The sequence below is a fragment of the Isoptericola sp. NPDC019571 genome, assembly GCF_044389385.1.
GTDB lineage: Bacteria > Actinomycetota > Actinomycetes > Actinomycetales > Cellulomonadaceae > Isoptericola > Isoptericola nanjingensis.
The window spans coordinates 41105-205627 of record NZ_JBIRXZ010000011.1 but is presented as its reverse complement, the minus strand read 5'-3'; the positions used below and the strand labels follow the sequence as shown (position 1 = coordinate 205627).

Sequence of the window (164523 nt, the reverse complement as noted above, 5' to 3'; positions counted from 1 at the left end):
ACACTGTTGAGTTCTCAAACAACCGACGCACACCGCAGAACCAGAACCACTCTCAGTTCCGACCCCGCCGGGGCAACCCCTCAAACTTACCAGACTTTTTCGGCCGTTCCGACCGCCTGTTTCCAGCCGATCGAACTGCCCGACATCGTCGGAAAGCCCCCACACCGGTGCTCGGGGCGCACGAATGCGACCTGATCCTCGATGTGAGTTCCAGCCCCGGTCGGCCACCTGAGCTCCGGTCTCCCGGATCGTGCTCCTTGGTGTCCGTCTCCCTGTCGGGCTGACGTCGTAGAACATTACACGCTCCGGAGCGTGCGGCCAACTCCGTCCGCGGTGACGCGGGGCACACCCCACCCCGCCCTCGGACGAGGGCTGGGGACCGGGTCCAGAATCGTGCCGTGAGCACCCTGCAGACCGCCCCTCAGCCCCCGGCGTCCGTCGTCGTCCGGCCCGCACGTGCCGACGAGAGCGCCCACGTCGCGTGGCTCGCCGCGCTCACGTTCCCGCTGGCGTGCCCGCCCGGGACCTCCGTGGCCACGATGGCCGCTCACGTGGCCACCCACCTGTCCCCTTCCGCCGTCCGCGGCTGGTTCCGGTCCGACGCGCACGCTCTCCTGGTCGCCGTCGACGAGGAGCTCGACGCGCGCGCCGACGGTCCGACGGCTCCCCTCGGCTACGCGCTCGTGTCCCTCGGCGAGCCCTCCGGCGACGAGGAGCAGCGCGTGCTCCGCTCCGTCGTCGGGCCCGCCCCGTACGTCGAGCTCTCCAAGATCTACGTGCACCCGGACGCGCTCGGCAGCGGGGTCGCGGCGCGGCTGCTCGACGCGGCCGTCTCGGCCGGCGCAGAGCTCGGCGGCGACGCGCCCGTGTGGCTGGGCACCAACGCGCAGAACGCCCGGGCGCAGTCCTTCTACCGCAAGCACGGCTTCGAGGTCGCCGGCACCCGGACCTACGACGTCGGCGGCGTGCGGCACGACGACGTCGTCATGATCCGTCGACCGGCCTGACCGCGCGCGACACGGCGGGCGGGGCGACTCGTGCGCCCTCCCGCCGGCCTCGCTCCCGCCGTCCTCAGCCCCGCAGCGCGAGGATCGCGTCGGCGCTGCGCTCCGCGTTGCCGAAGGAGTCGACGGGGAACGGCGGCTCGGCGACCGTCGAAGCGTTGTCCTGCTCCCAGATCCCGTGTTGGCGTCCGGACCCGTTCAGCGCGCCGAGGAACGCCTGGTAGTCGAGGTCGCCCACCCCGAACTCGACGATGTCGTAGCCGTTCGACGACTGCGGGTTCACGCGCCCGTCCTTGAGGTGGAACATCGGGTAGCGGTCCCGGTGGGCCAGCACGTACTCCACCGGCTCGAACCCCGGGTAGAGGTGTCGGCCGACGAACGCCCAGAACACGTCCATCTCGAGGAAGACGGCCGCCGGGTCCGTGTTCTCCAGGAAGACGTCGTACAGCCGCGTCGCGGGGTCGTCGGTCGCGAAGCCGAACTCGTGCTGGTGGTTGTGCTGGTAGAACTTCAGCCCGCGCGCCGCCGCCGCCGCGCCGAACCCGTTGAACTGCTCCGCGGCGTCGAGGTAGCCGCCCACGGTGCGGTCGCTCGTCGGCGCGTTCGCCGTGCCGACGTGCCCCGTGCCGAGGGTCTCGGCGATGTCGAGCTCGGCCTCCATGTTCCGGACGAAGTCGGTGATGCCTCGGTGCGACCCCACGGCGACGAGGCCGTTGTCGTCCAGCAGCGTGCGGATCTCGGCCGGCGTGATCGCCCCGACCGCGCCCTGCGTGTACCCGGCGAACTCCACCTCCCGGTAGCCGAGCGTCGAGAGCCGCTCGAAGACCGCCCGGAACCCGAGCGCGTTGACCTTGTCCCAGATCGAGTACAGCTGGATCCCCAGCTTGCCCGGCGGGACGAGCCGGCGTCCTCCGCCGGCCGCGAGCGCCGGCGAGGCCGCCGCCGCGCCCAGGCCCACGGACGTGACGGTCACGGCAGCCACCGCGACGGCGGAGCCCGCCAGGCGCAGGAACGTCCGGCGGCCGAGCTCGGGACGACCGGTCATGCTGATCCCCTTCGATCAGGACGCCGGACCACCCGGCGCCACGCCGCCGCGAGCTGTCACGAGCTGCGGGAGGTCGGTCTCAGCGCTGCGAGAACGCCGCGTCGAAGGCGGCCTCCGGGGCGTCGAACGCGAGCCGACGCACCAGCTCCAGGGCCTCGGGGGCGCCGATCAGGCGGTCCATGCCGGCGTCCTCCCACTCGATCGAGATCGGCCCCGCGTACCCGATCGTGTTGAGCATCCGGAACGCGTCCTCCCACGGCACGTCGCCGTGGCCCGTGGAGATGAAGTCCCACCCGCGCCGCGGGTCCGCCCACGGCAGGTGGGACGACAGGCGCCCGTTGCGGCCGTTGCCCATCCGCTTCTTCGTGTCCTTGCAGTCCACGTGGTAGATCCGGTCCTTGAAGTCCCAGAGGAAGCTCACCGGGTCGAGGTCCTGCCACACCATGTGCGACGGGTCCCAGTTGAGGCCGAACGCCTCGCGGTGCCCGATCGCCTCCAGCGTGCGCACGGTGGTCCAGTAGTCGTAGGCGATCTCGCTCGGGTGCACCTCGTGCGCGAACCGCACGCCCACCTCGTCGAAGACGTCGAGGATCGGGTTCCACCGGTCGGCGAAGTCCTGGTAGCCCGCCTCGACCATCGCCTCCGTGGCCGGCGGGAACATCGCCACGTACTTCCAGATCGACGACCCCGTGAACCCGACGACGGTGTCCACGCCGAGCCGCGCCGCCAGGCGCGCGGTGTGCTTCATCTCCTCCGCCGCGCGCTGCCGCACCCCCTCCGGGTCGCCGTCGCCCCACACGACGTCCGGCAGGATGTCGCGGTGCCGCTCGTCGATCGGGTCGTCGCAGACGGCCTGGCCCTTGAGGTGGTTGGAGATGGCGTACACCTTCAGCCCGTGCCGCTCCAGCAGATCGAGGCGGGACTGCACGTACGCGTCGTCGTCCCACCGCCACGGGTCCAGGTGGTCGCCCCAGCAGGCGAGCTCGAGGCCGTCGTAGCCCCAGCCCGAGGCGAGCCGGGCCACCTCCTCCAGGGGCAGGTCGGCCCACTGGCCCGTGAACAGGGTGATCGGTCGTGCCATGGTGCGGTTCTCCTCGTCGAGATCGGCGGTGCAGGTGCAGGCGTCGGGCGGGGCGTGGTCAGCCGGGCAGGTCGACCCAGGTGTGGCCGGCGTCGGAGCTGCGCTCGACGGCGTCGAGCACGCGCTGCACGGCGAGGCCGTCGGCGAACGACGGCGTCGGCTGCTTCCCCGCCGCCAGGTCCCCGACGAGGTCCACGACCTGATGGGTGAACGCGTGCTCGTAGCCGAGCCCGTGCCCGGCGGGCCACCAGTGACCGCCGTAGGGGTGCTCCGGCTCGGTGACGACGATGCGGCGGAAGCCCGCCACCTCCGCGTCGTCCTCCGCGTCGAAGTAGTGCAGGAGGTTCATGTCCTCGAAGTCGAAGGCGAGCGAGCCACGGGTGCCGCTGACCTCGAGCCGGATGGCGTTCTTGCGCCCCCACGCGTACCGCGTGGCCTCGAAGGTCGCCGTCCCTCCGCCCGACAGCCGCCCGAAGAAGATCGCCGCGTCGTCGACGGTGACGGGACCCGTGCCCTCCCCCGCCTCCCCGGACAGGCCGGAGAACGACGCCGGGACCGGCCGCTCGCGCACGAACGTCTCGAGCATGCCCGCCACGCCGACCAGCCGCTCCCCCGTGACGAACTGCGCCAGGTCGACGACGTGCGCGCCGATGTCGCCGAGCGCCCCGGAGCCGGCCTTCGCCTTGTCGAGCCGCCACGACAGCGGCGTGGCCGGGTCGGACAGCCAGTCCTGCAGGTACTGCGCGCGCACCTGCCGCACCTCGCCGATCCGCCCCTGCTCGACCAGGCGGCGCGCGAGCTGGATCGCCGGGACGCGGCGGTAGGTGAACCCCACCGACGCGTACACCCCGCGCGCGGCCGCGGCGTCGGCCGCCCGGACCATCTCCTCCGCCTCGGCCACCGAGTTCGCGAGCGGCTTCTCGCACAGCACGTGCTTGCCCGCCTCGAGCGCCGCGACGGCGATCTCGGCGTGCGTGTCGCCCGGCGTGCAGACGTCGACGAGGTCGACGTCGTCGCGCGTCAGGAGCTCGCGCCAGTCGGTGACGGCGTCGTCCCAGCCGAGCCGGTCGGCGGCCGCCCGCACCCCGTCGGCGCTGCGGCCCGCCACGACCCGCATCCGCAGGGCGAGCGGGAGGTCGAAGAACCGCGGCGCGGTCCGCCACGCGTGCGAGTGCGCGGCCCCCATGAACGCGTACCCGACCATCCCGACGCCCAGCGTCGGCGTGCCCCCTGCCGTGGCGTGCTCGCTCATCGAGCGACCTCCGTTTCCTCGTGCGGCTGTCGTGCGTCCGTGCGTGCTCTGCGGGACCCGTCCGACCTCAGGACCGGAACCCGATGGACATGTACTGGTCGACGTTGTCCGCCGTGACCACGGGGGCGAACAGCTGGGTGGTGCGCGGGACCCCGGCCGAGACCAGGTCGCCCATGTTCTTGTCGTGCACCACCAGGCGGGCCAGCTTGATGCCGTCGGCCGCCTGCGTCGACGGGTAGACGACGGTCGCCTTCAGCACCGAGTCGTCCGCCTGGATGTGCTCCATGACGTCGAGGGAACCGGCGCCGCCGACCATGAAGAACTCGTCGCGGCCGGCGTTCTCGATCGCGGCGAGCACGCCGACGCCCTGGTCGTCGTCGTGGTTCCAGATGGCGTCGATCTTCGGCTCCGCCTGCAGCAGGTTCGACGTCGCCGTCTCCCCGCCCTGGACCGTGAAGTCGGCGGCGACCCGGCGGTCGACGTCGAGCCCGCAGTCGGACAGCGCGTCCTCGAAGCCCTTGCTGCGGTCCTGGGTGAGCGGGAGCGACTCGATGCCCTGGATCTCGGCGACGATCGCGTCCGGGTTGTCGCCGAGCTGCTCGCAGATGTAGGTGCCGGCGCTCACGCCCATGCCGTAGTTGTCGCCGAGCACCGTGGCGCGCGCGGCGAACGGGCTGGAGAACTCGCGGTCGACGTTGATGACCGGGATGCCGGCCTCCATCGCCTTGGTCGCGACCTCGGTGAGCGCGGCGCCGTCGAACGGCAGCAGCACGATGGCGTCGACCTTGTCGTTGATGAACTGCTCGATCTGGCTGATCTGGACGTTGACGTCGTTGGTCGCCTCGGCCTGCCGGAGCTCGACGTCCGAGTACTGCCCGGCGGTGTCGACCGCCGACTTGGTGATGGCGCCCATCCAGCCGTGGTCGGCGGCGGGGGCGGAGAAGCCGATGACGACCTTCTCGCCCGGCTCGTCGTTGCCCTCGGCGGCGACCTGCGGGGCGGCCGAGCCCTCGTCCTCGGGCGGCTCGTTGCTGGTGCAGCCGGCGGCGAGCAGGACGGCGGACACGGCCACCGCGGCCACCGCGGCGCTGCGCCGGGCGCGACTGTTCAGCAAGGTGCGTGCGGACATGTGATCATCCTCGATTCGGTCCGGCCGACCCGGGCGGGTGGCCCGGTGCGGGATGGTGCGGGGTGCTGCAGGGACATGCGGGGAGGGACAGGGCGGCGGCGCGTCAGGTGGACGCGGAACGCCGGGCGAAGCGCTGCTGGAGCAGGACGGCGACGACGATGATCGCGCCCTTGGCGACGTTCTGGGCGGAGATCGACAGGTTGTTGATCGTGAAGACGTTGGTCAGCATCGCGAAGATGAGGACGCCGATCACGGTGCCGACGATCGTGCCGCGACCGCCGATGAGCAGCGTGCCGCCGACGACCACGGCCGCGATCACCTCGAGCTCGTAGTACAGGCCGTTCGTGGAGGTGCCCGCCGTGGTGCGGCCCAGCATCATCACGCCCGCGATGCCGGCGGTCAGCCCGGACAGCGCGTAGATGTACAGCAGGTGCCGCTGCACCTTGATGCCCGCGAGCCGCGACGCCTCGAGGTTGCCGCCCACGGCCACCGTGCGCCGTCCGAAGGTGGTGCGGTTGAACAGGAACCACCCGGCGACGGCGACCACCGCGAAGATCCACACGAGCACCGGCACGCCGATGACGTCGGCGCGGAAGAAGTCCAGGAACCCGTCCACGCTGACGACCTGGGTCTGGCGTCCCGAGATCATCTCCGCGAGGCCGCGGGCGGCGATCATCATCGCCAGCGTCGCGATGAACGACACGACCTTGCCGTACGCGATGATCAGCCCGTTGACGACGCCCGCCGCGGTGCCGACCACGAGCGCCGTGAGCACCATGACGGTCCAGTGCACGTCCTCGGCCATCGTCTGCGTGGCGAGCGTGCTGGCCCACACGGAGGCGAGCCCGGTCAGGGACCCCACCGAGAGGTCGATCCCGCCGGCCGTGATGACGAAGGTCATCCCGATGGCGAGGACCCCGGTGACCGATGCCAGCCGGAGGATGGTCATGACGTTGTCGAGGCTGGCGAAACGCTCGCCGCCCGTGATCACGCCGACCACGGCGACGAGGACCAGGGCCACGACGAGCCCGATCGTGCGGCCTGCCGGGCCCGACAGCCACGAGGGCCGCGACGTGCCGGCGGCCGGCGACTCCACCTGGGTGCTCATGCGGTGGTTCCTTCCATGACGAGGTCGAGCACGCCGTGCTCGTCGATGTCCTGCGCGGGTGCCCGGTGCACGACGCGCCCTTCGGAGACCACGAGCACGTGGTCGGCGAGGCCGAGGACCTCGGGGATCTCGCTGGAGACGACGACCACCGCCGTCCCGGCGTCGGCGAGCCGGCGCACGAGGGAGTAGAGCTCCGACCGCGCGCCGACGTCGACGCCGCGGGTGGGCTCGTCGAGCAGCAGCACGTCGCAGCCGTGGACGAGCCACCGGCCGAGCAGGGCCTTCTGCTGGTTGCCGCCGGACAGGGTGCGGGCCGCGCGGTCGACGTCCGTGGGCCGCAGGTCGAGGGCCGCGACCTGCTCGCGCGCCGCCGCGCGCTCGGCGCGCTCGTCGAGCCAGCCGCCTCGGGCGAACCGGGCGAACGTGGAGAGGGTGACGTTCCGGTAGACGGGCTCGTCGAGGACGAGGCCCTGGCTCTTGCGCTCCTCGGGGCACAGGCCGATGCCGGCGGCCACCGCGGCGTCGACCGACCCTACGCGGAGGGTGCGGCCGTTCACCGCCACGCTGCCCGCCGTACGCCGCCGCGCGCCGTAGAGCGTCTCGAGGATCTCCGAACGTCCCGCGCCGACGAGGCCGGCCAGACCCACGATCTCCCCGGCCCGGACCTGGAACGAGACGTCGTCGAACGTGCCCCCGAGGCCGAGCCCCTCGACGTCGAGCACCACCGGGGCGTCGTCGGGGACGCCCGGGCGCTCCGGGAACGCGTACTCGACGTTGCGCCCGGTCATGAGGCGGATGAGCTCCGCGGTGGGCGTGGTGGCCGCCGGGAGGTCGCGGCCCACCGTGCGCCCGTTCTTGAGGACCGTGATGCGGTCACCGATCTCGCGGATCTCCTCCAGGCGGTGGGAGATGTACACGACCGCGACGCCCTCCTCCGTGAGCGCGCGGACCACGCGGAAGAGGTTGCGCACCTCCCCGGCGTCGAGCACGGCGGACGGCTCGTCCATGACGATGACGCGCGCGTCGTGGGACAGGGCGCGCGCCATGGACACGACCTGCTTGCCCGCGGCCGAGAGCTGGCCGACCTCGCGGTGGGGCGCGATCTCGGGGTGGCCGAGCCGCGCCAGCAGCTCGCGCGTGCGGGCGGCGACCTCGCGCCGCTGGGTGAACCCGCCGCGGTCGAGCTCGTGGCCGAGGAACACGTTCTCCGCGACGGTCAGACCGTCGACGACGTCGAGCTCCTGGTAGATCGTCGCGACCCCGCGCTGCAGGGCCGCGACCGGGTGCGGGATCACGACCTCCTTGCCGTCCAGCACGATCCGGCCGGCGGTGGGCTGGTGCGCCCCCGCGAGGACCTTGATGAGCGTGGACTTCCCGGCGCCGTTCTGACCGAGCAGGCAGTGCACCTCGCCCGGCAGCACGTCGAGGTCCACCCCGTCGAGCGCCTTGGCGCCCGGGAAGTGCTTGACGATGCCCTCCATGCGCAGCAGAGGGGCGGGGGCGTCGCTGCCCTCCGGCGGTGCCGCGTCGTCGCGGTCCACGTCGACCATGAGTCCGAACCTAGGCCGCACTTCTGTCGATCGTCAAGCAAAAGACGGGTGTTATTCGATCGTGATTGACTACGGTCATGACGGAAGGCGCAGCGATCGGGCCTCGCACCCCCGGGGCCGGCGAGATGTTCCAGCTCCTGCGCGACGGCCGGGCCCGCACCCGAGCCGAGCTCGCGACCCTCACCGGGCAGGCCCGGTCCACCGTCGCCGGGCGGATCGACGCCCTCATGGCGGCGGGCCTCATCGCCCCCGCCGGCGAGGCCACCTCGACCGGGGGACGCCCGCCCGCCACCTTCGCGTTCAACCCGTCGTCGCAGGTGGTGCTGGGCGTCGACCTCGGCGCCACCCATGCCCGGCTCGCCGTGACCGACCTCGCGTCCACCGTGCTCGCCGAGCTCGACGCGCCCCTCGCCATCGCCGACGGGCCGGAGCCCGTGCTCGGCTGGGTCGCGGACACCGGGCGCAAGCTGCTCGAGACCGCGGGCCGCTCGCTGGGCGACCTCGCCGGCGTGGGCGTCGGGCTGCCCGGCCCCGTCGAGCACGCGACCGGGCACCCGAACAACCCGCCGATCATGCCCGGCTGGGACGACGCGGACGTGCCCGGCATCCTCCGCGGCCACTTCGACGCGCCGGCGCTCGTCGACAACGACGTGAACATCATGGCGCTCGGCGAGCACCGCATCGCCTGGCCCGACGTCCCCGACCTCATCCTCGTCAAGGTCGCCACCGGCATCGGCGCGGGCATCATCGCCGACGGCGCGCTGCGGCGCGGCGCGCAGGGCGCCGCGGGCGACGTCGGGCACATCGCCGTGCCCGGGGCGGAGGACATCGTCTGCCGCTGCGGCAACGTCGGCTGCCTCGAGGCGATCGCGAGCGCGCAGGCCCTCGCGGTCCGGCTCCGCACCGAGGGCCTGGACGTGTCCGGGCCCTCCGACGTCGTCGCGCTGGTCCGGGGCGGCGACGTGACCGCGGGCCGCGCGGTGCGCCAGGCCGGGCGCGAGATCGGCAGCGTCCTCGCGGCGACCGTCAGCCTGCTCAACCCGTCCGTCATCGTGCTCGGCGGCATCCTCGCCGAGGCGGGCGAGCACCTGCTCGCCGGGATCCGCGAGGTCGTCTACCGGCGGTCCCTGCCGCTGGCCACCCAGCACCTGCGCATCGCCGTCGCGCGCACCGGCGCGCAGGCCGGCGTGCTCGGCGCCGCCGCCATGGCCGCCGACCATGCGCTGTCCCCCGAGGCCGTGGACGCGCTCACGGCCTGAGCGCGCCGCCCCTACGATGCGCGGCACGACCTCGGCGTCCACCGGACGCCTCGCCTCTCCGATCACCCCGCCGGCCGAGGACGGGTCGGTCGACATGGGCGGCCTTGGGGCCTCGTCGGCACGGCCGTGTCCGCCGGCGCGGACGGCGTCGTCGTGCAGGCGACGACGCCATCGTCAGGCCGCGCGCTCGAGCACCGCGACGTGCAGGTCCAGCAGTGCCGCCGTGCGCTCGCTCGGGCCGCGACCGAAGCCGCACTCGGTCGCGACGCCGACGGTCCGGCCGCCCAGCACCTGCGCGGCGGCGGCGAGGCGGCGAGCGGCGCCCTCGATGCCGTCCTCGTGGTGCAGGACGCCGAGGTAGAGCTCGGTGGCCGGGTCCAGCGCGAGGTCGCCGAGCGGGGCGACGTACGCTACGTCGTCGCGGTCGATCGGGACGGGCAGGTGCACCCAGGTGATCGGGCGCGGCAGCGCCGCGACCAGCGCGTTCGCCATCTCCACCAGGTGGCCGGTGTCCGCCGGCTCGACGAAGTGCTTCTCCGCCACGTCGCCGTAGCAGAGGTGGAAACCGAGCTCGACGCCCTCCGGCACGTGCGCCGCGAACCGCGCCGCCCGGGTCGCGCACCCCTCGACGACGCCCTCGTCCCCGCCGGCGCCGGCGTCGAACCACGCCCGCGCGGCGCCGCCGCCGAGGTTCGCGCCCTCGACGAAGGCGAACTCCGTGGCGAGGTCGACCTGCACGGCGAGGTCCTCGGACGGGACCGCCGCGAGGATCTCCTCGAGCTCACGCACGAGCGCCGCCTCGTAGACCGGGTGCACGGCGGCGCGGTCGGCGGGCGCGACGAACGTCGTCACGGCCGCGAGCGGCGAGGGCAGGCAGACCTGGAACCGCGTGCCGGGCGCGATCACGCCCTCCGCGCGCAGGGCGACGAAGTCCGCGTACGAGGCGCGCGCCGCGTCCGCGTAGCCCAGCGGCCCGAAGCGCAGCCCGTCCGCCGGCACCGAGCCGTCGAGCACGTGCGGCCGCACGTCGAAGCCCGCCACGACGACGGGCTCGTCGCCCACGCGGACCAGCCCCTCGACCGCCTCGAACCGCGAGCCCTGGAACAGGATCCAGTGGAACCGCTCGCCCACCTCGCCGTCGGGGATCCGGCGGACGTGCGCGCCGAGCCGCGCCGCGACGGTGCGCAGGGTGTCCCGCGCGGAGGGCAGGTTCACGGAGCCCACGAGGTGGGCGCCGCGCAGGCTCGGGGTCGGGGCGGTCTGGTTCGGGGCGAGGGTGTCCGGCACCCGCGCATCGTAGCCCCGGGCGTCAGCCGTCCAGCGCCGCGGGTCCGCCCTCCAGCAGCCGGGTGAACGCGGCCTCGTCGAGGATCGGCAGGCCGAGCTCCTCCGCCTTCGCCGCCTTCGAGCCGGCGTTCTCGCCCACGACGACGTAGTCCGTCTTCTTCGAGACCGACCCCGCCGCCTTGCCGCCCGCGGCGAGGACGGCCTCCTTGGCGCCGTCGCGGCTGTACCCCTCGAGCGAGCCCGTCACCACGACCGTCAGGCCGGCGAGCGGCCCGGTCGGCCCCTCGTCCGCCTGCGCCGCCATCGCCTCCGGCCCCGGGTGGTCCGGGATCCAGGTGCGCACCCCGGCCGCCTGCCAGCGGTCGACGATCTCGCGGTGCCACTCGACGTCGAACCAGGCCAGCAGCGCGTCCGCGATGATCGGGCCCACGCCCTCGACGGCGGCCAGCTCCTCGCGCGTCGCCGCGCGGACCGCGTCGAGCGAGCCGAACCAGCCCGCGAGCGCTCGGGCCGCCACGGGCCCGACGTGCCGGATGTTGAGGCTGACGAGGATGCGCCACAGGTCCTTCGTCTTGGCGAGCTCGAGCTCGTCGAGGAGCTTAGTGGCCGCGGCCGTCGGCTCGAGCTCGGGCAGGGTCTCCCCCGCCGCCTCGGCCTCGGCGCGGCGGGCCTTGGTGTAGGTGACCTTCTTGCGGAACGGCGTCCTGCGCCGGGCCACGCCGTCGTCGTCGAGCTTGGGCAGCCCCGTCTCGGCGTCGCGCACGACGACCTCGATGGGCAGCAGCTGGTCCAGCGTGAGGTCGAACAGGCCCGCCTCGGTGCGCAGCGGCGGGACCTCGGGCACTTCGGGCTGGGTGAGCGCGGACGCCGTCACCTCGCCGAGCACCTCGACGTCCAGGCCCCCGCGCGAGCCGATGTGCTCCACCCGGCCGCGCACCTGCGCCGGGCAGGACTCGGCGTTGGGGCAGCGCAGGTCGACGTCGCCCTCCTTCATCGCCCGCAGCGGGGTGCCGCACTCGGGGCACCGCTCGGGCATGACGAACTCCTCGCGCGGGTAGCCGTCGTCGGCCAGCGCGGTGACGGGCCCGAGGATCTCGGGGATGACGTCGCCCGCCTTGCGCAGCACGACCATGTCGCCGATGCGCACGCCCTTGGCCTTCACGACGTCCTGGTTGTGCAGCGTCGCCTGCCGCACCGTGGACCCCGCCACCAGGACCGGCTCCATCACGGCGTACGGCGTCGCGCGGCCGGTGCGGCCCACGCCCACCTGGATCGCCACGAGGCGGGTGGTGACCTCCTCCGGCGGGTACTTGTAGGCGATGGCCCACCGGGGTGCGCGGCTCGTCGCGCCAAGCCGCCGCTGGTCGCCCAGCGCGTCGACCTTGACGACGATGCCGTCCAGCTCGTGCTCGATGTCGTGGCGGTGGGCGCCGAACCACTCGATCATCTCGACGACGCCGTCGATCCCCTCGACGACGCGGTTGTGCGGCGAGACCGGCAGCCCCCACCGCGCGAAGTGCTCGTACGCCTCGGACTGCCGGGCCAGCTCGGCGTGCTCCCCCGCCGTCCACTGCAGGGCGCCGATCCCGTGCACGTAGAGGCGCAGGGACTCCACGCGGGCGACCCCGGCCTCGAGCTCCATGCCCTCCTTCTTGTCGAGCAGCTGGCGCAGCCCGCCGGCCGCCGCGTTGCGCGGGTTGGCGAACTGCGGGAAGCGGCGGAGGGCGGCGACCCGGGCGCGCTCCTCGTCGAACGGGCGGGCGGACGTCGTGCGCCCGTCGTGCCGCGCGCGGGACTCGGCGACGACGCGGTCGCGCAGCTCCGCCTGCAGCGCGTTCAGCCGCTCGAACGAGGCGACGGGGATGAAGACCTCCCCGCGGACCTCGACGAGGTCGGGGTGGCCCTCGCCCGCCAGCCGTCGCGGGATGTCGGCGATCCGGAGCGCGTTCTGCGTGACGTCCTCACCGGTGCGGCCGTCGCCGCGCGTCGCCGCGCGCACCAGCCGGCCCTTCTCGTACAGCAGGGCGATCGCGAGGCCGTCGATCTTCACCTCGGACAGGTAGCCGACGCGCTCGGCGCCCAGGTCGCGGGCCACGCGGGCGTCCCACGCCCGCAGCTCGTCGACGGAGAACACGTTGTCGAGGCTGAGCATGCGCTCGACGTGCTCGACCGTCGCGAACCCGGCGGCGGCCGCGCCGCCCACCCGCTGCGTCGGCGACTCGGGAGTCTGCAGCGCCGGGTGCGCGGCCTCGATCGCCTCCAGCTCGTGCATCCGCGCGTCGTACTCGGCGTCGGACACCCGGGGGGCGTCGTCCTCGTAGTAGGCGCGCTGGTCCTCCTCGACGAGGGCGACCAGCTCGGCCCAGCGGCGCTGTGCGGTGGCCTCGTCGAGCAGGGTGTTCTCGGTGTCCGTCACGGGCCCATCTTGCCGCGTGCCGCCGACACCGGCCGGGTCGGGCACCTCGACCCGCCCGACCTGCGAGAAGGCCTGTCCCGACGCTGTCCGAACCGCTACGATTCTGGCGTTTTGGCCCCTCTCGACCGACAGCAAGGACGCCCATGAAGATCGCCGTCGTCGGCGCCGGCTTCGCCGGCCTGGCCAGCGCCAAGGTGCTCCGCGAGTTCGGGCACGACGTCACCGTGCTCGACAAGGCCCCCGACGTCGGCGGCGTGTGGAGCGCGAGCCGCCGCTACTCGGGCCTCACCACGCAGAACAACAAGGGCTCGTACGCCTTCTCCGACCTGCCCATGCCGAAGGACTACCCCGAGTGGCCCAGCGGCCAGCAGGTGCAGGCGTACCTCGAGCGGTACGTCGACCTCCACGACCTGCGCGGCTCGCTCCGGCTGTCGACCGAGGTGGTGCGCGCCGAGCTGACCCCCGCGGAGGACGGCTGGTTCGTCACTGCGCGACGCACGGGCGAGCCGGTCGGCGAGCCCGAGCGCTTCGACCACGTCGTGGTCGCGAACGGCATCTTCTCCGACCCGGTGATCCCGCGCTTCGAGGGCCTGGCGCAGCTGCTGCGCGCCGGCGGCAAGGTCGTCGCCTCGAGCCAGCTCACGTCCCTCGAGGACGCGCGCGGCAAGCACGTCGTCGTCGTCGGGTACGGCAAGTCCGCGTGCGACGTCGCCGCCGAGATCGCCCCGGTCGCCGCGAGCACCCAGGTCGTCGCGCGGCACCTGCTGTGGAAGCTGCCCAAGCGGCTCGGCAACGCGCTCAACTACAAGTACCTCCTGCTCACCCGGATGGGCGAGGGCCTGTTCCGCTACGAGACGCTGTCCGGCGGCATGGAGAAGTTCCTGCACGGCCCCGGCGACCGTGTGCGGAAGTCGATGCTCGCCAGCGTCGGCGCGGTGTCGGTCAAGCAGTTCCACCTGGAGAAGCTCGGGCTCGTGCCGCGCGGCGAGTTCGCCGACATCGCCCGCTCCACCGTCTCGCTCGCCACCGACGGCTTCTTCGAGCAGGTGTCCGAGGGCAGGATCGACGTGCACCGCGAGTCCGAGATCGAGCGCCTCGCCGTCGACGACGACGGCGCCCCCGTCGCCGTGCTCGACGACGGCACCACGGTCCGCGCCGACCTCGTGGTGTGCGGCACCGGCTTCCACCAGCGCGTGCCGTTCCTCGACGACGACCTGCAGGCACGCCTGCTCGACGACCGCGGCAACTTCCAGCTCTACCGGCAGGTGCTGCCGCACGACGTGCCGCACCTGACCTTCGCCGGGTACAACTCGTCGCTGTTCAGCCCGCTGTCGGCCGAGGTCGCCGCGCTGTGGACCGCCGCCCACCTCGCCGACGCCGTCGACGTGCCGCCCGTCGAGGAGCGGCGCGAGCTCGTCGCGAGCCGCGTGGAATGGATGGAGAAGCGCACGGAGGGCAAGCACGCCCGCGGGACCAACGTCATCCCGTTCTCGCTGCACCAGATCGACGAGATGCTGACGGACCTCGACCTGCAGCTGCCCGCGGCCACCCGCGCCGGCCAGTGGCTGCTGCCGGTGGACCCGAAGGCGTACCGGCACCTGCCCGGCCGGCTGCGCGCACGGATCGGCTGACCGCGGGCGGATCGGCCGACCCGTCAGGGTCCGCCGGTCCGCCTGTCACCGGAATCGGACGGGCAGCTCCCGCGGGTAGCGCGCCCACGCCGAGCGCACCGGCTCGACGTCGGCCGGCGCAACGGTGAGCTCCATGTCCGCGACCCGGGCGAGGAAGTGCCCCACGACGGTCCGGGTGATCAGCGGAGCCGTCCGGTGCGCCGGGCACGCGTGCGCGCCCGTCCCCCAGGTGAGGTGGAAGCGCGCGTCGACCTGCTCCCACGGGTCAGCGGCGCGGACCGCACGGTCGGCGTTGGCGGCCGCCACCGCCGGCACGACGGCGTCGCCCGCGGCGATCGCCTGACCGCCCAGCTCGCCGTCCGCGAGGGCGTAGCGCGGCCGCAGGTGCGGCAGCGGGGGCGCGTCGCGCGCCACCTCGTCCAGCGCGTCGTCGAGCGAGAGGCGGCCGCCGTGCAGGCGGGCGGCGAACGCCGGGTCGGCGAGCAGCCGCTGCAGCGTCGTGGCGATCCACGCGATCTCGGCGTCGTGCGCGGTGGCGAACACGAGCCCGACGGCGGCCATCACCTCGAGGTCGTTCTCGTGCGCGGGGTGCGCGAGCAGCGCGGACGTGAGGTCGTCGCTCGGTTCCGCGCGACGCCCGGCGACGAAGCCCGCGAGCAGGTCCTCCGCCTCGACGGACGCCGGGTGGGCGTCGTCCGCGCCGGAGCGCTGGGCGACGGTGAGCTCGTGCATCCGGCGCGCGTCCGCGAGCGTCATGCCGAGCAGGTCGGCCAGCACCCGCACCGGGACGTCGACGGCGTACTCCGCGACCATGTCCGCCGTGCCGCGGGCGGCCAGGCGGTCCAGCGCCGACGCGCACGCGACGTCCGTCGTGCGCCGCACGCGGCGGTCCTCGACGGCGTCGAGCGCGTCGGCCAGGGGCGTGCGCAGCCGCCGGTGCTCCGCGCCGTCGCGGTCGTGGGCGCCGTCGCGCGGCGCGAGGAGCGCGCGGGTCGCCGAGCGCCGACCGACCAGGCCCTCCGCCTCGTACCGCCAGTGGCGCGCGTCGCGGGAGAACATCGCCTCGTTGCGCAGGACGGCGGCGACCTCGGCGTGGCCGAGCGCGAGCCACGCCGGCACGCCCGGCTCCAGGTCGACGGGCGCGAGGGCGCCCCAGCGCGAACGCAGCGCCTCGTACCGAGCCGCCGGGTCGGGCGCGCCCGCCAGGTCGGCGAGCAGCGGCCGGTCGGCCACGTCCTCGAGCCGCACCACGCGCACCGCCCCGGTGAGGCTCATGCGGCGTCGCCCGCGCGCGCGAGGCGCACCGCGTGCGCGACGAGCGCCTGGAGCGCCTCCACGGCCTGGCGTCGCTCGCGCAGGTCCCCCGCGACGACGGGGGTGTCCGCCGGCAGGTCGAGCGCGGCGCGCACCGCGTCGGTGGTGTGCCGCGGCGCGTCCGGGAACTCGTTGACCACGATGGTCACCGGCAGCGCCGTGTGCTCCTCGAGCTGGTCCAGCACCTCGAAGCTGTCCTCCAGCCGCCGCGTGTCCACGACCACGAGGGCGCCCACCGCGCCGTCCGCCAGCCCCGCCCACAGGTCCCAGAAGCGCTTCTGCCCGGGCGTGCCGAACAGGTAGAGGGCCGTGGTGCCGCCCACGGTGACGCGCCCGAAGTCCATCGCGACCGTCGTCGTGGTCTTCTCCCCCAGCCGCGGGTCGACGCCCAGGCTGGCCGCCGTGATCGTCTCCTCCGTGCTCAGCACGGGGATCTCGCTCACCGCGCCGATGAGCGTCGTCTTGCCGACGCCGTACGCGCCCACCACGAGCACCTTGACCGACCGCTCGACGGTGGACGCGAGGTGCAGGGAGGCCGGGTCGACGGGTGGCGCCTCAGAACCGGCGGAGACCATCGAGGACCTCCACCAGCAGGTCGACGCCCGGCAGGTCGTGGGTCGCCGGCGACCGGACCGCCAGGTAGCCGGCGTCGAGCAGGTCGGAGGCGAGGACCGCGACCAGGCTGGTGGGCAGGCGCAGGTACGCGGCGAGCTCGGCGAGGGCCAGCGTGCCGCGGCAGGTCTCGAGCAGGGCCCGCTCGTGCCGGCCCGCGCCGACGGGCAGCTCGCGGCCGTCGTCCACCGCGCACAGCAGCGTCTCCGGTCGCAGCGTGTTGCGGCTCGGGTGCGCGCGCCCGCCCGTGAGGACGTACGAGCGCACCGGGTGGTCGCGGTAGCCGTCCGTCATCGCGCCTCCCCGTCGGCGGGCACGGGGGCGGGGACGGCGGCGGGGCGCAGGACGTCCGTGCCGAGCGTCCGCTCGCCGATCATCAGCACCTGGGCCTGCATCTGCTGGGCCACGAGCCCCGGGTCGACCGCCGCGTCGGTGACGACCGCCAGCCGCGAGCCGTCGCCCGCTCCGCGCACGAAGAGGAAGCCGCCGTCGAACTCGACGAGCACCTGGCGCAGCGCGTCGCCGGCGCCGAACTCCCGCCCCATGCTCATGCCGAGCGCGACGAGGCCGGCGCACGCCGCCGCGACCTTGTCGGCCGTGTCCGGGGGCGTCACGTCCGTGCGGACCTTCACCAGGCCGTCCGAGCTGAGCACGACGACGTGGCGCACGCCGCGCACCCCCGCGACGAGGTCGAGCATCCAGCTGTCCGGGTGCGCGGGCGCGGGCGTCGCATCGGTTGTCGGGGTCGTCATGAGTCCTCCGAGGTCACGTCCGGCACGGCGGACGGCTGCTGGCTGGGATGGTCGGTGGTCGGGGCGCCGTCGGCGGTGGCGTCGCGGTCGGCGGAGAAGAACGCGCCGATCCACGCGCCGGCCTCCTCCGCCGTCTGCGCCGGGACGGCCGCGGTCGGGGCGGACGGGGGCGCGGCGGGCACCGCGCGCTGGGTCCCCGTGGCGGTGCCGCGGCGCGAGCGCCGCTGCGGCAGGGCCGGGGCGCCGTCGGGTCCCCGCGTGGTGCCGCGGGCCTCGGCGGCCGCCGTCTCCGGCGTGGCCGGGGCCTGGGGGGCGGGCCCGGGCCACGGGTCGTCGACGCTCGGGGCGAGCGTGCCGGGAGCCGCGGCCGCCGCGGTGACGAGCTCGGCGGGCACCATGACCACGGCGCGCAGGCCGCCGTACACGGACTCCGTGAGATCCACCCGCAGGTCCAGGGCGCGGGCGTACGACCCGACGACCGCGAGGCCGGTCTGCGGTACCTCGCCCAGGTCGGCGATGCCCACGGGCCGCGCGCCGGACGCGACGGCGCGCACCCGCTCGAGCTCGCGGGCGGCCATCCCGACGCCGCAGTCGTCGACCTCGACGACCGCGCCCCGCTGCACCTGCCGGATCGCGACGAGCACCTGGGTGCTGGGCGGCGAGCACTGCGTCGCGTTGGCGAGCAGCTCGGCGAGGACGTGCACGACCGGCTCGACCGCACGCCCGACGACGGCCAGCCCCGGGTCGCCGGAGACCTCGACGCGCTGGAACGCCGTGATCCGCCCGGCGGCCGCGCGCACGACGTCGGGCAGGGCGAGCGGGTCGTCCCACGTCTGCCCCGGACGTCGGCCGCAGAGCGCGACGAGGTTCTGCGCCTGACGGGCGTGCTGCGCGGCGGCGTGGTCGATCCGCATGGACGTCTGCAGCACGTCGGGGTCGGCCGCGTGCCGCTGCACCATGCGCGCCGCCTCCTCCTGGATGCGGTGCGCCGACGCCTGCACCTTGCGCCCCAGGGCGACGACGGCGGTCTCGACGGCGGCGCGCTGGTCGTCGCGTGCCTCGCGGGTGCGCGCGAGCCCGGTCGTCGCGTCCTCGAGCGCCCCGGCGGCCGTCGCGAGCTCGGCCGCCAGCGCGTCGCGCTCCGCCCGCAGCGCCGCCCGGTCGCGGTCGCCGCGCGCGACGGCGCGGGACAGCGCCACGGCCGCGACGACGACGAGCAGCGCGGCGGCGCCGGACAGCGACGCCGCGCCCGCGGGCGACAGCCGGTCGCCGAGCAGCGGCACGGCCGCGAGGCAGAGGACGGCCGCGGCCGCGCAGAGCTGGGCCGGCACGCGCGTCGTCGCGCGCGCTCCGGCAGAGGTCGTCGTGCTCACCGCACCCCCGTGGGTGGAAGGATCGGGTCCCGGCGGACGTGACCGTGCCGCTCCGAAAGCGGCGTTCTCCGCGAAACCCTTGGAACGTCCATAGCGGGATCAATGCCCTGACCAGGAGTTTCTACCACGGGCACCCCCCGGGTGAAAGGCACCCGCGCCCCTCGGCGCGCCCGGCGGCTAGGGTGCCGAGCATGACCGCCGAGCACGTCGACACCGCCGCACCGTCAGCCCCGCCCGCCGCGCCGCCGTCCCCGCTCGACCCGGCCCGGCCGGACCCGTTCGCGTGGCTCGAGGAGGTCGAGGGCACCGAGGCGCTGGCGTGGGTGCGCGGCCGCAACGACCACGCGCACACGACCGTGGGTGCCGCCCCCGGGTTCGCGGAGACCGAGGCGGCGGTCCGCGAGGTGCTCGACTCCGACGAGCGCATCCCCGACGTCTCCCGGATCGGCGACCACCTGTACAACTTCTGGCGCGACGCCGCGCACGAGCGCGGCCTGTGGCGCCGCACCACCCTCGGCTCCTACCGGACCGACGCGCCGGAGTGGGAGACCGTGCTCGACCTCGACGCGCTCGCCGCGGCGGAGGGCGAGAGCTGGGTGTGGCACGGCGCGTCGCTGCTGCGCCCGACGCCCGAGCAGCTCGCGGCGGGCGAGCCCTGGCGCCGGGCACTGATCGACCTCTCCCCCGGCGGCTCGGACGCGGACGTCACGCGCGAGTTCGACCTCGTCGCCAAGCGGTTCGTCCCCGCCGCCGAGGGCGGCTTCGAGCGCGACACGGCGCGCGACGACGGCCGCACCGGCGCCAAGGGCGGACTGGCGTGGGCCGACGAGGACACGGTGTACGCCTTCACGGACTTCGGCCCGGGCACGACGACGCCGTCGGGGTACCCGCGCATCGCGAAGCTCTGGCGCCGCGGCACGCCGATCGAGGACGCCGTCGTCGTCTACGAGGGCACCGACGACGACATGTACATCTCCGCGCGCCGCTCGCGCACGCCGGGCTTCGAGCGCGACCTCGTGAGCCGCTCGATCGCCTTCTACCGGTCGGAGACCTTCCTCGTCGAGGCGGTCGGGACGCCCGAGCAGCGGCTGGTGAAGATCGACGTGCCCGAGTCCGCGGAGGTCGGGCTTCACCGCGAGTGGCTGCTGGTCGAGCTGCGCGACGACTGGGCGCCGGCGGGCACCACCTACGCCGCCGGCTCGCTGCTGGCCGCGCCGGCGGACGCGTTCCTGGCCGGCTCGCGCGACCTCACCGTCCTGTTCGAGCCCACGCCGTCGACGTCGCTGGTCGGCGCCACGTGGACCCGCCACCACCTGGTCGTCAACGTGCTCGACGACGTGAAGAACGCCGTCCACGTGCTCACCCCGCCCGCCGGCACGTCCCCCGGCACGGCGGCCGGCGCGCCCTGGACCCGCTCGGAGCTCCCGCTCGGCGGCGGGCTGCTCACCGTCGGCGTGCGCGCCGTCGACCCCCTCGACAGCGACGACGTCTGGGTCACGACCACCGGCTACCTCACACCGTCCACCCTCGCGCTGGCGACCGTCGCGGGGCCCGGGGCGGAGCCCGGCGCGCCCGAGCCGCTCAAGGCCGCGCCGGCGTACTTCGACGCCGACGGCATGGTCGCGGTGCAGCACTTCGCAGCCTCCGACGACGGCACGCGCGTCCCGTACTTCGTCGTGGGCCGCGAGGACCTGGTGGACCCGTCCGACCCGACGACGCCGGGGACCGCGCCGACGCTGCTGTACGGGTACGGCGGCTTCGAGATCCCGCTGCTGCCGGGCTACTCCGGCACGGTCGGGCGGGCGTGGCTCGCCCGCGGCGGCGTGTACGTCGTCGCGAACATCCGCGGCGGCGGCGAGTACGGGCCCGCGTGGCACCAGGCCGCGCTGCGCGAGCGGCGGCACAAGGCGTACGAGGACTTCGCCGCCGTCGCGCGCGACCTCGTGGCCCGCGGCATCACGACGCCCGAGCACCTCGGCGCGCAGGGCGGCTCCAACGGCGGGCTGCTGGCCGGGAACATGCTCACGCAGTACCCCGACCTGTTCGGCGCGGTCGTGGTGCAGGTGCCGCTGCTCGACATGAAGCGGTACTCGCACCTGCTCGCGGGCGCGTCGTGGGTGGCGGAGTACGGCGACCCCGACACCGACGACTGGGAGTTCGTCCGCACCTTCTCGCCGTACCACCTGCTCGACGGCGACCGCGCCTACCCGCCGGTCCTGTTCACGACGTCGACCAAGGACGACCGCGTGCACCCGGGCCACGCGCGCAAGATGGCGGCGCTCATGCTGGCCACGGGCGGACCCGGCGCGGACGTCACGTACTACGAGAACGTCGAGGGCGGCCACGGCGGCGCGGCCAACAACGCGCAGGCCGCGCACATGTCCGCCCTGGCCTGGACGTTCCTGCGCGAGCGCCTCGCCTGACCGGCCGGGCCCCGGCGGGCAACCCGCCGGGACCCGGTGTCAGGCCGGCCCGAGGGCCGCGCGCACCGACGTCCACGACGCGAGCTGCACGCGCACGTCCTCCCGCGTCTCCGTGGCGAGGGCCTCGGCGTAGGCGCGCTCGAGCAGGTCGTCGACGAGGACCCTCGCGCCCGTGGCGGCCGACTCGACCGCCGCCGCCACCATGACGAGGCTGAGCACGTTCTCGTGCACCTCGCCCATGGGCGTGGGACCGCCGTCGAGCGCCGCGAGGAAGGTCGCCAGCGACCCGGCGATCCCGTCGCCGGGGTCCGCACCCTCCGCCGCGTCACGCGGCCCCTCGACGACCGGCTCGTGGTCGCCGTCCCAGCGGGCGGTGCCGTCGCGGCCCGACAGCCGCCAGGCCCCGTTCCACGACGTCTCCTGGCCGGGGCTGCACCAGCTGCCCGTGTAGGAGTAGCGGACGCCGCCCGTCATCTCGAAGATCGCGGTCGCCGCGGCGTCGCCGTCGTACCAGCTCCACGACGGGTTGAACTCCTCGCAGTACACCGAGACGGGCTCGGCACCCAGCAGGAACCGGGCGGTGTCGAAGGGGTGGATCGCCATGTCGAGCAGCAGCGGGTGCGCCATCGCGTCACGGAACCCGCCGAAGCGGGGCGCCTTGAAGAACTCCGTGGTGAGCACCCCCAGGTCGCCCAGGGTGCGCGCCTGCTCCCGGAAGGCGAAGAGCTGCCGGTTGTAGCGGCGCGACTGGCTCACCACGAAGAGCTCCCCCGTCACCTCCGCGGCCGCGACGAGCGAGAGCGCGCGCGGCACCGACTCGGCCACGGGCTTCTCGCCGAGCACGGGCAGCCCCGCGAACAGCGCGGCCGTGGTGACGGGGTGGTGCGCGGCCGGGACGGTGACGTTCACGACGGCGCGCGCACCGGTCTCCCGGGCGAGCGCGACGGCGTCCGTCCCGACCGGGACGTCCGCGAGCCCGGCATCGGCGAGCGCCCCGCGGGCGGCGTCGAGGTCGAGGTCGACGACGCCGGCGAGCTCGGCCCCCGGCTCGGCCCGGATGGCGGACAGCCAGGCCCGGCCCATCCCCCCGGCGCCGACGAGGACCAGCGGCACGCTCACCGCCCGGCCTCCGCGGCGGCGGCTCGGGCTTCGTCGTCCAGCGCGCCGCCGTAGCCCTGGCCGCGGTAGAAGTCCTCGGTCTCGTAGCGCAGCAGCGTGGGGGTCGTGCGCTCGGGACGCACGGTCACGGCCCACCCGACGGCGTTGGAGATGACCTTGCGGACCCCGTCGTGGAAGTACGTCGGGTACTCCTGGTCGCCGGGGCGGAAGTAGAAGATCTTGCCGAAGCCGCGCCGGTAGGTGATGCCGGAGCGGAAGACCTCTCCGCCGGAGAAGGTGCTGAGGAAGACGGTCTCGTCCGGGGCGGGGACGTCGAAGAACTCCCCGTACATCTCGTCCTCCTCGATGATCATGGGGTGCGGGATCCCCTGCGCGATCGGGTGGGTCGGGTCGACCGTCCACACCAGCTCCCGGTCGTGCTCGGCACGCCAGCGCAGGGTGCAGGTGGTGCCCATGAGCTTCATGAAGATCTTCGACCAGTGCCCGGAGTGCAGGACGACGAGGCCCATGCCCTCCAGCACGTGGCGGTGCACCCGCTCGACCACCGCGTCGGCGACCTCGCCGTGCGCGGCGTGGCCCCACCAGGTGAGCACGTCGGTGTCGCGCAGCACCTCCTCGGTGAGCCCGTGCTCGGGGTCGTCGAGCGTCGCGGTGCGCACGCGCACGCCGTCGCCGAGGTTCTCCTCGATGCCCTGCGCGACGGCGCCGTGCATGCCGTCGGGGTAGCGGGCGGCGACCGACGGCTCGAGCTGCTCGTGGCGGTTCTCCCCCCAGACGGTGACGCGGATCGGTGCGGTCATGATGTCTCCTTCGCTCGGTGCCGGGTCGGTGCGGTGGCGGGTCGGTGCGTGGCCGTGGGTGGCAGGTCGGGCCGGGTCAGCCGGCCGCCGGCGTGGTCCGTGTCGACCTGCGCCGCAGCAGCACCGCGGGCGCGAGCTCCCGCTCGCCGCCGGGCGGCGCGTCGCCGTCGAGCAGGGCGAAGACGCGCTCCATCACGCGCCGCGAGACGTCGCGCGGCCGCGGCGACGTGGCGGTGAGGCCGTGCGGCTCGGCCTCGGCGTCGAGGGCCAGACCCACGACGTCGACGTCCCGACCCGGCCGGCGACCCCGGTCTGCCAGCGCGCGGAACGTCGCGGGGACCGCGGTCGCGAGCACGAGGCCGGGCACCTCGCCGGACGCGAGGGCGCCGTCGACGACCCGCCCCACGTCCGGCTCGCCGGCCGGCTCGTGCCAGCGCAGCTCGACGCCGCGCTCCGCGGCCGCCGTGCGCGCCCCGCGCTCGAACCGCGGCACGAAGTTGACGCCCTGCGCGGTGACGTCCGGCCCCCAGCCCAGCACGTCCACCGTCCGGTGCCCCAGGTCGGCGAGCTCGGCCACGAGCAGCCCGCCCGCGGCCTCGAAGTCGAAGTCGAGGCAGTCGAGCCCCTCGGCGTCGTCCGGGATCCCGATGAACACGACGGGCAGCGGCAGCTCCCGCGCCACGTCGACGCGGTCGTCGTCGGTGCCGACCCCCATGACGACGAGGGCGTCGCACAGCGAGCGACCCGCCACCCGGCGCAGCCCGGCCGGGCCCTCGTCGGCGGTCACGAGGAGCACGTCGTGGTCGCGCCGCCGCGCGGCCAGCAGGATCTCCTCGACGAACACCATGAGACGCTGCACGCTGGAGTCCGGGTCGACCGGCACCACGACCGCGACGGTGCTGGTGCGGTGCCCCGCCAGGGCCCGCGCCCCGGCGTGCGGCTCGTAGGTCAGGCGGTCGATGGCGTCCTGGACGCGCCGCCGCGTCTCCGGGGAGATCGGGCGCTTGCCGCTCATGACGTAGGAGACCGTGGACTGCGACACCCCGGCCTCGCGCGCGACGTCGGCGCTGGTCGGCCCCTTCGGCACGTCGTCTCCCGTCGTCGGCGGACGTCGCCGGATCCCGGCGAAGGTCATCGATGCGCATCGATGCGCACTGGTCGACGACCATAGCGACGCGCCGCCGGGGCGGCAAGGGTGTCGGCGGAGCCTGCGGGTCGAGCCCGCCGGGACGGCGGTCCCGGCGGGCTCGACCGGCGGCTCAGGAGTGCGGCACCGTCGCGGTGATGAGGGTGCCGTCGTCGCGGCGGTTGCCGGACAGGGCACGCAGGCTGGGGCGCCCCGGCCGCACCGGACCCTGGCCGTCGAGGGCGACGACGACCGGCTCGTCCGCGGTGACCGCCACCTGCTCGCCCCGCACGAAGACCGTCGCGCCCTCGCCGGTCTCGGCGACGAGCTCGAGCTCGTCCGTCCGCACCGTGACGCGCAGGCGCGACCCCTGCCACTGCACGCGGAAGGTCAGGGCCTCCCAGCCCTGCGGGAGGCGCGGGTCGAACGACAGCACGCCGTCGTGGTCCCGCATGCCGCCGAAGCCGAACGCGAGCGCCGACCAGGTGCCGCCCGCCGACGCCACGTGGACGCCGTCGGCGGCGTTGTCGTGCAGGTTCGCCAGGTCCACGAGCAGCGAGGACACGAAGTACTCGAGCGCGAGCTCGTGGTACCCGACCTCGGCCGCGACGATCGACTGCACGACGCCGGACAGCGTCGAGTCGCCGGTGGTCAGCGGGTCGTAGTACTCGAAGTCGGCCAGCTTCTGCTCGGCCGAGAAGTGCTGCCCCTGCAGGAACAGCGCCAGTACCACGTCCGCCTGCTTGAGCACCTGGTACCGGTAGATCACCAGCGGGTGGTAGTGCAGCAGCAGGGGGCGCTTGGTCACCGGCGTCGCGGCCAGGTCCCAGATCTCCCGCTCGAGGAAGTGGGAGTCCTGCGGGTGGATGCCGATGCTCTCCGCGTACGGGATCGACATGTGGTCGGCGGCCCGGGTCCACTCGGTGGTCTCGTGCACGCCCAGGGACAGGCGGTCCGCGAGGCGCTCGTAGTCCTCCGGGAAGTCCTCGCGCATCGCCGCCACGACGAACGCCGCGGCCCGCAGGTTGAACCGCGCCATGACGTTGGTGAACAGGTTGTCGTTCACCACGGTCGTGTACTCGTCGGGGCCGGTCACCCCGTGGATGTGGAAGTTGTCGTCGCCGTTGGCGCGCCAGAAGCCGAGGTCCTCCCACATGCGCGCCGTCTCGACCAGCACGTCCACCGCCTCGCGGCGCAGGAAGTCCGTGTCGCCCGTGGCCCGCACGTACTGCACCAGGGCGAAGCTGATGTCCGCATCGATGTGGTACTGCGCGGTGCCCGCCGCGTAGTAGGCGGACGCCTCCTCGCCGTTGATGGTGCGCCACGGGAACAGGGCGCCCTTCTGCGACAGCTCCTTGGCGCGCCGGCGCGCGGCGTCGAGCATCTGGTAGCGGAACCGCAGGGCGTTGCGGGCGTACCGCGGGCTCGTGTACGTGAGGAACGGGAGCACGTAGATCTCCGTGTCCCAGAAGTAGTGGCCCGAGTACCCGCTGCCGGTCAGGCCCTTGGCGGGGACGCCGGAGCCCTCGGCCCGCGCGGTCGCCTGGGCGAGCTGGAACAGGTTCCAGCGCACCGCCTGCTGGATCTCCGGGCGCCCCTCGATCTCGACGTCCGACCGCGCCCAGTAGTCGTCCAGCCAGGTGCGCTGGTGCGTGAACTGCTCCTCGATGCCGCCGGCGCGCACCCGGTCCAGGGTGCGGCGGCAGCGGTCGACGAGCTCGCGCGTGGGGACGCCGCGGGACGTGTGGTAGGTGACGACCTTGGTGAGGCGGATGGTGTGCCCCGCCTTCGCGTCGACGCGGAACACGTGCTTGGCGAGGTCGTCGTCGACCTGCGTGCGCACGTCCCACTCGTCCACGGTCTCCAGGCGGTGGTCGGCCGCCACGGCGAGCGTCATGCCCGAGTTGGTGCAGCGGTACGACAGCACGAGCCGCTCGTCGTCGCCCCACCGGGTCTGCGGCTGCAGCACCCGGCCGGCGAACGCCTCCGCCTTGCGGGGGTCGAAGCCCTCGCCCAGCGACGCGGCGGGCACGTGGTACTCGTCCTGCCCGTCCTGCCGGTTGAGGATCTGCGACGAGATCGCCACCGGCCCGTCGGCGTCGAGCAGCGTGACCTCGAACGTCATGACGCCCAGGTGCCGCTCGACGAACGACACCATGCGCTCCGAGGCCACCTTGACCCGCTTGCCCGACGGCGTGCGCCACAGGATCTCGCGGCGCAGGACGCCGTCGCGCAGGTCGAGCGCGCGCTCGTAGCCGATGAGGTCGGCCACCGGCAGCAGCAGCGGCTCGTCGTCCACGTACAACCGGATCACCTTGGTGTCCGGGGCGTTGACGATGGTCTGGCCGACCTTGGCGAAGCCGTACGCCTCCTCGGCGTGCCGGATGGGCCACGTCTCGTGGAAGCCGTTGACGAACGTGCCGTGCGAGTGGGACTCACGCCCCTCCTCGACGTTGCCGCGCATCCCGAGGTAGCCGTTCCCCACCGCGAAGAGGGACTCGGTGACCCCGAGGTCCTCCGCGGAGAACTCGGCCTCCACCAGGCGCCACGGCTCGGCGGGGAAGCGCAGGCGGTCCACGGACCGCTGCTCGTCGGCGGTGCGGCGGATCATGCCCGACCCTCCTGCCGGTCGGCGGGCTCGTCCAGGATCGACGCGTCCAGCTCGCCCAGGTCGGCGACGACGCGGTCCGCGCCGTGCGCGGCGAGCGCCTGCGCCCCGACGCCGCGGTCGACGCCGAGGACGAGGCCGAAGGGCCCCGCCGCGCCGGCCTGCACGCCGGACAGGGCGTCCTCGACGACGACCGCCTCGGCGGCCGGGACGCCGAGCAGCTCGGCCGCCCGGAGGTACGTGTCCGGCGCGGGCTTGCCCGGCAGGTGCTCGCGGGCCGCGACGTTGCCGTCCACGACGACCTCGAACCGCTCGGTCAGCCCGGCCGCGGCGAGCACGGCGGGCGTGTTGCGCGACGACGAGACCACGGCGACCTGCGCGCCCGCGGCGGTCACGGCGTCGAGGAAGCGCACCGAGCCCGGGTAGGGCGCGATGCCCTCCTCGTCGAACATCCGGTTGACGATCGCGTCCTTGCGGTTGCCGAGCGCGCACACGGTGTCCTCGCCGGGCGCGTCGTCGGCGGTGCCGCGCGGCAGCTCGACGCCGCGCGAGGCGAGGAACGTCGCCACGCCGTCGTACCGCGGCTTGCCGTCGATGTGGGCGAAGTAGTCGGCGGACGTGTACGGCGCGAGGCCACGGGCCTCGCAGTAGGGCGCGAACAGGCGTTCCCACGCCCGCATGTGCACCTCGGCGGTCGGGGTGAGCACGCCGTCGAGGTCGAACAGCACGGCTCGGAGGCTGGTCACGGGCGTCCTTCGCGGGTCGGGGTCGGGTCGCGGGCACCGTCCCCCTGCGGGCCGACGCCGGGGTTCAGCCTACGCAGTCACCGGGGCGCTCCGGGAGCACGCGCCGCGCCTCGGTGAGATCTTCGCGGATCGGTCCCACGACCGTCCCGGTCCCGTCCCGCTCAGGCCAGGTCAGCTCCGGTCAGGCGGCGGCCCGCTCCGCGAGCGCCTCCGCCACCCGCCCGAGGTTCGCCAGCTCCGCGCGACGGGTGTCGACGTCGGCGAGGCTCCGTCGCGGCGCGGCGAGCAGCGTCACGTCGGCCAGCCCGGCCGCGGGCAGCCCGATGCGGCGCCACGGCTCGGCGACCAGGCGGACCAGCGCGCCGAGCTGCGGCCCGGAGCACTGCGAGACGGTGGCGGGCGGCAGCCCGGCCCACAGGCCCATGCCCCGCTCGGTCGCGCGGGCGAGCAGCTCCCAGGCGCGCTCGTTCCAGCCCGCCGTCTCCCCCGCGCCGCCGACGTCGGCGAGGTCCAGCCCGACGGCGTCCGCCCCCGCCAGCGCGACGGGCGGCACGCCCACCCAGGTGGCGCCGAGGTGCACGACGACGCGGGAACCGGCCTCGTGCGCGGCGTCGACGACGGGTCGCAGCCCCTCGACGACGTCGGGCCCGGGCACCGCCCGCAGGCGGGAGTAGCCGGAGAAGCTGGGCAGGACGCCCGCGTGCACCTGGCCCAGCAGGGGCTCGGTGAGCTGCACGACCGGCGTCGCGCCGGGGACCTGGGCGCGCACGTCCGCCACGTGGCGGCGGACCGCCTCGGCCAGCGCGAGCGACAGGTCGCGGCGGGCGCCGGCGTCGGCCAGGACGCGGTCGCCGCGCGCCGACCACAGCTGGGCGGCGAGGGTCCACGGGCCGGTGAGCTCGACGGCGAGCGGGCCGTCGTGCCCCACGGCCGCCACCGCCAGCGCGGACAGGTCCTCCCGCAGCAGGGACTCCGCGCGGCGCAGGTCGGCGCCGGGGTGGTCGGTCAGCTTCCAGCCGTGCGGGCCCAGCTCGACCGGCATCTCCGCCAGCAGCGCCGCCGTCCGGCCGACGGCGTCGGCCCCCGGCCCGCGACCGGTGAGCTGGGCGAGGAACGGGACCGGGTCGACGCCGGTCGGCAGCGATGCCAGGTCGTCGAGCACGGTCTGCTGCGCCACGAGCTCGTCGCGCGCGCCGCCGGGCCACGGCCCGTGGCCGGAGACCGCCGTCACGCGTCCGCCCTCGCTCCGGCCGGGCGCCCGCCCACGACCTCCACCACGCTGTCGCCCGATGTCACCCGGTGTCACCTCTCCCACCCCGTCATGGCACGGCCGGTCGCCGCTCTCGAAGGGTAGGAGCACGGTAACGGTCCGACGAAGGAGTCCCGATGTCCGTCATCCTCGACCAGGCGCCCGCGGCACCCGCGGGCCGGGCCCCCACGTCACCGCTCGTGCACCCCTCGGGCGGGTCGTCGACCGTGCTGTCCACCCCGCGGGCGGTCGCCACCCGCGTGCACGCCAACGCCATGCCGTCGGGCGCCGAGGCCGTGCTGCGGCGCCAGCTCGCGCCCGGGTTCCGCAACCACGACGTGCTGCCGGGCTGCGCCGGCGGCCCCGACGCGCTCGTGGCGACGATGCACTGGTTCCACGACGCGTTCGACGAGCAGCGCGTCGAGGTGCTGCACGCCGTCACCGAGGGCGACCTGGTGTCGCTGCACGTCGCGTTCAGCGCCCTGCACTCGGGGTTCTTCCTCGGCGTCGCGCCCTCGCACCGGCGCTTCACCGTGCGCGAGATGCACCTGGTGCGCGTCGCCGACGGGCTCGAGGCCGAGCACTGGGTCATGCGCGACCAGGTGTGGTGGGAGCACGAGCTGCGTCGCTGAGCGCCACCGCCGCCGTGGGAGACTGCGCCCATGCGGATCACCGTGCGCAACGCCCGTTTCCAGCAGCTGCAGACGCTGCTCACGAACCGCACCAAGCGCGGTCGCGCCGGGGAGTTCCTGGTGCAGGGCGTCCGCCCGATCACGATGGCGGTCGAGCAGGGCTGGCAGGTGCGCACGCTGCTGCACGAGACGGACCGCCGGCTGTCGTCGTGGGCCCAGGAGATGCTGCAGGCCACGGGCGCCGAGACGATCGCGATGTCGCCCGACCTGCTCGCCGAGCTCGCCGAGAAGGACGAGGGCGCCAGCGAGCTGCTGGCCGTGGTCGCGATGCCCGCCGACGACCTGGCGCGCGTCCCGGTGGGTCCGTCGTTCCTGGGCGTCGTCTTCGACCGCCCCACCCAGCCGGGCAACGTCGGCGCGGTCGTGCGGTCCGCGGACGCGTTCGGCGCCGACGGCCTGGTCGTCACCGGCCACGCCGCCGACCCCTACGACCCGAAGGCCGTGCGCGCGACCACCGGCTCCCTCTTCGCGCTGCCCGTCGTCCGGGCGGCCTCGCACGGCGAGGTCATGGACTGGGTGGGCGCGCACCGTGCCGCCGGGCGCCCGGTGACCGTCGTCGCGACCGACGAGGACGGCGACGCCGCGCCCGCCGACGTCGATCTCACCGGCCCGGTTCTCCTCGCCGTCGGCAACGAGACCGCCGGGCTGTCGAGGGGCTGGCGCGAGGCGGCCGACGTCACCGTGGCGATCCCGATGGCCGGCTCGGCCAGCTCGCTCAACGCCTCGAACGCCGCGTCGATCGTGCTGTACGAGGCGCGCCGGCAGCGGCTCGCGCGGGGCTGAGCCCGTCCGGACCCGTTCGGGGACGGCGTCAGCCGCGCCAGGCGCGCGCGACGGTGCCCTGGCCGAGCACCCGCGTGCCGCGGTACACCACCAGCGACTGCCCGGCCGCGACGCCGCGCAGCGGGCGGCCGGTGAGCTCCACCTCCATCGCCGGGACGCCGTCCGCCGTCGTCGCCCGCACGCGGGCGGGCACGGGGGCGCCGTGGGCGCGGACCTGCACCTCGACGTCGTCGAGCCACGTGCTCCCGGCGTCGCCCTCCGGGGCGGCGAGCCACACCGCCTTCCCCGCCTCGATCCGGTCCACGCTGAGCAGCTCGGCCGGCCCGACCACGACGGTGTTGGTCGACGTCTGCACGTCCACCACGTACCGGGCGCGCCCGTCGGCGGCGGGGTGGCCGAGGCCCAGGCCCTTGCGCTGGCCGACCGTGAACGCGTACGCGCCGTCGTGCGCGCCGACGACGGCGCCGTCGGTGTCCACGACCTCGCCCGGGCGCGAGCCGAGCCGGTCGCGCAGGAAGCCGCGGGTGTCGCCGTCGGCCACGAAGCAGATGTCGTAGGAGTCCGGCTTGGCGCTCACGGACAGGCCGCGCCGCTCGGCCTCCGCGCGCACCTCGGCCTTGGAGGCGAAGCCGCCGAGCGGGAACATCGCGCGCGCCAGGCGCTCCGGGCCCATCACGGCCAGCACGTAGGACTGGTCCTTCTCGTCGTTCGGCGACCGGTGCAGCTCGCGGGTCGCGGTGCCGTCGGCGGCCTCGCGCGTCACGACCTGCGCGTAGTGGCCGGTGGCGACGGCGTCGAACCCGAGGGCCGTGGCCTTGTCGAGGAGCGCCTCGAACTTGATGTGCTCGTTGCAGCGCACGCACGGGTTCGGGGTGCGGCCGGCCGAATACTCTCGCAGGAAGTCGGCGACGACGGTCTGCTCGAACGTTTCCGAGAGGTCCCAGACGTAGTACGGGATGCCGAGCACGTCCGCGGCGCGGCGCGCGTCGCCGGCGTCCTCGATGGAGCAGCAGCCGCGCGAGCCGGTGCGGAACTGGTCGCGGTTGCGGCTCAGGGCCATGTGCACGCCGACCACGTCGTGCCCCGCCTCCACGGCGAGCGCCGCGGCGACGGCCGAGTCCACGCCGCCCGACATGGCGGCCAGCACCCTCATGCCGTGCCCCCCGCACCGGCCGGCGCGGACACGAGGCCCGCCGCGCGGGCCCGCTCGACGACCTGGGGCAGCGCGGCGACGAGGCGGTCGACGTCCGCGGCGGTCGACGTCGCGCCGAGCGAGAAGCGCAGCGCACCCCGGGCCTCGAGCTCCGGCACGCCCATCGCGAGCAGCACGTGCGACGGCTGCGGCACGCCCGCCTGGCACGCCGACCCGGTGGAGGCCTGCACTCCCGCGGAGTCCAGCAGGTAGAGCAGCGAGTCGCCCTCGGCGCCGGGGAACGTGAAGTGCGCGTTGGCCGGGAGCCGCGCGGCGGCGCCGCCGCCCGCGGTCGGGCCCGGGTCGGGGCCGCGCAGCACCGCCTCCGGGTCGACGGCGCGCACGCCCGCGACGAGCCGGTCCCGCAGGGCGCCCAGGGCCGCGGCGCGCTCGGGCCGGGCGGCGACGGTCTCCGCGAGCGCGACGGCGAACGACCGGATCGCGGGCACGTCGAGCGTCCCGGAGCGCACCCCGCGCTCCTGGCCGCCGCCGTGCTGCACGGCCTCGAGCGGCAGGTCGCGGCGGGCGAGCAGTGCGCCCACGCCGATCGGCCCGCCGAGCTTGTGCGCCGTCACCGTCATCGCGTCGACGCCCGAGGCCGCGAAGTCGACGTCGACCTGGCCCACGGCCTGCACCGCGTCGGTGTGCACGGGGACGCCGTGCTGGTGCGCGAGCCGCACGACGTCACGCACCGGCTGCAGCGTGCCCACCTCGTTGTTCGCCCACATCACCGAGACGAGCGCGACCTCGTCGCCGTGCTCCGTCAGCTCGGCGCGCAGGGCCGCGAGGTCGAGCCGGCCGTCGCCGTCCACGGGGAGCAGCACGATCTCCGCGCCCGCGTGCCCCGCGAGCCAGAACGCCGGGTCGAGCACCGCGTGGTGCTCGACGGCGGAGACGAGCACGCGGGTGCGGCGCGGGTCCGTGCGGCGCCGGCCCCAGAAGATCCCCTTGATGGCGAGGTTGTCGGACTCCGTGCCCCCGCCGGTGAAGATCACCTCGCTGGGCCGCGAGCCCAGCGACGCGGCGACGGACTCGCGCGACTCCTCGACGGCCCGTCGCGCCGCGCGCCCTGCGGAGTGCAGCGAGCTCGCGTTGCCGGTCCGGCCGGCCTCCGCCACGTACGCCTCGAGCGCCGCCCGCGACATCGGGGTCGTGGCGGCGTGGTCGAGGTAGGCGCCGGCGGGCGCCTCGGGGGTGGTCACGGTCCCCCAGTCTACGAACTGCGCCGGCGCCCACCGCCACCGCGAGATAGAGAACCCCGAGTCGCGAGATAGAGAGGCTGCGACGGGGCCGCTAGCGCTGCGGCCTCGTCGCGGCCTCTCTATCTCGCGACTCGGGGTTCTCTATCTCGCGTCCAGGGGTCAGCGGTGGCGCGGCCACGGGAACGGCCCGGGGCCGTCCCAGCCGTCGCCGCCCTTGCCGTGCCCGTTGCCGTTCCCGTTGCCGTTCCCGTTGCCGTTCCCGCGACCGTGGCCGTTCCCGTGACCGTGGCCGTTCCCGTGACCGTGGCCGTTCCCGGGGTGCTCGCCCCGGCCGGTCCTGTAGACCTGGATCGTGGACGGGCGGGGCCCGCGCCACGCGCCGGCGGGGGCCCGCTCGCCCTCGGCGAGGTAGTCCGGGAAGTAGGAGTTCGGCGCGGCGAACGTGCCGTCCTCGCCCGGGTGCTGGACGTTGACGTAGACCATCGCGTCGCGCGAGTCGACGACCGGGCCGCACGTCTCGGCGTCGCGCGGCACGGACAGGAACTGCTCCACACGGCCCCGCTGGCGGCCCGTGAGCGTCACCTTGAACAGGCCGTCGCACTTCTGGATCGTCGACGGCGCGCCGTCCGTGGAGATCCACAGGTTGCCCTCGGCGTCGAACGCGAGGTTGTCGGGGCACGAGATCGGCGAGACCCGGTCGGCGGGGAAGCCGGAGAAGTACGTCGAGTCGTTCACCGACGGGTCGCCCGCGACGAGCAGCAGGTTCCACGTGAACGTCGTGGCGGTCTGGTCGCCGCGGTCCTCGATGATCTCCACGACGTGACCGTCGCGGTTGGTGGTGCGGGGGTTGGGCTCGGTGGCGCCCTCCTTGCCGTCCTTGCCGCGGTCGGTGTTGTTGGTGCACGCCACGTAGATGCGGCCGGTGAGCGGGTTCGGCTCCACGTCCTCCGGGCGGTCCATCTTGGTGGCGCCGACGGCGTCCGCGGCCAGCCGCGTGAAGACGAGCACCTCCTCGGTGGTCATGCCCGGCACCTGCGACTCGCCGTCCTTGACGAGCGGGACCCACTCGCCGGTGCCGTCGAAGCCGCCGTCGGAGGGGACGGCGCCCGAGCCGTCGATCTCCGACGCCGGGGAGTCGCCCCGGAAGCGCGCGACGAACAGGTCGCCCTCGGACAGCAGGGTCTTGTTGTGGCGGCGCGCCCCGCGGCTGCTGCCGTCGCGGAAGCGGTTCTTCGACACGAACTTGTACACGTAGTCGAAGCGCTCGTCGTCGCCCATGTACGCGACGGCGTGGCCGCGGCGGGACAGGATGACGTTGGCGCCCTCGTGCTTGAAGCGACCCATCGCCGTGTGCTTCACGGGCGCCTCGTCGGGCTCGTACGGGTCCACCTCGACGATCCAGCCGAACCGGTGGCTCTCGTACTCGTAGCCCGGGTTGCGGCCGTCGAAACGCGGGTCGTCGAGCTCCCAGCCGTAGCTCGTCGCCGCGTCCTTGAGGCCGTACCGCGCGTCGCGCGGGTCCTTGCCGTTGACGCGGAAGTTCGCGTTGTAGTTCTCCTCCCCGGAGACGACCGTGCCCCACGGCGTCGTACCGCCCGCGCAGTTGTTGAGCGTGCCGCGCACGCGGGTGCCGGTCGGGTCCTCGACCGTCTTCATGAGGTACGAGCCGGCGGCCGGGCCGTCCACGTGGAACTCCGTGTCCACGGTGATGCGGCGGTTGTAGCGGCTGATCCGCGAGTACGTCCACGGCGAGCCCTCGCGGTCGCGACGCACCTCGACCACCGACAGCCCCCAGGCGGCGCGCTCGATCGCGCGGCGCGTGGCGGCATCGTACGAGTCGTCGAACATGATCCCGGCGTTGGTGTACTCGTGGTTGCTCACCAGCAGGCCGCGCGTGCCGCGCTTCGTCGTCCCGCGGGGCCGGACGGCGTCCGGGTCGGCGGGCAGGATGTCGAGGTAGTCGACGTTGTAGCCGAACTGCTTGGCCTGCTGCTCCGGCGTCTGGCGCGCGGCGTCGAACGCGCGACCGCCGGGCAGGATCGGGTCGCCCCAGCGGATGATCGGCGACCACTCGTACCCCTCGGGCACGACGAACGCGTCCACGCCGGCGTCCTGCGGTGCGATGGCGCCGAAGGCGAGGCCCTTGCCGGCACCGTGGCCACGGCCCGCGGCCGTGACGGCGCTCGCTCCGGGCGCGCCCGCCACCTGGGCGCCCACGACGACGGTGGCGGCCGCGGCGGCCAGGCCGCCGAGCATGACGCGGCGGGACAGCGCCCGCGCCGCGACGTCGCGGAAGTACTCGTTGGCGGACTCGTTGGGCGCGGGGTGCGAGCACGCGTCGGCGCACTTGAGCCGGCACGTGACCGGGCTGCGCTTGCCGCGCGCGTAGTGAGGGCTGTGAGGCGCGGCCGCGAGCTCCAGCAGCGGGCGCGACTCGGGGGCGATCGTCATCGGGCACTCCTGAGGGTGAGGCAGTGTCGGGACAGGGGGTGACGTGCCCGAACGTAGGGAGCACCGATGGCGGGCGGCCGTCGTGACACCGACCCTCAGGTGAACAGCAGGTGACCTCGGGGTCGACCTCGGAGTCGGCCTCGGAGTCGGCCTCGCGTCCGACCTCAGCCGAGCGAGGCCACCCACTCCGACGTGCCGTCGTCGAAGCCCTGCTCCTTCCAGATCGGCACCTCGGCCTTGAGCTCCTCGACCAGGTCCGACGCCGCGGTGAACGCCGCCTGCCGGTGCCCCGCCGCCACGGCCGCCACCACCGCGACGTCGCCGATCGTCAGGTCGCCGGTGCGGTGCACGACGGCGACGCGGACGCGGTCCCCCGTCGCCGCGGCCGTGCGGCGCGCGACGCGTTCCGCCACCGTCCGCAGCACCGTCGCCGCGTCCGGGTGCGCCTCGTAGTGCAGGCGCAGGACCCCGCGCCCGCCGTCGTGGTCGCGCACGTAGCCCGAGAACGTCGCCACCGCGCCGCACGCGTCGTCGCGCACCAGCGCCCCGAGCTCCGCGACCAGCGGGTCCAGGGGCGAGTCGACGACGTCGGCGCGCAGCACCACCGCCGACGGCTCCCCCGAGGTCGAGCCGGAGGCGTCCAGGTCGAGCCCTGCGCGCTCGACCTCGGCAGCTGAGGCTCGACCTCGCGGCGTGGGGCCCGCGGGGTGGTCGCCGCCCGCGAGCTGGTCGACGGCGTGCGGCAGCACGTCGGCCAGCGCGTCGAGGCCGTCCGTCACGCCGCCGACGGAGCCGGGCAGGTTGACCACCAGCGTGCGGCCGGCCACCCCGGCGACGCCGCGGGACAGCGCCGCCGCCGGGACGGCCCGCTTCGCGGGGTCGGTCGGCGCGGTCGAGCGCGCACGGACGAGCTCCGCGATCCCCGGCACCTCGCGGTCCAGGACGGCGCGGGTCGCCTCCGGGGTGCGGTCGCGCGGGCCGAGCCCCGTGCCGCCGCTGGTGACGATCAGGTGCGGCACGTCGTCCGGCGCCTCCCCCGCCCCCGGTGCGAGCAGCGCGGCGAGCGCCTCGCGCACCGGCTCGCCGTCGGGCACGACGACGGGCTGCGACGTGCGCCAGCCCCGGGCCGCGAACCACGCGACGGCCGCCGGGCCCGAGCGGTCCTCGTACTCCCCCGCCGCCGCGCGGTCCGAGGCCACGACGACGGCGACGCGCCGCTGTGCGTGAGCGCCGGCGTGGTGCTCGTGCGTGCCGGTCATGCGTCCTCCCGGCCCGACTCGGAGGTGGACGCCGCGCGCGCCCAGTCGCCGGACGTGCCGCCCGACTTCGCCACCACCTGCACGTCGGTGAGCACGGCGGCCTTGTCGACGGCCTTGATCATGTCGTAGAGCGTCAGCCCGGCGACGGTGACCGCGGTGAGCGCCTCCATCTCGACGCCGGTGCGGCCGGTGGTGCGCACGGTGGCGGAGATCCCGACGGTGCCGGACCCGTCGGAGGCGGGCACGACGTCGATCTCCACGCCGGAGATCGGCAGCGGATGGCACAGCGGCACGAGGTCGGGCGTGCGCTTGGCGCCCAGGATCCCGGCGATGCGCGCCGTGGCGATCGCCTCCCCCTTCGGCAGGTCGCCGGACGCGATCCGCTCGACGACGTCCGCGCGCGTGCGCAGCACGCCCGTCGCGGTCGCCTGCCGCTTCGTCACGTCCTTGGCGGAGACGTCGACCATGTGGGCAGCGCCGTCGGCGCGGTAGTGGGTCAGGCCCTGCGTCGGGTCGTTCGGGTCGGTCAACGGAGCTCCTGGTAGTCGACGAGGTCGCCGGCGTCGAGGTGCGCGACGCCGGGCGGCACGTGCACGAGGACGGTCGCGGCGGCGAGGTGGGTCAGCAGGTGCGAGCCGGGTCCGCCGGTCATGCGCACACGGCCGTCGGTGTCGAGCGCGCCCCGCCGCACCTGGTGCAGCGCGGGCGGCGAGTCGAGCGGCTCGGCGAGCGGCGCGCGGCCGGTCGCGCGGCGGGCCGGCGACGCGCCCGTCGCCGCGGCGAGCACCGGGCGCAGGAACAGCTCGAACGACACGTACGCGCTCACCGGGTTGCCGGGGAACGCGACGAGCGGCACGTCCCGCCCGGACCCGAGGGTGACCGTGCCGAGGCCCTGCGGCCCGCCCGGCTGGACGGCGACGTGCCCGAACCAGGCGTCCGTGAGGGTCTGTCGCACCACCTCGTACGCCCCGGCGGACACGCCGCCGGTCGTGACGACGAGGGCGACGTCGCCCGCCGCGTCGGCGAGCACCCGGAGCAGCGCGTCGGGCCGGTCCGGCGCGACGCGGGTCGTGACCCGGGCACCTGCCTGCCCGAGCGCCGCGGTGAGCGCGGCGCCGTTGGCGTCGTGCACCTGCGCCGGGCCGAGCGGCACCCCAGCAGGGGCGAGCTCCGAGCCCGTCGACACGAGCAGCACGTGCGGCGGGGCCGCGACCTCGACGGTCGTGACGCCCGCGGCGACGAGCGCCCCGAGCTGCGGGCCTCCGAGCGGCGTCCCGGCGGGGACCAGCACGTCGCCGGCCGCGACGTCGGAGCCCGCCGTCCGCACGAACGTGCCCCGCGTGACGGGAACGGCGAACCGGACCTCCGCGGACGTGGCCGGGTCCGGGAAGCGCGGCGGGTCAGCGTCCTCGATCCTGACGACGGCGTCGGCCCCGGCGGGCACGGGCGCACCCGTCATCACGGGGGCCGCGGTGCCCGGCTCCAGCGTCGGCGGCTGGGTCCCGGCGGGGACGGGCGCGACGACGGGCAGCACCACCGGGTCGCCGACGGACGCGCCGGCGAGGTCCGCGGAACGCACCGCGTAGCCGTCCATCTGGGAGTTGTCGAAGCCGGGCAGCGCGGCGGCGGCCGTCGCGTCGCGCGCCAGCACGCGGGGCGACAGCCCGGCGCCGGCGCCCACCTGCGTCAGCAGGGTCGCGACGTCGATCCGCGCGGACGCCCGCCCGCGCGCCGCCGCCAGGGCGGGCTCGACCGCCTCGGCCACCGCGGCCGCGTGGTCGGCCACCGACCGTCGCCGCGTCACGTCGTCATGCACGGGCGTCAGCCTATGTCCCCCGCCGCCCACGGTCCCCGGCGGGAGCCGCACCCGCAGCGTTCCCCGCAGATGCGGGGCTATGCTGCTGCCCGTGCCGCACATGCGAGTTTCGGAAGCGTCCGTGTACCTCGGCGTCAGCGACGACACGGTGCGCCGCTGGATCGACCGCGGGCTGCTCGGGTCCACGACGGACGCGTCGGGCCGCAAGGTCGTCGACGGGTACGAGGTGGCGATGGTGGCGCGCGAGCACGCGACCGTCCCAGCCCTGCCCGGCGGGATGAAGAGCTCGGCGCGCAACCGCTTCGTCGGGCTCGTCACGGACATCCAGAGCGACCCGGTCATGTCGCAGGTGGAGCTGCAGTGCGGCCCGTTCCGCGTGGTGTCGCTCATGAGCAGCGAGGCCGTGCGCGACCTCGGTCTCGAGCGCGGCTCCGTGGCGGTGGCGGTCATCAAGTCGACGACGGTCGTGATCGAGGCAGAGGACAAGGGTGTCGCATGAGGAAGCACATCGCCGCCGGGGCCGCGGCGCTCGCAGTGACGGCGCTGGCGGGCTGCGGCGCGCCGGCGTCGGGCGACGACGGCGGCACGACGACGCTCACCGTCTTCGCGGCGGCCTCGCTGAAAGGCTCGTTCGAGGACCTCGCCGAGCAGTTCGAGGCGGCGCACGACGGCGTGGACGTCCAGCTCAGCTTCGCGGGGTCGTCCGACCTGGTGGCGCAGATCCAGCAGGGCGCGCCCGCCGACGTCTTCGCCTCCGCGGACACGGCGAACATGGACAAGCTCGTCGGAGACGACCTGGTGACCGACCCGCGGGACTTCGCCACCAACACGCTGGAGATCGCCGTCCCGCCGGGCAACCCGGCCGGCGTCGAGTCCCTCCAGGACCTCGCCTCCCCGGACGTGAAGCTCCTGCTGTGCGCGCCCGAGGTGCCGTGCGGGGCCGCGTCCGCGAAGGTCGCCGACGCCGCGGGCCTCGACCTCCGGCCCGTGAGCGAGGAGCAGAGCGTGACCGACGTCCTCGGCAAGGTGATCGCGGGCGAGGCGGACGCCGGGCTCGTGTACGTCACGGACGTCGCCGCCGCGGGCGACGACGTCGAGGGCGTCGAGCTCCCCGAGGCGTCCGAGGCCGTCAACACGTATCCGATCGCGCCCGTCGCCGACGCCGAGCAGGCGGAGCTCGCGCAGGAGTTCGTCGACCTCGTCCTGTCGGACGACGGCCGGCGGACCCTCGCCGGGTTCGGCTTCGCGGCCCCGTAGGCGTCCCGTGCGGGTGTCGCCAGGCTCGACCACCGGGGGGACCGCCGTCGGCCTGCCGCGATGGGCGTTCGTGCCCGCCGCGGTGGGCGGGCTGTTCGTGCTGCTGCCGCTGGTCGCGATGGCGACGCGGGTCGACTGGTCGAGCTACTGGTCGCTGATCACCAGCGAGTCGGCGCGGGCGGCGCTGCTGCTGAGCCTGCAGACGTCGGCCGCGAGCACGGTCGCGTGCCTCGTGCTCGGCGTCCCGATGGCGCTCGTGCTGGCGCGGTGCCGCTTCCCCGGCATCGACCTGCTGCGCTCGCTGGTCATGGTGCCGCTGGTGCTGCCGCCCGTGGTGGGCGGCATCGCGCTGCTCTACACGTTCGGCCGCCGCGGCCTGCTCGGCGAGACGCTGGAGGTGGCGGGCGTGCAGATCGCGTTCTCGACGACGGCGGTGGTGCTGGCGCAGACGTTCGTCGCGCTGCCGTTCCTCGTGACGAGCCTCGAGGGCGCGCTGCGCACGGCGGGCGCACGCTACGAGGCGGTCGCGGCGTCGCTCGGCGCGCGCCCGACGACGGTGCTGCGCCGCGTGACCCTCCCCCTCGTGTGGCCGGGCCTGCTGTCCGGGGCGGTGCTGTCGTTCGCCCGCGCCCTCGGCGAGTTCGGCGCCACCATCACGTTCGCCGGCAGCCTGCAGGGCGTCACCCGCACCCTGCCGCTGGAGATCTACCTGCAGCGCGAGACCGACCCCGACGCCGCCGTCGCGCTGTCCCTCCTGCTCGTCGTGGTCGCCGTCCTCGTCATCGCCGCCACGCGGCGCGACCGGAGCCCGCTGTGACGCTGACGTTCGCCGCCACGCTGCCCGCCCGCGGCTTCGACGTCGAGCTCGACGTCCCCGAGGGCCGCACCATCGCCCTGCTCGGCCCCAACGGGGCGGGCAAGTCGACGGCGCTCGGCCTCACGGCGGGCACGCTGCGCCCGCACGACGGCGAGATCGCGCTCGACGGCCGCCCCCTCGTGCGCGCCGCCGGCGGCCGCGTCCGCACCTGGGTGCCGCCGCACGACCGGCACGTCGCGCTGCTCGCGCAGGAGCCGCTGCTCTTCCCGCACCTGTCCGTGCGCCAGAACGTGGCGTTCGGGCCGCGGTCCCAGGGCGCCCGACGGCGCACGGCCGCCGCGGCGGCAGACCGGCGGCTCGAGCAGGTCGGGCTCGCGCACCTGGCGGACCGTGCGCCGTCGACCCTGTCGGGCGGGCAGGCGCAGCGCATCGCCGTCGCGCGGGCGCTCGCGGCCGAGCCGCGGCTGCTGCTGCTCGACGAGCCCATGGCCGCGCTCGACGTCGACGTCACGCCCGAGCTGCGCCAGACCCTCCGGCACCTGCTCGAGGGGCAGACGGCCGTGATCACCACCCACGACGTCCTCGACGCGCTGCTGCTCGCCGACGAGGTGGCCGTGGTCGAGGGCGGGCGCGTCGTCGAACGCGGCCCGACCGCCCAGGTGCTGAGCCGGCCGCGCAGCGCGTTCGCGGCGAAGATCGCCGGGCTCAACCTCCTGGCCGGGTCGTGGACCGGCGACGGCGTGCGCACCCCCGCGGGCGAGGTGGTGCACGGCCGCACCCCGGCCGACGGGATCGCCGCGGGCACACCCACGACCGCCGTCTTCCGACCCGCCGCCGTCGCCGTGTACCTCGACGAGCGGCACGGCTCCCCGCGCAACACGTTCCGCGCCACGGTGCGGTCCCTCGAGCCGCGCGGCGACCTGGTGCGCGTGCGCACCGACCGCCTCGCCGCCGACGTCACGCCCCAGTCCGCCGCCGAGCTCGCCCTCGTGCCCGGCGCGCCGGTGTGGCTGTCGGTCAAGGCCGCGGAGGTCGACGTCTACCCGGCGTGACCCTCGGTGGCCGTCCAGTGCGCGTCGTCGTGCGCGAGCTCCAGCCGGTAGCCGCGCTTGACGACGGTCTTGACCAGCTCGCGTCGGCCGGTGGCGTCGCGCAGGCGGGCGACGGCGACCTCGACGGCGTGCGGGTCGCGGGAGCTGCCGGGCAGCACGTCGAGCACGCGCTCGCGCGGCACGACGTCGCCTCCGGCGGCGGCGAGCAGCCGCAGCACCTCGACGCCGGTCGGCGACAGGGGCAGCACCTGCTGGTCCAGGACGGCGACGCGCGCCCGGATGACGAGCGGCCCGGCGACGGTGGCGAGGGCCACCGATTCCAGGTGCTCGTAGTGCCCGACGATCGACCGCACGAGCGCGCCGAGCCGGCCGCGCTCGGGCTGCAGGGTCGGGATGCCGCGCGACTCCAGCGGGCGCGCGGTGACGGGCCCGACGGCGGCGGCGACCATCGACCCGTCGACGAACCGCGCCACGACCGCGTCCCGCAGGCCCTGGGTCTCGACCGCGCGCAGCCACGCCTCGGCGCCGGGCGCGGACGTGAAGGCGACGGCGTCGATCTCGCCCGCCGCGGCGGCGCGCACGGAGTCCTCGACGGCGGCCGGGTCGGGCGGCGGTCCCCATCGGTACACGACCAGCGCGGACACCCGGGCGCCGGCCTTCTCGAACACGGCATCCAGCCCGTCGGCGCCCGCCCCGTGGTGCTGGATGGCGACGTGCAGCCCGCCCACGCCCTCGCTGAGCAGCACCTCGGCGACCTCGGCCGACGTCTCCGACTCCGCGACCCAGTCGGCCTGCAGCCCCGCGGCCTGGATGGCGCCGCGCGCCTTGGGGCCGCGCGCGACGATCCGCGACCGGCCCAGGACGGCGAGCAGGTCGTCGGCGAGCCCGTGCGCGTCGGCGGCCTCGATCCACGCGCGGAACCCGACGCCGGTGGTCCCGACGACGACGTCCGGCGGGTCGGCGACGAGGGCGCGCGTCGCCGCGATCAGGGCGTCGTCGTCCACGTGCGGGATCATGCTCAGCGCCGGAGCGTGCCGGACCGAGGCGCCGCGGCGCTCCAGGGCGGCGGCCAGCTCGCCCGAGCGGCGGTCGGCCGTGACCAGCACCGTGCAGCCCGCCATCACCTGGCCCAGCGCCGGCCGGGGGCCCGGCGCGGTATCAGCCACCGACCTGCCCTGCGGCTCCTCCTGCGTCACGCGCGACCTCCAGCAGCTCCTCGTGGGCCACGTCGCCGATCACGACCACGGCCGGCGCGCGGACCCCGACCTCCTCGGCACGCTTGGCGGCCAGGTCGAGGGCGACGCGCGTGACCCGCTGGTCGGGCAGCGAACCTCGTTCCACGATAGCGACGGGCGTCCCCGGCGCGGCGCCCGCGTCCAGCAGGCGGGCGACGATCCCGGGCAGGGCGGCCACGCCCATGAGCACGACCAGCGTCGCCGCCCGCGAGGTCACGCACGCGACGGAGACGTCGTCGAGCACGTCGCCGCCCGCCGCGCCGTCGCGGGTGTGGCCCGTGACGACGTGGAACGCCGTCGTCGTGCCGCGGTGCGTCAGCGGCACCCCGGCCAGCGCGGGCGCGGCGAGCGCGGACGAGACCCCGGGCACCACCTCGACCGGTACCCCGGCGGCACGGCAGGCCGCGACCTCCTCACCGCCGCGGCCGAAGACGAACGGGTCGCCGCCCTTGAGGCGCACCACGCGCTCGCCGGCGAGCGCGCGCGCCACGATCAACGCGTCGATCTCCTCCTGCGGCAACGTGTGCCGGCCCGGCGTCTTGCCGACATCGACGACCTCGACGCCGGGGCCCAGGTCGTCGAGGACCTCGCGCGGCACCAGCCGGTCGGTGACGACGACGTCGGCCGTGGTCAGCGCGCGCCACGCGCGGTACGTGAGCAGGTCTGCGGCGCCCGGACCGGCGCCGACCAGGGTGACGCGGCCTGGGGCCGCGTCCCGCGTCGTCATCCGATCCCCACGTGCACGACGCCGCCGGACACGACGACCGGGTACGACGCGAGGTCCCCCGCCAGCCCCGCGCGGGGCTCCTTGCCCGCCGCGTCGAGGCAGCGACCCGTGTGCAGCTCGAAGACCTGCTTGTACACCGGGGACGCCACGGTAGGCGTGCCGCCGCGGGTGCCGACGATGCCGCGCGACATGACGTTCGCGCCCGAGTACGGGTCCAGCTGCTGCACGGCGCAGACCGTGCCGTCGAGCAGGCGGAACAGCGCCACCTGCAGCTCCTCGCCGTCCGAGCCGGTCACCAGGGCGGCGGCGCCGCGCTCGGGGGCCAGCGCGCCCAGCGGGCAGACGGCGGTCCAGCCGGGGCCGTCGACGAGGGTCGTGGCGGTGGGGCTCGGGGTCAGGGCGGTCATGCGCGCACCTCCAGGGTGGGGCCGGCGACGAGGACGGGGCTGGTGAGGGCGGAGACGAGATCGGGGTCGGCGGTGCCGGAGGCGACCTCGTCCGCGGTGGCCGGGCGCTTCTGCCCGCGCTCGGGCACGTACGCGAGCGCCGGGTCGGGCGTGGTCGGGGCGTTGACGAAGGAGCCGAACCGGGCCAGCTTCTCCGGGTCGTCGAGCACGGCCTTCCACTCGTCCTCGTACCCCTCCACGTGCTGCGCCATCGCGGCGTCGAGATCCGCGCCGATGCCGAGGGAGTCCTCGATCACCACCTGGCGGATCGCCTCGAGCCCGCCCTCGTACTCCTCCACCCACGGCGCGGTGCGCTGCAGCCGGTCGGCGGTGCGGATGTACAGCATGAGGAAGCGGTCGACGGTGCGCAGCAGCTCGGCGGACGAGAGGTTCTCGGCGAGGAGCTGCGCGTGCTTCGGCGTCTGGCCGCCGTTGCCGCCCACGTAGACGTTCCACCCCTGGTCGGTGGCGATGACCCCGACGTCCTTGCCGCGGGCCTCCGCGCACTCGCGGGCGCAGCCGGAGACGCCGAGCTTGAGCTTGTGCGGGGAGCGCAGGCCGCGGTAGCGCAGCTCGAGCTCGACGGCCATGCCCACGGAGTCCTGCACCCCGTACCGGCACCAGGTGGACCCGACGCACGACTTCACGGTGCGCAGCGACTTGCCGTACGCGTGCCCGGACTCGAAGCCGGCGTCCACGAGCCGCCGCCAGATCTCCGGGAGCTGCTCGACGCGGGCGCCGAACATGTCGATCCGCTGCCCGCCGGTGATCTTCGTGTAGAGGCCGAAGTCCTTCGCGACCTGCCCCACGACGATCAGCCCCTCCGGCGTCACCTCGCCGCCCGGCATGCGCGGGACGACCGAGTACGTCCCGTCCTTCTGCATGTTGGCGAGCATGTGGTCGTTGGTGTCCTGCAGGGTGGCCTGCTCGCCCGCGAGGATGTGCCCGTTGCCGAGGCTGGCCAGGATCGAGGCCACGGTCGGCTTGCAGATGTCGCAGCCACGGCCGGCGTCGCTCGCGCCGTCGGGCACCCGCCCGAACCGGGCGATGATCTCGCTGAACGTGTGCAGGTCGGCCACGCGCACGGCGTCGAAGAGCTGGGCGCGGGAGAGCTCGAAGTGCTCGCACAGCGCGTTGCTCACCTCGACGCCGGCCTTGGCCAGCTCCGTCTTCGTCAGCTTGGTGACCAGCGGCAGGCAGGCGCCGCACGTGGTCCCGGCCCGCGTGCACGCCTTGACGCCGGCGACGTCGGTGCAGTCGTGCTCCGTCACCGCACCGCGGATCGTGCCCGCCGAGACGTTGTTGCAGGAGCAGACGTTCGCGTCGTCGGGCAGCTCGAGCGTGGGCGCGCCGCCCGCGCCCTCGGGGAGCAGGAACGCCGACGGGTCTCCCGGCAGCTCCGCGCCGAGCATCGGGCGCAGCGACGCGTACGGCCCGGCGTCGCCGACGAAGACGCCGCCCAGCAGGGTGCGCGCGTCGTCGGCCATCACGAGCTTGCTGTAGACGCCGCGCAGCGGGTCGGCCCACACGATCTCGACCGACTTCTCGGTGCGGCCGTGCGCGTCGCCGAAGCTCGCGACGTCGACGCCCGAGAGCTTGAGCTTGGTCGCCGTGTCCGCGCCGGGGAACGTGGCCTCGCCCCCGAGCAGCCGGTCGGCCACGACCTCCGCCATCGTGTTGCCCGGTGCCACCAGGCCGAGGCAGCGGCCCTCGATGCAGGCGACCTCGCCGATCGCCCAGACGTGCGCGTCGGCCGTGCGGCAGGTGAGGTCGACGACGGCACCGCCGCGCTCGCCGACCTCCAGGCCTGCCGCGCGGGCGAGCTCGTCGCGGGGCCGCACGCCCGTGGCCATCACGACGACGTCCACGTCGAGCCGGCCGCCGTCGGCGAAGTCCATGCGGCCCACGTGCCCGGTACGGCGGTGCGGGCGGATCGCCTTGGTCGCGGTGTCGGTGCGGACCGAGATGCCCTTGTCGTTGATGAGCCGCTTGAGCGCGTGCCCGCCGCCCAGGTCGATCTGCACGTCCATGAGGTGCGTGCCGAACTGGATCACCGTGGCCTGCGCGCCGAGCGCCTTGAGCGCGCCCGCGGCCTCCAGCCCCAGCAGGCCGCCGCCGACGACCGCGCCGCGCACCGGCCGCTCGACCACGCCGCCCCGCGTCTCGACGCGCCCCGCCTCGCGCTTGGACTCGACCCAGCCGCGCAGCGCCGCGACGTCGTCGATGGTGCGGTACACGAAGACGCCGGGCAGGTCGTTGCCGTCGATGGGCGGCATCGCGGCGCTCGAGCCCGTCGCGAGCACCAGCTCGTCGTAGGCGTGCACGCGGCCGAGGCGGTCGGTCACGGTCTGCGCGGCACGGTCGATCGACGCGACGGCGCAGTCCCGGTGCAGGTCGACCAGCGGGTCGTCCCACAGCGCCGGGTCGCCGAGCGTGAGCTCCTCGGCGTCGCGCACCTCGAAGTAGCGCGTGAGCCCGACCCGGTCGTACGGCTTGCGCGGCTCCTCCGCGAAGACGGTCACGCGCCAGGCGCCGGCGTCGTCGCGCGCCCGCAGCGCCTCGACGAAGCGCTGCGCGACCATGCCGCCGCCCACGACGACGACGTGCCGCGGGTCCGGCCGGGTGCTGGGGGGCGTGCCCTGCGTCTCGTTCATGGCGCTGACGCTAGGAAGCCGCCGTGTCGCGGCCGTCAGGCCACGGTTACCTCACGGGAACATCTGCCTCACGCGCGAAACATGCCGCGCGAGAGAACCGTCCTGTCCCTGTCGAGCACGGGATCTGTATCGCCATGGGACCTCATCGCGGTACAGATCCCGTGCTCGAAGGTCACATCCCGCGGACGGTCTCCAGCGGGCCCTCGTCGGGCGTCGGGACCTCGAAGCCGTCGTGGTACGCCGCCGCGACCTCGGGGGTCAGGACGACGTCGTGCGGGTGCGCGGCGGCCCGGGCGGCGACGCGCGCGAGGGCGACGTCGCGCGGCGTGTCGACGTGGACGACCACCGTGTCCGCGCCGTGCGTCGCGCCGAGCGCCCGGTACTCCTCCCGGGACGCGCGGGACCAGAACGACGAGTCGACGACGACGTCGCGCCCCTCCTCGAGGAGCGTCGCGACCCGGGACCGCAGCGCGTCCGCCACCCGGCGGGCCGCGCCGGCGGGCAGCGGGTGCACCGCCGGGTGCCCGGCCGCCCACGCGAGCTCGTCGACGGACGCGACCGCGAAGCCGTCGGCCGCGTAGCGGCGGGCGTGCGTGGACTTGCCCGCGCCGGCGGGGCCGCACAGCAGGACGAGGTTCGGCACGGTCGTGACGCTACCCTCGCCGGCCATGCCGAGGACGATGCCGACGACGCAGCTCGATCGGCGCACGACGACGAACCCGCTGGTCCGCTCCGTCGGCCGCTGGCTCGGCCGGCTCAACGACCGGAATCCGTGGAACCACAACGACCGCGTCCACGGCTGGATCCTGCGCCGCCTGCCGCGCCGGAGACGCCGCGTGCTCGACGTCGGCTGCGGCGGTTCTTCCGCTACACGCTCGAGTGGACCTCCCCGGCCTCCTGTCCCTCCGTCTCCGACCGCGCCTGCCGCGCGGTCGACAGCCACTCCACCAACCCGCACACGGCCTCGGTGCAGCTGCCGCAGCCGGTGGTGGCGCGCGTGGCGCGGGCGACGTCGTCCTGCGTCGTCGCGCCGTCGGCCACGCAGGCCGCGATGTCGTGCTTGGTGACGCCGTTGCAGCGGCAGACGGTGGCGTCGTCGGGCATGTGCTCGGGGCTGGACGCCGGCTCGGCAGCCGGCATGACGGGCGTGAGCAGCAGGAACGCCGGGTCGGCGGGCACGGGGGTGCGGCGGGTGTAGGCGGCGGTGAGGTCGGCGGCCACGCGAGGGTCGCCCACGCACGTCGCGCCGACCAGGACGCCGCCCGCCACCACGGCCTCGACGAAGCGCCCCGCGGCCGGATCGCCGAGGCGCACGGCCCGCTCCCCCGGTTCCGGGACGCGCCCGGAACCGCAGCGACCCATCGCGACCACGCTCAGCGGCCCTGCCTTGACCTTGACGACGTCGGTCCCGCGGGCATCGACGCCGCCCGCCCGCGCCCCCGGCGCGCGCGAGGACAGCAGGGTGCCCAGGCGCACCGCCATCGACGGCCCCGCGCCGTCGCCCGGCAGCCGCAGGTGCTCGCGCGGGCCCTCGACCCGCGCCGCCGGGCGCGGGCGTGCCGCGAGCGCCACGAGGTGCTCGGCGAGCCTCCGCGCCTGGTCCCAGCCCTCCGCGACGAGGCCGCGTGACCCCTCCGGCGGCTGCGCACAGTCGCCGACGGCGAAGACCCGGGGGTCGGTCACGCTCGCCAGGTCCGGGCCCACGACGACGCCCCGCTCGACGGCGAGCCCGGACCGTCGGGCCAGCGCCGTCTCCGGCGCGGTGCCGCACGCGAGGACGACCAGGCCCGCGCCGAGCGTCTCCCCCGGCTCGGTCGTCGCGCCGTCGAGCCGCACCCCGACGGCCCGGCCGCCGACGACGAGCACCTCCTGCGGCCGCACCCCCGTGCGCACGGCCACGCCCGCCGCCTCCAGGCTCGCGCGCAGCACGGCGCCCGCCTGGTCGTCGAGCTGCCGGTCCATCGGCGCCCCCGCGCCGTGCACGAGCGTCGTGGGCAGGCCGCGCCCGGCCAGCCCGAGCGCCAGCTCCACGCCCAGCACCCCGCCGCCGACGACCACCGCGCGCGGGGCGTTCACGGTGGCGGCGACCACCTCGCGGGCGTCGTCGAGCGTGCGCAGCGCGTGCACCCCGGCGGGCAGGGCCGTGGCGTCCGTGCCGAGGCCGGGCACGTCGGGCAGGCGCGCGGCGGCGCCGGTGGCGAGGACCAGGTGGTCGTAGGGGTGGCGGGTCCCCTCGTCGGTGAGGACCGCGCGGGCGTCCCGGTCGACGGCCGTCACCGCCGTGCCCCGCAGCACGCGGGTGCGGCCGTCGTCGACCGTGGGCATGCCGATCGCCGCGACGTCCGTGCGCCCGGCGACCACGTCGGACAGCAGCACCCGGTTGTACGGCTCGTAGGGCTCGGCCCCGAGCACGGTGACGTCGAGCGCGCCGTCGCCGTCGCGCCGGGACAGCTCGTCCGCCAGGCGCGCGCCCACCATGCCGTGACCGATCACGACCACGCGGTGCGGCACGCGCAGCCCCTGCTGCGGGTCGTGACTCATGCGAGGACCTCCAGGGTCTCGACGTGCTCGGCCGTCGCGGCCGGAGCGGGGACGGCCGGCGTCACCGACACCGCGCAGACCTTGAACTCCGGCATCGCGGAGACCGGGTCGACGGCGTCGGTGGTGAGGCGGTTGACGCTGCCCGCGCCGCTCCAGTGGAAGGGCATGAAGACGGTGTCCGGGCGGACGGCGTCGGTCCAGCGGGCCGTCGCCTCGACGACGCCGCGGGCCGAGGCCAGCCGCGCCCGGCCGCCGTCCGGCACGCCGACCCGCAGCCCGAGCAGGGGGTGCAGCTCGACGTACGGCTCGGGGACCAGCCGCTCCAGCTCGGGCACCCGGTGCGTCTGCGCGCCGGACTGGTAGTGCTGCAGCACCCGCCCCGTGACGAGGTACGTCGGCGCGTCGGGGCGCACGTCGTCGGACGGGCCGGCGTGGTCCACCGCGACCATCCGCGCCCGGCCGTCCGGCGTCGCGAACCGGTCGAGGAACACGCGCGGCGTCCCGGGGTGCTGCCCCGTCGAGTTGTCAGAGGGAGCGGCGGGGCAGGGCCAGTACAGCCCCGGGCCGCCGGCGGCCTCGTGCGCGTCGAGCCGGTCGTGGCTGAGCCCGGAGTAGTCGGCGACGCCACCCGCCGACGCGCGCGCCAGCTCGTCGAACACGACGGCGGGGTCGGTCGGGAACGCGACGTCGGAGCCCAGGCGTCGGGCCAGCTCCGCGAGGATCCACAGCTCGGACCGGGCCTCCCCCGGCGGGTCGGTGGCCCGCCGCCGGCGGATCACGCGTCCCTCGAGGTTCGTCATCGTGCCCTCCTCCTCCGCCCACTGGGTGGTGGGCAGCACGACGTCGGCGAGCAGCGCGGTCTCGGACGGCACGACGTCGCACACCACGAGCAGGTCGAGGGCGGCGAGCCCTTCGCGCACCCGGTCGGAGTTCGGCGCCGACACGACGACGTTCGAGCCGTGCACCAGCAGCGCGCGCGGCCCGCCGGGGGCGCCGAGCGAGGTGAGCAGCTCGACGGCGGGGACGCCCGGCCCGGGCAGCGACCCCGGGTCCACGCCCCACACGCCCGCGACGTGCGCGCGGGCGGCCGGGTCGTCGATCTTGCGGTAGCCGGGCAGCTGGTCGCACTTCTGCCCGTGCTCGCGCCCGCCCTGCCCGTTGCCCTGCCCGGTGAGGCAGCCGTACCCCGACCCCGCCCGGCCCACGAGCCCGAGCGCGAGGGCCAGGTCGATCGCCGCCGTCACGGTGGCCGTGCCCTGCGCCGACTGCTCGACGCCGCGCCCGGTGAGCACGTACGCCCCGCGCCCCCCGCGCGACGGCGACGCCGCGGCCAGCAGGCGGGCCACCCGGCGCAGCTCCTCGGCGGGGACGCCGCACACCGTCTCCGCGCGCTCCGGCCACCAGGCCGCGGCCGACCCCGCGACGTCGTCGAACCCCGCGGTGCGCTCCGCCACGTACTCCCGGTCCACGAGGCGCTCGGCCACCAGCACGTGCAGCAGCGCCAGCAGCACCACGAGGTCCGTGCCCGGGACAGGCTGCAGGTGCACGCCCTCGCCCGGCCCGGCGAGCCGCGCCGTGGCGGACCGTCGCGGGTCGACGACGACGAGCCCGCCCGCGGCGCGCGCGCCGGCGAGGTGCTGCACGAACGGCGGCATCGTCTCGGCCACGTTGGAGCCCAGCAGCAGGATCGCGCCGGCCCCGGCCAGGTCGGTCACCGGGAACGGCAGCCCGCGGTCCAGGCCGAACGCCCGGTTGCCCGCCGCGGCCGCGGACGACATGCAGAACCGGCCGTTGTAGTCGATGAACGGCGTGCGCAGCACGGTGCGGGCGAACTTGCCGAGGGCGTACGCCTTCTCGTTCGTCAGCCCACCGCCGCCGAACACCGCCACGGCCTGCGGCCCGTGCTCGGCGGCCAGCACCGCGAGCCGCCCGGCGACGAGGTCGAGGGCGGCGTCCCACGACGCGGGGGCGAGCGCGCCGTCGGCCCCGCGGACCAGCGGAGTCGTGAGCCGGTCGCTCGCGCGCAGCACCGTCGCGCTGGTCCACCCCTTCTGGCAGAGCCCGCCGCCGTTCGTGGGGAACTGCCGCGGCGTCACCGTCACGGGCAGCGTCGCCCGACCCTCCGCCGCGGGCCCGGGGGCGCCGGCGGGCGCGAGCTCCATGCCGCACTGCAGGGCGCAGTACGGGCAGTGGGTGGCGACCGCGGCCCCCGACGGCGTCATACGCGCGCCGCCCGCATCGCGGTGCCGCGCCGCGCGTACACCGCCCAGGTGACGACGGCCATCACCGCGTACGCCCCCACGAACACCCACAGCGCGGCGACGAGCGAGCCCGTCATCGACGTCGACATCGCGAACCCCCGCGGGATGAGGAACCCGCCGAAGGCGCCGACGGCGCCCGCGATGCCGATGCAGCCGGCGGCGGCCTTCGCCGTCGCCGCCAGGTCGCGGCCGGCGCCCGCCACCCGGAAGGCGGCCGGGATCATCCGGTAGACCGACCCGTTGCCCACGCCCGTGGCCACGAAGAGCACGAGGAACGAGGCGAAGAAGAGGCCGAAGCTGTGGCTGCCGAGCGCGGAGATCGCGCCGAGCGCCCCGGCGATCATCATGGCGTAGCAGCACACCGTCACGACGGCGCCGCCCACACGGTCGGCCAGGATGCCGCCCAGGGGGCGGGTGACCGACCCCACGAGCGCGCCGAGGAACGCCAGGGACAGCGACACCTCGGGGAACTGCCCCGCGAGCAGCGTCGGGAACGCGCCGGAGAAGCCGATGAACGACCCGAACGTGCCGATGTAGAGGAACGAGATGATCCAGGTGTGCGGCTCCTTCACCGCGACGACGAACGTGCGCGGGTCGGCCTTCGCGGCCGACAGGTTGTCCATGAACCGCCAGGCGAGGATCACGGCCAGCACCACGAACGGGACGAACATCAGCCCGGCCCGCTGAAGCGCGACCCCGGCGCCCGCGGTGATGACCAGCGGCACCGCGAGCTGCACGGCCGCGGTGCCGATGTTCCCGCCCGCCGCGTTCCAGCCGAGGGCCGCACCCTTCTCCTTCTCCGGGAAGAAGAAGGAGATGTTCGCCATCGAGGAGGCGAAGTTGCCGCCGCCGAACCCGGCGAGCGCGGCCACGGCGAGCATGACGCCGAACGAGGTGTCCGGGCGCTGGACGACGAACGCCATGGTCAGGGTCGGGATCAGCAGCAGCCCCGCCGACACCATCGTCCAGTTGCGCCCGCCGAAGACCGGCACCGCGAGGGTGTACGGGATACGGAGCGTAGCGCCCACGAGCGACGGCACCGCGATGAGCCAGAACATCTGGTCGGTCGAGAAGGCGAAGCCGGCGGCCGGGAGCTGCGGCACGACGATCGACCAGAGCGCCCACACGCAGAACCCGAGGAACTCGGCGAACACCGAGATCACGAGGTTGCGCCGCGCGACGCGGCGGCCGCCGCCCGCCCAGAACGCCGGGTTCTCCGGCTCCCACCGGTCGATCCAGCGGCCGGGGCGGTCGATCGCCCCCGGACGCGCGTCGGGTCGGGCCGGCGTTGTCACGGTGGTCGGTGCGGCCATCGCGTGTCCTCCTGTGCGCGGGCCCGACGACGCCGGGCGGTGGTCTGGAACCACCGGCGCGTCGTCGGGCCGGTAGGTCCGACGCTAGGAAGGCGGTGTTTCGACGCCCGGCGTCGGGCCGTGAAATGCGCGTGAGCACGAACGCACAGACTCTGGGGCAGCCCTGTGAGGTCCCGGCGTGCCCGGTCGTCCGCGGAGCAGCGGACGGAACCCGGCTCCGACGCCGCCGACGGGCGCTCCCGCCGGCTCCCCCGCCCGACATGCGCTGTCGCAGGTCCGGGCCCATGATGCGAAGCAGTGACTCTACGGTTCCCCAGCCCCAGGAGTGCGCATGTCGACCACCCGCCCGCCCGTCACCGCTGACCTCGGGGCGGCGCCGCCGACCGGGGCCGCCGACGCCCTGCTGCGGCTCGGCAAGCACCTGCGCAAGGGGGACGTGTCGGAGGACCTGCGCCAGCTGTTCCTCAAGGGCGGGCGCGAGGGTGACGTCTTCTACCGGGACCGGTGGTCGCACGACAAGGTGGTGCGCTCGACGCACGGCGTGAACTGCACGGGCTCGTGCTCGTGGAAGGTGTACGTCAAGGACGGCATCATCACGTGGGAGACGCAGCAGACCGACTACCCGTCGGTGGGCCCGGACTCCCCCGAGTACGAGCCGCGCGGGTGCCCCCGCGGCGCCGCGTTCTCCTGGTACACCTACTCGCCCACGCGGGTGCGCTACCCCTACGTGCGCGGCGTCCTGCTGCGGGCGTACCGCGAGGCGAAGGCCGCGGTCGGAGGGGACCCGGTGCTCGCGTGGGAGCGGCTGACGTCCGACCCGGAGACGGCGCGGGCGTACAAGAGCGCGCGCGGCAAGGGCGGCCTCGTGCGGGCTACGTGGGACGAGGCGGCGGAGATCGTCGCGGCGGCGCACGTGCACACGATCAAGGCGCACGGGCCGGACCGCGTCGCGGGCTTCTCCCCCATCCCGGCGATGTCGATGGTGTCGCACGGCGTCGGCGCGCGGTTCGTGCAGATGCTGGGCGGCACGATGCTGTCGTTCTACGACTGGTACGCGGACCTGCCGGTCGCCTCCCCGCAGGTGTTCGGCGACCAGACGGACGTGCCGGAGTCCGCGGACTGGTGGAACTCGTCCTACCTCATGATGTGGGGCTCCAACATCCCGGTGACCCGCACCCCGGACGCGCACTTCATGGCCGAGGCGCGCTACCGCGGCACCAAGGTCGTGTCGGTCTCCCCCGACTACGCGGACAACACGAAGTTCGCCGACCAGTGGCTGGCGCCGCAGCCGGGCACCGACGGGGCCCTGGCGATGGCGATGGGGCACGTGATCCTGCGGGAGTTCCTCGTCGAGAAGCGCACCGCGCCGTTCGTCGACTACCTCAAGAGGTACGCGGACGCCCCGTTCCTCGTGCGGCTGGACGAGCGGGCCACGGAGTCGGGCGGCACCGCGTACGTGCCGGGCAAGTTCCTCACCGCCGCGGACGTCGACGACGCCGTCCTGCCGGGCGCGTCGACCGCGGCGAACCCGAGCTTCCGGACGCTGCTGCTGGGCGCCGACGGCGCCGTCGTCGCGCCGAACGGCACCCTCGCCGACCGGTACGGCGAGGCGGGCGAGGGGCGGTGGAACCTCGACCTGGGCGACGTCGACCCGCTGCTGTCGGTGGCCGACGGCGCGGCGTCCGGCGAGCGGGGCACCGCGGCGGTGCTGCTGCCCCGGTTCGACGTCGTCCCCGACGGTGACGACGGCGGTGCGGGAGACGGCGCGCAGCAGGCGCACCTCGGCGGCAAGGGCGTGCTGACGCGCGGCGTGCCGACCCGGCGCGTGGGCGGGCACCTGGTGACGACCGTGTTCGACCTGCTGCTGGCGCAGTACGGCGTCGAGCGGGCGGACCTCGACCTGCCGGGCGAGTGGCCCACCGGCTACGACGACGCGACCGCCCCGGGCACCCCGGCCTGGCAGGAGGAGATCACCGGCGTCCGGGCGGCGGACGCCGCGCAGATCGGCCGCGAGTTCGCGCAGAACGCCGAGGACTCGGGCGGCCGCTCGATGATCATCATGGGCGCGGGCGCGAACCACTGGTTCCACTCGGACACGATCTACCGCGCCTTCCTCACGCTCACCACGATCACCGGCTGCCAGGGCGTCAACGGCGGCGGCTGGGCGCACTACGTGGGCCAGGAGAAGTGCCGCCCGATCACCGGCTGGGCGCAGTACGCGGGCGGCCTGGACTGGGTGCGCCCGCCGCGCCAGATGATCGGCACGGGCTGGTTCTACCTGGCCACGGACCAGTGGCGCTACGACGGGATGCCGGCCGACGCGCTCGCCTCGCCCCTCGCGCCCGGGGTCCTGGCGGGCCGCACGACGGCGGACTCCCTGGTGGAGTCCGCGCAGCGCGGCTGGATGCCGAGCTACCCGACGTTCGACCGCAACCCCCTGGACCTCGTGGACGAGGCGCGCGCGGCGGGCAAGGAGCCGGAGCAGCACGTCGTGGACGAGCTGAAGAAGGGGACGCTCAAGTTCGCCTGCGAGGACCCCGACGACCCGGCGAACTTCCCCCGGGTCCTGACGATCTGGCGGGCCAACATCCTCGGCTCCTCCGGCAAGGGCAACGAGTACTTCCTCAAGCACCTGCTCGGCACGGACGCCTCCGTGCTGGCCGACGAGGCCCCGGAGGGCCGCCGTCCGGCGTCGATGACGTGGCGCGACGAGGCGCCGCGCGGCAAGCTCGACCTGCTGGTCACGATGGACTTCCGCATGACGAGCACCACGCTGTTCTCCGACGTCGTGCTCCCCGCGGCCACCTGGTACGAGAAGCACGACCTGTCGAGCACGGACATGCACCCGTTCGTGCACTCGTTCAACCCGGCGATCAACCCGCCGTGGCAGACCAAGACCGACTTCGACACGTTCCACACGCTGGCGGGGCTGGTCTCGCAGATGTCGGTGGAGCACCTGGGCGTGCGCGAGGACCTGGTCGCGACGCCCCTGCTGCACGACTCCCCCGACGAGCTCGCGGTGCCGCACGGCACGCTCACGGACGCGGGCGCACCGGTCACGGAGCGCGAGCTGGTCCCGGGCGTGACGATGCCGCGGCTGCAGGTGGTGCAGCGCGACTACCCGGCGTTCGCCGCGCGCATGGCCGCGCTCGGGCCGCTCACCGACTCCAAGGGCATGGCCACCAAGGGCGTCGCGTTCATGCCGGACGAGGAGGTGCGCAGGCTCGGGCAGGTCAACGGCCTGGTCACGTCCGGCCCCGCGGCCGGTCGGCCGCGCCTGGACCGCGACACCCACGCCTGCGAGACGATCCTGGCCCTGTCCGGCACCACGAACGGGCGCCTCGCGGTGCAGGGGTTCGAGCACCTGGAGAAGCGCACCGGCCAGCGGCTGGCGGACCTGGCGGCCGACGACCAGGCCAAGCGCGTGACCTTCCCGGACGTGCAGTCGCGCCCGACGACGGTGATCACCTCCCCCGAGTGGTCCGGGTCGGAGCACGGCGGGCGCCGGTACACGGCGTTCGCGGTGAACGTCGAGCGGCTCAAGCCGTGGCACACGCTCACCGGGCGCCAGCACTTCTACCTCGACCACGACTGGATGATCGAGCTGGGCGAGCAGCTGCCGGTGTACCGGCCGCCGCTCGACCTGCACCGCCTGTTCGGCGACTCCCCCACGCCCGGCGCGTTCGACGACGGGGGCGCCGACGGCAGCGGCACCGGCCATGCCGCCGTCGCGGTGCGCTACCTGACGCCGCACTCGAAGTGGTCCATCCACTCGGAGTACCAGGACAACCTGTTCATGCTGTCGCTGTCGCGCGGCGGCCCCAACGTCTGGATGAGCCCCGCGGACGCCGCGAAGATCGGCGTGGCGGACAACGAGTGGATCGAGGCGGTGAACCGCAACGGCGTCGTCGTCGCGCGCGCCGTCGTCTCCCACCGCATGCCCGAGGGCACGGTCTACATGCACCACGCCACGGACCGCACGGTGGACGTGCCCCTCGCCGAGACGTCCGGCCGTCGCGGCGGCATCCACAACTCCCTGACCCGGATCCTGCTCAAACCCACGCACCTCGCGGGCGGCTACGGGCAGCTCACCTACGCGTTCAACTACCTCGGCCCCACGGGCAACCAACGGGACGAGGTCACGGTCATCCGGCGTCGCAGCCAGGAGGTGCGGTACCAGTGAAGGTCATGGCGCAGATGTCGATGGTGATGAACCTCGACAAGTGCATCGGGTGCCACACCTGCTCGGTGACGTGCAAGCAGGCGTGGACGAACCGCACCGGCACCGAGTACGTGTGGTTCAACAACGTCGAGACCCGCCCGGGTCTCGGCTACCCCCGCACCTACGAGGACCAGGAGACCTGGCAGGGCGGCTGGGTGCGCACCAAGCGCGGCAAGCTCAAGCTCCGCGCCGGCGGGCGGGCCAAGAAGCTCGCCTCGATCTTCGCCAACCCGAAGCTGCCCTCCATCCACGACTACTACGAGCCGTGGACGTACGAGTACGACATGCTGCTCAGCGCCCCGCAGGGCGAGCACACCCCGGTCGCGAAGCCGAAGTCGCTGCTCACCGGCGAGGACATGTCGATCCAGTGGTCGGCGAACTGGGACGACGACCTCGGCGGGTCCACCGCGACGATGCAGGACGACCCGATCCTCAAGCACATGAGCGAGCACGTCGCCGAGGAGCTCGAGCAGACGTTCATGTTCTACCTGCCGCGCATCTGCGAGCACTGCCTCAACCCGTCCTGCGTCGCCTCCTGCCCGTCGGGCGCGATGTACAAGCGGGTCGAGGACGGCATCGTGCTCGTCGACCAGGACCAGTGCCGCGGCTGGCGCATGTGCGTCACCGGCTGCCCGTACAAGAAGGTCTACTTCAACCACAAGACCGGCAAGGCCGAGAAGTGCACGCTGTGCTACCCGCGCCTCGAGGTCGGGCTGCCCACCGTGTGCTCCGAGACCTGCGTCGGCCGCCTGCGCTACCTCGGCCTCGTCCTCTACGACGCGGACAAGGTCGGCGCGGCCGCCGCCATCGAGGACGAGCACGACCTGCTCGCCGCACAGCGCGAGGTGTTCCTGGACCCGCACGACCCCGAGGTCATGGCCGCCGCCCGCCGCGAGGGCATCCCCGACGACTGGATCGAGGCCGCGCAGCGCTCCCCGATCTGGAAGCTCATCTCGGAGTACGAGGTCGCGCTCCCCCTGCACCCGGAGTACCGGACGCTGCCGATGGTCTGGTACATCCCGCCGCTGTCCCCCGTGGTCGACGTCGTCGCCAGCTCCGGCAACGACGGCGAGGACGGGCGCACACTGTTCGCCGCCATCTCGCAGCTGCGCATCCCGCTGGAGTACCTCGCCGGCCTGTTCACCGCCGGCGACACCGGCCCCGTCGAGCGGGTGCTGCGCCGGCTCGCGGCCATGCGGTCAGGGATGCGGGAGGTGAACCTCGGGCGCGAGTTCCCGGAGGAGAACGCCGAGGCCGTCGGCATGACCGGCGACCAGGTCCAGGAGATGTACCGCCTGCTGGCCATCGCCAAGTACGAGGAGCGGTACGTCATCCCCACCGCGCACACCGAGGTGGCGCGCGAGCTGGAGGAGATGGCCTGCTCGCTCGACTTCGAGGGCGGCCCGGGCATGGGCGGCGCGGGCCCGTTCGGCTCGTCGTCCGGCCAGCCCACCCCCGTCGCGGTGGAGAACTTCCACGCGCTCTCCGCCCGGCAGACGGCGGACTCCCCCTACGGGCCGTCCACCCCCGGGCGCGTCAACCTGCTCAACTGGGACGGCAACGGCCGGCCGACGGGCCTGTTCCCGCCGGGCGAGGACGGCGCGGGCGAGGAGGGGCGGTCGTGAGCCTCGCGTTCCTGCCCCGCCCGGGCGTGCGCGCCAAGCGCCTCGACCCGCTCGCGCCGGTGCCGCTGGGCGACGGGGACCGCGCCGTCGCGCACATGGCCGCGTCGGTGCTGCTCGCCTACCCGGACGACGCGACGCTCGAGGCGGCGCCCACGGTGCGCGACGCCGTCGCCGGCCTGCCCGACCCGGTCCGGGACCGCCTCTCCGGGCTCGCCACGACGCTGCTCGACGGCGACCCCGACGCGCTGCAGGCCCGGTACGTCGCGACGTTCGACCTCAAGCGCCGCTGCGCCATGTACCTGTCGTACTACGCGGCAGGCGACACCCGGAAGCGCGGCGCCGCCCTCGTGCGGTTCGTCGAGGCGTACCGCGCCGCCGGGTTCGAGACCACCGGCGACGAGCTGCCCGACTACCTGCCCACCGTCCTGGAGCTGTCCGCCCGCGGCGGGCCCGACGGCGCCCGGATCGCCGGCGCGCTGCTCACGGCCCACCGGGACGGCATCGAGGTGCTGCGCTCGGCGCTCGCCGCGCAGCGCTCGCCCTGGACGGCGGCGGTCGAGGCCGTGAGCCTCACCCTCCCACCCGTCGACGCGGCCACCGCCGAGCGCGTCGCCGACCTCGTGGCGGCCGGCCCGCCCGCGGAGCTGGTGGGGCTGAGCGGGTACGGGGACGCCGGGTACGGGAACGACGGGAAGGACCTGCCATGGGCCTGACGGACGCCTCCGCCGACAAGATCATCCTCTGGGTCGTGCTGCCCTATGTGACCTTCGCCGTCCTGGTCGTGGGGTCGATCTGGCGGTACCGGTACGACAAGTTCGGCTGGACCACGCGCTCCAGCGAGCTCTACGAGAAGCGCCTGCTGCGCTGGGGCTCGCCCCTGTTCCACTTCGGGCTGCTGTTCGTCGTGCTCGGGCACTTCCTCGGGCTCGTGATCCCGAACACCTGGACCGAGGCCGTCGGGGTCAGCGAGGGGTTCTACCACTTCATCGCGACGTCGATGGGGTCCATCGCCGCACTCGTGGCGGTCGCCGGCCTGCTGATCCTCGTCTACCGGCGCCGCTCCACCGGCCCGGTCTTCCTCGCGACCACGCGCATGGACAAGACCATGTACGTGTTCCTCGCCGCGTCCCTGCTGTCGGGGGCCTGGGCCACCGTCCAGACGCAGATCCTCGCGGGCGGGCACGGGTACGACTACCGGGAGACGATCTCGCCCTGGTTCCGGTCGCTCTGGTACCTCCAGCCGCAGCCCGCGCTCATGGAGGGCGTGCCCGCGGCGTTCCAGGTGCACATCGTCGCGGCGATGCTCCTGTTCGCGCTGTGGCCCTTCACACGGCTGGTGCACGCGTTCTCCGCCCCCGTGCAGTACCCGTTCCGGCCCTACGTGGTCTACCGCTCCCGGGAGGCGTCCGTGACGTCGCGGGCGCCGCGGCCCGGGTGGGACCCCACGACGACGCCGCCCCGCTGATCCCGACCGTCCGTCACGACCGTCCGTCACGACTGGAGGAACCATGACCTCGGCAGCCACCCCGGGACCGGCCGACGCGCCGGCCGCCCCGGCCGTGCAGGGCAACGTCACCCAGCTCACCCTCGCGACGATCGGCTTCGCGATCTGCTTCTGGGCGTGGGCGCTGCTCGGACCGCTCGGCAACAGCTACGGGCAGATGTACGACCTGTCCGACTTCGAGGTCTCCGTGCTGGTGGCCGTCCCCGTGATCGTGGGGTCCCTCGGGCGCATCCCGATCGGCGCGCTCACCGACCGCTTCGGCGCCAAGGTGATGTTCCCGCTGTGCGCCGCGCTGACGATCATCCCCGTGCTGTTCATCGGGTTCGTCGCGAACAGCCTGGTGTGGCTGCTGATCGGCGGGTTCTTCCTCGGCCTGGGCGGGACGACGTTCGCCATCGGCGTCCCGTTCGTGAACAACTGGTACCCGCCGGCCCGCCGCGGCACCGCGATCGGCATCTTCGGCGCCGGCATGGGCGGCACGGCCATCGCGTCGTTCTCGACCGTGCCGATCCGGGACGCGTGGGGCGACGGCGCCCCGTTCATCATCGTGGCGGTGTTCCTGGCGGTCTTCGCCCTCGCCTCGCGTGCCCTGCTGCAGGACTCCCCGGCCTGGTCGCCCGGCGCCGGCGGCGGCATGTGGGCGCGCACCTGGGCGACCCTGAAGATCCCCGCCACGCTGCAGCTGTCCTGGCTGTACGCGATCGGGTTCGGCGGCTTCGTCGCGTTCTCCGTCTACCTGCCGACCTTCCTGCAGAACGCGTACGACCTGAGCGCCGGCGACGCGTCGTTCCGCACCGCCGGCTTCGTCGTGCTCGCGGTGATCTGCCGGCCGATCGGCGGCACCCTGTCGGACAAGGTGGGCGGCGTCGCGGTGAACCTGGTGTGCTATGCGGTCGTGACCGTCGGGGCCGCCGTGATCATCTTCCAGCCCGGCCTGATCCCCGTGGCGACGATCGCGTTCCTCGCGATGGCGGCGGCGCTCGGCGGATCCTCGGGCGCGACCTTCGCCCTCGTGGCGAAGATGGCCCCGCCCGGGACGGTGGGCGCCGTGACCGGCGTCGTCGGCGCAGCGGGCGGCCTCGGCGGCTTCATCCCGCCGCTGATCATGGGCGCCGTCTACGGCGCGCGGGGCGACTACGGCATCGGGTTCGGCCTGCTCGCGCTGACGGCGCTGCTCACCCTGCTGTTCACGCTCGGCCCGGTGCGCAAGCGCGTGCGGGCGAACGCCGGATGACGGCGCGCCCCGCCGTCTCACCCCCGGGCGCGGTCGGTCGTGAGGCGCGCGCCGCAAGGGCGACACGTCGTCGGCCTAGCGTGGCCCCATGAGCACCTCGCGCAGCCTCGCGGAGCATGCCGCCGCCGTGCTGGCGCGGGTCGGGCCGCTGCCCGTCCAGGACGTCGGTCTGGACGCCCTCGCCGTCGAGGGCCCGGGCCGCGTGCTCGGAGGCGACGTGCGCGCCGTCGCGCTCGTGCCGCCGTTCGACGCCGCGGCGATGGACGGCTACGCGGTGCGCCTCGCCGACCTCCCCACCGACGGCTCCCCCGTGACCCTGCCCGTCGTCGGCGACCTCCGCCCCGGCTCGCCCCCCGACCGTGGTGAGCGCGACGGGGGCGCGGTGCGGATCATGACCGGAGCGCCGGTGCCCGTCTGGGCCGACGCTGTCGTGCCGGTGGAGCGCACGTCGACGGGCCGGTTCGTCGCGGGCGGCCCGACGACGGAGCGCGAGGTCACGCTCGCCCGGCAGCCCCGGGCCCACCTGCGGCACCGGGGCGAGGACGTGCGGCCCGGCGACGTGCTCGGCCGGGCGGGCGACGCCGTCACCCCGGCGCTGGTCGCCGTCGCGGCCTCGGGCGGGCTGACCGCGCTGCCGGTGCGCCGTCGGCCGTGCGTGGCCGTGCTGTCGACGGGGTCGGAGCTGGTGCCGGCCGAGGGTGGCGGCATCGCCGGCGACGGGCTGATCCCCGACTCCAACTCGCTGCTGCTGACGGCGCTCGCGCGCGCCGCGGGCGCCGACGTCGTGCGCGTCGGCGCCGTCCCCGACGACGCCGACGCCCTCCGCGCCGCGCTCGATCATGTCGTGGGCGCGGCCGTCGACCTGGTCGTCACGACCGGCGGGGTGTCGGCGGGGGCGTCGGACGTCGTGCGGGCGGTGCTGGCCGACGACGACGCGCGGCTCGCGGACGTGGACGTCGCCGCCGTGGCGCTGCGGCCCGGGCGGCCGCAGGCGCTCGCGCGCTGGCGGGGCGTGCCGTGGGTGGCGCTGCCCGGCAACCCGGTGAGCGCGTTCGTGTCGTTCGCGCTGTTCGTACGCCCGGCGGTCGCCGTCCTTGCGGGCCGCGAGCCCCCGCGACCGGTGCGGCGCCCCGCCGCCGAGGCGTGGCCGAGCCCGCCGGGACGCACCCACGTCGTGCCGGTGCGGACGTTGCCGTCGGGCGCCGTCGCGCGGGCCACCGCGCCGGGCGCCGGCCACCGCCCGGGCGGCCACGCGACGTCGACGCTGCTCGGCGCCGACGCGCTCGCCCTCGTCCCGCCGGACGTCGAGAAGGTCGAGGCCGGTGACGGGCTCGACGTGCTGCCGCTCGACCTGCCGTTCGGCGCCGGGGGCTGACGTGGCCCCCGACAGGACGACGCCCGTCCGGCACGACGCCGTGATCCTCGCCGGCGGTCGCGCCACGCGCCTCGGCGGCGTGCCCAAGCCGACCGTGGTGCTCGACGGCGCCACGCTGCTCGACCGCGCCCTCGTCGCGGCCCGCGACGCCGCTCGCACCGTGGTCGTCGGCCCCGACCCCGTCCTGCCGCCCGGCCGCGACGTGCTCGTCACCCGCGAGGACCCGCCGTTCGGGGGCCCCGTCGCCGGCCTCGACGCCGGGCTGCGGACCCTGGACGCGGTGTCGGTGGCGGCGCCGGGCCGTGCCGCGCCGCCGTGGGTGCTCGTGCTCGCCGTCGACGTGCCCCGCGCGGGCGACGCCGTGCCGCTGCTGCGCGCCGCCGTCGACCCGCCCGCCGGCGACCTCGACGGCGCGTACCTGGTCCGCGAGGGCCACGCGCAGTGGCTGGTGGGCCTGTACCGGCGCGACGCGCTGCGCCGCGCACTCGACGTCGTCGCCGGGCCGGGGATACCCGGCGGGCTCGTCGGGGTGCCGGTGCGCCGCCTCGTCGCGGAGCTGTCGTGCGCGGAGGTGCCCGACCGCGACGCCGTGAGCGCGGACGTCGACACCTGGGACGACCTGCGACGGCTTACGGTAGGACTCCACGAAGGAAGCCACGCAGGAAGCCACGCGGGAAGCCACACGGTCGTGGCGGCCCGCGCCGGCACGGAGCCCGCGACGCACCGACCGCCGACCGACCGCCCGGGAGGACACCGATGACCGACCAGACGCCCCCCGCCACCCCCCGCGGCGCGGAGCCCGGCTCCAGCGTGCTGGACCGGTGGGTGGACGCCCTCGAGGCGGAGCTCGGGCTGCCGCCGCACAGCGTGGACGTCGGCGCGGTGCTCGACCTCGCGCGCGACGCCGCGCACCAGGTGGCGCGGCCCGCCGCGCCCGTCACCGCGTACGCGGTCGGGTACGCGGAGGGGCTGGCCGCGGCGCGCGGCGAGTCGTCCGACGCCCTCGACCGCGCGACGTCGTCGGCGCTCTCCTGGCAGGACCCGGGCCCCGGCTCCCCGGCCGCCGGCGCCGCGTCCGGGGCGGGGAGCTGATCGGATGACGACCGTCTCCCTCGGGATGCCGCGCCTGCCCGGCGCGGGCGTGCCCGACGTGCGGCTGCCCGCGGACCGGCCGGCCACCGGCGGGCTCGTCGACACGTTCGGCCGGGTCGCGACCGACCTGCGCGTCTCGCTCACCGACCGCTGCAACCTGCGCTGCACGTACTGCATGCCGGCCGAGGGGCTGCCGACCCTGCCGAAGGACTCGGTGATGACGCGCGAGGAGATCGTGCGGCTCGTCGGGATCGCGACGCGCGACCTGGGCGTGCGTCAGGTGCGGTTCACCGGCGGCGAGCCGCTGCTGCGCCGCGACCTGGTCGACATCGTGCGCGAGTGCGCCGCGCTGCCGCACCGGCCCGAGCTGAGCCTCACGACCAACGCCGTCGGCCTCGACTCCCGCGCCGCCGCGCTGCGCGAGGCCGGGCTGGACCGCGTCAACGTCTCCCTCGACACCCTCGACCCCGACACGTTCGCCACGCTCGCCCGGCGCCCGTTCCTCGAGCGCACGCTCGCGGGGATCGACGCCGCGGCGCGGCAGTTCGACCTCGTGAAGATCAACGCGGTCCTGGTGCGCGGCGTCAACCTCGACCACGCGGCCGAGCTGCTCGCCTGGTGCCTGGAGCGTGGCTTCGAGCTGCGGTTCATCGAGCAGATGCCGCTGGACGCCGACCACGCGTGGGACCGCGCCGCGATGGTCACCGCGGCCGAGGTGCGCGAGCAGCTCGGCACCCGGTTCGCGCTCGAGCCCGACGAGGAGCCGCGCGACGGCGCCCCGGCGGAGCGGTTCGTCGTGCGGGGCGCGCGCGGCGACCGCCTGGGCCGGGTGGGCATCATCGCGTCGGTCACGGAGCCGTTCTGCGACGACTGCCGACGCACCCGCCTCACCGCGGAGGGCGGCGTGCGCGACTGCCTGTTCGCGCACACCGAGACGGACCTGCTCGGGCCGCTGCGCGCGGGCGCCGACGACGCCGTGCTGGCCGACCTGTGGCGCGCCGCCATGTGGGCCAAGCAGGCCGGGCACGGCATGAGCGACACCGGCTCCGGCACCGACCTGGACAGCTCGGGGTTCACGCAGCCGGAGCGCACCATGAGCGCCATCGGAGGATGACACGAATGACTCAGGAGACGACGGTGCCGGGCCGGTCGACGGACGCGACGCCGGCCCTCGAGCAGACGGTGGCGCTGCGCTACTTCGCCGCCGCACGTGCCGCGCTCGGCCGCTCGGAGGAGACGCTCGCCGTCCCGCCGGGCGCGACCGTCGCCGACGTCGTCGCCCGCCTGGCCGCCGCATCACCCGCGGCCGGGCCCGTGCTCGCCCGCTGCAGCGTGCTGGTCGACGGCCGCCGGGCCGCGCCGTCCGACGTCGTGCCGACCGGCGCGAGCCTCGACCTGCTGCCGCCGTTCGCGGGCGGCTGACCCCGGGTTCGGATCGAGCCGTCAGCCCTCGCGGTGGGCGCGGATGGCGGCCGCGGCCTGCGGCAGCACGTCGGTGAGGTCGCCGACGACGGCGAAGTCGCAGATCTCGAAGATCGGCGCCTCCGGGTCGGAGTTCACCGCCACGATCACCTGCGCCGCCTGCATCCCTCCGCGGTGGTGCGGGGCGCCGGAGATCCCCGCCCCCACGTAGAGGCGCGGTGCGATGGTGACGCCGGTCTGGCCGATGTAGCGGTCGAACCAGCCCTCGAAGACGGCGTCGCGCGACGCACCGATCGCGGCGCCGACGGCGTCGGCGAACTCCTCGACCGGGCCGAAGTCGCCACCGGTTCCGCGCCCGCCGGCGACGACGACCGCCGCCTCCTCGAGGGTCGGCCGACCCGGGGCGCGCTCCTTGACCTCGCGGGACGTGACGACGACGCCGGCGGTGCCGGCAGGCGCGACCGGCAGCGCGTCGACCTCGGTCGCGACCGCCGCCTCGGCGGGCTCGGGCACGACGGCGTTCGCGCGCACCGTGAGCACTGCGACGCCGGCGGTGACCACGCAGCGGGTGTCCCAGGCGCCGGCGAAGACGCGCTTGCCGGCCACGATCCGGCCGTCGGCGTCCTCCCCCACGGCGGCGGCGTCGATGACCAGCCCGGCGCCGAGCGCGTGGGCGGCCAGGGCGGCGGCCTCCTTCGCGGCGAACGTGGCGGGTGCCAGGACGACGTCGGCGTCGGTGCGACGCACGGCCGCGGCGAGCGTCGCGGCCACGACGGAGGGCAGGTGGCGGGCGCCGTCGCCCCCGGCGGCGGCGAGCGCGTCGGTGGGCACCTCGGCCTGGTGCACCGTCTCGACGCCGTACGCGCCGAGCTGGGCGAGCGCCTCGACGGTCGGCGCCTCCAGTGTCACGGCCTCGACGCGGCCGAGCCGGCGCGCGATGGTGAGCAGCTCGAGCGCGCCGGAGCGCACCTCGGTGGCGGGGTCCAGGAGGACGAGGACGGTGCGGTTGCGGGTGGGCTCAGACATCTCGCGTCCTCTCAGACCAGCTCGTTGCGGATGAGGTACTCGGCCAGCGCGGTGCCGCCCTCGCCCTTGTCGACGACCAGCTCGACCTCGGGACGGGCGGGGCGCGGGGCGGCGGAGACCGCCTCGGTGCGCGCCCCGGCGGTGCCGACGGCGGCGGGGTCGAGGCCGAGGTCGGCGGCCGACCACGCCTCGATCTGCTTGGTGCGGGCCGCCATGATCAGCTTGAAGTTCGGCATGCGCGGCGTGTTCGCGGTGTCCGCGACGGACAGGACGGCCGGCAGGGGCGCGGCGAGCGTCTCGGTGGCCTCGTCGGTCTCGCGCGTGACGGTCAGGGTGCCGTCCGCGACGTCCACCTTCTTCGCCAGCGTGAGCGCCGGGCGGCCGAGCTCGGCCGCGACGAGCGCCGGGACCACGGAGCCCAGGCCGTCGAGCGCGGCCATGCCGGTGATCACGAGGTCGACGGGAGCGCCGTCGGCCTCCAGCCTCCGCACCCCGGCCGCGAGCGCCGCGGCGGTGCCGAAGTAGTCCGAGCCGGCCAGGGCGTCGTCCGTGACGCGGACCGCGCGGTCCACGCCCATCTGGAACGACTTGCGCAGCGCCACGTCGCCGTCGGCGGGGGCGACCGTGAGGGCGACGACCTCGCTCGCCGCGCGCTCGTCCTCGGGCAGGGCGTCGAGGATCCGCAGCGCCGCCTCGAGGGCGTTCTCGTCCAGCTCGTTGAGGGTGCCGACGCCCGGGTCGCGGTCCACGCGACAGTCCACGAAACGTCGGTCCGCGTTGATGTCCGGCACGTACTTCACGGCGACGACGATGCGCACGGGCGCGACCTCCAGCTCACGGTGGTGACGGCGGCCGCACGCGCTGCGGCCGACGGTGCCGAGCCTACCCGCGGCACCGCCGGGGCAGCCGCCGCGTCCACACCGCCGCGCGCGGCTGTCGGCCGTCCCGGGCAGGATGTCCCCCATGGAGGTCCCCATGGAGTCCCGCCCCAAGGTCACGCCGCTGACGCGCCCGACGGCACGCCGCAGCCACGTGCCTCCGCTCGGGGTGCACCCGACGCCGGACGGCGGGGTGGACGTCGCCGTGGCGGCGGCGCACGCGGACGCGGTGGAGCTCTGCCTGATCGACGTCGCCGAGCCGCACCGCGACGCGCACGACCCGGCGCGGTACGTGGAGCGGAGGGTCCCGCTCGACGGGCCGGTGTACGGCGTGTGGCACGCCCACGTGCCCCACGTGCGGCCCGGCCAGCGGTACGGCTTCCGGACGTACGGCGCCTGGGACCCGGAGGCCGGGCACCGGCACAACCCGGCCAAGCTGCTCGTCGACCCGTACGCCCGCGGGCTGGTGGGTGACCTCACGTACGGCCCGGAGACGCTCGGCGCCGTGGGCGCGGTGGTCGACCCGGATTCCCCCGAGTCACCGGAAGGTCGGTCGTGGGTGGCCGAACGGTACGGCGCCGCCGACGACCGCGACTCGCTCGCCTTCGTGCCGCACTCCGTCGTCGTCGCGTCCCACCCCGGCCCGCCGCCGCTGAGCCGACCGCGCGTGCCCTGGGCGGACACGGTGGTCTACGAGGCGCACGTCAAGGGCCTGACGGCGACGCACCCGGACGTCCCGCCGGAGCTGCGGGGCACGTACGCGGGCGTCGCGCACCCGGCCACGATCGCGCACCTGACCAGCCTCGGCGTCACGACGCTCGAGCTGCTCCCGATCCAGGCGTTCGCCAGCGAGCCGCACCTCGTCGCCCGCGGGCTGACCAACTACTGGGGCTACCAGACGCTCGGGTTCTTCGCCCCGCACGCGGCGTACGCGACGCGGGCGGCGCGCGAGGCGGGCCCGGCGGCCGTCCTCGACGAGGTGCGCGGCATGGTGCACCTGCTGCACGACGCCGGCATCGAGGTGCTGCTCGACGTCGTCTACAACCACACGTGCGAGGGCGGCGACGACGCGCTGCACGTGAGCTGGCGCGGCCTGGACAACGCGGGCTACTACCTGCACGACGGCGCGTCGCCGGCCGCGCTCGCCGACGTCACCGGCACCGGCAACTCGCTCGACTTCCGCCGCCCGCGCGTGGTGCAGCTCGCCCTGGACTCGCTGCGCTACTGGGCCGAGGTCGTGGGCGTGGACGGGTTCCGCTTCGACCTCGCGGTCACCCTGGGCCGGGGCGGCCACGGCTTCTCCGCCGACCACCCGTTCCTCGTGGCGCTGCAGACCGACCCGGTGCTCAACAACCTCAAGCTGGTCGCGGAGCCGTGGGACGTCGGCCCGGGCGGGTGGCAGACCGGCAACTTCCCGCCGCCGATGGCCGAGTGGAACGACCGCTTCCGCGACGCCGCGCGCGGGTTCTGGCTCGACGCCGCCCGCGAGGGCAGCCGCGGCCGGCCCATGCACGGCCTGCGGGAGCTGACCACCCGCCTCGCGGGCTCGGCCGACCTGTTCGGGCACTCGGACCCGCCGCTGGCGCGCGGGCCGGTGGCGTCGGTCAACTACGTCACCGCCCACGACGGGTTCACGCTCGCCGACCTCGTGGCCTTCGACCACAAGCACAACGAGGCGAACGGCGAGGACAACCGGGACGGCTCGGACCACAACCTGTCGTGGAACCACGGCGTGGAGGGGCACGCGCCCGGCGCCGAGGACGGGGAGGGCGCGGGCGACACCGGCACCGAGCCGTGGTCCGCCGTCGTGCCGCTGCGGCGGCGCTCCCAGCGCAACCTGCTCGCGACGCTCCTGCTGTCCGCGGGCACGCCCATGCTCACCGCCGGCGACGAGCTGGGCCGCACCCAGCGCGGCAACAACAACGCGTACGCCCAGGACAGCGCGATCTCGTGGGTCGGGTGGGACCTCGAGGACGCCGCCCGCGACCTGCTGGACACCACGCGCTTCCTGGTGGGGCTGCGGCGCGAGCACGCGGCCCTGCGCGCGGACTCGTTCTTCCTCGGCACGCCCCGCCCCGGCGAGGACGAGACCGACCTGCTGTGGTTCGCCGCCGACGGCGCGCCCATGGACCGCGACGCCTGGGCGGTCGCCGGGCGCCGCGTGGTCCAGATGCTGCGGCCCGGGCCCGACGACGGCGACGCGCACGTTCTGCTCGTGTTCAACGGCGGGCTCGACGACGCGGAGGTCACCCTCCCCGGCGCCCCCGGCGGCGGCACCTGGGAGCGGGTGTGGAGCTCCGCGTGGGACCGGCCCGAGGCGCCCGACGACGAGGCCGAGGACGTCGTGCTCGAGTCGCTCAGCGTCGAGGTGTTCCTCGGTCGGTAGTCGCAAGAGCCCGAAGACCTCCAGGTCGAACGCCGTCGAGATCGCGCGGGCCAGGTCCTCCTCCTGGTCGTCCAGGAGGAAGCCGACCTGCCGGCCGATCCGGTCGACGTGAACCGTCTCGATGCTGTCGCAGTTGATGACGCACGGGTGGTCGATCCCGTGCCGCGGTCTACCGGGACATCGACCGAGAGCCCCCACACCGTGCTGGTGATCGGCGCGACGGTCAGGTGCGACACGCGATCGCGCACCCCCGGACGGTGAGGACGACCGCCGGGTGCGACTTCTCCAGGTGGATCGATGTGGATCGGGCGCATCAGCCGAGTGGTCCCAGCTCGAGTTCTTCTCCACCCGGCGCACCATGCCGGCGAGGTCGTCCGGATCGTCCTCGCCGGCCGTCGCCGCGTAGATCTGCGCGTCCCGCTCGGCGTCGAGGGGCGCCGGCGGTCCCCGCGCCGCCCGCGAGCGCACCACCCGCTCACCCTGTTCACGCGGTGCCCCACCTCTGCCAGACTGCGCGCATGGATGCTGACGTCGTCGTCATCGGTGGGGGCCTGTCGGGGCTTGTCACGGCCACGGAGCTCACGGCCGCCGGCCGTCGGGTGGTGCTGCTCGACCAGGAGCCGGAGGCGTCGTTCGGCGGCCAGGCGTGGTGGTCGTTCGGCGGCCTGTTCCTCGTGGGGTCGCCCGAGCAGCGCGCGATGGGCGTGCACGACACCGCGGACCTGGCGTGGTCGGACTGGCTGGGCTCCGCGCAGTTCGCTCCTGGGGCCGAGCGGGGCGAGGGCCCCGACCGGCACGGGTACGCGTGGGCCCGCCGCTTCGTGGAGTTCGCGGCCGGCGACCTGCGGTCCTGGCTGCACGCCAAGGGCGTCCGCTGGTTCCCGCTGGTGCAGTGGGCCGAGCGCGGCGGGTACACCGTGGGGCACGACGACGGCCGCACCGAGCACGGCAACTCCGTGCCCCGCTTCCACGTCACCTGGGGCACCGGCCCCGGGATCGTCCGGCCCTTCGTGGAGGCGGCGCTCGCCGCCCGCGACGCCGGCCTGCTCGACCTGCGGTTCCGCCGCCGGGTCACCGGGCTCGTCACCACGGACGGTCGGGTCACCGGGGTGCGCGCGGACGTGCTCGCCGACCAGCCCCTCACCGGGCTGCCGTTCGGCGGCCGGGGCACGCCGTCGAACCGCGACGTGGTGGGCGCCGAGGAGATCACGGCGGGTGCCGTCGTCGTCGCGACCGGCGGCATCGGCGCGAACCACGACCTGGCCCGCGCGCACTGGGACCCCGAGGCCGGCACCCTGCCCGAGCGGATGCTGTCCGGCGTCCCGGACTCGACCGACGGGCTCATGCTCGGCATCGCGGCCGACGCCGGCGCCGCGCTGGTGCACGAGGACCGCATGTGGCACTACCCGGAGGGCATCGCCAACCACTCGCCGGTCTGGACGGACCACGGCATCCGCATCCTGCCCGGTCCGTCGTCGCTGTGGCTCGACGCCGACGGCGGCCGGCTGCCTGCCCCGCTGTTCCCCGGCTTCGACGCGCTCGGCGCGCTGCAGCACGTGACGCGGCGCGGCGACGACCACTCCTGGTTCGTGCTCAACAAGGCCATCATGGAGTCGGAGTTCGCCCTGTCCGGCTCGGAGCAGAACCCGGACCTCACCGGCAAGGACGTCAAGCTCCTCGCGCAGCGGGTGCTGCCGCGCGCCGTCGGGCCGGTCGCGAAGTTCGCCGCCGAGTCGCCCGAGTTCCTCTGGGCCGACACCACCGACGAGCTCGCCGCGAAGATGAACGCGCTGGTCGAGGCCACCCCGGGCTCGAAGGGCCACGTGGACGCGGGGGCGCTCGCGGCCGTCGTCGCGGCCCGCGACGCCCAGGTCGCCTCCGGCCTGGGCAAGGACCCGCAGGTGGTGGCGACGCGCGCCGCCCGCGACTACCGCGTGGACAAGCTCATCCGGGTCGCCAAGCCGCGCCCCCTGACGACGCCGAAGGACGGCCCGCTGCTCGCCGTCCGGCTGTCCGTGCTGACCCGCAAGACCCTCGGCGGCCTGTGGTGCGACCCGTCCGGCCGCGTGCTGCAGCCCGACGGGTCCGTGCTGGACGGGCTGTGGGCCGTGGGCGAGGCGGCCGGGTTCGGCGGCGGCGGCGTGCACGGCCACCGCGCCCTGGAGGGCACCTTCCTCGGCGGGTGCCTGCACACCGGCCGCACCACCGGCCGAGCGCTCGCCGCCGACGCCTGACGCCGAGGTCGAGGCGAAGCGCCCGAGGTCGAGGTCCCAGACATCGACCTCGGGCGCTCGCCTCGACCTCGCGGCACCGTCGTCCACAGATCGGCGGTCGTGGTCCCACTCGGGTGCCGTCGGGAACCACGATCGACCCATGTCCAGGACCGCGACGCGCCGGCCAGGCGCACCGACCCCCGACCGCCCGCAGCTGCCGGCCGCCGTGCGGTACGACCCCGAGCGGAGGGCGGAGCTGCGGGAACGAACCCGGGACGACGAGCTGGTACGGCTCCGGCGCGGCATCTACCTGCCGACCGTCGACCCGTCGCTCACCGCCGCAGTACGCCGCCGAGCGCAGCTGCTGGCCCACATGACTGCCGTGGCCGAGCGTCTGACCACGACGTTCTGGTTCAGTCATGCGAGTGCCGCGGTCGCGTGGGGGTGCTGGACCTGGCACCTCGGGCCCCAGGTGCACGTGACCCAGCTGACCCGGCCCGCGCCCGGGCCGGCCGACGACGTCCTCCGGCGCCATGTCTCGCCCGTGCCCGACGAGGATCGCGGCTTCCTCGACGGCGTTCCCGTGACGTCGCTGGGCCGCACGGTCGTCGACTGCGCGCGCACGCTCGCGGAGCCGTCGTCCATCGTCGTGGCAGACTCCGCTCTCGCGCTGGGCGTCGACCCGGACGAGCTCACGGGACGGCTCGACCGGTCCCGCGGCGCGCGCGGCGTACGACGTGCGCGGCGCGTGCTCGCCGCGGCGGACGGGGCGTCGGAGTCGCCCCTGGAGTCGCTCGTCCGCTGGCACCTGCTCGCCGCGGGGCTGCCGCGTCCCGTGCACGCGATCCCGGTCGGCACCTGGGCCGGCACGTTCTGGGTCGATCTCGCCTGGCCCGACCTCAAGGTCGCGCTCGAGGTCGACGGCGCGGTCAAGTACGACGGAAGGGCGGGCGACCCGCAGCAGGTGCTCCTGGCGGAGAAGCGCCGGCACGACGCCCTCGTCGAGGCCGGGTGGACGATCCTGCGGGTCACGTTCGCCGACCTGCGGGACGTCCGCCGCCTCGTCGCGAGGGTCGAGCACGCCCTGCGTGTCGCCAGGTCGAGGTGAAGCGTCCGAGATCGAGGTCCGGGACATCGACCTCGAGCCCTTGCCTCGACCTGGGCGCGCGCCGGGCTGACCGTCTGGCTAGCGTGGAGGCCGTGACGTCTCCGCAGCCCACGCCGCACGTGCCCATCGGACGGATCCCCGTCCTGCAGCTCTCCCCCGTCGTCGAGGGAGGGCGCTGGCCGGCGAAGGCGGCGATCGGCGAGGTGGTGCCCGTCGAGGCCACGGTGTTCCGGGAGGGGCACGACGCCGTCGGGGCCACTGCCGTCCTGCTCGCGCCGGACGGCACGGTGCACTCCACCGCGCCGATGGCCGACGTCGCGCCGGGGTTGGACCGGTTCCGCGGCTTCCTGCAGCCCGACGCGGAGGGTGACTGGTCGTTCCGCGTCGAGGCGTGGTCCGACCCGTACGGCACGTGGTCCCACGACGCGGTGATCAAGTTCGACGCCGGGCAGGACGTCGACCTGGTGCTCGCGGAGGGGCGGCTGCTGTTCGAGCGCATCGTCGCTCCGGAGCTGCAGGCGGCCCGCTCCGCCGATGACGCCGCCGTGCTGGAGGCCGCGGCCCGCGAGCTGGCCGACACGACCCGCCCGCCCGAGGCCCGGCTCGCGATGGCGATGACGGCCGCGGTGAAGGACGCGCTGCGCCGCGCGCCGCTGCGCGACCTGGTGACCGCGAGCGCCGCCTACCCGCTGCGCGTGAGCCGCCCGCTGGCGCTGGCCGCGAGCTGGTACGAGATGTTCCCCCGCTCGGAGGGCGCGAAACGCCGCAAGGACGGCACCTGGCGCTCGGGCACGTTCGCCACGGCGGCGAAGCGGCTGCCCGCGATCGCGGCGATGGGGTTCGACGTCGTCTACCTCACGCCCGTGCACCCCATCGGCACGACGTTCCGCAAGGGTCGCAACAACACCCTGGACCCGCAGCCGGGCGACCCCGGCAGCCCGTACGCGATCGGCTCGCCGGACGGCGGGCACGACGCGATCCACCCGGAGCTGGGCACCGAGAAGGACTTCCGGGCGTTCACCGCCGCCGCCCGCAAGGAAGGCCTCGAGGTCGCGCTCGACCTGGCCCTGCAGTGCTCCCCCGACCACCCGTGGGTCACGGAGCACCCGGAGTGGTTCTCGGTGCGCGCGGACGGCACCATCGCGTACGCCGAGAACCCGCCGAAGAAGTACCAGGACATCTACCCGCTGAACTTCGACCGCGACCCCCAGGGCCTCTCGGCGGAGATCCTGCGGATCGTCGAGCTGTGGATCGGTCGCGGGGTGACGGCGTTCCGCGTCGACAACCCGCACACCAAGCCGTTGGACTTCTGGGAGTGGCTGCTCGCGCGGGTGCACGCGGCGCACCCCGAGGTGATCTTCCTGTCCGAGGCGTTCACCCGGCCGGCGATGATGCAGACGCTGGCGCGGATCGGCTTCCACCAGTCGTACACGTACTTCACCTGGCGCAACACCAAGGAGGAGGTCGAGGAGTACCTGCAGGAGGTCTCGGGGCCGCAGGGCTCCGTGCTCCGCCCGTCGTTCTGGCCCACGACGCACGACATCCTGCCCCCGTACCTGCAGCACGGCGGGGTGGCGGGCTTCGCCGTCCGCGCCGTGCTGGCGGCCCTCGGCAGCCCCACGTGGGGCGTCTACTCGGGGTACGAGCTGGTGGAGAACGTGCCGCGCCCGGGCGTCGAGGAGCAGATCGACAACGAGAAGTACGAGTACAAGCCGCGCGACTGGTCGCAGGCCGACGTCGTCGGCGTCTCCACGCTGCTGCGCCGCCTCAACGAGATCCGGCGGGCCCACCCGGCCCTGCAGCAGCTGCGCGACCTCACGGTGCACCCGACGACGAACGACCAGGTCGTCGCGTTCTCGCGGCGGGTGCGCGCCGAGCACCTGCCCGGCGCGGGCCGGCCGGGCGCCACGCAGGACGACGTCGTGCTGGTCGTGGTCAACCTCGACCCGTGGACGACGCAGGAGGCCACGCTGTTCCTCGACCTGGAGGCGCTCGGGCTCACGCGGCCGGACGGGGTCGAGGACCAGCCGTTCTTCGTCGCCCACGACGAGCTGTCGGGCGCCACCTACCCGTGGGGCGCCCACCCGTACGTCCGGCTCGACCCGCGCGAGCAGGTGGCGCACGTCCTGACGATCGGGCTGGCATGACGGTGCCGACATGAGCGGGCGCGCATGAGAGGGCCCCGATGACGCCCCAGGTGCCCCGCCCCGTCACGCGCCAGGTGCCGGTGCAGGCGCTGCCCACGCGGCCGCAGCCCGCACCGCCGCCCCTGGACAAGCCCGGCCTGTCCGAGGACCCGGAGTGGTACCGCACGGCCGTGTTCTACGAGGTCATCGTGCGGGCCTTCTCGGACACCGGCGGCGCGGGCACGGGCGACCTGCGGGGGGTCACGGAACGGCTGGACTACCTGCAGTGGCTGGGCGTGGACTGCCTGTGGCTGCCTCCGTTCTACCCGTCGCCGCTGCGGGACGGCGGCTACGACATCGCCGACTACACGTCGATCGCGAGCCAGTACGGCACCATCGGGGACTTCACCGAGCTCATCGAGGCGGCGCACGCGCGCGGCATCCGCGTGGTGGTGGACCTCGTGATGAACCACACCAGCGACCAGCACCCGTGGTTCCAGGCGTCGCGGTCCGACCCGGAGGGCCCGTACGGCGACTTCTACGTGTGGTCCGACGACGACACGCGCTACGAGGACGCGCGCATCATCTTCGTGGACACGGAGACGTCGAACTGGACGTTCGACCCGGTGCGGCGGCAGTACTTCTGGCACCGGTTCTTCCACCACCAGCCCGACCTCAACTTCGAGAACCCCCGCGTGGTGGACGCGATGCTCGACGTGGCGCGGTTCTGGCTCGGGGTCGGCGTGGACGGCTTCCGCCTCGACGCCGTCCCGTACCTGTTCGAGGCCGAGGGCACCAACTGCGAGAACCTGCCGGAGACGCACGCGTTCCTCCGCCGGGTGCGCCGCATGATCGACGACGAGTTCCCGGGCCGCATCATGCTGGCCGAGGCGAACCAGTGGCCGCAGGACGTGGTGGACTACTTCGGCACGGCGGACGAGCCGGAGTGCCACATGTGCTTCCACTTCCCCGTGATGCCTCGCGTCTACTACGCGATGCGCGACCAGCGCGCCCGGCCCCTGCTCGACATCCTCGCCGACACCCCGGACGTCCCCGCGCCGGGCGGGCAGTGGTCGACGTTCCTGCGCAACCACGACGAGCTCACCCTCGAGATGGTCTCCACCGAGGAGCGCGCGGCGATGTACGGGTGGTTCGCGCCCGACCCGCGCATGCGCGCTAACATCGGCATCCGCCGCCGCCTCGCCCCGCTGCTCGACAACTCCCGCAAGGAGGTGGAGCTCGCCCACGCGCTGCTGCTCAGCCTGCCGGGCAGCCCGTGCCTGTACTACGGCGACGAGATCGGCATGGGCGACAACATCTGGCTGCCCGACCGGGATGCGGTGCGCACACCCATGCAGTGGACGCCCGACCGCAACTCCGGCTTCTCCACCGCCGACCCCGGCCAGCTCTACCTGCCGCTCGTGCAGTCGCTGGTGCACCACTACCAGCACGTCAACGTCGAGGCCCAGCTCGCGCAGCCGTCCTCGCTGCTGCACTGGGTGCACGGCATGCTCGCCGTGCGGCGGTTGCACCCCGCGTTCGGCACGGGGGCGTTCGCGCCCCTGGAGGCCGACGACGACGCCGTGATCGCGTTCACCCGCACCTCGGCGGACGAGACGCTGCTCGTGGCGGCCAACCTGTCCGCGACGGCGCGGTCGTCCGTCGTGCGGCTGCCCGGGCGGGCGGGCTGGTCGCTCACCGACCTGTTCGGCGGCGCCCGCTTCCCCGACGTCGGCGCGGACGGCACCGTGACGATGACGTGGGGGTCGCGCGACTTCTACTGGCTGCTGCTGACCCCGCCGGGGCCCGGCGCCGGCGACACCTCCGCGCCGTCGACCGGAGGCGAGCCGGCATGACCGCGGTGCGGCCGGCCGCGGGCGTCCCCGACCCGAGCGTCGGGGAGCTGCTCGCCGCCTGGCTGCCCGGCCGGCGGTGGTTCCCCGCGGGCGGCGCGAGCGCCGCCACGGTGCACGTCGAGCCGTGGCTCGCGGTCACGTTCGACGACGGCGACCCGGGCGGCGGGCCCGACGGCGCCGACGTCGTCGTCCTCCTCGTGCGCCTGCGCGGCGCGGGCGTGCCAGGGGGCGAGGTCGTCGCGCAGGTGCCGCTGGTGCTCACGGACCCCGCCGCGCGCGGCCCCGGGTTCGTCGCCGAGGTCCGCACCGCCGCGGGCGACGTCGCCGTGCACGACGGCGGCGCGCACCCCGCCTGCTGGCTCGCCCTGCTGCGGGCGGCCGGCGTCGGCGACGGCGTGCCGGGCGAGGCGCTCGTCGCGGGCGGCCAGGTCGTGGCGGGCGAGCAGTCGAACACGAGCGTCCTGCTGCCGGGCGTGCCGTCGCCGGACGGCACCGGCGGGATGCTCAAGATCCTGCGTACCGTGACGCCCGGGCCGCACCCCGACGTCGTCGTCCCGCGCGCCCTGACCCGCGCCGGCTGGGACGGCGTGCCGCGCTTCCTCGGCGCCCTCCAGGTGGCCACCGCGCCCGGCACGACCACCGCCCTGGCCGTCCTCAGCGAGCTGGTGCCGCGGGCCCGCGACGGGTTCGAGCTCGCCTGCGAGCACGCCGGCCGCAGCGAGTCGTTCGCGCACCTCGCGGCCGACCTCGGGCGCGTCGTGGCGGAGCTGCACGCGGTGCTGCGCCAGGCGATGCCGCCCGGCCCGCTCCTCGACCCGGCGACGTTCGTCGGGGGCCTGCGCGACCGGGCGGCGCTCGCCGTCGCCGAGGCGCCCGGGCTGGCGGCCCGGGCCCCCGCGATCGACGCGCTGCTCGACGACCTGCAGGGCCGCCTGCCCCGGCTGCGCCTGCAGACCGTGCACGGCGACCTGCACCTCGGCCAGGCGCTGCACGGCGAGACCGGGTGGAAGCTGCTCGACTTCGAGGGCGAGCCGCAGCGGCCCGCCGCCGAGCGCACGGCTCCCGACCTCCCCCTGCGCGACGTCGCGGGGATGGTCCGCTCGTTCGCGTACGCGGCCGCCGTCGGCGGAGCGCCCGACCCGTGGTGGGAGGCGGAGTCCGTGCACGCCTTCCTCGCCCGCTACCGACGGTCCGCCGACACGTCCGCGGCCGTCAGCGGGCTCACCACCCGCCGGCCGCCCGAGCTCGACCCGCCCACCGCCGACGCCGTCCTCGCCGCCCTCGTGCTGGACAAGGCGCTCTACGAGGTGGTCTACGAGACGCGGCAACGGCCGACGTGGGTGCACATCCCCCTGTCGGCCGTCGACCGCGTGCTCACCCGGCCGCGCTGACCCCGCCGAGCAGGTCGTTCGCCGTGCGCACCGCGGCGGCGAACGCCTCCGGGTCGCCCCCGGGCGAGGTGATCCGGAGCGTCACGCTCTGGCCCGCACGCAGCGTGACGAGCCCGGCGTCGACGCGCGCCTCCGGGTCCACCACGTCGACCGGGCAGAAGATGTCGCGGGCGAGCGAGGTCGCGGTCAGCCGCAGCTCGCAGCCCCCGGGGACGGGTGACGCCTCGATCCGCACCGGGCTCGGGTCGAGCCGCTGGTCCACGACCTCGGCCCCGTACCGCAGCGCGGCCGCCACGCCTGACTCGGGGTCGTCGGCCGTCGCCACGAGCACCTCGGCGGCCACGTCGTCGAACGTGGCGACCTCGGTGGGCACGGTCACCGTCGCCGCGCCGCGGGCGGGCGCGTCGACGTCGACGGTCGCCTTGGCCAGGACGGACCCGTCCAGCGCCTCGCGCGTGACCGTCCAGGTCCCGGCCAGACGCTCGCCGGTGTCGTTGACGACGACGAGCGCGACGGTGTCGGGCGCCGGCTCCAGCCCCTCCCACGCGGCGGCCCTCGCCTCGTCCGACGCGCGCGGCTGGAAGGTGGCCAGCCGCGGCGCGTACGCGGCGCGCAGGGCGTGCCACAGCGGCTTGCGGTGCTCGTCGTGGTCGACCGCCGCCCACGACACCACGGGCCAGTTGTCGTTGAGCTGCCACACGATGGCGCCGGTGTTGTGGGGCGTCAGCGACCGTACGTGCTCGATGCCGAAGCGCACGGCGTGCGCCTGGTTGAGCTGCGTCGTCCAGTGCCAGTCCTCGATCGTCGCCGGGTCGGGCAGGTGCCCCTGCCAGCCGCGCTCGAGCTTGGCGTTGCCCAGGTGCGCCTTCTGGTGCACGAGCATCTGGTGCCCGAACGGGTCGAGCGGCTCGTCGTGGACCACGCGCGTGAGCGTCGACCAGGCGGGCGGGCCCTGGAAGCCGAACTCCGACAGGAACCGCGGCCGGTAGCGGGCGTACACGGAGTAGTCCTCCCGGTTCCACACGTCCCAGATATGCATGGTGCCGTAGCGCTCGTCGTTCGGGTGGCGGTAGTCGCCGAACGAGTACGGGCTCGCCGGCGAGTACGGGCGCGTGGGGTCCAGCTCGGCGAGCACGCCCGGCAGCAGCTCGCGGTAGTACAGGTCGCCCCACGGGCGGCCGCCCAGCCGGCCGGCCCAGCCCCAGTCGACCGAGCCCCACGTGTTCTCGTTGTTGCCGTTCCAGATGACGAGCGACGGGTGCGGGCTGAGCCGCGTGACGTTCTCGCGGGCCTCGGCCTCCACCTCGGCGCGCATCGGCTCGTCCTCGCTGTACGCGGCGCAGGCGAACGGGAAGTCCTGCCACACGAGCAGGCCGCTCTCGTCGGCGAGGTCGTACAGGTCGTCGGACTCGTAGATGCCGCCGCCCCACACCCGGAGCAGGTTGATGTTCGCCTCGAGGGCGTCGTCGACCCGGCGCGCGTACCGGTCGCGGTCGATCTCCGTGAGGAACGCGTGGTCGGGGATCCAGTTCGCCCCACGAACGAGCACCGTCTCGCCGTTGACCTTGAGCAGGAACGGCGCGCCGGCCTCGTCGGGCGTGGTGTCCAGCTCCACCGTGCGGAACCCGACGCGCCCCGCCCAGCGGGCGCCGTCGGCCGTGACCTCGACGTCGTACAGCGGCTGGTCCCCGTGGCCGACCGGCCACCACCGGCGCACGCCGGGCACCTCGACGGTCACCGCGCCCTGCGCCTGCCCCGCGGGCACGCTGCCCGTGGCCACGAGCCGCTCGCCGTCCGGCCCGGTGAGGGTCACGCGCAGCGGGACCTCGCCGTCGGCCGCCTCGCCGTCGCGCTCGATCTCGACGTGCGCGACCAGGACGCCGTCGTGCGCGCCGTCGGGCCCCGCCACGACGTCGACCAGCGGCCGCACCGCGGCGATGCGTACCCCGGACCAGGAGTCGAGGCCGATCGGCTTCCAGATGCCGGCACCGGCGACGTCGATCCCCCAGTCCCAGCCGAACGAGCAGGCCATCTTCCGCAGCTGGTTGTACTCGTGATGGTTGGTCGACGGCAGCACCCCGTCGCGCTCGGCCCGGGCCAGCGCCTCGGGCACGGGCGCGGCGAACGTGACGACGAGGGAGTTGTCGCCCTCGCGCAGCGCGTCGCGGGCGTCCCAGCGGAAGGACCGGAACATGTTCTCGGTCCGCCCGAGCTCCACCCCGTTGAGCTCCACCGTCGCCACGGTGTCGAGGCCGAGCGCGACGACGTCGTGCCGCGCCGCGTCGCCCGGCCGCCACGCGAACGTCGTCGCGTACCGCCACGCCGTGTCGCCGATCCACTGCTGCGCCGCCTCGTTGTCGCCGTCGAAGGGCTCGTCGACCAGCCCTTCGCGGTGGAGGTCGAGGTGCGCCTCGCCGGGCACCACGGCAGGGATCCCGTCCGCGAGCGCCGGCGCCACGCCGTCGGGCGCGTCGGCCGCGAGCTCCGCGGCGGTCAGGCTCCACCCCTGGTGCAGGGCGCGGAAGGTCGTGGGGAGGTGCGTCATGGCGGAGTCCTTCGTGGTTCGCAGGGAGTTCGCTGGGTGCCGACCCGGTCAGGGTCGCAGGTGGCTCAGACGGACGCCGGACGGCGCGGCTCGCGCAGGACGCGCGCGCCGCCGGCGGGCACGGTGGTCAGCGGCCCGACCTCCGCCCCGGACAGCAGGTCGTGTCCGGCGGCGGCGACCTTCTGCTCGTCGCCGGTGTGGTTGAGGAGGAAGAGGTAGGAGCGGTCGTCACCCCGGCGGCGCACCGCCTCGAGCCCGGGCGCCGCGTCGAGGACGCGCGGCACGCCGCCGTCCGCGAGGAGCCGGTCGACGAGCCGCCCCACGCCGTCCGCGCCGAGCGCCGCCGAGACGTACCAGGCGGCGCCGTCGCCGATCTCGCGCCGGGTCACCGCCGGCCCGCCCGCGAGCGAACTCGAGGCGTACCGGACCACGGCCTCGGCCCCGTCCAGGTGGACCCGCTCGGTCCACTCGGTCGCCTCGCCGCCGTCGTCCAGCCGGACGGCCTGCCCCTCCTGGAGGGGGTAGAGCTCGTCGCTCCAGGCGCCGAGCACGTCGGCGAACGCGGCCGGGAAGCCGCCGGTGCGGACCTGGCCGTCGTCGTCGCAGACGCCGGACAGGTAGGTCACCAGCAGGGTGCCGCCCCGCGCGGGGACGGCGGCGAGCCGCGCGGCCGTGTCGTCGTCGACGACCAGGAGCGTCGGCACGACGACGAGGTCGTAGCCGTCGAGCGGCGCACCGGGCGGCACGACGTCGCACAGCACCTGCCGGTCCCACAGGGCCCGGTGCCAGGCCCGCAGCTCCCGGCCGTAGGACAGCTCGCGGTGCGGCATGAGGCCGTGCTGGAGGGCCCACCCGGCGGGGTCGTCGACCACCATCGCGGCCCGGGCGGCCTCGACGGCCGTCCCGGCGACCTCCGCCAGCGAGCGCAGGTGGCCGCCCAGCTCGACGACCTCCTGCCACACCCGCGACCGGGTGCCGCTGTGCGGGAGCATCGCCGAGTGGAACTGCTCGGCGCCGGCGCGCGAGGCGCGCCACTGGAAGAACATCGCGCCGTCCGACCCCCGGGCCACGTGACCGAGCGAGTGCCGCACGCTCTCCCCGGGGTCCTTGGCGCGGTTGCGGCGCTGCCAGCTCGGGGCTCCGGTCGAGCTCTCCATCAGCAGCCACGGCCGCCCCGGGGACATCCCGCGCACCCGGTCGGCGGCGAAGGCGAGGTCGTGCTCGCGGTCGCCCGTCGGGAGGTCGCCGACCAGCGTGTAGTGGTCGTTGGCGACGACGGCCGTGTGCGGCGCCCACGACGCGTAGTCGACCACCTGGGCGCCGGCGCCGACCATGAGGTTGGTCGTGACGGGCACGGCGGAGTGCCGCTCGAGGACCTCCTTCTCCGCCAGGTAGTGCGCCAGCAGCGCGTCCGACGAGTAGCGCTCGTAGTCGAGGTAGAGCCCGGGGTTGGGGGCGCCGTGCCGGCCGCGCGGCGGCATGATCTCGTCCCACTCGCCGTACCGGTGCCCCCACTGGGCGGTGCCCCACGCGGCGTCGACCCCCTCGAGGCTGCCGTGCCTGTCGCGCAGCCACCGGCGGAACCCCGCCGCGGAGTCGTCGCAGTAGCAGCGGGCGTTGCCGCCGCCGAGCTCGTTCCCCACGTGCCACAGGCGCACGGCCGGGTGGTTCCCGTAGCGGCGGGCGAGGGCCTCGACGTGGCGCAGCGCGTACCGGCGGTAGACCGCCGACTCCGGGCACCACGCGTTGCGTCCCCCGGCGGGCTCGCGGTACCCGTCGGCGAGCACCGGGGCGATGCCGGGGTGCGCGGTGAGGAGCCAGCTCGGCGGCGCCGCGGTGGGGGTGGCCAGGTCCACGGCGATCCCGTGGGCGTGCAGCAGCTCGATCGCGTCGTCCAGCCACGACCAGTCCCGCACGCCGTCGGCGGTCTCCACGGTCCCCCAGGCGAAGACGCCGAGGGTCACGATGTTGACGCCCACCTCGCGCATGAGACGCACGTCCTCGTCCCACACCTCCCGCGGCCACTGCTCGGGGTTGTAGTCGCCGCCGTAGGACAGGCCGTCGGTCGGCCAGCGCGTCCCGGCCGTGGTGGGCGCGGACGTCACGACGTGCTCCGGGCGGCCGCCCCGCCCCGCGCCCGCGCCGCGGGCACGCCGGCCTCCTGCCACTCGCCCGCGAAGTGGTCGTAGCAGACGCTGTTGTCGATGGCGCCGCGGTCCGTGCCCTCCTGGGTGAGGCTCACGCGGTCGACGCGCTCGGGGTCCGGGGCCGCCGTCGCGAGGAGCTTGGTGTAGTCGTGGTGCGGGTCGAGGATCACCGCGTCCGCGGGCCCCCGCTCCACGACCCGCCCCCGGTACAGCACGACGATCTCGTCGGAGAAGTGCCGGGCGGTCGCCAGGTCGTGCGTGATGTACAGGACGGCGAGGCGGTCCTCGCGCTGTAGGCGGCCGAGCAGGTTGAGGACGCCGAGCCGGATCGACACGTCGAGCATCGACACGGGCTCGTCGGCGATGAGCACCTGGGCGCCCGGGGCGAGCGCACGGGCGATCGCGACGCGCTGCCGCTGGCCGCCGGACAGCTCGTGGGGCCGGCGCGGGGCGATGTCCTCGGCGGGCGTGAGGTTGACCCGTTCGAGCATCTCGACCACCCGCTCGTGCGTCTCCTGCGCCGTGCGGGTGCGCTGGTGGATCCGCAGCGGTCGGGCGACGTGGTGCTCGATCGAGTGGAACGGGTTGAGCGACGCGAACGGGTCCTGGAAGACCATCTGCACCTGGCGCCGGTACAGCGAACCCTGGACCGGGGTGTCGTCGTCGAGGCGCACGTCGACCGTCCCCGACGTCGGCTTCTCCATGCGCGTGAGGATCTTCGCGATGGTCGACTTGCCGGAGCCCGACTCCCCCACCAGGGCCACGGTGCGCCCGGGGACCAGGTCGAGGCTCACGTGGTCGACGGCGCGCAGCCGCGACCGGCGCAGCCCCGTGCGGATCGAGTAGTCCTTGACCAGGTCGGACACGTGGACGCGGGTCATGCTCGGTCCTCCTGACCGTTCTGCACGGGTGTGCCGGCGTCGGCGAAGTCGTCGACGCCGCTGCGGATGAAGCCGCCCCGCTCCCCCGACAGGCTCGGGAACGAGCCGAGGAGCTTGCGGGTGTACGGGTGGCGCGCCTCGCGGTACAGCCGCTGGGCGGTGTCGAGCTCGACGATCTCGCCCGCCAGCATGACCGCGATGCGGTCGCTGATCTCGAGCAGCAGGGGCAGGTCGTGGGTGATGAACACGACCGCGAAGTCGAGCTCGTCGCGCAGCCGCACGATCTCGCGCAGGATGTCGCGCTGCACGACGACGTCGAGCGCCGTCGTCGGCTCGTCCATGATCATGATCTGGGGCTCCAGCAGCATCGCCATCGCGATCATGACGCGCTGGCGCATGCCGCCGGACAGCTCGTGCGCGTACGACCCGAGGCGCCGCGGGTCCACGCCGACGCGGGTCAGCACCTCCTCCGACCGGCGGCGCACCTCGGCCCGCGGCGTGCCCGGCCGGTGGGCCAGCAGCGTGTCCCGCAGCTGTGCGCGCACGGTGGTCACCGGGTTGAGGGCGTTCATCGCGCCCTGGAAGACCATCGACAGCTTGTCCCAGCGGAACGCGCGCAGCGCGGAGTCCTCCAGGGCGAGCACGTCGACGTCCGCGCCGCCGCGGTCGTGGAAGGTGATGCTCCCGGACGCGATCCGCGCCGGGGGCCGGTGCAGCCGGTTGACCGCGTAGGCGAGCGTCGTCTTGCCGCAGCCGGACTCGCCGGCGAGGCCGAGGATCTCCCCGCGGTGCAGCGTGAGGCTCGCGTCCTTCACCGCCGTGACCGGCTGCTCCACCTCGTAGACCACCGTGAGGTCCGAGACCGTGAGGACCGGTTCCGTCCGACCGCCGCGGGCGGCGGTCCCTTCGTCCTGCACCAGGGTCGTCGTCATCGCGCGGACACCTCCTTCGCGCCGTCCGCCTCGCGGACCGCGTCCGGCTCCTGCGGGCGCGACCGGCGGTGCGCGCGGGCCAGCTCGCGCTCGAGGCGGGCGGCCTTGCGGGCCCGCCTGCGGTGCTGGCGCAGGTTCTTGAGCTTGGGGTTGATGATCTCGTCGATCGAGAAGTTGATGAGCGACAGGCCCATGCCGAACAGCGCGATCACCAGGCCCGGCGGCACGAACCACCACCAGGCCCCGAGGGAGAGGGCGAAGCCGTTCTGCGCGTAGAAGAGCATCGTGCCGAGCGTCGCGGAGTTCGACGCCCCGAGGCCGATGAACGACAGGCCGGCCTCGCCGAGGATCGCCGCGATGACCGCGAAGACGAACTGCGACGCGATCACCGGCAGGAGGTTCGGCAGGATCTCGACGACGATGACGCGCCACGGCTTCTCGCCCGAGACCTTCGACGCCGCGACGTAGTCACGGTTGCGCACGGACAGGGTCTGGGCTCTCAGCACCCGCGCCGACGCGGCCCAGCTCGTCACCGCCAGCACGACGGCGATGGTCCACAGGCCACGGCTCTCGCGCGGCACGAAGCCGGAGATGACGATCACGAGGGGCAGCCCGGGGATCACCAGGAAGACGTTCGAGAGCAGCGAGAACGCCTCGTCGGCGAAGCCGCCGCGGTAGGCGCCGTAGATGCCGAAGAACGCGGACAGGGCGGTGGCCAGCACGCCGACCAGCAGGCCGATCTGCAGCGAGCCGCGGGTCGCGTACGCCAGCTGGGCGAGCACGTCCTGGCCGGTCTGCGTGGTGCCGAGCAGGAAGTCGGCCGACGGCGGGGTCAGCCCGATGTCGCGGATCTGCCGAGGGTCGCCGACCAGGTACGGGCCGAAGATGCCGAAGAGCGTGATGACGCCGACCAGCACCAGGCCGACGGCCAGCCAGGGCGTCATCGTGGGCAGGAGCATGCGCCAGCCCGAGCGCGGCGCGCCGCCGGCGCGGTCGCGCGCCACCTCCTCGGCCTCGGCCTCGTCCACGAGGGACGGTTCGTTCGCAGGACTCAGGTTCGTCATGACGGTGCCTCCTCTCAGGACCGGGCTCGGGTGCGCGGGTCGATCAGGCCGTACAGCAGGTCGACCACGAGGTTCGCGCCGAGCACGGCGAGCGTGATGACGAGGAACAGCCCCTGCATGAGCGCGTAGTCGTTGTTGGTCACGGCCCCGAGCAGGCGTCCGCCGATGCCGGGGTACGAGAACACCTGCTCGGTGATCACCGAGCCCGAGACGACGAACCCGAGCGAGATCGCGAAACCGGCGACCGACGGCAGCACGGCGTTGCGCGAGGCGTAGGAGCGCAGCACCGTGCGCGGGGACAGCCCCTTGGCCTCGGCGGTGAGCACGTAGTCCTCGGACAGCGTGGAGACCATCATGTTGCGCATCCCGAGCAGCCAGCCCCCGACGGAGGCGAGCACGATCGTCAGCGCCGGCAGGGCGCCGTAGTGGATCGCGGAGAGGATGAACTCCGCGTTCCAGCCGGGGTCGAGGACGACGTCGTAGCCGCCCTGCAGCGGGAACCAGCCGAGCACGCGGGCCAGGACGTACGCCAGGATCAGCGCCAGCCAGAAGTACGGCACCGCCGCCAGGAGGGTGGTCGCCGGGATCAGCGAGTCCAGCCAGGTGCCGGGCTTCCACCCGACGAACGCCCCGAGCGTCACGCCCAGGACGGCGGCCATCACGGTGGCGATGCCCACCAGGACCACCGTCCACGGGAGCGACTGCGCGATGACGTCCGTGACCTGCGCCGGGTAGTAGCTGACGGACACGCCCAGGTCACCGTGGACGAGGTTGTTCAGGTAATCGACGTACTGGTTCCACAACGGTTGGGAGTCGTCGCCCCCGAGGAGGAGGGCGTACGCCTCCCGGGTCTCGGGCGTCACCGTCCCGCCGCGCTGCTGCAGCTTGGCGAGCAGGATGTCGACCGGGTTGCCCGGGAGGAGCCGGGGGATCGCGAAGTTCAACGTCAGCGCGGCCCACAGCGCCACGACGTAGAAGCCCATCTTGCGCAGGAAGTAGTTCACGGCAGGGTGCTTTCCTCGGGGACGACGTCTCGGGTCGTGTCAGCCGGCCGGCTGGATCTTCTTGAAGATCTCGGCGGCGTCCATCGCGGACCACACGGCCGGGAACGCGTAGAGGTCGTCGTCGGACGGCCAGCCGCTGAACTTCGCCGTGTTCCACACGCTCGTCGTGCCGCCGGTGAGGATCGGCACGTACGGCATGTCCTCGAGGATCTGCTCCTGGATCGTGTCGAAGTACGGCTGGCGCGCCGCCGCGTCGTCGAGCGGGAGCTTCGCCAGCTCGTCGAGCGCCTTGTCGACCTCGGGGTTGGAGTACCGCGAGTAGTTGTTCCCCGCGGACTTGCCGACCTTCGCGCCGGAGCCCGAGTCGAAGAAGTAGTTGTAGAGGTAGAACGGGTCGGGAGCGGGCCCCTGCCACAGGGAGTCGATCGCGAGCTCGAACTTGCCCGACCCCTTCTTCTCCGTCCACTCGTTCCACGACGACTGAGCGGTCTGGAGGTCGATGCCGGCCGCCTTCGCCTGGGAGGCCATCGTGTCCAGGGCGGTGATGTAGTCCGTCCACCCGGTCACGACCTCGACCGTGAGCGTGAGCTTCTCGCCGTCCTTGGCGTAGATGCCGTCCGAGCCCTTCGCCCAGCCGGCGTCCTCGAGCAGCTGCGCCGCCTTGTCGGGGTCGGCCGTCATCGGGGCGGTCTTCTCGGTCACCGCGTCCGAGACGAACTCGTCCTGGCTGGGGGTCAGCGTGAAGACCGGGGACATCTCGTTCGCCGTCTCCATGAACGCCAGCTTGTTGAGCTGGGTGCGGTCCATCGCGTAGTACAGCGCCTTGCGGACGGCGGGGTCCGTCTGCGGACCCGTGCAGCCCATCTCCGCGCTCGAGCAGGTGGACAGCACCATCTGGTTCTGCCACTGCGTGTACGCGTCGTAGCTCGGGAAGTTCTGGTGGGTGTTCTGGATGTCCGGGATGGGGCCGGTCTGCCAGTCGACCGTGCCGGCCGCGATCGCGTCGGCGCCGGCCTGGTTGCCCGACAGCGACAGGAAGCGGATGTTCTTGACGGCGGGCTCACCGCCCCAGTAGTCGGGGTTCGCCTTGTACGTGAACGCCTGCGGCTTGAAGCTGTCGAGCAGGTAGGCCCCCGTGCCCACGGGGTTCTCGATGACGTCCTCGACGGGGTTGATGTCCTTCCACAGGTGCTCGGGCACGATCGGCGTGTTCATCACGTCCGGGCCCTTGACGAACGCGGGCTGCTCGAACGTGAACGTCACGTGGGTGTCGTCGACCGCCTTCGCCGTCCCGTCGAAGCCGCCGCTGTTGATCGAGGGGTTGTCCTTGAGGAGGGTGAAGGTGAACTCCACGTCCTTCGCGGTGAAGGGCTCGCCGTCGCTCCAGGTGACGCCCTCGCGCAGCGTGACGGACAGCTCCGTGCCGTCGTCGTTCCACACCTGCTCGGTGCCCAGCAGCGGCACCGGGTCCCGCACCTCGGCCTTGTTGTAGAAGAACAGGGGCTCGTAGATGGTCCCGAGGCCGCCGATCTTCGAGGGCGAGAACGGGTTGAAGTTGATCTGGTAGTCGCCGGCCTGGCCGGTGTACGCGACGAGCGTGCTGTCCGCGCCCCCGCCCGAGCCGCCCGAGCTGCCGGCCGAGCCGCCCCCGGAGCACGCCGCGAGGGCGAGACCGAGGGCCGCGACACCGGCGAGCACCGCGCCGCGCCGACGGATTCCTGTCCTGAGGAACATCTGCGGTCCTTTCTCGTGCCGGCACCAGAGCCGGCTCCAGCGGCGCCGTCGTCGGCGCTCGTGGGTATTCTTGCCATGGTTAACTTAAGCGGTCAAGTGCTGTAGGTCACTCACGCAAGGAGGCGGTAGATGCTGCTGGACGGCGTCGCGCAGGTCGTCTCGTCGCGCCGTCTGCTCGATCTCGTGCGGACCCGCGGGTCGATCAGCCGGGTGGAGCTGGCCCGGCTCTCCGGCCTCACCTCCCCCACCGTCACGCACGTCGTCCGGGGGCTGCTGGACCTCGGTCTGGTGCACGAGACCGGGGTCCAGCAGCGCGGCCGCGGCCAGCCGCGCCGCCTGCTGAGCGTCACGGCGGACGCCGGGTACGCCGTGGGCATCCAGGTCGACCTGACGACCACGACGGCGGTGGTCGTCGACTTCGCCGGCGCGACGGTCGCGAGCGCCGGGCTGCGGGGCTCCGGACGGCGGTCGCCCGACCGGACCGTGGGGACGCTCGTCGACCACGTGGGCGACCTGCTCGCGAGCGCCGGCGTCCCCCGCGACCGTGTGCTCGGCGTGGGCCTCGTGACCCACGGCCCGCAGGACCGGGAGCGGGGCATGCTCCTCACCGCGCAGCCCACGCCCGCGTGGGAGAGGTTCCCGCTGACGGCGCGCCTCGCCGCCGGGCTGGGCCTGCCCGTGCTGCTCGAGAACGACGCGACCGCGGCGGCCGTGGGCGAGCTGTGGACGCGGGACCTCGACACCGAGACGTTCGGGCTCGTCTACATGGCCTCGGGGATCGGCGGGGCCGTCGTCGTGGACGGCGTCGCCTACCGCGGGCGTGCCTCGAACGCGGTCGAGATCGGCCACGTCCCGCTCCCGGACGCACGCTCCGCCTGCGTCTGCGGCAACCGCGGGTGCACGCAGGCGGAGGCGGGCCCGGCGGCCGTCGTCACCCAGGCCCTGGCCCGCGGCGACGTCGCCGAGCGCTGGGGCGTGCGGGGACCCGCCGAGGACACGCTCGCCGACTTCGAGCGCGTGGCCCGCGCCGCGCGCGACGGCGACGCCGCCGCCACCGACCTGCTCACCCGGTCCGCCCGCCGGGTCGGCCAGGCGGCCACCGTCCTCGTCAACCTCTTCGACGTGGACACCGTGCTGCTCGCCGGCCCGGCGTTCGCGACGGCCGGCCCGCTGTACCGCCGCGTCGTCGGCGCCGCGCTGTCCGAGCACGCCCTCAGCCGCACCCTCAGCCCGCCCCGGGTGGCGCTCTCCGGACAGGTCGCCACGGCCGCCGCCGTCGGCGGCGCTCTCACGGTGCTGCGCGGCGCGCCCGACCCGGGCCTGCCGCTGGGGCGTGCCCGACCCCGACCGTCGACCGACCTCACGCCCGACCCCGAACCCGACCAGCCCGCCACGATCGGAGCCCTGTGACCACCGCCCACCACGTCCTGCACCGCGACGGGACCGCCCTCGTCCTCCATCTGCCGACGCACGGCCTGCCCGCCGTCGTGCACTGGGGTGCGGACCTCGGTCCGCTCGACGACGACGCCGCCGACGCCCTCCTCCGGGCGACCAGCCGCCAGACGCCGCCCGGCACCCTCGACGCCGCCTGGCGCCTGCCGCTCCTGCCGCAGGAGTCCGACGGCTGGTCCGGCCGGCCCGGCCTCCTCGTCACGCGTGCCGGCCGGCCCGTGTACCCCCGGTGGGAGTCCTCCGTGGGCCGCCCGGACGAGGCGACCGCGATCATCACCGCCACCGACGCCACCGGCGGCCTCACCCTGCGCACCCGCGTGGAGGTCGGCCCCGGCGGCCTCGTCGTGCTCGACCACGAGCTCGTCAACGACGGCGCCGACCGGCTCGAGGTCGCCTGGCTCGAGGCGACCCTGCCCGTGCCGAAGACGGCCGACCACCTCACCACGTTCGGCGGCCGGTGGACGCGCGAGAAGTCCCCGCTCACGACCCCGATGCCACGGGGGACCACCGTGCGCGAGTCCCGCCGGGGCCGCGGCGGCCACGACGCCCCCTGGGTGACCCTCGCCTCCGAGGGCGCGCCCCGCGCCGGGGACGGCCGGGTGTGGGCCGCCCACCTGGGGTGGAGCGCCGACGTGCGCCACCGCGTCGACCGGGTCACCGAGCACGTCTCGCTGCTCGGCGCGGGAGAGCTCCTGCGACCCGGCGAGCTCGTCCTGGCGCCCGGCGAGTCGTACCGCGCGCCGACGGCGTACTTCGCCTGGTCGGACGGCGGCCTCGACGGCGTCGCGGCACGGTTCCACACCTGGCTGCGCGCCCGCCCCCAGCACCCGCGCTCGCCCCGGCCGCTCGTGCTCAACACCTGGGAGGCGGTGTACTTCGACCACGACCCCGAGCGCCTCTTCGCGCTCGCCCGGCGGGCGGCGGAGGTGGGGGTCGAGCGCTTCGTCCTCGACGACGGCTGGTTCCCCGCGCGCCGGGACGACACCAGGGGTCTCGGCGACTGGGTGGTCGACCGAGGCGTGTGGCCCGACGGCCTCGAGCCGCTCGCCGAGCTGGTGCACGGCCTGGGGATGCAGCTCGGCCTGTGGTTCGAGCCGGAGATGGTCAACCTCGACTCGGACCTCGCGCGCCGGCATCCCGACTGGATCCTGGCCCACCCCGCCTCCGTGCCGTCGCCCGACGGCCTGTCGTTCCGCACCCAGTACGTGCTCGACCTGGCGAACCCCGACGCGTGGGAGCACGTCCGGGGGCAGATGTCCGCGCTCGTGACGGACCTCGGCATCGACTTCGTCAAGTGGGACCACAACCGGGACCTGGTCGAGCCCGTCCACGACGGCGCGCCCGGCACGCACGCCCAGACGCTGGCCACGTACCGGCTCCTGGACCGGCTCCGGGAGGACCACCCCGCGCTGGAGATCGAGTCGTGCTCCTCCGGCGGGGCGCGCACCGACCTCGGCATCCTCGCCCGCACCGACAGGGTCTGGGCCTCCGACTCCAACGACCCGGTGGAGCGGCAGGACGTCCAGCGCTGGACCGAGCTGGTGCTGCCCCCCGAGCTGGTCGGCGCGCACGTCGGGCCCTCGCCCGCGCACTCCTCCGGACGCGCCACCGACCTGTCGTACCGGATCGCCACGTCGCTGCAGGGCTCCGCCGGGTTCGAGTGGGACATCCTCGGCTGCACCCCGGAGGAGACCGCCCGGATCACCGCGTTCGCGGCGCTCTACAAGGAGCTCCGCGGCCTCCTGCACTCGGGCACCGTGCGACACCCCGACACCGCCGACCCCGCCCTGCGGGCGCGCACCGTGGTCGCCGAGGACCGGTCGGAGGCCGTCGTCACCGTCGCGACCGTCGCGTCGCCCGAGGAGGCGCTCGCGGAGCGGCTGCGGATCGACGGTCTCGACCCGGAGCGGCGGTACACCGTGCGGCTGCGGGACGAGATCGGGGAGTCACGCTGGGGCTGGGTCACGCCGGGCTGGCTCGGCGACGGACCGGTCACCCTCCCCGGCCGGGTGCTCGCCGAGGTCGGGCTGCAGCTGCCGACGCTGTGGCCCGTCCAGGCGATCGTGCTGCACCTCGCTCCGGCCTAGGCAGGCGGGCCGGTGCTCCCCCGCACCGTGAGCGTCGGGGTCGAGTCGCGGTACGCCCGCGCCTCGGCCCCGGCCATCCGCTCGAACAGCCGCCGGGCCACGTGCGCCCCGTAGCTCGTCACGTCGTGGCTGAGCGCCGTGAGCTGGGGGTACGCCGCCTGGCACAGCGGCGAGTCGTCCCAGGCCACCAGCGAGACGTCCTCGGGCACGCGGGCCCCGAGCCCGTGCGCGACCCCGAGGCCGGCGAACGCCATGACGTCGTTGTCGTAGATCACGGCCGTCACGGGGTCGTCCGTCTCCAGCAGGGAGCGGGTGGCGGCCGCACCGGAGTCCGGCGTGAAGTCCGCCCGCGCCACCCGGGCGACCACGCCCGCGCGCGTCGCCTCGTCGTCGAACGCCAGGTCACGGATGGTCGTGTGCCCGAAGCCCTCCGTGCCGGACACGCGGCCGATCCTGCGGTGCCCCAGCCCGGCGAGGTAGCGCACGCACTCGCGGAGGGCCGTGGCGTCGTCGGTGTACACCGCGGGCAGGTTCCCCGCGAACTCGGGGTCCCCCACGACGACGGCGGGCAGGGCGTCGCGCTCCGAGAGCGCCGCGATCCGGGGGTCGTCCTTGCGGGGGTCGACCACGATCACGCCGTCGACGCGGCGGGCGGCGTGCCAGCGCCGGTGCGCCTGGGTCTCGGCGTCCATGTCGGGCACGACCTGCAGCAGCAGCCCGTACGAGCGCTCCGTGAGCACCTGCTCGATGCCCGCGATGAACTGCATGTAGAACGACTCGAAGCCCAGGGTCTCCGGGGCGCGGGCGAGCACCAGGCCGATCGTCTCCACCCGCGCGCCGGACAACGCCCGGGCCGCCTGGCTCGGCACCCACCCGAGCTCCGCCGCGACCCCGAGGATCCGCGCCCTGGTCTCGTCGGAGACGCCCGGGCGGTCGTTGAGGGCGTAGGACACCGCCCCCGTGGACACACCGGCCCGCCGGGCGATGTCCGCGATCGTGATCCGAGCCATCCGCTCTCCTTCCCGAGCAGGATGGTATGCCTCGCCGGGCCGCTGCCCGCGCCCGGGGCCGGGCCGCGCGTCGGAACGCGCCCGACATACGTCCGTGGAATCGTGGGCGCATGACGCCGTCGCCACCGCCCGTCGACCCCGAGGTGCTGACCGCCCTGACCCAGGGCACGCTGCACGATCCGCACGCCGTGCTCGGGCCGCACCTGCTGGACGACGACGGCTCGCCGGCCGACCGGGCCTGGGCCGTCGTGCGGGTGCTGCGGCCGCTGGCCGGCGAGGTGACGGTCGTGACCGGGGACGGCGAGCACCCGGCCCGGCACGTGGCGGCGGGCGTGTGGGAGTCGGTGGTGCCGGCGGGCGTGGACGCCGCCGGCGGGCGCCACGCCCCGGACTACCGCGTGCGGACCCGCTACGACGACGACGTCCAGACCGTCGACGACCCGTACCGCTTCCTGCCCACCCTGGGCGAGGTGGACCTGCACCTGATCGCCGAGGGCCGCCACGAGGAGCTGTGGCGGGCGCTCGGCGCCAACCCCCGCCGCTTCCCGAGCGCGCTGGGCGACGTCGACGGGACGGCGTTCGCCGTCTGGGCGCCGAACGCCCGGGGCGTGCGCCTCGTGGGCGACCACAACCGCTGGACCACGGTGCACCCGATGCGCTCGCTCGGCGCGAGCGGCGTGTGGGAGCTGTTCGTGCCCGGCGTGGGAGAGGGCACCCGGTACAAGTTCGAGGTGCTGGGTGCCGACCGCGTGTGGCGGGCTAAGGCGGACCCGCTCGCCAAGGGCACCCAGGTGCCGCCCGCCACGGCGTCGGTCGTCGTCGACTCGGCGTACGAGTGGGCGGACGGCGAGTGGATGGCGCGCCGCGCGGCGTCCGACCCGCACGCGGGGCCGGTGAGCGTCTACGAGGTGCACCTGGGCTCCTGGCGGCCAGGGCTCGGCTACCGCGAGCTCGCGGAGGAGCTGACCGCCTACGTCGTCGAGCAGGGCTTCACGCACGTCGAGCTGCTGCCCGTGGCGGAGCACCCGTTCGGCGGGTCGTGGGGCTACCAGGTGACCGGCTACTACGCGCCGACCGCACGGTTCGGGCACCCCGACGACTTCCGGTACCTCGTGGACCGCCTGCACCAGGCCGGCGTCGGCGTCATCCTCGACTGGGTGCCCGGTCACTTCCCCCGCGACGAGTTCGCCCTCGCACGGTTCGACGGCGGCCCGCTGTACGAGCACCCGGACCCCCGCCGCGGGGAGCAGCCCGACTGGGGCACGCTCGTCTTCGACTTCGGTCGCCGCGAGGTGCGGAACTTCCTCGTCGCCAACGCCACGTACTGGTTCGAGGAGTTCCACGCCGACGGCCTGCGCGTCGACGCCGTCGCGTCGATGCTCTACCTCGACTACTCGCGCAAGCCCGGCGAGTGGGAGCCGAACGTGCGCGGCGGGCGGGAGAACCTCGAGGCCATCGCGTTCCTGCAGGAGGCCAACGCCACCGCCTACCGCCGCTCCCCCGGCGTGATGATGATCGCCGAGGAGTCGACGGCCTTCCCCGGCGTCACCCGGCCCACCGACGCTGACGGGCTCGGCTTCGGGCTGAAGTGGAACATGGGCTGGATGAACGACGGGCTGCGATACGTCGCGCACGACCCGATGTACCGGCGCTACCACCACCACGAGCTGACGTTCTCACTGGTCTACGCGTTCTCGGAGCAGTACGTGCTGCCGGTCAGCCACGACGAGGTGGTGCACGGCAAGGGCTCCCTGCTGCGCCGCATGCCGGGCGACCGGTGGAAGCAGCTCGCGGGCGTGCGCGCCTTCCTCGCCTACCAGTGGACGCACCCCGGCAAGCAGCTGCTGTTCATGGGCCAGGAGTTCGCGCAGGACGCCGAGTGGGACGAGGGCTCCGGCCTCGACTGGTGGCTGCTCGAGACTCCCGGCCACGCCGGCGTGCAGCGCCTGGTCCGCGACCTCAACGCCCTCTACCGGGTCACGCCCGCCCTCTGGGAGCGGGACTTCGACACCGCCGGGTTCGAGTGGCTCGACGCCGACGACGCCGACCACGACACGCTCTCGTGGGTGCGCCGGTCCGCCGACGGCGACCCCGCCGTCGTGGTCGTGAACTTCGCGGGAGTGCCGCACGAGGGGTACCGCCTCGCGCTGCCCGACGGCGGCGCCTGGGACGAGGTCCTCAACACGGACGCCGAGGTCTACGGCGGCTCCGGCGTCGGCAACCTCGGGCGCGTGCACGCCCAGGACGTGCCCTGGAAGGGGCGGCGGCACTCCGCCACGCTGCGGGTGCCGCCGCTCGGCGTGCTGGTGCTGCGCCCCGCGGACTGACCCGGGGACGCATCGGGCGTGGGCGTCAGTACAGGCTGATCGCCAGGCGCTGGCGGGCCTTGATCACGCGCGGGTCGGTGGGCCCGACGATCTCGAAGTACTCGACGAGCCGCACGCGGAGCTTCTCCTTCGCGTCCGCGTCGGCGCCGGGGAGCTGCTCGAGCAGGCGGGCGAAGGCGTCGTCCACCTTGCCGCCGAGCATGTCCATGTCGGCCACGGCGAGCTGCGCCTCGACGTCCGCCGGGGCGTCGGCCGCCGCGGTCCGGGCCGCCTGCAGGTCGGCGCCGCGGGTGCGCTGCAGCAGGCGCACCTGCGCCAGGCCGGCCACCGCGAGGGCGTCCTTCGGGTCCTGCTTGATCGCCTTCTCGTACGCCGCGACGGCGGTGTCGAGGTCGTCGCGCTCGATGGCGTCGTACGCCTCCTGGTGCAGCGGCGGCAGCGGCTCCTCGACCGGCTCCTGGTCGACGGCCTCCGCGGGCTCCTCGCCCTCGGCGCCCTGGGCGGGGGCGCGTCCCGTGACACCGTTCTGCTCGGCCGCGGCCAGCACCTGGTCGAGCACGCCGCGCACCTGCTCCTCGGGCGCCGCCCCCTGGAACAGCGGGAGGGGCTGGCCCTGCAGCACCGCGACGACGGTCGGCACGCCCTGCACCTGGAAGGCGGCCGCCACCTGCGGGTAGGCCTGCGCGTCGAGGCGGCCGAGCAGGAACCGGCCGGCGTACTCCTCCGCGAGCCGGCCCAGCAGCTCGCCGAGATCGGCGTTGGCCTTGTCGGTGGGGATCCACAGCAGCATGACCACGGGGTACGTGGTCGAGTCCTGCACCACCTGCTGGAAGTTCGCGTCCGTGACGTCCAGCACGTAGCCGCCCGCCGACGGCGCGCCGCCGGGCTCCCCCGGGGGCGGCGACTGCGGGCGGTTCAGCGCCGACAGGTCGACGGCGCCACGCGTGCTGAAGGTCGGGTCGGGCGTGGGGTTGGTCATGGGCGCCATCCTACGAGCGGAGCGTCAGTTCGAGGCCGCCGTCGCCACGTGCGAGTAGCCGAGCGGCCGGATCTTCTCGTCGGAGCCCTTCGCCGGGACGTACAGCGCGACCATGTCCGTGTACCGGGTGTTCAGCACGTTCGTCTGCTCGGCGTCACCGAGGAGCGCCTTCTGCGTCTCGGAGAGGGCCGGCACCTTGGCGTCCTCCTCCGCCTCGACCGTGGTCTTGCCGTCGAGGACGCCCATGACGAGCGCCCCGCCGTCGGCCGTGCGGACCGCGCGGACCTCGTCCTTGCGCGCCTGGTACTTCTGCGTGTACTTGGTCCCGGACTCCTCGAAGCCCTCGACCTCCTTCCACGCCGCCGCGTCGGCCGCGACGGCCGCGACCAGGTCGCCCTCGGGCAGCTCGAACCCCTTCGTGAAGGACGACTTCTTGGCACCGAGGGTGACGATGTCCGCGTACTGCGCGAGGGCGTCGACGGGTGAGGCCGCCAGGGAGTCGTCGTCCCCCGCGACGGCGTCCGATCCCACGGCCGAGTCGGCGAAGTACGGCATGCTCTGCCCGGGGATGAGCTGCACCCACGCCCACATCTTGTAGTCCGAGCGTGCGGACGCCTGCTCGAACGCCACGAGGCGCGGCGTCTCGAGGTCCTCGGTGCTGGACGTGATGGAGAAGCTGGTGCGCGGCCATCCCTCGGTGGTCGGGATGATCATCTGCTGGGACTCGCTCGGGATGTCCGTCACGAACTCCGCGTTGTCCCGCTTCTTGGCGACGGCGAGCTGGCTCTTGCGCACCTCGTACGCAGGCCCGCTCACGCGCGGCTTGAGCGCGTCGCTCTTGAGCGCCTTGTCGGCCTTCGCCACGGTGTCGGCGACCGCGGTGAACACCTGGGTGTCCTGCTCCTCGGTCAGCACGGGCCCGCTGAACGCCTCGCCGGCCTGGGGCTGGGGCAGCTCGTCGGCGCAGCCGGCGAGCAGCGTCGACGACACGACGAGGGCGCTCGCCACGGCCAGGCCGCGGGTGGTACGGCGGTTCATCGGTTCTCCCCGTCGTTGTCGGTCGTGGGGTCGGCGGGCTGCCCGGTCCGGGAGGTGTCGCCGAAGCCCCAGGTCGCGCGCCAGGCGGCGGCGCGGCCCGCGGGCGTGGAGGTGTCGGGTCGGGTGGCGCCCTCCTCGGACGCCCCGTCGGGCTGTGCGGGGCGCACCGCGGGGATCGAGCCGGTGATGGCGCGCAGCATGCGGGTCATCCCGCCCTGCTCCGCCGCCCGCCGGGCCTCCTCCTGGGCGCGCAGCTCCCGCCGTGTCATGCGCAGGGCACCGGTGGCGGTGGTCGGCTCGGCCGGCACGGGCTCGTGCACGGTCGGCTCGGCCGGCACCGCGGGGCCGGGGACGGGCAGGCTGCCGAACGGCCCAGGGGCGGCCGTGTCGGCGGCGGCCGTGTCGGCGGCGGCCGTGTCGGCGGCGGTCGGCGCCGGGTCGGCCGACGGCACGGCCGGCGCGTCGGCGGCCTCGTCACGCTGGCGGCGGCGCGACCGGCGCAGCAGCCTGCCGGCGAGCGGCACCTCGGCGGTGCCGGCGGCCGAGTCGCGCGCGGTGCCGTCCTCCGGGGAGTCGTCCTCGGCCTCGGTACCCGTCGCCGGCTCGGCGGGGGCGGCCTGGGCGTCGTCCGCCGCAGGCTCGGCGGGCGTCGACGGCGCCCAGGGGCCCGCTGTCGCGGTCGTCGGGCGCACCGGGGCGAACGGGGCCCCGAGGCCGCCGGCCGGCGGGCCGTCGTCGTGGAGGTCGGTGGCGGTCTCGTCGCCCGCCCCCTGCTCGGCGAGGTCGGCCCGGTGGGCGCGGGCACGGCGCCCGCCCAGCACGAGCAGCAGGACTCCGCCGAGCACCAGCACGACGCCCACCCCGACGCCGGGCCACAGGTAGGGCGTGGTGACGGCGCGCGGCCAGCTGAGCTCCAGGGTCGGCGCCTGCGCGCCCTCGCCGACACCGGCGGCGAGGAGCGTCCAGCGGCCGGGGCGGTCGCTCCAGCGCAGCGTGACGCTGTTCTCGTCGGAGGCCTCTGCCACCCACATGTCCGACCCGGCCGGGTCGGAGCCGGACTTCGGCGCCTCCTCGGTCTCGGCGTCGGGGTCGGCGGGCTCACCCGCCGCGACGGAGAGGTTCTCCCAGTCGCTCAGGCCCGTCACGCGCGAGTACGGGTCGTTGCCGACCCACCCCGCGACGTCGACGTCCCGACCGACGGCGAGGGTGACCTTCTGCCCCTCGGGGACGGACGCGCTCACGGTGACGTCGCCACCGACGAGCCCGAGGACACCGGGGTCGGTGACGACGAACGTGCCGTCACCGGTCGGCTTGGCCGTGGCGACCACCGTGTCGGTGTCGCGCCAGACCGTGGCCGAGGCGACACCGAGCGCGGCGGCAGCCAGTCCGACCAGGACCAGGACACCGCCCAGAATGCGTTGCAGCACCGAGCTTTCCCTTCGACGTGGACAGTCCAGCATAGGGACGGCGCGGAGGGCTCCGTCCACGTGACCGCCCTGGCAGGGTGCGGTTCACGAACCCTTCACGACTCGCGTACGACGGCCGCGCCCTGGCTCCTGCGCGTCGTCACGACCCGTGGAACACTGCCGGGGCGACGCCGTCGCGCCGCACCGACCCGGCGTGGGAGGATGTCCGACTCGTCCCGCGAGGGCAAGAATGTCCCGAGTATCGGCGCCCTGCCCCCGCCACTATCCTGGCGACGCCGGGGCACCCACCATGTACGGAGGTCTGCACGTGTCCGACGAGCGCACGCTCTTCCCGATCACCATGCGCGGTTACGACCGCGCGCAGGTGGACGGTCACATCGCCCGACTCGAGCAGGCGCTCGAGGAGGCCCGCCGGAACGTCGAGAGCACCGACGCGCGCGCCATGCAGATCTCCTCGGAGCTCGCCTTGGTGCAGCGCCAGCTCCGGGAGAACGAGAAGCCCTCGTACGCCGGGCTCGGCTCGCGCGTCGAGCGACTCCTGCGGTCCGCGGAGGAGCAGTCCACCGAGGTGCTCACGCAGGCGAACCAGCAGGCCGCCGACATCATGGCGCGGGCCAAGCTGTCCGCGGGCCAGGTCCGCGCCCGCGCGGAGTCCGAGGCCTCCGAGCTGCTCGGCAGCGCGCGCCGCGAGGCCGAGGAGATCCGGTCCACCACGGCCGCCGAGGCGGAGGGCACGCTGCTCGCCGCCCAGCGCCGCGCCGAGGAGCTCGTCGGCTCCGCCGAGCGCGAGGCCGCCCTCATCACCAGCACGCTGTCCGCGGAGGAGAGCGAGCGCCGCGCCACCCTCGAGCGCGAGATCGGCGTCCAGCGCTCCACCGCGGAGCGCGAGACCACCGAGCTGCGCGTCGCCGCCGAGCGCGACACCGCGCAGCAGCGGGCGCAGGCGGCCGCCGAGGCCGCCGCGCAGCGGGAGGAGGCGGACCGCGAGTCGACCGACCTCCTGGAGCGCACCCGCCGGGAGGCCGCCCGCATCATCGCCGAGGCCAAGCACCAGGCGGCCGAGGCGTCCGACGCCGTGACGACCGAGCTCGAGCAGCTGCGCGAGCAGGCTCGTGCCGCGCTGGCCGACGCCGAGCTGGAGATCGCGCAGCGCCGCGAGCAGGTGGAGCACGAGGCCGCCGCGCGGCACGAGACCGCCCGCCAGGAGACGGACCTGCTCGTCCGGGCCGCCGAGGAGCACGCGGCGGAGGCGGAGCAGCGGGTCGCCATGGCCCTGCAGCAGGCGGAGAAGGTCCGCGCGGAGTCGGACACCTATGTGAAGGCCCTCGTCGCGGACGCCCGCCGCACCGCGGACGGGATCGTCGCCGAGGCGCGGGAGTTCACCGAGACGATGGTCAACGACGCGCGCGTCGAGGCGGAGAACCACCGATCCACGGCCGCCCGCCAGCTCGAGGACCTCACCCGCCGGCACGACTCGATCAACTCCTACCTCGAGGAGCTGCGCGGCCTGCTCGGTGCCGAGAAGGCCGAGACCCCGGCCGGCCAGGGCCAGCCCGTCACCGTCCTGCAGGCGCCCGTCCCGGCTTCTCCGGCGCCGCAGGCGGAGAAGGTCGCCGAGCACACCCACGTCGAGCCCGAGGCCGACGAGCAGCCGGACGCCGCCGGGCAGCCCGAGGACGCCTCCTCCGACCAGGACTCCGGGGAGGTCGCCGAGCCCGAGGACGCCGCGGACGAGCCCGTGGAGGCGGACGCCGAGAACGAGACCCCGGCCCCGCCCAAGGCCAAGGCCAAGGCCAAGGCCTGAGCGACGCGCGCTGACGCCGCGGGCCCGCCACCGTCCGGTGGCGGGCCCGCGGCGTCTCGTCGGTCGGCTGCGTCAGCTGGTCGCGGCCGGGCGGTACTGCCAGGGCCAGCGGGGCGGGTTGGTGCGCTCGGCGACGCGCCGGTGCAGCAGCCCGATGGCGGCGGCGACGGTCGCCGGGTCCTCGACGGCGCTCATGTGGCCGGCCGCAGGGACGACGGTCAGCGCGCCGTCCCTCGCGGCGTGCACCATGTGCTCGGCCTCGACCAGCGGGGTCACCTGGTCTTCCGCCCCGACCACCACGGAGACGGGGCCGTCGAAGGTCCGCAGCACGTCGGTACGGTCCGGGCGGGCCGCCATCGCGCGCTGCGCCCAGGCGACGCCCGAGGGCGACTGCGCGCGGATCCATGACTCCAGCAGGGGGAAGAGGTTCCGCCGCTTCTCCACGCTCGTCGGCCCGAGCAGCGTGCCGGGCATGCTGAGGACCGGGTCGAGCGTCTGGCCCTCCGTGACGGCGGCCGCGATCCGCAGCCGGTTGGCGCGCGCGGCGTCGAGGTCGGCGGTCGACTTGGTGTCGACGAGCCCGAGACCGACGACGAACCCCGGGTGCCGCTCCGCCAGGGCGAGCGCCACGTAGCCGCCCATCGACAGGCCGACCACGACCGCGTTGCCCTCGCCCTGCTCCCGCATGGTGTGGTGCACGGCGTCGGCGACGTCCTCGAGCCTCGGCGGGATGCCGCCGAGGTCGGAGTGTCCCTGGCCGGGCAGGTCCACGCCGATGGCGCGCACCCCTTCGGGCAGGGCCTGCGCCGCGGCCGCCCACATGCGGTGGTCCAGCGGGAAACCGTGCAGCAGCACGACCGGCGTGCCCGCCCCGTCGTGGAGCGGGTAGGTCGCCAGGAGCGCAGAGGTGGTGGTCATCGTCGACTCCTCGTCATCGCCTTGTCATCAGGACAACCTCATCGCGGCACCGTCTCGGCCGTCCGCACCTCGCCGTCGTAGTGCGTGGGCAGAGAGGCGTGGCCGGGCAGCACGTGCCCGACGATCTCGTCGAGGACCCGGCGCACCGCCGGCTCCCCGACCCACAGGTGCTTCGCGCCGTCGACGCCGATCACCTCGGCCTGCGGCACCCGCGCGAACCGGCGCCGCGCCTCCTCCGGCTGCAGGTAGTCGTCGTGCTCCGGCACGAGGACCACCAGCGGGCGGCCGAAGGCGGCCCAGGCGTCCAGGTCGGCGTCCGTGGCGCGGTGCAGCGGCGGGGACAGCAGGATCGCGCCCTCGACGGCCGGGTCGGTGCCGTGCTTGAGCACCAGCTCGGTGCCGAACGACCACCCGACGAGCCACGGGCGCGGCAGCTCGCGGAACTCGGCGAGCTCGATCGCGGCGGCCACGTCGTACCGCTCCGCCTCGCCGCCGTCGAACGCGCCGTCCGACGTGCCGCGCGGCGACGACGTGCCGCGGGTGTTGAAGCGCAGGACGGCGAGGTCCGCGAGCGCGGGGAGGCGCCAGGCCGCCTTCCGGTAGACGTGCGAGTCCATGTAACCGCCGTGCGTGGGCAGCGGGTGGAACGTGAGGAGGGTCGCGACCGGGTCCCGGTCGGCCGGGAGGGCGAGCTCGCCGACGAGCGTGAGCCCGTCCGCGGTGTGCAGCTCGACGTCCTCACGGCGGGCGGGGAGCATCGTGAGGGAGCGGATCTGGTGGCCGGTGTCCTGCCCGGCGTCACGGCCCGCTGCGTCGTCCATGGTGTCGTCGTTCATCGCGTCCAGCGTAGTTCGGCCGGGCGCTCCTGGCCGGTCCTGCGGCGCCGTTCAGCGCAGCCGGGCCCGGCGCTCCCAGCACGAGGAGTGCCAGTGCCGACGGTCCTCGAGGCCCGCGACCTCGCCGCCGACGACGTCGCGCTGCCAGGCGACGACGTGCGGCGTGCCGGCCGGGATCTCCTGGCGGCAGGCGGGGCAGCGGTACGCCTTGTCGCCGCCGCGCAACCGGCGCACCGTCCACTCGCCGTCCGCCGCGCTCTCCCGCCGGACGCCGCCGAGGGCGCGGTCGAGGTCGAGGGGCGGGGGTTCCGCCCCCCAGGGGCGCTTGCGGGAGGGTCGGCGGGACGGCATGGCACCCATTGTCGCGCGACGCGGGCCGGACCGGTCCGCCCGCCCGGGCGCCCCGGCGGACCATGGACGGCGCGGTCAGGTCGGGCCGTTACAGTGGCCCGGTTCGTCCCCGCCGACCGAAGGACTCCCCGTGAAGCTCCGCACGTCCGCCGCCGCTGCAACGCTGGCGCTGGCCGCGGCCCTGACCCTGACCGCCTGCGCCGACGACTCCACCGGCGACGGCGCCACGCCGTCGGCCTCCGCGTCGTCGTCACCGGCCACCGAGGCTCCCGAGCCGACGAAGGAGGACGTCGCCGCGCTCGAGTCCGTGAAGGTCGAGGGCAAGGCCGGTGCAGAGCCCAAGGTGACGTTCAAGACGCCGCTCGAGGTCTCGGTGCCCACGTCGCGCGTGATCGACGAGGGCGACGGCGCCGACCTCGCCGAGGGCATGAAGATCACCATGGACACCGTCGCCTTCCTCGGCACCGACGGCTCCACCCAGGGGTCGACCTGGGAGCAGAAGACCCCGCAGAGCTTCATCCTCGGCGACGCGAACTACGGCGTGCTCACCGAGCCGCTGACCGGGCAGAAGGTCGGGACGCGCCTCCTCGTGGCCAACCCCGTGCAGGGCCAGGACGGCTCGACGGCCACGATGGTCAACCTCGTCGAGATCACCGACGCGACGAAGATCCCGACGCGCGCCGAGGGCACGGCCGTCGAGCCCGAGAAGGGCCTGCCGACGGTCACGCTGGACGACTCCGGCAAGCCCTCGGTGAAGATCCCCGACGGCTACGAGGCGCCCAAGGACCTCGTCGCGCAGACCCTCATCAAGGGCGACGGCGCCAAGGTCAAGAAGGACCAGACCGTCACCGCGCAGTACACGGGGTGGACGCTCGACGGCAAGTCGTTCGATTCCTCGTGGGACCGCGGCACGCCGAGCTCGTTCTCGCTCCAGCAGGTCATCCCGGGCTGGACGGACGGCCTCGCCGGCCAGACCGTCGGCAGCCAGGTGCTGCTCGTCATCCCCGCCGACCAGGCGTACGGCGCCGAGAAGAGCGACGACAACGAGCTCGCCGGGCAGCCGCTCGTCTTCGTCGTGGACATCCTCGACGCGCAGTGATCCCTCGTCGTCGTGACGTCCCGCACGTCACGACGACGGCCGTGCTGGCCGGCCGCAGGTCAGCAGCACGTCAGCCCCACCACGACGGCGGGCCCCCGTTCACCGGGGGCCCGCCGTCGCGCGTAGTCTCGGGTGCCATGAGCGCAGAGCCCACCCCCGCCGAGCCGCCCGTGCCCGCCGACGCCGGCGCCGTCCCCGAGCGCGAGGTCCTCACCTGGACCCTGCTGCCCGTCGCGATCCGCGAGCTCGCGCAGCAGGTCGTCGACAGCGGCTTCCTGCCCGACGTCGTGATCGCCGTCGCGCGCGGCGGCCTCGTGCCCGGCGGCGCGATGGCGTACGCCCTGGGCACCAAGGGCGTGGGCACGATGAACGTCGAGTTCTACACCGACATCGGCAAGACGCTGGACGACCCGCGCGTGCTCCCTCCGCTCATGGACACGTCCGAGCTGCCGGGCTCCAAGGTGCTCGTGGTGGACGACGTCGCCGACTCCGGCCGCACGCTCGCGCTCGTCATGGACATGCTCGCGAAGCAGGGCGCCGAGGCCCGGTCGGTGGTGCTCTACACCAAGCCCCGCACGATCATCCGGCCCGACTACTCGTGGCGCGACACCGACCTGTGGATCACGTTCCCGTGGTCGGCCGAGCCCCCGGTGACGGGCGCGCACTCGGCCGACGTCTGAGCTCCGTCACGCCGCGCGGGCGAACAGCTCGCGCGCGCGTTCGACGACGAGGTCCGGACGCTCGTCGACCATGAAGTGCGAGACCCCGGGGAGCACGTCGACGGCGAGGTCGTCGGCGTGCTCCTCGTGCCCGCCGAGCAGCGCGGGGTCGCTGAGGATGTCGTTCTCGCCCAGGAGCGCGACGGTCGGCGTCGTCAGGTGCTGGTCGCTGTAGGCACCGCGCAGCACCGCCCACAGCTCGCGACGGACGAAGTCGCGGCAGAGCGCAGACCCGGCGCGCGCGCCCGCGGGCTGCCGCAGCGGCGCGAGGTAGGCCTCGACGTCGGCGTCCGTCATCACGGGCGCGTCGCTGCCGTACTCCTGGAGCAGGTGGCGCGGCAGCCGTTGCCGGCCCCGCGCCAGCGCGCGCGGGCCGGTCAGCCGCGAGGCGATGACCACCTGGAACCACGTGTGCCGCAGCATCAGCAGCAGCCGCGGGTCGAACCGCAGCCACAGGTGGGGCACGCCCATGCTCAGCAGCGAGGCAGCGCGGTCGGGGTGCCCGAGGCAGAGGTGGAATCCGACCAGCGCGCCCCAGTCGTGGGCGACGACGTGCACCCGGTCGAGGCCCAGCGCGTCGAGCAGGCCGACGACGTCGGCCAGGAGGCGGTCGCGCGTGTAGCCGTCCGGCGGAGCGTCGGTCCAGCCGAACCCGCGCAGGTCGGGGCACACGACGTGGTGGTCGGCGGCGAACGGGCCGATCGTCCCGCGCCATTCCCACCAGTGCTCCGGGAACCCGTGGAGCAGCAGCACCGGGTCACCGGTCCCCTGCTCGACGACGTGCATCGCGAGCCCGTCGACGTCGACCCATCGGTGGGTGACCCCGGCGAGCTCCGGCATCGGCACGTCGACCGTCGCCTCGGGCCGCGCCGAGACGGCCCGCCCCTCGCCCACCTTGTTCTCGTCCATCCCTCGACGTTACTACGTTCATAGTGTCGTGTCACTATGGACGTAGTACCCGGGTTAGGGTGCCGTCGTGACCACCGCACTCCCGCCCCGACGCCGCGCGCTCGACGCGGCCGTGGACCTGCTCGGCACCGAGGGGCTCCGCGCCCTCACCCACGGCCGCGTCGACGAGCGCGCCGGGCTCCCCCGCGGCTCGACGTCGAACTACTTCCGCACCCGCGCCGCCCTACTGGCAGGTGTCTCCGACGAGCTCGCCGCCCGCGACCTGGCGGGCCTGTCCGCCGCGCCGGAGCCCCGGTCGGCGGCCGACTTCGTCGACATGCTGTGCGCCGGCTTCGCGCAGGCGACCGGCCCCGACCGCGCCACCACGACCGCCCGCCTGGTCCTCTTCCTCGAGGCGAGCCACGACCCCGACCTGCGCGGGCGCGTCAACCGCGGTCGCGAGGCGCTCCTCGACTGGGGCGAGCGGATGGTCGGCCGGCTCGGCGCGGCCGACCCGCGCGCGGCGATGATCGCCGTCTCCGGCGCCTACGAGGGCCTGCTGCTGCACGCGATCGCCCGCCACGACCCGACCGACCCGCGCCCCACCCTCACCCTCGTCGTCGACGCCGCCCTCGACCGCCGAGGTAGTACGAGATCTGCCGAGGTAGTACGAGATCTGCCGAGGTAGTACGAGAGGACGGACCGCACGTGATGCGGTCCGCCCTCTCGTCCTCCCTCGGCAGGGGTCAGAAGTCCCAGTCGTCGTCCTCGGTGGCCACGGCCTTGCCGATGACGTACGACGAGCCCGACCCGGAGAAGAAGTCGTGGTTCTCGTCGGCGTTCGGCGACAGCGCGGCGAGGATGGCCGGGTTCACGGCCGTGTCCTCCTTGGGGAACAGCGCCTCGTAGCCCAGGTTCATGAGGGCCTTGTTGGCGTTGTACCGCAGGAACGCCTTGACGTCCTCGGTGAGGCCGAGCTCGCCGTACAGCGCGTCGGTGTACTCGACCTCGTTCTCGTACAGCTCGAAGAGCAGCTCGAAGGTGTAGGCCTTGAGCTCGTCCTGCTCGGTCTGGCTGACCTGCGCCAGCCCCTTCTGGTACTTGTAGCCGATGTAGTACCCGTGCACGGCCTCGTCGCGGATGATGAGGCGAATGAGGTCGGCCGTGTTCGTGAGCTTGGCGCGGCTGGACCAGTACATCGGCGCGTAGAAGCCGGAGTAGAACAGGAACGACTCGAGCATCGTCGAGGCGACCTTGCGCTTCAGCGGGTCGTCGCCCCGGTAGTAGTCGAGCACGATCTCGGCCTTGCGCTGCAGGTGCGGGTTCTGCTCCGACCAGGCGAACGCCTCGTCGATCTCCCGCGTCGAGATCAGCGTCGAGAAGATCGACGAGTAGCTCTTGGCGTGCACCGACTCCATGAACGCGATGTTGGTGTACACCGCCTCCTCGTGCGGGGTCAGCGCGTCGGGGATGAGCGACACCGCGCCGACCGTGCCCTGGATCGTGTCCAGCAGCGTGAGGCCGGTGAACACGCGGGTCGTCATGAGCCGCTCCGCGTCGCTGAGCGTGTGCCACGACTGGATGTCGTTGGACACCGGTACCTTCTCCGGCAGCCAGAAGTTGCCGACCAGGCGGTCCCAGACCTCGAGGTCCTTCTCGTCCTGCAGCCGGTTCCAGTTGATCGCACTCACGCGATCGATGAGCTTGAGCTTCCCCGTGGGCGCCATTGTCTTCTCTTCCCCGAATTCTCGATAGTTGCCCGACGCAATTACAGCATGCAGCTGACGCAGCCCTCGATCTCCGTCCCCTCGAGGGCCATCTGACGGAGACGGATGTAGTACAGCGTCTTGATCCCCTTGCGCCAGGCGTAGATCTGCGCGCGGTTGACGTCGCGCGTCGTCACCGTGTCGGGGAAGAACAGCGTCAACGACAGACCCTGGTCCACGTGCTGCGTCGCGGCGGCGTAGGTGTCGATGATCTTCTCGTAGCCGATCTCGTACGCGTCCTGGTAGTAGTCCAGGTTGTCGTTCGTCATGTACGGCGCCGGGTAGTACACGCGACCGAGCTTGCCCTCCTTGCGGATCTCGATCTTGGCGGGCACCGGGTGGATCGACGACGTCGAGTTGTTGATGTAGCTGATCGACCCGGTGGGCGGCACCGCCTGCAGGTTCTGGTTGTAGATGCCGTGCACCATGACCGAGGCCTTGAGCGCGCGCCAGTCGTCCTGCGTCGGGATGGCGACGCCGGCCTCCGCGAAGAGCCGCGCGACGCGCTCGGTCGCCGGCTTCCACTCGCCGTCGGTGTACTTGTCGAAGTACTCGCCGGTGGCGTACTTGGAGTCCTCGAACCCGCCGAACGCCTTGCCGCGCTCGATCGCGAGGCGGTTCGACGCGGCGATCGCGTGGTACGCGACCGTGTAGAAGTAGAGGTTCGTGAAGTCGACGCCCTCGTCGGAGCCGTAGTAGATCCGCTCGCGGGCGAGGTAGCCGTGCAGGTTCATCTGCCCGAGGCCGATGGCGTGGCCGAGCTCGTTGGCGCGGCGGATCGACGGGACCGACTCGATGCTCGTCTGGTCGGAGACGGCCGTGAGCGCGCGGATCGCGGTGTCGATCGTCTTCGCGAAGTCCGGCGAGTCCATCGTCTTCGCGATGTTCAGCGAGCCGAGGTTGCAGGAGATGTCCCGGCCCACGTGGTCGTAGGAGAGGTCCTCGTGGAACGTCGACGGCGTCGACACCTGCAGGATCTCCGAGCACAGGTTCGAGTGGGTGATGCGGCCCTTGATCGGGTTCGCCGCGTTCACGGTGTCCTCGAACATCACGTACGGGTAGCCGGACTCGAACTGCAGCTCCGCGATCGTCTGGAAGAAGTCGCGCGCCTTGATCGTCGTCTTCGTGATGCGGTCGTCGGCGACGAGCTCGTCGTACTTCTCCGAGATCGAGATGTCGGCGAACGGCTTGCCGTAGACGCGCTCGACGTCGTACGGGCTGAACAGGTGCATGTCCGCGTTCGTCTTCGCCAGCTCGAACGTGACGTCGGGGATGACGACGCCGAGGGAGAGCGTCTTGATGCGGATCTTCTCGTCCGCGTTCTCCCGCTTGGTGTCGAGGAACCGCATGATGTCGGGGTGGTGCGCGTGCAGGTACACCGCGCCGGCGCCCTGGCGCGCCCCGAGCTGGTTGGCGTACGAGAAGGAGTCCTCGAGCAGCTTCATCACGGGGATGACGCCGGACGACTGGTTCTGGATGTGCTTGATCGGCGCGCCGTGCTCCCGGACGTTGCTGAGCAGCAACGCCACGCCGCCGCCGCGCTTGGAGAGCTGCAGGGCGGAGTTGATGCCGCGCGCGATGGACTCCATGTTGTCCTCGATGCGCAGCAGGAAGCAGGACACGGGCTCGCCCCGCTGCGCCTTGCCCACGTTGAGGAACGTCGGCGTCGCCGGCTGGAACCGGCCCGAGACGACCTCCTCGACGATGTCGCGCGCGACCTGCTCGTCCCCGTCGGCCAGGCCGAGGGCGACCATCGAGACGCGGTCCTCGAAGCGCTCGAGGTACTTCTTCCCGTCGAACGTCTTCAGCGTGTACGACGTGTAGTACTTGAACGCGCCGAGGAACGACTCGAACTGGAAGTCCTTCGAGTACGCGAGCCGGAACAGCTCCTTGACGAAGGTGCGCGAGTACTTCTCGAGGACCGCCGGGTCGTAGTACTTGTTCTCGAGGAGGTGGTCGAGCTTCGCGTCGAGCGTCTCGAACTGGATGGTGTTCGGCACCACGTGCTGCTCGAAGTAGGCCGTGGTGGCCTCGCGGTCCTTGTCGAACTGGATCCTGCCGTCGTCGCCGTACAGGTTCAGCATCGCGTTCAGCGCGTGGTAGTCGAGCTGCACGCCCTGCAGCGGCACGGGGGTGGCCCCCGCGAGCTCCGGGTCCGTCGTCGAGCTCACGCCGAGATCAGTGACTGTCGTTGCCAAAATCGTCCCAATCCGTCACGGACGCGCGTGGCGTCCTCAGCCGTCCCCAGGAGTTCGAAGGCGTACAGGTAGGGCACCTGGCACTTCGCGGAGATGATGTCGCCGGCGATGCAGTAGGCAGCGCCGAAGTTGGTGTTCCCCGCGGCGATGACGCCGCGGGCGAGCGACCGGTTGTGCGGGTCGTTGAGGAACTCGCGCACGCGCCGTGGCACCGCGCCGCCCTCGTTGCCCCCGCCGTAGGTCGGGACCATGAGCACGTAGGGCTCGGTCACCGTGAGGAAGCCGTCCTGCTTGCGCACCGGGATCCGGTGCACGGACATGCCGAGCTCCTCGAGCCCGAGACGCTCGACGAACCGGTGGGTGTTCTCCGACACGCTGGAGAAGTAGACGAGAGAACTCATGCTCAGCCTCCCCCCGGATGCTGCTACCAGGCCGACGCGCTGCGTCGAGGAACACGCACGGCGCCCCGGGTCGGGTGTCGAAGCCCGGGGCGCCGGCCGTTCGTGGGGTGCGGGGCCGCGGCCTGCGCGCCCCGCGTCCTGTCGAGTCTGTGCGGAGGTGCGCGTCAGGCCGAGACGGCCTGCTGCGCCGCGACCGCGGCGATCTGGTCCGGGCGGAAGCCCGACCAGTGGGTGTCACCGGCGACGACGACGGGGGCCTGCAGGTAGCCGAGCCCGCGGACCATCTCGAGCGCCTCGGCGTCCTGGGTGATGTCGACCACCGAGTACTCGACACCCTTCCGGTCGAGGGCGCGGTAGGTCGCATCGCACTGCACGCAGGCCGGCTTGCTGTAGACCGTGATGCTCATGTGTCTCTCCCTCTCTGCGCTCCCCGCCGGGGGGCTTCGTCCGACCGGTGTCGCGACCCTGCGAGCCGGTCCCCTCGACGGGCCTCGAAAGGGCCCGGACCAGGGATGACGCCCGTGGAACTACGCCGGTGTGCTTTGTTCGAAGGGCTGTGCGCCCCGCGTGCTCCAAACACTACACCTAGTGGTCGGGGCGCGCGCGGGGCCGACATCTTGTGGTTGACACGACTGTCATTCGTCGAACACCCCTCGCCTCGCACCCTCTCTCACAGCGTCCCACGGGGGTCCGACAGTCCTCGTCCACAGGGCGTACGGGGCGCCGTCAACACCGCCTCGGGCCGACCTTCCGCAGCACCGTGCGGATCTCGACCAGATGTCCACAGGCGGTGGGCGACGGGCGTCCACAGCGTGTGCGCGACGACGCGCCCCCGCGCGGCGGGGCCGCGGTCCGGCCGGCCCTCGAGCTCCCGTCCGGGCAGCGCCCGGCAGATCGGACATTCCCGGCGCGGAACCGGCCGAAAACTCGTCGACGTCATCGGCGTGTCGCGCGCGGTGGTGTGTCGCACACCCGCGCGCGACCCGTCAGTCGACGGCGCGCCACCCCGCGGGGTCGACGCCGCCCGGCACCGCCGTCGCCGGGTCGTACGGCGTGCGGGTGAAGTGGAAGGTGCCGACGTCGAGGGCCTCCGCGGGCGTGCCGGTCGCGACGGGCCGCAGCCGCTCCCCCCGCCAGTAGCCGCCCGCCACGCCGACCCAGCCGCCGTCGGGCGCGGGCCCGAACACCGTGCTCCGGCCGTCCGACGCGCTCAGGTCAAGGCAGCCGTCGGGGCGCACGGACAGCGTGTACGCCATCGGGCCCCAGTACCAGGTCCCGGCCAGCGCCAGGGCGCGGGGGTCGGCGGCGTCGGCGCCGGCAGGGGCGGGGACAGGGACGGGAGCCGGCCCGTCCAGGAGGTCGAGCAGGAAGGACGCGTCGCCGAACCCGGCGGTCGAGCTGCCGCAGACGGCGACGACGTCGCCCGTCGCGGGGTCCGCGCGCAGCGTCGCGGTGAACCCCGGCACCGAGCCGCCGTGGCCCACCGTGCGCCGGTCGGGGCGTCCCAGGTCGCCCGGCGCGTGGTGCACGGACACGCCCAGCCCCCACGCGGACGTGAACGGCACGTCGTCGTCGACCACCGCCCGTGGCACCGCCATCCGGCGCCGCCACGCGAGCGGGAGCACCTCGTCACCGGCGGCGCCGCCCGCGCCCACCAGCCACGACCCGAACCGCACCAGGTCCGACGGGGTCGACCACACCTCCCCCGCCGGCCCCATCGCGCCGTAGGCGGCCACGGGCTCGACGAGGACGGCGTCGGCGTCGGGGTGCACGGCGTATCCGACGGCGGGGTCCCCGGACGGTGTCCGCCCGGTGCTCGCCATCCCCAGCGGCGTCCAGACCTCGTCGCGCAGGACGGCGTCCCACGACCGGCCGTGCGCCTCCTCGAGAAGCCGCCCCAGCACCGCGAAGCCCACGTTCGAGTAGTGGTGCCGCTCCCCCGGCTCCCACAGCGGCTCGACGCCGGACGCGACGAGGCCGTCCCACGACCCCGCGCCGTGCCGCTCCCACCACGGCCCCGGCGGCTCGGCCGGCAGGCCCGCGGTGTGCGTGAGCAGCTGGGCGACCGTGGCGTCCGGGGCGGGGGCGTCCGCGAGACGCCGGCCCACGGGGTCGTTCAGGCCGAGCCGCCCGGCGGCCACCAGCCGCAGCACGGCCACGGCCGTCATGGGCTTGGTGATCGACCCGATCCGGAACGCCGTGCCCGGGCCGGACGGCGCCCAGCCGGCCGTGCCGGTCCACGCCACCTCGCCGGCGCGCCCCACCGCGGCGGACAGGGCCGGCACCCGCCGCTCCCGGCACCGCGTACGGAGCGCGGCGTCGAACCGGGCGGCGTCGTCCGGCGTGGTGGTGGGCGGCAGGTCGGGACGCGCGGCGGTCATGCCCGCACGGTAGTGCCGAGCAGGCGGGGCCGGGTGCCCGTCAGGGGGCGGCAGCGGTGACGGGCGGCACCTCGCCTGAGGTGACCAGCCGGCGGTACCAGTGGGCGGAGTCCTTCCAGGTGCGCTCGCCCGTCGGATAGTCGACGTGCAGGATGCCGAAGCGCTTGGAGTAGCCGTAGCCCCACTCGAAGTTGTCCATGAGCGACCAGGCGAAGTACCCGCGCACGTCCGCGCCCGCGTCGCGGGCGGCGCCCACGGCCTCGACGTGGTCGTGCAGGTAGGCCACGCGGCGGTCGTCGTGCACGCGGCGCTCCCCGTCGTCCACCACGAGCTCGTCGTCGAAGGCGGCCCCGTTCTCGGTGACGGCCAGCGGCAGGCCGGGGTACGTCCGGTGCAGCCGCAGCAGCAGGTCGGTGAGCCCCGAGGGCTCGATGTTCCATCCCATCGCGGTGTACGGGCCCGGCTGCTCGGCGAACTCGACGTCGGTGACGCCGATCCACGGGCTGTGGCTGGACGCGCCGTGCCCGTCGTTCTCCGACCGCTCGCCGTCGCCCGCGAACTTCCGCACGGTGACGGTGGAGTAGTAGTTGACGCCGAGGACGTCCAGGGGCTGGCGGATCTGCTCCAGGTCGCCGTCGTGCACGAAGGACCAGTCGGAGACGTGGGCGGTGTCGGCGAGCAGGTCGTCGGGGTACGCGCCGTCGAGGATCGGACCGAGGAACGCGCGGTTGGCGAGCGCATCGATCTTCCGGACGGCGTCGGCGTCGCCCCCGGACGCCGCGTCCGCCGGCCGGATGGCGTGCAGGTTCAGGGTGATCGACACCTGCGCGCCCGGCAGCACCTCGCGGATCGCCTGCGCGGCGAGCCCGTGCGCCAGGTTGAGGTGGTGGACGGCCGCGAGCGCCGCGGCGGGCTCGGTACGGCCGGGCGCGTGGACGCCGGAGCCGTACCCCAGGTAGGCGGAGCACCACGGCTCGTTGAGGGTGGTCCAGGCCTCGACGCGGTCGCCGAGCTCGGCGGCCATGTGCCGGGCGTACTCGGCGAAGGCGTACGACGTCTCCCGGTTCGCCCAGCCGCCGGCGTCCTCGAGCTCCTGCGGCAGGTCCCAGTGGTAGAGGGTGACGAACGGCCGGATGCCGCGCTCGCGCAGCGCGTCCAGCAGGTCGCGGTAGAACGCGACGCCCTCGGGGTTGAAGGGGCCGCTCCCGCCGGGCTGCACGCGCGACCACGAGATCGACAGGCGGTAGGCGCCGACGCCGAGCCGGTCGAGGTGGTCCACGTCCTCGGCCCAGCGGTGGTAGTGGTCGCACGCGACGTCGCCGGTGTCGCCGTCGCGGGTGCGCCCGGGGGTGTGGGAGTACGTGTCCCAGATGGAGGGCCCGCGACCGCCCTCGGAGGCGGCGCCCTCGATCTGGTACGCCGCGGTCGCGGTGCCCCACAGGAAGTCGGCGGGGAACGTGCGGGCGGCGGTCGCCTCGCCGACCGTCTCGGTCGCGGTGGCCGTGGACGTGCTGGTCATGGTTCTCGGTCCTCGATCCTGGAGGTCATGGCGGGTGGCAGAGGAGTGTGGGAGCGCTTCCACACTCCTGTCAGTGTAGGTCACGGGAACGGGGCCGGACCCGAAGGGCGTCGCGGTCGAGCGTGCGGTCCGTCGCGTCATGCCACTGGGTGGCGCGACGGACCGCGTGCTCGAGAGCGGCTCAGACGGTCAGGGTGACGGTCCCGGGGCCGTCACCCGTGGCCGTGCGGGTGCCCGCCCGGACGGTCCAGGCGCCGGGGGCGTCGTCGCTCGTGACGGCGACCTCGTCGCCCGCGCGGCGGACGTGGAAGTGCGCCGTCTCTCCGCCGGGCCCGCCCGTCGGCACGGGGGTGACGGCGTCGTAGCCGTCCGGGAGCTCGACGCAGCGCAGCTCCACGCCGTCGGCCCACGCGTAGTCGGGCCGGTCGGTCCGCGCCCCCACGGGCAGCACGGTGCCCGGGCGCACCAGCACCGGCAGGGAGTCGAAGCCGTGGGTCTCGGTGACCCACCGCGGGCCCGTGACCGTCTCGGCGTGCCCGCCGTCCGCGCCGTCGAGCAGCCGCGTCCACGTGCCCTCGGGCACGTAGTACTCGACCGTGCCGTCGGCCCGGAAGACCGGGGCCACGAGCAGCGACCCACCCAGCATGTACTGCATGTCGACGCCGAACGTGGCCCGGTCGCGGGGGAACTCCAGCACCATCGGCCGCATGATCGGCGTGCCCGCGGCGTGCGCCTCCTCCCCGGCCTGCGCGAGGTAGGGCATGAGCGACATCTTCAGGTGCGCGAAGCGGCGCGCGACGTCGACCGCCTCCTCGTCGAAGGCCCACGGCACGCGGTACGACGACGAGCCGTGGAAGCGCGAGTGGCTCGACAGCAGGCCGAACGCGAGCCAGCGCTTGAACACCCCGGCGTCGGGGGTGCCCTCGAAGCCGCCGATGTCGTGGCTCCAGTAGCCGAAGCCCGACAGCGCGAGCGACAGCCCGCCCCGCAGGGACTCCCCCATCGACGCGTAGGTCGAGTCGCAGTCGCCGCCCCAGTGCACCGGGAACTGCTGGCCGCCCGCCGTGGCCGACCGCGCGAAGACGACGGCGTCGCCGCGCCCCCGGCGCCGCTCGAGCAGGCGGAAGACCAGCTCGTTGTACAGCTCGGCGTAGTAGTTGTGCATCTTGCGCGGGTCCGAGCCGTCGTGCCAGACCACGTCCTCGGTGGGCACCCGCTCGCCGAAGTCGGTCTTGAACGCGTCCACGCCCTGGTCGAGCAGGCGCTCCAGGTGGCCGAGGTACCAGTCCGCGGCCTCGGGGTTGGTGAAGTCGACCAGCGCCATGCCCGCCTGCCACAGGTCCCACTGCCACACCCCGCCGTCCGTGGTGCGCAGCAGGTAGCCCTTGGCGCGGCCCTCCTCGAACAGCGGCGAGCGCTGCCCGATGTAGGGGTTGATCCAGACGCTCACCTTCAGGCCCCGGTCGTGCAGGCGGGCGAGCATGCCCTCCGGGTCGGGGAAGACGCGCGGGTCCCACTCGAAGTCGCACCACTGGTACTCGCGCATCCAGAAGCAGTCGAAGTGGAACACGCTGAGCGGGAGACCGCGCTCGGCCATCCCGTCCACGAAGCTCGTGACCGTGGCCTCGTCGTAGTCGGTGGTGAACGACGTCGAGAGCCACGTGCCGTACGACCAGGCCGGCACGCGCGCCGGCCGCCCGGTGAGCGCGGTGTAGCGGCGCAGCACGTCCTTCGGCGTCGGGCCGGCGATGACGTAGTACTCGAGCGACTGGCCCTCCACCGAGAACTGGACGCGCGTGTTCACCTCGGACGCGACCTCGAGCGACACCCGCTCCGGGTGCGCCACGAAGACGCCGTACCCCTTGCTGGTCAGGTAGAGCGGCACGTTCTTGTACGCCTGCTCGCTGGACGTGCCGCCGTCCTCGTTCCAGACGTCGACGGACTGCCCGTTCTTGACGAACGGCCCGAACCGCTCGCCGAGGCCGTACACGTGCTCCCCCGGCTCGAGCGTGAGCTGCTCGTGCACCCAGGTGCCGCCCTCGAGCGGGCCCGACGTCGCGCTCATCGCGCCCACGGACTTCGGCAGGCTGGAGGTGAGCACCCGGCCGTCGTGCTCGACGTCCACGTGCCACCCGCCGCCCCGGTGCACCCGCACGGAGAGCCCGCCGGTCTCGAGCACGCCCTCCGTCTCGTCGACCTTGACGACCGGGAGGAAGCCCGGCTCGCCCTGGATGGCGAACTCCGGCCCGCGGCGCGCGGCCCCCGCGAAGTGCTCCACGCGCACCCGCACGACGCCCGGCGCGGGAGAGGAGTAGGTGACCGTGAGCATCGGCCGGTTGAGCGTGTCGCCCCGGCGCCGGACCGGCGCCGTCGGGGCGTACACGGTCATCGTGCCCGCGGTCTCGTCGACGCGGACGTCGTCGACCTCCACCGCGTACAGCGGCGCGATGCCACGGCGGGTCTGCCAGTAGCCGTCGGTGAACTTCATCAGGTGCACCTACTCCGTGCTGTCGTGTCGATGATGGCGGAGCGCCGAGGAGCACGCCGCGCGAGGGGGTGGTGCGCTACTTCACCGCGCCGGCGGTGACGCCCCGGGTGAGGGTGCGCTGGAAGATCAGGAAGAACACCAGGGCCGGGACGAGGGAGACGAGCGCCCCGGCGTTGGTCGTGGGGGCGTCCATCATCCGGTCGCCCTGCAGCGACGCGAGCGCGATCGGGATCGTCTGCGTGTCGTTGGTCGTGAGCATGACCAGCGGGATGAAGAACTCGTTCCAGGTCCAGATGAAGAAGAAGATCATCAGGACCATGAGCGTGGGCCGCACGATCGGGAAGACGACCCGCCACAGGATCCGCCAGCGGCCCGCGCCGTCGAGCGCCGCCGCCTCGAGCAGCGCCGGCGGGAACGTGCCGAGCACGGACGCCAGCAGGTAGGTGCCGAAGGCCGACTGGATGACCGTGAAGATGATGATCACGGACCACTGCGAGTTCGACAGCCCCACCTGCCGGGCCATGTCGAACAGGGGGTAGATCAGCGCCTCCTGCGGGAGCATGTTCGCGAGCAGGAAGAGCAGCACCACCCACATCCGGCCCTTGATCCGGCCGATCCCGATCGCGTAGGCGTTGAGGAGCGAGAGGGCGCACGCCGCCACCGCCACGACGGCGGAGATGAAGAACGAGTTCCACAGCTTCACCGGGAACTCGGTGCGCTGCCAGAAGTTCACGAGCCCGTCGAGGTACAGGCTCGTCGGCAGGCTGAGCGGCCCGTGCTGCGTGTAGTCGTCGGGCGACTTGAACGCGTTGAGCAGCATCACCAGCAGCGGCGCGACCACGAGCAGCGCGACGACGACGGCGCCCGCGAGCACGAACCAGCGCCCGGCGCCCCGGTGGTGGCGGTCCCCGCTGCGCGACCGGACCGTCGCCAGGGTCGCGGCCATCAGCGCCCCACCTCCTCGGCCCGCTCGGCGCGCGTCTGCAGCGCGAGGATCACGACGGCGACCACGAGGATCACCACGGTGAGCACGGTCGCGACGGCGGCGCCGTAGCCCACCCGCGACTTGTCGAAGAAGTTGAGGTACGAGTAGTAGCTCGGCACGAGCGTGGAGCTCTCCGGGCCGCCGCGGGTCAGCACGTAGATCGGGCCGAACACCTTGAGCGCCGCGACCGTGCAGGTCAGCGTCACGACGAACGTCTCCGGGCGGATCTGCGGGATCGTGATGGCCCGGAATCGCCGCCACCAGCCGGCGCCGTCCAGCTCCGCCGCCTCGTAGAGCTCGGGGTCCACCCGCTGCAGCGCCGCCATGAAGATCACGACGGGGTACCCGATCTGCACCCAGATCAGCACGAGCATGACGCTCGGGAGCGCCGTGCTCGGGTCGCCCAGCCAGTTCGGCGGGTCCGCGACGCCGACGGCGCGCAGGATCTCGTTGAGCGCGCCCGTCTGGGCGTTGAGGATCCAGTTCCACAGCACGCCCGCGACGGCGACCGGGAGGATCTGCGGCAGGTAGTACGTGGCCCGCAGGACCGACGCCACGCGGGCGCCGAACCGCCGGCCCAGGTAGTCGAACAGCACCGCCGCGAGCAGCAGGCCGATCACGGTCGGCACGAGCACCATCGCCACGATCATCGCGACGGAGTTCTGGAACGACGTCCAGAACGCGGCGTCGTGCCAGAGCTCCGTGTAGTTGTCGAGGCCCACCCAGGTGAGCGGCGCCAGGCCGCCGCGCCAGGAGAACAGGCTGATGTAGACGTTGGTCACCAGCGGGTACCCGATGACGAGCACGAAGAGCACCGCGCCGGGGAGCAGGTACGCCAGGTAGGGCAGGGTCGTGCCCCGCCGGCGGCGGCGCGTCCGGGCGTCGGCCCGGGACGCCGCCGCGGGCGGGCTGAGGGTGGCGGTCACGTCGTCACTCGCCGAGCAGGTCGGCCTTGCCGTCCGTGTAGGCCGACTCCAGCCCGTCGAGCACCTGGTCCGGTGTCTTCGACCGGTTGATCAGGGACTGCAGCTGGCTGACGATCGTGTCGTAGTAGCCCGGCACGGGCCAGTCGGGGTAGAACGCCAGGCCGTCGTCGTCGAGGATCGCCTGGAAGTTCTCGGTGAGCTCGCGCGTCGTGTCGTCGGTGATCGTGGACGCGTCGCCCGCGACCGGCAGGCCGCCCGTCTGCGCCAGCACGTCCTGCACCTCGGGGCGCAGCGTGGTGTCGATGAACTCCGTGGCCAGCGACGGCGAGTCCGCGTTGGTCGGGACGACCCAGAGGTTGCCCGACGAGCCGGTGTGCAGCGTGTTCCCCGGGAAGTTGAACTGACCCCAGTCGTCCTTCATCTCCGCCGTCACCCGTCCGAACCACCACGAGCCGGAGACCATCATCGGGTAGTCGCCCTTCATGAAGGCGACGCCCATGTCCTCAGCCGTGAGGCCGGCGGAGTCGGAGGCGACGTAGCCGTCCTCGATCCACGAGTCGAGCTGCTCGGTGGCCGCCGTCATCTCCGGCCCGTGGAAGTCGACGTCGCCGTCGAAGAGCTGGTACTGGTCGACGAGCTCCCGGTCGGCGTTCGCCAGCACGAGCTCGTACCAGAGCTGTCCCATCGGGTACTCGGCGCCGGCCTCGGCCAACGGGGTGACGCCGTCGTCCTTGAACGCCTTCATCACCTGCTCGAGCTCCTCGAGCGTGGTCGGCACCTCGAGGCCCGCGTCCGCGAACATCTGCTTGTTGTAGTAGACGCCGACGAACTCGCCGTAGTTGGGCACGCCGTACCAGTCGCCGGAGCCCATGAGGCCGTTCTCGTCGTAGCGCGCGGTGGTCTGCAGCGAGCCGGAGAGCTTGTCGGCCCAGCCGTTCTCCTCCGCGGCGTCGGTCAGCGGGGCGATCAGGCCCTGCGCGGCGAGCTGACCGGCCGTCGCGTTGCCCTTGTTGTACTCCATGACGTCGGGCACGTCGTCGCCGGTCAGCACGATCTTCGCGTTCTTCTGGATCTGCTCGAACGTCTGCTTCTCGACCTCGACCGTGACGTCCGGGTGCTCCTCGGAGAAGATCTCGATCGCCTTGGCCCACGCCTGGCCCATCGCCGAGTCCTCGTTCTCGTAGTGCCAGATCGTCAGGGTCTTGTCGTCGGTGTCGCCGCCCCCGGCGGTCGTTCCGCCGCCTCCCCCGCCGCCGACGCAGGCGGTCAGCGTCAGGGCAGACGCGGCGATCAGTGCGGCCGCGGACAGCGTGCGTGCGCGGTGGAGCATGGGGGTCCTCCTCGTCGAGTCCGGCGCCGCGGCGGCAGTGCACGGGCCGCGGCGAGGCGCCCGATGTAAATCGAAGCGCTTCGACGGCGAGTATCGACCCCGGACGAACCGTCGTCAAGCAGGTGCTCCTCGACCTGGGACCGCGCGCCTCCCGGCGACCGCCCCGACGGTCGAACCGATTCGCCCGCGCGCACTACGCTCTCCGACCATGGCCGAGCTACGCGCGACGACGCACGTCCTCCACACCGACAGCAGCGCCACCCGGTGGGTCGAGGCCTACCCCGTCGGCAACGGGCGCCGGGGGGTGATGTGCACGGGCCGCGCCGGTGTGGAGCACCTGTGGCTCAACGACCTCACCGCCTGGTCCGGCTCGCCGCACCCCGACCCGCTGGCCGGGGCGCGAGCCCGTGGCCCCGAGCACCTCGCCCGGGTCCGTGCCGCCGTCGAGGCGGGCGACGTGCGCGGGGCCGAGGCCCTGCTCGCCGAGATGCAGACCCCGTGGGCGCAGGCCTACCTCCCGCTCGCCGAGATCGACGTCGCCGTCGAGCCCGCCGGCCCGGCGAGCGGGCCCGCGCCGCACCCCCACGGCATCGAGCGGCGCGAGCTGGACCTGCGCACGGCCGTCGCCACGCACGCGTGGGAGCACCCCGTGGCCGGGCGCGTCGTGCAGGAGACCTGGGCCGACTCCCGCGGCGGCGCGGTGGTGCACACCGTGCGCGCCGAGCGCCCGGTCCGCCTCGTCGTGCGCGTCGAGAGCCTGCTGCGGGCGTCGGCCCGCCCGCCCGTCGACCTGTCGCGAGCCGACGGTCCGGCCGGCCCTGCGGGCGCCGCCGTGCTGGTGCGGACGCTCGACCTGCCCGTCGACGTCCCGCCGTCACACCATCCCGAGGGCGAGCTGCGGTACGACGCCGCGCTCGGCCGCACCGGCACCGTCGCCGTGGCCGCGCCCGCCGACCGCGACGCCGCCGTCGGCGACGGCACGCTGCGCACCGGCGTCGCACGCACGCACGTCCTGCTGGTCGCCACCGCCACGACCGACCCGCCCGGGGACGCCGGCGCCGCGGCGCCGGCCGACCGGATCGCGGCACAGCTCACGACCGGCGGGGACCCCGGCGGCGCAGGTCAGGGCGACGACGCCTCCGTCGAGGGCGCGGACGCGCTCCGCGAGCGCCTGCGCGCCGCGCACGTCGCGGAGCACGCGCGGCACTACGGCCGCGTGGACCTGGCGCTGCCGTCCCCGGCGGGCGCGGCCGACCTGCCCACCGACCGCCGTGTGCTGGCCGCCGCCGAGCGCCCCGACCCGGGCCTCGCGGCGCTCACGTTCCATCTCGGCCGCTACCTGCTGCTGTCGTCCTCCCGGGCGGGCGGCCTGCCGCTCACCCTGCAGGGCCTGTGGAACCCGTGGCTGCCGGGCCCGTGGAGCAGCGGCTACACGCTGAACATCAACCTGCAGATGGCGTACTGGGCGGCCGGCACGACCGGGCTCGCCGAGAGCCAGGAACCGCTGCTGCGCTACGTCCGCGGCCTCGCCAACGGGCCGGGCGCCGTCGTCGCCCGCGACCTGTACGGCGCCGCCGGGTGGGTGGCGCACCACAACTCGGACGCGTGGGGCCACGCGGCGCCCGTCGGCAACGGCCGCGGCGAGGCGAAGTGGTCCGCGTGGGCGCACGGCGGCACGTGGCTGGCCCAGCACCTCCTGGAGCACCACCGGTTCACGGGCGACGACGCCGCGCTGCGGGCCGCGTGGCCCGCGCTGCGCGGGGCGGGCGAGTTCGCGCTGGCCTGGGTGCAGACGGCGGGCGGCTCCCCGTCCGGCGCCGGGCGGGACGGAGACCGGTTGCACGCCTGGACCAGCCCGTCGACCTCACCGGAGAACCAGTTCGTCGCCCCCGACGGCGAGCCCGCCGCGGTCACGACCAGCGCCGCGATGGACGTGGCGCTGGTGCGCGCCCTGGCGGCAGGCTGCCGCGAGGCCGCCGGCGGGCTCGGGCTCGACGACGCCGACGAGCCGTGGCTCCCCCGCCTCGAGGCCGTCGCCGCCGCGCTGCCGGGCCCGGCGACCGGGTCGCGCGGTGAGCTGCTGGAGTGGGGCGAGGAGGTCCCCGAGGCAGAGCCCGAGCACCGGCACCTGTCGCACCTCGTGGGGCTCTACCCCCTCGGAGACCTGGACCCGACGACCACCCCGGACCTGGCGCGGGCCGCCGCCCGCAGCCTCGAGCTGCGCGGCCGCGAGTCCACGGGCTGGTCCCTCGCCTGGCGGATCTCACTGTGGGCGCGGCTCGGCGAGGGCGGCCGGGCCCACGACCAGGTGCTGCTGTCGCTGCGCCCCGCCGACGGCCCCGACCAGCGGCACCCGGCCGGGCAGCGCGGCGGGCTGTACCCGAACCTGTTCAGCGCGCACCCGCCGTTCCAGATCGACGGCAACCTCGGCCTCACCGCGGGCGTCGCGGAGATGCTGCTGCAGTCGCACCGGCGGGACGGCGGCGCCGTGCGCCTCGACCTCCTGCCCGCGCTGCCCCCGGCATGGCCCGACGGCGAGGTCACCGGGCTGCGGGCCCGCGGCGGGGCCGAGGTCGACCTCGCGTGGCGCGACGGCGCGCTGACCCGCGCCCGGCTGCGGGCGCCCGACGACCGGGCCCTGGATGTCGTGGTGGGCCACGGCGGCGTGGCCGCAGCGGGAACCCCGGTCTCGGTCGCGGCGGGCGCTACCGTGATCCTCGACGTGCCCGGTGACCTCCCGGTCGTGGGCGCCGCCGTCCCTCACGCACCCAGGAGATAGCCGTGGCCACCATCGAGGACGTCGCCAAGGCGGCGGGAGTCTCGGCGTCGACCGTCTCCTACGTGCTCTCCGGCAAGCGGTCCATCTCCGCGCCCACGCGCCGGCGCGTCGAGCAGGCGATCGCGACGCTGGGCTACCGCCCGCACGCCGGGGCACGGGCCCTCGCGTCGGCGCGCACCGAGGTCATCGGGCTCATGATCCCGCTGCGCTCCGGCATCGACGTGCCCGTGATCATGCAGTTCGCGGGCGGCGTCGTCACCCGGGCGCGGGAGCACGCGCACGACGTCCTGCTGCTCACCCAGGACGACCTCGAGGGTCTGGAGCGCGCCACGAACGGGTCGATGGTCGACGCCCTCGTCGTCATGGACGTGGAGGCCGACGACGCGCGCATCCCGATCCTCACCCGGTCGAGGCAGCCGTCGGTGCTGGTGGGGCTGCCGCGCGACGCCTCGGGGCTGTCGTGCGTGGACCTGGACTTCGAGTCCGCCGGGCGGCTCGCCGCGCGCCACCTGGCCGAGCTGGGGCACCGCACCGTCGCGATGCTCGGCGCCCCGCCGGAGGTCGTGGACCGGCACACGTCGTACGTGGACCGCGTGATGCGCGGCTTCGCGGAGGCCGCACCGGAGCAGGGCCTGGACGCGCGGGTCGTCGCGTGCCCGGGCGCGCCCGCCGAGGTCGCCCGCGTCGTCGACGAGCTCCTCGCCGACGCCCCCGGCACCAGCGGGCTCTTCGTGCACAACGAGCGCGCACTTCCCCACGTCCTGTCCCGGCTGCGCGAGTCCGGCCGAGCCGTGCCCGAGGACGTGTCGGTGATCGCGCTGTGCCCCGAGGACGTCGCGCTCGCGCAGGCGATGCCGATGACCGCCATCGACCTGCCCGCGTCGACCATCGGGAGCCTCGCCGTGGACATCGTCATGGGTCGGCTCGACGACGGCCGGCCTGCCGAGACCCGGCTGCTCGCGCCCGTGCTGACCACCCGCGGGAGCACCGCTCGACGGTAGGACCGCGGCTCCGCGACGGCGCGGGGGCGCGTCATCGGTTCCGACGGCGCGGCGGATCGCCTGCTGGAGAGCAGCGCTGCGGAGGGCCGCGCTCAGCCGAGCGGCACGTCGACGCCGCCGCGCAGCACGCGCCGCACGCGCAGGTCGCCGTCGGTGACGACGACGTCCGCGCGCCGGCCCACGACGAGGCCGCCGACGTCGGTGAGGCCCAGCACGCGCGCCGGCACCCAGGACGCGGAGCGCACGGCGTCGACGAGCGGGACGCCCGCCGCGACGGTGTCGCGCACGACGTCGACCAGGTGCGCCGTGCCGCCCGCGATCGCGCCGCCGTCGGGGTCGCCCGGATCGGCGAGGCGGGCGACGCCGTCGCGCACGGTCACCGCCATCGGCCCCAGCTCGTAGGAGCCGTCGGCCATGCCGGCGGCCGCCATCGCGTCCGTGACGAGCGCGACCTGGTCGGCCCCGACCGTCTCCACGACCGTCCGCACGGTCGCCGGCGCCAGGTGGACGCCGTCGGCGATCAGCTCCACGACGAGCTCGCCGCGGGCGGCGGCCGCGAGGCACGCGGCGATCGGCCCCGGCGCGCGGTGGTGCAGGGGGCGCATCCCGTTGAACAGGTGGGTGGCGGTCATCTCGCGTGCAGGGGCCTCGCCCGCCTCGGCAGCGGCGGCGAGGGCCGCGGCCACCTGCGCGAGGAGCTCCTCCGCCTGCTCCGTGGTGGCGTCGGTGTGCCCGAGGGACGGCACGACGCCCGCGGCCACGAGCGCGTCGGCCGCGCCGTCGGCCCCGACCACGCCGTCGACCTCGGGGGCCACGGTCATGGTGCGCAGGTGCCCGCGCGACGCCTCGACGAGGTCGCGCACGAGGCGGACGTCGCCCGGGACGAGGTCGTCCGGGCTCTGCGCGCCCCGCCGCTCGTGCGACAGGAACGGCCCCTCGGCGTGGATCCCCGCGATCTCGCCCGCGTCGGCGAGGCCGGCGAGCAGGCCCGCCCGGGCCAGCAGGGTCTCGCGGTCGGCCGTGACGAGGGAGGCGAGCATCGTCGTGGTGCCGTGCCGGCGGTGCTCGAGCACCGCGACCAGCGCGTCGTCGGCGGTCGTCGCGTCGGGGAAGCCGACGCCGCCCCCGCCGTGGTTGTGCAGGTCCACGAGACCGGGCAGCAGCACGGTGCCGGGCTCGGGGGCGAGGGCCGCGGCCACCGCGGCGGCGACCTCCGCGTCGGCGTGCTCGGCCGCCACGACGGGCCCCACCCAGCGCACGAGGCCGTCCGCGACGACGACCGCGCCGTCCTCGACGTCGTCCTGCGGCGTCACGACGCGACCGCGCAGCGCGACCGGCGCGCCGAAGTCGGAGAGGGGGGCCGTGGGGGTGGCAGCGCTCATGGGCCCATCCTGCCGCAGGGCTGGTGGATTGCGAAACCTTCCTGACAAACTCCGGAAGGTCTCAGAAGAGGCGCGAGTCCACGTCGTCCACGCCGCGCATCGCGTCGTAGTCCAGCACCAGGCACTCGATCCCCCGGTCCGTCGCGAGCACGCGCGCCTGCGGCTTGATCTCCTGCGCGGCGAAGACGCCGCGCACCGGGGCGAGCAGCGGGTCGCGGTTGAGGAGCTCGAGGTAGCGGGTCAGCTGCTCGACGCCGTCGATGTCGCCGCGGCGCTTGAGCTCGACCGCCACGGTCGCGCCGGCGGCGTCGCGGGCCAGGATGTCGACCGGTCCGATCGCCGTCATGTACTCACGGCGCACGAGGGAGTGGCCCGCGCCGAGGAGGTGGATCTGCGCGGCCAGCAGCTCCTGCAGGTGCGCCTCCACGCCGTCCTTCACGAGGCCGGGGTCGACGCCGAGGTCGTGGGCGGAGTCGTGCTCCACCTCGTGCAGCTCGATCTCCAGGCGGTCGTCGGACTTCTGGTGCTGCACCGTCCAGACCTGGGTGACGCCGCGCCCCCGCGCCTCGTCGTCGGGCTCGCCGACCGCCGTCGAGCACGGCGGGCTCATCCAGTTGAGCGGCTTGTAGGAGCCGCCGTCGGAGTGCAGCAGCACGCTGCCGTCCGCCTTGACGACGAGGAGCCGCGAGGCCAGCGGCAGGTGGGCGGTGAGCCGGCCGGTGTACCGGGCCGAGCAGCGGGCGACGACGAGACGCACGGTCCCCCTCTTCGTTCGTGGCGGGTGCTGTGGCGGTGCTCTACAGGACCAGGTCGCGGCGCCCCGGGGGCGCGGACTCGAGCCACGACGCGAGCCCGGCGTACGCGCCGGAGGACATCAGCAGCTCGAAGTCGGTGCCGTCGTAGCGGCAGCGCACCAGCACCTGGTCGGGCTGCCCGGCCTGGTCGAGCGGGGCGCGGCCGGTGATCGAGAGCCCGTCGCGGCGCCAGACGCGCGCCGGGCGCGGCGCGAGCGACCACCCGCGCCACCAGTCGATACGGCCCACGGCGTAGTGGGCGATCCCCACCATCCACGCGGCCTGCGGGTCGTCCGCGGGGCGTGCGTGGCAGGGGAAGGAGCCGACCCTCCGGGAGAGGGTCCGCAGGCGGGAGGCGCCGGCGGCGAGCACCAGTCCGAGCGCGACGACGAGAGCCACCGCGGACCAGACTGCGTACGCCACCGGCACCTGCCTCAGCGCAGCGCCGGCTCGCGGCCGGACAGCTCCGAGACCTCGTCGACGACGATCGTCACGAGGTTGCCGTCGACGGAGACGAAGCCGCCGGTGACGTGCGCCTCGACCGCGGTCCCGTGGGCCGTCGACACCTTGACCGTGCCCGGGCGCAGCACCGCGAGGAGCGGGGCGTGGCCGGCGAGGATGCCGACCTGGCCGTCGACGGACGGGGCGCTGACCTCGCGCGCCGCGCCGGACCAGACCTTGCGGTCGGACGCGACGAGGTCCACGTTCAGCTCTGCCATCTCCATGTCCTCTTTCCGATCGTGCGGGTTCGTCAGGCGGTCGCGTCGCCGCGCCGGGAGGCGGTGCCTCCCGGCGCGGCGACGCGGCGGGACGAGACCGTCAGGCCCCGTACTCCTTCTGGATCCGGGCCCAGTTCTCCTCGAGCATCTCGAGGCCGCCGATGTTGTAGAACGCCTGCTCGGCGATGTGGTCGAACTCGCCCTCGGCGATCTTCTTGAACGCCTCGATGGTCTCGCTCAGCGGCACGGTGGAACCCTCCACGCCGGTGAACTTCTTCGCCATGTAGGTGTTCTGGGAGAGGAACTGCTGGATGCGGCGCGCACGCGCGACGACCGTCTTGTCCTCCTCCGAGAGCTCGTCCACACCGAGGATCGCGATGATGTCCTGCAGCTCCTTGTTGCGCTGCAGGATCGACTTGACCTGGGTGGCGACGTCGTAGTGCTCCTGGCCCACGTAGCGCGGGTCGAGGATGCGGGACGTCGAGGTCAGCGGGTCGATCGCCGGGTACAGACCCTTCGACGCGATCTCGCGGGAGAGCTCGGTCGTCGCGTCCAGGTGGGCGAACGTGGTCGCCGGCGCCGGGTCGGTGTAGTCGTCCGCCGGCACGTAGATCGCCTGCAGCGAGGTGATCGAGTGACCGCGCGTCGAGGTGATGCGCTCCTGCAGGAGGCCCATCTCGTCGGCCAGGTTGGGCTGGTAGCCCACCGCGGACGGCATGCGGCCCAGCAGGGTCGACACCTCGGAGCCGGCCTGCGTGAACCGGAAGATGTTGTCGATGAAGAGCAGCACGTCCTGCTTGCGCACGTCGCGGAAGTACTCCGCCATCGTCAGCGCGGACAGGGCGACGCGCAGACGCGTGCCCGGCGGCTCGTCCATCTGGCCGAAGACCAGGGCCGTCTTGTCGAAGACGCCGGCCTCCTCCATCTCGGCGATGAGGTCGTTGCCCTCACGGGTGCGCTCACCGACGCCGGCGAACACGGACACACCGCCGTGGTCCTGCGCGACGCGCTGGATCATCTCCTGGATGAGGACCGTCTTGCCGACGCCCGCACCACCGAAGAGGCCGATCTTGCCACCCTGCACGTACGGGGTGAGAAGGTCGATCGACTTGATGCCGGTCTCGAACATCTCGGTCTTCGACTCGAGCTGGTCGAAGGCCGGGGGCTTGCGGTGGATCGGCCAGCGCTCGGTGACCTCGAGCTTCTCACCCTCGGCGAGGTTGAGGACGTCGCCGGTCACGTTGAAGACCTTGCCCTTGGTGATGTCGCCGACCGGCACGCTGATGGGCGCGCCCGTGTCGGTGACGGCGGAGCCGCGCACGAGGCCGTCGGTCGGCTTCAGCGCGATGGCGCGGACCAGGCCGTCGCCGAGGTGCTGGGCGACCTCGAGCATGAGGGCGAAGGACTTCTCCCCCTCGCCCTGCGACGACAGGTCGATGTCGACCGTCAGGGCGTTGTAGATGTCGGGGATCGCGTCCTCGGGGAACTCGATGTCGACGACGGGGCCGATCACGCGCGCGACACGGCCCACGCCGGGTCCGCTCTGGTGCTCGACCGGGGCTTCCACGGTGGTGGCGGTCATTGCTTGCCTCGCTTCGAAAGGAACGTTGCGGATGTCAGTACGGTCGTCAGAGCCGGCTGGGCTGCTGCCATGGCCGGCGTCATGACGCCGCGAGGGCGTCGGCACCCGAGACGATCTCGCTGATCTCCTGGGTGATGTCCGCCTGGCGGGCCTGGTTCGCCAGGCGCGTGTAGGTGCGGATCAGGTCCTCGGCGTTGTCCGTCGCCGTGTGCATCGCCCGCTGGCGCGCGGCCAGCTCCGACGCCGCGGCGTCGAGCATGAAGCTGAAGATGCGGCTGCGGACGTAGCGCGGCAGGAGGGCGTCGAGGACGCTCTCCGGCGACGGCTCGAAGTCGTACAGCGGGAACGTCTCGTGCTCGCCGGGTGCGGCGACGCCCTCGACGACCTCGAGCGGGAGCATCCGCACGACGCGCGGCCGCTGCGTGACCATGTTGACGAACTGCGTGTACACGACGTGCAGCTCACCGACGCCGCCCTCGTCCGCCGGGGCGAGGAACGCCCCGAGCAGGGTCTCGGCGATCTCGCCGGCGACGTCCGAGTCCGGGCTGTCCGAGCCGTACGACCACTGCCCCGCGAGCTGGCGCCCGCGGTAGCCGTAGTACGAGACGGCGCGCCGGCCGGTCGCGTAGAGCTCGACCTGCTTGCCCTCGCCCTGCAGCTGGGCGATCAGGCGCTCCGCCTCCCGGATGATCGACGCCGAGTAGGCGCCGGCCATGCCGCGGTCGGAGGCGATCACGAGGACCGCGACGCGGTCCGTGTCGTGCCGCTCGCTCGTCAGGGGGTGCTTGGTCGACGTGTGCGTCGCCACGGCCGACACAGCGCGGGTGATGGCACGCTCGTACGGCGACGCCGCGGCGGTGCGCGCCCGCGCCTTGCCGATGCGGGAGGCCGCGATCAGCTCCTGCGCGCGGAACATCTTCTTCAGCGACTGCGTCGACTTGATCCGCTGCTTGTAGATGCGCTGGGCTCCACCGGCCATGCTCAGGCCTTCTTCTGCACGACGAGCTGCTCCTGCTCGACGTCCGCGGAGTCGCCCTCGTCGTCGCCACCGACGAGCGGGGTGCCGTCGGCCTTGAGGAAGCCGTTGCGCACGTCCTCGACGGCCGCGGCCAGCGCGTCCTCGGTGTCCTGCTCCAGCTTGCCGGTCTCGGCGATCGTGGAGAGCACCGAGGTGTGGCGACGCAGGTGGTCGAGCATCTCGGACTCGAACCGCTTGACGTCCTCGACGGGGACGTCGTCGAGCTTGCCCTTGGTGCCGGCCCACACGGACGCGACCTGGTCCTCGACCGGGTACGGCGTGTACTGGGGCTGCTTGAGCAGCTCCATGAGCACCGCACCGCGGGCCAGCTGGCCGCGCGACGCCGCGTCGAGGTCGGACGCGAACATCGCGAAGGCCTCGAGCGAGCGGAACTGCGCCAGCTCGAGCTTCAGCGTGCCGGAGACCTTCTTCATCGCCTTGATCTGCGCGTCACCACCGACTCGGGAGACGGAGATGCCGACGTCGACCGCCGGGCGCTGGTCGGCGTTGAAGAGGTCCGACTGCAGGAAGATCTGGCCGTCGGTGATGGAGATGACGTTGGTCGGGATGTACGCCGAGACGTCGTTCGCCTTGGTCTCGATGATCGGCAGGCCGGTCATCGAGCCCGCGCCCAGGTCGTCCGAGAGCTTGGCGCAGCGCTCGAGCAGACGGGAGTGCAGGTAGAAGACGTCGCCGGGGTACGCCTCGCGGCCCGGCGGGCGGCGCAGCAGCAGCGACACGGCGCGGTAGGCCTCGGCCTGCTTCGACAGGTCGTCGAAGATGACCAGCACGTGCTTGCCCTGGTACATCCAGTGCTGGCCGATGGCCGAGCCGGTGTAGGGGGCGATGTACTTGAAGCCCGCCGGGTCGGACGCCGGGGCGGCGACGATCGTCGTGTACTCGAGCGCGCCGGCCTCCTCGAGGGCGCCGCGCACGGAGGCGATCGTCGAGCCCTTCTGGCCGACGGCGACGTAGATGCAGCGGACCTGCTTGCTCGGGTCGCCCGACTCCCAGTTGGCCTTCTGGTTGATGATCGTGTCGATCGCGATCGCGGTCTTGCCGGTCTGCCGGTCGCCGATGATCAGCTGACGCTGACCGCGACCGATCGGGATCATCGAGTCGATCGCCTTCATGCCGGTCTGCAGCGGCTCGTGCACCGACTTGCGCTGCATGACGCCGGGCGCCTGGAGCTCGAGGGCGCGGCGGCCCTCGCTCTCGATGTCGCCCAGGCCGTCGATCGGGTTGCCCAGCGGGTCGACGACGCGGCCGAGGTAGCCCTCGCCCACGGGGACGGACAGGACCTCGCCGGTGCGGCGGACCTCCTGCCCCTCCTCGATGCCCGTGAACTCGCCGAGGACGACGACGCCGATCTCCCGGACGTCCAGGTTCAGGGCGAGGCCGAGCGTGCCGTCCTCGAACCGCAGCAGCTCGTTCGCCATCGCGCCGGGGAGACCCTCGACGTAGGCGATGCCGTCGGCGGCGACGGTGACGCGGCCGACCTCCTCGCTGACCGCGCCCTCGGGCTCGTACGACTTCACGAAGCTGTCCAGAGCGGCGCGGATCTCCTCCGGCCGGATCGTCAGCTCAGCCATTGCTCTCTCCTGTCGTGGCCGCGTATCGCGCGGCCTCACGTTCTGCGTAGCCGACCGGGGCCGGCGCTGGGCCTAGGGGTTCAGCCGGCCAGCCGGCGACGGGCGTCGGCCAGGCGGGACAGCACGGTGGAGTCGACGACGTCGGCGCCGACCTGGATGCGCAGGCCGCCGATGACGGCGGCGTCGACCGTGACGTTGAGCTGCACGGCGCGCCCGTAGGCACGCTCGAGCAGCCCGGCGAGCCGGTCCTGCTGGGGCTGGCTGAGCACGCTGCCGCTCGTGACCGTGGCCACGAGCCGGCGACGACGCTCGGCGGCGATCTCCCCGTACCACAGCAGCGTCGCCACGAAGCGGCGGCCGCGCAGGGCGGTCGTGGCGCGGCGGGCGAGCACGAGCGTCACGTCGTCCACCTTGCCCGTGAGCAGGGAGTCGACGAGCTGCGCGCGGCGCCCGGGTTCCGTCGTGGAGTCCGAGAGCACCTGGCGCGCCTCACGCTGCCCGACGAGCGCCCGGGTCAGCCGGAACAGCTCGTCCTCGACCGTCTCGAGGGTGCCCCGCGCCTCGGCGGACGCCAGCACGGCGTCGAGCCCGAGACGCTCGACGGCGTCCGCGAGGTCCCGGTCGCCGGACCAGCGCGACCGCGCCAGCCCCGTGACGAGGTCCACGACGCGCTCGTCGAAGCCCCCGGCCAGCACGCGGCCGGCCAGGGCCGCACGGTCCTCCGGGTCGCGCGACGGGTCGGCGAGCGACCGGCGCAGCGGCCCGGAGGAGTCCAGGGCGGCGACGACGGCGAACAGCTGCTCGCCGAGCGCCTTCGCGTCGGACCCGGCGGACCGCAGGACCGGCTCGAACCGCTCCTGCGCCGCCGCGAGGGATGCTCCGCTGGTGCCCCGCATCAGCCCTCCTTGCCGACCGAGTTGCCGACCGGCGCCGCCGTGCGCGACTCGTCGCCCGCGGCCTCGAGCTCGTCGAGGAAGCGGTCGACCACGCGCGACTGGCGCGCGGAGTCCTGCAGCGACTCGCCGACGATCTTGGACGCCAGCTCGGTGGCCAGCTCGCCGACCTCGGCGCGCAGCGAGACAGCCGCCGTCTGGCGCTCCGCCTCGATCTGGCGGTGGGCGGTCTCGACGATGCGCGAGGCCTCCTCGTGCGCCTTGGTGCGGAGCTCCGCGACGATGGCGGTGCCCTCGGCGCGCGCCTCCTCGCGGGTCTTCGCGGCGTCGGCACGGGCCTCGGCGAGCTGCTGGTGGTACTCCTTCAGCGCCTCCGCGGCCTCTTCCTGGGCCTTCTCCGCCTTGGCGATGCCGCCCTCGATCTTCGCGGTGCGCTCGTCCAGCACGGCCTGGAACTTGGGCAGGACGTACCGGTAGAACACGAACCCGACGATGATCACGATGATCAGCGACCACACGATGTCGTACGTGTGCGGCAGCAGGATGTTCTGCTCGGTCCCCTCGGCGGCGAGGACCGCCGGCGTGGAGGTGTTCAGGGAAGAGGTCATCATCACGGAACGATGAAGCCGGCCACCAGGCCGAGGAGCGCGAGCACCTCGACGAAGGCGATACCGATGAACATCGTGGTACGGAGCTGGCCGGAGACCTCGGGCTGGCGAGCCATGCCCTCGATCGTCTTGCCGATGAGGATGCCGAGGCCGATGCCCGGGCCGACCGCCGCGAGGCCGTAACCGACGGTGCCGATGTTTCCGGTGACCTCGGCGAGGGTGGTGACGTCCACTGGGTTTCCTTCCGTTGGGCGCCGGACCACGGTGGCCCGGCGTCGCTTTCTGGGTGCAGTTGGTAGGACGGGTCCGGCTAGGCCGGGAACCGCGAGACGGTCAGTGCTCCGCCTCGACGGACATGTTGAGGTACACGGCGGTGAGGATCGCGAAGACGTACGCCTGCAGGGCGGCCACGAAGACCTCGAAGAAGAAGAACGCCGCGCCGGCCACGAACGTGCCCGCGCCGAACAGCTTCATCGCGCCGGCCGAGTCGAAGAGGAAGAACGACGTGGCCGCGAAGCAGATCGCGAGCATGAGGTGCCCGGCGACCATGTTCGCCAGGAGCCGGATGACGAGCGTCGCGGGGCGCAGGACGAAGACCTGCAGCGCCTCGATCGGCACGAGCAGCACGTAGAGCGGCTTCGGCACACCCGGCGGGAAGAGAGAGTTCTTGAGGTAGCCACCCAGACCGTGCGCCTTGACCCCCGCGGAGAGATACATGACGTACGTCCACGCGGCGAGCACGATCGGCAGGCCGATCACGGAGGTGCCCGCGATGTTGAGGAACGGGATCACCGCGGCGATGTTCATCACGAGGACCGTGCAGAAGATCGTCGCGAGCAGCTTGAAGTACTTGCGGCCGTTCTCCTGGCCCAGCACCTCGATGGCGATCGAGTTGCGCACGAAGTCGAGGATCATCTCGACCGCGTTCTGGAACCGGCCGGGCACCAGGCGGGCGCGCCGGGCTGCGAGGCAGAACACCACCAGCAGGACGGTGGCCATGATGACGCGGACCAGCATGATCCGGTTGAACTCGAAGGGAGTGCCCTCGAAGAAGATGGCCGGCGGGAAGAAGTCCGCGATCGTCGGCGCGTGGAACTCGCCGTCACCTTCGGCGGCAAGCAGCAGGGGGATCGCTGGCGTAGACAGGGGGTTCTCCCGGAGGTCGTACGGTCCGGGCGCTCCACTCCTGGGAGGGCACGCCATCGGACCTGGCCGTCATGGATTCGCGGACAGCCTACCGGATGTTCACAGGTGCTCCGACATCGCGGAGCAGTTTTTCCGGCCAGATCTCGCGGCTTGTGAAGAAGCGCACGATGTTGCCCCCGGCGACGAATGGTCGCCCGGCGCAAGCACCCTGGTCAAAGGCTCGGTCGGACGGCGCGATCAGGGCTGCACGTAGGGCACGCGGCCGCTGTTCACCGCGCGGTAGTCGAGCAGCGCGGACCCGATCGCCCCGACGGCGAGCACGGCGATCAGCACCCACGGCGCGTAGAACGTGGCGCCCTGGAGCAGCGCCAGCACCACGATGAGCACGACGATCTTGGCCACCCAGGCGCCCATGACGAACGCGGCCATGCGCGCGGGGCTCGACCCGACGGTGCGCATCATCGACCAGATCGTCGTGGCGCAGAAGAAGGCCGCGATCGCGGCGCCCACCAGGGCGCCCCACAACCCGGGCAGGCCGGCGACCAGCAGGCCGATGCCGCCGCCCAGCACCACCAGGGCGCCGACCAGCAGCATCGTGTCCCGCAGCGCGGTCCGCAGCACCCGCCGCTCGGCGTCGGTGGCGTGCTCGTCCGCGGCGGCAGGGTCGGGCGTCGGGCCGGGAGCGTCGGGCGTCGTCATCGGGGGCGTCCTTCGTGCGTCGTCAGGGTGGGCGCGGCCGGGCCGGCCGGCGGCGGGGTCGGGGAACGGTGCGGCGCGGGCGCCGGGTGCGCCGCCACGACCGCCGGGTGGCTGCCGGTGGCGACGTCGTCGTCCAGGAAACGGCCGCGGGTGCGCAGCGGGCCGAGGGTGAGGAGCAGCGCCACCACCACGGCGACGCCGAGGCCGGCAAGAACGGCCTTCCAGTCCCAGAGCACGAGGGCGGCGACGCCGAAGGAGAAGACGGCGGCCCACACGTAGAGGATCAGCACCGCGCGCCGGTGGGAGTGGCCGAGCGCCAGCATCCGGTGGTGCAGGTGCATGCGGTCGGGATGGAACGGCGACTTGCCCGCCGCGAGGCGACGGATCACGGCCATCACCATGTCGAGGAGCGGCAGCAGCACCACCGCGACCGGCAGCAGCAGCGGGATGAACAGGGGCACGCGCTGCGCGCCGGAGAGCGTCGCCCCCATCGAGACCGGGTCGACGTTCCCCGTGATCGTGATGGCCGAGCCGGCGAAGACCAGGCCGAGCACCATCGAGCCCGAGTCGCCCATGAAGATGTGCGACGGGAAGAAGTTGTGCGGCAGGAACCCGAGACACGCGCCGACCAGCACGGCCATCATGAGCGTCGCGAGGTTGGCGTAGTTCTCCGGCGTCGCCTGCTGGGTCAGCCCGTAGGTGTACAGCAGGAAGGCGGAGCCGCCGATCGCGATCAGGCCCGCGGCCAGCCCGTCCAGGCCGTCGACGAAGTTCACCGCGTTCATCGCCACGACGACCACCAGGATCGTCAGGAACAGCGAGATCCTCGACGAGGTGATGAACAGCCAGTCCGGGGTGGGCAGCGACGTGAGCTGGACCTGCTGGAGGGCCATGAACCCCGCCGCGAGCACCTGCCCGGCGAGCTTGGTCATCCAGTCCAGGTCCCACACGTCGTCGGCCCAGCCGAGCAGGCAGACGATGACGGCGCCGCCCACGATGCCCCACGCCTGCGGGCCGGTCTCGAAGACGCCCGCGAGGAACGGCATCTGCGAGGCCAGCACCACCGCGACGACGATCCCGAGGAGCATCGCGAGGCCGCCCAGCCGGGGCGTCGGCTGCACGTGCACGTCGCGCGCCCGCACCGCGGTGATCGCGTTCGTGCGGCGCGCGACCCACCGCGCGCCCGGCGTGGCGAGGTAGGTGACCGCCGCCGAGACGAGCAGCAGGAGCAGATAGGCCCTCACCCGGCGGACTCCTCCGCGGGGGCGGAGCTCTGCTCCTCGGTCCGGGCGGGCGTGCTCTCGTCGGCAGGCTCGGTCGACGCGTCAGCGGTCTCGGCAGTGGTCTCGGTGGCGGGCTCCTCGACCGGCTCGTCGACGCCCCGCACGGGCGCGACGTCGTTCAGCGCCTCGAGCGTGATCGCGCCCTGGCGCACCACGCGCAGCTGCTCTCCGGTGGCGTCGACGATGGTCGAGGCGACCCCGCCGGGCGCGTCCCCGCCGTCGAGGTAGACGGTCACCGCGTCCCCGAGCTGCGCCTGCGCGTCGGCGACCTCGAGGGCCGCCGGGTTGCCGGTGGCGTTGGCGCTCGACACCGCGAGCGGGCCCGTGCGCCGCAGCAGCGCCAGCGCGGCCGGGTGGTCGGGCATGCGGAGCGCGACGGTGCCGTGCGTCTCCCCCAGGTCCCACTGCAGCGAGGGCTGCGCCTGCAGGATGATCGTGAGCCCGCCCGGCCAGAACGCCTCGGCCAGCTTGCGCGCGTCGTCGGGGACCTCGGTGGCGAGCCCGTCGAGGGTGCGGACGTCCGGGATGAGGACGGGCGGGGGCATCTGGCGCCCGCGGCCCTTGGCCGCGAGCAGGGCCGCGACGGCCTCCGCGTCGAAGGCGTCGGCGCCGATCCCGTAGACGGTGTCGGTCGGCAGCACCAGCAGGCCGCCGCGCGAGACCGTGTTCACCGCCTCGTCGATCGCAGGGCCCCAGGTGTTCGGGTCGGTGACGTCGTGCACGCTGCTCACGGGCTCAGTCTGTCACGGTTCGGCCGGCCCCCGGCCGGCCGTCCGGGTCGGTGGCCAGGTGCTCGCGCGTACCGCCGCAGCGGCGCGCCACCACCATCCGCGGCCGGCCGGTGAGGTCCTCGCGCGTGCTCGCGGGGCCGAACCCGGTCGTGCCCGCCACCATCGCGCGCGCCGCGGCAGCCTGCACCTCCGCGTGCTCCATGACGTACAGACCGCCGGGCCGCAGCAGCCGCGCCGCGGCGGCGGTCACTCCGCGGGGCACCTCCAGCCCGTCGTCGCCCAGGCCGTAGAGCGCCACGGCCGGGTCGTGGTCGGCCACCTCGGGGTCGCGCGGCACGGCGCCCGGCGGCACGTACGGCGGGTTGGAGACGACGACGTCGACGGCGCCGTCCAGCTCGCGCAGCGCGGTGCGCGCGTCGCCGCGCAGCAGGCGGACGACGGCGTCCGCCGCCCCGTCCCCCGTCGCCGCGGCGACGTTCCGGGCGGCCCACCCGTGGGCCGCGGCGTCGAGCTCGACGGCGTGCACGCGGGCGCCCGGCACCTCGGTCGCGACGGCCAGCGCGATGGCTCCCGACCCGGTGCACAGGTCGACCACGACCGCCGTGCCCTCGCGGGCCACCACGCGCACCGCCTCGTCGATCGCGACCTGCGCGACCTCCTCGGTCTCGGGCCGCGGGACGAAGACGCCCGGCCCGACGGCGAGCTCCAGGTGCCGGAAGGCGGCCACGCCGGTGAGGTGCTGCAGCGGCTCCCGGTCCGCGCGGCGCTCGACGTCGGCGGCGAACCGGTCGGCCGCGCCGTCCGGCATCACGCGGTCCAGCACGGCGAGGCGCCGCGCCTCCGACCGGTCGACGCCGAGGGCGTGCGCGAGCAGGGTCTCCGCGTCGACGCGCGGGCTGGGCACGCCGGCTGCTCCGAGCCGCGACGTCGCCCAGCGCACGGCCCCGCCGACGGTCGCGGGCACGGCGGGAACCGCGGGCGTCGCGTCAGTCACCGGCGCTGCCCGCGGCCGCGAGCCGCGCCGCCTCGTCGGCCTCGACCGCCGAGCGCACCACCGGGTCGAGGTCCCCCGCGAGCACGTGGTCGAGGTTGTACGCCTTGTACCCGGTGCGGTGGTCCGCGATGCGGTTCTCCGGGAAGTTGTAGGTGCGGATCCGCTCGCTGCGGTCCACGGTGCGCACCTGGGAGCGCCGGACGTCGGCGGCGGCCGCGGCGGCCGCCTCCTGCTGCGCCGCGAGCAGCCGGGCGCGCAGCACGCGCATCGCCTGCTCCTTGTTCTGCAGCTGCGACTTCTCGTTCTGCATCGACACGACGATCCCCGTGGGGACGTGCGTGATGCGGACGGCCGAGTCCGTCGTGTTCACGGACTGGCCGCCCGGGCCCGACGACCGGTAGACGTCGATGCGCAGGTCGTTCGGGTCGATCTCCACCTCGCCCGGATCGTCCACCTCGGGCAGCACCAGCACGCCGGCCGCCGACGTGTGGATGCGTCCCTGCGACTCCGTGACCGGCACGCGCTGCACGCGATGCACGCCGCCCTCGTACTTCAGGCTCGCCCACACGCCCTCGGCGGGGTCGGAGACGCTCCGCGCCTTGACCGCGACCTGGACGTCCTTGTAGCCGCCCAGCTCGGTCTCGGTGGCGTCGAGCACCTGGGTGGCCCAGCCGCGGCGCTCGGCGTAGCGCAGGTACATGCGCAGGAGGTCGCCGGCGAAGAGGGCCGACTCGTCGCCGCCCTCCCCCGCCTTGATCTCGAGGATGACGTCGCGCGCGTCGTCGGGGTCCCGCGGCACCAGCACACGCCGCAGCCGCTCGGACGCGTCGTCCGCCGCGGCGCGCAGGGCCGGCAGCTCGGCCGCGAAGGCCTCGTCCTCGGCGGCGAGCTCGGCGGCCGCCTCCGCGTCGTCGCGGGCCTGCTCCCACGCGCGGTACGCCGCGGCGACCTGGTTCAGCTCGGCGTAGCGGCGGCCGAGAGAGCGGGCGCGCCCCGCGTCCGCGTGCACGGCCGGGTCGGCCAGCGCGCTCTCGATCTCCGCGTGCTCGTCGAGCAGCGGCCGCGCGGCGGCGAACGAGTCGGTCATGGGTACTCCCGGTCCGGGCGCGAGGCGGCGTCGGGCCCGGCGCGGACCACCTCACCGGGACACGCACTGCCTCGGCGGGTGGCGACACTCCCTCGGCAAAGCAGAAGCGCCGGTGGTCCGTCGTCCGACTGCCCCTGGAGAGGTTGTCGGGCGGACCACCGGCGCTAGCCACCCCACGAACGTGCTCGCTTCGCTCCGCGCGTTCGCAGGGACCCCGACAGGGGTCAGGCAGCTACTTCTTCTTGCCGTAGCGCGCCTGGAAGCGGGCGACGCGGCCACCGGTGTCGAGGATCTTCTGCTTGCCCGTGTAGAACGGGTGGCAGGCGCTGCAGACCTCGACGCTGATCTTGCCGGAGGTCGCGGTGCTGTGGGTCGTGAACGTGTTGCCGCAGGTGCAGGTCACCTCGGTGACGACGTACTCGGGGTGGATTCCGGACTTCATGATGCTCCTTGGTGTGATGCCACCGGGTCGCCCCGCAGGACAGCGGGCCGTGAACCGGATGGCCGACGAACCATTGTGCCAGAACGCGGACGCGCCCCGGACATCCCCGGTGCGCCGGGCCCCGCGGGCCCGGCGCACCGGGACGATCAGATCGTCTCGCCCGGGTTCTCGTCCGAGAGCCCGGCCGGCGTCGTCTTCTGCACGTGCAGCAGGAACTCGACGTTGGTCTTGGTCTTCTTGAGCTGGCCGAGCAGCAGCTCGATCGCCTGCTGCTGGTCGAGCGCCCCCATGACGCGGCGCAGCTTGTAGACGATGCCCAGCTCGTCCTTCGACATGAGGATCTCCTCGCGCCGGGTGCCGGACGCGTTGACGTCCACCGCCGGGAAGATCCGCTTGTCCGCGAGGTTGCGGGAGAGGCGCAGCTCCATGTTGCCCGTGCCCTTGAACTCCTCGAAGATCACCTCGTCCATCTTCGAGCCCGTCTCCACGAGCGCCGAGGCGAGGATGGTCAGCGAGCCGCCGTTCTCGATGTTGCGCGCCGCGCCGAAGAACTTCTTCGGCGGGTAGAGCGCCGCGGCGTCGACACCACCGGACAGGATGCGGCCCGACGCCGGCGCCGCGAGGTTGTAGGCGCGCGACAGGCGGGTGAGCGAGTCGAGCAGCACGACGACGTCCTGGCCCAGCTCGACCAGGCGCTTGGCCCGCTCGATGGCGAGCTCCGCGACGATCGTGTGGTCCGACGCGGGGCGGTCGAACGTCGAGGCGATGACCTCGCCCTTGACCGTCCGCTCCATGTCGGTGACCTCTTCGGGCCGCTCGTCCACGAGCACCACCATGAGGTGGACCTCGGGGTTGTTCGCGGTGATCGCGTTGGCGATCTGCTGCATGATGATCGTCTTGCCGGCCTTGGGCGGCGCGACGATGAGGCCGCGCTGGCCCTTGCCGATCGGGGCGACGATGTCGATCACGCGCGGCGTGAGGCGGGTGGCCTCCGGGTTCTCCAGCCGCAGCCGCTCCTGCGGGTACAGCGGCGTCAGCTTGGTGAACTCGGGACGCTGGCGCGCCTCCTCCGGCGTCATGCCGTTGACGGAGTCCAGCCGCACGAGCGCGTTGAACTTGCTGCGGACGTTCTTGCCCGCCGGCGGCTCCTCGCCCTCGCGGGGCTGGCGGATGGCACCGACGATCGCGTCGCCGCGGCGCATGCCGGACTTCTTCACCTGGTTGAGGGAGACGTAGACGTCGCCCGCCCCGGGCAGGTAGCCGCTCGTGCGCACGAAGGCGTAGTTGTCGAGGATGTCGAGCACGCCGGCGACGGGCAGCAGCACGTCGTCCTCGCGCACCTCGACGTCGTCCAGGCCGGCGACGTCCGGGCCGCCCGCACGCCCGCCGCGGTTGCGCTTGCGGTCCCGGCCGCGGTCGCGACCCCGGCGACGGCGCGAACCGCGCTCGTCGTCGTCGTCCCGCCGCGGGCGCTCGTCGCGCTGGCCGCCCTGGGCGCCCGAGCGCTGCTGCTGGCCGGAGCCGTCGTTGCCGCGCCCCTGACCCGAGCGCTGGCCGTCACCCTCGCCCTGTCCCTGCCCCTGTCCGGCGTTCTGGCCGTTGCCGTTCTGCCCGTTGCCGGACCGGCGGCCGCCGCGCTCGCGCGGGGCCGCGACGGCCTCCGCGAGCTGGGCGAGGCGCGCCTCGCGGTCGGCGTCGTTCTGCTGGCCGCGCTGCTCGCTGCCGCGCTGCTCGTCCCGGGAGGGCTGCTGCTCGGCGGGCGCCTCCGCCGCGCGCCGCTGCGGCGCCGCGTCGCCCTCGGCCGAGCCGGCCGAGCGGGTGGCCCGGCGCGAGCGGCGCGGGGCCTCGGCCCCGTCGGCGCGCGGGGAGCGGGCGCCGCCCGAGGCCTGCCCGGAGCTCTGCTCGGCCGGCGACTGGGCCGGGGCGTCGCTGCGGACCGTCGGCGCCACGGCGGTCGCCGCGGCGACCGGGGCACCGGCGGTGCGCGCGCCCTGGCCGCGGGCGGCCCGGATCGCGTCCTGCAGGTCGCTCTTGCGCATCCGGGACGTGCCCTTGACGCCCATGCCGGAGGCCAGCGCCTGGAGCTCGGCCAGACGCATCGAGCTCAGGTTCCCGGATGCGGCGGCGCCGTTCCGGCTGTCGGTGGTGTTCGTCACGAAGGACCCTTCCCCCTCGTATGCGGCCCGCAGATCTCGGGGCCGGGGTGGTTGCCGTCCGGCGCGGGGAGCGCCGAGACGCGTGGAACCTCGCATCAGTGGTACGACGACGTCGGCTGGCGGGGTTGGTGTTTCACCCTCTCGCGGGACTGGCGCGGCGGTCCTGCACCGCATCGCGACCACCGAGGCACCTGGCTCTGACCGGGCACGCTGGCGCGCCGTGCGGTGGAGAGGGGGTGCCCTCGCGGTCGATCCCGAAGGCTCACCGCATCATATCACCTCACACCCGGCCCCAGGCCGACGCGCCGGCCGCCACGCGGCGCGCCACCGCGCCGTCGTGGTCCACCCCCGGCCGCAGCGCGCGCCAGCCCGCCACGTCGTCGACGAGGTCGGCCAGCACGGCGTCGAGCCGGCCCGTGCCGTCGCCCGCGGTGAGCACGAGGACCGTGGGACCGGCGCCGGAGATCGTGGCCGCCAGCCCCTCGGCGCGCAGGGCCCGCAGCAGCTCGGCCGAGCCCGCCATCACGCTCGCGCGGTAGTCCTGGTGCAGCCGGTCCTCGGTGGCGTCGAGCAGCAGCTCCGGGCGCCGCGCCAGCGCCTCGACGAGCAGCCCCGCGCGCCCGGCGGTGAACGCCGCGTCGCCGTGCGGCACCTCCGCCGGGAGCACGCCCCGGGCGCGGCTCGTGGCCAGGCGGGCGTCGGGCACCAGGACGGTGGCCTCGATGCGGTCGTCGACGTCCAGGTCCACGGCGCGGGGGCCGTCGCCCGACCGCCACGCCAGCGTCGCGCCACCCCGGATCGCGGGAGCCGCGTTGTCCGGGTGGCCCTCGAACTCCGTCGCGATCCGCAGCACCGCGGCCGCGTCCAGGACGTGGGGGTCGGCGAGGAGCGCACGCGCCGCGACGATGCCCGACACGACGGCCGCCGACGACGAGCCCAGCCCCCGCGCGTGCGGGATCCGGTTGACGCACCGCAGCCGCAGGCCGGTCCGGGGCGCCCCGGCGAGCTCGAGCGTGTGACGCAGGGCGCGCACGACGAGGTGGTCGTCGCCGAGCGGCACCTCCCCCGCCCCCTGCCCCTCGACCTCGATGACGACGTCGTCGCTCGCGAGGAGCTCGACCTCCAGGTCGTCGTACAGCGCGAGGGCCAGGCCCATCGCGTCGAACCCCGGGCCCAGGTTGGCGCTGGTCGCGGGAACACGGACCAGCACGTGGTCGGCGCCGAGCTGCATGCGCGTCTCCCTCTCGGGGCTCGGTCGGAACGGTGTCGGGCGGGAGGGGCTCAGCCGAGGCCGAGCGCGTCGGCGATGGAGACGACGTCGGCGCTCACGCGCGTCGGGGTCACCTCGCCGCCGTCCGGCGTGCGCAGCGCCCACTGCGGGTCCTTGAGCCCGTGGCCGGTGACCGTCACGACGACCCGGGCCCCGGCGGGGACCAGGCCGCGCTCGGCGCGAGCGAGCAGGCCCGCGACGCCGGACGCGGACGCCGGCTCGACGAACACGCCGACCTCGGCGGACAGGACGCGGTGCGCGGCGAGGATCTGCTCGTCGGTGACCGACTCGATCACGCCGCCGGACGTGTCGCGGGCGGCCTCCGCCTGCTCCCACGACGCGGGGTTGCCGATGCGGATCGCGGTGGCGATCGTCTCCGGCTGGTCGACGGGGTGCCCCAGGACGATCGGCGCGGCGCCGGCGGCCTGGAAGCCCCACATCTGCGGCGTGTGGGTCGCGACCGCGCCGTGCGCGGCGCCGTCGTCCAGGCCCGCGTACTCGCGGTAGCCCTTCCAGTACGCGGTGATGTTGCCCGCGTTGCCGACCGGGAGGCAGTGGATGTCCGGGGCGTCGCCCAGGGCGTCGACGACCTCGAACGCCGCCGTCTTCTGACCCTCGATGCGGTCCGGGTTGACGGAGTTCACCAGCTCGACCGGGTACACCTCGGCGAGCTTGCGCGCCGCGATCAGGCAGTCGTCGAAGTTGCCGTCCACCTGCAGCAGGCGGGCGCCGTGCGCGATCGCCTGGCTGAGCTTGCCCATCGCGATCTTGCCGTCCGGCACGAGCACGGCGCAGGTCATGCCGGCTCGGGTCGCGTACGCGGCCGCCGAGGCGGACGTGTTGCCGGTCGAGGCGCACACGACGGCCTTCGCGCCGCGGCCCGCGGCCGCGGAGATCGCCGTCGTCATGCCGCGGTCCTTGAACGACCCGGTCGGGTTCATGCCCTCGACCTTGACGTAGACGTCGGCGCCGGTGCGGTCCGACAGCGCGGGGGCGGCCACGAGCGGGGTGCCGCCCTCGCCGAGCGTCACGATCCGCTCCGCCACGTGGGCGGGCAGCCGGTCGGCGTACTCGGTGATGACACCGCGCCACTGGTGGGCAGGCTGGGGCGTCGACATGTCAGGCTCCCTCGACTCGCAGGACGGACGTGATCTCGCGCACCGGCTCGAGGCCGCGCACGGCCGCGACCGTCGCGGCGAGCGACGCCTCGCGGGCGGAGTGCGTGGTGAGCAGCAGCGCGGCGGTGCCCTCGGCGACGTCGACGGCGTACGGCTCGTCGGGCGCCTGGCGGACGGTGTCGATCGACACGCCGTGGTCGGCGAGCACCTGCGCCACCTGCGCCAGGACGCCGGGGCGGTCCGCCACGACGAGGCGGACCTGGTAGCGCGTGACGGCGGCGTCGTGCGGCAGCACCGGCAGCGACGCGTACGCGGACTCGCGCGGCCCGCGCCCGCCGACCATCCGGTCGCGCGCGGCCGACACGAGGTCGCCGAGCACGGCGGACGACGTCGGGCGGCCGCCCGCGCCCTGCCCGTAGAACATGAGCGGCCCGGCGTCGTCGGCCTCGACGAAGACCGCGTTGAACGCGCCCCGCACCGCGGCGAGCGGGTGCGTGGCCGGCACGAGCGCGGGGTGCACCCGCACGGACACGCCCTCGGCGGTCTGCTCCGCGATCGCCAGCAGCTTCACGACGTGCCCGGTCTGCTGCGCGGCGGCGACGTCGGCGGCGGTCACGCGGGTGATGCCCTCGCAGGCGACCTGCGCCAGCGAGACCCGGGTGTGGAACGCGAGCGACGCGAGGATCGCGGCCTTCGCCGCGGCGTCGTGCCCCTCGACGTCCGCCGTGGGGTCGGCCTCCGCGTACCCGAGGGTCTGCGCCTCCTTGAGGGCCTCCTCGAGGTCCAGCCCGTGCGTCGTCATCTGGTCGAGCACGTAGTTGGTGGTGCCGTTGACGATGCCGAGCACGCGGCGCACCTGGTCGCCGGCGAGCGACTCGCGCACGGGGCGGACGATCGGGATCGCGCCGGCCACGGCGGCCTCGAACGACAGGTCGACGCCCGCGGCGTCGGCGGCCTCGAAGAGCTCCGGGCCGTGCGCGGCGAGGAGCGCCTTGTTCGCCGTGACGACGCTCGCGCCGCCGGCGATCGCGCGGTGGATGAGCCCGCGCGCCGGCTCGATGCCGCCCATGAGCTCGATGACGAGGTCGGCCCGGTCGACGAGCGCCTCGGCGTCCTCGGTGAGCAGGTCGGCGGGGACGACCGTCCCGACGCCGCCGCGCGGACGGCTCGCGTCGCGCACGGCGATGCCCACCAGCTCGAGGCGTGCCCCGGCCCGGGCGGCGAGGTCGTCGGCGTGCTGGATCAGCGTCTGCGCGACCTGGGAGCCGACGACCCCGCAGCCGAGCAGCGCGACGCGCAGCACCGTGGGGGTCGGGTCGGCCGCCTGGCGGGGACGGGCCGCGGGGACGGCCCCAGTCAGGGGCCCGGACGAGGGGGCTGCAGGCACGGGAGAACCTTCGGAACGGGATGCCGGGACGGGGTCAGGATAGCCGCGGCGCGTCGGCCGCCGGGCCGCCGTCCACGGCCGTCAGCCCAGGTCGAGCGCGAGCAGGTCGTCGACCGTCTCGCGCCGCACCAGGACGCGCGACGCGCCGCCTGAGACGGCGACCACCGGCGGGCGGGTCAGCAGGTTGTAATTCGACGCCATCGAGCGCCCGTACGCGCCGGTCGCGGCGACGGCGAGCAGGTCGCCGTCGCGCACGTCGCCGGGCAGCCAGGTCTCGTGCACGACGATGTCGCCGCTCTCGCAGTGCTTGCCCACGACGCGCGCGAGCACGGGCTCCGCCGTCGAGGTCCGGCCCACGAGCTCCGCGTGGTACTGCGCCTCGTACAGCGCCGGGCGGATGTTGTCGCTCATGCCGCCGTCGACCGAGACGTAGGTGCGGACACGGCCGTCGTCGAGCGCGACCGGCTTCACCGTGCCGACCGTGTAGAGCGTCAGCCCCGCGGGGCCGACGATGGCGCGGCCCGGCTCGATCGAGATCCGGGGCAGCGGAGTGCCCAGCTCGGCGCACACGGCCGCCACCGCGCTCGCCACGTCCTTCGCGATGCGGTCCGGGTCGAGCGGCACCTCCCCCGGCAGGTACGCGATGCCGTACCCGCCGCCGAGGTCCACCTCGCCGACCAGCACGCCCGTGCGCTCCGCGAGCTCGGCGCGCAGCCGCAGCACGACGCGCGCCGCCGCCTCGAAGCCCGCCGGGTCGAGGATCTGCGAGCCGATGTGCGAGTGGATGCCCAGCAGGTGCAGCTCCGGGCGCTCGACGGCCGCGAGCAGCGCGCGCATCGCGGGCCCGTCTCCCCCGTCCGGACCCGGGTTCACCGAGAGGCCGAACTTCTGGTCCTCGTGCGCGGTGGAGATGTACTCGTGCCCGCCCGCGTGCACGCCGGTCGTGACGCGCACCATGACGGGAGCCACGAGCCCGCGGGAGCCGGCGAGCGCCGCCACCCTGTCGATCTCGACGAGCGAGTCGACGATGATGCGGCCGACGCCCGCGTCGAGTGCCGCGAGGATCTCGGCGTCCGACTTGTTGTTGCCGTGCAGGCCGATCTCGGCGCCGGGGACACCGGCGCGCAGCGCGACGGCGAGCTCGCCGCCGGACGCCGTGTCGACGCGCAGGCCCTCCTCGCGCGCCCAGCGGGCCACGGCGACGGTGAGCAGCGCCTTGCCCGCGTAGTAGACGTCGACGCCGGTGCCCACCTCGGCGAACGCCGTCGCGAACGCCGTGCGGTAGCCGCGGGCGCGGGCCCGGAAGTCGGCCTCGTCGAGGACGTAGGCGGGGGTGCCCTGCTGGGCCGCCAGCGCGTCCACGCCGACCCCGCCCACCTCGACGACGCCGTCGTCGCGGCGGCGCACGCCCGTCGACCAGGGGACCCCGAGCACGCCCGTCGTGGCCTGGTTCCCGGCCCCGGTCACATCCGCTCCGGGGCGGAGACGCCGAGCAGGTCGAGGCCGTTCGCCAGCACCTGGCGCACCGCGTCGTTCAGCCACAGGCGCGTGCGGTGCGTGTCGGTGACCTCCTCGTCCGGGTACGGCGTCACGCGGCACTCCTGGTACCACTTGTGGTAGTCCGCGGCGAGGGACTCGAGGTAGCGCGCGACGCGGTGCGGCTCGCGCAGCTCGGCCGCCTGCGTGACGATCCGCGGGAACTCGGTGAGCGCGCCGACCAGCGCCGCCTCGGTCTCGTGCGTGAGCAGGGCGGGGTCGAAGGCGTCGGAGCCGTCGGCCGCGACGCGCGCGACGTCGCGGTCGGCCGCGTTCCGGTCGACGGCGCAGGTGCGCGAGTGCGCGTACTGCACGTAGTAGACGGGGTTGTCGTTGCTCTGCTTGAGCATCTCCTCGCCCGACAGCGACAGCGGCGAGTCCGCGGGGTAGCGCGCGAGCGAGTACCGCAGCGGGTCGGAGCCCAGCCACTCGATGAGGTCGTCCATGTACAGGGCGTTGCCGCGGCGCTTGCCCATCCGCTCGCCGCCGATGTTGACGAGCTGGCCGATGAGCACCTCGATGTTCGCCTCCGGGTCGTCGCCCGCGCAGGCGGCGATGGCCTTGAGCCGGTTGATGTACCCGTGGTGGTCGGCGCCGAGCAGGTAGATCTTGCCCGGGAACCCGCGGTCCTTCTTCGACAGGTAGTACGCGGCGTCGGCGGCGAAGTAGGTGGGCTCGCCGTTCGCGCGGATCATCACGCGGTCCTTGTCGTCCGCGAAGTCCGTGGTGCGCAGCCACACCGCGCCGTCGACGTCGAAGACGTGCCCCTGCTCGCGCAGGCGGGCGACCGCCTGCTCCACGGCGCCCGAGTCGTGCAGCGTGCGCTCGGAGAACCAGACGTCGAAGTGCACGCCGAACGCGTCGAGGGTGCGGCGGATCGCCTCGAGCTGGGCCTGGTAGCCGAGCTCGCGCGCGGTCGTGAGGGCCTCGTCCGCCGGGAGCGACAAGAGGTCGGGCTCCTGCTCGAGCACCTCGGCGGCGCGCTCGGCGACGTACTCGCCGGGGTACCCGCCCTCGGGCACGTCCTCGCCCTTCGCGCGGGCGAGGATCGACGCGGCGAACTTGTCCATCTGCGCGCCCGCGTCGTTGATGTAGTACTCGGCCGTCACGTCGGCGCCGGCCGCTCGCATGATCCGCGCGAGCGCGTCGCCGAGCGCCGCCCAGCGGGTGTGGCCGATGTGCAGCGGGCCCGTCGGGTTGGCGGAGATGAACTCGAGGTTGTGCACCTGGCCCGCGAGGGCGTCGGTGCGGCCGTACGCGTCTCCGGCGGTGACGATCGTGCGGGCGAGCTCGCCCGCGGCGCCCGCCTCGAGCGTGATGTTGAGGAAGCCCGGGCCGGCGACGTCGGCCGCCTTGATCCCCGGCGTCGCCGCGAGGCGGGCCGCCAGGTCCTCCGCGAGCGCGCGCGGCGTGGTGCCCGCCTTCTTCGCGAGCTGCAGCGCCACGTTGGTGGCCCAGTCCCCGTGCTCGCGCTGCCGGGGTCGCTCCACGTGCACCGAGGCCGGGACGGCGTCGGCGGGCAGGGCGAGGGTGCCGTCGGCCACGGCCGAGGCGAGGGCAGCGCTGAGTGCTCCGGAGAGCTCGTCGGGGGTCACCGGGCGATTCTACAAAGGCGGCGGGCCGCCAGGTGCTCGCCGTCGTGGTGGGATCGTCCGCCGTGTGCCGTCCGGCGCTCAGGTGCTGGTAGTCTCGTGCACCGTGCCGAGCGGTTTTCCGTCCGGCGCCCGCGCCTGTAGCTCAGTGGATAGAGCGTCTGCCTCCGGAGCAGAAGGTCGGGGGTTCGAATCCCTTCAGGCGCACCACGAGAGAACGGCCCTGGTCATCGACCAGGGCCGTTCTTCGTTCTCCCTCGACCCCGACGTCGCGATCGGTCGCCGTCCCGCGACGGGACGGCGACCGATCGCTACGTCAGAGTCGGCCCGGCGGCTCAGCGCGCCCCGGCGAGGCCGCCCAGCGGCATGGTGTCGAGGTCGAGGTCCGGGTTCTTCTCCTGCGTCTTCACGAGCGCCTTGGCCTCGGCGTCGGTGTCGACCGACGGCATCGAGCCCGGCAGCGGCTTGCCGGCGCTCTCCTTGACGAAGCCGACGGCGACCGCACCCACGAGCGCGAAGCCCATCAGGTAGTAGGCCGGGGCCATGCTCGAGCCGGTGGCCTGCGTCAGCGACTCCACGATCAGCGGGGTCGTGCCGCCGAAGATCGCGAGCGAGACGTTGTAGGCCAGGCCCATCGAGCGGTAGCGCACGGAGGTGGGGAACATCGCGGGCAGCGTGGCCGCCTGCACGCCGACCATGCACGCCACCGGGACCGCCATGAGCACGAGGCCCAGGATCGTGGACCACACGTGGCCCATCGCCAGGAGCAGGAAGGCCGGGGCCGCGAGCACCGCGAGCGAGCCCGCGCCGAACCACAGCAGCGGACGGCGGCCGACGCGGTCGCTGATCGGGCCGGCCACGAGGATCATCACCGCGAGCAGCACCAGCACGGGCACGGTCAGCAGGGTGCCCGCCGTCGCCTCGTAGCCGAGGGTGTCCGTGAGGTAGGTCGGCATGTAGCTCGTCAGGGCGTAGCCGGCGGTGTTGGCGACGGCCACGAGCACCATGGCGACCGCGAGCGGGCGCCACTGCGAGCGCAGCGTGACGTCGGCGGGCGCGGGCGTCTCGACGCCGTGCGTCTTGGCGGCCTCGGCCGCGACCTGCTGCGCCTGGAACGCCGGGGACTCCTCGATCTTCAGGCGGAACCACACGGCGAACGCGCCGATCGGGCCGGCGACCAGGAACGGGATCCGCCACCCGCCGTCGAGCATGGCCTGCTCGCCCAGCGTCACCTGCAGCACCGTCACGACGACCGCGCCGAGCGCGAAGCCGAGGTAGCTGCCGAAGTCGAGGAACGACGCGGCCCAGCCGCGACGGCGATCGGGGGCGTGCTCGGCGACGAAGGTCGTGACGCCGGCGTACTCACCGCCGGTGGAGAAGCCCTGCACCACCTTGAGGAGCACGAGCAGCAGCGGCGCCGCGACGCCGAGGACGCCGTAGGTCGGCAGCAGCCCGATGAGGAACGTCGAGGCCGCCATCATCACGAGCGTGAAGGCCAGCACCTTCTGGCGGCCGACCTTGTCGCCGATGCGGCCGCAGACGATGCCGCCCAGCGGGCGCGCCACGTACGTGGCGGCGAACACGCCGAGGGAGAAGAGGATCTGCACGCCGGACGACGCCTGCGGCAGGAACACGGCACCCATCGTCACGGCCAGGTAGCCGTAGACGCCCACGTCGTACCACTCCATGAGGTTGCCGACGGCGGTGCCGCCGATCGTCTTCTTGAGCATGGAGTTGTCCACGACGGTGACGTCGGAGACGCGGAGCCTGCGACGCGCGGCCCGGGTGGCCGGAGCGTTCTCGGGAGTGGTGCCGGTCGGTTCCTGAGGGAGTACGGCGGTCATGTTTCCTTCCGTGGCCGGCGCGGCGCGCACGCGGTGTGAACGCAGCGGCCCGGCCCGTGACAGGGAGCCGGCGCCCGCCACGAGGGCGGACGCCGAGCCCGAACATGGGCGGCCACGTTACCGATCCTTGACCGAGAATCAAGTTCGGCAGGGCAACCAAGGGCCCGGAAGTGCCCGTGGCGCGACGCCCTCACCTGCGGCGACACCGTTCCTTGACACGGTATTCGTGAAGCCCGCCACAGGGCTCGAGAAGCGCCCTCGCACGGCCGTCCGGGCGACGGCCGCCCGCCCCCGCTCGCTGGACCCGGCGCTCACCGGGCGTTACGTTCTCGGAGCGGCCCGGACACGGGCGGCGACGACGCCCGCACACGATGTCTGCCGAGGCCTGCACAGGGAGGACTCCCCCGCATGATCGACCACGAGGTCCGCGTCTACCGCTCCGACGAGCCGCTGCCCCGCGAGGGGCAGCTCGCGTGGAAGATCGCGGAGGTCGCGGCCGAGCAGCTCGAGCCCGCCCCGGAGGTCACCGACATGGTGATCAACCGTGTGATCGACAACGCCGCTGTGGCGACGGCGTCGCTGGGCCGCGGCCCGATCCTCGCGGCCCGCACGCAGGCGGAGGCGCACCCGGTCTCCCGCGGCGGCGCGGGCTCGACGGTCTTCGGCTCCCCCGGGCGGACCAGCCCCGAGTGGGCGGCCTGGGCGAACGGCGTCGCCGTGCGGGAGCTGGACTACCACGACACGTTCCTCGCGGCCGAGTACTCGCACCCGGGCGACAACATCCCGCCCCTGCTCGCCGTCGCGCAGCACCTGGGCCGCAGCGGTGCGGAGCTGCTGCGCGGGATCGTCACGGGCTACGAGATCCAGGTGGACCTCGTCAAGGGCATCAGCCTGCACGCGCACAAGATCGACCACGTCGCCCACCTCGGCCCGTCGGCCGCGGCGGGCATCGGCACGCTGCTCGGCCTGCCCGCGGAGACCATCTACCAGGCGGTCGGCCAGGCCCTGCACACGACGACGGCGACGCGGCAGTCGCGCAAGGGCGAGATCTCCACGTGGAAGGCCCACGCCCCCGCGTTCGCGGGCAAGATGGCCGTGGAGGCCGCGGACCGCGCGATGCGCGGGCAGACCTCCCCCAGCCCGATCTACGAGGGCGAGGACGGCGTGATCGCCTGGCTGCTCGACGGGCCCGACGCCCGCTACACGGTGCCGCTCCCGGCCGCCGGCGAGGCGCGGCGCGCCATCCTCGACACGTACACCAAGGAGCACTCGGCCGAGTACCAGGCGCAGGCGTGGATCGACCTCGCGCGCCGCCTCGGCACCGAGCGGCCCGAGCTGCGCGACCCGGCGAACGTCGTCGCCGTCGTGCTGCACACGAGCCACCACACGCACTACGTGATCGGCTCCGGCTCCGGCGACCCGCAGAAGTACGACCCCACGGCCAGCCGCGAGACGCTCGACCACTCGATCCCGTACATCTTCACGGTCGCGCTGCAGGACGGCGCCTGGGACCACGTCGGCAGCTACGCCCCCGAGCGCGCCGCCCGCCCGGACACCGTGGACCTGTGGCGCAAGGTCACCACGGCCGAGGACGCCGAGTGGACCCGCCGGTACCACTCGAGCGACCCGGACGAGAAGTCCTTCGGCGGACGGGTGGAGATCGAGCTCACGGACGGCTCGCGCGTCGTCGAGGAGATCGCCGTCGCGGACGCGCACCCGCTGGGCGCGCGCCCGTTCGCCCGCGAGCAGTACGTGGCGAAGTTCCGCACGCTGGCCGCCGGGGTGCTCGCCGACGAGGAGACCGAGCGGTTCCTCGACCTCGCGCAGCGGCTGCCGGAGCTGTCCGCCGACGAGCTGTCCGGTCTCACCGTCACGCCGCTCGCCGACCCGCTCGCGACCCACCCGGTCGCGCGCGGCATCTTCTGAGACCCGTTCTGAGACCCGGAGGGCGACCGTGCTCTACACGACCACCACCCCCGCCGCCAAGCGCGCCGCGTTCCGCGAGCGGCTGCGCTCCGGCGAGCTCCTGCAGCTGCCCGGCGCGTTCAACCCGCTCGCCGCGCGGCTGATCCAGGACAAGGGGTTCGACGGCGTGTACGTCTCGGGCGCAGTGGTCGCCGCCGACCTGGGGCTGCCCGACGTCGGGCTGACCACCCTCACCGAGGTCGCGACCCGCGCGGGGCAGATCGCGCGCATGACCGACCTGCCGACGCTCGTGGACGCCGACACCGGCTTCGGCGAGGCGATGAACATGGCCAGGACCGTGCAGACGCTGGAGGACGCGGGCGTCGCGGGGCTGCACGTCGAGGACCAGGTGAACCCCAAGCGCTGCGGGCACCTCGACGGCAAGCAGGTCGTGGACGAGCCGACGGCCCTGCAGCGGGTGCGCGCCGCCGTCGCCGCGCGGCGCGACGAGAACCTGCTCGTCATGGCCCGCACCGACGTGCGCGCCGTGGCGGGGCTCGCGACCGCCGTCGACCGCGCGAAGGCGCTCGTCGACGCGGGCGCGGACGCGATCTTCCCCGAGGCGATGCGCGACCTGGCCGAGTTCGAGGCCGTCGCGAGCGCCGTCGACGTCCCCGTGCTGGCCAACATGACCGAGTTCGGCAAGTCCGAGCTGTTCACGACGACGCAGCTCGCCGACGCGGGCGTCGCCCTCGTCATCTACCCGGTCTCGCTGCTGCGCCTCGCGATGGGCGCCGCCGAGCGCGGCCTGGACGCCCTGCGCGCGGAGGGCTCGCTGACGGGGCAGGTCGAGCACATGCAGACCCGCGCCCGGCTCTACGAGCTGCTCGACTACGGCGCCTACTCGGCGTTCGACACCGGCGTCTTCGACTTCAGCCTGGACGACAACCTGCACGGCTGAGCGCCGCCGCAGCACGCACCGCAGCACATCGCAGCGAAGGAGCATCGATGACAGAGCACACCGGGTCCGAGCCCGAGGTCCGACGCGGGCTGGCGGGGGTGGTCGCCGACGTGACGGCCGTCTCCAAGGTGGACCCCGAGACCAACTCCCTGCTGTACCGCGGCTACCCGGTCCAGGACCTGGCGGCGACCCGTCCGTTCGAGGCGGTCGCGTGGCTGCTGTGGCACGGCGAGCTGCCCACGCCCGACGAGCTGGACGCGCTGCGCGCGACCGAGCGCGAGCACCGCCCGCTCGCCGACGACGTGCGCGCCGCCATCGACCTGCTGCCCCTCACCGCGCACCCGATGGACGAGGTGCGCACGGCGGTGAGCGTCGTCGGCGCGCGCGAGGCTGCGGGCCTCACGGCCCTGGAGGCGGCCGCCGACCCGGACGTCAACCTCGAGCGCAGCGTGCGGCTGTTCGCGGCCCTGCCGGCCGTCGTCGCGTACGGGCAGCGCCGCCGCCAGGGACTGGAGCCGGTCGCCCCGCGCGACGACCTGGACTTCTCCGCGAACTTCCTCTGGATGACCTTCGAGGTCGAGCCGGACCCCGTCGTGGCCGACGCGTTCAACCGTTCGATGATCCTGTACGCCGAGCACTCGTTCAACGCCTCCACGTTCACGGCGCGCGTCATCACGTCCACGCTCAGCGACCTGCACTCGGCCGTCGTGGGCGCGATCGCGGCGCTCAAGGGGCCGCTGCACGGCGGCGCCAACGAGGCGGTCATGGAGACGCTCGCCGAGATCGGCACCGCCGAGCGTGCGGCGTCCTGGCTCGACGAGGCGCTCGACGCCAAGCGCAAGATCATGGGCTTCGGGCACCGGGTCTACAAGCACGGCGACTCGCGCGTGCCGACCATGAAGGCCGCCCTCGACACCCTGGTCGAGCACTACGACCGCCCTGACCTGGCCGCCCTCTACGACGCGCTGGAGTCCGAGTTCGTGCGCCGCAAGGGCATCTACCCGAACCTCGACTACCCGTCGGGCCCGGCCTACCACCTCATGGGCTTCGAGACGGCCACGTTCACGCCGTTGTTCGTCGCCGCCCGCGTCACGGGCTGGACGGCGCACATCATGGAGCAGCAGGCCGCCAACGCCCTCATCCGCCCCCTCTCGGCCTACGTCGGTCCCGAGCGCCGCGAGGTGCCCGGCCCCGCGGACCGGTGAGCGCCGACCGGGACGCCGCGCGCCCCGCGTCGTCCTTCGGTGCGGCGGCCGTCGCGTACGCCGAGCACCGCCCGGACTACGCGGCGGCCGCGGTGCGCTGGACGCTGCGGGCGGCGCCGGGCCCGCGGGTGCTCGACCTCGGCGCGGGGACGGGCAAGCTCACCGCCACCCTGCTCGACCCGGCCGTCGCCCCGGGCGCGGAGGTCGTCGCCGTCGAGCCGGACCCGGCGATGCTGGCCGAGCTGCGGCGGGGCCTGCCGGCCGTCCGCGCCCTGGCGGGCAGCGCCGAGTCGATCCCGCTGCCCGACGGCTCCGTCGACGCCGTGCTCGCGGGCAACGCCCTGCACTGGTTCGACCCGGCGGTCGCGGGGCCCGAGATCGCCCGCGTGCTCGCCCCCGGCGGCGTCCTGGCCGGGCTCTGGAACCTCCTGGACGACGACGTCGCCTGGGTCGCCGGGCTCGCCGACGTGAGCGGGAGCGCGGCCGTGGGGCCACGGGACACACCGGCCGCCTGGCGCCGCGCGACCGCCGGCCTGCTCCCGCCCGCCGGGGAGGCGTGGTCGGCCCGGGCGGAGCGGGCCGAGTTCCCGCACGGGCAGCGCCGCACCGCCGACTCGCTCGTCGCGACGCTCGCGACCCGCGCCGGGATGCTCGTCATGCCGGAGGCGGAGCGCGCGGCCACGACCGGGCGGATCCGCGCCTATCTCGCGGGCCGGCCGGAGACGGCGCAGGGCGAGTTCACCGTGCCGATGCGCACGGGCGTGCTGCGCGCGCGGCGCACCTGAACGACACCACCGGGCCGCGGGACCGGACCGTCGCCACGGCGCACTAGGCTCGCAGTCATGTCCGCCGACTACTCCGACTTCGAGTTCGAGCGCCGGTTCTTCGTCCGCGAGCTGCCGGACGCGCTGCGCGACGCCCCCGCTCTGATCGTCCAGTCCTACTTCCTGTCCGACGGCGGCTACGCGCTGCGCGTGCGGGTGCAGGCCACGGGCGTCGAGGCACGGCTGGGCCCCGACAGCGACGCGCGGGACGTCCTCGAGCTCTACCGCTCGCGCGTCGACTTCGCCGCGGTCACGGTCAAGGGCCCGTCGGTGGGCGGCACCCGGTACGAGGCGGAGCGCCCGCTCGAGCCGGACGTCGGCGCGGAGCTGGTGCGCCGCGGCGGCGCCCAGGTCATCAAGACGCGCTACGCGGCCTGGCTGGGCGCCGACGGCTGGTCGATCGACGTCTTCGGCGGCGCCAACGCCCCGCTCATCGTCGCCGAGTGCGAGCGCTCGGGCCCGGTCACGGACCTCCAGATCCCCGACTTCTGCGTCACCGAGCTCACCGACGACCGCCGCTTCTCCAACGAGTCCCTCGCCGTCGACCCCTTCCGCGGGTGGTCCGCCGCCTACGCCCAGGAGCTCGCCACCCAGGGCCCCCGCTTCCGCGACGACTTCGGCGGCAACACCACGATCACCACCTGACAGCCCACAGAGCCCTGCGCCGCCCGTGCGCCCACCCTTCGCACGCACGGGCGGGGGTCCGTGAGAGCCGACGCCGGAGCGGCGGGACGGTGGACGCCGTCGTCGCGCAGGGCGAGCGTTCAGAAGAGCGGGAGGTGCAGGATCCTTCGCGCGGTCGTATCCCTCCCGAAGTGGAGCGCCCCCCTGGGGCGCGTGAACGCGACCGCGCGAAGGATCCTGCACCTCCCGCGGCCGTGAGCAAGGGAGCACCACAGAGGGCTCAGTGCCAGGGCGTGATCTCCACCACACCGGGCTTGTACTCGAAGTGCCAGGGCTCGTAGTTCCCCATGCCACCCCGCTGCGCCCACGGCGGGTTCTCCCACCCGTATGCCGGCCCGTTCTCCCACAGCCACCCGTAGACCTCGCTGGAGCGGTACTCGTCGCCGCACAGGTCGATGGCGAGCCCCCACCCGTGCATGGACGTGCCGGGGGTGGCGGCGAGGTAGCCGCGGCTGGCCTTGACGGCGTACTGGGAGGAGATGGAGCGGTAGCTGTCGACGAGGCACAGGTCGCGGCCGAAGCGGACGCGGAACGCCTCGTTGAGGGCGCTGAGGGCGACGGCGGCGTCGGCGCGCAGCTTCTCGCCCGGCTGCCAGATGTCGCAGAGCGAGTGGTCGGCGAGGCTGCCGTTGCCGCCGTCGATGGAGGCTCCGGAGTCGCAGCCCGGCAGAGGGCTGCGCTCGGCGGTACGGCTGGCGGCGGACGCCTCGACGCGCACGTCACGGGGTGCGGCGGCGATGCCCTGGGAGGTGCGGGGGGTCTCGACGCCCTGCTCGAGGAGCGCCAGCGTGGAGGGGCCGGTGGGCTGGGTGTCGAGGTCGAACGGGGTACCGCCGTGCGCCTGGCCGTCGGTGACGAGGGGTGCGGCGATGGTGGCGGCGGCGAGCGAGCCGAGCACCGTCAGGCGGGTGACCCAGGCGTGCCCGGCGGGGGCGGCATGCCGGCCGCCGGAGCGGTCGCCGCGGGCGGCAGCGGGGCGCTTGCGGGGCTTCTTGCCGGCCCGGGCGAGCTCGGCCTCCCGCATCTCGCGACGGGAGCGCGGCGCGGCTGCGTCACCCTGCGACGTCGCCTCCACGGCACCTCCGCGCTCGTGCTCCGGGCGGCCGCCATGGTCGCCCGTGCTCCTCGGACCAGAACACGGACCGCCCGGCGTCGCGTGCCCTGCACGCGACCGACGAGGCGATCCGTCACGGAACCATAACGGGGTCGGGCGCCCCCGCCAAGTCCCCGTCCACAGGCGGTCAGGCCGCGGCCAGGGCCAGGCGGCATGGGAGGGTGTCCACCCTGCTCACGGTCGGCGCTGCATCGCGTCGCGCACCTCGCCCACGAGCTCCTCGAGGATGTCCTCGAGGAACACGACGCCGAGGACGCCGTCGGGCCCCTCGACGCGGGCCAGGTGCGCCCCGGAGCGCTGCATGGCGCGCAGCGCGTCCTCCACCTCGTCGGCCGGCCGCACGGACGCGAGCGCGCGCACGCGCCACGCCGGCACCGGGTCGAATCGGTCGCCGTTCGACGCGTACAGGACGTCCTTGAGGTGCAGGTAGCCGCGCAGGGCGTCGTCGTCGCCCCGCACGGGGAACCGGCTGAAGCCGGTGCGCGCGACGAGGTGCTCGACGTCGTCGGGCGTGGTGCGCGGGTCGACGGTGACCAGCTCGTCCACGGCCACCATGACGTCGCCCGCGGTGCGCGAGGAGAACTCGATGGCCCCGGCCAGGAGGCCCTGCTCGTCGCGGAGCACGCCCTCGGCCTGCGAGTGCTCGACGATCGACTGCACCTCCTGCGCCGTGAACGCGGAGGCGACCTCGTCCTTCGGTTCGACCCCCGCGAGCCGCACGGCATGGTTCGCGACCCAGTTGAGCGCCGCGATCACGGGGCGCACGGCGCGGCCGAGCAGCACCAGCGGCGGCGCGAACCAGAGGGCGGCCGTCTCCGGGCCGGCGACGGCGAGGTTCTTGGGCACCATCTCGCCGAGCACCACGTGCAGGTACACGACGATCGCGAGCGCCAGGACGAGCGAGACGGGGTGCAGCAGCGCCTCGGGGACCCCCAGGGCCTCGAAGGGCACCTCGAGCAGGTGGGCGAGGGCGGGCTCCGCGACGATGCCCAGGCCGGTGGAGCACACGGTGACCCCGAGCTGCGCGCACGCGAGCATGAGGGAGACGTGCTCCATCGCCCACAGGGCGGTGCGGGCGCGTCGGTCGCCGGCCTCGGCCCGCGGCTCGATGGCGCTGCGGCGCGCGGAGATGACGGCGAACTCGGCGCCGACGAAGAACGCGTTGCCGGCGAGCAGCAGCACGCCGATCAGCAGGGCGGTCCCGGTGCTCATCGGCCCATCTCCCCGTGCCGGGTCCCGGCCGGGTCGACGGCGAGCACGCGCAACCGCTCGACGCGCCGCGCGTCCATCGCCTCGACGCGCAGCAGCACGCCGTCGGTCTCGACCTCGTCGCCCACCTCGGGCACCCTCCCCAGCACCGCCATGACCAGGCCGCCGAGCGTCTCGTAGGCCGGGCCCTCGGGCACCACCAGGCCGGTGCGCTCCTCCAGCTCGTCGGGGCGCAGCACCCCGGGCACGACCCACGACCCGTCGGCGCCGCGCACCACCCCGGTGCGGCGCGGGTCGTGCTCGTCGGCGACGTCGCCGACGAGCTCCTCGACGACGTCCTCGAGCGTGACGATGCCCGAGGTGCCGCCGTACTCGTCGACGACCACGGCCATCTGCAGCCCGAGACCCCGGAGCTCGACGAGGAGCGGCCCGAGCCGGACCGTCTCCGGGACGCGCGGCGCGTCGACCATGAGCGCGGCGGCCGGCACCTCGGCGCGGCGGTCGTGCGGCACGCCGACGGCGCGGCGCAGGTGCACGAGGCCGACGACGTCGTCGCGGTCCTCGCCGATCACCGGGAACCGGGAGTGGCCGGTGCGCCGGGCGAGGGCCACGACCTCGGCGGCCGTCGTGTCGCGCTCGACGACGGCCATCCGCATGCGGTCGGTCATGACGTCGCGCGCCGACAGCTCGTCGAGCTCGAGGGAGTTGGTGAGCAGGGTCGCGACCGACTGGTCGAGCGTGCCCTCCTGCGCCGAACGTCGGACGAGCGACAGCAGCTCCGAGGACGACCGCGCGCCGGACAGCTCCTCGCGAGGCTCGACCCCGACCCTGCGCAGCAGCGCGTTGGCCGAGCCGTTGAGCACGGCGATGAGCGGCCGGAACAGCATGGTGAACACGCGCTGCACGGGGACGACCAGCCGCGCCGTCGCGTGCGGGGCGGACAGCGCGAAGTTCTTCGGGATCAGCTCGCCGAACAGCATCGAGAACGCGTTGACGACCACGAGGGCCAGCACGACCGCGAGCACCCCGGCGACGCCCTGCCCCATCGCCGTGGCGGCGAACGCCTCGGAGAACAGGGACAGTAGCGCCGGCTGGGCGGTGTAGCCCAGCAGGATCGTGGTGATGGTGATGCCGACCTGGGCGGAGCTGAGCTCCGTGGACAGGTGCTTGAGCCCGGCGCGGACGGCACGGTCCCGTCGGTCCGACGGGCGCGCGGTGTCGTGGCCGGGCGAGGGACTGTCGCCCTCCTCGTCGTCGGCCCCGAGGACGGCCGGGTCGAGGGTGACGAGGGAGAACTCGCTGGCGACGAACACCGCGGTGCCCGCGGTGAGCACCACGCCCAGCACGATCATGAGGACGTCGCCTAGCACGGGCGGCTCCCGGTCGTGCGGCGCGGCGCGGCCGGGCGGCGGGGCGGCGGGGTGGCCAGGCGGGACGGCGCGGGCGACCCCGCGCGATATCGGCTCTCGTCCATCGTGCTCCGATGGTATCGGGACGGAGCCCGCGGGCGAGTCGGCGTCCGCGCGGGAGGGCCCTGGACAGCGTGTACTCAGCGCTCCCCCAGGGAGCCGGTGCAAGATGGCACCATGACCACCGCGACCCCTCCGAGCAGCCCGGGCGCCTCGGGCCAGCAGAACGCCACCGTGCTCGTCGTCGAGGACGAGCCCGCGATCGCGGCCGCCATCGCCCAGCGCCTGTCGGCCGAGGGCTGGCGGGTCGAGGTCGCGCGCGACGGCCTCGCCGGCGTCGACGCCGCCTCCCGCCTGAGCCCGGACGCCATCGTGCTGGACGTCATGCTGCCCGGCATCGACGGGCTCGAGGTCACCCGCCGCATCCAGGCGGAGAACCCGATCCCCATCCTCATGCTCACGGCGCGCGACGACGAGACCGACATGCTCGTCGGCCTCGGCGTCGGCGCCGACGACTACATGACCAAGCCGTTCTCGATGCGCGAGCTGGTGGCGCGCGTCAAGGCGCTGCTGCGGCGCGTGGAGCGCGCGCAGCAGGCCGCGGTGACGACCCCCGCCGACCCGCCGATGGTCATGGGCGACGTCACGATCGACCGCGCCCAGCGCCGCGTCCACCGCGCGGGCGACGAGGTGCACCTCACGCCGACCGAGTTCGAGCTGCTGGTCATGCTCGCGAGCTCGCCCAAGACGGTCCAGACGCGCGAGCGCCTGCTCGCGGAGGTGTGGGACTGGGCGGACGCCAGCGGCACCCGCACCGTCGACTCCCACATCAAGGCGCTGCGCCGCAAGCTCGGGCCGGACCTCATCCGCACCGTGCACGGCGTCGGGTACGCGTTCGAGCCGCCGGAGGCCTGATGGACCCCGCCGCCGGCGACGACGCCGGGCCGGCCGCGCCGCGGCGCAAGGAGCACCACCGGCTGCCCGACGTCCGCCCGCTGGACCCGCTGCGGTCGCTCAAGACCAAGCTCGGCGTGCTCGTCGTGGCGACGGTGACGTTCGCCGTCCTCATCACGTGGATCGGCCTGCAGAACGAGCTCGGCCCCACCCGCACGCTGCCCCTGGCGATCTTCCTGTCCCTGGTGATCGTGCAGCTCCTGGCGCGCGGCATGACGTCGCCGCTGCGGGACATGACGGCGGCCGTGCAGGCGATGGCGGCGGGCGACTACTCCATCCGCGTGCGCGCCACGAGCCGCGACGAGGTGGGCCAGCTCGCCGAGGCCTTCAACGTCATGGCCGCCGACCTCGACGCCTCCGACCGGGTGCGGCGCGAGCTCATCGCCAACGTGTCGCACGAGCTGCGCACCCCGGTGGCGGCGCTGCAGGCCCAGCTCGAGAACATGGTCGACGGCGTCACCGAGCCGACGCCGTCGGCCCTCGAGCTGTCCCTGGAGCAGACGGAGCGGCTCACCCGGCTGGTCACGTACCTGCTCGACCTGTCGCGGGTGGAGGCGGGCGCCTCCGCGCTGGTGCTCAGCGAGTTCTCCGTGGGCGACTTCCTCGAGGAGTCCGCGCAGGCGATGTCGATGGTCGACGCTGCGAAGGGCCTCAGCTACGTCGTCGACGTCACCCCGCCGGACCTCGCGCTGGAGGCCGACGTCGAGCGGCTGCGCCAGGTGGTCACCAACCTGCTGCAGAACGCGATCCGGCACTCGCCGCACGCCGGGACGGTGCGGCTCGACGCCTACCCCGTGGACGACGACGTCGTGCTCGAGGTGAGCGACGAGGGCCCCGGCATCGCGCCCGAGGACCGCGGCCGGATCTTCGAGCGGTTCGCGAGCGGCGCGGCCGCCGGTCGCCCGCACGCCGCGCCGCCGTCCGGCATGGCGAGCGGCGGCACGGGCATCGGCCTCGCCATCGTCCGCTGGGCGGTCGACCTGCACGGAGGGCACGTCGAGGTCGCCGACACCGACCGCGGCGCGACGATGCGCGTGACGCTCCCCGCGCAGGCCCGGCCCGCCGCCGGCGTCACGACCGAGCCCTCCGAGTGATCCCGCGCCCCGGCCCGCCCCGCGGCGCCGGCGTGAGGTTGGTCACACTCGTCCGTCACAGGACGGCCCGCGTGGTCCGGACATGACGCCGGAACACGGAGTCATCGTGTCGACCCGAGGAGTCGTTGCCCACCCCATTACCGGACGGTCACGATGCGCACCGTGAGCCCGGGAACGGCCGTCTGACGCCGCTCGACCTCCCCGGTCGGACGCCGCGAAGGACGTAGGCTGGACCTGCGCACCGGCGCTGTCGGGCGCATTTCCGGTCGAACGAGTTGCAACTGTGTGAAAGTGGGCGATCCGCGCGTGGTGTCCCCGAAGGACGGGTCAGAGTCGATCAGCGTGGCGAGCGCGTTCGGAGCCAACGAATGGCTTGTCGACGAGCTCTACGAGCAGTACCTGAAGGACAAGAACGCGGTGGACCCCGCGTGGTGGGACTTCTTCGCCGACTACGAGCCGGGTGAGACCAACGGCGCCACGGCGGACGCCGCGCCGGCTGCACCCGCGCAGCCCGCGGCGCCGGCTGAGCCCCAGGCACCGGCGCAGGCAGCCCCGGCACCCGCGGCCCCGGCCGGCCGGTCGGGTACCGCCGCCGCCGAGACCGCGAAGGCCGAGCGGAAGGCCTCGAAGCCGGCCCCCGTCCCGGCCGACCCCGAGGTGAGCGCCGTCCGCCCGGTCGCCGAGGCCCTGCCCTCGACCGCGCCCTACGCCGAGGTCGCGAAGTCCTCGCCGAAGGCCACCGAGGACGAGGCCACCGACGACGTGCAGAAGCTGCGCGGCCCCGCCGCGCGCGTCGTCACCAACATGGAGGCCTCGATCGAGGTCCCGACCGCGACGTCGGTGCGCGCCGTGCCCGCCAAGCTCATGGTGGACAACCGCATCGTCATCAACAACCACCTCGCGCGCGGCCGCGGCGGCAAGATCTCGTTCACGCACCTCATCGGGTTCGCGCTCGTCGAGGCGCTGTCCGACATGCCGGTGATGAACGCGCACTACGAGAGCATCGACGGCAAGCCGCACGTCGTGCAGCCGGCCCACGTCGGCTTCGGCCTCGCGATCGACCTCGCCAAGCCGGACGGCTCGCGCCAGCTGCTCGTGCCCAGCGTCAAGAAGGCCGAGGAGCTCGACTTCGCCGGCTTCTGGGCCGCGTACGAGGACCTCGTGCGCAAGGCGCGCGGCGGCAAGCTCGGCATGGACGACTTCGCCGGCACCACGATCTCGCTGACCAACCCGGGCGGCATCGGCACCGTGCACTCCGTGCCGCGCCTCATGGCCGGGCAGGGCACGATCATCGGCGTCGGCGCCATGGACTACCCCGCGGAGTTCGCGGGCGCGTCCGTGGAGCAGCTCGCCCGCATGGGCATCTCGAAGGTCATGACGATCACGTCGACCTACGACCACCGCATCATCCAGGGCGCGCAGTCCGGCGAGTTCCTCAAGGTGCTCGCGAACAAGCTGCTCGGCCTGGACGGCTTCTACGACCGCGTGTTCGCGGCGCTGCGCGTGCCGTACGAGCCCGTGCGCTGGGTGCGCGACAACACCGTGGACGCCGACGTCGAGGCCGCGAAGCCGGCCCGGATCGCGGAGCTCGTCCACTCCTACCGCTCGCGCGGCCACCTCATGGCCGAGACCGACCCGCTCGCCTACCGCCAGCGCAAGCACCCGGACCTGGACATCCAGAGCCACGGCATGACGCTGTGGGACCTGGACCGCCAGTTCCCGACGGGCGGCTTCGGCGGCAAGACCAAGGACACGCTGCGGGACATCCTCGGCCTGCTGCGCGACTCGTACTGCCGCACCATCGGCGTCGAGTACATGCACATCGCCGACCCGGCCCAGCGCAAGTGGCTCCAGGAGCGGCTCGAGTCGGGCTACGCCCGCACCCCCCGCGAGGACCAGCTGCGCATCCTGCGCCGCCTGAACTCCGCCGAGGCGTTCGAGACCTTCCTGCAGACCAAGTTCGTCGGGCAGAAGCGGTTCTCGCTCGAGGGCGGGGAGTCGGTCATCCCGCTGCTCGACGCGATCCTGTCGCGGGCCGCCGAGGGCGGGCTCGACGAGGTCGGCATCGGCATGGCGCACCGCGGCCGCCTCAACGTGCTGGCGAACATCGCGGGCAAGAGCTACGGCCAGATCTTCAAGGAGTTCGAGGGCCAGCTCGACCCGAAGAGCGTGCAGGGCTCCGGCGACGTGAAGTACCACCTCGGCACCGAGGGCGTCTTCACCGCCGAGTCGGGCGCCACGACCAAGGTGTACCTGGCGGCGAACCCGTCCCACCTCGAGGCGGTCGACCCGGTGCTCGAGGGCATCGTGCGGGCCAAGCAGGACCGCATCGACCTGGGCGGCGACGGCTTCTCCGTGCTGCCGATCCTGCTGCACGGCGACGCGGCCTTCGCGGGCCAGGGCGTGGTGCCCGAGGTGCTCAACCTCGCGCAGCTGCGCGGGTACCGCACCGGCGGCACGATCCACGTGATCATCAACAACCAGGTGGGCTTCACCACCGGGCCGTCGTCGTCGCGCTCCACGACGTACGCGACCGACGTCGCCAAGGGCTACCAGATCCCCGTCTTCCACGTGAACGGCGACGACCCCGAGGCCTGCGTCCGCGTGGCCGAGCTGGCCTTCGCGTACCGCGAGCAGTTCGACCGCGACGTCATCATCGACATGGTCTGCTACCGCCGTCGCGGCCACAACGAGGGCGACGACCCGTCGATGACGCAGCCGCTGATGTACAACCTCATCGAGGCCAAGCAGTCGGTGCGCAAGCTGTACACGAAGAACCTCGTGGCCCGCGGCGACATCACGGTCGAGGAGGCCGAGCAGGCGCTGCAGGACTACCAGGCGCAGCTCGAGCGGGTCTTCACCGAGACCAAGTCGGCCGGCAAGGCCAGCACGCCCGACGGCGAGGACGAGATCCTCGGACTCGAGCGCCCGGAGGCCCAGCGCGAGGGCGCCGGCGACATGGTGGGCTGGCAGACGGCCGTCCCGCACGCCGTGCTCGAGCGCGTGGGCGCCGTCCAGGTGTCCGCCCCCGAGGGCTTCACGGTGCACCCGAAGCTCGCCCAGATGCTGCAGAAGCGGCAGCTCATGGCGAAGGAGGGCGGCATCGACTGGGGCTTCGGCGAGCTCGTCGCCTTCGGGTCGCTGCTCATGGAGGGCACCCCCGTGCGCCTCGCCGGGCAGGACTCGCGCCGCGGCACCTTCGTCCAGCGCCACGCCGTGCTGCACGACCGCAACACCGGTGCCGAGTGGACCCCGCTGCTGTACCTGTCGGGCGACCAGGCGAAGTTCTGGGTGTACGACTCCTCGCTCAGCGAGTACGCCGCACTCGGCTTCGAGTACGGCTACTCGGTCGAGCGCCCGGACGCCCTCGTGCTCTGGGAGGCGCAGTTCGGCGACTTCGTCAACGGCGCCCAGACGATCATCGACGAGTTCATCTCGTCGGCCGAGCAGAAGTGGGGCCAGCACTCGTCGCTGGTCATGCTGCTGCCGCACGGCTACGAGGGCCAGGGGCCGGACCACTCGTCCGCCCGCATCGAGCGCTTCCTGCAGCTCGCGGCCGAGAACAACATGACGGTGGCGCAGCCGTCCACCCCGGCGTCGTACTTCCACCTGCTGCGCCAGCAGGCGTACGCCCGGCCGCGCCGGCCGTTGGTCGTCTTCACGCCGAAGCAGCTGCTGCGCCTCAAGGCGGCGGCCTCCAGCGTCGAGGACTTCACCACCGGCACGTTCGAGCCGGTGCTGCCGGACACGACCGTGGACGCGGCGCAGGTCGACCGCGTGCTGCTGTGCACCGGCCGCGTGTACTACGACCTGCTCGCCGAGCGCACCAAGCGCCAGGACACCCGGACCGCCATCGTCCGCCTGGAGCAGCTCTACCCGTTCCCGGAGGAGCAGGTCCGCGCGCAGCTGGCGCAGTACCCGGACGCCGACGTCGTGTGGGTCCAGGACGAGCCGGAGAACCAGGGCGCCTGGTCCTTCCTGCACCTGGCGCTCCCGGATGACATGCCGCGCGTGCGCGTCGCGTCCCGCCCCGCGTCCGCGTCGACCGCCGCCGGCACGGCCAAGCGGCACAAGGAGCAGCAGGAGATCCTGGTCGCCCAGGCCTTCGACCGCTGACCTCCCCGCGAGATAGAGAGGCTCCTCGCCGAGATAGAGAGGGGGGGGGGGGGGCCCCCCCGGGGGGGGGGCGCCCCCCCCCCCCGCGGGGGGGCCGGGGGGGAGAGGGGGGGCCCGGC

The 164523-nt window shown here is 74.2% G+C and carries 130 protein-coding genes and 1 tRNA gene; 44 read left to right on the top strand and 87 right to left on the bottom strand.

Going from position 1 to position 164523, the window contains the following annotated elements; translation table 11 throughout:
• Positions 1 to 398: 398 nt before the first annotated feature.
• Positions 399 to 1007 carry a GNAT family N-acetyltransferase gene (locus ACH443_RS18415; RefSeq protein ID WP_430591121.1) on the top strand — a complete coding sequence of 203 codons (609 nt, stop codon included), beginning with the start codon at positions 399 to 401 and terminating at the stop codon, positions 1005 to 1007.
• 64 nt (positions 1008 to 1071) lie between these two features.
• On the opposite strand, the gene ACH443_RS18410 is transcribed toward ACH443_RS18415, so the two are convergent.
• The 6 genes from ACH443_RS18410 to ACH443_RS18385 all read right to left on the bottom strand — a co-directional run bounded on the left by ACH443_RS18410 (position 1072) and on the right by ACH443_RS18385 (position 8169).
• Positions 1072 to 2049 (bottom strand): sugar phosphate isomerase/epimerase family protein, encoded by a 978-nt coding sequence (locus tag ACH443_RS18410; protein ID WP_430591120.1) that lies wholly within the window; start codon positions 2047 to 2049, stop codon positions 1072 to 1074.
• 79 nt (positions 2050 to 2128) lie between these two features.
• Positions 2129 to 3130: a sugar phosphate isomerase/epimerase family protein gene (locus ACH443_RS18405; RefSeq protein WP_430591119.1), complete on the bottom strand. Its 1002-nt coding sequence runs from the start codon at positions 3128 to 3130 to the stop codon at positions 2129 to 2131.
• A 58-nt stretch (positions 3131 to 3188) separates the two neighbouring features.
• The gene (locus ACH443_RS18400) at positions 3189 to 4382 is read right to left on the bottom strand and encodes a Gfo/Idh/MocA family protein (protein WP_430557028.1); all 1194 of its coding nucleotides are present in this window, start codon (positions 4380 to 4382) and stop codon (positions 3189 to 3191) included.
• 67 nt (positions 4383 to 4449) lie between these two features.
• The gene (locus ACH443_RS18395; RefSeq protein WP_429766848.1) at positions 4450 to 5511 is read right to left on the bottom strand and encodes a substrate-binding domain-containing protein; all 1062 of its coding nucleotides are present in this window, start codon (positions 5509 to 5511) and stop codon (positions 4450 to 4452) included.
• Positions 5512 to 5614: 103 nt separating this feature from the next.
• Positions 5615 to 6619, bottom strand: a complete 1005-nt coding sequence (locus tag ACH443_RS18390; RefSeq protein WP_429766850.1) for an ABC transporter permease — start codon at positions 6617 to 6619, stop codon at positions 5615 to 5617.
• Positions 6616 to 8169, bottom strand: a complete 1554-nt coding sequence (locus ACH443_RS18385; protein ID WP_430591118.1) for a sugar ABC transporter ATP-binding protein — start codon at positions 8167 to 8169, stop codon at positions 6616 to 6618. The genes ACH443_RS18390 and ACH443_RS18385 overlap by 4 nt, the downstream gene beginning before the upstream one ends.
• A 77-nt stretch (positions 8170 to 8246) precedes the next feature.
• On the opposite strand from ACH443_RS18385, the gene ACH443_RS18380 reads away from it, so the two are divergent.
• Entirely contained in the window at positions 8247 to 9428 is a 1182-nt protein-coding gene (locus ACH443_RS18380; RefSeq protein WP_429766852.1) for an ROK family transcriptional regulator, read from the top strand.
• A 174-nt stretch (positions 9429 to 9602) separates the two neighbouring features.
• Here the strand turns inward: ACH443_RS18380 and ACH443_RS18375 are convergent, their stop codons facing one another.
• Positions 9603 to 10715, bottom strand: coding sequence for a hypothetical protein (locus ACH443_RS18375; protein WP_430591117.1), 1113 nt, complete (start codon positions 10713 to 10715; stop codon positions 9603 to 9605).
• Positions 10716 to 10737: 22 nt separating this feature from the next.
• Positions 10738 to 13131 carry an NAD-dependent DNA ligase LigA gene (gene ligA, locus ACH443_RS18370; protein ID WP_430591116.1) on the bottom strand — a complete coding sequence of 798 codons (2394 nt, stop codon included), beginning with the start codon at positions 13129 to 13131 and terminating at the stop codon, positions 10738 to 10740.
• A 143-nt stretch (positions 13132 to 13274) separates the two neighbouring features.
• Between ligA and ACH443_RS18365 the strand changes: the two genes are divergently transcribed.
• Entirely contained in the window at positions 13275 to 14762 is a 1488-nt protein-coding gene (locus ACH443_RS18365) for a flavin-containing monooxygenase (RefSeq protein WP_430591115.1), read from the top strand.
• A 45-nt stretch (positions 14763 to 14807) separates the two neighbouring features.
• On the opposite strand, the gene ACH443_RS18360 is transcribed toward ACH443_RS18365, so the two are convergent.
• From ACH443_RS18360 to ACH443_RS18340, 5 genes are read right to left on the bottom strand one after another with little or no spacing between them, the layout of a single operon-like run.
• A complete protein-coding gene (locus tag ACH443_RS18360; RefSeq protein ID WP_430591114.1) occupies positions 14808 to 16037 on the bottom strand; it encodes a cytochrome P450 in 1230 nt (409 codons plus the stop codon).
• A complete protein-coding gene (locus tag ACH443_RS18355) occupies positions 16034 to 16651 on the bottom strand; it encodes a GTP-binding protein (RefSeq protein ID WP_429766861.1) in 618 nt (205 codons plus the stop codon). Before ACH443_RS18355 ends, ACH443_RS18360 begins: the two co-directional genes overlap by 4 nt.
• The gene (locus ACH443_RS18350; protein ID WP_430591113.1) at positions 16632 to 16982 is read right to left on the bottom strand and encodes a DUF742 domain-containing protein; all 351 of its coding nucleotides are present in this window, start codon (positions 16980 to 16982) and stop codon (positions 16632 to 16634) included. The genes ACH443_RS18355 and ACH443_RS18350 overlap by 20 nt, the downstream gene beginning before the upstream one ends.
• Entirely contained in the window at positions 16979 to 17440 is a 462-nt protein-coding gene (locus tag ACH443_RS18345; RefSeq protein WP_429766864.1) for a roadblock/LC7 domain-containing protein, read from the bottom strand. Before ACH443_RS18345 ends, ACH443_RS18350 begins: the two co-directional genes overlap by 4 nt.
• Positions 17437 to 18813 (bottom strand): ATP-binding protein, encoded by a 1377-nt coding sequence (locus tag ACH443_RS18340; protein ID WP_430591112.1) that lies wholly within the window; start codon positions 18811 to 18813, stop codon positions 17437 to 17439. The genes ACH443_RS18345 and ACH443_RS18340 overlap by 4 nt, the downstream gene beginning before the upstream one ends.
• A 191-nt stretch (positions 18814 to 19004) precedes the next feature.
• Between ACH443_RS18340 and ACH443_RS18335 the strand changes: the two genes are divergently transcribed.
• Positions 19005 to 21236: a prolyl oligopeptidase family protein gene (locus ACH443_RS18335; RefSeq protein ID WP_430591111.1), complete on the top strand. Its 2232-nt coding sequence runs from the start codon at positions 19005 to 19007 to the stop codon at positions 21234 to 21236.
• 39 nt (positions 21237 to 21275) lie between these two features.
• Here the strand turns inward: ACH443_RS18335 and ACH443_RS18330 are convergent, their stop codons facing one another.
• The 6 genes from ACH443_RS18330 to ACH443_RS18305 all read right to left on the bottom strand — a co-directional run bounded on the left by ACH443_RS18330 (position 21276) and on the right by ACH443_RS18305 (position 28866).
• Entirely contained in the window at positions 21276 to 22319 is a 1044-nt protein-coding gene (locus tag ACH443_RS18330) for a Gfo/Idh/MocA family protein (RefSeq protein WP_430591124.1), read from the bottom strand.
• Between the two features lie 32 nt (positions 22320 to 22351).
• Positions 22352 to 23155, bottom strand: a complete 804-nt coding sequence (locus ACH443_RS18325) for a ThuA domain-containing protein (RefSeq protein WP_430591110.1) — start codon at positions 23153 to 23155, stop codon at positions 22352 to 22354.
• Positions 23156 to 23231: 76 nt separating this feature from the next.
• Complete coding sequence (locus ACH443_RS18320; RefSeq protein ID WP_430591109.1) at positions 23232 to 24290, bottom strand: LacI family DNA-binding transcriptional regulator; 1059 nt, start codon at positions 24288 to 24290, stop codon at positions 23232 to 23234.
• A 124-nt stretch (positions 24291 to 24414) separates the two neighbouring features.
• Positions 24415 to 26892, bottom strand: coding sequence for a glycoside hydrolase family 65 protein (locus tag ACH443_RS18315; protein WP_430591108.1), 2478 nt, complete (start codon positions 26890 to 26892; stop codon positions 24415 to 24417).
• Entirely contained in the window at positions 26889 to 27635 is a 747-nt protein-coding gene (locus tag ACH443_RS18310) for an HAD family hydrolase (RefSeq protein WP_429766876.1), read from the bottom strand. The genes ACH443_RS18315 and ACH443_RS18310 overlap by 4 nt, the downstream gene beginning before the upstream one ends.
• A gap of 181 nt (positions 27636 to 27816) precedes the next feature.
• Positions 27817 to 28866 (bottom strand): hypothetical protein, encoded by a 1050-nt coding sequence (locus ACH443_RS18305; protein ID WP_430591107.1) that lies wholly within the window; start codon positions 28864 to 28866, stop codon positions 27817 to 27819.
• Between the two features lie 155 nt (positions 28867 to 29021).
• Here ACH443_RS18305 and ACH443_RS18300 point away from each other — a divergent pair, with 155 nt between their 5' ends.
• Positions 29022 to 29516, top strand: a complete 495-nt coding sequence (locus tag ACH443_RS18300; RefSeq protein ID WP_429766880.1) for an ester cyclase — start codon at positions 29022 to 29024, stop codon at positions 29514 to 29516.
• Between the two features lie 30 nt (positions 29517 to 29546).
• Positions 29547 to 30359 (top strand): TrmH family RNA methyltransferase, encoded by an 813-nt coding sequence (locus ACH443_RS18295; RefSeq protein ID WP_430557015.1) that lies wholly within the window; start codon positions 29547 to 29549, stop codon positions 30357 to 30359.
• A gap of 28 nt (positions 30360 to 30387) precedes the next feature.
• On the opposite strand, the gene mnmA is transcribed toward ACH443_RS18295, so the two are convergent.
• The 6 genes from mnmA to glp (ACH443_RS18265) all read right to left on the bottom strand — a co-directional run bounded on the left by mnmA (position 30388) and on the right by glp (ACH443_RS18265) (position 38279).
• Positions 30388 to 31512: a tRNA 2-thiouridine(34) synthase MnmA gene (gene mnmA / locus ACH443_RS18290; RefSeq protein WP_430557014.1), complete on the bottom strand. Its 1125-nt coding sequence runs from the start codon at positions 31510 to 31512 to the stop codon at positions 30388 to 30390.
• Positions 31509 to 32696: a cysteine desulfurase family protein gene (locus tag ACH443_RS18285; RefSeq protein WP_430591123.1), complete on the bottom strand. Its 1188-nt coding sequence runs from the start codon at positions 32694 to 32696 to the stop codon at positions 31509 to 31511. The genes mnmA and ACH443_RS18285 overlap by 4 nt, the downstream gene beginning before the upstream one ends.
• A gap of 216 nt (positions 32697 to 32912) precedes the next feature.
• Positions 32913 to 35204: a PhoX family protein gene (locus ACH443_RS18280; RefSeq protein WP_430591106.1), complete on the bottom strand. Its 2292-nt coding sequence runs from the start codon at positions 35202 to 35204 to the stop codon at positions 32913 to 32915.
• A 164-nt stretch (positions 35205 to 35368) separates the two neighbouring features.
• The gene (locus tag ACH443_RS18275) at positions 35369 to 36463 is read right to left on the bottom strand and encodes a molybdenum cofactor biosynthesis protein MoaE (protein WP_430591105.1); all 1095 of its coding nucleotides are present in this window, start codon (positions 36461 to 36463) and stop codon (positions 35369 to 35371) included.
• On the bottom strand, positions 36460 to 36993 hold the full coding sequence (moaC, locus tag ACH443_RS18270; protein WP_429766887.1) for a cyclic pyranopterin monophosphate synthase MoaC: 534 nt from the start codon (positions 36991 to 36993) through the stop codon (positions 36460 to 36462). The genes ACH443_RS18275 and moaC overlap by 4 nt, the downstream gene beginning before the upstream one ends.
• Positions 36990 to 38279 (bottom strand): gephyrin-like molybdotransferase Glp, encoded by a 1290-nt coding sequence (gene glp, locus ACH443_RS18265; RefSeq protein ID WP_430591104.1) that lies wholly within the window; start codon positions 38277 to 38279, stop codon positions 36990 to 36992. The genes moaC and glp (ACH443_RS18265) overlap by 4 nt, the downstream gene beginning before the upstream one ends.
• A gap of 91 nt (positions 38280 to 38370) precedes the next feature.
• Between glp (ACH443_RS18265) and ACH443_RS18260 the strand changes: the two genes are divergently transcribed.
• The 4 genes from ACH443_RS18260 to ACH443_RS18245 are packed head-to-tail and all read left to right on the top strand — an operon-like array spanning position 38371 to position 41405.
• Entirely contained in the window at positions 38371 to 38778 is a 408-nt protein-coding gene (locus ACH443_RS18260; RefSeq protein WP_429767122.1) for a TOBE domain-containing protein, read from the top strand.
• Entirely contained in the window at positions 38775 to 39536 is a 762-nt protein-coding gene (gene modA, locus ACH443_RS18255; RefSeq protein ID WP_430591103.1) for a molybdate ABC transporter substrate-binding protein, read from the top strand. The genes ACH443_RS18260 and modA overlap by 4 nt, the downstream gene beginning before the upstream one ends.
• Before the next feature lie 7 nt (positions 39537 to 39543).
• Positions 39544 to 40353 (top strand): ABC transporter permease, encoded by an 810-nt coding sequence (locus tag ACH443_RS18250; protein WP_429766892.1) that lies wholly within the window; start codon positions 39544 to 39546, stop codon positions 40351 to 40353.
• On the top strand, positions 40350 to 41405 hold the full coding sequence (locus ACH443_RS18245; RefSeq protein WP_430591102.1) for a sulfate/molybdate ABC transporter ATP-binding protein: 1056 nt from the start codon (positions 40350 to 40352) through the stop codon (positions 41403 to 41405). The genes ACH443_RS18250 and ACH443_RS18245 overlap by 4 nt, the downstream gene beginning before the upstream one ends.
• On the opposite strand, the gene ACH443_RS18240 is transcribed toward ACH443_RS18245, so the two are convergent.
• The 8 genes from ACH443_RS18240 to ACH443_RS18205 form a co-directional block, all read right to left on the bottom strand.
• The gene (locus ACH443_RS18240) at positions 41393 to 42526 is read right to left on the bottom strand and encodes a uroporphyrinogen-III synthase (RefSeq protein WP_430591122.1); all 1134 of its coding nucleotides are present in this window, start codon (positions 42524 to 42526) and stop codon (positions 41393 to 41395) included. The genes ACH443_RS18245 and ACH443_RS18240 overlap by 13 nt on opposite strands.
• A 37-nt stretch (positions 42527 to 42563) precedes the next feature.
• Positions 42564 to 43367 (bottom strand): uroporphyrinogen-III C-methyltransferase, encoded by an 804-nt coding sequence (cobA, locus tag ACH443_RS18235; RefSeq protein WP_430557008.1) that lies wholly within the window; start codon positions 43365 to 43367, stop codon positions 42564 to 42566.
• Positions 43364 to 43774: a nitrite reductase (NAD(P)H) small subunit gene (locus ACH443_RS18230; RefSeq protein ID WP_429766898.1), complete on the bottom strand. Its 411-nt coding sequence runs from the start codon at positions 43772 to 43774 to the stop codon at positions 43364 to 43366. Before ACH443_RS18230 ends, cobA begins: the two co-directional genes overlap by 4 nt.
• Complete coding sequence (nirB, locus tag ACH443_RS18225; RefSeq protein ID WP_430557007.1) at positions 43771 to 46467, bottom strand: nitrite reductase large subunit NirB; 2697 nt, start codon at positions 46465 to 46467, stop codon at positions 43771 to 43773. Before nirB ends, ACH443_RS18230 begins: the two co-directional genes overlap by 4 nt.
• A gap of 172 nt (positions 46468 to 46639) precedes the next feature.
• Positions 46640 to 47227 (bottom strand): AAA family ATPase, encoded by a 588-nt coding sequence (locus tag ACH443_RS18220; RefSeq protein ID WP_430591101.1) that lies wholly within the window; start codon positions 47225 to 47227, stop codon positions 46640 to 46642.
• Between the two features lie 107 nt (positions 47228 to 47334).
• Positions 47335 to 49008 (bottom strand): FAD-dependent oxidoreductase, encoded by a 1674-nt coding sequence (locus ACH443_RS18215; protein WP_430591100.1) that lies wholly within the window; start codon positions 49006 to 49008, stop codon positions 47335 to 47337.
• Entirely contained in the window at positions 49005 to 51230 is a 2226-nt protein-coding gene (locus ACH443_RS18210; protein WP_430591099.1) for a molybdopterin oxidoreductase family protein, read from the bottom strand. Before ACH443_RS18210 ends, ACH443_RS18215 begins: the two co-directional genes overlap by 4 nt.
• Entirely contained in the window at positions 51227 to 52582 is a 1356-nt protein-coding gene (locus ACH443_RS18205) for an MFS transporter (RefSeq protein WP_430591098.1), read from the bottom strand. The genes ACH443_RS18210 and ACH443_RS18205 overlap by 4 nt, the downstream gene beginning before the upstream one ends.
• A gap of 331 nt (positions 52583 to 52913) precedes the next feature.
• Here ACH443_RS18205 and ACH443_RS18200 point away from each other — a divergent pair, with 331 nt between their 5' ends.
• From ACH443_RS18200 to ACH443_RS18155, 10 genes are all read left to right on the top strand, one after another.
• Entirely contained in the window at positions 52914 to 56765 is a 3852-nt protein-coding gene (locus ACH443_RS18200) for a nitrate reductase subunit alpha (RefSeq protein WP_430591097.1), read from the top strand.
• Positions 56762 to 58429: a nitrate reductase subunit beta gene (gene narH / locus ACH443_RS18195; RefSeq protein WP_429766910.1), complete on the top strand. Its 1668-nt coding sequence runs from the start codon at positions 56762 to 56764 to the stop codon at positions 58427 to 58429. The genes ACH443_RS18200 and narH overlap by 4 nt, the downstream gene beginning before the upstream one ends.
• Positions 58426 to 59142 (top strand): nitrate reductase molybdenum cofactor assembly chaperone, encoded by a 717-nt coding sequence (narJ, locus tag ACH443_RS18190; protein ID WP_429766912.1) that lies wholly within the window; start codon positions 58426 to 58428, stop codon positions 59140 to 59142. Before narH ends, narJ begins: the two co-directional genes overlap by 4 nt.
• A complete protein-coding gene (gene narI, locus ACH443_RS18185) occupies positions 59133 to 59894 on the top strand; it encodes a respiratory nitrate reductase subunit gamma (RefSeq protein WP_429766914.1) in 762 nt (253 codons plus the stop codon). Before narJ ends, narI begins: the two co-directional genes overlap by 10 nt.
• Before the next feature lie 43 nt (positions 59895 to 59937).
• On the top strand, positions 59938 to 61167 hold the full coding sequence (locus ACH443_RS18180) for a nitrate/nitrite transporter (protein WP_430591096.1): 1230 nt from the start codon (positions 59938 to 59940) through the stop codon (positions 61165 to 61167).
• A gap of 88 nt (positions 61168 to 61255) precedes the next feature.
• Positions 61256 to 62542, top strand: coding sequence for a gephyrin-like molybdotransferase Glp (gene glp, locus ACH443_RS18175; protein WP_430591095.1), 1287 nt, complete (start codon positions 61256 to 61258; stop codon positions 62540 to 62542).
• A gap of 1 nt (position 62543) precedes the next feature.
• A complete protein-coding gene (locus ACH443_RS18170) occupies positions 62544 to 63302 on the top strand; it encodes a molybdenum cofactor guanylyltransferase (protein ID WP_430591094.1) in 759 nt (252 codons plus the stop codon).
• Positions 63299 to 63634, top strand: coding sequence for a DUF6457 domain-containing protein (locus ACH443_RS18165; RefSeq protein WP_430591093.1), 336 nt, complete (start codon positions 63299 to 63301; stop codon positions 63632 to 63634). The genes ACH443_RS18170 and ACH443_RS18165 overlap by 4 nt, the downstream gene beginning before the upstream one ends.
• Positions 63635 to 63638: 4 nt before the next feature.
• Positions 63639 to 64748, top strand: a complete 1110-nt coding sequence (moaA, locus tag ACH443_RS18160) for a GTP 3',8-cyclase MoaA (RefSeq protein WP_429766924.1) — start codon at positions 63639 to 63641, stop codon at positions 64746 to 64748.
• Positions 64749 to 64753: 5 nt separating this feature from the next.
• Positions 64754 to 65056, top strand: a complete 303-nt coding sequence (locus ACH443_RS18155; RefSeq protein ID WP_430591092.1) for a MoaD/ThiS family protein — start codon at positions 64754 to 64756, stop codon at positions 65054 to 65056.
• A 21-nt stretch (positions 65057 to 65077) separates the two neighbouring features.
• Here ACH443_RS18155 and ACH443_RS18150 read toward each other — a convergent pair whose 3' ends face one another.
• Positions 65078 to 66082, bottom strand: coding sequence for an electron transfer flavoprotein subunit alpha/FixB family protein (locus ACH443_RS18150; protein ID WP_430591091.1), 1005 nt, complete (start codon positions 66080 to 66082; stop codon positions 65078 to 65080).
• Positions 66083 to 66093: 11 nt separating this feature from the next.
• The gene (locus ACH443_RS18145; protein WP_429766929.1) at positions 66094 to 66900 is read right to left on the bottom strand and encodes an electron transfer flavoprotein subunit beta/FixA family protein; all 807 of its coding nucleotides are present in this window, start codon (positions 66898 to 66900) and stop codon (positions 66094 to 66096) included.
• 145 nt (positions 66901 to 67045) lie between these two features.
• Here ACH443_RS18145 and glgX point away from each other — a divergent pair, with 145 nt between their 5' ends.
• The 6 genes from glgX to ACH443_RS18115 all read left to right on the top strand — a co-directional run bounded on the left by glgX (position 67046) and on the right by ACH443_RS18115 (position 78040).
• Positions 67046 to 69346 (top strand): glycogen debranching protein GlgX, encoded by a 2301-nt coding sequence (gene glgX, locus ACH443_RS18140; protein WP_430591090.1) that lies wholly within the window; start codon positions 67046 to 67048, stop codon positions 69344 to 69346.
• Positions 69347 to 69864: 518 nt separating this feature from the next.
• Entirely contained in the window at positions 69865 to 71580 is a 1716-nt protein-coding gene (locus ACH443_RS18135; RefSeq protein WP_430591089.1) for an FAD-binding dehydrogenase, read from the top strand.
• 139 nt (positions 71581 to 71719) lie between these two features.
• Positions 71720 to 72667, top strand: a complete 948-nt coding sequence (locus tag ACH443_RS18130) for a hypothetical protein (RefSeq protein WP_430591088.1) — start codon at positions 71720 to 71722, stop codon at positions 72665 to 72667.
• A gap of 83 nt (positions 72668 to 72750) precedes the next feature.
• Entirely contained in the window at positions 72751 to 74814 is a 2064-nt protein-coding gene (locus tag ACH443_RS18125) for an alpha-1,4-glucan--maltose-1-phosphate maltosyltransferase (RefSeq protein WP_430591087.1), read from the top strand.
• 38 nt (positions 74815 to 74852) lie between these two features.
• Positions 74853 to 76649, top strand: a complete 1797-nt coding sequence (gene treS, locus ACH443_RS18120) for a maltose alpha-D-glucosyltransferase (RefSeq protein WP_430591086.1) — start codon at positions 74853 to 74855, stop codon at positions 76647 to 76649.
• Positions 76646 to 78040, top strand: a complete 1395-nt coding sequence (locus tag ACH443_RS18115) for an aminoglycoside phosphotransferase (RefSeq protein WP_430556993.1) — start codon at positions 76646 to 76648, stop codon at positions 78038 to 78040. The genes treS and ACH443_RS18115 overlap by 4 nt, the downstream gene beginning before the upstream one ends.
• On the opposite strand, the gene ACH443_RS18110 is transcribed toward ACH443_RS18115, so the two are convergent.
• The 7 genes from ACH443_RS18110 to ACH443_RS18080 all read right to left on the bottom strand — a co-directional run bounded on the left by ACH443_RS18110 (position 78024) and on the right by ACH443_RS18080 (position 88347).
• Positions 78024 to 80585 (bottom strand): glycoside hydrolase family 2 protein, encoded by a 2562-nt coding sequence (locus ACH443_RS18110; protein ID WP_430591085.1) that lies wholly within the window; start codon positions 80583 to 80585, stop codon positions 78024 to 78026. The genes ACH443_RS18115 and ACH443_RS18110 overlap by 17 nt on opposite strands.
• Positions 80586 to 80650: 65 nt before the next feature.
• Entirely contained in the window at positions 80651 to 82690 is a 2040-nt protein-coding gene (locus ACH443_RS18105) for a beta-galactosidase (protein ID WP_430591084.1), read from the bottom strand.
• Positions 82687 to 83613 carry an ABC transporter ATP-binding protein gene (locus ACH443_RS18100; RefSeq protein WP_430591083.1) on the bottom strand — a complete coding sequence of 309 codons (927 nt, stop codon included), beginning with the start codon at positions 83611 to 83613 and terminating at the stop codon, positions 82687 to 82689. Before ACH443_RS18100 ends, ACH443_RS18105 begins: the two co-directional genes overlap by 4 nt.
• Positions 83610 to 84545: an ABC transporter ATP-binding protein gene (locus ACH443_RS18095; RefSeq protein WP_430591082.1), complete on the bottom strand. Its 936-nt coding sequence runs from the start codon at positions 84543 to 84545 to the stop codon at positions 83610 to 83612. The genes ACH443_RS18100 and ACH443_RS18095 overlap by 4 nt, the downstream gene beginning before the upstream one ends.
• Positions 84542 to 85609 (bottom strand): ABC transporter permease, encoded by a 1068-nt coding sequence (locus ACH443_RS18090; RefSeq protein WP_429766947.1) that lies wholly within the window; start codon positions 85607 to 85609, stop codon positions 84542 to 84544. The genes ACH443_RS18095 and ACH443_RS18090 overlap by 4 nt, the downstream gene beginning before the upstream one ends.
• Before the next feature lie 14 nt (positions 85610 to 85623).
• Positions 85624 to 86613, bottom strand: a complete 990-nt coding sequence (locus tag ACH443_RS18085; RefSeq protein ID WP_429766949.1) for an ABC transporter permease — start codon at positions 86611 to 86613, stop codon at positions 85624 to 85626.
• A 39-nt stretch (positions 86614 to 86652) separates the two neighbouring features.
• Positions 86653 to 88347: an ABC transporter substrate-binding protein gene (locus tag ACH443_RS18080; protein ID WP_430591081.1), complete on the bottom strand. Its 1695-nt coding sequence runs from the start codon at positions 88345 to 88347 to the stop codon at positions 86653 to 86655.
• A gap of 129 nt (positions 88348 to 88476) precedes the next feature.
• Between ACH443_RS18080 and ACH443_RS18075 the strand changes: the two genes are divergently transcribed.
• A complete protein-coding gene (locus tag ACH443_RS18075) occupies positions 88477 to 89757 on the top strand; it encodes an ROK family protein (RefSeq protein WP_429766953.1) in 1281 nt (426 codons plus the stop codon).
• Positions 89754 to 91886 carry an alpha-galactosidase gene (locus ACH443_RS18070; protein WP_430591080.1) on the top strand — a complete coding sequence of 711 codons (2133 nt, stop codon included), beginning with the start codon at positions 89754 to 89756 and terminating at the stop codon, positions 91884 to 91886. The genes ACH443_RS18075 and ACH443_RS18070 overlap by 4 nt, the downstream gene beginning before the upstream one ends.
• Here the strand turns inward: ACH443_RS18070 and ACH443_RS18065 are convergent.
• Positions 91883 to 92896, bottom strand: coding sequence for a LacI family DNA-binding transcriptional regulator (locus ACH443_RS18065; RefSeq protein WP_429766956.1), 1014 nt, complete (start codon positions 92894 to 92896; stop codon positions 91883 to 91885). The genes ACH443_RS18070 and ACH443_RS18065 overlap by 4 nt on opposite strands.
• Positions 92897 to 93006: 110 nt before the next feature.
• Between ACH443_RS18065 and glgB the strand changes: the two genes are divergently transcribed.
• Positions 93007 to 95223 (top strand): 1,4-alpha-glucan branching protein GlgB, encoded by a 2217-nt coding sequence (glgB, locus tag ACH443_RS18060; protein ID WP_430591079.1) that lies wholly within the window; start codon positions 93007 to 93009, stop codon positions 95221 to 95223.
• 25 nt (positions 95224 to 95248) lie between these two features.
• Here the strand turns inward: glgB and ACH443_RS18055 are convergent, their stop codons facing one another.
• The 3 genes from ACH443_RS18055 to ACH443_RS18045 are packed head-to-tail and all read right to left on the bottom strand — an operon-like array spanning position 95249 to position 98667.
• On the bottom strand, positions 95249 to 96202 hold the full coding sequence (locus ACH443_RS18055; protein ID WP_430591078.1) for a co-chaperone YbbN: 954 nt from the start codon (positions 96200 to 96202) through the stop codon (positions 95249 to 95251).
• Between the two features lie 24 nt (positions 96203 to 96226).
• Entirely contained in the window at positions 96227 to 97240 is a 1014-nt protein-coding gene (locus tag ACH443_RS18050; protein ID WP_430556983.1) for a hypothetical protein, read from the bottom strand.
• Complete coding sequence (locus ACH443_RS18045; RefSeq protein ID WP_430591077.1) at positions 97237 to 98667, bottom strand: hypothetical protein; 1431 nt, start codon at positions 98665 to 98667, stop codon at positions 97237 to 97239. The genes ACH443_RS18050 and ACH443_RS18045 overlap by 4 nt, the downstream gene beginning before the upstream one ends.
• 307 nt (positions 98668 to 98974) lie before the next feature.
• Between ACH443_RS18045 and ACH443_RS18040 the strand changes: the two genes are divergently transcribed.
• Positions 98975 to 100471: a hypothetical protein gene (locus ACH443_RS18040; protein ID WP_430591076.1), complete on the top strand. Its 1497-nt coding sequence runs from the start codon at positions 98975 to 98977 to the stop codon at positions 100469 to 100471.
• Between the two features lie 72 nt (positions 100472 to 100543).
• On the opposite strand, the gene ACH443_RS18035 is transcribed toward ACH443_RS18040, so the two are convergent.
• Genes ACH443_RS18035 through ACH443_RS18025 form a run of 3 tightly spaced genes read right to left on the bottom strand, consistent with a single transcriptional unit; the run spans position 100544 to position 102576 of the window.
• Positions 100544 to 101389 carry an alpha/beta fold hydrolase gene (locus tag ACH443_RS18035; protein WP_430591075.1) on the bottom strand — a complete coding sequence of 282 codons (846 nt, stop codon included), beginning with the start codon at positions 101387 to 101389 and terminating at the stop codon, positions 100544 to 100546.
• Between the two features lie 38 nt (positions 101390 to 101427).
• Positions 101428 to 102225 (bottom strand): alpha/beta hydrolase, encoded by a 798-nt coding sequence (locus tag ACH443_RS18030; protein ID WP_429766968.1) that lies wholly within the window; start codon positions 102223 to 102225, stop codon positions 101428 to 101430.
• Positions 102226 to 102276: 51 nt separating this feature from the next.
• Positions 102277 to 102576, bottom strand: a complete 300-nt coding sequence (locus ACH443_RS18025) for a hypothetical protein (protein ID WP_429766970.1) — start codon at positions 102574 to 102576, stop codon at positions 102277 to 102279.
• A 130-nt stretch (positions 102577 to 102706) separates the two neighbouring features.
• Between ACH443_RS18025 and ACH443_RS18020 the strand changes: the two genes are divergently transcribed.
• Together ACH443_RS18020 and ACH443_RS18015 are read left to right on the top strand one after the other, a co-directional pair.
• Positions 102707 to 103675: an FKBP-type peptidyl-prolyl cis-trans isomerase gene (locus ACH443_RS18020; RefSeq protein ID WP_429766973.1), complete on the top strand. Its 969-nt coding sequence runs from the start codon at positions 102707 to 102709 to the stop codon at positions 103673 to 103675.
• A gap of 137 nt (positions 103676 to 103812) precedes the next feature.
• Positions 103813 to 104355, top strand: coding sequence for a phosphoribosyltransferase (locus ACH443_RS18015; protein ID WP_429766975.1), 543 nt, complete (start codon positions 103813 to 103815; stop codon positions 104353 to 104355).
• Positions 104356 to 104361: 6 nt separating this feature from the next.
• On the opposite strand, the gene ACH443_RS18010 is transcribed toward ACH443_RS18015, so the two are convergent.
• Complete coding sequence (locus tag ACH443_RS18010) at positions 104362 to 105303, bottom strand: alpha/beta fold hydrolase (RefSeq protein WP_429766977.1); 942 nt, start codon at positions 105301 to 105303, stop codon at positions 104362 to 104364.
• Positions 105304 to 105370: 67 nt separating this feature from the next.
• On the opposite strand from ACH443_RS18010, the gene ACH443_RS18005 reads away from it, so the two are divergent.
• Entirely contained in the window at positions 105371 to 105970 is a 600-nt protein-coding gene (locus ACH443_RS18005; protein WP_429766978.1) for a TetR/AcrR family transcriptional regulator, read from the top strand.
• 58 nt (positions 105971 to 106028) lie between these two features.
• On the opposite strand, the gene nrdF is transcribed toward ACH443_RS18005, so the two are convergent.
• The 10 genes from nrdF to ACH443_RS17955 form a co-directional block, all read right to left on the bottom strand.
• The gene (nrdF, locus tag ACH443_RS18000; RefSeq protein WP_429766980.1) at positions 106029 to 107009 is read right to left on the bottom strand and encodes a class 1b ribonucleoside-diphosphate reductase subunit beta; all 981 of its coding nucleotides are present in this window, start codon (positions 107007 to 107009) and stop codon (positions 106029 to 106031) included.
• 41 nt (positions 107010 to 107050) lie between these two features.
• Entirely contained in the window at positions 107051 to 109177 is a 2127-nt protein-coding gene (gene nrdE / locus ACH443_RS17995; protein WP_429767126.1) for a class 1b ribonucleoside-diphosphate reductase subunit alpha, read from the bottom strand.
• A 38-nt stretch (positions 109178 to 109215) separates the two neighbouring features.
• Positions 109216 to 109647 (bottom strand): class Ib ribonucleoside-diphosphate reductase assembly flavoprotein NrdI, encoded by a 432-nt coding sequence (gene nrdI / locus ACH443_RS17990; RefSeq protein WP_430556980.1) that lies wholly within the window; start codon positions 109645 to 109647, stop codon positions 109216 to 109218.
• A gap of 164 nt (positions 109648 to 109811) precedes the next feature.
• A complete protein-coding gene (nrdH, locus tag ACH443_RS17985; RefSeq protein ID WP_416345666.1) occupies positions 109812 to 110054 on the bottom strand; it encodes a glutaredoxin-like protein NrdH in 243 nt (80 codons plus the stop codon).
• A gap of 579 nt (positions 110055 to 110633) precedes the next feature.
• A complete protein-coding gene (locus tag ACH443_RS17980; protein ID WP_430591074.1) occupies positions 110634 to 112028 on the bottom strand; it encodes a serine hydrolase domain-containing protein in 1395 nt (464 codons plus the stop codon).
• Between the two features lie 40 nt (positions 112029 to 112068).
• Entirely contained in the window at positions 112069 to 113547 is a 1479-nt protein-coding gene (locus ACH443_RS17975; protein ID WP_430591073.1) for a GH1 family beta-glucosidase, read from the bottom strand.
• Positions 113548 to 113728: 181 nt separating this feature from the next.
• Positions 113729 to 116035 (bottom strand): alpha-xylosidase, encoded by a 2307-nt coding sequence (gene yicI, locus ACH443_RS17970; protein ID WP_430591072.1) that lies wholly within the window; start codon positions 116033 to 116035, stop codon positions 113729 to 113731.
• Between the two features lie 76 nt (positions 116036 to 116111).
• Positions 116112 to 116981, bottom strand: a complete 870-nt coding sequence (locus ACH443_RS17965; RefSeq protein ID WP_430548369.1) for a carbohydrate ABC transporter permease — start codon at positions 116979 to 116981, stop codon at positions 116112 to 116114.
• Positions 116981 to 117946 carry a carbohydrate ABC transporter permease gene (locus ACH443_RS17960; protein WP_429766990.1) on the bottom strand — a complete coding sequence of 322 codons (966 nt, stop codon included), beginning with the start codon at positions 117944 to 117946 and terminating at the stop codon, positions 116981 to 116983. The genes ACH443_RS17965 and ACH443_RS17960 overlap by 1 nt, the downstream gene beginning before the upstream one ends.
• 4 nt (positions 117947 to 117950) lie before the next feature.
• Positions 117951 to 119276 (bottom strand): ABC transporter substrate-binding protein, encoded by a 1326-nt coding sequence (locus tag ACH443_RS17955; RefSeq protein ID WP_429766992.1) that lies wholly within the window; start codon positions 119274 to 119276, stop codon positions 117951 to 117953.
• A 208-nt stretch (positions 119277 to 119484) separates the two neighbouring features.
• Between ACH443_RS17955 and ACH443_RS17950 the strand changes: the two genes are divergently transcribed.
• Together ACH443_RS17950 and ACH443_RS17945 are read left to right on the top strand one after the other, a co-directional pair.
• A complete protein-coding gene (locus tag ACH443_RS17950; RefSeq protein WP_430591071.1) occupies positions 119485 to 122055 on the top strand; it encodes a glycosyl hydrolase family 95 catalytic domain-containing protein in 2571 nt (856 codons plus the stop codon).
• 2 nt (positions 122056 to 122057) lie between these two features.
• Positions 122058 to 123056 carry a LacI family DNA-binding transcriptional regulator gene (locus ACH443_RS17945; protein ID WP_429766996.1) on the top strand — a complete coding sequence of 333 codons (999 nt, stop codon included), beginning with the start codon at positions 122058 to 122060 and terminating at the stop codon, positions 123054 to 123056.
• A 92-nt stretch (positions 123057 to 123148) separates the two neighbouring features.
• Here the strand turns inward: ACH443_RS17945 and ACH443_RS17940 are convergent, their stop codons facing one another.
• The 23 genes from ACH443_RS17940 to argS form a co-directional block, all read right to left on the bottom strand.
• Positions 123149 to 124438, bottom strand: coding sequence for an N-acetylglucosamine-6-phosphate deacetylase (locus tag ACH443_RS17940; RefSeq protein ID WP_430591070.1), 1290 nt, complete (start codon positions 124436 to 124438; stop codon positions 123149 to 123151).
• 61 nt (positions 124439 to 124499) lie between these two features.
• The gene (gene nucS / locus ACH443_RS17935; RefSeq protein WP_429767000.1) at positions 124500 to 125195 is read right to left on the bottom strand and encodes an endonuclease NucS; all 696 of its coding nucleotides are present in this window, start codon (positions 125193 to 125195) and stop codon (positions 124500 to 124502) included.
• A gap of 40 nt (positions 125196 to 125235) precedes the next feature.
• The gene (locus ACH443_RS17930; RefSeq protein WP_430556974.1) at positions 125236 to 125655 is read right to left on the bottom strand and encodes a DUF2550 domain-containing protein; all 420 of its coding nucleotides are present in this window, start codon (positions 125653 to 125655) and stop codon (positions 125236 to 125238) included.
• Between the two features lie 11 nt (positions 125656 to 125666).
• Entirely contained in the window at positions 125667 to 125951 is a 285-nt protein-coding gene (locus ACH443_RS17925) for a F0F1 ATP synthase subunit epsilon (RefSeq protein WP_380327012.1), read from the bottom strand.
• Between the two features lie 100 nt (positions 125952 to 126051).
• Complete coding sequence (atpD, locus tag ACH443_RS17920) at positions 126052 to 127533, bottom strand: F0F1 ATP synthase subunit beta (RefSeq protein WP_429767003.1); 1482 nt, start codon at positions 127531 to 127533, stop codon at positions 126052 to 126054.
• Between the two features lie 79 nt (positions 127534 to 127612).
• Positions 127613 to 128512, bottom strand: coding sequence for a F0F1 ATP synthase subunit gamma (locus ACH443_RS17915; protein WP_429767005.1), 900 nt, complete (start codon positions 128510 to 128512; stop codon positions 127613 to 127615).
• 2 nt (positions 128513 to 128514) lie between these two features.
• Positions 128515 to 130143 carry a F0F1 ATP synthase subunit alpha gene (gene atpA, locus ACH443_RS17910; RefSeq protein ID WP_429767007.1) on the bottom strand — a complete coding sequence of 543 codons (1629 nt, stop codon included), beginning with the start codon at positions 130141 to 130143 and terminating at the stop codon, positions 128515 to 128517.
• 80 nt (positions 130144 to 130223) lie between these two features.
• Complete coding sequence (locus tag ACH443_RS17905) at positions 130224 to 131039, bottom strand: F0F1 ATP synthase subunit delta (RefSeq protein ID WP_429767009.1); 816 nt, start codon at positions 131037 to 131039, stop codon at positions 130224 to 130226.
• Positions 131039 to 131644, bottom strand: coding sequence for a F0F1 ATP synthase subunit B (locus ACH443_RS17900; protein WP_429767010.1), 606 nt, complete (start codon positions 131642 to 131644; stop codon positions 131039 to 131041). The genes ACH443_RS17905 and ACH443_RS17900 overlap by 1 nt, the downstream gene beginning before the upstream one ends.
• A gap of 2 nt (positions 131645 to 131646) precedes the next feature.
• Positions 131647 to 131877 (bottom strand): ATP synthase F0 subunit C, encoded by a 231-nt coding sequence (locus ACH443_RS17895; RefSeq protein ID WP_079569652.1) that lies wholly within the window; start codon positions 131875 to 131877, stop codon positions 131647 to 131649.
• Between the two features lie 100 nt (positions 131878 to 131977).
• Positions 131978 to 132661: a F0F1 ATP synthase subunit A gene (gene atpB, locus ACH443_RS17890; protein ID WP_429767011.1), complete on the bottom strand. Its 684-nt coding sequence runs from the start codon at positions 132659 to 132661 to the stop codon at positions 131978 to 131980.
• Between the two features lie 366 nt (positions 132662 to 133027).
• A complete protein-coding gene (locus tag ACH443_RS17885) occupies positions 133028 to 133489 on the bottom strand; it encodes a hypothetical protein (RefSeq protein ID WP_429767013.1) in 462 nt (153 codons plus the stop codon).
• Positions 133486 to 134733 (bottom strand): glycosyltransferase family 4 protein, encoded by a 1248-nt coding sequence (locus ACH443_RS17880; protein WP_429767014.1) that lies wholly within the window; start codon positions 134731 to 134733, stop codon positions 133486 to 133488. The genes ACH443_RS17885 and ACH443_RS17880 overlap by 4 nt, the downstream gene beginning before the upstream one ends.
• The gene (locus ACH443_RS17875; RefSeq protein WP_429767128.1) at positions 134730 to 135494 is read right to left on the bottom strand and encodes an L-threonylcarbamoyladenylate synthase; all 765 of its coding nucleotides are present in this window, start codon (positions 135492 to 135494) and stop codon (positions 134730 to 134732) included. Before ACH443_RS17875 ends, ACH443_RS17880 begins: the two co-directional genes overlap by 4 nt.
• A gap of 13 nt (positions 135495 to 135507) precedes the next feature.
• On the bottom strand, positions 135508 to 136467 hold the full coding sequence (gene prmC / locus ACH443_RS17870; protein ID WP_430556970.1) for a peptide chain release factor N(5)-glutamine methyltransferase: 960 nt from the start codon (positions 136465 to 136467) through the stop codon (positions 135508 to 135510).
• Positions 136468 to 136489: 22 nt separating this feature from the next.
• A complete protein-coding gene (gene prfA / locus ACH443_RS17865; RefSeq protein WP_430591069.1) occupies positions 136490 to 137584 on the bottom strand; it encodes a peptide chain release factor 1 in 1095 nt (364 codons plus the stop codon).
• Positions 137585 to 137816: 232 nt separating this feature from the next.
• Entirely contained in the window at positions 137817 to 138026 is a 210-nt protein-coding gene (rpmE, locus tag ACH443_RS17860; protein ID WP_429767019.1) for a 50S ribosomal protein L31, read from the bottom strand.
• Between the two features lie 146 nt (positions 138027 to 138172).
• Entirely contained in the window at positions 138173 to 140182 is a 2010-nt protein-coding gene (gene rho, locus ACH443_RS17855) for a transcription termination factor Rho (protein WP_430591068.1), read from the bottom strand.
• 280 nt (positions 140183 to 140462) lie between these two features.
• Positions 140463 to 141413, bottom strand: a complete 951-nt coding sequence (gene thrB / locus ACH443_RS17850; protein WP_429767023.1) for a homoserine kinase — start codon at positions 141411 to 141413, stop codon at positions 140463 to 140465.
• Positions 141414 to 141463: 50 nt separating this feature from the next.
• Positions 141464 to 142570 carry a threonine synthase gene (thrC, locus tag ACH443_RS17845; protein WP_430591067.1) on the bottom strand — a complete coding sequence of 369 codons (1107 nt, stop codon included), beginning with the start codon at positions 142568 to 142570 and terminating at the stop codon, positions 141464 to 141466.
• 1 nt (position 142571) lies between these two features.
• On the bottom strand, positions 142572 to 143930 hold the full coding sequence (locus tag ACH443_RS17840; RefSeq protein WP_429767130.1) for a homoserine dehydrogenase: 1359 nt from the start codon (positions 143928 to 143930) through the stop codon (positions 142572 to 142574).
• Positions 143931 to 144038: 108 nt separating this feature from the next.
• A complete protein-coding gene (gene lysA / locus ACH443_RS17835) occupies positions 144039 to 145424 on the bottom strand; it encodes a diaminopimelate decarboxylase (RefSeq protein ID WP_430591066.1) in 1386 nt (461 codons plus the stop codon).
• Positions 145421 to 147088 carry an arginine--tRNA ligase gene (argS, locus tag ACH443_RS17830; protein WP_429767028.1) on the bottom strand — a complete coding sequence of 556 codons (1668 nt, stop codon included), beginning with the start codon at positions 147086 to 147088 and terminating at the stop codon, positions 145421 to 145423. Before argS ends, lysA begins: the two co-directional genes overlap by 4 nt.
• 131 nt (positions 147089 to 147219) lie before the next feature.
• Here argS and ACH443_RS17825 point away from each other — a divergent pair.
• Positions 147220 to 147295 (top strand) — tRNA-Arg (locus ACH443_RS17825).
• A 125-nt stretch (positions 147296 to 147420) separates the two neighbouring features.
• Here ACH443_RS17825 and ACH443_RS17820 read toward each other — a convergent pair.
• Positions 147421 to 148929 carry an MFS transporter gene (locus ACH443_RS17820; protein ID WP_429767029.1) on the bottom strand — a complete coding sequence of 503 codons (1509 nt, stop codon included), beginning with the start codon at positions 148927 to 148929 and terminating at the stop codon, positions 147421 to 147423.
• Between the two features lie 408 nt (positions 148930 to 149337).
• Between ACH443_RS17820 and ACH443_RS17815 the strand changes: the two genes are divergently transcribed.
• The 5 genes from ACH443_RS17815 to ACH443_RS17795 are packed head-to-tail and all read left to right on the top strand — an operon-like array spanning position 149338 to position 154469.
• Positions 149338 to 150855, top strand: a complete 1518-nt coding sequence (locus tag ACH443_RS17815) for an MmgE/PrpD family protein (RefSeq protein WP_430556965.1) — start codon at positions 149338 to 149340, stop codon at positions 150853 to 150855.
• Positions 150856 to 150883: 28 nt separating this feature from the next.
• On the top strand, positions 150884 to 151795 hold the full coding sequence (gene prpB, locus ACH443_RS17810; RefSeq protein ID WP_430556964.1) for a methylisocitrate lyase: 912 nt from the start codon (positions 150884 to 150886) through the stop codon (positions 151793 to 151795).
• Positions 151796 to 151842: 47 nt separating this feature from the next.
• Positions 151843 to 153000: a bifunctional 2-methylcitrate synthase/citrate synthase gene (locus ACH443_RS17805; RefSeq protein ID WP_429767033.1), complete on the top strand. Its 1158-nt coding sequence runs from the start codon at positions 151843 to 151845 to the stop codon at positions 152998 to 153000.
• A complete protein-coding gene (locus ACH443_RS17800; protein ID WP_430591065.1) occupies positions 152997 to 153785 on the top strand; it encodes a class I SAM-dependent methyltransferase in 789 nt (262 codons plus the stop codon). The genes ACH443_RS17805 and ACH443_RS17800 overlap by 4 nt, the downstream gene beginning before the upstream one ends.
• Positions 153786 to 153842: 57 nt before the next feature.
• Entirely contained in the window at positions 153843 to 154469 is a 627-nt protein-coding gene (locus tag ACH443_RS17795) for a CYTH domain-containing protein (RefSeq protein ID WP_429767037.1), read from the top strand.
• 259 nt (positions 154470 to 154728) lie between these two features.
• Here the strand turns inward: ACH443_RS17795 and ACH443_RS17790 are convergent, their stop codons facing one another.
• The 3 genes from ACH443_RS17790 to ACH443_RS17780 form a co-directional block, all read right to left on the bottom strand.
• Positions 154729 to 155583: a D-alanyl-D-alanine carboxypeptidase family protein gene (locus ACH443_RS17790; protein ID WP_430556963.1), complete on the bottom strand. Its 855-nt coding sequence runs from the start codon at positions 155581 to 155583 to the stop codon at positions 154729 to 154731.
• Between the two features lie 213 nt (positions 155584 to 155796).
• Positions 155797 to 156834: a hemolysin family protein gene (locus ACH443_RS17785; RefSeq protein ID WP_429767039.1), complete on the bottom strand. Its 1038-nt coding sequence runs from the start codon at positions 156832 to 156834 to the stop codon at positions 155797 to 155799.
• Positions 156831 to 158201 (bottom strand): hemolysin family protein, encoded by a 1371-nt coding sequence (locus tag ACH443_RS17780; RefSeq protein WP_430591064.1) that lies wholly within the window; start codon positions 158199 to 158201, stop codon positions 156831 to 156833. The genes ACH443_RS17785 and ACH443_RS17780 overlap by 4 nt, the downstream gene beginning before the upstream one ends.
• Positions 158202 to 158417: 216 nt before the next feature.
• Between ACH443_RS17780 and ACH443_RS17775 the strand changes: the two genes are divergently transcribed.
• From ACH443_RS17775 to ACH443_RS17765, 3 genes are all read left to right on the top strand, one after another.
• Complete coding sequence (locus ACH443_RS17775; RefSeq protein ID WP_429767042.1) at positions 158418 to 159155, top strand: response regulator transcription factor; 738 nt, start codon at positions 158418 to 158420, stop codon at positions 159153 to 159155.
• Positions 159155 to 160288, top strand: a complete 1134-nt coding sequence (locus ACH443_RS17770; protein ID WP_430556961.1) for a sensor histidine kinase — start codon at positions 159155 to 159157, stop codon at positions 160286 to 160288. The genes ACH443_RS17775 and ACH443_RS17770 overlap by 1 nt, the downstream gene beginning before the upstream one ends.
• Before the next feature lie 342 nt (positions 160289 to 160630).
• Positions 160631 to 164404, top strand: a complete 3774-nt coding sequence (locus tag ACH443_RS17765) for a multifunctional oxoglutarate decarboxylase/oxoglutarate dehydrogenase thiamine pyrophosphate-binding subunit/dihydrolipoyllysine-residue succinyltransferase subunit (protein ID WP_430556960.1) — start codon at positions 160631 to 160633, stop codon at positions 164402 to 164404.
• The last annotated feature ends 119 nt before the right edge of the window (positions 164405 to 164523 follow it).

Excerpts from the sequence above, each read along its gene's own strand:
- ACH443_RS18410 (WP_430591120.1), bottom strand. The coding sequence starts at position 2,049 with ATGACCGGTCGTCCCGAGCTCGGCCGCCGGACGTTCCTGCGCCTGGCG.
- ACH443_RS18405 (WP_430591119.1), bottom strand. The coding sequence starts at position 3,130 with ATGGCACGACCGATCACCCTGTTCACGGGCCAGTGGGCCGACCTGCCC.
- ACH443_RS18400 (WP_430557028.1), bottom strand. The coding sequence starts at position 4,382 with ATGAGCGAGCACGCCACGGCAGGGGGCACGCCGACGCTGGGCGTCGGG.
- ACH443_RS18395 (WP_429766848.1), bottom strand. The coding sequence starts at position 5,511 with ATGTCCGCACGCACCTTGCTGAACAGTCGCGCCCGGCGCAGCGCCGCG.
- ACH443_RS18390 (WP_429766850.1), bottom strand. The coding sequence starts at position 6,619 with ATGAGCACCCAGGTGGAGTCGCCGGCCGCCGGCACGTCGCGGCCCTCG.
- ACH443_RS18385 (WP_430591118.1), bottom strand. The coding sequence starts at position 8,169 with ATGGTCGACGTGGACCGCGACGACGCGGCACCGCCGGAGGGCAGCGAC.
- ACH443_RS18380 (WP_429766852.1), top strand. The coding sequence starts at position 8,247 with ATGACGGAAGGCGCAGCGATCGGGCCTCGCACCCCCGGGGCCGGCGAG.
- ACH443_RS18365 (WP_430591115.1), top strand. The coding sequence starts at position 13,275 with ATGAAGATCGCCGTCGTCGGCGCCGGCTTCGCCGGCCTGGCCAGCGCC.
- ACH443_RS18360 (WP_430591114.1), bottom strand. The coding sequence starts at position 16,037 with ATGAGCCTCACCGGGGCGGTGCGCGTGGTGCGGCTCGAGGACGTGGCC.
- ACH443_RS18355 (WP_429766861.1), bottom strand. The coding sequence starts at position 16,651 with ATGGTCTCCGCCGGTTCTGAGGCGCCACCCGTCGACCCGGCCTCCCTG.
- ACH443_RS18350 (WP_430591113.1), bottom strand. The coding sequence starts at position 16,982 with ATGACGGACGGCTACCGCGACCACCCGGTGCGCTCGTACGTCCTCACG.
- ACH443_RS18345 (WP_429766864.1), bottom strand. The coding sequence starts at position 17,440 with ATGACGACCCCGACAACCGATGCGACGCCCGCGCCCGCGCACCCGGAC.
- ACH443_RS18335 (WP_430591111.1), top strand. The coding sequence starts at position 19,005 with ATGACCGCCGAGCACGTCGACACCGCCGCACCGTCAGCCCCGCCCGCC.
- ACH443_RS18330 (WP_430591124.1), bottom strand. The coding sequence starts at position 22,319 with ATGGGCCGGGCCTGGCTGTCCGCCATCCGGGCCGAGCCGGGGGCCGAG.
- ACH443_RS18325 (WP_430591110.1), bottom strand. The coding sequence starts at position 23,155 with ATGACCGCACCGATCCGCGTCACCGTCTGGGGGGAGAACCGCCACGAG.
- ACH443_RS18320 (WP_430591109.1), bottom strand. The coding sequence starts at position 24,290 with ATGACCTTCGCCGGGATCCGGCGACGTCCGCCGACGACGGGAGACGAC.
- ACH443_RS18315 (WP_430591108.1), bottom strand. The coding sequence starts at position 26,892 with ATGATCCGCCGCACCGCCGACGAGCAGCGGTCCGTGGACCGCCTGCGC.
- ACH443_RS18300 (WP_429766880.1), top strand. The coding sequence starts at position 29,022 with ATGTCCGTCATCCTCGACCAGGCGCCCGCGGCACCCGCGGGCCGGGCC.
- ACH443_RS18295 (WP_430557015.1), top strand. The coding sequence starts at position 29,547 with ATGCGGATCACCGTGCGCAACGCCCGTTTCCAGCAGCTGCAGACGCTG.
- mnmA (WP_430557014.1), bottom strand. The coding sequence starts at position 31,512 with ATGAGGGTGCTGGCCGCCATGTCGGGCGGCGTGGACTCGGCCGTCGCC.
- ACH443_RS18285 (WP_430591123.1), bottom strand. The coding sequence starts at position 32,696 with ATGTCGCGGGCGGCGCTCGAGGCGTACGTGGCGGAGGCCGGCCGGACC.
- ACH443_RS18280 (WP_430591106.1), bottom strand. The coding sequence starts at position 35,204 with ATGACGATCGCCCCCGAGTCGCGCCCGCTGCTGGAGCTCGCGGCCGCG.
- ACH443_RS18275 (WP_430591105.1), bottom strand. The coding sequence starts at position 36,463 with ATGACCGGCACGCACGAGCACCACGCCGGCGCTCACGCACAGCGGCGC.
- modA (WP_430591103.1), top strand. The coding sequence starts at position 38,775 with ATGAGGAAGCACATCGCCGCCGGGGCCGCGGCGCTCGCAGTGACGGCG.
- ACH443_RS18240 (WP_430591122.1), bottom strand. The coding sequence starts at position 42,526 with ATGGCGGGCTGCACGGTGCTGGTCACGGCCGACCGCCGCTCGGGCGAG.
- cobA (WP_430557008.1), bottom strand. The coding sequence starts at position 43,367 with ATGACGACGCGGGACGCGGCCCCAGGCCGCGTCACCCTGGTCGGCGCC.
- ACH443_RS18230 (WP_429766898.1), bottom strand. The coding sequence starts at position 43,774 with ATGACCGCCCTGACCCCGAGCCCCACCGCCACGACCCTCGTCGACGGC.
- nirB (WP_430557007.1), bottom strand. The coding sequence starts at position 46,467 with ATGAACGAGACGCAGGGCACGCCCCCCAGCACCCGGCCGGACCCGCGG.
- ACH443_RS18215 (WP_430591100.1), bottom strand. The coding sequence starts at position 49,008 with ATGAGTCACGACCCGCAGCAGGGGCTGCGCGTGCCGCACCGCGTGGTC.
- ACH443_RS18210 (WP_430591099.1), bottom strand. The coding sequence starts at position 51,230 with ATGACGCCGTCGGGGGCCGCGGTCGCCACCCACTGCCCGTACTGCGCC.
- ACH443_RS18205 (WP_430591098.1), bottom strand. The coding sequence starts at position 52,582 with ATGGCCGCACCGACCACCGTGACAACGCCGGCCCGACCCGACGCGCGT.
- ACH443_RS18200 (WP_430591097.1), top strand. The coding sequence starts at position 52,914 with ATGTCGACCACCCGCCCGCCCGTCACCGCTGACCTCGGGGCGGCGCCG.
- narI (WP_429766914.1), top strand. The coding sequence starts at position 59,133 with ATGGGCCTGACGGACGCCTCCGCCGACAAGATCATCCTCTGGGTCGTG.
- ACH443_RS18180 (WP_430591096.1), top strand. The coding sequence starts at position 59,938 with ATGACCTCGGCAGCCACCCCGGGACCGGCCGACGCGCCGGCCGCCCCG.
- glp (WP_430591095.1), top strand. The coding sequence starts at position 61,256 with ATGAGCACCTCGCGCAGCCTCGCGGAGCATGCCGCCGCCGTGCTGGCG.
- ACH443_RS18165 (WP_430591093.1), top strand. The coding sequence starts at position 63,299 with ATGACCGACCAGACGCCCCCCGCCACCCCCCGCGGCGCGGAGCCCGGC.
- moaA (WP_429766924.1), top strand. The coding sequence starts at position 63,639 with ATGACGACCGTCTCCCTCGGGATGCCGCGCCTGCCCGGCGCGGGCGTG.
- ACH443_RS18155 (WP_430591092.1), top strand. The coding sequence starts at position 64,754 with ATGACTCAGGAGACGACGGTGCCGGGCCGGTCGACGGACGCGACGCCG.
- ACH443_RS18150 (WP_430591091.1), bottom strand. The coding sequence starts at position 66,082 with ATGTCTGAGCCCACCCGCAACCGCACCGTCCTCGTCCTCCTGGACCCC.
- glgX (WP_430591090.1), top strand. The coding sequence starts at position 67,046 with ATGGAGGTCCCCATGGAGTCCCGCCCCAAGGTCACGCCGCTGACGCGC.
- ACH443_RS18135 (WP_430591089.1), top strand. The coding sequence starts at position 69,865 with ATGGATGCTGACGTCGTCGTCATCGGTGGGGGCCTGTCGGGGCTTGTC.
- ACH443_RS18130 (WP_430591088.1), top strand. The coding sequence starts at position 71,720 with ATGTCCAGGACCGCGACGCGCCGGCCAGGCGCACCGACCCCCGACCGC.
- treS (WP_430591086.1), top strand. The coding sequence starts at position 74,853 with ATGACGCCCCAGGTGCCCCGCCCCGTCACGCGCCAGGTGCCGGTGCAG.
- ACH443_RS18115 (WP_430556993.1), top strand. The coding sequence starts at position 76,646 with ATGACCGCGGTGCGGCCGGCCGCGGGCGTCCCCGACCCGAGCGTCGGG.
- ACH443_RS18110 (WP_430591085.1), bottom strand. The coding sequence starts at position 80,585 with ATGACGCACCTCCCCACGACCTTCCGCGCCCTGCACCAGGGGTGGAGC.
- ACH443_RS18100 (WP_430591083.1), bottom strand. The coding sequence starts at position 83,613 with ATGACCCGCGTCCACGTGTCCGACCTGGTCAAGGACTACTCGATCCGC.
- ACH443_RS18095 (WP_430591082.1), bottom strand. The coding sequence starts at position 84,545 with ATGACGACGACCCTGGTGCAGGACGAAGGGACCGCCGCCCGCGGCGGT.
- ACH443_RS18090 (WP_429766947.1), bottom strand. The coding sequence starts at position 85,609 with ATGACGAACCTGAGTCCTGCGAACGAACCGTCCCTCGTGGACGAGGCC.
- ACH443_RS18080 (WP_430591081.1), bottom strand. The coding sequence starts at position 88,347 with ATGTTCCTCAGGACAGGAATCCGTCGGCGCGGCGCGGTGCTCGCCGGT.
- ACH443_RS18075 (WP_429766953.1), top strand. The coding sequence starts at position 88,477 with ATGCTGCTGGACGGCGTCGCGCAGGTCGTCTCGTCGCGCCGTCTGCTC.
- ACH443_RS18065 (WP_429766956.1), bottom strand. The coding sequence starts at position 92,896 with ATGGCTCGGATCACGATCGCGGACATCGCCCGGCGGGCCGGTGTGTCC.
- glgB (WP_430591079.1), top strand. The coding sequence starts at position 93,007 with ATGACGCCGTCGCCACCGCCCGTCGACCCCGAGGTGCTGACCGCCCTG.
- ACH443_RS18055 (WP_430591078.1), bottom strand. The coding sequence starts at position 96,202 with ATGACCAACCCCACGCCCGACCCGACCTTCAGCACGCGTGGCGCCGTC.
- ACH443_RS18050 (WP_430556983.1), bottom strand. The coding sequence starts at position 97,240 with ATGAACCGCCGTACCACCCGCGGCCTGGCCGTGGCGAGCGCCCTCGTC.
- ACH443_RS18035 (WP_430591075.1), bottom strand. The coding sequence starts at position 101,389 with ATGACCACCACCTCTGCGCTCCTGGCGACCTACCCGCTCCACGACGGG.
- ACH443_RS18030 (WP_429766968.1), bottom strand. The coding sequence starts at position 102,225 with ATGAACGACGACACCATGGACGACGCAGCGGGCCGTGACGCCGGGCAG.
- ACH443_RS18025 (WP_429766970.1), bottom strand. The coding sequence starts at position 102,576 with ATGCCGTCCCGCCGACCCTCCCGCAAGCGCCCCTGGGGGGCGGAACCC.
- ACH443_RS18015 (WP_429766975.1), top strand. The coding sequence starts at position 103,813 with ATGAGCGCAGAGCCCACCCCCGCCGAGCCGCCCGTGCCCGCCGACGCC.
- ACH443_RS18010 (WP_429766977.1), bottom strand. The coding sequence starts at position 105,303 with ATGGACGAGAACAAGGTGGGCGAGGGGCGGGCCGTCTCGGCGCGGCCC.
- nrdF (WP_429766980.1), bottom strand. The coding sequence starts at position 107,009 with ATGGCGCCCACGGGGAAGCTCAAGCTCATCGATCGCGTGAGTGCGATC.
- nrdI (WP_430556980.1), bottom strand. The coding sequence starts at position 109,647 with ATGAGTTCTCTCGTCTACTTCTCCAGCGTGTCGGAGAACACCCACCGG.
- nrdH (WP_416345666.1), bottom strand. The coding sequence starts at position 110,054 with ATGAGCATCACGGTCTACAGCAAGCCGGCCTGCGTGCAGTGCGATGCG.
- ACH443_RS17980 (WP_430591074.1), bottom strand. The coding sequence starts at position 112,028 with ATGACCGCCGCGCGTCCCGACCTGCCGCCCACCACCACGCCGGACGAC.
- ACH443_RS17975 (WP_430591073.1), bottom strand. The coding sequence starts at position 113,547 with ATGACCAGCACGTCCACGGCCACCGCGACCGAGACGGTCGGCGAGGCG.
- yicI (WP_430591072.1), bottom strand. The coding sequence starts at position 116,035 with ATGAAGTTCACCGACGGCTACTGGCAGACCCGCCGTGGCATCGCGCCG.
- ACH443_RS17965 (WP_430548369.1), bottom strand. The coding sequence starts at position 116,981 with ATGGCCGCGACCCTGGCGACGGTCCGGTCGCGCAGCGGGGACCGCCAC.
- ACH443_RS17955 (WP_429766992.1), bottom strand. The coding sequence starts at position 119,276 with ATGCTCCACCGCGCACGCACGCTGTCCGCGGCCGCACTGATCGCCGCG.
- ACH443_RS17950 (WP_430591071.1), top strand. The coding sequence starts at position 119,485 with ATGGCCGAGCTACGCGCGACGACGCACGTCCTCCACACCGACAGCAGC.
- ACH443_RS17940 (WP_430591070.1), bottom strand. The coding sequence starts at position 124,438 with ATGAGCGCTGCCACCCCCACGGCCCCCCTCTCCGACTTCGGCGCGCCG.
- ACH443_RS17925 (WP_380327012.1), bottom strand. The coding sequence starts at position 125,951 with ATGGCAGAGCTGAACGTGGACCTCGTCGCGTCCGACCGCAAGGTCTGG.
- atpD (WP_429767003.1), bottom strand. The coding sequence starts at position 127,533 with ATGACCGCCACCACCGTGGAAGCCCCGGTCGAGCACCAGAGCGGACCC.
- ACH443_RS17915 (WP_429767005.1), bottom strand. The coding sequence starts at position 128,512 with ATGGCCGGTGGAGCCCAGCGCATCTACAAGCAGCGGATCAAGTCGACG.
- atpA (WP_429767007.1), bottom strand. The coding sequence starts at position 130,143 with ATGGCTGAGCTGACGATCCGGCCGGAGGAGATCCGCGCCGCTCTGGAC.
- ACH443_RS17905 (WP_429767009.1), bottom strand. The coding sequence starts at position 131,039 with ATGCGGGGCACCAGCGGAGCATCCCTCGCGGCGGCGCAGGAGCGGTTC.
- ACH443_RS17900 (WP_429767010.1), bottom strand. The coding sequence starts at position 131,644 with ATGACCTCTTCCCTGAACACCTCCACGCCGGCGGTCCTCGCCGCCGAG.
- atpB (WP_429767011.1), bottom strand. The coding sequence starts at position 132,661 with ATGCTGGTCCGCGTCATCATGGCCACCGTCCTGCTGGTGGTGTTCTGC.
- ACH443_RS17885 (WP_429767013.1), bottom strand. The coding sequence starts at position 133,489 with ATGACGACGCCCGACGCTCCCGGCCCGACGCCCGACCCTGCCGCCGCG.
- prfA (WP_430591069.1), bottom strand. The coding sequence starts at position 137,584 with ATGACCGACTCGTTCGCCGCCGCGCGGCCGCTGCTCGACGAGCACGCG.
- rpmE (WP_429767019.1), bottom strand. The coding sequence starts at position 138,026 with ATGAAGTCCGGAATCCACCCCGAGTACGTCGTCACCGAGGTGACCTGC.
- thrB (WP_429767023.1), bottom strand. The coding sequence starts at position 141,413 with ATGCAGCTCGGCGCCGACCACGTGCTGGTCCGTGTTCCCGCGACCAGC.
- thrC (WP_430591067.1), bottom strand. The coding sequence starts at position 142,570 with ATGTCGACGCCCCAGCCTGCCCACCAGTGGCGCGGTGTCATCACCGAG.
- ACH443_RS17820 (WP_429767029.1), bottom strand. The coding sequence starts at position 148,929 with ATGACCGCCGTACTCCCTCAGGAACCGACCGGCACCACTCCCGAGAAC.
- ACH443_RS17815 (WP_430556965.1), top strand. The coding sequence starts at position 149,338 with ATGATCGACCACGAGGTCCGCGTCTACCGCTCCGACGAGCCGCTGCCC.
- ACH443_RS17805 (WP_429767033.1), top strand. The coding sequence starts at position 151,843 with ATGACAGAGCACACCGGGTCCGAGCCCGAGGTCCGACGCGGGCTGGCG.
- ACH443_RS17795 (WP_429767037.1), top strand. The coding sequence starts at position 153,843 with ATGTCCGCCGACTACTCCGACTTCGAGTTCGAGCGCCGGTTCTTCGTC.
- ACH443_RS17785 (WP_429767039.1), bottom strand. The coding sequence starts at position 156,834 with ATGAGCACCGGGACCGCCCTGCTGATCGGCGTGCTGCTGCTCGCCGGC.
- ACH443_RS17775 (WP_429767042.1), top strand. The coding sequence starts at position 158,418 with ATGACCACCGCGACCCCTCCGAGCAGCCCGGGCGCCTCGGGCCAGCAG.
- ACH443_RS17770 (WP_430556961.1), top strand. The coding sequence starts at position 159,155 with ATGGACCCCGCCGCCGGCGACGACGCCGGGCCGGCCGCGCCGCGGCGC.